We start from the raw sequence: 230,686 nt of genomic DNA, 5'->3' as shown, positions 1-230,686 counted from the left end.
AATATGGTACATCTAATTCCCCCGCAACCGCAGCCAAACGTGATGTGAAGGGCTACGATGAGAACATGTAACTTCGTTATGAAATGAAACGGTAAGCGACAAAATTGAATTTGATTCCATAGGCTGCTCCACCATTAGCCTTCCTTATCACGCATTAAAAAGCCGCCATTGGGCGGCTTTTTCTAGTTTTCTCCGAAGCAGTCTCTCACGTTTGCTGTTACTTGCTTCCAGCAATAACGCTGAACCCATGGATTCCATCCGTTTATTCTTTCGATTCACTACCAGATGATGCAGATTCCTGCCGCTTAGACACAGATCGAGACGTTTTCGGCGTTGATTTGCCCTTACCGGACGTAGCTTTCTTTTTCTCTTTTGCATCTGTCTTGGAAGCAGGTATTTTCACTATAGGTTTGGAGAGCGCTGAGAATAACTGAAAGACCTCATGTTCCCCCTGTCGATTCTCTTTTGTTGTATAAGGCTCACAGATTTTTATGATGTTTTTATACAACTGCTCTACTTCCTCACGGGTTGCATACAGCGTGATGTCCGAGAGAAACATCCGATCTTCGTTTTCCGCCTGATGCATGAATCGCTGACGACTTTGTTCAAACATCTCATTTAATAATTTAAGCGTCTCGGATCGAAACACCTGTTTCAATGGAGAGTTTTCCTTGTCTTCATCTTCGTGACGGAGATGGATCTCTCCGGTGAATGGTTCGTAGTATTTTGCGATAATCCCATTAATCTCACGCGTGGAAACGATCGTCAGCAGACCGATTTTCTCCAGCTTTTTTACATGATAGTGAACTTTGGCTGGCACCTCACCCATCTGGTCGGCGATCTCTTTGACCGTGGATGGTCTGCCCTGCTTGTTAAACATATTCATAATCTGTATCCGATACGGATCGGAGTAAATTTTAATTTCTTCAATTGTTGAAAGAACCTTGTGCTCCATCCCTGTATCCTCATTTCCGGGGTACCTGTTGTCCATCGATGTCTCTATTATACCGCTGCGTCAGGACTTCGGTCAAAACGAGCCGGAAATGACTTGATACAGAAAATCGGCTAATGATCACTTCTGAATATCTTCACAGAGCACTTCGAAAACTTTTGCTAAATAACAGCATACCTGCTGACATGGCCAGCATAACACCAAAAACGATAAACAGAACCGGCATGGTCAGCCATTCTGCAAGTGCTCCCGAAACCAGACTCCCAAGTGGTGCAACACTCAAGACAAGCATAGTCTGAAGGGCATACACTCTGCCCAGCATCTCCGAAGGGGTAACTTCCATAAGATAGGTACCAAGCGGAGTTGTAGCCAGCGGAATCCCCATACCCATCAGTAGACAAAAGGCCGCCGCAACCGGCAGTTGGAAGGAAGTCATATAAGCGGGTAGTGCCGTCATCGCATAACTGAGACCCAACATGACAATACCGCTGATGACCAGCACACTTTTACGATATTTCGCTCCCCTTTGTGTCAACCATACACCGCTAAGTAACATGCCTCCCACCATCAGCCCACTGAGCAGACTCAATCCCCCAGCGCCAGCATGCAGCGTTTCAATGACATAGGGTGTACGGAGAACATTAAACGGCATCAGGCAGAAATTAATGAAGGCAAACAGGATAGAGACAATTAACAATAAGGAATGTTTACGAAGAAAATGAAAAGCTTCTGCCATTTCGGAGAATATACTACTTTTTTCGGATGGAAGAGAATCTATTTCAATCGATGTCCTACTATCATTGTTAGCAGATGTTGAGGTTTCAGGATAGCCGACTCGGCTCATAATTAAAGCACTTAGCGCAAACAACCCCGCATCAATCAAGATCGTCCAGGCAATGCCTATTGTAGCAATAAGGGCACCAGCCACTGCAAGTCCTGCGAGTTCGGCCACTCTGGTTGCGGAAGAGGACATGGCATTACCCGAAAGCAGCATCGATTGGGGAAGTAATCGGGGGACACTGGACACTTCCGCAGGAGTAGTGAAACATTCCAGCAAAGAATTCAGAATTGTAATGACAAACAGATGCCAGACTTCAAGTTGACCCAATCCAAACAGCAGAGCTGTAATCCCCACAAACAACCCGCGGCCAGTATTCGTAATCACAATCACTTTTTTGGGAGACATGCGATCAACCAAAGCCCCGGCGAACAGACCCAGAAGAATATTGGGCAAAAAATTCACCGCCAGCAACGTGCCCATCAGCACTTTCGAACCGGTCAGAATGTACACCATCCAACTGTAAGCAATCGAATCAATCGAATCACCAAATCTGGATACAACTTTACTAAGCATAAATTGCATGTACGGTCTGATTCGTATTAGCTCACCCATACCCTGCTTGCCAACTGCTGTGTTATCGTTCATGACTGTCCACTCCCTAACGTTAAAATATTTTTCATGTTAATTTTATTTTAACGTAAGTTATGCAGAAATCAATACCTTCGTGAAAATAATTTTAACGATAAGTACGCAAAGTAACATCTCGCTCTACTTTTAGATGTTCGTAATCAACATAAAGACTTTTTGAACAACCTTTTTAACAACCTCCCATAACACAAAAAAAACAGACCACATGTGGTCTGCTCGGCTGGACGGATTATATTTGAACTGCCTTTATTTGCTGCCTACTTCTCAACACGCAATTGAAATCCAGCCTGTTCAGCCTGTACCTCCAACATCAAATCACGTACCCGACCTGCTTCATTCCCCAGTCGTTCTTCGCTGATTCGGTAGTTGGTCCATATTAGCTCTAGTGGAAGTTCAACCGTACCCGTCAGGCAATCCCATAGAGCGTCGAGATTACCCCCATAAAAATCCGGCAGCTTCAACTTAACCTTTAATTGCTGATGAAGTTCAGCGCTACTAGCAAAGTCTTCTCCATCCAGAATCACGGTGTTCATGACTGCTCCTTCCTCTATTTCATGCGTGTAAATGATACATAGTGATCTGTCGTTTTGTAGATGAGTCCATCATTGGAGTACACAATCCGATCCGAATTACGGAAGCCGGAAGTATAGTTAATATCTGCTTCGCGCCATGTACGTCCACTTGCTGAAGGCAGAAGCCCCTCCCGATTGCCAAATACGTCTCCACCAATGCTTTTCCCAGGAGCCACTACAGCCAAGTTTCCTTGTGAAGCTACCCAGCCGAGTCCTGTTGCTTGTGATTTGGTAATAAAGTTACATGGCAACGTTCCATTTGCACTCAAATAGTTTGCTACACCCGTAAACGTATTGATGATGGTACATGTTGCAGCAGATGCCTTCTGCTGTCCAACTGGAGTGAACTGTGAACCTGTGAGGAAAACAAACGTTAACAACAATGCCAGTAATGCGGTGGATATCAACTTTTTCATAATCCGGCCTCCCGATCCTTCAAAGTAGATGAACGTTGTCACGATATGCATCCTGCAAGCTGTAATCTTCTGGTTGTGCGTTCTGCTAGATTATAGTAAACAAGTCATCTCATGACTATTTATATCACATCATTTTGGTAGAAATATCAAATTCAGACGTTTAAATTGTAAAATATTATAATTGTAACATTTTAAGACAGAAAAAAGACTCTCATCCCTGAAGATGGAGTCTGCATTCACCAGTATGTGTAAACTGACTTGACCTAATCTAATCGATCAGCTGCACACGTTGACGAGTTCGAGCCGATTCCAGGCATGCATCAATCACGCGCATGTTTTGAATGGTATTTTCCGGACTGAAAGGTAGAGCTGCTCCATCAAGCACAGCCGTTGCAAATGTCTCTACCTGAAGCACATAGGAATTCGACACCGATACACGCTCCTCACGGCTGACCGAATCCGTATGCACAATAATCTGAGGTGGAATATCACTGTTTTCCCAGCCAAACACTTTTGGCAGTTCAATCCGCCCTTCCGTCCCGAGAATCTCCATCTCCGCTCGACCTGAAGCCCACATGCCACAGTCAAAAGTTAAGGCTACCGAATTCGGAAATTCGACCAGTCCCGAGGCCATCATATCCACGCCATCATGCTCGTCCGAGAATAAAGCGTGTACGGTCACCGCTTCCGGTTCCTGTCCCAGATACATCCGGGCTGCCGAGATCGGATACACGCCAAGATCAAATAATGATCCGCCGCCCATCTCTCTTTTGAACCTTACATTTTCCTTGTCATCAGCGGTATTACACGTAAAGTTACCATGGATGGCTCTGACAATGCCAATCTCTCCACTAGCTATAATCTCTTGCACACGTCTGTGCTTGGGATGATAACGATACATAATTGCTTCTGCAAAAAGAACACCTTGCTGCTCACACGCCTCAATCATTTCTGCGGATTCATCTGCATTCAGGGCAGCTGGTTTCTCACACAACACGTGTTTGCCAGCCTGTGCCGCTTTGATGGTCCATTCTTTGTGCATATGGTTAGGCAAAGGAATATAGACGGCTTCAATGTCCGGATCAGCGATGAGCTCTTCATAACTGCCATACGATCTGGCAATGCCGAGTTCTTCGGCAAGGGTTTCCGCCTTTTCTTTGCTGCGGCTGGCAATCGCCAACACCTCACCACGTTCAGACTGCTGGATTGCCGGAATGACTGCATTTTTGGCAATGGTTGACGTACCGAGTACCCCCCACTGTAACTGTCTGTTCATGCTCATCTTCCTTTCATACCGTAATTGTCCTCTTCTGCCTTGTGTAACATGCCGAGACAACGATCCAGGTCCGTTTTGACCTGTTTCTTGTATAACTCAGCTTTTTCCGCACCATCATCCGTGAAATGATATAAAACGATTTCCTGAAAATCGACCTTTGGATCATTGCCCTTCAGTTTCTTTGTCCGATAAAAAACACCTTGCTGTACCAATTCATGTAGTGCCCGATATACCTCGCTCTGGGGTGGTACGTAACCGTAGTCTTTGAATTCCTGCTTCATCGCCTCCAGCATCTCGTAACCATACCCCCTGTGCTGTTCAACCATCGTAATCAGATACAGCTTGATAAATGCCCGCTGTGCAATCATAAAAGCCACGTTCATTCCCCTCCTGTCAGAACCTATATATCTAGTATTATAAAACTTATGTTCGGGTTCTGCCATCTTTCTCCGCTTTGCCTCCCTTTTGTCCATCTTCAAAGAAGGTGAGAAAGAAATCGTGTGGATACGCGGTAACTTGGGGGAAGAACAGAAAAAGGTCTTCTGTTGTGAATTTTTCATGTAATGAAATTTTAATTTTTATTCAAAATAATCAATTTCATAATACCTTTAGCTGCTTCAATCAAGGCTGGATATAGATCGAAACGGTTCAATTTGTCTATATCCAGTTACAGAAATCCATTTTTAGTGAGTTATGAAATTGATTCAAAAGTTGTTTATTTCAGGGCTCAGGGAGTCGTGAGATCGAATTTTAATAATAAGAAAGACTGTGCACAAGCTGTAAAAGCTGTACTACCTGTGCTCCTGTATCTTGTGTTCGTTTACTCTCGTACTCCCGTACACTTCTGTGCGGCTGTGGTGATCTATTATGAATTTTTCATATGTTGATGGATTCATTTATCACGAACAGACTTCGGTACGATTCCCACAATCCATTTGCCCCAGCTTACACGAGAGATAAGCCATGTCACTACACAGGATAATGTAAGAGCCAACAACCAGGTGATGATCATCCGAACGACAGGGTTCCAGCCCATAGCAACGTAAAACAATTCATCCGGAATGTAGCTATACCGCAGCATCAACATATGCATCAGATAACCGCCATACGATACACCACCAATCCATCCCAGCAGTCGTGTAACTCTGAGGTTATGCAGTTTTCCGGCCAGCTGGTACATGACCATAATAGAGGCTATCAGAAAGAGTGCCATATCCGGGCGGATCAGGCTGACCGTATAGAACGTAATTTTGATTCCCTCCGGCTTCTGAAACTCCAGCATTAATAAATAAGTAAACCGCAGACCCAGAACAATAAACACTGTCCAGTATATCCAGCGCAATCGATGAATCCATTCATTCCAATGCTGGACGGATAACCCCGCTGCTGCACCAAGTACAAAATAAAAAAAGAAATAGAGGAAATTGCGGTCTGCATACGTTGTAAAAGCATCTGTCAGCACCGGGATATTCAGCCATTCCATGAACTTGGCGATGTTTCTTAATTGATCCGCAAGTACAAGATACACTACACCAGAAATCAATAATGCGATCATACGCCCCTTGGCCTCATATCGGTTATATACATAACGAATTGCACGCAAGAAGAGCGGAAATAACAGATAAAACTGGATCAGCATAATAATGTACCAAAAGTGTGAAGTCGTTTTGCCAGTAATCAACTTCAAGCCTAGGTCCGGGATGTCATTCCATCCAAATCCGGTCCAGCCCCGCGGTGCAAGTGTAAAATAAATGAGTGACCAGATCAGATAAGGCACGATGACGTCGTTTACTCTTTTTCTCATGAACTGGCCATAATGCAGCTTGTCTCCCGTGTTATAAAACAGCACCATACCTGTTATGAATATGAATAAAGGAACTGCAAATTTGGAGAGCATCAGCAGTATGGCCAGTAACACACCATCCTCCAGTCTCGTCTCCGGGACCAAAGAGTAATGTGCGATGGAATGCTGAAGAACCACCGCTCCAAAGGCAATTCCCCTTAAGCTCTCTATTTCTGTAATTCGTTCTTTGCGAGGCATACATTCAGCCATCCTTTCTTGGTTTTGCGATAAAAACAAAGTACAATGAAGCCGTAGATTTAATGAACGGAGTTGATTAACATTTCACTAATAGACAAAGACGTAACCACTACCGATTCCAAGTATGTCCAGCAACATCTGGCTAACGAGCGAACTTTTCTGGCCTGGGTACGCACCGGTATTGCCATGGCGGGCATCGGCTTTCTTGCTGCCGGATTTGGTTTCAATTCGTCGGCGTATGATCGGCTTGCACATATTGCGGCGATTATTACCGGTATCACTTCTCTGATTGGCGGCATATCCATCATTGTGTATTCGGCAGCAGCGTATCATCGGAAGCGTACACAAATCAATGAACAGACGTTTCAGGCATCGACCGGATTGATCCGGTTTCTTACCATGATGCTACTGGTGATTGGACTCGCTTTGGCTGTACTGTTATATGTATTGTTATTCCCGGCTTGACTGGGTAAAAACACCATCTGCCATTATTGACACGCACCCATATGCAACACAGGGACAAAAGCCGGCTTCCCTTAAGGAAACCGGCTAATGACCATCTGGTGGATCATATATGTCATTCCATTTTGCAGATAATAAGTCATTGGGTTTTATTTCATATCGATTAAATTCGCGGCAAGATTACAGGAATGTATTGTTACCGAATCGCGCTGCCTTGTTTTGGGCTTCCAATCTGCGTTCTTCCATATCCAGATCCGGACGTTCAGCAGGTACATCTGCGCCATGAACTTGCGTTCTGTCCCGATTAAGTTGGCTGTTGCTGCTAAACACATCGTACACATCGGTGTCCCGATCGGTGGAATCTACGAGTAGCAGAATTTTGCCATTCTGTACATACTCCTCATACTGTTTAGCGTCCTCTTCCGGAATACCGAGACCGACCAGACCACCCACCAATCCGCCAGCTCCTGCACCCACGGCTGCACCGGTAAATGCTGCTGCAATGGGGCCTGCGGCCAGGATGGGTCCTATGCCGGGTATGGCCAGTGCACCGATACCTGCGAGCAGACCGGCTACGCCACCAAGTACACCACCTGTTGCTGCACCAGCAGCCACGCCCTCAGGGGCTTTGGTACCTGTCTCTTCCCGAATTGCCTTCAGTTCGTCCCGATCTTGTGTAACAACGGAGATTTCGTCTGAAGTGAATCCTTGTGCTTTCAGACCCTCGATAGCCTGCGATGCTTCACGTTCTGTATTAAACACACCTACGATTTTCTTCTGCATAGTGAATCCCTCCTCATATTATTGAGTGGTTCGCTATGTTATTACCCGCCTAAGTTTCTTTTAAACGTTTGCAAGTCAATATACTATGTGTTGATAGTAAAAAATTGCTGAGATTCATTCCTTTTTAATCCTCATCAGGTTGTGCATTCAAACTCAGGCATGTGATACGTTGTCAGGCATACTCTTACGCGGAAGGACATCGGCGTCCAGAACATCTTGAAGTACAGGGTGGCTGATCCTGACGGATTGTCCCAGACGATTTTCTAAGGAACCGAGGACGTCTTATTTAGCCTTCGGGTCTTCATTTAAGTTTGTAAGGAACATGAGACACGTTATTTACCAAAATCACCTGACAAACCCGTTGTAAACAGCTGGTTATTCAGATATAAGGTGTTTCAGATTCCTTAGATCGCTGCGGCGCTTCACATCGCTGAATAAGACGTCACAAGTTCGTTAGCGCTCCGCTCCATGGTTCTGCTCCATGTTCAGCTCCCCAGGCACCTCCAGTTACGCTTCGGCCTCGGCAGGTTTGAAGATACGCTCTGGAGTGTGCCTTCAACCTCAAAAAAGAAGATTTGCCGAATTCTCCTTCCATGCCGGAAGTTTTCAGCAGGCGTGCCGGGGCACGTCAAGGGAAAGTGACGCAGCATGGGACGAAAAGGCAAAGTGACGTAACATGGAGCGAAAAGATAGTAGAAGATGCACGTTAGCGAGTTCGGAGACACGTCCTGGTTCAAGGTGATTCTTTAAGACAGAGAATGATTCGATCAGCTACAAAACTGACTGTTGTTCAACAAAGTCTAACCCTGATAACGCGCCCTTTGGGAACCAAATCGTTGATATTTGAAAAACGAAATAATTCATCTATTTCCCCCGTGGCTTGGCCCGATTTGTGGCGACCGCTTCAAGTGGATTATCCGGCCAGTAATGCTTCGGATAACGACCTTTCAGATCTTTTTTGACGTCAAAGTACGTCTCTCGCCAGAAATTGGCCAAGTCTCGTGTAACCTGTACAGGTCGCTGAGCTGGCGATAACAAGTGGATGGTCAACGGGACTCGCCCACCAGCTATACGCGGTGTCTCCTGTTGTCCAAACATCTCCTGTAATCTCACCGCTAAAGCAGGGGCCTCTGGACGGCTGTAGTCCACCGGAATACGTGAACCACTGGGCACCTGTATATGCGTCGGAGCCTCATCGTCCAGTTGTTGTCGTTGCGTCCAGCTCAATCCACCCAGTAATACATCCTGCATCGACAATCTCTTCAGGTCGGCTGCCGATCGCATGCCTGTCAGATAAGGGGTAAGATGTTCTTCCAGCTCTTCGGTCAGATCATCTTCGATCAGGTCGGGCCAATCAGGTAGATGGAGATGCAGGAACCGCAGCCTGTCCGCAAGTTGTCTGGATGTTTTTGTCCAGGGCAGACAATCCAGCCCTTCCATTCGTATTCCGGTTAACAGTGCTTCCAGCACCTGATCTTCAGGTGGCTGTGCAATACTGCTCTCTTTAATCACAAGGGCTCCAATATGAAGTCTCTTATGTGCGCGCACGCTGCGGGTATTGGAATCCCATGCCACTTGCACTTCATTGTGCAGCAAGTGCTGACCTGCCTGCAACAATGTCTGCTCCTGCAACGGCGCAGCCAGCAGGATGCGCGCATCTGCGCCCTGGTCGTCTGCCTCGGCTGCGACCAGATACGCTGAACGGCTCAGCGATTCTGTCGCTGCGAGCCGTACGCCGCGGCCGCTGCTCAGCAGATAGCGGCCGTCCTCCCGGCGTTGCCCGATCCGGTCCGGATAGGCGAAGGACAGCAGCAATCCGCAGCTGTCCTCATCCGGCCGCACCGGATCGGCCGCCGGGCCGAGCGCCGAGCGCAGCTGGCGGCTCTCCTGGAGCATGCGCCGCACGGCCGCGCCGTCTGCGACAGCTGCTGCCGCTTGCGGCATGCCGCTGCTGTCAGCGGTCAGCAGCGCCTCTACGCGCGGGCGGAGGTCCGTGCCCGCGCCTGCACTGCCACTGCTGCGGAGGCCCGCAGGCTCCTGCAGCAGTGCCGCCAGCATGCTGGCGTAGCTGGCCAGCCCAAGCTCCGCCGCGCGGAGCAACATGCTGGCCAGTCGCGGATGCACGCCAAGCGTGTTCATCCGCCGCCCGAAGGGCGTGATGCGGCCTGCGTCGTCCAGGCCGCCCAGCTGGCGCAGCAGAGCCTGTGCCTGGCCGTAGGCGGCGTCAGGCGGGGTGTCCAGCCATTGCAGCTCTGCTGGGGACTGGACACCCCAGACGGCAAGCTCCAGCGCCAGCGGCGCAAGATCCGCGGAGGTGATCTCCGGGCGAGCTGCCTCAGGCAGCCCCCCATGAACCTCTTCGCTCCATAGCCGGTAACACACCCCCGGGGCAATTCGCCCCGCACGACCCCGCCGTTGGTCGGCTGACGCCTTGGACACTGGCAGGGTAACAAGCCGGCTCATGCCCGTGCGCGGCGAGAATGCCGATGCTCGGCTCAGCCCCGCATCCACCACAATCTTAACTCCAGCGAGTGTGAGACTCGATTCCGCAATGGAGGTGGACAACACAACTTTGCGTGAGCCCTCAGCCGCCGGGCGTATGGCCTCATCCTGTTGTTCCACCGGCATACTGCCATACAGGGAATGAACTTTCACATGCGCAGGAAGAGAACTGTTTAATAACTCTCGCTCTGTACGGTGTATCTCTCTTGCGCCAGGAAGGAAAACAAGCACGTCCCCCTCCTGTTCGGCTAATGCCCTCGTCACCGTCTGAGCCGTGAATTGTTCCAGCGGCATGGCTGCTGGTCTCGGCACATATCGTGTTTCCACCGGAAACGTGCGCCCCGGACAATGTATTGATCCTGTGCCTTCGCCAAGCAACCCACAGACGGGAACAGGATCAAGGGTAGCCGACATCACCAGCAATTTCAGATCTGGACGTAACATCGCTCGGGATTCCAATGCCAGAGCCAAACCCAAGTCCCCGTGTAGGTGACGCTCATGGAATTCATCGAATATAATCATCGCCGTATCCTCAAGCCCCTGGTCCTGCTGCAACATCCGGGTCAATACCCCTTCCGTGACAACTTCAATGCGTGTCCCCTGACTCACCCGGGTATCCATGCGTACGCGGTATCCTACAGTCTGACCCGCTTTTTCCCCAAGCGTAGCCGCCAGTCTCGATGCAGCCGAACGGGCGGCCAACCTTCGGGGTTCCAGCATTATGATTTTCCGTCCCTCAACCCATGGCTCGTCCAACAAAGCCAGCGGTACAACAGTTGTTTTTCCCGCCCCCGGCTCTGCAATTAACACACCTGTATCTTGATCCCGAAATAACTGTTTTAACTCAGGAATAATCTCTTGTATTGGTAACTCTATATGCATATGATCGCTCCTAGTGAATGTACCCTAATGCTCTTCAGTATCTTTAATCGAATGTTAGCATTATAACAAAAAAAGCCGTTCCAAAGGAACGACTATCGCAGACACACTTATTTAACCAACATGAAAATTATTCAGAACGCTCCCTTAACTGAGCAATGACTCGGCACCATCAATGACGATCTCTGCTCCGGTAATATGTCTGGATTCGGACGATGCGAGGAAACTCACCAGATCGGCAACATGTTCCGGCTGACCCGGCCCGTCCGCAAGTGGTTGCTGTCCTTCCGGGAACTCCATCGGAATAATGATCTGTTGCAGATCATCCGTTTTGACCGTACTTTGATCGATATTTGTCGCAATCGCTCCTGGGCAGATCACGTTTACACGTATCTTGAACTTCGCCAGCTCCAGCGCAGCCATCTTCGCAAAAGCAACCTGCCCTGCCTTGGACGTGCTGTACGCCGACATGCCAAAGCTTGAGAAGCGTTGATTGCCATTAATCGAACTCGTGATGATGATACTGCCTCCACCCCGTTTTTTCACGTGAGGCAATGCATACTTAATGGTGAAAAATGTTCCATTCAGGTTGGTTGTAATAATCTGCTGCCAATCTTCAACCTGAATCTCCTCAATGGGTGCCGATACACCGTTAATGCCCGCATTGGCAAAAACAATATCCAAACCGCCGAATAACTCAACGGTTTCCAGCACAGCCTTTTCCACACGTGCCGGGTCGGAAATGTCTACATCAAATGCTCTTGCCGCACCAGGGTGCAGCGCATTAATCTCTGCTTCCGTTTCCGAGATCCGATCATTCACCAGATCAAACAATGCAACATGTGCACCCTCTTTAGCCAGCTTGACCGCAGTGGCTTTCCCAATCCCGGAGCCTGCTCCGGTAATAATCGCAACCTTGCCTTGGAAACGTGACTTGCCGTTATGTTGTGTCATTATCCATTCCACTCCTTTGATTAGCAATTATGTAAGAATGTACGTTCAAGCTCATCATTGGTACTGAAAACCGACCTTTTTGAACACGCACTTAAAATCAATTCTTCACAAGATTACCCAAAAAGAGTGTCTTTTAAATCAACACCAGCAAGTTTTTTCACCGTTGATCAACACCAACGTCACAGCAACATCAGGATCGGTCCACAACTTTGTAACTGGCACTCACCATTCCAGCTCAATGAAAGCGGCATCATCTTCAAGACCGCCGGTATGTGTGGCATCCAGCAGTACCTGAATGTGTTCATCCGGGACATAGGCTTGAATGGCATCCAGATCATTTAATCCATCCGTATATAACTGAAGACGTAATGAATCTCCTGCGGATCCTTTCATCTCGTAGATGTGCGGCTTACCACCAACAGGTCCTTCAAGTGTAGACCAACGCTCATTTGTCTTGCAGTGAGTCTGAAATAATTCAGACTGTTCCTGGCCATTACGCCACAGACGAATGCGCGAATCTCCTTGCCACGCAAGCCACACCCGACTTTTGCGACCGCCTCCCGTAAGCTCAATCCGTCCACATACATACATGGCTTGACTGCCCCGACTTCGCTTTTCCATCAACACTTCACGCAGCAGCAAAGGGGAACTTTCCAGTGGCTGTAATTTCTCCAGTTGCTCGGATGCCGGAAGGGTCAGGTCATGAAGAAGACGCTCCACGGCATCCTCCGTCGGATTCTGCGTCGTTTCCAGCCAATCCAGTAAGGCATTCCCCAGAAAACGCGCTGCAAAATCACCCAGATAACTCATGCCTACCCCATCACACAATACAAAATTGCAGACATTTCCTTTCATACGTACCGCAGCAAAGTCCTGTCCGGTATCTCCCTGATGTACCGTCTCAGCCGCTCTGCCGTAACCATATCTGCACTTAATTGTGCCCTGATAGCGGGTTAGTGGCTGTTCTCCCGTCTGTACACTCACATAGCGAAAGTTGCCATGCCGTTGCTCGGCATGGCCCCCCTTATCTCCAGCAGACAATGTTGCCAAACGCATCGCTCTCATGATTCCCCTCCTATCTCACAGGCGTAGCAGCGGACATCTGGAACCCGATTGATACCAATTCTGCACATGTACCTGGCAGCATCATGAGTGCACCGGGTGCAAGCAAATAATCAGCTTCAACAAGCATTTCCCGATAACTTTCGGGCAGGACGGATGACATATTCCGCAGCTTCTCTCCATGTTCATCCTGTAGATTCGTTTCCGAAGAGATTCCCTTCCATCTTCTAGGTTCAGCAATTGGCCCTTCCAGCAGATGATCGGATATAAAAATATTCTCCACCAGCACATTGCCATCAGGTACACTCATGCCCATGATTCTTTTCGCAATGGGCTCGGGATCTTCACCTGTGGCTACCCCATCGGTCATATGGCACACAAGTGGTGCAGGACAATCCTGCATATTCGGAATTTCGGCCTGCAGAATCTTTTCAGCCTGCAAGAAAGCCTTCGCAGAATCCGAAAACCGTTTCGGTGTCAAGTCAGGCAGAGAACCAACTGCAGCGATCTCGTCAATTCCTTTGATACCGTTTAACAAGTCATATACATCATCGCTGTATGCCAATATGGCTATACGATAGCGAGGTGTCAGACGATTACCCTTGGTAGAGCGAAATACCATTTGGCGGATCGCAAGAGATAAGGCATCATAGACGACGTCAATCCGTCGACGATTTTCCAGAACCATATTCATGGAGGCGCTAATATCAATTAAATATATGATAAGTGCAGGTGTACGCTGTGATGCTTGAATCGTGTAGTTCATCTAGGGTGAGTCACCTCCGTCATTCATTCACGTGTTATTTTATAAGTTGGGCAACGTATAACTGGTGTTGCTCAGGAATTTGTTAATGGCACTCATTCGAGCTGCCACTTTACCGACCCCTTTGAAATAAGCAGCATCGGTATTATATAGATTTTTGAAATCACGGGCATACGCTTCCGCATTTTCAATCTTTCTGCCTTTTTGTGCGTTATACGTTTTATTGTAATGAGCAATCAGCGTGACTACATTCTGGGCTCGTTTTTTCTTGAGCGCGGCTTTCTGAGCAATCTCCTGTTGACGTTTAACTTCAGCAGCCGCTTTACGCTCCGCTTCCTGTCTTGCAAGCTTGGCATCATTCTCTTTTTTCCAGACCAGATAAGCTTCATATTTTGCCTGTTTATCGTACTTCTCTTGCTGCGCTCTCTTGGCGGCTTCTTTTTTCTGCTGTTCCTGCTTCACCAGATAGGCCTCATATTTCGCCTGTTTGTCGTACTTGGCCTGTAGCGCCTTGCGTTCTTCTTCTTTTTTCTTTGCTTCCGCTTCCTTCTGCTTGGCTTCAGCGAGCTTTTTCTTTTCCTCTGCATCCAGTTTCGCAGCCTCTGCGGCCTTTTTCTTCTCCTGCTCTTCCTGCTGTTTGAGCCCAGCTGCCTTTGCAGCTTCAGCCTCTTCCGCAACTTTGATATCTGCCAGTCGTGTGGCTTCCTGCTGTTCTTTCTGCTTCACCTCTGCCTGATCGGCGAGTATTTTGACCGTTGGCACGCCACCTGCCAGCAATACAATAAGCACAGCGGAGGAAATCATGAACTTTTTGGATCTGTAGAATGGCACATGTACAGGCTTGTCTGTGTCTTCTTTTGGATTAAGCTTGGCATCCAGTTCCTTAATTGCAGCCTCGACTTCCATCTGCATCGCGCTGTTATGAGGAATGAAATGATAAAGCGAACGGTACACTTCCAATGCTGCAGCCGGTTTATCTTCATCCTCCAAGGATCTTGCTTGCAGGAACAGACGGTTCACAACCGCTTCCTGATCGGGAGAGTGTGGCGTTTGAGGAATGTTCCCATCTTGCGTATTCACTGGCTCACTTACTGGTTCTGAGCTCTTTTTCAGTTTCTCGTCAGCTTCGGACGAATTGGCAGCTTCTTCTTCCGACGTCACAGCAGCAGCCGCATTGGCCTGATCCACGTCTACCGCAGCCAATGCAACATACCACTCGCCAAACGTCGGACAGCTGCTCAGATCGTGACTTTCCCAAGCTCGAATGAACAGATCGGACAGTTTGGAACCCCAACGTTTCTCGAGGGACTCCCGCATCGCATAATACCGTTCACTTACCGTTTGCATTTCATGCTGGTCAAAATAACTTTCGCCCCATGCTTTCTCTACAATCACGGGGTCCGACCAACTTAACATTTCAGCAATGATAACAGCTCCGGCAAATCGGTCAGCATATGAACTCCACAAACCGCTGTGCACTGTTCGATGGGCTGCATAACCGGGCGACCCGGCAAGCAGGGCATCCGGACGATCCATCTTGGAACCGTACATCTGCTCGACATCCACAAGTTCTACCGCAGACGTCTTCCCCAGGTTCTCCACTTCGGAAAAAAACGGAATCATTACATTGGGAGCGGACATATCACAATGAGCCAGTCCACGTTGTTCCATAGCCGAACCCGTTCCAGCAAGCGCTCTGGCCAGCTTCAGGCTTTCCTCAGCCGTCAACTGTCTCTGATCACTAATCACATCGAACCAGGTCTGACCTTGCACCCATGGCATCAACACCGCATATAACAGATCGGGATGTTTTCCAATGAGCGCTCCGTTTCTTTCCGGAGTGAGCACATCACGCTTGCATACCTGCAAACCTGGCAGTTCACTATAAGACTCCATATGCTCAGACTGATATACCATAGCCGGAATACGGAATTTAGGAAAAAAGACTTTTAGTGCTTTGGCCCCATGAAGGGAACCATTTCGGGGTAACAACTGATAAACAATCCCCTGCCTTCCGGCTTGGGCATAAGCCAGACCCGGCGCAGCCGGATGTTGCCCAATCGTATAGGCAATGTCGTTAATCACCACTTCATCCCCGGGATTTGGTTGAAAAGACATGCTTATCCCTCTCTCTGTCCTAGTGTCATAGTTGCAGCAAAAACCGGGTGTTGTGACAACGCCCGGTTTTTGCTGTAGTTGTACATCTTCAGCTTGCTATCCACCTATAATTCAGGGCGAATTCAGACTTCACATCGGCCTGATCTATGTAAAGCAGATTAACGAGCTTGGTCAGCTGTACGGAATTTGTTAGCAATAGCTGTAAGTTCAGCGCTGATGCTGTTCAGCGTTTGAACGAATGATTGCATTTGTTTGCTAGCTTCTTGGAACTCCTGGAAGAAGCGTTGCTTTGTCATACCTTCCCATTGTCCTTCCATGCTTGTGATGGATTGAGTCAATGTAGATACGATTTGCTGACTTTGCTCACCGCTTTGTTTAAATTGGTTGGAAACCTGATCAAGCTGCTCTGGGGTAACTAAAATACGTCCTGCCATTGGTAAATTCCTCCTTGGTTTGTGCAATTAAATTTTTACTTGTTCAAATTGTACTATACCAGGATCGATCGGACAAAAGCCGAAGGACCTAATCCTATTTACCCCATTTTCAGCACTTGAAACTTCTCCTAACAGCCTATTTACAAAAAAAAGATTCACTTTCTGCTGTTACTTTTATTCACCCTGTTCAGGAAACCACAGGCTCGGTCCCTCTTCTTCCCCGAAAGGAAGGATCTGTGAATCTCCAAGCTACAGGCTCAGGCTGCATAGCCTGGACTAATGTAGCCGGGGAGCCATCAGGCGGAGCGGCATCCTGTACACGATATACGGCCGCCATTGCGGAAAGGGGATCGGATACTACAGCTACAGTTGCAGAATGTGCAGGCATGATTTCTCCTGTACGATTGTTCTGAAGAACATTCAGCATATTGACCGCATTACCATAGGCTGTGTTCACATGACTCAGCACGGAACGATACTCCATGTCTGCCTGCTGGAATAACAACGCTTTGCGTCCCAGCTGTACGCTTAAGTCCATTAATCGACGCAGCGCATCCTCGCCCAGTCGTTTACTGTGATTCCATTCATTCATCACCGCTGCGCGGGATTCAACCTCCCACTCCAGCGAATGAATCGCCTGATCCAACACTGTCATCTTTTGCTGTATTTGCTCCGCTGCATACTGAATCTGCTTGCTCAGTGCCCGAAGCACATCCGGTTCCACACGAATGCGCATTTACCATCACCTTTCCTCTTCCCCTGCAGGCTGTTTAAGCCAGTCCAGCAGCATCTCGTGAAACTGTTCTCTAGTCGTCAGTGCTGCAACTAGCCAATCATCTGAAGCCGCAGTGCTCATCCGGAACAACCAGTTGGATACCGCACTTGCAGCAAAGGCTGCGGACTGCGACTTCCACCCATCTTCATTCCATACGAGCAACCTAAGCTCCCCGTCTGACTCCTTACCCACCAGACAGCGTGCCAGTGCAAGTGAGCCCTCAGGATCACTTGTCTCCTGTTCGAGTTCCTCTGCTACGGTCTGTACCCCGCTGTTTTCGAGCTCATTCATGACATCATAAAATTTTTTCTTGGAGCACATTAGGGCCGGTTTCTCCGCAGGAGAATGGCCGCTCCATTTCATCCGCTCTATCAGAACATCAATGGCTTCACGAACACTTCCCAGATCGCTGAGCCGGAACGAGTCCGGTACGTCGTCAACACGGGAAACTTCAACGACCCGCTCATCCGTGCAATGGATATAACTCTCATACGACTTGCTGTTGATCGTGTAGCGAATCCAACAAGCTCTGTCGGACAATCCGGCAATGGCTACCCTCGAGAAAACGGTCGGTGTCATGATCAGCTCATCGGTATCCTGATCCCGAATCAGATATCCTTTGTCAAGCAGGGAGGTTTTGACACGCTCCCACTCCATCGCGATATCCTCCGCCATATAGCCGCGAAACGGATCTTCCACACCAAGCAGTCGGTCTGAACCGAGAATACCAGCCAGGAAAAAAAGTTCCTTTGTTTGCAACGTGACTACCTTTTGCTTAGAATCATGAACCGTCAACATTATGAGCCACCTCCCCTCAAACTACAACATGCCATCGGTCACGAATTTCAGAAATCCAATCGGTCATTTTCCAGCTGTCATCACATGGAACTGCACCTTTAACCCTGGAATATTTACGTTTTACATAATAACCTTGACCCGGAGGCAGTACCTTCAGCCCACCTGAACTACCTCCAGATTCGGAATAAGGTATACGGAAGAACGAGAGATCGTTAGGGTCTAAAGTCCCGAACAGCATTCCGCTCTGGGAAGCCTTCACATCCGTTACCCAGTCAGAACCAAAGGTTGGAAAGTCTGCCGGAACTCCGGATAGAATCACGTGTACACCGCGATCCCTTCCTTGACGAACAATCGCTCCCAATTGATCTTTTACATTAAAATCGTTTAGCTGCTTGGACAAGGTGTCCGCATCGTCGATGACGAGCACAAGTTCCGGTCCACCGGAAATCTCGCCTCTTTTCAGAACTTCATCGTACAACTGTTGAATCACAGGTGCAAGCTGTTCTTCTCGCGATACATGTCCACGGACATGGGGCAAACTGCTGATTTCCCCCAGCCCACCTGAGCCATAACGCATATCTACTGTGTATATTTGTACAGCTTCCGGAGAAGCATGATAAGCCAGTGATAACATCCATGTCAACAAAAATGTTGTTTTACCGCCTTCCATCGGACTCGTTACCATGAAATGCGGACCTTCACGCAGATTAAGCTGGAATGGTTCCAGATCATCCGTAAGCAGTCCCACAGGGACAGTTACAGACGATGTATCCCAAGCCTGACCATATGATCCTGTCCGAATGAGCAGATCCTTGAGTTTGATCTCTTCCGGAAGTGGAGCAATCTGCGGCGCTTCTTCCCCTGTCCAGCCTTGGCGAATCTCAGCAATCGTACGGCGCAGTGCCGATGAACGCTTGCCCTCATCTGCCCCGGAAGAAGGCAATGCCGCCTGGAACATTAATGGAGGCACTTGGCCTTTGACCAGACCTCTTCCTGGCGGAAGTTGACTTGGTGCCTTGGAAGGTCTTCCCACGGCATAATAATAATCGCTTGGATCGGATAACTCAAATGAAACCGCATTGGGAATATTGCTTCTGAATTTTTCAAATACATCGGTTACCCGATTGGCAGTGAGCACAAAGGTGATACCCAAACTTCCGCCTTCACGCAGGATCGTCTCCAGAAGTTCATTTTCTTCCGGATAGGCATTGCGGAATGAAAGATAACCATCAATAACGACCACAACCTGCGGTACAGCCGCGTGAGCTGTCCGGCGGTACGCCGAAATCGTTTTAACACCCGCCTCCGAGATGATATCTTTGCGTTGTGCTGACAGCTTGAGAATATAGCGGAATAACCGCTTGATCCGGTCTTCCTCTTCAGCCATCATCACGCCACCGATCTGAGGTAGTGCTGCAAAGTCCTTCATCATGCGGCCCATGTCGATAATGTAACCATGCCAAGGCTCAGTTCTGTGGGAACGGGCCAGAGACATAAGCAAGGTCTGAACAAATGTTGTTTTGCCCAGTCCTGGCATACCGTACACGACCAGATGGCCTTGATCTACAGGCAATGCAAGCGGTTGTTGGCGCTGATTCGGGAGATCATCCAGCAAACCTACCAGTGGTTTCAGACCACTCGCCCCGCCATCAAGCAGCAGATCCCGATTCTCTTCTTCCTGCCATTCCTGAAGACCTTCCCATTCCAATGTCTCTGGTAAAGGTGGCAACCATGGTCCTGGCAAACGACGGATACCCGCATCCGCTGCAGACTTCGCAACATAATCAATAAATACCTGAAGCTGTTTCGGAACATCTTCACCTTTGAGAACGGCTCTGCGCTCTCCGGTTAACAGAGGCTCCCGCTTACCGTTCAGGCGCACTTCCATAACAGGCAATACCGTTGTTGAATCCTCCTGCTGGTTATAAGGTGCACCACTCCAGGCAAATTGCATTTCTTCAAACACTTCATCACTACCAACCTGGAAATATCCACGACCAGGCTTTGTAATCCATGCAGCATTTGGAATCTTGATCATGTCCCTGCTATCTCCCTCACTTTGTACGCGAAGGCAGATCCGGAAGCGCGAATTACTCCATATTTTATCGTCTACAACACCAGCTGGCTTTTGGGTTGCCAGAATTAGATGAACCCCAAGTGTCCGGCCAATGGCCGCGATACTGATCAATTCATCCATGAACTCCGGCTGGTCCCGCTTCAATTGAGCAAACTCGTCAATGATAATAACCAGATGTGGAAGTGGCTGTTCATGTCTGGAGCGCAGAATCTTGTAATATTCATCAATATGCTGGAGGTTTCCCGCATCATTTAATATTTTTTGCCTTCTGACCAGTTCGGCCCGAAGTGAGATATTTGCCCGCTCGATCAGATTTCCATCCAGATTGGTGATCGTCCCCACCACATGAGGCAGATCAACAAATGTATTGGACATTCCGCCACCTTTATAGTCAATCAGCATGAAAGCCAGATCATGTGGATGGAATTCAGCAGCGAGTGAAGCTACGATGGACTGGATGACTTCACTTTTACCTGAACCGGTTGTACCTGCAATCAGACCATGGGGACCATGACCCTGACGTTCAATTTTGTCATGCAGGTTTATCGCAATTTTTTTGCCGCCAGCTCGGACACCCATTGGTACAGGCAGCGTATCAGGATATCTCGTCTGTCCCCACCTGGACACCACATCCAAATCTTCCACGCGTGATGTGCTCAGCATATCGAATAATGGAAGCACTTGTGGGATATCTGAAGCAGATGACCGCTTTAACCGGATCGGTGACATATAACGGGAGAGTGCCTCTGCCATCTCCTTCGAGATCACATCAGGCTTGTACGTTTGTTGAATAACATCTGCATCTTCCGTTTTTTTGATATACACCCCTTTGCCCTTGGAGGCATCCATAATCAACTGACAATGCATCGGCAGAGACTCCTTGCGATTAGCCAGTATGATAGTGCATACATCAATTTCCTGAGCCGATTCCAGCAACAAGGGGAGTAACGGTTCTTCTTCAATCAATTGCGTATCGGAGAGAATTACAACGTAACATGGCGTTTGTACGCTTTTCTTGTAACGGTCTTCCTTATTGTTACGACGCCGGTTCAACACGGAAAACAAGCTGTCCGCTAATTGATGCGCACCGCTGTGCCTGTCGGCCATATAGCGTTGTCCTTGGTCTTCATCCCAGATATGGGGCATCCAGCGAAGCCAATCCCATTCCTTGCTGTCCTTTTCTTCATAGAAAGCAGCAAGCTTCAATTCATCCGGGGAATGGCGTACCGTCAGCTGTGAGATGATGACTCGCAGGGAAGCAAGCACTTCCTCCCGATCACCGACAAGTCCCATAACCTTCGATTGGAACAAAGGCAATGTAATGGAAGCATCCGGTACCGTCTGGAATTCAGCCGCAAGTTCATGGGCCGCTTCAATCAGCTCGTCCTTCTCGTATCCATCAATCCGCGGTACCTGAAGTTTGATGCGGAATGGAATCTCTCCCGTACCAATGCGAACCTGAAGGAAATCATCATCCTCTGGTGAACGTTCCCACAAGGAACTGTTCCGGTTCTTCACCACTTGAAGACACACACCCGGATCACCATGAATTTCGTACAGGCTCTTCACTTGCTCCGCCTGAGCTTCTTTCAGTTCTTCACGGTGTTTGTCCAGTTGGGCAAGATACATTGTTTTTCGTTCTTCCAATTTTTTGCGATATGATTTCTTGTTGCTCAGATACACGAAGAATGGAATGGTGTAAGAAGTAAGCATCATCATGACCGTCATCATCTGAAACATCATATAATTGCTGTTGCCCATTTTGCCGGTCATATTGATATATACGTAGAAACCAATGCTGACCATGGTCATCATGATCGGCACAATAATGGATATCATGGAAAACGTGGGTTTGCTCGGTTCTGTTGGAGGCCTGAGTATTTCGAGTCTCTCTTCCTTGAGAACCGGTGTCATTCTTGGAGAACGCTGATATAACACATTCACGAAGAGAAGACCTCCTTTAGTTCGTTCAATAATGAATGTATACGTTCAAAAGCCCTATTCGTTGCTGTCCTGTTGAAACAATGAACGTCTTCCATATACAGGCGCTTCTTCCGAAGTCGTTGAAAAAGCCCGCTGGACACGTACGCAACTGCCTTGCCTCAGCCCTGTTTCCATTAACTGCTGTGCGTTCTGTGGAGAAAACCACAGACCTTCCGGAAACTTGGCTTCAAGGATGTACTGAATGCCGTCGCCTGGTGCCTGTCCAAAAATGCGAACGCCGAGTAATGTCTTCAAATGTTCAATGGTACATTCGTCCGGAACATCGATGTCGAACCATTCTCCTTCCTCGCGGCCGGAATACACGGTTAGAATCATCCGAATCCCTCCCATGGTCTCATATGTAAATTGTCCTAATGTCAGATTAAATCAAAAAAAAGAGAATGAATCGTTATATCAACCCTATTTTCTTACATAAACACCCTGTTTGCAATGTACCACCTGTAATTTTGTTACATATGACCCACGTATATATTAAAATATCGTACATTCGACTCAGAACTTTCGTGGCAGTTATGCAATTAAATATTGCGAGGATACGAAAATTTTCGTTTTTTGTTCCATTTAAATGGTAATTAATTTTCGTTTTTCAGGACTTTTATTCCTTCGCTCACAATTGAATTGTGAACACTTTTCAAACATTACCCACCTTTATGTTTTCATAAGCTGATTTTAAGGTAATTTTAAGCATTGGAATTTAATATTAGCTGTATGAAATAACAACCGTGAGGTGATTTCAAGTGAGAACCCTAATAACCTTTCAAAACAAATCAATCCCTGTATATTTTAATCAAGAAAACAAACAACCTATGCAGAAGACATTAAGATTGCTTAGCAGTGCTCTGGAGCATAAAATTAGCAACGGTAAACGCGCCATTCAAAAATGTCTGCATTCTTTAATTAGTATTGAGATTGTTAATGGAGAAGCCATTCTCCACAGTCGAAGTGAAAACGACTCCCTTGCTTTATCCTTATATTAAAAGGAGTCACCCAAGACACATTCATTACAAGACATCAAAAAGGAAGCTGTCGTTATAGACAAGCTTCCTTTTTTGAGTTGTATACACGTTAACAGCGGATCGCAATTATTATCAGCCATCACTCAGTGCAGTTTGCTCAGGACATAGGCGGCATCATGTTCTTCCGCAATCTCGGCTTTACGAATACGAATGACAAACAGCCGAACCAAATTGGCACGTGTATGTTCTTCCTGACAGGTATTCAGTTTCCTCAGAATAAAGCGGTCAATGGACATGAATTTAAAGCCCCTTTGCCATTGGATTTACGGATCGATTCTTCCGTGTATCCATAAATAACCAGATAGCGTCAGCCCCAAACAGCTTTTCCGTTCTTATATTAAGCCGTATTTTGCTGCGGTGTAAAATTGTGCAAAAAGCCCGTCCCACCAAGCTGGAGACGGACTTTCGCATGATTTGTCGATCTTTTTGCAGCCCATTCTAATCATCCATAAATGCCTCTGCCAGTTCACCCTTTTTCGACTTATTTCACTCCCGGATATTCCCGATATTGGTGCTGAATGCTGATCCAACGCGTACGTGTAAACTTCTCAATGGCCCAATCCCCACCGAAACGTCCAATCCCTGAAGCTTTTTCACCGCCAAACATCACATGCGCTTCATCGTTCACAGACTGATCATTTACATGCACCATACCCGATTCAATGCGCTGGGCAACCTGATATCCTCGATTCAGATCTTTGGTGAATACGGAACCACTAAGTCCATAAGGAGTATCATTTGCCAAACGAACAGCTTCCTGTTCATCATGAGCCTTCATGATCACTGCCACAGGGCCAAACAATTCCTGCTGCACGATATCCTGTTTAGGTTTAACATCGGCAAGTATAGTAGGAGATAGCACGCTGCCTTTACTGGTTCCCCCGAGCAATAACCGTGCACCTTCGGCCTTGGCTTTGTTCACAAGCTCCAGCAATCGTGTTACCTCTTTTTCCCGAATGAGAGGACCCACGAGTGTTTTGGCATCAGCCGGATCACCTGCCTGGACATTCTTCGTTTTGGCAACAAATGAATCGACGAATTGGTCGTAAATATCGTCATGCACAATGATACGATTCAAAGCCATGCAGATCTGTCCCTGATGCAGAAACTTGCCAAAGACCGCGGCTTCGGCAGCACGTTCAATGTCCGCATCTTCCAGCACAACCATGGCGTTGTTGCCGCCTAGTTCGAGTGCCGTTTCTTTTAAATGTTCACCCGCCAGTTTACCGATCCCCTGTCCAACTTCTGTGGAACCCGTAAATGAAATTACTTTGGGAACCGGATGAGCGACAAAGTAATCCCCGATCTCGCTGCCACTTCCGGCAACAACATTCAACACGCCCTCAGGCAGACCGGCTTGTTCAAACAAATCGGCAATGAGCCAGCCTGCCGTAATTGGAGTGTCCGATGCTGGTTTAATCACCACACCATTACCAAGGGCAATCGCTGGAGCTACAGATCGAAGGCATAGATGCAAAGGGAAGTTCCACGGCCCGATAACACCAATCACTCCCTTCGGCTCGCGAACCACACGGTTCTCTTTGCCAGGAGTATTGGACGGAATAATCTCACCCTTCATGCGATAAGGAAAAGATGATGCTTCATCCACAATGCGTTTAGCCGCTGCAAACTCCGCCTCCGATTTGATTCGGGTACTCCCGGATTCCGTGATCAGCAGCTGAATAATCTCCTCTTTTCGCTCTGTCATCAGGGATGAAACTTTACGCAATACCTCTTCTTTCGCAGCGGGCAAAGACTTCGCCCATTCAATCGAATTTTTCTGAGCTGACTCATAAGCCTGATCTATGTCATTCTTATTGGAAGAGCGCCATGTAGCAATGACTTCTCCCGTATAAGGATTGATATTCTCCATTGTTTTCTCACCGGAGCCATCTACCCAACTGCCATTAATATATTGTTTCGTCCATGTTGTATGTTCGGTGTCCATTAAAGTCATGTGAATACGCCTCCTGATCAAGATTAGATGTCACACCTGCATAACGGTGTAATACATCATTAACCTTGTTCAGAATTACGCAAACGTGCAGTTCTGAATTAGCTCTTCCATTCTTTAAGCTTAAGGAAACAATACAACCCACCGAATTCTGTCGCCATCTGCACGTCTTTCATCATTCGGGCAGGCTCTTCTCTCCAAAGAGGCTCAAGTCTTCCCATCCGTAGCCAACTTCGATCAGATCTTGACCACCAATGCGGAGGGACTGTTTCTGGACTGGAGTGCCTCCCATCTTTTCATAGAAGCGGCAAGCTGAATTACGCTCCAAAGCCCATATGATCAAACGTTTCATATTGTGGGTCTGCAGATGATGAACGACATGTGTCGCCAGTTGCTGACCTATCCCCGTTTGTTGCACTTCCTTCAGCAAATATATAGCGTACAACTCTCCATCATAAGGTAATTTGCCTTCACGCTCCTTACCCCCACACGCAAATCCGACAATGTTCCCATCATCTTGTTCAGCTACCACCAGAATCTGATCCTTTTCGCCAGAACGAATGGTCTTCTCCCACTGGGACAATCTTGATTCTATAGTCAAATGATCCAAAAAATTGTCGGGCACAATTCCCCGATACGTTGTCTTCCAACTCTCTGTATGTACATGGGCTATACCTTGCGCATCTCCTTCACGCGCCAGCCTGATCAGCATAGCTATCACTCGCTTTCTCTCGTAACTTCCATAGTTTTACCATATTATATGTTCTTCTTTCTATAATTCCAAATTGATCCATTGAACTACCTCTTATAAAGTAAAATCCGGCCCTACGGCCGGATCGTTACTCTCGTGCCTACAGATACCTTGGAAGACAGATCCAGTACATCCGAGTTGTACATGCGTATACAACCATGGGAGACGGATTTGCCAATTGACCAAGGCTCATTGGTTCCATGTATGCCATAATGGGGAGCAGACAGTCCCATCCAGAACACGCCAAATGGCCCACCTGGATTGGATTGTTTGTTAATAATAGTAAACTCCCCGTTTGGAGTCTGTGTGAGCATCTTGCCAGTACCCACGGGATATCCCTTAATCACCTGATTGCCATCCAGAAGATATAACATGTGGTCAGACAGATCTACAATAATCCTGTAATCCGGCATAATGACATCCCTCCTGACCTATCTTATGCAAGGTGCCGGATGATGCCCGCCTGATTTCAGGCTTCCTCCCACTCTTTCACACTACGGGAGTGCTTGGGTTTACGACTATTGGCCGGTTTGCTGGAGGCGGTACGTCTTCTCGATGCCACTTCTTCCTTGCGTTGCTGATATTGCAATTCCTTTTGCATTTTCAGATAATTATTCAGTCTTTTTTCATCCAATGAACCATCCTGTATGGCCTCTTTCACTGCACATCCGGCTTCCCGTGTATGACTGCAATCCAGAAATCTGCACGTGGCCGCAAGCTCCTCAATTTCTCCAAACGCATGCGACAGCCCATCATTGCCTTCATCCCAGAGATTAAGCTCCCGCATTCCTGGAGTATCGATCAATACGGCTCCCTGTGGAAGAACAAACATCTCCCGGTGTGTTGTCGTATGTCTCCCACGGCTGTCTCCCTCGCGGACGGATTGTGTAAGCTGCACATCCTCACCCATCATCCAGTTCACCAGCGTAGACTTGCCACTGCCAGAAGATCCTGTGAGCGCAACAGTCAACCCTGGCTGCAAATATCGTTCCAGTAAGGATTTTCCTTGCCCCTCCACTGCAGATATTGCAAGTACTTCAACGCCTGGAGCAATTCCTTCTACACTTCGGATCTGTTCTTCCACATTGTTGCATAGATCACTTTTGCTCAAGACAATGACCGGCATTACGCCACCATTCCAAGCCATCATCACGTATCTTTCGAGTCGTCTAAGGTTAAAATCATGATTAAGTGCAGCCACGATTAACAGTGTATCTACGTTTGCGGCGATTAATTGTTCCTTGGTCACTGGACCTGCCGCCTGCCTTGATACCCTGCTCTGACGTGGCACCAGATTGTGAATAATTGCTTCTTCACCTGCCTGACCTGTAATCGCCACCCAATCTCCAACCGCTGGTACCAAGCTGGTCTCCAGACTATCATGACGCATTCGGCCTGATATTCTTCCCCAGCATTCGCCCTCTTCTGTAACCAAACGTTGCAGATGTCCATGGTCTGCGATAATTCTGGCTGGCTTTTTCTCCTGCTCTTCCATTCCTGTCTCTTGCCACAGTTTCTGCCACTTTGCAGACCAGCCGTACTTCTCAATATGATTATCTAAAATAAAAATTCCTCCCAAAATAAGTTTGTTTACTTCATTCAAGCCGAGTGAACAATTATCTCCGGTCCAGATCAAAACAAAAAACCACGAGTAGAAGTACACCCGCGGCAATAAGTAGTTAGCTGAATAAAGATCATCCCTTCTCGTAGATATACCGGATAGAGTACTTAACCCTCCGATAATAAACAATTCAGGAACACCCTTTTATTGGCAAACAAAAAAGCCACGGGTGCGTCACCCGTGGCTTCATCTGAGCATGTCATACTTCACGTTACAATGGATACTGCTATCCAGCTAACGCAAAATTACATGCTTTGATCCGTTCCGGAGACGCTGTTCATATTCAAATTAACGTATACTGCATTTAAGTTTGTCATAAACAATCGCCTCCCTTGTAGAATTATCCATTATGTTACACACTGAGCTTTGCAGTTGTCAAGCCCAAACTATTTTTACCCGTCTACTTTATTTGACCTGATCCCAGCGTGTCCACATCTCCTTCGGATTCAATTCATAGATCTCCTCTTCCCGATACATGAACTGATGCATGATAAATTCCCGCCGAATCGTGGCAAAGTCTTCATGGTATTGTTTTATAAATGTATTGATTTCTTTCTCCGTATACTTCCGACCAAATTCAAGCTGCTCGACCAGATGACCAAGTACAATCAGTTTTTTCTTGTATTGAGCCGGAATCTGACGCAGTCGCCCATCTTTGGAGAAAAAATTTCTCATGACCGACGCTTTCAATGTTTCGTTCACATCACTCATATCCGTAACCTCCTCTCGCTTAAAAATAAAATCAACCGAAGCCTGTGCATTCTCGCGGATAAACGAAGGATTGAGTGTGAAATACACTGTATTTTTCTCCCGTCGTTCCTTAATCAGCGCCGCCTCTCTCAGCTTGGATGCATGATGTGTCACGGTTGGCTGTGACAGATTCAGCCGTTCGGCAAGTGCCTGTCCGTGCAGTTCACCCTGTGCCAGCAACAGCAGCATGCGGAGCCGGGTCGGGTCAGCCAACGCTTTATGATAAGCCACAATTTTCTCCAGCTGCATCATCGTTCATCTCACTTTCAATTAGATAAATATCTAATTTGATATTAATCTTTTCCTCTCTCTACGTCAACTCCTTTGGATTCAATTAAACTTGTCTGAGTTAAACTCACGCTTGAACTGGCATTGGCTCGTTATTTACGGTAGGATTATATTGCTTGAAATAAGGAGGATTAAGAACATGGAAGATGTCATTATTATTGGCGGAGGCCCATGCGGTCTGTCTGCTGCCATTGAATGTGAGCGGCTGGGACTGTCCGCTGTGATCGTTGAGAAATACAATATCGTTCAATCTATTTATCTGTATCCAACCCATATGCAGTTTTTCAGCACAGCCGAGCTGCTTGAGATCGGAAACGTTCCGTTCAGCACACCTAATGATAAACCGTTTCGTTATGAAGCACTTGCCTATTATCGCAGGGTAGCCGAACATTTTGGTCTGCGTGTTCATAACTATGAAGAAGCCCGTGAAATTAAACGCAAGGATGATGGTACGTTTGAGGTACATACGCTCAATCGCCGCGGGGAGGCCATCGTACATGTTGGACGCAATGTAGTTGTGGCTACCGGTTATTTTGACCATCCTAACTATCTGGGTATCCCTGGAGAAGATAAAGATAAAGTAACTCATTACTTCCGGGAAGCCCACCCTTATACCCGTACACGTGTCGCCATTATTGGCGGAAGCAACTCCGCCGTGGATGCGGCCATGGAATTGGTTCGGGTCGGAGCTCATATTGATATGGTTTATCGCGGCAACGGTCTGTCCCAGCATATTAAACCATGGGTACGTCCGTTATTCGAGAGCATGGTGACAAAAGGTCGTATCACACTACACCTGGAATCACGCGTGAATGAAATACTGGATGATTCGATTCGTCTGATACACACGGATGGTTCCACTCGGGAACTGGATAATGACTTTGTGCTGGCAATGACCGGTTTCCGTCCAGATCGTCAACTACTCACATCGGTAGGTGTGGAAATGTCTGATGATATGGATAAACCTCTATATGATGCACAAACGATGGAAAGTAGCGTACCTGGTGTATATGTGGGCGGAGTCATCGCTTCGGGTCGTAATGCCAATGAAGTCTTTATTGAATCCGGGCGCTGGCATGGACGTTACATTGCAGAACATATCGTTAGCAAACAACGTGGACAGATTGAAGGGAAATGAAAACCATGGATATGACTTCCCTGCTGTTGCTCGGATTTGCGGCTCTCGGGATTATCAGCAGCAACACACCTGTGACCGTAGCGATGGTATTTCTGCTGTTGCTACGAGTCCTGAACCTGAATCAGGCATTTCCATGGCTTGAAAAATACGGACTTACACTGGGCATTATCATTCTGACCATTGGCGTGATGGCACCTCTTGCCAGTGGCAAGATGAGTCTGCAGACGATCGGTGAGTCTTTCCTGCACTGGAAATCACTGCTCGCCATTGGCGTAGGATTACTCGTGGCATATCTCGGAGGACGTGGTGCTACGCTGATGGGTACACAGCCAACTGTCGTTGCAGGGCTGTTAATCGGAACGGTACTTGGCGTTGCCCTGTTCAAGGGTGTACCTGTGGGGCCATTGATTGCGGCGGGAATTTTATCATTGTTACTGGGCAAATCCTGATTCAAGTTGTGAGGGTTGTGACCTGACATGCTATGCAGATTGGCTGTATTTCCCACCGTTGTGTGATATACTTCTATTCATGCAAATCATGTACACGAGTCTACAGCAGAATAATGCATATTAGAGGTTGTTCAAAAAGTCCGCTTTTGATTACGAAGGATGCCTAGAGGCATCCTCAGCATCGAATATGGAATTCAGCCGAAATGTCTTCTCGGTACTGAAAACCGTCCTATTTGAACACGTACTATTATGGTTATGCTGTTGCATAAACGTATAGATTCACTTTGCAACTATTAATGGCGCAGGAGGATTAAGGAACCATGTCACGTCAGTTTATTACAGAAGCCGTGATGGTGGCCATTTACGGTCAATTGCTAGCGCCGCCCGCGCCTGTTGAATATATTGTTCCTTATACCACCATCCTTGAGCTATATGAATTCCAGACCAGTCCTGATCCCATGATGGATAACCCGGCAGATGATCAGCATGTGAAATCCAAAATCAATGAAATGATTTCTTATTTCGAGGAACCGCTGAATAAGAAAAAAATAGAGCGTGCATTACTTATTCCATGGGCCAAAAGCCCCTCCATTTTATTCGGTGACCAAGTATCCGTTGCCATTATCAATGCAATAGATACGGCACAGTACGGGGAGTATTTCGATCCCATTGAAACAGAACTGCTGCTGACATCTCATCGCCTGAGTATCCCGATTCTCACCGATCAGGTTGAACTGATCGCACGCATAATTGAGTCCGAATCACCTGTACAGGTATTTGACATTGATGATTTTGATTTTGCGATGGATGATGAACCTCTCGATCAGGTATAAATGGCTCAATGAATACGTAAGTAAGTTTCAAAAAAATGACCTCAGTACCCACTTTAACGTGGATGCCAAGGTCATTTTTTGCGTTAACACTTATTTTATTCGGCAATATCCCGCGCTAACAGAATTCGGCTAATCTCATTCAGAGTTGGTAACGACTCCAGAGCAAAAAACTTCAGACCCGCATCGCTATTTACACGCGACTCCACAAGGTCATCCTGAATAATCACTGTCCGGAACAGGGCAATGACATAATACTCTTCATCTCCGCTTGAATGCAGATACCGCAGGTCAGGCCCGGAATACAGACCTTCCAGAGTCATCGTATCAGCAGTCCAACCTGTCTCTTCCCATAACTCCCGATGTGCAGCATCTTCAATGGCCTCCCCCGGGCGCATCTCACCGGCTGGCAACCGCCAATGACCGTGCCCCGCATGCTGAATCAGCAGTAATTCACCTTGTTCGTTCTCAGCCCGCACCGCCGCTTTTACAACAATATGAGAGCGTTTTGCGATATACTGGGCCAAATCTCGTGGTGGCAGATTCACTGCTTATCCCCTCCTCCTACTCGGAAGCCGGTGGCGACCTGTAATCCATCTATTGCTTAGCAAGACTTCAAAAATTAGATTTCCGTATAACGATATTCGATATCCTGACCTTCATCAACGATATCCACATGCAGTTGGTGCCCTTTCAGATACCAATAATCGTGATCTTCCATAAAGAATTGAATCCCCGACACTTCGGTTTGATCCGCAGGATGTCTTGGTTTCTCCACAGCAATACCTAGCGAAAATCCAGGGTGAAGACCTCCGCCAGAGCTATAACGGGCAAAAAATCGAATGCTGTCTCCCTCGTTCAAATTCAGTTCTTCCTTGTACCAGCGAGCAGCTTGATCGGATACATGTATGGTACTCATTTGGTGTCAGCTCCTTCTGTATATATATGTTCCATCATATCTCGACAGGGACTTGAATACAAACCCGAGAGAGCATATGAAGACAAATTAAGTTGTGAAAAATGTTTGACAGATTGTAAAAGCTGGTGTTAAGATGCAAACATACGAGGTCTACATTGTATTTATTTCCAAAAAAGAAAGGGTGATTACGGTGTTTAACAAAGATATGATAGGTCAATTCAGCACACAATTAAATACCGGAGCACACCCGAAATCATTATTCCGTTCATAAGTCGGCATGACAAGGCGTTCTTTCATTAGAACCTCTGTGATGTTTACTCACAATCGAACTTATGTATGGTGGCGGCTCTGTTCTCGGAGCCATGCTGCCGTATGATCATATGAAGACATACCGCCTGCGTGCGGTATGTCTTTTTTTGTGGGTACATTTCGGCATACATGAACGGAATCTGCATTTCTCGGACATCGAAAGGAAGGGATAACACTTGTTCTCTGTACTTAAAAACCTGGCCTGGTTCTTCCGGCTGGAACGCAAACGATACCTAACCGGTGTCATCTTGCTTATTCTGGTGGGCATTGCCGAACTGCTGCCCCCTCGTCTTCTTGGCAATGCCATCGACGAGATTGTGCGCGGTTCCATTACCGGCACCTCACTTACCCGTTATATTTTGCTTATTCTGGGAACAGTCATCATTATCTATCTCGTTACATACGTTTGGATGCACAAACTGTTTGGTGGTGCCAATCTGGTGGAGCGGCTGCTTCGTTCACGCTTTATGGACCACTTGTTACGGATGACTCCTCCCTTTTTTGAGAAAAACAGAACAGGAGATCTGATGGCTCGGGCCACCAATGATCTTCGTTCCATTGCTACTACAGCAGGCTTCGGCATGCTGACCTTAACAGACTCTACAGCCTTTCTGGCCACCGTATTGTTCGCCATGGGTTTCCTGGTTAGTTGGAAACTGACCTTGGCGGCAATCCTGCCATTACCTTTTATCGCCATTGCCATGATGATCTATGGTAAAGCTGTACATCAACGTTATACCCTGGCACAGGATGCATTCGGAGATATGAATGACCAGGTGCTGGAATCCATCGCCGGGATCCGTGTTGTGCGTGCCTATGTGCAGGAACGTCTGGACGAGAAACGGTTCGCCGACGTGACCGAAGATGTGTATCGCAAAAACCTGGCTGTTGCCAGAATGGATGCCCTATTTGAACCCACCATCCGCCTCTTCGTTGGACTCAGTTATGTGATTGCACTTGCCTACGGCATATATCTTGTATTTCATAATGAAATTACCCTGGGGGATCTCGTATCGTTCAACATGTACCTGGGGATGATGATCTGGCCCATGTTTGCTATCGGCGAATTAATTAACCTGATGCAACGTGGTAGCGCTTCGCTTGATCGGGTCAACGAGACTTTATCGGTAGAACCTGCCGTACAAGATGTGGAGCAACCTGCTCACGTTACGAATCCGGAAGAAATTGCGATGCAGGATGTTACATTCCGTTACCCAAGTTCCACTGTCGACAATCTCAGTCATATCAGCTTTTCGCTACGACGGGGTCAAACGTTGGGTGTTGTGGGTCGTACGGGTAGCGGTAAGTCTACTTTGCTCAAACAACTGCTTCATGAATACCCTGCCGGTTCGGGCACATTAAGCATCTCGGGTCATCCGATTCAGGATATCGCCAAAGATGACTTGCACAGCTGGATCGGGTACGTACCACAGGAACAAGTTCTGTTCTCCAAATCAGTTCGTCAGAACATTCAATTCGGTAAACCTGGGGCCAGTGATGAAGTCATCATGGAAGCCATTCGTACCGCCGCTTTTGACGGGGATCTGGGAACCTTGTCCGATGGACTGGATACACTTGTTGGTGAAAAAGGAATCTCTCTGTCCGGCGGACAGAAGCAGCGTGTATCGCTGGCGCGTGCCTTTATTGCTAATCCTGATATTCTGATCCTCGATGATGCCTTATCTGCTGTCGATGCACGTACTGAAGCCAAAATTATTGAAAATATACGCAACAAACGCTCGGGCAAAACCACGCTGATCTCGACTCATCGCCTGTCTGCTATTGAACATGCTGACCGAATCATCGTACTGGAGCACGGGAAAATTACGGAAGAAGGCACTCACCAGGAATTGTTAGCCATGAACGGCTGGTACCGTGAACAGTATGAACGGCAACAGGTCGAGTCCAATCTGTCCACGTAGGAGGTCAATTCATTGAAGTCTAATACAGGCAAAAGGCTGCTTGATTACGCCTTGAAAGCCAAAGGAACATTTATCGCTGCATTAATTATGCTTACCATTGGTGTTGCGGCCGAGCTTGCCGGTCCGTTCATCGCCAAATCCATGATCGACAATCACTTGCTCGCGATTGAGCAGCCTTTCTATGAGACAACAGCTTCAGATGAAGCCGCAGTCTACAACGGTAAGAATTACAAACGCGAAGGCTTGTTCGAACCGGGTGAAAACAAAGGTTCCGAAGTGCGGGTATTACAAGCCGGCAGAAGTTTTTATTTTGTAAACGAACCGGTAAGCGCACCTGACGGGGACCGCACATATGCGGATGGAACCCTCACGGTTATACGTGCAGGTGAGGTAACAGGTCAATATGCGGCAACCCCCCTGTCAGCAGGTGAACTGTTTGCTTTTTACAAACCGGAGATGCCCAGCATCTATCAATTAATTGTGTATTACATGATCTTCCTCGTGATCTCGGTCATTATGGAGTTTGGTAAAACATTCTGGCTGCAGTCCTCGGCCAACAAGGTCATTCAAAGACTGCGTAACGATGTGTATGCCCACATTCAGCGACTGCCGGTACACTTTTTTGATAACCTGCCCGCAGGTAAAGTTGTATCTCGGGTCACAAACGATACAGAAGCCGTCAAGGATCTGTTCGTTGCCGTTCTTTCGAACTTTTTCTCAGGTATCATCACAATTACGGGTGTGTATGTCGCACTCTTCCTGCTTGATGTCCGCCTGGGTCTGATCTCATTATTCGTTGTGCCGATGCTCGTTACATGGATTGTGCTCTATCGGAAATTCGCCACTCGTTACAACACGATTATTCGGTCACGATTGAGTGAGATCAATGCCATCATTAACGAGTCCATTCAGGGGATGTCCATTATCCGCGTATTCCGCCATCAGAAACAAACCAAACAGGAATTCGAAGATCTGAATGATGACTATATGAAACACCAGAACAAAATGCTCAACCTGAATGCCTTCACCTCACACAACCTGGTTAACGTATTACGGAATATCGCCTTTGCGGTGGTCCTGTGGTACTTCGGTTCCAGCGTGCTGGATGGCACAAGTATTATCTCCCTGGGTGTTCTGTATGCCTTCGTTGATGTTCTGGGTCGCTTGTTCCAGCCAATCACCGGTATGGTGAATCAACTCGCCAACCTGGACTCCTCCCTTGTATCTGCTGGTCGCGTCTTTGAGCTGATGGATGAAAAGGGAGAAGCTGTAACCGATGGCTCCATGCCAAGATACAAAGGGAATGTTGTCTTCGATGATGTATCCTTTGCCTATAAAAAAGATTACGTGCTTAACAATATCTCGTTCAAAGCATCCCAAGGTCAGACGGTCGCTCTGGTCGGTCATACCGGTTCGGGTAAAAGCTCAATCATTAACCTGTTATTCCGGTTCTATGATCCGCAAAAAGGCAAGATCACGATTGACGGTCAGAACGTCAAAGATCTACCTAAACAGTGGATTCGCGAACATATGGGGATTGTATTACAGGACCCGTATCTGTTCACAGGCACCATTGCTTCCAACGTCAGTCTAGGCGATGAAAAGATCTCCCGTGAACGAATTGAACAGGCGCTGCGTGATGTAGGAGCTGAACGCATACTGGCTCATTTGCCTCAAGGCTTTGACGAACCCGTCATCGAAAAAGGAAGTACATTGTCTGCTGGACAGCGGCAGTTGATCTCCTTTGCTCGTGCACTGGCGTTTGATCCGGCCATCCTCATTTTGGATGAAGCGACAGCCAATATTGATACGGAAACGGAAGCATTAATTCAGAACGCACTCGAAGTCCTCAAAAAAGGACGTACCACCTTCATCATTGCTCACCGTCTCTCCACCATTCGTTCAGCAGATCAGATTCTGGTTCTGCATCGCGGGCGTATCGTTGAGCAAGGTGCACATGATGAACTGATGGAGCTTAAAGGCCGCTATTATAAGATGTATCAGCTTCAACAAGGTGCGCAAGCAGCAGCGGTCGCAACTCTCGAGAATCCGTCAGGTAATTCCGTTCCAACCTCAACCTCCTTTGCCGGAGGCAATGCATAGCAGAGTAAAACTGAAAGTTCTTTAAGTAACCAATTAAAAATGATGTACTCGACGGCAACACAAAAACCGATCTACACCGCAAACCCTGAGGTAGCTGTGTAGATCGTTTTTTTGTATTTCATCGGGATTCAAATTCCGATACTGTTTATTTCCTCCAGTCAAAAAAACAATCCGCGTGCAACCTCATGGCTGCTGCGGATTGTCTATCCATCCTTTGATCGTATATCCCATGTACATCACGGTCTCTCTTGCGAGAAAAGGAAACTTGCTGCGCCAGGTTCGATACGCCGTAGTTCTTGTCGGAGAGGGTACGGCATCCATACCCAGTCCGGCAGCCAGCTTCATGGCCCGTTTCATATGTAACGGATCACTCACAATCGTATAGGTTTGATAACCGGCCTGTTCACCAATCGGAATTGAATTGATCAGATTCTCCTCGGTAATTCTGGATGTGGTCTCTATGCGAATGTCCGCAGGATCTACGCCATGTGCGATGGCATACTTCTGACCCACTTCAGCTTCCGTATGTTCTCCATCACCACTTGAGCCACCTGTGAAAAGCAGATTACGAACGGTACCCTGACGGTATAATTCAATCCCGTGTTCAATACGTTCGCGAAATACAGGTGAAGGGTTATCCCCCTCCACTGCTGCACCCAGAATAATGGCTGCGTCCGATATCCTGGACGAATCCTGATCCGTATATACAGATATTCGTACTGCCGTAACCACAGTCCATAGGATTCCCACTAATACTACAGCCAGAGCCGTAATTAATATCCAGCGTTTCGTTATCCGTTTTCTTGTCATTCATCCTCTTCCAAAGCCCTTGCTTGCATACTCTCGGTATGCATCCGCTCCAGCGTTTGCAGAGCTGCTGCGGATTCGGCATCCAGACCAAGCTCTGCAATCCAGGCACCCGTATATTGCTGAAGACGGATCTCCAACTCCTGTGCACGGTCTTTGAAATCCTCCAATTCCTTAATCATGCGTGAGCGTCCTTCCAGACTGAATGTCTCGTGAATTCGTTCCTTGAAATAATGATGTACAATACGGTTACGTTGCTGCCATAACTCATTCAACTGGCGAGTCTCTTCCTCAGAGAATGTAAAATGATGGCGCACTTCGTGAATGAGCTGCCCCAGTGAACTGCTCATCTTTCGTTCGTACAGATCTTCCAGATCCTCTTCAGACACGGCTTTGCCCTGAGACATTTTCATTAATAAAATCAGATTGACCAGCTGCTGTTCGAGCGCTTGCCCGTAGTACACTGCCAATCCGTAATAGGCAAACAATTCCCTGGAGTGTTCGCTGTCCAGCATGTCACCATTCTGGATATCTGTATTTTGCATATGCGAGCGCCCCCTTCAACCGTACAATGTTAACCATTCCATGTCCCTCTATCCTAACCAAACCAAGAGCAACATTCAAGTTATCGGGAAGCGCGTCTTCTAACTCCGCAGATCTCTTCTTCCGGACAGCCACACATGGATGATTAGTAACCCTAATGCATAGAGCACAGTCCACAGCATAACCGAAACAAAAGAGTCCATCTTTGATTCATCAAATAACATCATCTCACGAACCAGATAAAAAGCTGGCGGAAGAATGCGGCCAAGCCATTCTAACGATTCAGGCAAACGTTCACTTAAGGAACCTTGGATAAACGATAGTAATAATACAATAATGAGGGCAGGCATACTTCGACTAAGCAAGGGAATGTACGATTTTTGAAAAAATACACTGATGCCCAATCCCAGCAGTGATAACCCCAGATGTCCTGACCAAGTCATCATCCACTCCTCACCTGTAGGTTGTCTCTCGAACATTCCCGCGAACACGGGATACAGAACAGTGATTACGGTGAGCATGAATTGCATGATCCAGGCACAGATGAGTTGACTTGTTACAACCTTACGCCTGCTTCCTGAATGAAGGACAAGTAATTGATACTGCTTAGCAGGTTCGGTATTCATCACCATTACTCCGAGCCAAGCAGCTGCCAGAAATAACAGCATAGCCGTAACACTGTAACTGTCCGCAATAGGGTTGGGTTTGTAGGAATAAATCAGCAGCATGGCGATGATATAAAAGATAACCGGTGCAAAATATTTCTGCGAGCGAATGTGATGCCTTAACAAATATCGGGTCAGATAGATCATTTGGCTTCTCCCCCCGCATCATCCATGGAAGAGCTTAAGTCCACAGATTCTGTGACATCTCCACGACTCGTGTATACAGCTGGATGTTGTCCTCCCAGCAGACTTTCCATATGTAATTGACTTTCTTCCTGTTGTACAGACACAACCGAACCTCCGGATGCCAAAATCATTCTGAGGACATCATCTGTTGATTGTTGAACTACTTTCCAATCCCACAACCAAGAATTTGATTTCTCCGAGCTTGTATTACGAACTAAAGACAGTACTCCCGGTTGTTGTACAACGGATAGATCGTTAGCCAGATCCTCCCCAGCTTCCGTCAGACTTTGAATACGTACAACGGGTTCGCCAGCTTGAAGTATATCTTCACGACTCCAGTAGCGGAGCACGCTGCCTTTCTTCAACACAATCACCTGGTCTGCCAAACGTTCAATAAGCAACGGTTCATGGCAAGCTGTTACAATGGATGTCCCTTCATTCTTCCATTGTCCCAATAAGGATACAACTGCCTCTTGAGCTGGAATATCCAAGCCTGATAAAGGTTCATCCAACAACAAAAGACCACCCGGTCCAGGTAACAGGGCCTGAATCAAATTTACTTTTTGCAGTGTACCCTTCGATAATAAGGATAACTTCTGATCGATCGCGGTATCCAGATATAAAAGTTCACTAAGTTCTCTAATCCGCCCACGCAGTACTTCGGGGCGAATGCCCCGAATACGACCCATATCCCACAAGTACTCTCCAGAGGTAAAGGGTAAACGTGGCAGGCCATCTACTGCATACCCACCAGAACCCTTCATTGTGCGCTGGATCGATCCTGTACCGGGTAACAAAATACCTGCCAACATACGTAGCAACGTGCTTTTGCCCGAGCCGTTTCTGCCAATAAGCACAGCACATTCGCCCTGTTTCACTTCCAGATTAATTTGATTCAGTACCTGAGTACTGCCTAATCGCTTGCTCACTTGTTGAAGCAACATACCTCGACCTGATGAGTCTGGTACATCTTGATTGGCTTTTTTGAAAAGTACACGTATACTCCTTATCACCTGGGATCACATCCGTTCTGGAGCTTGCACACCTAGCAAATGTAAACTGTACGCGAGGCGTTCGGCAGTCCGTTTGGCCAAGGCCACCCTGAAGGATCTTACATCAGATGGCGCATCCACAATCCGTTCGGCGTGATAGAAGCGGTTGAACGCCTGAGCGACATCTATTGTATATTTGGCAATGACCGAAGGCTCATTCCGATGAATTGCTTTTTCCAAATACTCGGGATATTCACCGAGCAGTTTCAGCAATGCCCATGAGGTATCTCCGATAATGAATGAAGTAGTCACTGTTTCATTCTCACCATCCGCAAGGCTGAGGTTAGTCAGAGGGTTTTCATTTTCCACGCGGATCGCCTCTTCTGCCTTGGCAAGCACACTTTGAATCCGGGCATGGGTATATTGCACATAAGGTCCGGTCTCCCCTTCAAAACTCACCGCATCCTCCAGGGAGAAGTCCACATCATTTAACCGATTATTACGCAGATCACCGAAGATAATGGCACCGACACCAACAGCCTCAGCCACCTTCTGAGGGTTCTCCAGATTCGGGTTTTTCTCCTGAATAATTTGCAAGGCACGAGCAACTGCCTCATCCAACACTTCCTGCAAAAAGACGACTTTACCACGACGTGTAGACATTTTCCGTCCCTCAAAACGCATTAAGCCAAACGGGATATGTTCACACTTCGCAAACCATTCATGCCCCATCCGGGATAGGACCGCAAATACCTGCCGGAAATGTAGCTTCTGCTCGCCTCCGACCACGTATAACAACCGATCTGCCTTCATCACCTCATGACGATACACCGCCGTAGCCAAATCCCGTGTAGGATAGATTGTTGTTCCGTCTTTTTTAATAATCAGGCACGGGGGCATGTTCTCATCCTCCAGACGTACCACGAGTGCTCCATCACTCTCTTCAAGTAAACCTTTTGCCTTGAGTTCTTCAACCACCGCGCCCATCTTGTCATTGTAAAAGCTTTCCCCCAGCGTATGGTCGAACTGTACATTCAGACGTTCATACATCCGGTTGAATTCCTTCATGCTCACTTCCACAAAAAACGCCCATAACCGCTGTGCTTCTTCATCCCCTTGCTCCAGCTTGCGGAACCAATCCCGTGCCTCAATCTCCAGAGAAGGATCGTTCTCCGCCTCATCGTGGAAGCGCACATACAGTTCTAGGGACGTACGGATCGGGTCTGCCTGCAAGGCTTCATCATTGCCCCACCGCTTGTACGCTGCGATCTGCTTGCCAAACTGGGTTCCCCAGTCTCCCAGATGATTCACACTTATGGAGGTATAACCCGCTTCGTTATACAACCGATACAGTGCTGCACCGATTACAGTAGAACGCAAATGTCCAATTCCGAAGGGTTTAGCGATGTTAGGGGAAGACATATCAATTACAACACGCGAACCTTGACCAAGCTGAAGCTTACCAAATGCGGCATTTCCCAGTTCTTTTAGCAGATTCGGCGCGAGCTTCCCCCGATTGAAACGGATATTTACATACGGCCCGGCGGGAGTCGCTTCAATTCCAGATGCCTGCAATCCAGTTGCGAGCTCGGCCGCAATAAGTGCCGGTGCTTTTTTTAATGACTTCGCCAATGCAAAACAAGGGAATGCTGCATCACCCATCTCCGACTGCGGTGGGACTTCGAGTAATCTCAGAACCTCTTCTTCATTCAATCCCGTTAAAGGGGCAATATCGGCTGCAGCCTGCTTCATCAACATTTCGAACACTCCTTATCCATTCATTATTAGCTGAAAATAAACACAAAAAAGCTCTCGTCTCTACATAAGAGACGAGAGCTGACTTAACAGTTCCCGCGGTACCACTCTAGGTGAACAGCTACTCTTAATATGCATCAACATGCATACCAGTAGAACCTGCTCCGCTCGATGCGTATAACGGTCGCAAGCCGGGGTACCCTCAGACAGATATGGCCTATCCCCAATCGGGATACGTACATCTTTTCGGATAACCATCTCACGGGTGCGGTTCACTCAGGTCATGTCATACCGGCTTCCACCTCTCCCGGCTCGCTGTCATGTATGGATCTGGCTACTCTCCCGATCAGTGATATTCTTCGTTTCAATTCATTGCCATCATTATACATACCACGATCAGACTTGGCAACCTGCATTAAAAATCCCCTACTGAAAGGCAACACATAGGCACATCGTCTCAGATGCCTGTGTTCACTACCTTCCCTTAGGGGACCAAGGTCATTATCGGTTTTAATTATATATTCCAGAGAAATGATATTTACGCTACTGCTGCCATCAAGCGGCAAGCTTCTGCACATCTGCGGCAAGCCTCTGCACATGCTTGGCAGTGATCATGGTGGTGTTTGCCACACTCTGCGGCGCAAGCTTCACAAGCTTTCACACACAATTCGCATATTTCAGCAATAAAATCACTTCCACGTGTCATCGCTTGTGCAGCAAAACTGCAGATCTCCGCACATTCCCGATTCAAACGAATACAATCACGCAGCATCGCCAGATCGTATTCTTTCAGACTCGATATGTAACATACGTTGCAAGCATTCATGCACTCCAGGCAAGCATCGATACATTGTTGATATTGTTGTTGTGTCATTTAAAGTTACCTCCCAGGCAAAGTTTGCTATGCTTCTTAATACCCAGTTGGGAGGAATATTGAATCATCTAACCTACTTTATCGCTTCCAATTCCAGTAATTGGTCACGAATGACAGTTTGGTCAAAATGTTCACCTATAAACACAGCAACATTAGGGACATCTCCCTGAGGTGTGATCTTCATGTAGTCCGATTCACGGTAGGCATACTGGAACCAGAAGCGGCTCGCCGTGTCACTAAACGATAAAATGCCTTTTGCTCGATACACATCCCGTGGCAATGCGGATACAAATTTTTCAAACGCCTCGCTGTTCACCGGATGACTGAAATAATGCGTATATACCATGACATGTTCGTGTGAGGCATGAGGAGCAACATGCTCGTGACTGTGGTCATGGACATGGCTATGGGATGCGTTAGTATTCGTAGTATCGTCTTGGACCATGTGATCTGTATCTTTATGAGCATGACTGCATCCATGTGTACCACAGGCTTCTGTGTGCACATGATGATCTTCCTGAGCCAGCTTCCTTTCTTCAGAAGCTGAATCACGTACGTGTACGTCTGCCCCGCTGCGAAGCAGCAGATCCATCTCCACCTCACATTTCACTGTAGGAATTACAGGTGCGAAGCCATTCCATTTTGCCAAAAGCTGTTCCAGATCCTTCAGTTCCTGTGCACTCACCCGATCCGTTTTATTCAAGAGAAGCACAGACGCACAGCGAATCTGCTCCTGCATCAGTTTGAACGTCTGCCCCTTCTGCTCCTGATATAGGCCAGATAGATGTGCTGCATCCACAACGGTAATGAGACTTTTCAGTTCCAGTCGCATGTAGAGTGAGGTCTCCGTTACCGCATCCAGAATCTCCATGGGATTCGCCGCACCGGTTGCTTCGATGATGATCACATCAGGTGATTCCTCCTGAACAAGATCAGCAAGTTGCAATCCCAAGTCACCACGTACGGTACAACAGATGCATCCACCTAACATCTCTGTCATCGGAACGGTGGAATCCACAATCTGACCATCCAGATTAACTTCGCCTAACTCATTCATCACCACTGCGGGACGCAAACCCTGCTGTTGCCAATGTTCGATCAACTGAACAAGCAGTGTTGTTTTGCCACTTCCCAAAAAACCTGACAGTATATATACAGGTATGGATTGTTCTTTTAAAATCGTTTCGTTCATCCTTAAACACCTCTCTGATTGTCCTTCTTGTAACCTGATCTATCTATATCTAGCGAGTGTACACCATCCCGCATTCGTTGTGCAATAATGTTCAACTCTTCCCCAGTACATTGCCTGATTCTACCGGATGGTCTATGCTATGAGGACATGTTGATTGAAGGAGGAAGTTTCATGACTAATTCAGTGGAACAACATCGCCAGGAAGCTCCGACCACGGTATCGTGCATGATTGTTACAGTATCGGACACACGCACTAAAGACACTGACACCAGTGGCCAGCTCATGCACCAGCTTCTGAATGAAGCGGGTTATCAGATTGTTGAATACATCATCACACCAGATGAAACGGAGAACATTCGAAGCATCCTGCAAGATGCAGCCGTTCGTGATGATATCGAAGCCGTGCTGCTTAGCGGCGGAACAGGGATTGCACCCCGAGATACAACTTATGAAGCTGTATCCTCACTACTCGACAAGGAACTCCCGGGCTTTGGTGAGATCTTCCGTTTTCTCAGTTACACCGAAGATATCGGTTCCGCTGCCATCCTGAGCAGAGCCGTCGCTGGAACGATCGGACGCACAGCCGTATTCTCCATGCCGGGTTCCAAAGGAGCCGTCAAATTGGCCATGGAAAAACTCATTTTGCCCGAGCTGCGGCATGTGATGCGTGAAATATATAAACCCGTCTGAAAGATCAGACGGGTTTTTCGGGTTTATTTTCAGCTGTACGATATGAATTGAAAGGTTTGATGCTGTCAGCTCTACCTACGTTAATTGCTCCAGCACATGTTGGAACACCTGCATAACGTCCTGCTCATACTCGTCCTTTTCCCCACCAGAAGCCGTATACACGAGTGAGACGTTTCCTTTGCTGCGAATCGTTGTTCGGCCAAGCGCATTTTCCAAGACAGCTTCATCACGATTCTCACTATACATTTGTTTCATGCTGGCAGCCCGGGTTGTCGCATCACTGAAAATATGGACTTTCACGATGTGTCTGCCACTTCCATTCAACAAATACATATAAGAGATCCCACCATGGCCGTCATCGGCAGACATGTTATTCATCAGCTGAATGCCTTTTGCTTCAAAACTCTTACTGATCTCACTCACCAATTCACCGTTTAATCCGTGTCCTTGACTCTGTGCTCTCATATTTCCTTCATCTGTCGCTTCGCGGGTGTAGACCTTTCGCTCCTGCTCAATGGATGATGCCGAACAAGCCACCAGGGACCAGACACTCGTGATCAACAAGCCACTTACAAGTACCGACTTCATTGTTCTTCGAACTATATTTCGCTCTTTTCTACCAAACCACATGCCAATCCTTCCTTTCCAGCCACGTGTACTGTGACCCAATCAGGTAGAATTAGCATGTCTAAGGACTTAGAATCTTATGCGGATGGCAGATCTGATATCGTATTGACCACAGTCCGACCTACTGCACCACCTTGGAGTATCGTCTCCAGCGTATGAGGCAACTGGTCTAGAGAAATTTCGCGGATTCCCAGTTCCAGCGCACGCTCCGGTTTCCATTCTCCGCCGAGCAGTTTCCACAATCGTTCCCGACGTTCCATCGGACAATACACAGAGTCTATACCAATAAGCTGGATGCCACGCAAAATAAACGGAAGTACCGTGGATTCAAAAGCTGTGCCGCCTGTTAAGCCGGATACCGCTAACGCACCTCCGTATTGAATCTGTTTTAATCGCTCCGCAAGTGCTGGTCCTCCTGTTGGATCAACAACTCCCGCCCATAGCTGTTTCCCCATGGCTCCTTTGGCTGGAGCATCAGCTTCTTCACGAGTAATAACCTCTGAGGCACCCAAGTTTCGGAGCAATGACTCCTCCTGATCCTTCTTGCCTGTGCTGGCTGTTACTTCAAAGCCAAGTTTCGCCAGAATCGCAATTGCCATACTTCCAACGCCACCTGTTGCACCCGTAACCAGAATCTTGCCCATCTCCGGTTTCACTCCAGCCTGTAACAGCGCATCTACCGAAAGTGCAGCCGTAAATCCTGCGGTTCCAATCGCCATGGCTTCTTTCTCACTGAGACCCGGTGGCAGAGGCACCAGCCATTCACTGCGCAGACGAGCATACTCGCTGTATCCTCCGTAATGGGATACACCAGGTTCAAATCCTGTACTGATCACCCGATCTCCTGGTGCAAAACGTCCACTGACCGACTCCTCTACTGTTCCAGCCAGATCAATTCCCGGTACCATCGGATATTCACGAACGACACCACCCTTTTCAAGCGTCGCGAGTCCGTCTTTATAATTGACACTGGAATATTGCACCTTTACCGTAACATCTCCATTTGGCAGATCTTCCTTCTTCAGTTGCTCTATAGAAGCGTTCACTCCGCCCTGTTCTTCTTTACGGACAACGTATGCGTTAAATTGATTTTTCATTGATAGCCACTCCTTCTTTGAATTTTGTATATTTTTCCATTAAGCACATGAATTTTTCGTATTTCGGCTTAACGGCTACCTTTTACTTTTGGATTCTTCCTCATGTTAATGATCAAGCTCTGTCTCTCCTGAGCGTCAACAGATAGATTAGTGGACCCACGATGGGGATAATGCCTGTCACTGCCCAAGCTGGTGAACGTCGACTCGCTTCAGTATCCCTGTATATCGCAATCATGGAAAGTAAGGTCAGCAGTACAAAATCAATCGTCATGATATGTACAAAGGCAGATTGATTGAATGCTTCCATATATACATCCGGATGACCTTTCGTCACGGCATAGAATGCTGTCCCCAGCGTCAACAGCAGAAGGACAACATGCGTCAGCTTGTGGGATGCTACCCGTGCAATTCCCGACTTCCGCTGACGACCAAAGTGCAAGCTTGTGTAACCCGAAGATCTATTCGCGGACGATGACCATGCATAATAGGGAAGCAAAGCAAAAGCACCTAATCCAAAAGAAAGTATAACAAAAGGCCAAGCCTGTACACGGCCACCTCGTTCTTTCACAGATGTTCTTAACAGCATACAGGCATAAACTGCCGGGAAAATACCTAACCACGAAAACACCGTAAGTAACCAAGGCTCTTGGCTTTGCATTGTGATCAGTTCTTTGAATATCGGATCACTTCCAGGTGACTGCCCCGGTGCCAACAACAATGCATAGGCAATAAAAGCGATCCAGACCAGTCCTAGTATCCATCTCATATCTGCACCTCCTCTTACTTTCATCCCCTACAGCTGCTGGATTGAATCAATAGTTGCAGAATTTGGCGGCTCCTGCGCTTTCCCGAGAAATAATTACTGCTTTTCCCCTACATCTTGAATTGGGCATGGCTATTTCCAGTATAGCCTGCTACCTCGGCAGTCTGTCCATGAGATTTCTTACATCACTGGTCCATCTCATCGGGATCATATAAGAAAAAGTCTATCGAGGTACTTTCATAGAAGACAGACCGCATTTAGCTGAAGTTTTTCTTACGGTCATCGAATTGTTCGGCTCCGCTAAAAACGCAGAAATTTTATGAGCATCAAAAAGGCATAAGCCAGTATTGCTCACTGGTTATGCCTCTCTGTAATTCTTGTGTGTAGATCATTCCTCTGTGGATTTCACATGTTCCGCAATGAGCTTCTGCTTCATATTCCATGCCGCAGGACTGATGTTCACACGATAGATCTCCGGGTTGAGCTTCCGTTGGTATTCCGGCCAGAAGAGGTTCATCTGTTCCCGGTGGTACGCCCGAATCTCATCCAGGTTAGGCAGGTCATACACTTTGCGTCCGTTCACAAAGATCGGCTCCAGCATATTGATCGCTTCGTAGCGGGTAACCGTCTTTTTCAGGTAAGGGTGTAGCGGGTTGAACAGCTTGAGCGGTCCGCCCTGTAGCGGCTGCTCTTCATCTGGATAGCAGATATAATCTGCAATCGCTTTGCCATGTTTCGGATCAATGATCCGAAACACTTCCTTTTTACCTGGAGTGGACACCTTTTCAGGATTGGCAGATATTTTGATCGTAGGCAGCATGGCACCGTCCACTTCACGCTCCACCAATTTGTACACTCCACCCAAAGATGGCTGGTCAGAAGCGGTAATCAACTGTGTACCCACACCCCAAGTATCAATCCGTGCTCCTTGAGCCTTCAGGTTGAAAATCGTATTTTCATCCAAATCATTGGATGCTACAATTTTCACATAATCCAGACCAGCCTCATCCAACATCTGACGTGCCTGAATCGACAAGTACGCTAGGTCACCACTGTCGAGACGAATGGCATTCATCTTTTTGCCTTGGCTCTCCAACTTCTTGGCTGTCTTGATGGCGTGAGGTACTCCACTGTTCAACGTGTCAAAGGTATCAACCAGCAGTGTAACCTGATCAGGCAACACTTTGGCATACACGTCAAACGCCTCCTGTTCGCTCATAAAGCTCTGTACCCAGGAATGGGCATGTGTACCTGCTGTTGGGATTCCGAAGCGCTCTCCAGCCAGCATGTTGGACGTTGCATGGAAACCTGCCACATACGAGGCACGTGCGCCCCAGATGGCAGCATCCGCTTCCTGTGCACGCCGTGTGCCGAATTCGAGCAACGTATCCTGCTGCGCTACCTGTTTGATCCGCGAAGCCTTGGTTGCAATCAACGTCTGATAATTCATGAAGTTAAGTATCGCCGTCTCCACCAATTGTGTCTCCATAATGGAGCCCTCTACCCGAATGAGCGGTTCGTCAGGGAAAACAATTGCACCCTCCTTCATGGAATGAATCGTCCCCTGAAATGAAAACTGGAGCAATTCTTCCAGAAAGACCGGATCGTAATTTTCCTCTTGTTTGGATAAAAATTTGATGTCGTCCATCGTAAACCGAAGCTGGCTGATATAGTTCACAATCCGTTCCAATCCGGCAAATACCGCATATCCGTTGCCAAAAGGAAGCTTACGGAAATAGGCTTCAAATACCGCCTTCCGCTTGTGAGTACCATTCACCCAATGGGCGTACATCATATTGATCTGATATTTATCCGTATGTAAAGCCAGGCTAGTTGTCTGCATTTGTCTCATCCTCTCTGACTTCCGCTCGTGCCCCCAGATTTGATCTGTGAACACGGGTTAACATATGGAGACTTATTCTTCATAATTCTGTTCATCCGTATTAAACAAACAAGTCTCCCGTAAAAAACTCTATACACCATTCACCACATTCATCCGGTTCCTAACATGAGGCCAACCAAACATGACTATGGAGTAAATTAAGCCAAGACTGTCTCGCTCGCCTTAACCACCGAAGCACCAAGGCTGGAACGAAAATGTCCAAGTGCCCACTCATGCCCTGCTGGATTGAAGCTCGCAACGGCATCTTCATATACCGTAATATGAAAACCTTTATTGTAAGCGTCCACTGCGGTATGCAATATGCAAATATCCGTGCATACCCCAATCAGTGCAATATCCGTAATACCACGTGCACGCAGTCTGAGTTCCAGATCGGTCCCACAGAATGCACTATATCTCGTCTTATCCATCCACTGTATATCTGTTTTCCGTTCTTCCATCACTTGGGCAAGACGACCATATAACTGTCTTCCCTCCGTATTTCTGATGTTATGAGGTGGAAAAAGTGCAGTCTCCGGGTGATACGGATCATTCTCTTCGTGCAGATCCACAGCCATGATTACCTCATGTTTGTTCTTACAATAGGCCTCGGTTACAGCTGCAATCGTCTCGTCGATCTCTACTGCCGGCTGACCTACAGGCAAAGAACCTGTCACAAAATCCTTCGTGTAATCAATGACAATCAGTGCTTTCATCGTCAACACTCCCTTAGCCCAGAAATGGTTGATCCTGATTCAATCAGATGGACACATCTACACCTTATTACGTATAGATGGACAGGCGTGGTACAAGTTCTGTAAAACGATATAACTGCGCCGGTCGCTGCGAGTACTGGTTGGAACTCACCAGGTTCCCCTCTTCATCTCTTACTTCTTCCACAATGCCTTTACGGCTGCGGGTAGACGTAATCTTGCGAATGAAGTTTGGTTCTTCAAAATCCGGTACAACACTTTGAATAACCTGATATAATTCACTTAATGTAAAATCACGTGGCAGGAACTGACGAGCAATCGTCGTTTCCAGCATCTGCTGTTGAATACGTCGATAAGCATCTTCAATGATTGTTCTGTGATCAAAGGCCAGTTCCAGTTCTTGCAGCGCCTCCTGAATGGTGAACAATCCAACATCCTCAGCATCATCTGCTGCTTGGCGTTGATCCAGCATCCATTCTTCCACAAGTGCAAAAAATGCGTGGGAGATAATCCAGCCCCTCGGGTCACGACCCGGCTGACTGTATACATTCAAGTACTCCAGATGTCCACCGTCTACACCTGTCTCTTCCATCAGCTCACGCTTAGCTGCACCATAGATGGATTCATTTTCCTGACAAAATCCACCGGGTAATGCCCATCTGCCTGCAAAAGGCCAGCCTTTGCGCTTGATCAGCATCACTTTCAGTTCCCGAATGGGAAGTGTCTTCGTCACCGTCTTGCGCTCCCGCTTGGTCAAGGTGAACATAACGATATCCGCAGGAACACCATCGGGGGTACGATATTTTTTGGAACTATAAGCACGTGCTGCTTGTTCGTCGCTCTCTGCATTAAAGTGTTCGTAGTTTTCGCTCATGGGCACCACCGACTATTTTCATTTTGATAATTTCATTATGACATAATAATATCTTTTGTCAACCGCAGGATTCTTGGTTACGTTCTCGGGCGTGCTATGCGGAATGTCGCCGTTGCCATACATCCCAACGTGCCCGCTGCATCACGAACCTCCGATTGAGTCGTAACACTGCGTCCTGCTTGATGCAGTACCGTAGCTGTCACCGTTAACTCCCCTTGTTTCATTGGTGCAAGAAAATGCACGTTCAGATTTGTTGTCACACAGCCGTCCACTTCCATTGCTGCTGTTGCGACCATCCCCATCGCCTGATCCATCAGTGAAGTCAATACACCCCCATGAATAATCCCCATGGAGTTCGTATGATGTTCGCCTGCTGTCAATGCGATCTGTACTTCTTTACCGTCTCCTTTAATATATCGACAGCCGAGAAATCCCCAGAATCGTCCGTCTCCGTCTTCCACCATTTTGTCCAAAATACTCATTATTCATTTCTCCTTTATTCACTGTACGTATCAAGCTCTCTTGATGTCATGTGCCTTTATCATTAAAAATCAGCTGCGCCACACAAAATAACCCCACAGCGTGGAGCTTTGCTTGGAATTATATTCCGAGTACTTGGCGATAGCCACTCCACGTTTACGGTTATGTAATGTAAGAAAAGCTTCCGCTCGAAGCCTTAACGATGATGCCACATTCGTGTTTTAGCAGTTGCTTTTCTTGCGATTATCGAATCCTTCAGCTCCGCTGAAAACTTATAATTCATATAATCGTCAAAAAAGGCGCGGACAGCGTCCGCACCCTTCCGTCATTTAACCGCAACTGGTCGGAGGTGAATCCGTTCCAGCCTCCACGTTTACTTTTTCAGAAACCGTATCCCGGATTACAGAGATCACTAGTTGAAGCAAGTAGTTGATGTCGCTCTGGCTCTGCTGGAATTCCGTAACCAATGGAATACTGTCCAGTTCGCTTTGCAGATCGTCAATTTCCTGTTCAATTTTGCTGACCATCTCCACATTTTTGAAGCTTTCAAAAGCAACGATTTCTTTTTGTTTCTTCTTGATCGTTGCAATCAACTGCTGGATGCGCTCATGATCCCGAATTTTGGTTTCAGCCTGTTGAAACTGTCTAACTTCCTCACTCGTTCCGAGCATATCAGCCAATTCTTTGGCTTTTCCCATAATGTCGTCGCGTATGACCAGATTGCGCGTATCGTAGGTTGGCATTCCATAATGGTTGTACTGCACTTCTTCCTGCGCCACTGAAATCGCTCCATTCTATGAGATGATATAAGATGAGAACCTGGGCTCAAATGAGTTCAAACGTCTGCTCCATGACCACTGCGGTTACGGATCGTTCTTTTGATCGCTGTTGTCTCCGGATTTTTCTGATTACAACTGTTCAAGGTTAAAATCCGGAGACAAAGGCGAACGCTTCGCTTCTACAGACCGATTCCGTCCCCTCCGCTACTCGCGCAAATGTCCGAACCTGATATTGAACCCCAAAATTCTCATCTTATTTGTGTGTGTGTATTACTGATTGGCAGCTACCGGCTCGGAGAGCAGGTTGCCCCTAATATAAAAAGTCATCGGATCGGTGATTTCCACTTGTACGAAAGTACCGATCAAATCTTTAGGTCCATCAAAATGCACCAGCTTGTTGCTGCGCGTACGTCCTGCCAGAACTTCGGAATTCCGTTTGCTCTCGCCTTCAACGAGCACTTCAACGATTTTGCCGCGTTGCTCTTCATTGCTTCGGTGGCTGTATTCGTTGATCGTTTCGTTCAAGCGCTTCAAACGTTCCTTCTTCACTTCCATCGGTACGTTGTCTTCCATCACCGCAGCCGGTGTACCTTCCCGTGGGGAATAAATAAAGGTATAGGCAAAATCATACCCTACTTCACGGACAAGGGAAAGTGTATCTTCAAACTGTTCTTCCGTTTCCCCCGGAAAACCAACAATAATATCCGTTGTTAACACGACTTCTGGAATGGCCTTTTTAATTTTGTCAGCCAGTTTAAGATAGTGTTCCCGGCTGTACTTGCGGCTCATACGTTTGAGCACTTCCGAACTGCCAGATTGCACCGGAAGATGAATGTGCTCCACCAGATTTCCGCCCTTGGCCAGCACTTCAATCAAGTGGTCATCGAAGTCACGTGGGTGACTGGTTGTAAACCTTACTCGCGGAATATCAATTTGGCGAATGGCATCCATCAAGTCACCAAAACTGTAGTTCAGGTCGGTGAAATCCTTGCCGTACGCATTCACATTTTGACCAAGCAGCGTGATCTCCTTAAAGCCTTGTCGTGCCAAATCCCGAACTTCGGCAATGACATCTTCCGGACGACGGCTGCGTTCTTTGCCCCGCGTAAACGGAACAATGCAATATGTACAGAACTTGTCGCAGCCATACATAATGTTCACCCAGCCGCGCATACCCTCACGTTTCTTCGGCAGATTCTCAATAATGTCGCCTTCCTTGGACCATACCTCAACAACCATTTCTTTGCTGAACAGCGCTTCCTGGATTAGATGTGGCAGTCGATGCACATTATGTGTACCAAAGATCATATCCACAAATCCATGCTTCTGCATGATTCGGTTAACGACGCCTTCTTCTTGGGACATACACCCGCATACGCCAAGTAACAATCCCGGACGTTCGAGTTTTAGCGTTTTCAGGTGACCAAGCTCACCAAATACTTTATCTTCCGCATTTTCCCGTATGGCACACGTATTGAGCAGAATAATATCAGCTTCTTTGCGATTCTCTGTAGCCTGATATCCCATAGACTCAAGCAGTCCTTTGATGGTTTCCGAGTCATGCTCGTTCATCTGACATCCATACGTATATACAATATAATGTTTGCCTTTCCCTATGTTTTTCAGTTCATCGGGAACGGCATTTTCGTAAAGCACCTGGACGTCTTCCTTGCCCCGCTGTTTCTCCTGACGATGATTGGGTTCCGATTTGATGTTAATCTCACGGCCCCGGATTCTTATCTTTTTGCTGAATTCATCTTGCGAAATTACTTTGGCATCGGAGAAATCAAAATATTGGGAGTAATCCTTTTTTGAGTCTTTAGCCATTTCCTTCGGTCACTCCTTACAGCCTCTATTAATAAAAAATCGTTCATTCATCCCTGTTCCAGGTGAATTTCTTGCTTGGAACACTAAAAGAGCATTACAGCAAATTATAGCATGAATTGGGCTGTAGTTCCACATCCAAAGCGCATGTCCCTTCGTCTAATCCGTAACATGCCATGTTCAGAAGAACACTCTGAAAATACAAAAACCTGAGCCTTGCCATCAGGGGTGGGATTAACCGTACCCTGTTGGCTGTGCTCAGGTTTATATGTTATTCAGACCGCCCCAATTGGCGGCTGAAGCTATTACATGTAATTAATCGATGATTTCAGCAGTGTCGCCATTACGAGCGCCAGCAGCGTTAGCTTCATCTGTATCAATATGCATGTCCAGTGCGAAAGAATCGGATACACGAGCCAGTACATTTTCCAGTACAAGACCGCGATCTCCGCCAAGGCGAACTTTCAGCATTTGTTTGTCCTCGATACCCCATTTAGCAGCATCCGAAGTATGGAAGTGAATGTGACGAGCAGCAACGATAACACCTTTATCAATCGTAACTTCGCCAGCAGGACCTTTAACTGTGATTCCTGGTGTACCTTCAATGCTTCCAGATTCACGTACAGGTGCTTTAACACCAATGGCAAATGAATCTGTCATGGAGATCTCCAGTTGCGTTTCAGGGCGAACAGGTCCAAGGATACGCACTTTATCAAACTGTCCTTTAGAACCAATTACCGCTACAGTTTCGTTAGCAGCGTATTGGCCAGGCTGGGACAGAGGTTTAAATTCAGTCAGTTCATAACCTTTGCCAAACAAAATTTCAACGTGCTCTTGGGATACATGAATGTGACGGGCAGATACGCCCACAGGTACTGTTTTACTCATTGTAAATTTCACTCCTTGTTTATCTATGGCCTGTACTCAGGCTCTTACCAATCCAATGGTATTATACCCCTTTTTGGAGTGAAATGAAAACGAACTGGTGAAAATTCATGAAATACACTTATTTCACCATCATTCCCGTCCTTTATTTGGAAAACTAGTTTCAATTCAACACATTCAGCGCACACACCAGTTCACTATTTTATGGAATTCCCCTTTATCTTTGGATTGCTCTCTGGCAAGTGTTCCCCCAGATAACTCATCGCATTCCCCCACAACCAGCCACGAACCAGATGTTCATCATAATGTTTGAGCAGGATTTCCGTCAGTCTCGGATAATGCCCTGAGTGTTCAAGTCTCTGAATATACGTTGAAATTCCATCAAAATCAGACCCCATCATCAGATGGTTCTGCCCGCCCAGAGAACAGATCTCCTCAATATGAGGAAGCAGATCTTCTATACGTACCTCACCCTCCTGTTTTACAAACCAGGGTACAAACGTCAGTCCGATCCGCCCTTCCCGGGCAATGATGGCCTGAATCTGATCATCTTTCAGATTACGCACATGGGGACATACGCTATAACTGTTGGAGTGGGAGGCGATAAACGGACGTTTGCTCAAGTCAGCCAGTTCCCAGAAACCTTTCTCCGTCAAATGTGACACATCTAACAGCATTCCCATTTCATTACACTGGCGCACCAGTTCTTTCCCCTTCTCGGTCAGACCTGCTCCACGCTTCTCCATTACTCCGTCAGCCGCCCAATTGGCATAGTTCCACGTTAGTCCAATGATTCGAACACCCATCTGATAACATAACTCCAGATAGAACAGGTTGCCCTCCAGACCATCCACACCTTCCAGTGTGATTAATCCCCAGGGACCCTCTGTTTGCCCCACCTGAGCCACCTGTTCACGCCATAACAACGTCTGTGTACCGCCAGGCCGCTCCTGACTTCTCTCTACACGTCTACGATATATCTCCAATTGCCCCATAACATGTTCAAACTTGCCTCTTCCAAGAACTTCGGGTAAATAGATGGCAAACGCCTGCAACCCAACTCTACCCTCTTTCAAGCGTTGCAAATTCACATCCAGTTGTGGAGCATCTTCAAAAGAAAAAGCAGGCTGCATCAAAATTTTGCTCAGTGCATCACAGTGAAAATCGGCTACACGCCAATCCGACATGGACATCTTAAACCCTCCTCCATATTTCATTGCAAAAAAACGCAAAAAAACCTGTCTACATCGTAAACAGGTTCAATGCATACTGCATGTATTATCTGGGCTCCACAATCAGCTTAATGGCCGTTCGGTCCTCGCCGTCGATCACAATGTCTGTAAAAGCTGGAATACAAATCAGGTCAACTCCGCTTGGTGCTACAAATCCCCGGGCTATCGCTACCGCTTTAATGGCTTGGTTCAGTGCTCCCGCTCCAATTGCCTGCAGTTCAGCATTTCCACGTTCACGAAGAACCCCTGCAAGAGCGCCGGCTACAGAATTAGGATTGGACTTTGCTGAAACTTTTAATACATCCATGGTAAGTACCTCCCTGGGAATGTTGAAAGTTTGTTTCCACTTACTAGATGTTATTCGCGGGAGGCAAAAAAATTCCTTCTTTTTAGACGGGTTTCCCTGCAAAATGGGACAATACCCCTATTCCATGCGCCACTCGTCCTCCGTCAGACGAATTTTTTCGATGCGTGTTGCCGCGCCTGTGGCTTCATCAATTTCAACAAAAACACCATGGAAGTGCCATTTGCCATCATCCACAACAAAACGTACAGGTAGCTGGGTGTAGAACTTACGCAACACAGCCTCACGCTCCATACCCAATATGCCGTCACGAGGTCCTACCATGCCTGCATCCGTCAAGTAAGCTGTTCCTCCAGGCAAAATCCGATCATCGTTACTCTGTACATGTGTATGTGTACCTACAACGAGAGACGCACGTCCATCCAGATGCCATCCCATGGCAATCTTTTCTGACGTCGCTTCAGCATGCATATCGACCAGAATACATTTATGGTCTTGGCGTAGCTCGTCTACAATCTCATCAACCACACGGAATGGACAATCCAGAGCAGGCAGGAACGTTCTTCCTTGAAGATTGACAATCGCTAGCTCTTTCCCTTCACCTTTGACAACCGTGTATCCTCGTCCTGGTGTACCTGGTGGAAAGTTTGCTGGACGAATCATGCGGGGCTCATCATCTATAAAATCAAAAATATCCTTATTGTCCCAAGTATGATTACCAAGTGTAATACCATGTACACCCCAGTTGAAAAACTCATTCGCGATTGCACCGGTAATGCCGCGACCTGCTGCCGCATTTTCACCATTCACAATCACCACATGTGGCTTATACTTCGATTTCAGGTACGGTAAATTTTCCTTTAATGCCTTACGTCCCACGTTACCTACAATGTCACCAATAAACAAAACTTTCATTGATTACTGCCTCCTCAATTCCTGCAAAGTCCTCTTGCTTAAAATGTTGAACCTTTGCAGGACTATCTCATGTTCCATGATGTGTAGTTGCCATTTAACAGGCTATCAACAGGAAAAGTGGCCCACTACTGCGGCCACTTTTCCGTAATGCTCTATTTTGCGTATTCAACCGCACGGGTTTCCCGGATGACGGTGACTTTGATGTGACCCGGATAGTCGAGTTCATTCTCAATCATCTTCGTGATGTCACGGGCTAAGCGGAAGGCTTCAGCATCATCGATCTTCTCAGGCTGTACCATAACGCGAACTTCGCGTCCGGCCTGAATGGCGTACGATTTCTCGACACCTTCGAAGGATTCTGAGATTTCTTCCAGCTTCTCCAGTCGTTTGATATACGTTTCCAGCGTTTCGCGGCGTGCGCCTGGTCTTGCTGCGGATAGCGCATCTGCTGCGCCAACCAACATGGCAATGACCGAAGTCGCTTCGCAATCTCCGTGATGGGACGCGATACTGTTGATTACAACCGGATGTTCTTTGTATTTCTTCGCCAGTTCCACGCCAATTTCGACGTGTGATCCTTCCACTTCGTGATCCAGCGCTTTACCGATGTCATGCAATAGACCTGCACGTCTTGCCAGAGTTACGTCTTCTCCGAGTTCGCCAGCCATCAGTCCAGCCAGATAAGCGACTTCCATGGAATGTTTCAAGACGTTCTGACCGTAACTTGTACGGAACTTCAACCGGCCCAAAATTTTGATCAGATCCGGATGCAGACCATGCACGCCCACTTCAAAGGTAGCTTGCTCACCGTATTCACGGATGCGCTCATCCACTTCTTTGCGGGATTTCTCAACCATCTCTTCAATCCGTGCCGGGTGAATACGTCCATCAGCCACCAGTTTCTCCAGGGCAGTACGGGCGATCTCACGGCGAATCGGGTCAAAGCCCGACAGAATAACAGCTTCTGGCGTATCATCGATAATGAGGTCAATCCCTGTAAGGGTTTCAAGCGCACGGATGTTACGTCCTTCACGACCGATAATCCGGCCTTTCATTTCTTCATTTGGCAGGGTAACAACAGATACCGTTGTTTCCGCTACGTGGTCAGCCGCACAACGTTGGATGGCGAGTGTAATAATCTCGCGGGACTTTTTGTCCGCTTCTTCCTTCGCTTGTTGTTCAATGTCCTTGATCATTTGAGCCGTCTCATGACGAACTTCCTGTTCTACGTTGGACAGTATGATACTGCGTGCGTCTTCCATGGTGAGGTTGGATATACGTTCCAACTCTGTCACCTGGTTTTTGTAAATCATTTCGATCTGCTGCTGAGTCTCATCAATTCGTTTCTCTTTGTTAGCCACTTGCTCTTCTTTACGTTCGAGTGATTCCAATTTTTTATCCAGCGACTCTTCTTTTTGCAACAATCGTCTTTCTTGTCGTTGAATTTCATTCCGACGTTCACGAGTGTCTTTTTCAGCTTCAGCGCGAATGCGATGGATTTCATCCTTCGCCTCCAGCACCGTTTCTTTCTTCAGTGCTTCTGCCTCTTTCTTCGCGTTCTCCACGATTTGTACGGCAGCTTGTTCCGCACTAGAGATTTTAGCCTCTGCAAGAGATTTGCGAATAAAATATCCTACTCCGAACCCAATGAATAGCGCGGCTGCAACGAGAGCGATCGTGATTGCAATTTCCATACTGTTCACCTCCTCGTTGGTTCCTCCAAGGCATTCCTTGGGTCAATTTGCAGTTTTCAAACCTTACATATGTTTGGGAATAACGAATACTCACGGCGATCCCCCGCCGATTTTCATTTCACATGTACATGTTTCCACGTACTATTCACTGTTTCCAGCGAACCCATAATTAAGAATGGTATAAATCTTAAGAAACCGAAACCGCTTTTTTGGAAGGAAAAAGGGTTGTCCATTTCTTACAGACTCATGTCCATTTTAGTATTTGACGAAAGAAATTGTCAAGAGAATGCAGTATAGAGACTGTAGTCTGCTAATCCCATAACAACGCTTCGTCATCTTCAGGGCCCCCAGCCTCATCTTCTTCAATTAAACAATTCACGACACGGCGCACCATATCCATTGAAAAACCACGTCTCATTAGGAAGGGAAGCGTTTTATTTTTCTTCTCTTTAACGTCCCCTTTGACCTGATTCCATTTTTTGCGTCCGGCACTCAAGGCAGTCTCAAATTCCGCATCTGTACTAATACCTTCTAGTGCCTCAACAATGAGATCATTGGCAATGCCCTTTTGACGCAGCTCTTGCCTTATCCACAGTTTTCCCTTCCGCTTGCCCTCCATACGCTGTCTTGTCCATTCCTTTGCAAATAGATCGTCATCCACTAACTTCTCCCGTTCAAGTCGATCCAGCGTCTCTTCAATTAATGGTGCAGCAAACTCCTTCTGACGAAGTTTCTGACTTAATTCATGGCGTGTACGCGGCTTATGTTCCAAAAAGCGCAGAGACTGTGAATACGTACGCTGTCGCTCATCAGCTACAACAATTTCTTCAAGGTCCTTCTTCATAAACGTATTGCCTTGAGTCATCCTGTATTTAATCATCACATCTTCAAGAACCGTAATGGAGTGGATGCCAAAAGTGATTCGATAACGAGCTTGCCTGCTCTTCGTTCGTTCTACACGTGTAATAATAAGTTCTTCGTTATCCGGAAATTGGGATAGGCCGTCCTCTTCTGCTTCTTCATATAAATCCTCGTCATGTTGATCCATTCAGGTCTCCCCTTTCATAACATTTTCATTCTGATTACGCCAAGCACATCTTCACATAAGACAGAGAACACCAATACAAAAGGCCGGGGACTCTGCCCGGCCTTTACTCCACAGTTAGCGTGCCAACAGCCCCTGTCCATTGGGACAGGGGCTGTTGGACAGCATGAGCACTCCCCAACTACAATCCATTATCCAGATTGATCCAAGCTCAATCAGATAAGTTTACGGAGTCCAGTGGGAAACACCCTCAGGGCCCTCCCTACAAGGGAGGATTTGAGAGATTACTCGTTGATTTCAAACAATTCTTGTTCTTCTTCTGCTTCTTTTTGTTGCTCTTCACTAGTTGGCGCAGGGACTGCGGTAGTCAAGTTACTAGCTACCCGAATTTTTTGTTCAATGATTTCAGCAATATCTTTATGCTCTTTCATGAACTGCTTCGCGTTCTCACGGCCTTGTCCTAAACGCTCGCCTTCGTAGGAGTACCATGCACCACTTTTATTAACGATGTCCAGCTCTGTACCAATGTCAATGATACTGCCTTCTCTCGAAATACCCTCGCCATACATGATATCCACTTCCGCTTGTTTAAACGGAGGTGCCACTTTGTTTTTCACAACTTTAATACGAGTACGGTTACCAATCATGTCATTGCCTGATTTGATACTCTCAATACGACGCACATCCAGACGTACTGTGGAATAAAACTTCAGAGCACGACCACCAGGTGTTGTTTCCGGGTTACCAAACATAACGCCGACTTTCTCACGAAGCTGGTTAATGAAGATTGCGATTGTTTTGGATTTGCTGATTGCACCAGACAATTTACGCAGCGCCTGAGACATCAAACGCGCTTGCAAACCAACGTGTGAATCTCCCATTTCGCCTTCAATCTCTGCTTTTGGAACCAATGCGGCTACAGAGTCAATAACGACGATATCTACTGCACCACTGCGTACAAGAGCTTCTGCAATTTCCAGCCCTTGCTCACCCGTATCTGGCTGAGATAGAAGCAATTCGTCAATGTTAACGCCCAATTTGCTTGCATATTGAGGATCAAGAGCATGCTCGGCATCGATAAATGCTGCTTGTCCACCAACACGTTGTACTTCGGCAATCGCATGCAATGCGACAGTTGTTTTACCTGAGGATTCAGGTCCATATATTTCAACAATACGGCCTTTAGGCAAGCCGCCTGTTCCTAATGCAATATCCAAAGCCAAGGAACCACTGGGAATAATTTCCACATTCATATGAGTGGACTCACCCAGTTTCATGATGGATCCTTTACCAAATTGCTTCTCTATTTGACGGAGCGCCATATCAAGCGCGGCACGACGGTCTGACAATAAGCTCACACCCTTTACTGTTTATAAGATAATGATACCTTGTTTTAACACGTTTGCCAAGCTTTTTTTCGAACATACATTCGTTTTTTTTGTAAAGGCCGAGGCGCCTCTTCCTCAAGGAAACTTTCCATTAAACAGAAAAAAGAACCGTAAACAAGGCTGTAAAGCCTAATTCTACGGTTCTTCCGTCTTCCTTAATTATACTTGCTTGGAACTGTAAATGCAATCGAAGCGATTAACTAATCAATCCATCGCCACAAGTTTTTGCCATAAGCGATAGAGAATCGCTTTGGCTGAACGAATGCGAACAGTCTCGCGATTACCATTAATACGCAGCTCATGAATCTCCGTCTCTTTTCCACGTTCAGCAAGAGCGATGAAGACAAGTCCGGGTGGTTTACGTTCCGAATATCCCGGTCCAGCTACACCGGTAACAGCCAGGCCAAAATCAGCATCGCCAATCATACGGATCTGTTCAGCAAGCACTTTTGCAACCTCAGGACTTACCGCCCCTGGTGCATCTTCACCTTCCAGATAATCATGAGGCACATTCAGCAACTTTTCTTTAATTTCATTGGAGTAACAAACAATTCCACCTTTGAGCATTGACGCACTTCCGGGTACAGAGGTCAGACTTTGCATGACAAGCCCTCCTGTACAGCTCTCAGCAGCGCTGAGCGTCAACCCCATGTCAGACATCATGGTAACAATCGTGTACTCTATAGGCACATCCTCGTTCGCGTAGAGATGTTCTGTCAAACGCTCCCGAATCTGAACCTCCATCGCATCCAGCTTCAGCTTCGCCTCTCCCTCACTCGCAGCCTTCGTGGAGACACGTACCGTAACTTCGCCTTCGCTCGCGTAAGGAGCAATCGTAGGGTCTGTCTGCGCGTCAATCAGATCCAATAGTCGATCTTCCAAAGCAGATTCACCAATACCTGCGAATTTGAGCATTCGGGAATAGATTGGCATCTCTTCTGTGAGCACATGCTGGAACAGCCAAGGCTTGACTTCCTGTTCAAACATTGGAATCAACTCTTTAGGTGGTCCAGGCATTACAACATAATATTTGTCATTGTCAGAAATCGCATTTCCTGCCGCAAGTCCTGTTTCGTTGGCCAGAGGTGTTCCGCCATCAATAACGATCGCCTGACGTCGGTTATTCTCTGTCATATCCACATTACGATCTCTGAAAAAGCTCTCAATTTTGTCCATTGCCATTCGATCTGTATGCAGTTTCCGGTTAAGAACAGCTGCGAGCGCATCCTTGGTCAGATCATCTTGGGTAGGTCCGATGCCACCGGAAAACAAAATAACGTCTGCACGGCCCTGCGCAATGCGTATAGCTTCACTAAGACGGTTCAGGTTATCCCCAACCACCGTTTGGAAATATACATCGATCCCCATCGCAGCCAATTCACGGGATAGGTATCTGGCATTGGTATTGACGATTTGTCCAAGCAGTAGCTCTGTGCCAACTGCAATGATTTCTGCCTTCATTGAGCATCCTCCTGTACACGTGGTGAGTGATCAAAGGGCAATAGGATAATCTCCTATTGCCCCTGACCCAATGCTTCCTTCATGATTACCCATTTAAGAACAAACCATTATGCTTTTGTTAAATGAAGCAAATTTTTGTTTTTGATAAAGTAATCGATACCCGACCAGATGGTAATAAGCGCTGCTGCCCATACCGCGATAATATCGACGTGAATACCCGTGTATGAAAACGGGAAATTGTTCAACAGCAACAGCACAATCGCCACAATCTGCACTACAGTCTTCAGCTTGCCCCAAGCACTAGCGGCAACAACCGAACCATCCAGCAATGCAATTTGACGCAAGCCGGTAACTGCGAATTCACGACTAATAATAACAACTGCAATCCAGGAATCCAGCTTGCCCATCTCCACAAGCGAGATCAAAACTGCAGTAACCAGCAGCTTGTCTGCGAGCGGATCAAGCAGTTTCCCCAGATTGGTAACCATGTTATTTTTCCGCGCAAGGTATCCGTCAATTCCATCTGTGCTTGCGGCGATGATAAAAATAACAGCAGCAATCAGTTGATTATACGGAAGCGAAAAACTTCCAAGCTGCAACGGCTCTGGATAAAATGGAAAATCCACGAGCAGGAACACCATCAAAAAAGGGATTAAGCAAATTCGTGCAAGCGTAATCCGGTTGGGTAAATTCACAAGACGCCCTCCCTCATATCCTCCATTACTCCAAACAATCATCATAATCCCGTTATCATCATCCGGAACATGAAATGTACAGTTTCAATGTCAATCCGTATTAACATGATCCCACTATGTAGAAACGCAAAAAATAAAGTCAACCGCTCAAAAGCAAAACCGCTTTAAACGTTCCGGTGACTTCCAGAAGATGTACTGCTTTTCACAAAGTCAGCAAACGATGAGGACTGGACTTGATGCATGACTGCCAGCAATGCACACTTAGTATAATATACGCCCAATACCGTGTCAAAAAACACTTTTGCTACAAAAAGGCCATATTACTTGAAATTTGTATATTGCAAATCCAGAGGCAGGTTAGCACCATTTAGCAACTGCATAACTGCTTGCAAATCATTTTTACTCTTACCAGTTACCCGGAGTTGGTCTCCCTGAATCTGGCTCTTCACCTTCATCTTGGAATCCCGAATCAGGATATTGATTTTCTTGGCGATGTCCTGATCAATCCCCTGTTTAAAATTCAAACGCTGGCGGACTGTACCAGAAGACGCCGGCTCTACTTTGGCATAATCAATGTTTTTCAATGGTAGACCACGCTTCGCCATTTTGGATTGCAGCACGTCAATGACAGCCTTGAGTTTGGTCTCATCATCAGATACGATCGTTAACGCATCCTTATCCAGTTTCAGGCTGCTCTTGCTGCCCTTGAAGTCATAACGAGTGCCAATTTCCTTCTCGGTTTGTGTAACGGCATTTGTCAGTTCTTGCAAGTCCATTTTGGACACGATATCAAATGAATTTTCTGAGCTCAAACCAGTCACCCTTTCAGTTAATCGTATGTTCTGTAACATTATAGAGGATACCTTAAGCAAAAGTCTAATTTCAAGCTGTTTTACACAAAGAAAAAAGCATTTTTGGCTTCCACTTGAAGTGGCTGCCAAAAATGCTTGCTGGTCCAGCTTCCAACCTAATAGCGGCTGCGGTTGGGCTGTCTGAACATATCGAGCACACCCAAAAGCACATGTGCAAGTCCAAAACCCAATATTCCGTAACCCCAAGCACTTGGAGTCAGGTAATAACCCAGGAGGCTGACAATGATCCCTAAACCTGTTACGATCCAGCTGACTGTCACAGCCATCCACCTCACTTCACCAAAAGTTAACTGCAAGTTAAGACACGGTTATTGTCTCCTGCAGTTGACCCGGTTATTCGTTCCCCGTGGTACCCCCTGTACCGTCCGTTGATCCATTTTCAACACCTGTAGAAGAAGTAGTAGTACTACTACTGTCTTCACCAAGCTTCAAACGGATCCGATTGGTCGCCTTGCCATCCGTTACAACTTGCCCGCCAACCTCAATCGTGGTCGCTGCAGCGTAACCGGACTTAATATACATGCCTGCACTATCCAACTCAAAGGTATAGCTGTCACCTTCGGCTGTGTTACCATACTCCAACTTCTCTCCACTGGAGTTTTCGCCTTTGTACACTTCCAGCCAGCTATGACCTGTTGCTTTGATCGTAACCGTTACAGGTTGCCCTGCACTACCGTTAACTTTAAAGTTCGTAATATTTCCTGATTTCCCATCTTCCGCAACAGTCACATTAGACGGTGAATTGTCAGTTGGTTCTTCCTCAGTTTCATCCGTCTGTCCGTCCGTTTGGCCATCAGTTTGACCATCCGTCTGTCCTTCCGTGTCTGTACCGCCGCCGTTACCGCCAGCTTCGCCCTCACCAGTACCGTCAGTACCTGAATCTGTCGCAGGCGGATTAGATGCCTGTCCGTTGTCGGCAGGTTGATCCGGTTTATCCTCAGGCTGTTGTTGACTGTCCGTAATTTTGACCTGATCAAGCCCCGGATTATCTGATTCATCACCATTGTTATACACCACGTATACATACAACAGTACTACGATCAAAACAGGGAATGTCCACATCAGCGCGACAGACATCCACCGATTACTACGCTCAACCGGACGGCTGGAACGCTTCTGTATAACCGGTTCCATCGTTGCTTCCGCCTCTTCTGCGGGTACGTCTTTTTTGTGTCCCTCCAGCAGCTCATCAGGGTTCAGTCCCACGGTCTCCGCATAGGTTTTGATGAAAGCACGCACATAGAAGCTACCCGGCAGCACTTTATAGTCTCCTGCTTCTATGGCCTCCAGATACCTCTTGCGAATTTTTGTCATTTCCTGTACATCGTCAAGACTCATCCCTTTTTGCAGCCGGGCCTCCCTTAACTGCTGACCCAGTTCAGACATGCCATCTCCTCCTTATGTTTATCTCTTGAGTTGTTGCTAATCTATTTCATGATTCCGTACGGTTCCTTACAATTCGTCGGTGTAGCTAGCCGTAAACGTATCATAAATAATTTCTTCATTCGGATTGTTGCGAAGTTCAATAATAATATCAAAATCATTAAAATCATATTCGGATTCCTGTACAAAAATATCCGGATGTTCAATAACTTTGGTGCTAGGCATGGTCATAATATCCTGCAACAGGTTGTAATGCCGCTCACTGGAGCGTATCGTGCTAACAATACCGTCGATAATGAACACATTGTTCGGGTTCAATTCGTCTTCGGACATTTGACTCCTTATCGTCTGACGGAGAAGTGTGGAGGAAACAAACGTCCATCGCTTCATTGCACATACGCTACCCGCAATAATGGATTCCGTTTTGCCAACACGAGGCATTCCGCGCAAACCGATGACCTGATTACCTTCCCTCTTAAATACTTCACCCAAAAAGTCCACAAGTAACCCAAGTTCATCTCGTGTGAAACGAAATGTCTTGCGATCATCCGAGTCACGGTCAATGTATCTGCCATGACGCACGGCCAAAATATCCACCAATTTAGGTTGCCGCAAAGCCGAGACGGTGATGCTGTTTACTTTGCCAAGCATTTCACCAAGCAAACGGATTTTTTCATCATCATCCGATTCAAGCAGCATGCCTCGAGTTTTGCCTTCAACACCGTTAATGGTCAATATATTCACTTCAAGCATCCCCAGCATAGAGGCAATATCGCCTAACAGACCGGGTCTGTTCTTATGTATTTTATATTCCATGTACCATTGTTTAGATTCCATTTCAACACCCCGTAATGCATTATTCCACATTATTCGACAGCAACAGAACGTGTCCACTGGACAACAATCTGAGACATCTTCTAAAAATGGGTCACGTTAATGATATATAAAATGAAAATGAATTACAAGAACAGCTCTGTAATCCGTTTGTAATCATTAGAGAAAAGCCCCCTTGCGGGAGCTCTTCATCTGTAATCTTATGCGTTTTGTTTGGCCAATTTGACCATCAGGCACGCAATCGTACGACGCTCATCTGCATCGCCGACATCCCATAACTCTTTCAATGCCCGGTTGGAATGGTTCGCCGGATCGACTTTCTCATCGAGGAAATCGCCGATTTCATACGCAAGTTTGTTGATGGTTTCTTCACTCATCCCCATCTTCTCTGCTTGCAGTACGCGGTCACCCAGGAACTTCTTCCATGTGTCAAAACTGGAGAGCACTGTTTTTTCTGTTGACATGATAAATCCTCCTTAGATGACGCATGAGATTTAAAATCAACAGTTGTAATATGTGCTTTCGAGACATTTTATATACGAGCAATTTGAAAATAATCTAGAGACGGTTGCTTCCAGGCAATCTTCACCTGTTTCGTCTACAACCAGTCAAGTTTTCTTGCTGTTTTACGTTAACCAACCGCCATTCGGACTGATAATCTGCCCATTGATATAACCCGATTCAGGGAGTGCCAGAAAATAAACCAGTGATGAGATTTCATCAGGTTGAGCAAGTCTTCCTGCTGGAATTTCCTCTTCCAGCATCTTCAGTTCACTCTGATCCAGATGGTTCAGCATGGATGTCTGAACGGCGCCAGGAGCAACGGCATTTACGGTTACTCCGGAAGGTGCGAGTTCTTTCGCAAGCGCCTTGGTGAATGCATTCACCCCACCTTTGGTTGTGGAATACAGCACCTCACAAGAAGCACCAGACAGTCCCCAGATCGACGATACATTAATGATTCGGCCATACCTTTGGGAGATCATGTGAGGCATCATTTCCTGTGTGCACATAAACGTGCCTTTGAGGTTAATCGCCATCACTTCATCCCAGATCTCCTCTGTAACATCAGACAACATCCCGTAGTGCGAGATTCCTGCATTATTCACAAGAATATCTGGCATGAGATTATGCGACTCGAGCTTCTCACGCATGCGCTCAATCTGTTCCCGGCTGCGAAGATCCGCAGACACGGTCATGATTTTTCCACTGCCCTGTTCCATGCACCGTCTGGCGGCTTCATTCGCTGCTTCATGCGATTTCATATAGTGTATAACAACGTTCATTCCCACTCTGGCGAAGCGTTCTGCGATAGCCGCTCCAATACCACCGCTTGCGCCAGTTACCAGTACAGTCATTTCCCCGATTGCCTTCAATTGTCCCGTTCCCCTCTCCATATCAAGGACTCACGACTAGCGATACAGCCAGTTGATCCCAGCGAATATGCTCTCTCAGTCTGAGATTTACATCTTCCAGTGTAATCGATTCATAGAGCGGGAGCATATTGAAAAAATCACCGCCACGGAATTGCTGACGTGTAAATTCATGCGCAATGTTCTCCGGAGAATTGAGCATACGCAAATATCCGCCTATTTTCTTTTTGCGTGCACGTTCAAAATCCGTGGATTCGAACCCTTTTTCTACAATGGCATCCACTTCTTCACGTATACGCGCGAGCAGTTGATCAGGGTCTTTTGTATCACCACCAATGGCTGAAAACGCATATTGCGGCGAACTGTTATACTCATGTCCAAAGCTGTCCGAGATCAGATCTTCATCGTAGAGCTTCTGGAATAAACGTGTGCTTGAGCCAAATAAAAGATCCATCATCAGTTGTGTTGTCATATCTCGCCGTAACAATTGTTCCCCGGTAAGTCCAACGTCCGTCTCCTTGAATCCAAACAGAAATTTGGGCAGTGAAACAGCCAGTTTTGATTCCCGTCTGGCTTCTCCTACCTGCTCAGGCTCCGGTTCGAAGAAACGTTGAATGCTCCCCTGTGGCTTATAATCCTTCTGCTCCTGGTTCGATCGAACCATATCAATGACTTCCTGTGGATCTACACCACCCACCACAAACAAGAGCATATTACTCGGGTGATAGAAGGTGTTATAACACTCATACAACATCTCTTTGGTAATCGTACGGATGGATTCCACCGTTCCTGCAATATCGATATGCACCGGATGTTTCTGATACATGGCTTCGATCAATCCAAAATAAACACGCCAATCCGGATTATCAGCATACATGTCAATTTCCTGTCCAATAATGCCTTTTTCCTTTTCCACATTTTGATCCGTGAAGTAAGGATTTTGCACAAAGTCGACTAATGTTTGTATATTTTCATTCACATGTTCGGTCGCTGAAAACAAATAAACCGTCTGATCAAAGCTCGTAAACGCGTTAGCTGAAGCACCATGAGACGCAAATGTTGCAAAAATATCACCTGTTGGTTCTTCAAACATTTTATGCTCAAGGAAATGAGCAATCCCATCCGGGACCTTCACTTCTTCCTGCCCTTCAACCTGAAAATGATTATCCACCGATCCATACTTGGTTGCAAACGTAGCATACGTTTTCTGGAATCCCGGTTTAGGCAAAATATAGACATGCAGTCCGTTATCCATTACTTCGTAATATAGTGTCTCCTGCAAATGCTCATACCGAATGCTCTCCACCGATTATTCCTCCTTCTCGTCCCGCAAGAAATAAATCGTATCCAGACGGAATTGTTCTGCCGCCTCACGCACATCTTCCTTGCTAATATGTTCTACTTGAGCCAACAGTTCTTCAGCCGTTCTTTCTTTGCCAGACAACTGTCGGTTGAAGTCATAAGCGATCATCTCAAAAGCAGAATCCTGCATTTCCTTAAGCAGGTTACGGATCATCGCTTTGGTCTGGGACATTTCAAGGTCACTGATTGTACCGCTTTTCATTTCTTCCAGCTGCTGCTTGATGATCGTGACGGCCTTCTCATAATTCGGGATTTCAATCCCGGATTGAATTGTTGCAATGCCCTTATGTCCGTCATATCGCGAAGATGCGTAATACGCGAGGCTTTCTTTTTCACGAACATTGACAAACAGTTTGGAATGAGGATACCCACCGAGAATCCCGTTGTACATTAGTGCTGCGGCATACTGAGGATCTCCATAAGTGATAGATGTACGGAGTCCCATATTGAGTTTTCCCTGACTCACATTCAGTCGCTCAACAACGGTCTCTACTTCCTTATCTCCTCGAACCGCTGCCTGTGTCTGGTAATCAGAGGAGGACGTTCGATCTACATTGAAATGACGCTGAACAAGGTTCTCGACCTCCTCCAGTGTCGTATCCCCTACCACGTACAGATCCATACTCGCCTGCTGCAGCCACTCCTGATAAGATGCAGTCAGTGTGTCGGGCTCAATCCCGGGCAGATCCTTTCGCTCACCCAGTGGGTGAAGACGGTACGGCTCGTTCTTGCACATTTCCTCGATACTGCGTTCAGCGGCATAGCGCATTTTATCATTCACGATGGACTCCAGCTTTTTACGAACCGTCTCTCGCTCTGCTTGTACATAAGACGTCCTGAAATGTCCATTCTCCTGTGCAGGTCGTGTAAGAACCTCTCCAAGGAAGGCAAATGAACGATCCAGTAGCTGCTCATCCCCTCCAACAAATGAATCATTAATGGTATCCATTCGGAACTGTACAATCTGGTAATCCCCGCGTTTATAGACGTCAAAACCAAAACCTGCTCCATACAGATGCTCCAGTTGCTCACGAAATTGCGTTGTTTCCGGATAGGACTCCGTGCCGCGTCGCAGAACAAAAGGGGTCAGCGCTACTTTGGTTACTGTATCTTCCCGTAAGGGAACTCCTGCATATAGCGATATAGCAAACGTTTTGAAACGTTTAGTCGGAAGCACATGTATACGAAACTCTCTCTTGGTACCTCGTTCGAATCCTGATGTATTCAAATGTCAAAACCCCTTTACGGCGTCATTTATCATGCAATCGTATTAAGCTAAACGTAACAACCATTTTAACCCATTCAAAAGGCAAGAAGCAACCGAAGTCACGCCTTCTGGTTGCTTCCAACATCATCACATACAAAAAATATGCTGTCCGATTGTTTTCACTTGTGGGCGGGTCCAGATCCATTTGGATGTTGCTGTCTTCGGGTTAAAATAATAGAGACATCCACCGGACGGATCCCAACCATTCAGGGCCTGCTCAACTGCCTTTTTGGCTTGTGCGTTTGGTTCCAGATAGATCTGTCCGTCCGCTACAGCCGTAAATGCACCAGGCTGAAAAATCACACCAGAAGGCGTACTTGGAAAGCTTGGTGAATTTACGCGATTCAGAATTACTGCTGCTACTGCGACTTGACCTTCAAACGGTTCACCCCGGGCTTCACCATATACAGCGTTAGCCATAATCTTGAGTTCATTCTCTGAGAGACCAAGGGCATTGGCAGATCCCATATTGTCTTGCTCTTTATCTGCCGTATTGTTGCTGCCTCCACCCCCACCTGAGGATTCCTTGTGTAGTGGCGGCTCTGTTGGCGACCATTTGGTTGACGCATTGTACAACTTGAGCTTGGTCTCAGCTCCAACCACACCATCTGCCTTCATGCCAAACTCGGATTGAAACCATTTGACGGATTTCAGCGTGCTGCTGCCAAAATTACTGTCGATTTTACCATTGTAAAATCCCAGGTACTTCAGACGCCCCTGAAGCTCATATACATCCTGACCGTAACTTCCATATTTCACTGTATTGCTGCTAAACGTAGGCAAGGCCTTTTCTTCTACCTGTGGTGTACGCTCGGCTGAACTTTCAGTTGCTGTATTCCCAGGAAGCAAATAACGAATTCCCAATGCGGATATCAGCAAAATAGCAGTGAAAAGCCATAGGTTCATTTTTCGCATCGACTGTGCTCTACCTTTCTCTTGTGGGATTAACAGAATCGCTAAGGTTATTATGACAAGCCTGCTTGTTTCCTATGCACCAAATCATCCGATCTTTGGAGTAGATGGCAAAACTTCAGTCTCCTGAGCAAGCAAAAAGCCCTCAACCAATAAGGTTGAGGGCTTAAACGATTCGTTGTAACCATGTTTCATATTACACTACGAGCTTATTTTATTCTGCTGATACTGTTCAAGTGAAACCAGTACTTCCCTTGGTTTGCTGCCCTCGTAAGGACCGATTACACCCCGGGCTTCCATGGAGTCAATTAAACGCGCTGCACGTGTGTAGCCAACCCGCATACGACGTTGCAACAGGGAGACTGAAGCTTGTTTTGCCTCCAAAATAATCTGTACAGCTTGCTCATATAACTCATCCTGCACTTCATCTGCTGCCTGAATGGAATCATCTACTTCAGGTACAAGGGACTCATCATACTGCGCTTCACCTTGACCACGTACATAATTCACAATATTCTCGACTTCTTCATCGCTCATAAATGCACCTTGTACACGAACCGGTTTTGATGCGCCCATTGGCATGAATAACATGTCTCCACGACCCAACAGCTTCTCAGCCCCACCCATATCCAGAATCGTTCGGGAATCGACTTGGGAGGATACGCCGAAGGCAATCCGCGATGGAATGTTAGCCTTGATTACCCCGGTAATAACGTCAACCGAAGGACGTTGTGTGGCAATAATCAGATGGATTCCGGCTGCACGAGCCATCTGAGCGAGTCGTGCAATGGCATCCTCCACATCTCCGGCTGCAACCATCATCAGATCCGCAAGCTCATCCACAATGACAACGATATAAGGCAGAACAGCCGCAGGATTATCTTTCATCAGATTATTGTAACCCTCGACGTTACGTGTGCCTGATTTGGAGAACAGTTCATATCGTTTCTCCATCTCAACCACAATCTTTTTGAGAGCAAGTGACGCTCGTTTAGGATCAGTTACTACTGGTGCCATCAGATGTGGAATTCCGTTATATACGTTCAACTCAACCATCTTGGGATCAACCATCAGGAACTTCACTTCATCCGGCTTGGCTTTGTACAATATGCTGGTAATAATTCCGTTAATACACACCGACTTACCGGAACCTGTAGCACCTGCGACCAGCAAATGGGGCATACGAGCCAAGTTACCAATGATTGTCTGTCCCGAGATATCTCGGCCAAATGCAATGGTCACTTTGGATTCTGCATCCTGGAACGTTGCTGTCTCCATTACCTCACGCATCGTTACAACCGATACCTCGCCATTAGGTACTTCGATACCTATAGCAGACTTTCCGGGAATCGGTGCTTCCATCCGAATATCCTTTGCCGCCAGAGCCAACGCGATATCATCAGTCAGGCTGACAATCCTGCTGACCTTAACACCAATATCAGGCTGAATTTCATACCTTGTAACGGCAGGGCCCCGGACCACTTCAAGCACCTTGGCGCGAACACCGAAACTCTCCAGTGTAGCTTCCAGCTTGCGTGCTGTCTGCATATAATCCTTCTGGTCACCCGCCTTGCCCCCATTGTTTGGCTTGGCAAGGAGACGGAATGACGGCAGCTTGTACGGCTTAGGAGGTGGCGGTGGTGGTTTCACCGGTTGTGTTTCCTGCCCTTCAGGAGTAAGAGTATCTGTTCCCTGCATTGCATCATTAGGGACTTCTTCTCCACTCTGAATCTCATCCACAGCATTCAACCCGTTCGTACCCGCATCGGATGCAGACCACTCTGTCTCTACCAGTTCATCCGTTATTTTAATGGCATGCTCGCCCTGTTGTACTACGTTTGGATCGGCCAGATCATCCGGGAAAGGATAAGCATCGTCCAGATCATCTTCAATGCTTGCCTCTTCTGCTCTAACGTGCTCGAAAAAGTCTCGAATGATTGGCGCTGAGTTAGGTTTAGCCTGAACAGGAACACGTGATGAAGCTGATTTGTTCGCTACGTCTTCGGTCGCATCCTGCCACGCCTCTACATTGTGATCTTGTTCGGCGCGGTACACAATCTGTTCTGTTTCTGCCGAATCGACCTCATCCATTTCACGTCCTGATGTCGCCTGTTCCCGATTAGCTCCCCATTTCCCAAAAAGTTGGAAGAATATGGGCGATTTTCGTTTTGGCAGATGCTGTTCCTCTAATTCATCCTCATACTCATCTTCGTCATCTTCAACAGGAACAGGCACCACTTTACGAGCGTTACCTTTCTTCCTTCCATCAGATGCTGAAGCAGAACGTGCAGAGGGCCTCGACTCCAGCTTCTTGTACATCGAACTCCCGGCATCCCAAATCTTTGTACGGAATATTCGAATCAAATCCACATAAGATAGACTCGTAATCAGCATAAAACTGATGATAAACATGACAATCATGATGAGTCTCGCCCCAAGGCTGCCGAACAGCCACAGGAAAAGAGCAAATTGCCCAGCTCCGAGATAACCACCGCTAATGTCCTTGTTAAGCATGGAGTCCCTCTCCCCTGGCGCAGCAGGGGTTAGCAACTCGGTTTGCATATCATTATGTACCTGCGTAATCACAGCACCAGGCTCAAGCGCACCAACCGGAATGAGCTTCTGGTGCATTGCAGAGACAGTACTCATCAGGGTTAAGGCAAAGACCAGCAATACCAGTCCTGTTTTGCGAGTAGTCCAGCCACTCGGCCATTTCCGGTGAATCATCACCATGAGACCATAATAAATACCAACAAGTGGAATCGCAAAATAAAACTTACCAAGCATCAGTCCGAACATCTTGGAAAGCGAACGTCCAACGGTGGCTTCACCCGATAATGCTATGACAGCAAGAGTAATAAGCACAATCCCGTAAATTTCATATTTTAAAACGCCACTAAAACCAGCGCCCTTTTTTTTCCTCTTTTTTCTTCTGGCCAAAATCAGGTCACCCCCAGAAGAATATTATACCATACAAATATAATCCGTACATATGTTCTTTTTCTGCTCAATTTGTCTGAATTCGTCGCGTTATGCTGATCCCAAGTTACCCGAAAGCGGAATGGTCGAACCGGGCATATTTGCAGGATTGAGATAGGCTTCAAGTGGACAATCCAGCAAACGTACAATAACGGCTTCATTGTCATTAACAGGTCTCACCTGCATCAATAAACCATTCATCTTGATCTCCTTTGTATCTTCGCCCTCTTTCCACATTCCCGACCAGAGTTGTTCCGGGGGCATCACTGTATATAATGTCATTGGGTATAACCTCCCGCCTGCAGGGTCTGTCTCTTGTCTCCTATGAGCTGATTTAACTGAGCAATGGCTTGTCCAATTCCGCCTACTGCATCCATCAATCCATATTTCACTGCATCTGCGCTTCCTACAGCTGTGCCGATGTCCCGATTCAACTCACCGGTCTTAAACATCAGCTCTTTGAACATCTCTTCAGAGATATTCGAATGCGAAGTCACAAATCGAACAACCCTCTCCTGCATTTTCTCCATATACTCAAACGTTTGAGGTACACCAATGACAAGGCCGTTCATCCGAATCGGATGGATCGTCATCGTTGCACTTCCGGCAATCAGGGAATACGTTGAAGCTACAGCAATCGGTACTCCAATGCTATGCCCGCCTCCAATGACCACAGTAACCGTAGGTTTGCTTAGAGAAGCAATCATCTCAGCAATGGCCAGACCCGCCTCTACATCTCCACCCACCGTGTTCAAAATAATCAGAATACCTTCAATACGCTGATTCTGTTCTGCGGCCACCAGCTGTGGAATGATATGCTCATACTTTGTTGTTTTATTTTGTGGTGGCAAAATCAAATGCCCTTCGACCTGTCCAATAATGGTCATACAGAAAATATTTGATTCACCAGCAGGCGACTGTGTCTGCCCAAATTGCTGAATAGTCTCTGTCACGGGAGAGATGGCCTTGTCCTCCTGAATCGGAATCTCCGGCGCTTCAACTTCCGGTTGATTGGATCTTGACGCCTGCTTGTCATTCATACGTTCATTCATTTCAATAATCCCCTTCTCCAGAAACATTTAATGTATTTCCTTAGTATGGGGATTTTTCCAACCGCCTTATACCCGCTACATCAAATTGCTTCACATATTGGCCCTATTGCAGATCTTCCTGAAAACGCAAAAAAAGCCCCTTCTCTACGAGGAACCGTCCAATATTACTCGTAGAGAAGGGGCGACTGTGTGCCTGAATATATGTTTTTGTTTAGCCTATTTTAAACTTCCATAATGATTGGCAAAATCATCGGTCTACGACGAGTTTGCTCATACAGGAAGCGTCCCAGTGCATCTTTAACATTCGTTTTGAGTGAAGCCCACTCGTTAACGTTCTCACTCATCAACTTCTGCAATGTGCTGCTAACGATCCGGTTGGCCTCATCCAGTAGTCCTTCCGATTCACGTACATACACAAATCCGCGAGAGATGATGTCAGGACCGGAAACAATTTTTCCATCCTGTTTGCTCAGTGTTACCACAACAACAAGGATACCATCTTGTGACAACAATTTGCGGTCACGAAGTACAATGTTACCCACATCGCCTACACCCAAGCCGTCGATCAACACATTACCTGCAGTAACTTTACCTGCTCTACGTGCTGCTCCACCTTGAATTTCAATCACTTCACCGATATCCGTAATGAAAATGTTCTCAGGTTCTACCCCTACAGATTCAGCAAGAACCGCGTGGCGACGCTGCATACGGAATTCACCGTGAATTGGCAAGAAGAATTTCGGTTTCATCAGGTTGAGCATCAGTTTCAGCTCTTCCTGGCTACCGTGACCAGATACGTGGACGCCACTGTTAGCACCGCTGTAATGCACGTTAGCACCCAGACGGAACAGTTCATCAATCGTACGGCCTACATATTTTTCATTACCTGGAACCGGTGTTGCTGCGATAATGACGGTGTCACCTGGCAGGATGTCCACTTTACGGTGTGTGGAACGAGCCATACGTGTCAATGCTGACATTGGCTCTCCTTGACTTCCTGTGCAGAGAATCACGACACGATCAGCTGCCATCTTGCCTACTTCTTCAGGTTCAATGATCATGCCATCCGGAATCTCAAGATAACCCAGTTCTGAAGCAATACCCACCACGTTCACCATGCTGCGTCCGATAACTGCAACTTTACGTCCAGTCACTTCTGCTGCATTGATCACCTGTTGGATACGGTGTACGTTGGAAGCAAATGTCGCTACAACAACACGTTGACTAGCTTTACGGAAGATATCTTCCAGAACGATACCCACATTTTTCTCCGATGGTGTGAATCCAGGTTTCTCAGCGTTTGTACTATCGGACAACAGCGCTAACACGCCATTTGTTCCGATCTGTGCCATACGCTGAAGATCTGCATATTGACCATTGACTGGAGTATGGTCGAATTTGAAGTCACCTGTGTGAACAACTGCACCTTCCGGTGTTTCGACACATACACCAACAGAATCCGGAATACTATGGTTAGTAGCGAAGAACGATGCTTTCAGAACAGATCCAAGTTGGATCTCGGAATCAGCATCAATCAGAATACGTTTTGTTTCTCCCAGCAAATTCGCTTCTTTCAACTTGTTTTCTACAAGTCCAAGCGTAAGTCTTGTTCCGTATACAGGAACATTCAGATGTTTGAGAACATATGGCAGACCACCAATGTGATCTTCATGTCCGTGAGTAAGGATGATTCCTCTTACTTTGTCACGGTTCTCAGTCAGGTAAGAAATGTCAGGGATGACAATATCAATACCAAGCATATCTTCTTCCGGGAATTTAAGACCAGCATCTACGACTACAATGTCGTTGGCGTATTGGATGACGTACATATTTTTACCAATCTCGCCTACGCCGCCCAAAGCAAAAATCATCAGTTTATCGTTATTATTTTTCTTAGACAAATGAATCTAAACCTCCTATGGTAGTTGGACGTCGTACCTTATTATTTATTGTAAGTTAAGAAAAGTAGTCCATACATCACATACCCACCTATCGGGATGAATGCAAAAGAACACCTTTATTCACGATATTTGGAAGAAGTTCTTCGAAGTTATTCCCTTTGACCAACAAGTTGGATTTGAAATTCCCTCTTAGCCGTTCCTTCCTTTTTCACCGCAAAGCTACACCACGAAACGATGTCGCTTTCAATTTCAAAAAAATACCGCACCCAGTCACTTGACATCATTATACATGATTAAAAACAAAAAAAACAAGTCACTCTCTCGTTAACCTGTAGGTTTCCCCTTAGCAGTGGAAAAGAAACCTCACATTACTCGTAAAAAAAAGAACCGCAGCCTCTACGAAGAGGAGCGGTTCTTTTGCTGATCTGAAGGATATTCCCATGATTAATAAATTAGTCCATATACAACCAAAATGATTACAAATTAAGCAAACCTTTGATATAAACCTGCTCCTCTTCCGTTGGCGGAATAAGGGGCAAACGTACGGACCCAACGTCTAGACCACGTAATGTCAGCGCATATTTCACCGCTACCGGGTTCGGTAGAGGCTGTGGACACTCAAACAGGCCTTTGAACACTGGGAACAACTGCTGATGAATCTGAGCAGCCTGAAGAGGTGCTCCGCCATAGAAGGCGTCAATCATTTTCTTCATTTCTGCCCCTACGACATGACTAGCCACGCTGACAATTCCGTGTGCTCCAACCGCAATCGCTGGTAAGCCTGAAGCATCATCACCGGAATAAACTCTGAAATTTTCTGGAGCACTTGCTGCAATCAGCGTAACCTGCTCCATAGACGCACATTCTTTCGTAGCGACGATGTTAGGAATCTGCGCAAGACGAAGCGTTGTCGCTGCTGACAGGCTGGTTACTGTGCGCCCAGGCACGTTATAGAGCATAATTGGCAGCTTGGTGGAGCCTGCAATCGCTTCAAAATGTTTAAACAAACCTTCTTGGCTAGGTTTGTTGTAATACGGAACAACCAACAATATGCCATCCACTCCGGCACGTTCAGCTTCCTGTGTCAAATGGATGGAATGTGCCGTGTTATTGCTTCCCGTTCCGGCTATAATTTTGCACCGACCGGCCGCATGTTTCACTGCAAATTCGAATAATTGAACTTTCTCAGTATCACTAAGTGTTGGAGACTCCCCTGTTGTTCCAGAAACCACAAGCGTCTCCGACTTTTGATCTACAATCAGATAGTCGATTAGACGTGCCGTTTCCTCCCAATGAATCTCTCCTTGTTCATTGAACGGAGTGACCATTGCTGTAATCAATCTTCCAAAGTCCAATTCGATTCCTCCTTCAAAACAGGTTTGGCTCCTCTAACTTCAGTTATTTACAAATGAAGTTCGAATGAGGCGTGAAGTGCCCTCAGGGCCTGAACCATATCTTCTTTTTTTACGAGTACCCAGATCGTTGTATTCGAATCTGCTGATTGCAGGATCTGAATGTCAGCCAGTGTCAAGGACTCTACGATTCGAGCCATAATTCCAGGTACACCATTAATGCCTCCGCCAATGACGGACACTTTGGCACAACCGGACAGGCTTTGTGGCTTGAGACCTATCTCCTGCAATACCTGTATGGCTTTCTCGGAATCACTGTCAAAAACCGTATAGACAACTCCCGAGGGGGTAACATTAATAAAATCAACGCTGATTGAATTCTCAGCCATGGTTTTGAACACTTTTAGTTGCAATCGATCTGCACCACCAGGCACATCCACCGTAATTTGCGTTACATTGCTCACGTAGGCGATGCCTGTTACATAACGGTCAACAATGCCTGTCTGCACATCCTGGAATCCTTCCGGATGCGTAACCAGCGTTCCTTCCGTGTCTGCAAAAGTAGATCTTACCCGCACTGGAATCTGGGATTGCATCGCAATCTCAACCGCACGTGGATGGATTACCTTGGCCCCGTGGTGGGCCATGTTACAGATCTCTGCATAACTCACAACAGTCAGTGGACGTGCATCCTCAACAATTCGCGGATCAGCGGTGAGTATCCCGTTCACATCTGTGTAGATATCCACCATTTCAGCACGTAATGCTGCACCGAGAGCTGTAGCAGACGTATCACTTCCCCCACGACCCAGTGTCGTGAAGTCTCCGTTCTCTGTCTGCCCCTGGAATCCGGTTACAACAACGACACGGCCAAGCTGAAGCTGCTCCAACACACGAACAGGACGGACATCCAATATCCGGGCATTCCCGAAATTGTCGTCCGTCACAAAACCTGCTTGTGCACCGGTCAGCACTGTAGTTGGAATGCCTTCATGTTCGAGTAAACTGCTCAACGTTGTCGCAGATATGATTTCACCACAGCACAGCAGTAAATCCTTTTCGCGTGCGGATAGTGCGTTTCCGTTCTGTGCAGCCCAGTCCAGCAACGTATCAGTCGCATATGGCTCGCCGCGGCGCCCCATTGCAGACACAACGATGACCAGACTCAATCCTGCTTCAAGTTCACGTTTAACGTGACGGAGCACATGCTCTCTCGCCTGAACAGTGGAGAGAGACGTGCCTCCGAATTTCTGTACCATGATACGCATCTTTATTCCTCCATTTGTGTACGCAAGAAGACTGGACACGGGTCAAATCAACAAATGGATCACTCTAGGGAGCGTTCTGATGCGATAATTTCAGCATTTTATACGGCATTCCATGCCGCTCCTTGTTTTTTGTAATTGTCTGGGACAATCGCAAAATCAAAGGTCGCGGTTGTTATCGAGGTCATGACGCATACATTCACAATAGACCTCTCCCGCTTGCTTAACCTGTACTGCCCGCAAGCAGGAATGCCTTATAGACAGGAACGTGGACAGAGTAGCTGTTCAATCCAGCATATCGTCCCCCATGATTTTCTTTGTCTCTCGAACCCTTCTTCATTTCTCCAAGCGCATAAACGTTGTCACCGAATCATTGTTCCATCAAGCCTGTGAAGAACGCTCCACAATCATCGGCTGCAACTGTTTGCCCTCAAGAGCACTCCAGCAAGCCTCTGGAATCAATTCCATTTTGGCGACTAACGAGTTTGGTTTTTTCACTGGATCGTCCTGCCCAAATGGCACAAAATACAAGTATTTGGCCACGAGCAATTTGGCGATATTCGCAGCATTCAAGCCCAGACCGTCATTCGTGGAAATCGCGAGCACAAGCGGACGCTGATTGCGCATTTGCGCTTTGGCTGCCATTAGCACTGGACTGTCGGTCATCGCATTAGCCAGCTTGCTTGTTGTATTCCCTGTGCATGGAGCAATCACCAGCACATCAAGCAGCTTGGAAGGCCCTAATGGCTCCGCTTCAACAATTGTAGAAATGATATCATTACCTGTTATATCTTTCAACTGTTTTTGCCAATTCTGCGCCGTACCGAAGCGTGTATCTGTCGTCAGAACCGAATTCGAAATAATCGGAATGACGTTGGCACCTTCAGCTACGAAGCGGCTAATTACCGGCATAACCTCTTCAAACGTACAATGAGAACCCGTAATTGCATAACCTACCGTTTTTCCCTGCCAGTTCATGATTTAACCTCCCGTGCGTTCTGTTCTTCCAAAAGCAAACGGATCAACGCGTCGGCAATAATGCCGCCAGCCGTTTTGGGAGCAACAATGCCGGGGAGGCCAGGCGCAAGTAGCGCTTTGATACCGCGTTTGTCGGCATACCTGAAATCACAGCCGCCAGGAGCGGATGCGAGGTCGATAATGACAGCCTTTTGCGGCATTCTGGACAGGATTTGTGCTGTGATTATCATAGTCGGTATCGTATTAAAAAGCAAGTCAACTTCCCCGGTTTGAGCGGCCAAATCCGTTGTCATGAAAGGCTTCCAGCCCATTATTGTAGCGCGGGCAGCATCCTCTTCCCGCCTGATTCCCACCCGTACATTTGCTCCAAGTCCCTGCAGTGTTTTGGCCATTGTGAATCCTGTTCGACCAATGCCAAGCACAATGCATTCCGAACCATGGATTGTGAAGTCCGTCTCCCGAATAGCTATGGCGATGGCTCCCTCAGCTGTTGGAATAGAGTTATAAAGTGCAATATCATCACGATCAAGTACTTCAACAAGTCGCAGCCCATTTTCAAGACAAAGTTCGCGCAAGAACGGCTTTGCCATACCTGTGAACACAATACAATGCTCCGGTAATGCTGCAATATGTTCCTTTTTCAAATAGATCGGTGTGTCACTGAATGAAGTACTTACTTTTCCCTGGTCATCGCAACCGACAACAGGCAGTACCAGTACATCTGCGGAAGCAAACACTTCGTCCTCCAGTTCCTGGTGCTCGATCCCTGGAATGGAACGCTCTATTTTATCGAAACCCACCACACTTACCGTTGCATCCAGCTCAGCGCACTTTTGAATGACTTCAAGCTGCCGCGCATCTCCGCCCAGGACTACAATCCGGACTCCGGTCAGCATCGGGACGTCACTCCTTTCACCACATGTATGCCTTATCGTATGCAGGGGCCCACAGGGGGGTGAAAACAATAATTGCATTCCACCGTCCTTATCTCAAATGTAAAAAAAGAGCCGCCCCTGTAGGGACGACTCTAAAGAATGAGTATATTTACGCTACTTATTTCCCGGTATGACCGAATCCGCCTTCGCCACGTACCGTTTCCGAAAGTTCATTCACTTCCGTCAATTCAACCGCAGGCACGGTCTGGAAGACGATCTGAGCGATGCGCTCTCCCCGTACAATCGTGAACGGTTCCTGACCCAGATTAATCAACAGAACTTTAACTTCTCCGCGATAGTCCGCATCAATGGTACCCGGTGTGTTGAGGCAGGTAATTCCATGTTTGAAAGCCAGTCCGCTCCGAGGACGGATCTGTGCTTCCAATCCAGCTGGCATTGCCATCGCAAGTCCGGTAGGAATCAGCGTACGCTGACCCGGCTGCAAAACAACGTCTTCCTGAAGCGCAGCTACTACATCAAAGCCGGATGCCAGCTCCGACATTTTTTGAGGCAGTTTAATATCTTCATTGCCCGGCAGTTTCTGTATTTGAACGTAATGCAACAAAATCATCCCTTCTCAATCCAGCGATCGTTTTATCTGAAGCGCCAACCATAGCAAGTGCAAAAGGTTCAGCAAACATCAGATCAAGTACCGCATTAATATCGTCCATGGTAACTTGCTCAATTTTGGTGATCATCTCATCCAGCGTATGGTGTCTGCCCAACATGAGTTCGTTTTTACCCAGACGATTCATGCGACTGCCTGTGCTTTCCAAGCTCAGAATCAAGCTGCCTTTCAGCTGTTCTTTTCCTTTACGAAGTTCATCTTCGGACAAGCCGTTTACAGCCAGGTCGCGCAGAACCTCTTTGGTCAGATCGAGCACTTCTTTGGTCTGCTTCGGTGCTGTACCCGCGTATATCGTGAAAAGTCCACTGTCCGCATGAGAGCTATGATAGGAATACACGGAGTACGCAAGACCCCGTTTCTCACGAATTTCCTGGAACAGTCTGGAGCTCATGCCTCCACCAATGGCGTTGTTCAGAACAACCATAGCGAATTGCAGCGGATCTCCGATTTTACAGCCCGGGAACGAGATACAGATATGATTCTGTTCCGTTTTCTTTTTGTGAAAGAGCTGTCCGCTTTGGAAGGCTGGCATCGTGACTGCTTCCGTTACTCCATTTACATCAAAAGCACCAAAATGTTTCTCCATCAGATCGATTACACTGTCATCAATATTACCCGCGATACTAATGACCGTGTTCTCAATCGTGTAGTGCTCCTTCATATATGCACGCAGATGACTGGAATCCATCGCTTTGAGACGTTCTTCCGTACCCAGGATTGGGTATGCGAGTGGATGCTCACCATAGGCGGCCAAGGCCATCAGATCATGAACCATATCATCAGGCGTATCTTCATACATCGAGATTTCTTCCAGAATGACGTTTTTCTCCTTGATCAATTCACCATCATCCATTTTGGAGCGGAAAAACATATCAGACAATACATCAACCGCAATCGGCAAATGTTCATCCAACACCTTAGCATAATAACACGTGTATTCTTTGGAAGTGAACGCGTTCACGTTACCGCCAATCGCATCGAACTGCTCCGCAATCGCCTTGGCATCATAACGATCTGTTCCTTTGAATAACATGTGTTCAATAAAATGTGATACTCCGTTACTTGCAGGTTGCTCATTGCGCGAACCTGTCTTGACCCATATTCCGAAAGACACAGAACGGCAGGTCGGTATCTGTTCCATGACAACTCTGAGGCCATTGCCCAGCTGAATTTTTTTCATGGTTGGCCCTCCTACATCTCTATAATTGCCTTGATCTCAACCTTGAAATTGAAATCGACATTTGGTTCCAACTGTTTGATATTAACAAAAAAACAACGTTCACTCAACCGCAGAGGTATTTACACGTTCCGAAGACAGCGTCTCACTTACCGTTCCGAGCACGAGACCTTTGGCCCGAATGGATTGAATCATACCCTTTAAAGCTCCCGAAGAAGAAGCAGTAGGGTGCATTAGAATTAACGTGCCTGCCTCGGTATTTTTAGCAATTTTGGCAACAACGGCATCCGGGCTTGGCTTACGCCAATCCACAGTATCTACTGTCCATAACACGGTTTGCAGTCCCATGGATGAAGCAATGTCAACGGTCTTCTGATTAAAGTCACCGGAAGGCGGAGCAAACCAACGATTCTCTACACCCAGTGTTTTATGGAGCAGATCCTGGGTTTTGCTAATTTCCAGCTTAGCCCGTTCTGCGCTCAATCGACTCATATTAGGGTGAGAATATGCATGATTGGACATCTCATGCCCACGCTTCTGAATTTCTTTGGCCAGTTCAACGTTTTTGCTTAACCAACTTCCATCCAGAAAAAAAGTAGCCTTCACTTTCTCGGCATCCAGCGTATCCAGCATCGGTTTAATATATTCGTTCCCCCAGGCGACATTAATCATAAAAGAAACCATCGGTTTGTTCGCATTCCCCCGATAGATCGGATGTGCTCCCAAATCTTTAAGCTGAATCTCCGGCTCAATCTGACGGTAGACATACGCTATTTTGGTATTTAACGTTCCACTCAGCGCCTTACGGTATGTCGCTTCCACATCAATCTCCATGCCATTATAACCAGGAATCGCTTTCCATACCCGATCCACTCTGGCATTCACCGGAGCAATTTTCGTTTCAGCCGCTTTATCCCGAATCGCGGACAACAGCGCATCTTCTCCAGTTGCCTCCTTAAACATGTCAAAAGCATTTTGCGTACCTGGCCCATCACGGATCTCCGTAATGTATGTACGTACACTGCCAACTTGTCCGATCAATATGACCGCAGTCACACCCGCCAGAACAGCCGCCAGCTTTTTGGATTGGTTTCCCACAGCTCCATCCTCCCGCCGTCTTTGTCCCCATCATATGAGGACAAGGGCAAAAATATGAATGCTAAACCATGGTTTCATCCTTGCTTTACGTATTTAAACGTTAAAAAAAGAGCCAGAAATTCACATTCTGTCTCTTCATTCAATCTATCCATTTATAACTTGTCGCTTCGGTATCCTAGGATTGAGCCGGAGCTTCAGCAGTCAAAACTGCTTTACGGGACAAGTTGATTCGACCTTGTGGGTCAATTTCCGTTACTTTTACCGTAATGGAATCACCGATAGCTACAACATCTTCCACTTTGGCAACACGTTCAGTTGACAGTTGCGAGATGTGCACCAGACCTTCTTTGTTCGGAAGTACTTCAACGAATGCACCGAATTTCTCTACGCGTTTTACTTTGCCGACATAAATCTCGCCGACCAATACTTCGCGCACAATACCTTCGATGATCGCTTTGGCTTTATCATTCATCTCCTGGTTGGAAGAAGCGATAAAGACACGTCCATCCTGTTCAATATCAATTTTAACACCGGTTTCTTCGATGATTTTATTGATAATTTTACCACCTGCACCGATGACATCACGGATTTTGTCCGGATTGATATGCATCGTTGTAATTTTAGGTGCATATTGTGATAACTGCTCACGTGGCGTATTCATCACTTCAGTCATTTTGCTCAAGATATGCAAACGACCTTCTTTGGCTTGAGCCAATGCTTCAGACAAAATTTGACGATCAATACCATCAATTTTGATGTCCATTTGAATCGCAGTTACACCTTCAGGTGTTCCGGCTACTTTGAAGTCCATATCACCGAGGTGATCTTCCATACCTTGAATATCACTCAGAATGGATACATGATCTCCATCTTTGATCAGACCCATAGCTACACCCGCAACTGGAGCTTTGATTGGTACACCTGCATCCATCATAGCTAGTGTGCTGGCACAGATACTTGCCTGGGAAGTTGAACCGTTGGATTCCAGAACTTCAGATACGAGACGAATCGTGTATGGGAAGTCTGTTTCGGAAGGGATGACTTTGGAAAGCGCACGCTCACCCAGAGCACCATGTCCGATTTCGCGACGGCCTGGAGCACGTAATGGACGAGCTTCACCTACGCTGAATGGTGGGAAATTATAGTGATGCATGAAACGTTTCGTTTCTTCAAGACTGATTCCGTCCAAAATCTGAACGTCGCCCAGTGCACCAAGGGTACAGATGCTAAGTGCTTGTGTTTGTCCACGTGTGAACAAACCTGAACCGTGCGTACGTGGCAGCAGGGAAGTATCACATTCAATTGGACGAATCTCAGCAAGTCCACGTCCATCCGGACGAACTTTATCATGCGTGATCAGACGGCGCACTTCTTCTTTAACGATATCGTGCAGGACTTCCTTCACGTCTTTAAGCAATTCAGGACTTTCAATATATTTCTCTTCGAAGTGAGCAACCGTTTCGTCATTCACTAGATCGATTGCATCTTGACGAGCATGCTTCTCGGCAATTTTAACGGCTTCAACCAGACGAGCACTTGCGAAATCACGCACACTGCTGTTGACTTCAGCATTAACGGCATGCAACTTAACAGCCATTTTTTCTTTACCAGCAACTTGCACGAGTTGTTCGATTACCGCAACAATGTTCTTGATCTCGTCATGTCCAAACATGATTGCTTCAAGCATTACTTCTTCCGGTAATTCATTAGCTTCAGCCTCAACCATCATGATGGCATCTTTGGTTCCTGCTACCACCAGCTCAAGTTCACTGACTTCAAGCTGTGCAATCGTTGGGTTAATGATGAACTCGCCATCAATACGTCCAACTTTCACGCCACCAATCGGTCCGCTGAATGGAACATCCGAAATGCTCAATGCTGCTGATGTACCAATCATTGCAGCGATTTGCGGTTCGCAATCCTGGTCCACACTCATAACGATATTCAGAACTTGTACATCATTCCGGAAACCTTCCGGGAACAATGGACGAATTGGACGGTCTGTCAGACGGCTTGAAAGAATAGCTTTCTCACTCGGTCTGCCTTCACGTTTAATAAATCCACCCGGAATTTTACCTACGGCGTACAATCTTTCTTCATAGTTCACCGTTAATGGGAAAAAGTCCAGATCTTTCGGCTCACTTGATGCTGTCACGGTACACAATACCACGGTATCCCCGTATGTTACCTTAACGGCAGCATTAGCCTGCTTGGCCAAACGCCCGGTTTCAAACGTAAGCTTTCTTCCGCCAAGCTGCATTTCAACACGCTGTTCCATGAAATTCCTCCTTTTATTCGTCCTAACTCAATGGATTCTGCATATTCACAGTATTTCCTGCTTGTCCTGCATTCATTAGCTATGTAAGATCTTGCAACATGCTAATCTGCACAACAAAAGCTCCTCACGGAGCCCCATCTACAAATATATGGCAACATGTTCATCTACAAAACAACCCGGCTGTAAGTTCCGCTTGTCCTTTTAGACAAAAGAATGACGGATAACAGCCAGGTTGGTTTTGAAAACATGTACGATAATTAACGACGCAATCCGAGTTTTTCGATCAGTGCGCTGTAACGTTTAACATCTTTGTTTTTCACGTAAGCCAAAAGCTTACGACGTTGACCTACCATTTTCAAAAGTCCACGACGTGAGTGGTGGTCTTTCTTATGCGTACGCAAGTGGTCTGTCAAACTTCTGATGTTTTCCGTAAGGATAGCAACTTGCACCTCTGGAGATCCTGTATCGGACTCGTGAGTTTTGTGCTCGTCGATCAGTTGTTGTTTACGTTCTTGAGTCAATGCCATCCTGTTCACCTCCTTCAATATAATCGCCATTAGCCTCGTCACCGCCGGTGAGAGCAAGCAACCAAGCCAAGGTTAATGTTGTCTCAATCGACAACGTAGTACAGTATATCATAATTGCCTAGTTAAAGTAAATGTAAACATGCATTTAATCCTGAACCTTTAAGATAACAGGCGGCCGGCAGTTAATGCATCTTCACGAATCTGGCTAATCAATGCATCAATGGAGTCAAACTTTCGTTCTGCACGAATATAGTGAACGAGCTCAACCTTTAGTTCCTGGTCATACAAGTGTCCATCAAAATCAAGCAGATGCACTTCAAACGTAGGTTTCATCCCGCTTTCGTGAAACGTAGGTTTCACACCGAGATTCATTACGCCATGCAGTTCCTGTTCGCCATACTGCACACGAACAGCGTAAACCCCCTTCGACGGGGTAACGTAATGATCCGTGAGTTCAAGGTTGGCTGTAGGAAATCCAATCGTTCGTCCACGCTTCTCCCCGTGAATGACGGTTCCTCTGATGCTGTAAGGTCGGCCAAGCCACTGACTGGCCTCATCCATCTCCCCACGCTTCAACAGGCCACGAATGAGAGAACTGCTCACTTTTTCACCATTTAAAAGGAATGGAGGAACGGTCTCCACCGTCATCTCTCCTTCTCCCAAAGTACGAAGAAGTTGTTCATCCCCTGCACCCTTATGACCAAAACGGAAGTCAAAACCCACCACCGCTGTTCGTGTCTGAAGAGGAATCAACAAGTCGTGTACGAATTGTTGTGGCGTCAACCGTGAGAAATCTTCATTGAACTCCACCACGTAGAGTACATCAACGCCCATTCCTGCCAAGATGTCTTCTTTATCTCTCAAGGGAGTTAAATAACCCTCGTAATCCCCTTTGCGCATAACTTCCTTCGGATGTGGATGAAAGGTCATGACCGCTGCCTGCATGCCCGTTTCCCGCGCAATGCGGACAGCTGATAAAATGACACTTGCATGTCCGAGATGCAGTCCGTCGAATTGACCAATCGCAAGCACTTGGGGCAGTGTGCTCAGCTCAGTCGAATGTAACGTCTGCGGATAGGTTAGCATTACGGTTTTCACAATCATTCACCTGCATTTCACTAGATAGGCCAAGCTTGAGCATCACCACAACTCCAAGCCCTAGACCTCTTTATTCCGGCAAAAAGACTTTAACTGCCCTCACCGTTGGTTTTAGTTCATCCCGTTCAAATATCCCCAGAAACGTACCATCCTGAGCATACAACCGCAATAAACCAGGTTGCTCTACAGGCGGTTCCAGAAGACGTGCAGACAGTTTCTGACCTTGAAGTGCTCCTTTGGCCTGTTCTTCTCCAACCTTGTGGGCCGGAATTGAAGCAATAGCCTCGTCAACAGGAATCAGCACCTCCGCCAAAGTCCCGTCAGCCATAAGTTGTTCCACTTCTTCAATACGAAGACAACGATCTGCAGAGATACCTGCCGATATCGTACGCTCCAGTTGAACCATGGTCGATGGATATCCGAGTTGCCGGCCAATGTCTACACACAATGTCCGAATATAGGTACCTTTTGAACATAAGGCCCGGAAGGAGATATCGGTGGTCTCACCCTGAGTCTCAATCCCTGTAAGTTCGAGCTCATAGATTGTGACCTCACGGCTTTTACGCTCTACCGTCTTACCTTCACGAGCAAGCTCATAAAGACGTTTGCCGTCTACTTTTACCGCAGAATACATAGGTGGTACCTGTGAGATCGTGCCCAAAAATTGCTCAAGCACCTGTTGAACCTGTTCCTGTGTTACTTCCACAGTCGTTTCAGCCCGCTCAATAACTTCCCCTGTCATATCCTCTGTGTCAGTAGACAGTCCCAATCTGAGCGTAGCCAGATATTCCTTCGGAAGCTCCTGCATGTACTCCACCACACGTGTCGCCCGTCCAAGACAGAGCGGCAGAACGCCTGTAACTTGTGGGTCCAGTGTGCCCGTATGCCCAATGCGCTTCATTTTGAGAATGCGACGCATTTTGGCTACAACATCATGAGAAGTAAATCCCGCCGGTTTATATACCGGAAGTACACCTTCAAATGGCTTTACCATTGTGAATTCACCTGCTTCAGTACTTTTGCGACAATATCATCAAGTTTGCCTTCCAGACGACATCCGGCTGCGAGCACATGCCCGCCTCCGCCAAAGGTCTGTGCTAGTGCAGCAACATCAATCTTACCAGCTGAACGCAAAGAAACCTTGACTGCATTCTCGTTGATGACTTTGAAAAAGATACCAACTTCCACGCCCTGAATGTTGCGCGGATAGTTCACTACCCCTTCAAGATCTTCATTAGCTGCTCCACAAGCCACCATATCATCTGGTGTAATAACAACCCAGGCTATCTTTCCATCTTCTGTCATCTGCAGGCTTGATAGTGCCTGATGCAAAATCCGAACTTGTGGAAGAGTCACCTGCTCTAACAAGGTCTGGGCGAGATAGGGTCCATCCACGCCATGTTCAAGCAGTCTGGAGGCAGTTGTCATTACATTTGGACTGGTGTTGGCATAGCGGAACCCACCTGTATCCGTAAGCAATCCTGTATAAACTGCCGTCGCAACATCTTTATCCCATGTTATTTGGAACAGGTTAAGAAAATCGAACAAAATTTCAGCCGTTGCAGCAGCATCTGACTTAATGATGTTGACTGTACCATAAGCGTCATTTGTAGGGTGATGATCAATATTCAAAATAACAGCATCATCTTCGAAATAATGACGTGTCAAACCTACTCTGGCAAAGTCTGCACAATCCACACAGATAACAGCTTTGTATTTTCGCTGCGGTGGTTGTTCGGTCATGTTCACAATGTTGCCTGCTTCCCACAAAAATTGCATGCGCCCGGGGATTTCGCCTTCATTAATCATCGTGAATGTCTTACCCAGACATGACAGCAGCCAGCCCACCGTTACCGTCGAGCTGACTGCGTCACCGTCCGGCTGTACATGCGACACGACCAGGTAATCATCATGCTCCAGCAGAAATTGCTTTCCGGCCTGGAGCGCCTGTTCATAAGTGTGCATTGCCGTCTCCTCTATTCTGTTACTGGGATTCGTTCTTGTCGGAACCAATATCGCCAAGCAGCTTCTCAATTCGGCTGCCATAAGCGATGGATTCGTCAATCTTGAATATCAACTCGGGAACATGCCGGAACCGGATACGTTTACCCAGCTCGGAACGCAAAAATCCATTTGCTTTTGCCAGAGCTTTGAGCGTGTTATCTTTTTGTTCCTGTTCACCGAAGACACTCAGATAAACTTTGGCTTGCGACAAGTCTCCTGTCACTTCGACTCCCGTTACCGTAATAAAGCCGATACGTGGATCTTTCAGTTCAGACTGGATGAGCAGACTGATTTCTTTCTTGATCTGCTCGCCCACTCTACCTGTACGAATCTTAGCCATCGTTGTTCACCTCATGCTTCCTTGCTTATCGTTGTACTGTCTCCATAATGAAAGCTTCGATAACGTCGCCTTCTTTGAGATCATTATATTTATCAAGTGTGATACCGCACTCGTAACCTTGTGCTACTTCTTTGGCATCATCTTTATAACGTTTCAGGGAATCCAGCTTACCTTCGTAAAGGACAATGCCATCACGAATCAGGCGTGCTTCCGCAGAACGCGTAATTTTACCCGAGGTAACCATACAACCAGCGATGGTACCCACTTTACTGATGGAGAACGTGCTCCGAACTTCAGCATGACCGATAACTTTTTCTTTGTAGATCGGATCAAGCATACCTTTCATCGCTTGTTCAATTTCTTCGATAACACTGTAGATTACGCGATGCAGACGAATGTCTACTTGCTCTTGATCTGCAGTTGCTTTCGCCTGGTTATCAGGACGTACGTTGAAACCAATCACGATGGCATTGGATGCTGCTGCCAAAATGATGTCGGACTCAGTGATTGCACCAGCGCCGCTATGAATGATTTTCACGCGTACACCTTCAACTTCGATCTTCGCAAGGGAACCTTTCAATGCTTCAACCGAACCTTGTACGTCACCTTTGATGATTACGTTCAGATCTTTGATCTCGCCATCTTTGATGTGCTGGAACAGATCATCCAACGTTACGCGAGTATGTGTACCCAGATCGGATTCACGTTGCGTAATCGCACGTTTGTCAGCGATGGAACGCGCTTTGCGCTCATCTTCAAACACCATGAATGGATCTCCCGCACCTGGAACTTCAGTCAAACCTGTGATTTCTACAGGTGTTGATGGTCCAGCCTCTTTCAGACGACGACCTTTGTCATTGACCATCGCACGGACACGACCGAAGCAGTTACCTGCTACGAAAGCATCGCCGACTTTCAATGTACCGTGCTGTACGAGGATACGTGCAACTGGGCCACGTCCTTTATCGAGCTCGGCTTCGATCACTGTACCACGGGCACGTTTGTCCGGGTTCGCTTTGTATTCGTTCACTTCTGCAACGAGCAGAATCATTTCAAGCAGACCTTCCAGACCCATTCTTTGTTTCGCTGATACGTTAACAAAGATGGTATCTCCGCCCCACTCTTCCGGAACGAGTTCATAGTTAGTCAATTCTTGTTTTACTTTATCCGGATCAGCGCCCGGTTTGTCAATTTTATTGACAGCCACGATAATTGGAAGCCCCGCAGCTTTGGCATGGTTAATTGCCTCAACTGTTTGTGGCATAACACCGTCATCGGCAGCTACGACAATAATTGTAATATCCGTAACCTGTGCTCCACGTGCCCGCATTGCTGTAAACGCTTCATGACCCGGAGTATCCAGGAACGTAATTTTTTTGTTGTTGATTTCGACTTGGTATGCACCAATATGTTGCGTGATTCCGCCTGCTTCGCCGCCTGTTACATTCGTGGAACGAATGGCATCCAGCAAAGTTGTTTTACCATGGTCAACGTGACCCATGATTGTAACTACTGGAGGACGAGCTTGCAAGTCAGCAGCATCATCATTCTCTTCAAGTGTTTCGAAACGGTCATCTTCAAGCACAATCTTCACTTCAACCTCAACACCGAATTCACCTGAAAGCAGAAGGATCGTTTCGATATCAAGCTCTTGGTTGATTGTTGCCATAACGCCCATAGCGATGAGCTTTTTGATAACTTCGGAAGCATCCTTATGGAGCAACTTCGCTGTTTCACCAACGGTCATATCACCACGAACGATGATTTTCTTAGGTGTGTTATCAATTTTCTCACGTTGTTGGTACTGTTGTTGATTTCTGTTGCGGTTGTTCTTGCCACCACGGTTACCACGGAAGTTGCCGCCACGGTTGTCATCATAACGACGTCCACCGCCACCGCTGTTCGAACGATTACCACTATTGTTGTTGCTGCCAGTAGTACCACCTGGGCCGCTTCTGCGTTGGCCTTGTCCTTGGCTCTGACCTTGGCCACCGCTACGGTTGCCAGCAGTACCTGTATTACCACCGCTGTTAGGGCCTGAAGTTCTTACTTGACCGCCACCGCTGTTATTCGGACGTTGACCCGTTCCTTGCGGACGGGATGCAGTACTGCTTTGTCCACCTTGAGCTGGTCTTGGACGGTTAGTTGATTGTCCTCCTTGGCTTGTGCCTTGGGAAGAGTTCGTTCTGTTGCGGCTGTCTTGGCCGCTGGGTCTTTGGGTGCCATTGTTATTGTTGGAATTTGGTCTATTGTTCATACCTACCTGCTTTTCCTGTTGTATTTTTGTTTGTACGGGACTACCGGATGGGTTACTGCTCTTCGGCGTGTTCACTCCGCCGGCCGGCTTGTTGCTGTCCACTGGTTTGTCACTGCGCACTGCCGAAGTAGCAACTGGTTTTGCATCGTTGCCTTGTTTCGAAGCAGCAGTGGATTTTATATCTTTAAAAAATTGTTCCACCTTACCGACTGAACCATTCTCCATGACACTCATATGATTGTTTACGGGAATTTCCAGCTTTTTAAGAATGGTTATAATTTCTTTACTACTCATATTAAGGGACTTCGCATATTCATAAACTCGCAATTTATCCTTGTTTTCCTGTTTACTCAATATACTCCACCTCCGACATTATACCGACTTGCTTGGAGATCATTTTTGCAAACCCTCGATCCGTTACTGCAAGAACAACACGCGTGTCTTTACCGATACTTGAACCCAGACTATCCCGGTCAAATCCGATCAACAGAGGAACCTTATAAGTTCCGCATTTATCGCGAAATTTCTTTTGTGTATTGGCTGAGGCGTCACCCGCAACAATAACCATTTTAGCTTCGGAAGAACGGATCGCTTTAAGTACAATTTCTTCACCTGTTACAAGTTTACCTGCACGCATAGAGAGTCCCAGATAAGACAGCGTTTTAATATTAGTCATGTTCACGCTCCTGTGCTGCTTTGAATTCATCCTCAACCGCGATGAAGTCAGCTGCTAATTGCTCGTAAATTTCAGGTGAGACTTTGCCTTTTAACGCCCGATCCAAAGCCCGGTTTTTGAGTGCAAGCTTAAAACAAGACTCTTTGCCGCATAAATAGGCACCACGTCCGGATTTTTTGCCAGTCAAATCGATCAGCACTTCATCCTCTGGCGTTTTAACAATGCGAATCAGCTGCTTTTTGGGCATCATTTCCTGGCATGCCACACATTTGCGCAGCGGCACTTTTTTTGGTTTCATACGTCAGCGCCCCCCGTACTTTACTTTAGTCGACGGAGACGGAATCCTGATGCATTTCAGAAGAAGAATCTTTTTCTCTGCCGAATTCCTGTTCCGCCTGGCTCTCGCTCTTAATGTCGATTTTCCAGCCGGTTAATTTGGCTGCCAATCTGGCATTTTGGCCTTTGATACCAATTGCGAGCGAAAGTTGATAGTCCGGAACGATAACCCGAGCCATCTTTTCTTCCTCAAATACATGAACTTCCAATACTTTGGAAGGACTCAGTGCATTAGCAACATATTCGTCTACCTGATCGGAGAAACGAACGATGTCGATTTTTTCACCGCGCAGCTCACCCACAATGGTCTGCACGCGCATTCCCTTAGGACCTACACATGATCCAACTGGATCAACTTCTTCGTTGCGGGAATGAACGGCAATCTTGGAGCGGAACCCTGCTTCGCGAGCGACGGAGCGAATTTCAACTACACCGTCAAAGATCTCAGGCACTTCCAGTTCAAAGAGACGTTTCAAGAGGCCCGGATGGGTACGGGACAAAATGATTTGCGGCCCTTTCGTCGTATTCTCGACCTTGGTGATATACGCCTTAATACGGTCACCATGAACAAACTTCTCGTTCGGCATCAATTCGGTCAGCGGTAAAGCCGCTTCGATTTTGCCCAGATCGATGTAGATATTGCGCAAATCCTGACGCTGCACCACTCCCGTAACGATATCTTCTTCCTTATCTACGAAAGCGTTGTAGATCAGGCCGCGTTCGGCTTCACGAATCCGCTGGGTCACTACCTGTTTGGCAGTTTGTGCCGCGATACGTCCGAAATCACGCGGCGTAACTTCAATCTCCGCAATATCTTCCAGCTGGAAGTGTGGGTTGATTTCTCGTGCAGCAGGCAATGAAATTTCGGTACGTGAATCCAGGACTTCTTCCACGATCAATTTACGGGCATACACCCGAATAACTCCCGTATTACGGTTCATGTCAACACGCACATTCTGGGCCGTGTTGAAATTCCGCTTGTAGCTGGAAATTAGTGCAGCCTCGATCGCTTCAAACAGCACATCCTTGCTGATCCCTTTTTCCCGTTCCAATTCATTCATTGCTTCAATAAAATCCATACTCATGAATGTTGATCCCCCTTTCAAACATGGCATCTCATACGTAAAACGGCGAAAGGCTCTGAACTCATGAGCACCTTGCCGTTATCGTGAGATGTGTCTTTTTCATTAATAAAGTGAACAAGGCACTTAAAACAAAATAGCTAGGCGCGCACTGGCAACCTTATCATAAGAAATGGCATGCTGTTTTTTGCCTGCTTCGATCACGAGTTCCCCGTCATCAAAGGAAAGCAGCTTGCCTTCAAATTCCTTCAATCCGTTCACCGGTTCGTAGGTTGTAACAAAAACATTTTTGCCTACAGATTTGGTAACGTCCTCAGGTTTTTTCAGTGGACGCTCCGCACCGGGAGAAGACACTTCAAGGAAATAGATGGTTGGAATCGGATCGTTCTCATCCAGCTTGGCGCTCAGCTTTTCGCTGATCAAGACGCAATCGTCGATGTCGATGCCACCCTCTTTGTCGACATACACCCGTAAAAACCAGTTGCTGCCTTCTTTGACGTATTCGATGTCAACCAGCTCGAAGCCTTGTTCGTTCAAGTAGGGTTGGATCATTTCTTCCACGGTAGATTTAATGTTCGTTGTGCTCAAAACCAATAACCTCCAACTTAGGTTACACCAGCAAAAAAGCACTGGCAGATTATTCAATACCCAAGATTCTTGTATACCAAAGACTAAAGAGTGGGTTTCCCCACTCTTTAGAAATTCGTACTATCTCGTTCACTTCAAAAATTATAACATAGTCTGGTAATAGTGACAAGTAAGCGATGGTTCAGGCAGTTTACTTACTAATGAAGGAAAAATTACGTTTCTCCAACAATCGCTCTTTTTAGATCCAAATTCAATCCTAGAAAAGGGAAAGCTGATTGCTCTCTGGCAAGCCACGGAAACATCCCATATTCGACAGGAGTTCAACAATGGTCTTACTTGCTTTCGACTTCTGCTGGAAGTCCTCAACCGATAGAAACTCACCATGATCTCTTGCTGCAGCAATATTGCGAGCAGCATTATCCCCGATTCCTGCCAACGCCGAAAATGGAGGGATTAGTGATTTTCCGTCAACGATAAACTTTGTCGCTTCCGAACGGTATAAGTCAATGGATTTCAGCGAGAATCCGCGCGCTGCCATTTCCAGACCCATTTCCAGAACAGGTAACATGTTTTTCTCTTTCGGAGGTGCCTGGAAACCTAATTGCTCAATTTCCGTAATTTTGCGATAGATCGCGTCATATCCCTGACACATCAGTTCGATATCAATCTCATCCGCCCGAACGGTAAAGTAAGTTGCGTAATATTCAATCGGATGATAAAGCTTGAAGAACGCCGTACGTACTGCTGAAATAACATAAGCGGCCGCGTGAGCCTTCGGGAACATGTACTGGATTTTCAGACACGAATCAATGTACCATTGAGGCACTTTACAATTCTTCATCTCGTCAATCCATTCCTGTGGCAGACCCCGTCCCTTACGAACACTCTCGGTAATCTTAAAGGCAAGACTTGCGTCCATTCCCGTTTTATAGATCAGGAACAACATGATATCATCCCGACAACCAATTACTGTCTTAATGTTACACGTTCCGTTCTTAATCAGATCCTGAGCGTTACCGAGCCATACCCCAGTACCATGGGACAATCCGGAAATTTGCAGTAAATCGGCAAAAGACGTCGGCTGGGATTCAACAAGCATCTGACGTACAAACTTCGTGCCCATCTCTGGCACACCAAACGTCGCGACTGGCGACCTAATCTGTTCTGGTGTAACACCCAGAGCTTCGGTTGAGTTAAACATGCTCATGACTTTGGGATCATTCATCGGAATGGTCGTTGGATCGACTCCTGTCAAATCCTGTAACATCCGCATCATAGTCGGATCATCGTGCCCCAGAATATCAAGTTTCAGCAAGTTTTCTTCAAAAGCATGATAATCAAAGTGTGTTGTTTTCCACTCCGCATTAACGTCATCAGCTGGGAACTGAACAGGTGTAACGTCTTCGACCTCAATATAATCAGGTACAACGACAATACCGCCAGGGTGCTGTCCAGTGCTCCGTTTTACCCCTGTACATCCCGAAGCCAAACGATTCAATTCAGCTCCGCGCCATTTCTTGTGATGTTCTTCCTCATATTTCTTGGCAAAACCAAATGCTGTTTTCTCAGCCACCGTACCAATGGTCCCCGCACGGAAAACACTCTTCTCACTAAATAGTACTTTCGTATAGTTATGAGCATGAGGCTGATAATCACCAGAGAAGTTCAAGTCAATATCGGGAACTTTATCTCCTTTGAATCCAAGGAAGGTCTCAAACGGAATATCCTGGCCTTCTCCTTTAAGTGTGCCACCACAATCCGGACACTCTTTCTCTGGAAGGTCAAATCCACTCCGAACACTGCCGTCCAGGAACCACTCGCTGTGTTTGCATTCCGAATTCACACAAATATAATGAGCAGGTAGTGGATTAACCTCGGATATACCCAGGAATGTAGCAACAACAGAGGAGCCTACCGATCCCCGTGAACCTACGAGATAACCATCCTGATTCGATTTTTTAACCAAGCGTTCCGAGATCAGATAGTTGGCAGAAAAACCGTATTTAATAATTGGAATGAGCTCTTTCTCTAGTCGTGCCACGATTACTTCTGGTAATTCCTCGCCATAGATGGACTTGGCAGTGTTATAACAGGTATTACGGATTTCTTCGTCTGCACCTTCCAGAATCGGAGTAAACAGTTTGTCCGGGAATAACTTAATTTCCTCAAAGCGGTCAGATAACTCCACCGTATTTGTAACAACGACTTCGTAAGCTTTATCTTGGCCCAGGAACTGGAACTCTTCCAGCATTTCCTCTGTCGTTCTAAAATGTGCATCCGGTTTACGTTGATCTTTCAGTGGACTAAATCCTGTAATACCGTGAATGGTGATATCCCGATATAACTTGTCACGCGGTTCCAAATAGTGCACGTTACCTGTGGCTATGACCGGTTTATTAAGTTTTGCACCTATATCGATGACTTTACGGATTGCTGTTTTGATTTCTTCGGGTGTAGCCACCAACCCTTTATCCACCAAATGCATATACATTGTAAGTGGTTGGATCTCCAGTATGTCATAGAACTCAGCGATCTCTTCCGCTTCTTCGAGCGATTTGTTAAGCACCGCTTCGAAAAATTCACCTTTTTCACAGCCTGATATAACAACAAGGCCTTCACGCAAATTAATCAGTTTCGATTTGGGAATGCACGGTACCCGCTTGAAATGTTCCGTATGAGAGAGAGAGACCAGCTTATATAGATTTTTCTTACCCACATCATTCAGTGCATAGATTCCACAGTGGAAAGGTCTTGTATTCGACAAGTCGACACCCACATAATCATTCAAGCGATCAAGCCTCGTCAAACCTTTCATCTGGGCAGCATCATTTAATAATCCGATCAGGATACCCGCGAGTGCAACCGTATCATCAATGGCACGGTGATGACTTTCGAGTCCAACCTTATATTTATCCGCCATCGTATTAAGACGGTGGTTCTTATTTTTTGGAAATAACAATCTCGCCAGTTCCAACGTATCAAGGACTGGATTAGGAAGCTCTGGCATTCCAATTTGCTTCAGGGAAGCCTGGATAAAGCCCATGTCAAAACGTGCATTATGCGCAACAAGCACACCATCACCAGCAAACTGCACAAAATCACGGATAACAGGCTCCAGCTCAGGTGCGTCTTTTACCATGTCATCATTAATATTGGTCAACTGCTGAATGTTGTAGGGAATGCGTTCATGCGGATTCACAAACGTTGCAAACCGGTCGATTTCTTTACCATCTTGCATCTTCACGGCTGCAATCTCAATGATTTTGTTCTGTGTTACCGACAGACCTGTGGTCTCGATATCAAATACAATGTATGTTGCTGTTTGCAGATCCAATGGCTGAGGAGCCATTACAACGGCAACAGAGTCATTCACAACATTCGCCTCAAGGCCGTAGATCATTTTAATCCCGTTTTTCTTAGCAGCCTTTGAAGCCTCGGGATATACCTGCACCCCACCATGATCACTGACAGCAATCGCCTTATGTCCCCACTCCGCTGCCATTTTCACGTATTTGTCAATTGAAGTTACAGCATCCATCGTACTCATCGTAGAGTGCAAATGGAACTCCACCCGCTTCTCTGGTGCATTATCTTTACGAGATGGCGGTGCTTTGACTTCAATCAGATCCGATGGAATCATCGCGAGTTCAGGAATTTGCATAAACCGGTCATATTCTACACGACCACGTACTTTTACCCATTTACCGTTAGCCAACAAACTGAGAATTTTAACATCCTCTTTTGTTTTGGCAAACATCTTCATTTGCATGGAGTCCGTGAAGTCGGTCAGGTAGAAGGTAAACAACGTATTTCCGTTTCGCAGTTCCTTACGATCCAGACCAAATACCGTACCTTGAAGCGTGACTTTCTTCTCTTCATCCTGGATTTCCTGCATGGGTACTGCTGGCTCCTTGATGTCGTAACCCATCTGCAAACGCAGATCACCCTGCTCCTCATCCACCGGGATTTCCGTGTCCACTTCACTCATCATCTTCTCGATGACCTCAAGTTCTTCTACACGTTTTTGGGCCTGGAACTGTTCCATAGCCTCTTTATTACTTCCCACTTCGCCCACTTGCATCTTGATGCGAAGAGGTAGATGAAAGTATTTTTCATAGAATTTTGTAATAGCTTGATCAATCTGTTTCTTACGAGCCAATTCCATCGACGTTGCATCACTCATTGTCAGTTGTAGGAGATCCTCTTCACATTCAAAGGTTGTCCGGTTCATCCAGCCATTTACAGACGGAATCTCACGGGTAACCCACTCCAGAAACAGATTCCAATATTCACTGACGATATCACCATTTTGTACCTTGTCCGTGTATTTGAAGCCAAATGAAATTTTGGCGATATGATTCATCTTCTCTTGAATATGCAGGCAAAATGTGCGATAGATTGGAGCAGGTACCAACGTATCCTTCGCAATCAGAATATTCCATTCCCGATTACTTCGATTGGTCTCTACTTGTTCAATCCATCCATCCAAAAAATAGGGCTCTAACAGACCAGCCGGAAGCTCTGCCTGTTTCATCAACAACTCAAACCGTTTTCTCTTCTCCTCGAATCCGCTCATCGTGTTCCTCCTTGTACCCCCTTAAAGCATGAAAAGCCCCTGCATTCAAAAATGTCACCGATCCGAACTCGCACCGACTCATTTTATCCGACAGAAGCTCTCCATTCATTACTCTTACAGTCCGTACGTGCCATTATATACATTGAACAAAAAGATATTTACACTTACCACTCCGATAACAGAACAACCTTCCGATCACTGTTATCCCCAGATTTTTTGATTCCCTTTTAGAAAGGGGAAAATCCGGGGATAAAGGCGCAGCGTATGCTTCCGATGTAGCTTTCTTTCAGAAAGCTTTTAGCTCCGCTTCTTCAGGTTATTTCTGTTCTCTACGTTCTCATGTAAATGTTTAGTTCAATGTATATAGTCAAGTGATCCTGACTTAGTATGCTCTTGCAAACACAACCGTGTGTTCTGCCTGTTCACCACAAGCCAGGCACGTATGCTTTTCTTCCGCAGGCTGGAACGGAATGTTCCGGCTTGTTGCACCTGTAACTTCTCTTACTTTATCTTCGCAAGCTTCTGAACCGCACCATCCAGCCAGTGTAAACCCGCGTTTATTTTCCATCAGTTCTTTCATCTCATCGAGTGTATCCACGGAGTAGAAGTTATCCGACATAAATGTGCGAGCACGCTCTAACATATCTACCTGAATCTGTGTCAGCATAGCCTGGATTTCTTCTACCAGGTTCGCTTGCTCTACCACTTTCTTCTCACCTGTGATCCGTGATACGAGTACACAAACGCCATTTTCCATATCACGTGGGCCAATCTCCAGACGAATCGGAACACCGCGCATCTCGTATTCATTGAATTTCCAACCTGGGCGAACATCGCTGCGATCATCCATTTTCACACGGACTCCAGCTTTTTTCAGCTCAGTGAACAACTCATCTGCACGCCCAACCACAGCATCACGCGTTTTAGGAGGTCCAATTGGAATCATGACCACTTGTGTTGGTGCGACTTTAGGAGGAAGTACGAGACCACGGTCATCTCCGTGAACCATAATTAATGCACCGATCAAACGTGTGCTTACTCCCCATGAAGTAGTGTAAGCCAGCTCCAGCACATTATTCCGGCTAAGATACTGGATTTCAAATGCTTTTGCAAAGTTCGTCCCCATGTAGTGAGATGTACCTGCTTGTACTGCACGTCCATCCTTCATCATGGCTTCGATCGAGTACGTATCCACCGCACCCGCAAACTTCTCGGATTTGGTTTTCTGACCCACAATTACAGGAATAGCCAAATATTCCTCAACTACTTCACGATAAATCTCAAGCATTTTCATCGTTTCTTCACGTGCTTCTTCTTCCGTCTCATGCGCAGTATGACCTTCCTGCCACAAGAACTCACTTGTGCGAAGGAAAGGCAACGTTCTTTTTTCCCAACGAACTACGTTAGCCCACTGGTTAATCAGTACGGGAAGATCCCGATAAGACTGAATCCACTTGGAATACATGTGACCAATAATCGTTTCGGATGTAGGACGGATTGCCAGACGTTCTTCCAGCTTCTCTCCGCCAGCTTCCGTAACCCATGGTAATTCAGGGTTAAAACCTTCCACGTGCTCTTTTTCCTTTTGAAAGAAGCTCTCAGGAATGAACATCGGGAAGTACGCATTGCGATGACCCGTTTCCCGGAAACGACGATCCAACTCATCCTTAATATGTTCCCAGATTTCAAAGCCATCTGGTTTGAACACAATACAACCGCGTACGGGTGCATAGTCCATGAGATCAGCTTTTTTGATAACATCAATGTACCAGCGTGAGAAATCCTCACCCTGTGGTGTGATTTCAGTCACGAACTGTTTATCATTTTCCTTTGACATAAGACTCCAGCGTCCTCCCATAACGACTATCTCTGAATGTCCAGAGCGTAGTCCAACCGTAATTATCCGTTAATTAAACGTAATATATCATTGTAAGTTACTGCCAGCATCAACACAAACAACATTGCAAATCCGATGAAATGCACCATGCCTTCGCGATTGGGATCAACAGGTCTGCCGCGCAGCGCTTCAATTCCCAAAAATACCAGACGACTGCCGTCCAGTGCAGGTATTGGTAGCAGGTTGAAAATCCCAAGGTATAGACTCAAAATCGCTGCCCATCTCGTTAACTGCTCAATCCCTTGTTTAGCAATTTGCCCTGTCACTTCAAATGTACGAACTGGACCACCAATATCATCCATGTTGAATTGATTGATCAGATGTTTAAAACCTTCAAATATCACTTTGGTTGTATCAACCATGGCCACGCCCGAGACTTTAAATGTCTCTACAAATCCAACAGATCGGGTTGGTAACGTAGGTACAATTCCCACTTTACCGCCCTCTTGTCCTTCTACAGCACGTGGAGTAATCGTTATATTAAACGTATCCGAACCCCGGCGCAGCGTCCATTCCATCGGCTTGTCTTTGGAATCGGCAATCATCGATACCATCTTTTGTGAATCTGTACCAATAACAGTACCATTGATCGTCTCAATAATATCGCCTTTTTGCAGGTTCGCCTGATCGGCTGCCCCACCTTCAAGCACTTCACCAATTTCAAGATTTTTTGGGTTTTCTACCGGAACTCCTGCCATCTGCGCATATACAGCAAACAGCACAAAGGCCAAGATAAAGTTCATGAGTGGGCCCGCAAAAATAGCCAATGCACGCTGTCCAACGGTTTTGCTGCCGAATTGACGATCTTTCGGTGCAATCTGCGTTTGTTTGCCACGACTTACCAACATTGCTTGAGGATGAATACGATACTCCTGAATCTCACCATCTACATCCAGTTGAAGCTTCAGGGCGTTCTCCATATCAATGGAGATGACTTCACCACGTATTACATTTTTACGGTTATCCAACTGATCCAGATAGATCATCTTCACCTGGTCATCCGCTGATCTTACCGCGATGGTCTGTCCTTCCTGGATCTCTACCAGTTCCGGATCTTCCCCTGCCATCCGTGCATATCCACCAAAAGGCAACAAACGCAATGTAAACTGGGTCTCGTTTCTTTTATATGAGAACAATTTGGGACCAAAACCGATCGCAAACTCCCGTACAAGAATACCGGCGCGTTTGGCAAAATAATAATGCCCCCATTCATGAACCGTCACGATGACAAAGAACATGAGCACCGTTAGAAATACCACTTGTATGGTTTCCAATCCCTATCCATCCTCCTTCACGGCACATACCGCAGTCTGTCCCTCTAGATTATCATTATTCTCTGATGCCGCACAAGAGAATCACTTCTTCCAATTTGTTATGAAAAAAAGAGATTACAGACTGGCCGCAAGCTTACGGCTCTCCTGATCACAACGCGCGATCTCCTGCAGATCAGGCTCGTCCACATTGTGGTGTGCTTCCAGCACAGAAGCAATAATATCTTCTATTTTAAGGAATGAAATCTCTTTACGCAAGAAACGGGCTACAGCAACCTCGTTGGCTGCATTAAACGCCGTCGTTGCGGTTCCTCCCATTTTACCACACTCATACGCCATTCTTAAACACGGGAACCGTTCCATATCCATCTCACGGAAATGTAATTTCCCAGCTTGAGCAAGAGACAGACGCTGTGCTGGTGATGGCAAGCGGTCAGGATAAGTCAGTGCATATTGAATTGGAACTCGCATATCCGGATTCCCCAGTTGTGCGATGATGCTAGTGTCATCAAATTCCACATATGAATGAATAACACTCTCTGGGTGAAGCAATACATTAATCTGATCATATCGAAGACCAAATAACCAATGTGCTTCAATGACCTCGAGACCCTTGTTAACCATCGTTGCCGAGTCTATCGTAATTTTGGACCCCATTGACCAATTCGGATGTTTAAGCGCATCCTCTATAGTCACGCTCTTCAACTGTTCACGGGTAAGATCACGGAATGATCCACCTGAAGCGGTGAGCGTAATGCCTGCCAAGCGTTCTCTGTTTTCACCATTCAAGCATTGGTATATCGCAGAGTGCTCACTATCGATGGGCAGCAAAGAGACTCCTTTGGCAGCAGCTCTTGTAGTAACAATATGCCCCGCCGTAACCAATGTCTCCTTGTTCGCCAGCCCGATCTGTTTGCCTGCATCTATGGCAGCAAGCGTTGACTCCAATCCAACACTCCCCACCACCGCTGTAACAACCGTATGTGCATCAGTTCCTGCCGCAACTTCTACGAGTCCTTCTGTGCCGTAAAATAGTTGCGTTCCTGCAGGCAAATGTGGAGCTACCTTCTCCGCCAATTCTTTGGACCCCACCGATACTTTCTTCGGTCGATAACGTTTGGTTTGTTCGATCAGCAGGTCTGTATTGCCTCCGGCAGCCAGTCCCTCCACTTGAAAGAGTTCTGGATGCATGTCAACTACATCCAGTGTCTGGGTTCCAATGGAACCGGTTGACCCAAGAATCGCAATTTTTTTCATGCTGCACCTCATCTTAAATTATCCAATGCCTACGGCGAACAATGCTGTTATCTCAGACTCATGTTCTTCTTTAGTAGGGCAGTAGCATTAGTATATGTACGAATGGAAAAACAACAATCCAGCTGTCGCACCGATCAAGAATGCCTCCATGCCCTGGGAGAAGACTGCCTGAATCCTTGATATTATATACACGTTTGTATGCAGACTGGATCAAGTCACCCATCTGACCTACAACTGCACAGGCAATTCCGATCACAATCGCTCTCTGCCAGGAAAGCAAACCATCTGATACTAATGCAAAAATAACAGAAGTAACAATTGCAATCACGATGCCACCCAGTGCACCCTCCACGGTTTTGTTTGGACTGATGGAAGGCCACAGTTTGTTTTTACCAATTAGTTTCCCTACAAAATAAGCTCCTGCATCACTGGCCCATATGGAGCCCAGCAACAGGAATGTCCAGAACAACCCATGAAGCAGATGTCTGGATTCTGCAATGTAATAGAAACCGATCCCTATATACAACACGCCAAGGAAAAGCATCGCCACTGTATTGACGGGAACCTTATTTTTGGTGACAACCGAAGCTGTCATCAGTACAAGCATTACTATCCAGATGACCTGAAATAAGGATAGCGGTCTTGCCTCCCACAGCATTTCCCAAGGAAACACAATGGCAAAAACACCAGCATATCCAATCAGGGCCACACCTGAAAAAGGCATCACCCCGGTCATTTTAACAAATTCATAATAACCGATGAGAGCCATAAGCAATACCAAACCATGGTACCAGGGTCCGCCCAGCATGCAAAAACCTAAAAACAACACACCTGCTATGATTCCTGTCGTTAATCGCTGTTTCAACGGCTTCATCCTCCATCTATTTCAAACCGCCGTAACGCCTTGTTCTGCGCTGATATTCGGCTACTGCTTCAAGCAAATGCTTTTTGCCAAATTCGGGCCAGTATATATCCGTAAACCATAATTCACTATATGCAAGCTGCCAGAGCATAAAGTTGCTTAATCTCAACTCTCCGCTCGTCCGGATCAGCAGATCCGGATCGGGCATGTCAACCGTCAGCATATGTCTATCAATGAGTTCAGGTGTTATGTCCTCTGCCGATAGTTCCCCCGATTTCACCTGCAGAGCGATCTGTTTAACACAGTCCGTCATTTCACGACGACTTCCATAGTTCATTGCAAAGTTCAAAACGAGACCTGTATTATGTTCCGTAAGACGAATGGCTTCCCGCAAGGCATTAATGGTATGAGAAGGTAAATGTTCCTCTTGACCCATCATGCGAATGCGCACATTTTTTTCTATAAGTTCATCCAGCTCTATGGCCAGAAATTCTTGCGGAAGTCGCATCAGAAAATCCACTTCTTCTTTTGGACGCGTCCAGTTTTCTGTCGAAAAAGCGTACATCGTCAGATATTTGATGCCCAGTTCATCCGCCGCGATGGTCGCACGTTTGACCGCCTTCATGCCATTTTGGTGCCCGGCTATACGCGGGAGTCCCAAACGTTTGGCCCATCGTCCATTGCCGTCCATGATGATGGCGACGTGCTGCGGGATATTGTCCTCGGATATAGTCAGCGTTTCCTGCTTGTCAGCCCCATTCCACCACGACCGAACCCGTTTGATCATTCCTGTTCCTCCAAAATCCCTGAAGTTTCTTTACCTGAAGCTTGGAAAAAGAGACAAAACCCCACCGTATTGGAGGGGCTGCGCTTGTCTTACACTTCCATGATTTCTTTTTCTTTGGCAGCGAGTACCTTATCGACTTCAGCAATAAACTTGTCGGTCGATTTTTGGATATCGTCCTGATGTCTCCGGGATTCATCCTCGGAAATATCTGACTTCTCCATTTTCTTGATGTCATCATTCGCGTCACGGCGAATGTTACGAATCGCTACTTTACCTTCTTCACCGAACTTCTTTGTCAGCTTAACAAGTTCCGCTCTACGTTCTTCCGTCAATGCCGGAATAGACAGACGGATCATGCTACCATCATTGGCTGGAGTAAGACCCAGATCCGATTTCATGATGGCACGCTCGATGTCACCCATGGAAGATTTGTCCCAAGGCTGAATCATCAGTGTACGGGAATCCGGAGTACTGATATTAGCGAGTTGGTTCAATGGCGTCATTGCTCCATAATACTCTACCTGAATTCGGTCCAGAAGAGCTGGAGTTGCGCGGCCTGCACGCAAAGTAGCCAGGTCACGACGCAATGCTTGAATTGCTTTTTCCATACGCTCTTCGGCGTGTTGTTTAACCGCTTGTGGCATTAATCTACACTCCCTTTAACGATTGTTCCGATACGTTCGCCCAGAACAACACGTTTGATGTTACCTTGTTCCGTAATGGCAAATACGATCAACGGGATGTTGTTGTCCTTACAAAGCGAGGATGCCGTCGAATCCATTACACCAAGGTCTTTGTTAAGAATATCCATGTAAGTCAACTGATCAAATTTCACAGCTGAGCTGTCCTTAAACGGATCTGCTGAGTATACACCATCAACTTTATTTTTGGCCATCAAGATAACTTCTGCTTCAATCTCCGCTGCGCGCAGTGCTGCTGTTGTATCCGTGGAAAAGAACGGGTTACCTGTACCTGCTGCAAAAATAACGACCCGGCCTTTCTCCAGATGGCGAATAGCTCTACGACGAATATAAGGCTCTGCAATCTGTTGCATCGCAATAGATGTCTGAACACGCGTAGGCACTTCAATCTGCTCTAAAGCATCCTGCAGTGCCAGCGAGTTCATTACTGTCGCCAGCATACCCATATAATCGGCAGTTGCACGATCGATGCCGTTTTCGCTACCGGCAATTCCACGCCAGATGTTTCCGCCGCCACATACAATAGCAACCTGTACACCAAGTGCAACAACCTCTTTTACCTGTTGGGCAATCGACGAGATCGTATCTGCATCAATACCGTAGCCGTTTTGACCGGAAAGAGACTCTCCGCTGACCTTTAAGACAACACGTTTAAATACTGGCTGTTCCAATTATTCACCCTCCACTTTGAATCGAACACGCTTGGTGTTCAACCAACAAAACTTCTCGCGCATGGCCTCCTGCTTAAAAAGAAAGGAACACAGTTGTGTTCCGCTCTTTTAGGAAAAACGTTTAACCGGTAAGGCACTGTTTTCCTGAGATATAAGGGAGTTTACGCTTCGAAGTTTCATCATTCTTATATCTTCGAAAATCAATTCTGCTCGCCGGTTTATAAGAACCGTCTTATTTGTTTACTTGGGACATTACTTCTTCTACGAAGTTGTCTACTTTTTTCTCAAGACCTTCACCCAGTTCGTAACGAACGAAACGACGGATGGAGATGTTTTCACCAATTTGGCTGATTTTTTCGTTCAGCAATTGAGAGATCGTTTTGTCTGGATCTTTAACGAAAGTTTGTTCCATCAGGCAGTACTCTTCGTAGTATTTACCGATACGGCCTTCAACCATTTTTTCAATGATTTTCTCTGGTTTGCCTTCGTTAAGAGCTTGAGCTTTCAGGATTTCTTTTTCTTTTTCCAGCTCATCTGCAGGAACTTCTTCGCGTGTAACGAATTTAGGATTAGCTGCAGCGATTTGCATAGCTACATCTTTAACAAAATCCTTAAATTGATCCGTTTTACCAACGAAGTCTGTTTCACAGTTAACTTCAACCAAGACACCAATACGTCCACCAGCGTGGATGTAAGATTCAACAACACCTTCAGTTGCTGCACGGCCTGCTTTGCTTGCTGCTGCAGAAAGACCTTTCTCACGCAACAATTCAGCTGCTTTCGTTACATCACCGTTTGCTTCTTCCAGTGCTTTTTTGCAATCGAGCATACCAGCGCCCGTTCTTTCGCGAAGTTCTTTTACTGCACTCGCATTAACTGCCATTATAAATTCCCTCCAAAATTAAGTATTGTACGTACACTCTAAAAAAAGGGCAGTGAGAGGTTATCCACCTGCCAACCACCCTTTTCATTTAGTTTATAACATATGTTCGAATCTATTAAGCGGAAGTTTCTTCGCCTTGGTTAGCTTCGATTACAGCATCAGCCATTTTACCTGTCAGCAATTTAACAGCGCGAATCGCGTCGTCATTACCTGGGATAACATAATCGATCTCGTCCGGATCGCAGTTAGTATCAACGATACCAACAATTGGGATACCCAATTTGCGAGCTTCCGCAACAGCGATACGCTCTTTGCGTGGATCGATGATGAACAAGGCGCTTGGCAGGCCTTTCATATTTTTAATACCGCCCAAGAATTTCTCCAGACGATCTTTTTCTTTGCGAAGCAAGATAACTTCTTTTTTAGGCAATACAGCGAATGTACCGTCTTCTTCCCAAGCTTCCAACTGTTTCAAACGATCAATACGTTTTTGAATAGTTTGGAAGTTAGTCAGGGTACCGCCGAGCCAGCGTTGGTTAATGTAGAATTGACCAGCACGTTCAGCTTCTTCTTTAACGGAATCTTGAGCTTGTTTCTTAGTACCCACGAAAAGAATTTTACCATTCTCTCCTGCGATTCCTTTAACGAAGTTGTAAGCCTCTTCGACTTTTTTCACCGTTTTTTGCAAATCGATGATGTAAATTCCGTTTCTTTCAGTGAAGATATAACGATCCATTTTTGGGTTCCAACGACGAGTTTGGTGACCGAAGTGTACCCCAGCTTCGAGAAGCTGCTTCATGGAGATTACTGCCATCTTCACACACCTCCTAATATGGTTTTTATTGTGTCCTCCGCCGGCATCATTTTTCGCCAAGACTCTCCATAAGGAAAGCACCCTCAACAAAATTAGCACATGCGTGTGTTTTAACACCGTTATCTAATATATCACAACTGATTGTCTGATGCAACAGTCTTTGAAGCTAAAATCTACTTTTTACTTTTTGCTAGTATCGAATCATTTTAAACCTGATATGTAAATCAACACTAATTATTATCAAGCTTTGAAAATGCACCGTTTAATACGCAAAAACCGCCCTGTCCGAGCATGCTCAGTTTGACGGTTCTTTCGTAATTTTTGCGATAATGGATTTGAAACTTTCACCTTTTTCAAGCGCATAAGTACCCACTTGGATTTTGGTATTGATTCGCTCAGCTTTGCCAGCCTTTATGAATGCTTGAGCATCATCTACGATTCCCGCGGTTTTTAGATTTGCTGCAACGATCGCCAGACTATTGCCTGAACGTACTTTGAATGATACTGTTGCGCCTTTCGGATTGCTCGGCGTTACAGGTTCTGTTGTCTTCGGCTCAGTTATCTCTTTCTGCCCTTCAACTTCACTTGCAGCAGGCTCTTGTGGGTTCTCAGGCTCTGCAGGTGTCTCCGTAGAGGTTACTGTCTCAGGTGGCGTTGCTGTATTCCCCTGCAACTCACTGCTCTCCTGCTTTTTCTTTGCTACCCACTCTGCTTCTGTGTATAGTTCCTCTTCAGAACCGACCAACTTCATATCCAAGGTTTTTGCGGCCGTTTCAAGCTGTTCTTTGGTCATATTGGCAGTCTGCTGGGGGTCCAGATTACTATCGGATAATGCATTTTGTCCGACTGTGGCCAGTTGAAGCAAAACTGCACCAATAATCATGCCGCTCCCCAGACCAATCCATAAGGATCGCTTGTCCATGACTTAGCTTTCCTCCCGTTCTGCCAATTGCAGTATTAACTGTACCTCACCGCGCTGAATGCCTGTCTGCTTGGATATGGCATCCATCGACTTACCTTCAGCATGTAGAGTAAAGAGTTCTGCGTATCGATCTTTAATCGACTCACGTTGTGGCAAAGATTCGACTTCACTAGTCTGTACGTCTGCTTCTAACGCCTGCTGGGCAGCCTCTGCTTGTACACTTTTCACAAGCGCTTGTGCTTGCAAGCCTTCGGAAGCTTGTACCGGTACACTACCTGAGTGTGGCACAGGTGATGCGACAGATTCATTTTTTTTGCTCTGCTCCAGCTGATCCAACCGCTGCTGTAATTCCTGAAGTTGCAATTGCATGCGTTGATCGGCTGCTGTCGCTTCTCCCTTCATTTCAGCCACACGTTGAATAAGAGCATCATTATCATTTTCGATCTCGGTCATGTAGTGTTCAAGCGTAGATTCCATCTCCTGCACCAGTTGATGCCCAGGCTCTTGCGCCTTGTTTTTACGAGGCATAATATAAGCGTAGGCGATGGCGCAAGCCCCTAATATGACAATAATGATCCATGGTGACAAATTGGGTTCTCTCCTTCTGATTCAACCATCGGTGCGAAAGACTGCATGTCCATAACAACCATTTATTATAAAGACAGATCTATGTGTTTTCCTTTGTACGGGTGCTCTGCAGGTTTAACAGTTTCTTGAGCCTGAGCAGTCTCCTGTCCATCGGAACCACTCTGCTGATCCCCATCATGGGTATGACCATCACGCACCGAAGTCTGTGAAGTTTCGTCCATTGCTTCACTTCGTTGCCTTGCTTCATTTGCTTCTTTCGACGTTTGCTCTGCCAAAAGATTTTGATCCGTAATCGGTCGCTGCTGGGCTTCACTTTGATAACGTCCCGCTTCACTTGTTCGTGGTACCGCAATCTGCAACTCCACTGCTTTGAAACTCATACGCTCACCTCACGGTTTCGAATGGATTTCTTCCTGTGCCTGAATGCTGTACTTAAACGTATGGAACCATCGTAATATCACCATCGTGATAATAAAATGAAATTCGACTCACTGGATCTTTAATAAATTTCGTGTATCTGCCGATAACTATTTTAGAGCCTCCATAAATCATCTTCAGAATATCAACACGAGCCTTACTTGTATCTTCAAGTGCCTTCTCAATTTCAAAGATACGCATTTTCGTTTCTTCACTTATACGAAGAGCGGATTTCTGCGTAGCATTCAGCTTGATTCGCATCGACATCTTATCTGGAGTTAGTTGTCCAGCGGCAGCTAATTGATCCAGCAATGTCAAAGCTTTCTTCGTTTTGTCCAAGGAATCCATCTGCTCTCTGACTTCCTTGCGCAAATCATTGAGTTCGTTACGCAGCTTTGGCAGCACACCAACTTCAATGGAAGTGACCGTGGACATGCTGTTGCCCACAACACGCGCTGAGACGTTCTGACCAGCCTGGATCGAGCCACCAACGATAAGACCTTTGGTGCCCGCACAGATGACACCATGGCCAGCACGAATATTGGAATGCATAATACTTTGGGAAACCAGAACATCTTCACCGGCATCCACGTTGCCTTCTTGAATGAAAGTACATTTAACATTATGGCCTGCTTGTACCAGTCCTTTGTTATAACCAATAATACCACCGGTAATTTCGATTGAGCCGCCTGCTTCCAGTTCAGCTCCTTCGACACCTCCGACGACGCGAATGTCACCTGCTGCTTTTACTTTAAATCCGGTAAGTACATTGCCTCGTATGACAACTGTGCCTACAAAGTCGATATTACCATTATTGTAATCAACGTCACCATTGACTTCATAGACCGGAAACACATTCAGTTTGTTACCGTCTGTTTTGGTAACCAGCCCATCCAGTGCAGCATACATCGCAGAACCATCCGGGTTAATCACAACGTTTTTCCCTACTTTAAACCGAGCTTCTTTTCCCGGACGATAAGGAATTTCCTCGCCCGTCACTGCCCTGCCGGGTATACCATCGCAAGGAGCGATACGCTCTGCAATGATCTGACCACTACGGACATTATTTAACCGGGTCACTTCTTTGTAATCGACAGTTCCATCTTCCGATTCCAGTGGTCGTCGTTCATTCGTATCGTCCATTCCAACCAGAATCTTGATGAAGCCATCTGTTCCTTGAATGGGAGCGACACCTTCTGCAATCTTGTATTTATCTTTCAAATAGGTTTCAGGGTTACTCACAAAAAGTAACAATGCTTCTCGCGATACACCTTGTTTGATGCCCTTGTCCGCCACAAATTGTTCAAGTTCATCGATCGTGCAGGCAAAGCCTTCTTCCTCTTTGGAAAATTCAAGGTAGGCTGTGCATTTGTCGTCCGATAAAACAATGTTTAAACATTGTTCCAAAGCAGTCCGCTGTGTCACTGCAATTCTTCCCCCTTTTAGACTTTCCACTCCCCAAACTCCAATGATATTACTTCTCTCTATTAATCTTTACGCATCAACAAATCTTTCTGTTTGTCCAACGTGCCGCGTAATCGTAATATTGCCTTGGAATGTAACTGGGATATACGAGACGGAGAAAGAGACATAACCTCAGCAATTTCACTAAGAGAAAGATCTTCGTAATACAAGAGTGAAACGACCGTTCTCTCTTTTACCGTCAACTTGTCAAGCCCTTGCACCAAAGCTTCCTTCAAATAAAACTCATTCACTTTATAATCCGGATTTTTGGCTTTCTCATCCACCATCAAAGACAGACGAGTTTCAGACTCTTCCTCACGAATTGGGTCCTCCAACGAGCAAAGTGACATGACTGCCACTTCCTGAAGCATATGTTGAAAATCTTTAGTGGACACGTCCAGATACTCGCTCATTTCCTCATCACTAACGGACCTGAGATAACTTTGTTCCAGCTGTTGATAGGCGTCTTCGATTCGTTTGGCCTTCTCCCGCACAGAACGCGGAACCCAATCACCTTGACGCAGACCGTCAAGAATGGCTCCGCGGACCCTCCATGATGCATAAGTTTCAAATTGCAGACCACGTTCATAGTCGAACTTCTCCAATGCATCAATTAACCCCATAACGCCATTGCTCTCCAAGTCATCCTTGGGAACATTTTTGGGCAAACCAACAGCCAGTCGACCGGATACATAATTTACAATGTGAAGATACTTTTCAATCAAAGTTTTCTTGGCTTCAAGATCTCCATGTTCTTTCCACTTTTCCCACAGATCAGAATGGTTCAAATGTGAAGCTTTACGCTCGTTCAATTGCTTTCACCCTCCTTATTTGTCTGTCAGGTGACGAACGGCCTGCGCCAATTCCTCCGGATCCTTGGTCCGGACAAGTTTAGGCGGATCCAAAGGGGCGAATCCCGTTGGAGCTTTCGTCTCAGATGGCGGAAGATCGTCCCCAGATGAAGCGTTCTGTCCACTCTTGAGCAAATCATTCAGCTCTTGTCCATCGTCTTCGATTTTAATGTCCACCTGTGAACCTCTTTGATCTTGAGCATTTGGTGAATCATAACCATACCCATTTCCCTCGATCTGAGGGTTCAGCAGCAATCCCAATCCCCAGCGTAAACCATATGCAAGGACAAACCAGGCTACGAATCCGATCAATCCGCGAATTAAACTGGTCATCAGCACATTGCTGCTGTATGCTACAAAAAAAGTAAGAATAAACCCAACGATGCCTGCTCCAAGATTAATGCGGTAGTTTCCTATCATAGTCTTATAGTTCCTTTACACCCATTTGTACACTTCGAATAGTCAAAAGTCCAGTTTCACAATCCATCTCAATCGTGCGTCCATAATTCCCACCCGTATCTTCTGCTAGAAGAGGGATATTGAGTTTTTGAAGCCATTCTCGACATGAATCTGCATTCCTTGGTCCAATGCGCATTGTATCTCCAGCGCCAGCAAAGGCAAACATCTGAGAGCCTCCGGCCATTTTAGACACAATACGTGAGTGAGAAGCGCCTAGTTTTATCATTTTTTCCAAAAGCTCAGGCAACGCCGTATCCGCATATTTCGCAGTGTTCAGTTTCCCTTCACGGGCGATCTCTGAAGTAGGAAGCATGACATGCGCCATTCCAGCCAGCTTCAAATGTGGGTCATACATTGTTAATCCCACACACGAACCCAAGCCAGTCGTACGGATTACACCAGGAAGATGAGCGATGTTTAAATCCGCCATACCGACTTTAACGACGCTTTTGTCCTCAATCATGGCTCAGTGGCACCCCTAGCGATTCAAATATCTTTGCAAAGGATGGTGGATCCGGAATGAGGAAAAACTGACCCTCGACTTGATCTTCACCTTCAAAGAAAGATGTGTCAATTAACAATGCAGCGTCACCCATCTCGCCAAATTGCAGCAAGCCATAACTTAGAATGGCACCCGCCATGTCGATGGCAAGTCCAGGAACGGTTGGATACATAGACAACTTCGTAAAATCTGCCAAAGAAGAAAGATAGGATCCAGCTAAAATATTTCCAATCTCGGAAAGCGCTGATTGTTCCATATCTGTAAAAGCGAGTCCTTCTTTCAGATCGAACCCGGCAAGTCTGTTCAACAACATTTTAGCAGCCTCTGGTGTCATCATAAAGAAAAGATTTCCCGGTGCTTCGCCTTCTACACGAAGAAACACGGTAACCACGATGCGTTCATCTCCGCCCACTTTTTCGGCAACTTCTTCAAAAGGGAGCATTTGTACTTTAGGTACACCCATGTCAATCGGTCTGTTGAGGAGTTGAGACAACGCCGTTGCGGCGTTGCCTGCTCCAATGTTACCGACCTCTTTGAGCACATCCATCTGGAATACCTCAAATCGGTTGAACATCTCCACGGTACTAGCCCTCAACACTTTCCAGCTGTACAATCTCGCTTTTATTTAATACTTCGTTTAGGTTGAGCATAATCAACAAACGTGAATCCTCCAATTTAGCAACACCTCGCAGGTATCTCGCCTTGACGCCACCAACCACTTCTGGCGGGCTATCGATCGCACTGCTCTTGATATCAATAACATCATTGGCAGAATCTACGATAAAGCCAACTTGCATGTCGTCTACACCTACGATAACAATACGAGTCTGATCCGTGTATTCCGTTTCCGGAAGGGAGAAACGACCGCGTAGATCAATGACTGGAATTACAACACCACGTAGATTAATAACTCCTTTTACAAAGGAAAGTGTCTTGGGAACACGGGTAATTGGCATCATACGCTCAATCGTCTGAACCTTGTCTACCTCAATACCATACTCTTCGGAACCCAATTTAAAGACGATGACTTTCAACTCTTCTTCCATGTAAAAAACCTCCCTATTAAATGTAAGACTTAGCTCTATGCTTATTTAATAAATGCATTAGGATCAAGAATCAGGGCTACTTGTCCATCTCCGAGAATGGTTGCTCCAGAGATTCCTTCAATAGCAGGAAGATAGGTTCCCATTGATTTGAGAACAATCTCACTTTGTCCAATAAATTCTTCAACAGCTACGGCTGCAAGACGGTCGCCTTTGCGAATCACGACTATTTCTGTTTCTTGCTCATCAGCGTCGTTGAAATCCGGTACCGAGAAAACTTCGCTCAAGGACAAATACGGAATCAGTGACTCACGGAACGTGATCATTTTATTGCCGTGAATATTACGAACTTGCTCACGTTGTACAATGGCCGTCTCTACAATGGAGGACAACGGAACAGCGTATTTCTCTGAACCAAGTCGTACAAGCATTGCAGCAATAATGGATAGAGTCAACGGAAGCTGAACAGAGAAGTTCGTGCCTTTGCCTGGAGTTGAATGAATCGTTACATTACCGCCAAGCGAAGTGATCTTCGATTTTACTACATCCAATCCAACACCCCGGCCAGAGATATCCGAGATAATATCAGCAGTACTAAATCCAGGTGCAAACAACAGTTGATTCACTTCATCGTCACTCATCTTGGCACCTTGTTCTTCGGTTACAACACCACGTTTGATCGCGGTTTTCAAAAGCTTGTCGCGATAGATACCTTTACCATCATCTTCAATCTCGATAAATACGTGATTTCCACTGTGGAAGGCACGCAGGTTTACTATACCCATCTCTGGTTTACCTGCAGCTACACGTTCTGCAATGGATTCCACACCATGGTCAACCGCGTTACGCAGTAAATGCACAAGCGGATCACCAATCTCATCAATTACCGTACGATCCAGTTCCGTCTCAGCACCTGTAATCACCAGATCGATTTTTTTATCAAGTGTCTTAGCCAGATCACGGATCATGCGCGGGAATCGATTGAATACGGTATCTACCGGAACCATCCGCAATTTCAGTACAATATTTTGCAAATCTGTGCTAACTCGACTTAAATGAGCTACTGTATCGGATAAATCATTGTTGCCTGTTTCACTGGCCAGTTGCTCCAGACGCGAACGGTCAATCAACAATTCACTGAACAGGTTCATCAATACGTCAAGACGTTCAATATCCACACGAATGGTACGCGAAGGTGCAGCAGCTTGCTTCGGTGCAGCAGTTTTTGCTGGTGCCGTTGTGGTTTCTTCTTTGGGTACAGAATTCTTATCCGGCGAAGCAACCTCAGCTACAGCTGTTGGTACGGGTGGCGCTTCAACTGTAGCTGCTACCTGATTGGCCATCTGCTGAAGAGTCTCCTGATCCAGTTGAATGAGCTTCGCACTTTCAATTTCAGAGATACTCATGATGCCTTCTTCCAGTTCGTGCGCCTCTTTAGTTGTTATGTAATACAACGAGAAACTGCGCTCAAACTTCTCCTGCTCAATATCCTGGACAGATGGGTAAGCCTTAACGACTTCACCTGAACGTTCCAGCATATCAAAGACCATATAAGCCCGTACACCTTTTAACTGGCTATGCTCGCTAACAAGCACATCCACGTAGAACACACGATGACCTTCGGCGATCGACTGATCCAGCACTGAATATTGGAATTCATCCAGCTCCACAGCCGAAGAGATTGAAGCGTTAGCCGGCTTGTTTGTTTCTGTAGCAGGTCCATTTCCGTTTGTCATTTCACCATTTTCAATGGCTTGAAGTGAAGCTACGATTGACGACACATCTGCTTTACCTTGTCCACCTTCGGTAATATCCTGAACCATGGTTTCCAAAGCGTCCAGACTCTTGAACATGGTATCAAAAATGTAATCCTGCATTTTCAACTTCTCATTACGAACCAGATCCAACACATTTTCCATTTTATGTGTCAGTGATGCCAAATCTTCAAAGCCCATAGTTGCTGCCATACCCTTCAAGGTATGAGCCGAGCGGAATATAACCTGAACTATGCCCAGGTCTTCCGGATTGCCTTCAAGTTGAAGCATGTTTTCGTTAAGCGATTGCAGATGATCATTAGACTCATCAATAAACATGGATAAATATTGGTTCATGTCCATTGTGAGGCACCTCCTCCGTGAGTTACACTCCGTTATTTCACTGCTTGAACAAGTTTAGAAGCAATCTCCTGCAATGGCAGAAGATGACGAACGCATTGCAGCTCTACAGCAGAACGCGGCATACCATATACAACACATGTTTCTTCATTCTCGGCAAAGGTTGATGTAACTCCAGCTTCGTATAATCTCTTCATCATACGTGCTCCATCACTTCCCATTCCCGTTAGCAAAACAAGATGTCTTTGTAAAGATGTAAACGGCAGAAGTGACTCAAACATCGTATCCACTGAAGGTCTATGTCCATTCACTGGTTGATCTTCAGTCAACTTCACAATAAACTTCCCGTCTGCTGTTTTGTTAACTTTCACATGGAATCCGCCGGGTGCTATATAGGCGGTTCCTTTCTTCAGAACCATGCCCTCTTCAGCTTCAACCACATGCAGTGGACTGAATGTATTCAATCGTTGAGCCAGAGAACGTGTGAAATTGGGCGGCATATGCTGCACAATAATGACCGGTGCAGGCAAATCAGCAGGCAACTGCTCAAGCAATGTCTTGAGAGCCCTCGGCCCACCCGTAGAACAACCTATTGCCACAAGTTTGTTGAATGGTCCTTCCAGCCCCCCTCCACCTTTGGGAACAGGATTAGGCTTGATTACATCCTTGGCTTTTGCAGAGGCAGAGGTTGCCGCTATTTGATCAGCTGCCACTCTAGCTGCATTAGGTAGTCGAACTTCCTTTGGAGTCTGTACTGGATTAGCTGACCTCACTGCTTTTTCTGCCTTCGTCCCCAAATTACGCTCAGCCTTTGGCAAAGGCTCAGGTTTATTCTCTACGCGACCTGGTTTTGAAGGTGACAATGGTTGAATTGGTTTCTTTGCTTTGGCCTGAAAGGCTTCAGTCCGCTCTCGAAGAGAGCGTTGAATCGTCTCGACAGGGTCGATCGTTTTTTTCACAGGCTCCGCTCGATCCCTGGCCGGCAGTTCTTTCTGCACTGGCTGAGTTGGGGGAACAACTGCTCCTAGCAACATGTCTCTATTTTTCATGGATAACTCACGATCAGCTTTTCGTTTGATCTCATTCATCGCAGCTCGCATGCGCTCAACCAAGGCTTTACCAACTTGAGCAATATCCTGGTCATGTGAAATAGATGGTTTGCGAATGAAGTCAAATGCCCCAGCTTCAAGCGCCATAATGGTTTCTTTCATGCCTTGTTCATTGATACCAGAGAGCATAATCACAGGAACGAAAGATTCCTTCATAATTGATTTTAATGCATCCAACCCATTCATTTCGGGCATCTCAACGTCCATTGTAATAATATCGGGTTTCAATTCTAGTGATTTTTGAATCGCTTCTCTACCGTTTGATGCCGTTGCCGTAACCTTGAATTCCGGATCCGCTTGGATCAAATCCGTAACAATCTTACGCATAAAAGCGGAATCATCGACAACCAATACTTGATACGCCGCCATGTTGTGTCACCCCTGTTTCCTTTATTCAGAAATCATGTTGTCCGTTTAAGCCACTTATTCATAAATCCCCTGATTCCTGTCAAGGTTCCGGATCCCGGAGTTGCAGGTACAGCCAGATAACGAAGAGCAAGTTTCTCTATATCTTTGGAGGCTTTGGCATTGGGATACGCCAGACTATAGGGCATTTGCCTTTTAACCGCTTTGACTACCTGGGCGTCTTCTGAAATATACCCAAGCAGCGGAATATCCGTCTGCAAAAACCGCCTCGCCACTCCAGCTATTTTTTCTGCCACCCGTTCCGCTTCTCGTTCGTCTTCCACCCGGTTAACGATCATCCGAAAGGGCGTAGCATTTTCCTGGCCGTGCATAACTTTGACTAAAGCATAAGCATCGGTTATTGAAGTCGGTTCAGGTGTGGTTATAATCAGGCATTCATCGGCAGCACCGATGAACTTCATATTCTCTCTGGAGAGTCCTGCCCCAGTGTCAAAGATGACATAATCCATTTCCTGGGCAATATCCTCGACTTGACTGGCGAAGAACTCGAGATCACGATCAGACAATGAGAACAACTCTTTCATGCCCGATCCTCCAGCAATGTAAGGCAAGCCACTGGCACCCAGTTGTATGATTTCCCTTATGGATTTTTGTCGGTACAATAGGTGGTAAAGATTATAGGAAGAAGACGTACCCATAAGAACATCAATATTAGCCATTCCAATATCGGCATCAAATACAAGTACCTTTTGCCCCAAAGCCTGCAATGCCAAGGCAAAGTTCAGTGTAAAATTGGATTTACCAACACCTCCCTTACCACTGGCCACAGTAATGATTTTCGAGGATCGAATATCTCGCTCAATGCCTTCCAATTCCAATGGCGCGGAGACCATACTTCGAAGTGCAGCTGCCTGATCCTTCATTGTGACCATTCTCCCAGCAACTGTTTAGACAACGAATCTGCATCCGGCTTCAACAAATCGTCCGGAACATTTTGTCCATTTGCCACATATGCGAGCTTGAGTGGAAAACGGTGTAACAAGTTAAATAGCGGACCGCAGCTCCCAGTCTCATCCATTTTGGTGAAAATCACCTTATCCAGACCATATTTACTGAAATGTTCCGTGATCTGCACCATATCAGCACTTTTGGAAGTCATACTCATGACCAGAAAGGTTTCGCTATTCTCCACAGGAGCAAGCAAACTTTGCAGTTCCGAAACAAGTAATTCATTTCTGTAGTTTCTACCCGCTGTATCCATAAAGATCAAATCACAATTCTCTAATCGAGAAATGGCACGTTGTGTATCACCGGGCGATTGCACCACTTCAAGTGGAACATTCAGTATAGATGCGTACGTTCTAAGCTGTTCTACCGCCGAGATCCGATACGTATCTGATGTAATGAATCCAACTTTACGCTGTTTTTTGAACATTTGTTCAGCAGCCAATTTTGCAATTGTCGTAGTTTTCCCTACACCGGTTGGTCCAGCTACATAGACGATTCGCGTGGTAGGAAGAATGCCTTCTTCAATCCGTTGCTCCAAAAAGTGCATGACCTCAAGCTTCACCACTTGTTCTACATCCTGTTCTTTCAATCCATCCTCAGACCATTTTGCTTGAATTGAATCAAACCAGGATTCCCATACTTCAGGCCAAACATCTTGTTCTGTCAAACGCTCTCGGATCGAATGCAGCTCCTCTGGCACAGGGTCCGCAGAAGTACCTTGCTTTGAAAGCCTGGTCACCATCTGTTTAAGATCCTGTAATTCAGTCATCAACTTATCCTGCTGCAGGTCTGAACCTGTTGGCTTCGGACCAGTTGTTGAACCCGAAAAATCCGCCCCTTGCGGTCGCGGTTTATGATCCGTGCTCGAAGAACCTGAGCCGCTGTCTATGTTTGAACCGATATTACGCGATTCAAACACAGACGACGCAGCCGCAGATTGGTCCTGTACACTTTGATCAGCTATATTCGTTGTCGCCGACTCATCTGAAGCCGCAACAAACGAACGAGCTGTTTGCCGATAAGCCTCAGGTACAAATGCACGAGGTACAGGTGTGAATTGATTTTGTACTGGCTTTGTTGTTTGCTTGTTTTCTTCCTTATCCACTGCAGCTACAACTTCGATCCGTTTTTTGCGGAACATTCCCATCACACCGCCCACCTTAATCTCTTTGGTGGACAGAATAACGGCATCACTTCCCAGGTCTTTGCGAATTTGAAGCATAGCTTCGGGCATGGTCTCAACAACGTATTGTTTTACTCTCATAAGTTCACCACCCCGATACTTTGAATTTCAACATTCGGCTCCAACTCGCTGTAGGAAAGCACAGGAATGTCCTGCATTGTACGTTCAATAACCTGACGCAGATACATCCGAATGGTTGGAGAAGTTAATACAACAGGTTGTTGACCTGATTGAATCAAACGGTTCACTTGTTCACTCAGCTTCTGATACACACTTTGTGTAGATACAGGGTCTAGCGCGAGATAACTGCCTTGATCCGATTGTTGCACACTTTCAGCAATTTTCTTCTCAAGACCAGGTCCAACCGTGATCACGCGAAGTGTCTCACCTTTCTGTGAGAACTGCTGAGTAATCTGACGTGAGAGGGATTGTCTGACGTATTCAGTAAGCACATCAGGATCCTTCGTATACGTACCATAGTCAGCCAGTGTCTCGAAGATGGTCACCATATCCCGAATAGATATTTTCTCACGCAATAACTTGGCAAGCACTTTCTGTACATCACCAATGGAAAGTAGAGAAGGGATCAGTTCATCCACAAGGGCAGAATAGTTCTCTCTGAGATTATCCACAAGTGCTTTTGTTTCTTGTCTTCCAAGTAACTCATGCGCATGTTTCTTAATCAGTTCCGTCAGATGTGTAGCCACAACGGAAGGCGGATCAACGACCGTATATCCTGCAAGTTCGGCTCTGTCTTTGGTTACTTCATCAATCCATAGTGCCGGAAGTCCAAAAGCAGGTTCTGTCGTTTCAATACCTGTCACAGATTCCTCATCATAGCCAGGACTCATGGCAAGGTAATGATTCAACAACAGTTCTCCGCCGCCTACCACATTACCCTTGATTTTGATAACATACTCATTGGGTCTGAGCTGGATATTATCTCGAATCCGTATGACCGGAACGACTAACCCCAGTTCCAGAGCACACTGCCTCCGAATCATAATGATCCGATCCAATAAGTCACCACCCTGCTGATTATCAGCAAGTGGTATTAAACCATAACCAAATTCAAACTCAATAGGGTCCACCTGAAGCAAATTAATTACACTTTCAGGACTTCTAACCTCTTCAATCTGCTGTTCTTCTTCCAACTGTTCTTCCGCTACTTGTTTCAAATTCAGATTATTCTGCATACGCCACGCGGCATATGCCAACACACCTGCCAACGGAAGCGTAGTAATAACATGAATTGGTGTGAAGAAACCGAGCATGGCAATAACGAAAGCTACGATATAAATTAGTATTGGATATGTAAACAGTTGCCCCGTAATATCATCTGCCAAGTTTCCTTCTGATGAAGCTCTGGTGACGATAAGTCCTGCTGCTGTGGAAATAAGCAGAGCAGGGATTTGGCTTACCAATCCATCTCCGATAGTCAGTACAGAGTACGTTGACATTGCATCTGCAAAAGCCATCCCATGCACAGTCATACCGATTATAAATCCACCAATGAGATTGATCAGGAGGATGATAATACTTGCAATTGCGTCACCTTTTACGAATTTACTTGCTCCATCCATCGCTCCGTAGAAATCAGCTTCACGTTCAATTTTGGAACGACGCTCACGAGCTTGTTGCTCGTTGATCAAACCCGCATTCAGATCCGCATCAATACTCATTTGTTTACCAGGCATCGCATCGAGGGTGAATCGGGCAGCAACTTCAGCTACTCGCTCAGACCCCTTTGTAATAACGATAAACTGAACGACAACGAGGATCAAAAACACGATAAATCCAATCGCAATTTGCCCTCCAGCAATCCAGCTACCAAAGGTAGCAACTACGGCTCCCGCATCCCCATCACCAAGGATTAGCTTGGTTGTCGAAATGTTCAGTGCCAATCGGAATAGTGTAGTGATCAACAGCAAAGCTGGAAAAATAGAAAACTGCAACGCTTCTTTGCTGTTCATGGCAACAAGTAGTATCATCAGAGCAATTGAAATATTGACGACCAGCAACAAGTCCAACAGCCAGGTCGGGATCGGAAGAATCATCATCAACACAATGCCAATGATACCCGCAAGGACAGCTATATCTTTAATCTTCAATGAATGTACGGCCTCCGATCCCCTTTTATTTCGTTCTGCCCTTTAGTTTATATACATAAGCCAGCACTTCGGCTACCGCTTGAAACAAATCGGCCGGTATGGCGTCACCAATCTCGGCTCTCTGGAACAACGCCCGTGCTAACGGCTTGTTTTCCATCGTAATAACACCGTTTTCTTTGGCAATTTCCTTAATACGCAAGGCGACATAATCCTGACCTTTGGCAATAATCTGCGGTGCCTCCATCTCGGAACCTTCATACTTTAGCGCAACCGCAAAGTGGGTCGGGTTCGTGATGATAACATCCGCATTCGGCACTTCCTGCATCATACGCTGCATAGCCATACGACGCTGGCGTTCCCGGATTTTGCCTTTGATCAGCGGATCACCTTCCATTTTTTTGTACTCGTCCTTAATGTCTTGCTTGGACATACGGATCTTCTTCTCATGATCATACTTCTGATACATGTAATCAAATATCGCAAGTATCATTAATGCCACTGCAATCTTGATACCAAGACTTAAAGTGATCGACGCAGCGAAATGTAAAATAGCATCCAATGAAAAATGAGAAAGTGAAGCAATATCTGACTGGTAGCCCTTAATTGTACTGTAAACGAGATAACCGATAATCGACATTTTCAAAATGGATTTAGCAAATTCCACTAATGAGCGGAGAGAGAATATATTTTTGAAACCTTTAATCGGGTCCAATTTCTCAAGTTTTGGCTTCAAACCTTCCCCTACAAGAAGAAAACCAACTTGCATATAGTTAACGATCAAAGCAACCAGTAACGCACCCAGCAAAACGGGAGCGATCAATAACAAAACTTCAATGCCATAGCGCATCATAAGCGCCATCACATTCTCTCCGGTGATTTCCATACTCAATCGATTGATGAAGATATCTGTAAACAGACGAACTATACGTTCTTTATAGAAATTGCTGAATACCATCATGATCAAAAACGCGATTAGGAGAATGGATGCGCCAGATAGTTCAGCGCTTTTGACGACCTGTCCTTTTTTTCGTGTATCCTGTCTCTTTTTCGGGGTAGCTTTCTCCGTCTTCTCCCCTGAAAACAACTGGAGGTCGAGTTGAAGTTTCATCCGTGTCTTTTCCTCCGTTTCACTCAGCCGGGCCTTTGTCCAATGGTTCCAAGCAATTTTTCCATCGATCTGAATATCGCTTCGAACAACTGACTAAATACAAAGGAGAAACTGGGAACCAGCAAAAGCAAAATAGCAAGACCAACGAGTAACTTAAGCGGCAACCCAACTGCAAATACATTAAATTGAGGAGCTGTTTTGGCCAAAAAACCCAATCCAACATCCGTCAAAAATAACGCAACTACAATCGGAGCCGACATCTGAAAAGCCAGCATAAATGATTGACCTAAGGTCTGAATCAAAAATTCAGCAATACTTCCATCTGCCAACCGTAGGAAAAACACATTCGATAATGGTACCCACCGGTAACTGTAAACTATCGCATCCAGCAAATAATGGTGTCCATTCATCGTCAGAAACAGAAGCATAGCAAATGCATACTTCAAGTTTCCCGTAAGTGGCGCTGAAGCACCTGTCATTGGATCGTATACATTAGCCATACCAAAACCGATTTGTAGATCGATAAAGGTCCCCGCAGTCTGAACAGCTGTCATCAACAGATAAGCCACAAAACCTAAAAGCAGGCCAATTAAAATCTCTCTGATGATCAATAAGACATAGCTCAGGTCTGTGGGTACGGTCTGGTCTATTCCATAAATCAGATAGACAGACAATGTGACAAATGCAGAGATACCAATTTTAACTGAAGCCGGCACATTTCGAGCCGAAAAAACTGGCGCAGTTACAAAAAATGATGCGATTCGACAAAACATAAGCAGAGCGACAGGGAAACTTTGCAACAATGTCTCCATCTGCTAAAGCCTACCCTATGTATCTGTATAGATTATCGAGAATGTTAAACGTAAAATCGACCAAGATATTCAAGATCCAAGGTCCAAACAAAAGTACTGCCAGAAGTACGGCAACAATCTTGGGCACAAAAGCTAATGTTTGTTCCTGAATTTGAGTTGTCGCTTGAAAAATACTGATTGCAAGTCCTACAACCAGAGCTAGTATAAGCATAGGTGCGCTGGCCAGCAATGACGTGTATACCGCTTTCCCGGCCAGACCGATAATAAATTCCGAAGTCATGACCGTCCTCCTTTAACTTTCCGGATCAAGTGTTAAAACTCAATAACAGTGACTTGACAACCAGATACCACCCGTCGACAAGGACAAAGAGCAGTATTTTGAAAGGTAATGAGATCATGACCGGCGGAAGCATCATCATCCCCATTGCCATGAGTGTACTCGCGACAACAATATCTATAACCAGAAACGGAATAAAAATCATAAACCCCATCTGGAATGCTGTCTTCAACTCACTGATTACATATGCCGGCACCATAACAGTAATTGGGATATCCTGATAGGTCTTTGGTTGTTCAGTCTGATTGTACTTCATAAACAGTAACAGATCTTTTTCTCTGGTGTGACTAAACATAAATTTCTTTATCGGGTCCGCTGCTTTTTCAAGTGCCTCGGTTTGTGTAAGTTCTCCCTGAAGATAGGGCTGAAGCGCTACCTGATTTATGGAAGACAACGTCGGCGACATAATGAAAAGTGTCAGAAATAGTGCCAAGCCAACCAAAACCTGATTGGGTGGCATTTGTTGTGTACCCAAAGATGTACGTACAAAACCGAGCACAATCACAATCCGAGTAAAACTGGTCATCAGTACAAGCATTGCTGGTGCAATGCTAAGCACAGTAATTAACAGAATGATGGACAATGAACTTGTGCTTGGTGTCCCTCCGTCACCGTTTCCGATTTGAATATCAATATTCGGAATGGGCTCGGCAAAGGCAACTGTAACAGAAGCTAGACTGATAAGTCCTAGCAAACAACACGCTAACCAAATCTTTTTCTTCATGAATCCCTCGACCGATCTGTAGTATTGTCTTTATCCAGGAGCTTCTCCATCTTCTCTTTACGGTTAGGCATCTGCCGAAGTTTGGATTCAAACATTTCGTGAAAAGAAGTTGTGTCCTCCAGTTCCATTTCCCGCGGCGGTTCATCTTTACGGAAGCGTTTTGTGAGCTTGGCAATGAGAGGTGACAGATTCCCTTGTTGTGCAGCAGCATCTCGTTCGAAGGAATCAATGATTCTTTGCGCCTCTTCCAGATCCGAAACCTTATCTATCAACTGGATGTCTTCACCTACACCAAGCAGATATACACTCCCACCAATTTCTATAATTTGCAGCGACTTGTTTTGTCCCAGTCCAACCCCGCCAAGAGTACGAATTGTGCCGTGCCGGAACATTTGCTGATTCCGTTTGTTTAAGAACCGGATCAGATAAACAATAAGGACCAGGATGACGGCCAGGACAACAATCACCCATACAAGCTGTAAATAATAATTGGCTCCCGCGCCAGCTGTTTCTGGAAAATCACCCTGAGCCATCATCATGTCTCTTAAACGCCCAGTGTCTTGCTAATCGCTTCAATAACCCGATCAGATTGGAACGGTTTAACAATAAAGTCTTTAGCACCTGCTTGAATAGCGTCGATTACCATCGCTTGTTGACCCATCGCGGAGCACATAATTACTTTAGCGTTAGCATCAATCTTCTTGATTTCTTTCAAAGCTGCAATGCCATCCATCTCAGGCATCGTAATATCCATTGTGATCAGATCCGGACGAAGCTCTTTAAATTTCTCAATTGCTTGTGAGCCATCCTGTGCCTCACCAACAACCTCATATCCATTTTTGGACAAAATGTCCCGGATCATCATTCTCATAAATGCAGCGTCGTCTACGACTAAAATTCGGTTTGCCATCTTGATTCAAGTCCTCCCTAAATTGTGCTTATTGTAATTTCTGAATTCGGTCCCATTGGCTAACGATATCTATAACACGAACACCAAAGTTTTCGTCAATAACAACAACTTCTCCCTTGGCGATCAGTTTGTTATTCACCAAAATATCGACAGGTTCCCCGGCTAACTTATCCAGTTCGACAATCGAACCCTGTGACAGTTCCAAAATATCTTTAATTTGCTTCTGGGTCCTTCCTAATTCTACGGTGACTTTAAGGGGAATGTCCATCAATAAATTCAAATTGTTTTCGTCTACCTGCCCATACGCCCCATTTTGCAAATTGGCAAATTGAACTGGTTGTACGTTAACATTCCTATTTGGCATTCCACCGTAATGTTGAGGTGCACCATAAGGTTGCTGCGGTGGCATGCCATACGGCTGCTGTGGCGGCATTCCTTGAGGCATACCCATCGGGACCTGTCCATATCCGTTATAGTCCTGAGCAGGCTGTTGTGGAGCCTGTGGAGCCTGTTGGTGCTGAACGGGCGGCTGCTCCGCAACCGGTGGTGGCGTTGCTGGTACAGCTGCTGGTGCAGGTTCAGGTGTTGATGCCACTGGTGCGCTGGCAGTTGACTCCTGAGCGCCTCCAATCAGCATATCTACCATGTTTTTGGCAAAATGCACTGGAAGCAACTGCATCAGATTGGAATCGATCAGATCCCCGATCAACAAACGAAATGAAACTTGAATGAGGGTCTCATCTGCTGGAAGATTACTTACACCCTCTCCACTCTCCAGATTGAGAATATCGATTCCCGGAGGGGAAATATTCACAAAACGATTAAAAATCGTGGACATTGAGGTTGCAGAGGAACCCATCATCTGGTTCATCGCTTCCTGTACCGCACTAATATGGATTTCATTCAGTTCTTCATCGACCGGATTTCCTTCGCCACCCAGCATCAAATCAGCGATGACTTGAGCATCTCTCTTCTTGATAACAAGTGAGTTAATGCCTTCGAATCCATCCACGTAATTGACATGAACGGCAACATGCGGCTTAGGAAAAGCTTCTTCAAACTGCGTTCGACTAATGATAGAAACTTTAGGTGTTGTAATATCTACTTTGAGGCCTAATAGCGTGGATAATGCTGTTGCCGCGCTACCAAATGTAATGTTACCGATCTCCCCCAAGGCATCCTGCTCCAGCTCGGTCAAAAAATCATCAACCGTCTTTTCAGCGGGTTCCGAGCTGTTTATCGATTCCGATTGCCTGAGCAAAGCATCGATTTCTTCTTGGGATAAATAATCCTTACTCGTCAAATTCTTCAACTCCTTCGGTGACAATCTTGTCTATTTGCACAGCCACACGGTCTTTGATTGTCCCCGGACTGCCCATGTATTTCAGTTTGTCACCCACTTTAATGGAAAGTCCCTCATCAACTGGTTTGTTCAACGTAATGACATCACCAACGGACAGACCCAGAAATTCTGCAATTGAAATTCTCGATTCTCCCAATTCCGCAACGATTGGTAACTTGGCTTTGTTCACACGCTCTTTTAGAGCATCATACTCCTCCGGAGCTCTCGTTTTCTTCTCCGAAACAAACCACTGATGAGTTGACAACCGTGACATAATAGGTTCAAGAACGACATGCGGTATACATAGATTGATCATGCCTGTCGTGTCACCAATTTTGGTACTGAGCGAGATCAGAGCAATGGTCTCATTGGGAGATACAATCTGCATAAATTGCGGATTGGTCTCGAGTGCTTCCATCCTCGGGGTAATATCCAACACGGTCTTCCATGCTTCTTGCAAACTTTCAAATGCACGGCTGAATATTCGTTCCATGATGGTCGTTTCAATCTCCGTCATGGATGCAATCTTTGTTGGAGCACTCCCGGTTCCACCAAGCAGGCGATCCAACATCGCATATCCCACGTTCGGATGGACTTCCATCACCATTCGTCCCTGTAGTGGCTCCGCTTCAAAAATGTTCAATATCGTCATCTTAGGAATAGAACGGATAAACTCATCATAAGGCAACTGTTCGACCTGAACGACATTGATTTGAACGAACGTCCGCAGTTGGGCTGAAAAATAAGTGGTGAGAAAGCGTGCAAAGTTTTCGTGAATACGAGTCAAGCTTCTGATATGGTCTTTGGAAAAACGCACTGCCCGCTTAAAATCGTACGATCTGATTTTCTTCTGAGTTTCTTCCTTCTTCAATTCTTCTGCGTCCATTTCACCAGAAGAAAGGGCTGCTAATAGGGCGTCAATCTCATTTTGTGATAATACATCCACCATGTTCTCACCCCCTTACAGGTCTACAGCATGTTCTGTTCATTTACATCGTTGCTATCACAATAGATGAAAAGCTCGTACTACTTAGATTACCTTCTGGTAAAGCTTCATTAATAAGACCGGTCAATTTCTCGTTAAATAATATCCGGCCCTTCGCTGTAGCCAGTTCCTCAGATTTCGTATCTGCAAGCGTCTGAATGATGATTGGTTTTACCACAATTTCTTTGATTTTCTCAAAATCTTCTTTTGCAGTTTTGTCAGTCAACTTGAAAGAGAAGCTGACAATTACAACATGATCCGTATCAGCCAAATTGGTTTTAATTTCTCCAAGTTCAGAGGAAACCTCTACAATCTCATCCGCAGTCATCTTCTTGGCTTCTGAAGCTGCCGCCGTATGTGTGTCGTCCTTATTCCCGTTCTGTCCTTGCATAAATACAAACACAACCACCACAATGAGTGTTATTGCCAGCAACATTGTTGCAAGCCAGGGCATCATTTTTTTCATCAGGATTCCTCCGTTTGCTGCACTTTAATAGTGGCTGCCTGAACCCCGATTTCACGGTTGTAATCTTTAATCTTGGAAATAACGTCATCAGCTTTTTCAAGCACAATCAGTCTCTTTCCAGTTACCAGAGTAATATACGTATCCGGCGTTTCTTCAACAATTTCAACCATCAGCGCATTTAACCACATGGGAGAACCATTTAACCGCGTAACCGAAATCATGCTAAGCCCCCTTGATCAGAGTGGGAGGAGCAAGCTCCCCCACGTTTTAAAAATTCATTAATCAGCTATTAACGTTTCAGGTTAACAACTTCCTGAAGTATTTCATCCGACGTTGTAATAATCCGGGAGTTTGCCTGGAATCCACGCTGAGCTACGATCATCTCAGTAAACTCTCCTGTCAGATCCACATTAGACATTTCGAGCTGTCCTGTGATAATAGAGCCAGTTCCATTTTCGGCATCATTCGCTGTCAAAATTTCAAGCTCACCATCGGGATTGGCATTTGCTGTCATACGGTATAGATTACCGCCGATCTTCTCTAAACCTTCCGGATTGACCACTTTTCCGATTCCAAGTTGTGCTCCCGCTTCAACTGTTCCATCCGCCATAGTTTGATTGATCGTACCATCCTGACCAATCGTGAAGGAAACAACATCATCAGGTATCGTAATATTTCCACCACCGTTATCCAGAACAAACAATCCATCGGATGTCAAAAGGTTACGTGCAGCATCCACATGGAAATCCCCCGCACGAGTCAGGTAAGGTACTTCCTGATCTTCACTTAAACGTACCAAGAAGAATCCATCTCCATTAATCCGCATATCTGTTGGGTTGTTTGTTGTCATTGGACTTCCCGCCAAATGTAATGTATCAATAGATCCTACAGATACACCTAGACCAATTTGTTTTGCATTCACACCACCGGTTGCATCACCAGGCGCAGTCACACCTGAAGTGGTTTGGCTCATAATATCTTTGAACATAACCCGACTGCCTTTGAAGCCAACCGTGTTTACGTTCGCAATATTGTTACCAATTACGTCGAGTTTGGTTTGAAAACCCCGCATCCCGGAAACGCCTGAGTACATTGATTTCAACATTTTTAAAAATCCTCCCAGTCTTCATTTGGTTACCGCATCAGTCGGTCAGCGGCATTCCGGCTCCCGAGAAGGGCCAGCCGGTCAAGAAATGATTACGGCACTATCAATCTGAGTAAACACATTATCCTTCATGCTCTCACTATCCATAGCTGTAACCACAGTACGATTTTTGACATTGACGATAAAAGCCATATCTTGCATTAAAATCAATGACTCTTTGGCTCCTTTAGCAGCAGCTTTGTCCAAAGCAGAACCAATCTGTTCCATTTGCTCGGTCTTGAGTTCAATGCCACGTTGTTCCAAACGTTTGGCAGCATGATTGCTCAATTTCAGAAGATTATCTTCCAGCACTTTTGCAAAAGGTTTTTCGGGTATAGCCGAAGCTTCTCCCGTTTTAGGTCTTTGAAGCATATTCGGTGTAATCGGGCCTGCGTATAATTGTCCAACCGTTATGCGATCACTCATATCGTTTTCCCGCTATCTTCCGTATCACCTGTTTCAGCGGATGATTCAACTTCCTGGCTCTCGTTCGTTTCTGGGGTTACATCCTGAACGTTCTGTACCGGAGTTTGACTCTCTTCTGCCTGTTTTGGATAATTCACCTGAATGATCTCATCCAGCTTAATCTCGTCGTTGCCCACTTTTGCGTATTGAACGCTATCTCTTACAATGATGGAATCTACAATACCCTGACGAAGAGTTCCGTTATCATCTTTATTAGAAGAAAGCCAACTTACCTCCATGCCAATCATACCGGATACAGCACCAAGGGACTGGTTCAATGTTTTAAGCTGGGTAGAAATATTGACCAGTTGTTCCACTGAGCTGAACTGTGCCATTTGAGCGATAAATTCCTTATCCTCCATCGGCTGCATCGGGTCTTGATTTTGCAGCTGGGTAATCAGGATTTTTAGAAACTGATCTTTACCCAATTCTTTTGTTGCAGCACTTGTGGTTGCTTTATTGGCTGCCGAATAGTTCGGCCAGGTATTATTCATTGAAACAATTTCATTAGCCATATTGTTCACCTCATTTCTGTTTAAGCCTTAGCACTAAACGTATCTCTCTGTAATTCAGTTCCTTCGACTTGCTCGCTACGCCAGTTACGCAATTCTTCTTGAATCCCTGCTGTAGCTATAGCATCATCCGATTGTTCCTCACGCTCGCGCGAACGGCGTTGTTGCTGAGAGTTACTTCCCGGATGACGGCCTCCGTCCTGATACATCTGTGATCCGATTGAACTGTTCTGTGTAACCTCAAGTCGTTCCACTTGAATTCCTTGGGCTTGAAGTGAAGAACGCAGCTGCGTCATTTGTTGTTCAAGCATGTCTTTAGCCATCGTATGCTCAGTCATAAACCGTGCAACCAACTGCCCGTTCTGCAAGGTAATTTGAACATCCAACTTCCCTAGATGCTCAGGTCGAAGTGAGATGGTCGCCTCGGAAAATCCTTTTTGCTGGACAATATCCAGCTTGTTAACAACAAACTGTGTCATTTCCTTGGCAAACCGTGATGTTTGCATTACAGGTTCAGCCGGTTTGCCTGCTGTTGTACCTGATGAACGCAAGGAGAGCTCTCCTGCAGTAATGATGGTTGAGTGTTCCACTTCTCCACCTGCATTTGAAACAGATGTTGTCTCAGCCTCAGCTTTCACCTGGGTTCCAGAATTCGCCACTGCGGCAACAAGAACTTGTGGTACGACCGAATCCTGTTTGGATGTTTGAAGCGAAGTACTTGGAGCGACCTGTGCAGTCTGATCCTTAACTGCAGTCAATGTATCCAGTATGGATTTCAGTTCAGTCCATCCTTTGTTATTAGTGGTATCCACTCCAGCCTCTTGAAGCTGACTCTGCAGAGATTGTAACAAATGTTTGAATTCAGGAGCGTTCTTCGCAACGTTACTCTCAGAATCATTCATTCCAGCTAGTAATTGTGTAAGCATATCTTGCAGAACAAAACGTACTGCTGCCGGATGCTGCGACAGTTCAATTGCGGGTACTTTTTTTACGCTTTCCGCTCCGTTCGAAGACTCGTCGGAACCTTCTGCATTAGTACCTGAAGGATTACTTAATTGTGTATACATCTGTTGAATCAGCGTTTGCAAACCTGCAAGTAGAGCTGGGTCATTTTCCAAAGCTTCGTCAAGCGAATCCAAGTCCGTGAACAATGAATTCAGTATATCCGTGATTGATGTCGCTTCTCCTTCTTCACTTGTAGCAAAGGAAAACACCAATGGATTGGCTGTTAAACTTCCAGTAGCGCTTGAACTATCACCTTCTGTGTTTCCTCCGGATAATGACTGTGCAAGAGTTTGGAGAAATTCACCACTAGCCCCTGCAGCTGAACCTTTCGATTGTGCTCCGGTTGTCTGACCTGCTCCTGTTGCAGATGCTGTGGATGCCATTTGATATACAATCGACATTTTTTTCACCTCCTCTCGGTTATACAGTTTAATCATTTCTACTTGTTGCCCATTAATCTGTTCAAAATTTTTGCAGTTTCAACCGAGTCCTCTGAAGACATGTTCTCAAGCAATTGAGAGCGTGTTGCATCATCTACTGAATTCAGGATGGTCAATGTTTTGTCAGGACTTAACTTGTATGTTTCCAATAATAGCTTGGCACCACTTGAAGCAGACATCGAAGCAAATGTTTGACTAAGCTGGTTTTTATCCAGGTTTTTGCTTGTCGTTGTGGATGCAGTTGAAGTTGCTGCGGTTTCTTTCTTCAATCTGGATTGCAGCGCATCCAGTGCCAGATCCCCGGACGGTTTGGCATCCTTCATCATCATGGTGACATCGGCTGCTGTTTTCGGGTCCATCTTTTCAAGCACCTTGGTCCGAGCGGATGACTGCATGGCATTCAACAACAATACCATTTCCTCATTCGTCATATTTTGCAAAATAGGTGCAGCTTTACTTGGACTCATGTCAGCATACATTTTAGCCAAATCTTTAATTTGTTTTTGATAATCGGATTCCGTTTCCGGCGTTGTTGCCGTAGCCGTTTCAGCCGCTTTTTCCGCATCATCCAACTTCTTCTGAAGGTCAGTGGCCTTCTTCGCTTCGGTTGTTGTTGCTTCCTGTGCTGCCTTGAGCTCTGTTTCTTTGGCAGTTACCTGGGATTTCAGCTTTTCGATTGTGGCTTCAGCACTTTCAACCTGCTGTTCACTCTTATCCAGCTTCTCCTTCTCAGGATCCAGAACAGGATCAGGTACCCATTCCTTGACTACCGGTATCTTGTTGGCGAATTCAAACAAATTATTACGAATATCTACATTAAATAGCGTAAGTAATACACCTAGCAAAACTACGGTGAATACAATCGGGATTGAAATCATGAGAAATTTTTCCCAACCGCCTCCCGACTCTTTTTCCATGTCGCTATCATCTTTAACAGCCATCGTTCATTCCTCCTTCACGAGACAACTTCGCGTCCGGCTCACATCAATTCGCGCGTCCGGCTTTGGCAGCGAAGCGTACAGTAGCCATCTCGTCCAGATCGTTCTGTTCCCGGAGGAGCATCTCCTGCTGAAATTTGATTTTGGCCTTGTCTCTCGCTCCAAGCCATACTTTTTCGTCAATCATCTTACCGTTTAGAAACGTCTGATTCCGCTGCACATTGACCTGAGCATGTTTAACATCACTGTTTTTGCGTGAAATGCACTCGTCAAGGTGATGTACATAACGCTGCATCTCCTGCAGACTGTTTACAGACGCTGTATTTTCCGTAGCAGATTGGATAATGCCGATCAGATTACTTCTATCATTAAGAAGTTGTATCAGATGTTCTTCCTCCGTCTGAAGTTTACCGATCGCTGTGGATAACATCCACTCTGCCTGTGTTTTTTCATTACTCTTCAGGTCAACAACTTTCTGGAAATGATATCGAAATTTCATCGTTTACCCATTCATCTCCTTGCAAATTCAAGAATCAAACGTTCCTGTACTTCACTTAAGGTGACTTTCTCGTCGACTTTCTGCTTGGTAAAGTTCCATATACTATCAATCTGATCTATCGATTCATCTATGGCTGCATTTGATCCCCGCTGGTAAGCCCCAATATTGATCAAATCTTCCGATTCTTTGTACACAGCCATCAAACGTTTCATATTATTAACGGCTTCCAACTGCTCTTCCGGAGCAATATCCTTCATAACACGACTTATGCTGGCTAGCACATCAATTGCTGGAAAATGACCTTTATTTGCAATGGATCGATTTAACACAATGTGTCCATCCAGAATACCCCTTACCGCATCCGCGATTGGTTCATTCATGTCATCCCCATCGACCAGAACGGTGTAAAAGGCTGTAATCGAACCGGTAGGTCCTGTACCCGCCCGTTCAAGCAGTTTGGGCAAACTTGCAAAAACCGATGGCGTATATCCTCTCATTGCCGGAGGTTCACCTACGGCAAGACCCACTTCCCTTTGTGCCATAGCATATCGGGTTACCGAATCCATCATGAGCATCACGTTCATTCCACGATCTCGGAAATACTCTGCAATAGTGGTCGCAATAACTGCTCCCTTAATCCGAATCAGGGCAGGCTGATCTGAAGTTGCAACAATGACTACGGAGCGTTCCAGTCCTTCCGGACCCAGATCCCGTTCAATAAAGTCGCGCACCTCTCGTCCACGCTCACCCACAAGCGCGATGACATTGACATCTGCTGCTGTATTACGAGCAATCATCCCCATCAATGTACTCTTACCAACACCAGAACCGGCAAAAATACCTACACGCTGTCCCTTACCTACGGTCAACAATCCGTCGATAGCTCTTACACCAACACCCATCGTTTCAAGTACACGTGGACGATCCATTGGATTGACCGGCGTATTGGAGGTAGAGTACATTGGCATTCTTGATGGAAGGAGGGAACCGTCCAGCGGTTGTCCAAGTCCGTCCAATACTTTACCGAGCAATTCGGAGCCTACCTGAACGCCGAGTGGTTTCCCCGTACCTACTACATCGCAACCAGGACCGATGGATTGAAGTTCACCCAGTGGCATAAGCAGCACTTTGTTATCTCGAAACCCAACAACTTCGGCTTGAAGAGGCTTGGCCGATTTACCAGGATAGATATAACATACGTCACCGATACTTGCATCTGGCCCTTCTGACTCCACCATAAGACCAATGACCTGAGTAACTTTGCCGTTAATACGAACAGGATCGAATTGGCGCAAATGTTCCATATATCGCTGTGAACTAAGAACCTTCATGTTGATTTCTTCGCTCCTCATCCTCAAGTGCTATGCGGACCAGTTCTTTTTTAATCTCAGCAAGCTGTGTATCAATTCTCGCATCTACACTTCCGAACGAAGAACGAATGACACATCCCTTATCTTTGACCGTTGAATCAGGCAAAATCTGCAATTCTGCTTGAGAGTCAATGGACAGAGACAATTCTTCACGAGCTGCCTGTACAAATGTAAACTGATCAGGTGCCACACAGAGTGTGATCAAACCCTGCTCCCGTTTACGTGACAAACTCTGACGAATCAGTTCCAATGTATGATCGGGTTCAATGGTAAGTTGCTTATCAATGACTTTCTCAGCGATCCCGCAAGCGAGCTCCACGAGGAACGGTTCGGCTTCCTGAATGATCTGATCTTTAGCTACATAAGCTTCCTTGAGCACTTCCTGGGCTTCAATCATCATCTTTTCGATCTGCACCTGGAGATCCAGTTCAGCTTGTACTTTGCCTTCTTCAAAACCCTGTTGGAAACCTTGTGAACGAAGCACTTCAGTCAGATGTTCATCCTGTTGTCGTTGTTCCTGCCACCAGCTGTCGATCTGTTCACGGGCCTCTTGAAGCATGCGCTCTGCCTCTTCTGAAGCTTCACGTACTTGCTTTTCTGCAAACTCCTTGGCATCTTCCAGCATTTCTGCGGTAAGACGTTGTGTTTCTTCGTCCACGCGTGCTTGAAGCGTTTCTGCTTCAGAACCTTCAGCACTGTCACCGTATAATTCCGTTTCAGACTCCTCAGTACCACCATAATGATGATGATTTTCAAGTTTTTTGCGGTCATCAACGGGTACATACTGGAAAGATTTAATCAAATTAGACAATGATATCATCTCCTCCACCGCGTGCGATAATGATCTCACCGGCTTCTTCCAATCTGCGTATCGTTCCTACGATACGTGTCTGAGCTTCCTCAACATCACGCAATCGCACAGGTCCCATGAATTCCATCTCTTCTTTGAATGTCTCGGACATCCGTTTCGACATATTCCGGAACACGGCATCCCGAACTTCTTCGCTTGCCACTTTGAGTGCCAGCTGCAAATCTGCGTTGTCGATATCCCGAATAATGCGCTGAATCGAACGATCATCCACATTGACGATATCTTCGAATACAAACATGCGTTTTTTGATTTCCTCTGCAAGCTCAGGATCCTGAATTTCAAGCGAGTCCAAAATGGTACGCTCTGTACCACGATCGACTCCGTTCAGAATCTGAACGATCGATTCGATACCACCCGCATTCGTGTAATCCTGCGTTACGGTAGAAGATAGTTTCTGTTCCAGAACCCGCTCCACTTGAGAGATGACTTCCGGCGAAGTACTATCCATAACAGCCACCCGGCGAGCGACATCTGCCTGTTTCTCTTGTGGCAAGGATGATAGAATCGCTGCTGCCTGTTCGAATTGCAGGTAAGACAGAACCAAGGCAATCGTTTGCGGGCTTTCATTCTGAATAAAGTTCAAAATTTGGTTCGGATCTGCTTTGCGCGCAAAGTCAAATGGTCTGACTTGCAGCGTAGCTGTCAAACGGTTAATGACTTCAAGTGCTTTTGATGAACCCAGAGCTTTCTCCAGGATTTCTCTCGCATAATTGATACCGCCCTGAGAAATATATTCCTGCGCCAGACAGATCTGGTGAAACTCGGCCATGATCATGTCCTTTTCGGAAGAATCAACCTTGCGCACGTTGGCAATTTCCAACGTAAGTTGCTCAATCTCCTCATCACGCAGATGTTTGAAGATCTGAGCCGATACTTCCGGACCTAATGTAATCAACAAAATTGCTGCTTTTTGTCTTCCAGTCAAACCTTGACTGCTTGCCTTCGCCAATGCGTTCACCTCTATTCGTCAGCCAGCCATGTACGCAGCAGATTGACGAATTCGTCTGGCTTTTTCTTGGCCAAACTCTCCAATTGTTTGCGCACCTGACTTTCGTTCGTTACACTGTCCAGCGTAATGGACGGGAACTCTGTTGCTATTGGAAGAGGAATCTCTTCTTCTTCGACTTCGTTTTGTTTGCGGCGACGGCGTACTAACAAGATAACTACCGCTGCGATCAATGCCGCTATGAGTGCGCCTCCACCCCACATCATCGTTGAGGAAAGCTGGAAACCTGTATTGTCTGCAGAGGCAGTCTGGAATCCTTGTGACATGACTGAAACTTTCTTTGTCAGATCGGCGTCACTTATTACAGTGCCTGAGTCTGCCAGTGAAGCACGAACAATGTTAACCAAAATGTTCTCAATTGCGTCCTGAACCGGTCCCTGTAATTCTGTTTCTCCATTCGGTGGTTCAACTGCAACGTTAATGGTTAAGTCTTTTACAGTATATGGACTGGAAATAATATCCTTGGCGATTCGATTAACATCGTAGTTTATAGTGCTTGATGATTCTTCGGAGGTAGAGTTACCGGCTGCATCAGATGATGGATAACCCGGAACTTCCTCTTGTCCTGTGCCAGCAACTCCACCTGTTGGGTTGCTTGCGCCAGTGTAGCTCTTTTGAATCTCCTGCACACTGATCTCGATGCCTTTCATATTATCTACATCAACAGGTGTGACCAGATTTTCCTTACGTGTTTCTTTGTCAAAATTAAGCTTGGAGGCTACCAAAACATTAACTTTGTCTTCGCCTACAATCTGGGAAAGGAATTGCTTTACGTTATTACGGACATCGTTTTCAAACTTTTTCTGTAATGCCATGTTCTCTTGGACTTCGGAAGACAACCCGCCACTGCCACCTCGGGCAGTTGGAATCAATTCTGCTTCATCTGTGTTTGTAATCGTGATGTTCTCAACAGGCAGATTAGGAATTGCAGTCTTAACCAAGTTAAAGTAGCCATCTACCGCTGCCTGATTGGGGTGATAACCCGGTTTGAATTGGAGAGCTACCGATGCTGATGCTTTGTCTTGTTCTTCTAAACCAGCAAAGATGTTATCTTTCGGCATATTAACGAGTACTTTAGCATCCTGTATCCCTTGCATCCGCTGAAGTAACTGTTCAACTTCTCCGTTTATAGCGTTGTTGTACTTTACATCAAACTCTTTATCCGTCATCCCGATCGGCGATGATGACTCCTCGAATGACTTATATCCTAATGAACCATTCTGAATAATTCCTTGAGATCCAACATTCACCTTTGCAATTGCAACACTTGTACTCGGTACGGATATGGTCTTGCCATCTGAACTCAATTTGTATGGAATGCTAGATGAATCAAGATAACTGATAACGCCCGCTGAATCACTTGCATTCAAATCTGTAAAAGCAACTTCATATTCCGTCTTGGACAATTGCATCGTGAGTACAACAGCAGCCAAAATCAGGAATAGGAAGGTGGATATAAATAATATTTTTTGCTTTTTGCTAAAACTATTCCAATACTGGGATGCCTTATCCCTGTACTGGGCGATTCTCTCATTCACTCTGTCACCCCATCCGAAACTTTGCTTAGTCTGTCCTTACTCAACCCTAACCGTTTCATAGGTTGACGATCAGGAGCAGCATCGCAGCTGCTTTGTTGTAATGATCAGCGCTATTATCGAAGCGCAAGTAGGTTATTTTATAACTGCGTTCGCATAACTTCTTGGTATGCTTCGACCACTTTGTTTCGGACTTGAGTTGTGAGTTGTAGGCTTAACAAGGCCTGTTCTGAAGCAATCATCACCTGATCCACATTCGCTTTGCCGACCAAAAATTGATTCGACATTTCATGCGATTGAGTCTCCTGTGCTGCAACGGACCCTAATGCATTCTGTAAGTATGTACCGAAGCTCTGAATGGTTTCGGCTGGTGTAGAAGGCTTACTTTCGGTTGCACTCTTCATCTGTAGCGGTTGTATCCCCTGTGTGCTAAACATGTTGTTCTGAATCATTAATGTCCCTCCCCTTCATCCCTGGTTTTTATTTTTCTTATTTTCATTTCAAAGCAGATTATCTTCCAATTTCCAAAGCTTTGGAGATCATCGCTTTGGTTGAATTCAGTGCTGTTACGTTTGCTTCATAGGAACGCGAAGCAGAGATCATGTCGACCATTTCTTTCGCAATATCCACATTAGGCATAAATACATATCCTTCTGCGTTGGCATCCGGATGAGAAGGGTCATACACAGGCTTCAAAGGTGACTGATCCTCGCGAATCTCCGTTACTCTTACGCCATCTCCTGAACCGCTACCTCTCATCTGATTTTGCAGCATCGTACCAAATGACGTTTTATTCGGCTCAAGCACAACCATTTTACGTTTGTAAGGAACTGCTTCACCATTGGATACGCTCGCGCGCGTCGTCTCTGCGTTGGCAATGTTGGAAGATATAACGTCCATCCGCAACCGTTGGGCTGTCAGAGCTGAGCTACTGATGCTAAAACTATTACTAATGTTCAATTTAGGTTATCTCCCTTCCACGCCAACACGCATAATTTTAATTTGTTCGTTCACTTGCTGAATATAAGCGTTATAACGCAACTGATTCTCCGCCAGAAGACTCATTTCTCTGTCGATATCGACATTGTTTTCGTTGTTATTCATGGAGGTTGACTGGTCCATATTAACTACTGGCGTTGGTACGGAAGAGGAAGGACCTATGACAAAATGCCTTGCATCAGTTACTTTACCTTTAAGAACAGGCATATCTCCATTCATTTGCCCTTGCAACATTTCTTCAAAAGAAACGTCCGAGCGCTTGAAATACGGGGTATCGGCGTTCGCGATGTTGTCAGCAATCGTTCGTTGTCTGATATTGGACGCATCGAGTGCACCTTGCAATCTTTTAAAGCTGATATCGTTTAAAAGATTCACAATCCCCCTCCTCTCTTTAGAAGTAATGGAAAAAGATTGAATCTTTTCCCTTGAAAATTCTTATGTTTTTTTCGACAAAAACATTCGTCTTTACACGGTTTTCTAGGACTTAAGTAGAATTAACTCTGATGTTGTCGTATAACATAAGTTTCTTCGAGTTTGGGATTTATTACAATAAGAAAAAAGCCCTATCTTTTCTGAAAGACGGGGCTTTTTGTGTATTTTCTGCAAATTATGAATTTTTTCGTAAATGTTCGGGCCCAAAACAAAAGTATGTTAATACTCTCCCTTATTGTTCTTAAACATTCTTTAAATTAAAAAAAACTTTCAAGCCTCAACATGAGCTTACAACGCCCGTAATTATGTATATTTTCGAATATTTCATAATTGATAATGTTAGAATTTTTTGCCGTTGTACTAAGGGTTTAAGGACAATATGATAGGTATACATACAAAGCTATATATTAATCAATTGACAAGTTATCTTTCAATGATGAAGAAAACTCGTCCTTCCTACACAACACTTTCTTAACAATTAAGTGGAGTCTATATATTTTAATTTTAAGAAAACAATTAGTGGCTTCAAACTTTTCTACAATTCATCATTTTGCGCATTTACGCAACATTTACCAATCCATCGACTAAACCGATGACCAGACTTGGAATAAGAAAAATTCTTTTAATGGGAATCATTGGTTATGGAAACGAAGAATAACTACCACTCCGATAGGTTTTAAATCCGTATACATGCGGCACAAGTCCTAGGTTTTGTCGATCCTTATAACAACCCCACATCTTTTATCGGTTGTAACATCGAAATCCTTTAGATAGAAACAAAAATAAACGATATGCGTCAAGTAAGAGGGCCTTTGTGATTCGCTAAAGGATCGCTTCCCTTTGTGGATCACATAAATGTTCTCTACTTTCTTGCATACCGTTCATTTATAGCATCATTTTAACAACTACATTGCTAATTCCATGTTACAGGATATACTGACTCAAATCACGATCAAGCGCAATATCATTTAATTTCTCCCGGACATACTCCGGAGTGATCACCATACGTTCCAGTGTAAGCTCAGGTGCCTCAAAGGATAAATCCTCCAAAAGCTTCTCAAGAATCGTATGCAGTCGACGTGCACCTATATTTTCTGTATTTTGATTGACGGATTCGGCCAATTTGGCAATCTCGCGAATGGCCTCATCCGAGAACTCAATCTCAATATTCTCGGTGCGCAGTAGATCAACATACTGCTTGGTCAATGCATTTTGCGGTTCAGTCAGAATGGATACAAACTCCTCCAGTGTAAGACTACTTAGTTCCACACGAATTGGGAAGCGCCCCTGAAGCTCAGGAATCAGATCAGAAGGTTTGGCAACATGGAATGCTCCAGCTGCCATAAACAGAATATAATCGGTTTTGACAGGACCATACTTCGTCATTACTGTAGAGCCCTCTACGATAGGCAGAATATCCCGTTGAACACCCTCCCGGGATACATCGGGTCCACTACCGCGTCCTTGACTGGCAACCTTGTCGATTTCATCAATGAATATGATACCTGTCTGCTCCGCCCGGCGAATGGACTCTTGGGTAACATCATCCATGTCGATCAATTTCCCTGCTTCTTCCTGGATCAATACTTTACGTGCTTCTTTAATAGCGAGTTTACGTTTTTTCGTACGACGAGGTAAGAGGCTGCCAAACATCTCCTGCATGTTCATGCCCATCTGATCATTACCTTGTCCAGCAAACATGTCCATCATGTTAGGCGCAGTGTCTTCAACATCAATCTCAATGATGTCATCCTCCAACTTGCCGGACAACAGATCAAATTTGATCTTACGGCGGCGTTCGGCAACCCCAGTATCCGGTTCTGGCTCATCCTGTTCCTGAACGTTGTTGCCATTATTACCAAAGATCATCTCAAAGGGATTACGCTGATTCTTGGACTTAGACTGTGAAGGAGCCAGAATATGTACAATTCGTTCGTTGGCAGCTTCTTCAGCTTTGTCTTTCACTTTTTCAGTCCGCTCCAGCTTCACCATCCGCAGTGATGTCTCAATCAGATCACGCACCATCGATTCAACGTCACGACCAACGTAACCTACTTCGGTGAATTTGGTAGCTTCCACTTTCACAAATGGCGCACCTACCAGTTTAGCAAGGCGACGGGCGATTTCCGTTTTACCCACACCGGTAGGTCCAATCATCAAGATGTTTTTAGGCACAATGTCGTCCTGGGTGTGCTCAGGCAAAAGGCTACGCCGATAACGATTACGAAGGGCTACGGCTACCGATTTTTTAGCTTTCTTTTGACCTACAATATACTTGTCAAGCTCTGCAACAATCTGTCTCGGTGTTAACGCTTGAGTATTCATATTGCTTCCCTCCTACCAGTATGTTGAATTATTTTACCTAACAAGGACAAAGAATCCCCTAGACGTCCTGGAGCAGATTACAGAATCATGCTCCACTACGGGAGATTTCTTTGGCTTATAACTCTTCTACAATAATATTACTATTGGTATATACACATAACTCCGAGGCAATCTGAAGTGATTCACGCGCAATATCTTTCGCTTCCAGGTTTACTGCATGACGTTTCAACGCACGCGCAGCAGATAAGGCAAAGTTGCCACCTGATCCGATAGCAATAACGTCATCATCCGGTTCGATAATCTCCCCGCCGCCTGAAATGAGCAGCATACCTGATTTGTCCATCACAATCAACAGCGCCTCAAGCTTACGCAAGATCCGATCCTGACGCCAATCCTTGGCAAGCTCTACAGCAGCACGCTGCAAGTTACCATGGTGCTCCTCCAGCTTACCTTCGAATTTCTCAAACAGGGTGATCGCATCCGCCACAGAACCAGCAAAGCCAGCAACAACCTGTCCGCGGTACAAACGTCTTACCTTCTTGGCTGTATTCTTCATCACAACACTTTGGCCCATGGTCACCTGACCATCTCCTGCGATTGCAGCCTTACCATTATGACGAACAGCACAGATCGTTGTAGCATGAAATGACATATCCATGATATCAGCATCCTCCCACGAATAATTTATACGCGTTCCGGAACAGTTAGACCTTCTGCCGCAGCAAAACTGGTGATGCCATCCAGGGCACGCTGTGCAAGAGCTTCATTTTTTTCCTTTTTGTTACGAATCTTCGTTTCAAGCTTCGGCAACAAACCAAAGTTTGCGTTCATTGGTTGGAAGTGCTTGAAGTCAGCCGTTGTAATATACTGAGCCATACTGCCAAGTGTTGTTTCTACCGGCAATACTACCAGTTCCTGCCCAAGTGCTGCTTTGGCTGCGTTCATGCCGGCAATAAGCCCTGATGCAGCAGATTCCACATATCCTTCTACACCCGTCATCTGACCTGCAAAGAACAGGTTTGGACGCTCTTTAAACTGATACGTCGGAAGAAGCAGTTTAGGAGAGTTAATAAATGTATTACGGTGCATTACGCCATAACGAACGAACTCTGCATTTTCAAGTCCAGGAATAAGGGAAAAGACACGTTTCTGTTCTCCCCATTTCAGATGCGTCTGGAAGCCCACCAAGTTATACAGGGTTCCAGCTGCATTGTCCTGTCTAAGCTGAACAACCGCATGTGGCAACTCTCCTGTATGAGGGTTAACCAGACCTACCGGTTTCATTGGACCAAACAGAGCCGTCTGTTTTCCGCGTTTCATCATCACTTCGATTGGCATACAGCCTTCAAAGTAGATTTCTTTCTCAAACTCTTTTAATTGAGCGACTTCAGCAGTAATGAGAGCTTCATAGAAGACATCAAACTCTTCTTCTGTCATCGGACAGTTCAGATATGCCGCTTCACCCTTATCATAACGGGAAGCCAGATATACCTTGTTCATATCAATTGAATCTTTTTCGATGATCGGTGCAGCTGCATCATAGAAGTAGAAATACTCTTCACCCATTAGTGCCTTGATTTGCTCAGACAATGCAGGTGAAGTCAGCGGCCCCGTTGCAACAACAACGATGCCATCTTCCGGCAGAGAAGTTAGTTCCTCATTCACCACTTCGATGAGCGGATGCTGGTGCAACGTGGATGTAATCTCACCTGAAAATCCATCCCGGTCCACAGCAAGTGCCCCACCTGCAGGAACTGCATGTTTGTCTGCTGCTGACAATACAAGAGAATTGAGCATTCTCATTTCTTCTTTTAACACACCCACTGCATTGGTCAATCCATTCGCACGCAGCGAGTTGCTACATACCAGCTCTGCAAATTTATCCGTATGATGAGCTGGCGTTTTCACACCAGGTCTCATCTCGTATAATTTTACGCGTACGCCGCGACTTGCAATCTGCCAGGCCGCTTCTGTTCCTGCCAGCCCGGCACCAATAACGGTTACTTGTTGTTCATTTGTCAAAATCATTTACCCCCATAAAGCAATTTCATATTTCACTATAATTGAATTGATTCACATTTATACTAATCTGCTGATTCGTCATCCGGTTCATCCACCGGCTCCTGATGATCACATGAAGTACACTGCAATCGTGCTCCCTTTTTGTTCCGCTTTTCAATCATTAGCGATCCGCAACTTGGACATGGTTTGGCTGAAGGTCTGTCCCATGAGACAAAATCACATTCAGGATATTTGTCACAACCGTAGAAAATACGTCCTTTTTTGCTACGACGCTCAACTACATGACCTTCCTTACATTTCGGACAAGTCACGCCGATATCCTTGATAATCGGTTTGGTATTCCGGCAATCAGGGAAGCCAGAGCACGCAAGAAACTTGCCAAAACGTCCGAGTTTATAAACCAGCGGTTTGCCGCACTTCTCACAGATCTCATCCGATACTTCGTCTTCAATCTCGATTTCTTTCATTTCTTCTTCCGCAAACTCAAGGCGTTTCTCAAAAGATTCATAGAATTCTGCAAGTACTTTGACCCAATCCTCGGAACCTTCCTCCACATGGTCAAGATCACCTTCCATGTTTGCGGTGAACTCTACATTCAGGATTTCCGGGAAAAACTCTTCCATCTGTTCGATGACCAGTTCACCCAGCTCGGTCGGCATGAATTTCTTTTCCTCAATTGCAACATATCCGCGCTTCTGAATGGTCTCCAGTGTTGGCGCATATGTACTCGGACGCCCTATACCCAATTCCTCAAGCGTCTTAACCAACCTTGCCTCCGTATATCGTGGTGGCGGTTGTGTAAAATGCTGTTTTGGCTCAATCTCCTGCTTCTCAAGTACATCTCCACTTTTCAGCGGAGGCAGCAGACGATCTTCATCGGTGGTACCATCGTCGTTTCCTTCAACATATACCTTCATGAAACCTTGGAACCGTACCTTCGAACCTGCTGCACGGAAAATGGTGTCCCCCGCAGCAATATCTACAGAGAGTGTATCCAGGATAGCCGAAGACATCTGGCTCGCTACAAAACGTTCCCATACCAGTTTATACAACCGGAACTGATCGCGACTCATGAATGACTTGATTGAGTCAGGATCACGCAGAATTGAAGTTGGACGAATCGCTTCATGCGCATCCTGAGCATTAGCTGCTTTTTTGGAATAGTTTCGTGGAGTCTCAGGTGCAAATGGCTCACCATACTTACCAACGATATATTCTTTGGCTTCTTCTTGTGCAGATGCCGCAATTCGTGTGGAGTCCGTACGCATATACGTGATGAGACCTACTGTGCCTTCTTTTCCAAGGTCTACACCTTCATATAGTTGTTGGGCGACCGACATCGTCTTGGAAGCTCTGAAATTCAATTTACGCGCCGCTTCCTGTTGCAAAGAACTCGTCGTAAACGGGGCGGAAGGGTTACGGCTCCGTTCTTTCTCTTTAACTTCCTTGATCGTAAAGTCTGCACCTTCGATCTGTTTCAGGATCGCTTGCACTTCCGCTTCACTGCCCAGCTCTGTTTTGGCCCCGTTCAGTTTATGAAACTTGGCTTCAAACGGATTGCCGTCTGCTGTCAGTTTGGCGGTAATGCTCCAGTATTCTTCCGGCTCAAAATCATCAATTTCATTTTCACGATCTAAAATGATTTTAACAGCCACGGACTGAACCCGGCCTGCAGACAAACCTTTTTTCACTTTCTTCCATAATAACGGACTAATTTTATATCCAACGAGCCGATCCAGAATACGTCTTGCCTGCTGCGCGTTAACCAAATCCATATTGATTTTCCGCGGCGTTTTGAACGCATCTTTGACCGCCTGTTTTGTAATTTCATTAAATACAACCCGGCAATCTGCCGTATCGTCCAGTTCAAGGGCATGGGCCAAATGCCATGCAATAGCCTCACCTTCGCGATCCGGGTCAGCTGCGAGATACACTTTTTTTACTTTCTTCCGTGCATCCTTCAGTTCTTTCAAAATTGAACCTTTGCCGCGGATCGTAATATATTTCGGATTAAAATCATTCTCTACCTCAACGCCGATCTGACTCTTTGGCAAATCGCGAACATGCCCCATCGAAGCTTTTACGATGAACTTGCTGCCTAAATATTTGCCTATCGTCTTCGCCTTTGAGGGCGACTCCACGATTACGAGTGCATCCGCCATAGGTTCATCCTCCTCTCAGTCATGAAACTGTCATGAAACTGTTTCTGTAAGCTTATGCATAGTTAATAACTTCTGCTAATTATATATTTCCACGCACTACGTAGGTTGTAGCTTCGTCATACCCTCGCGTATTTAGTGCCTGGTAATTGGCTAATCTGCTTTTTTATGATTAAAGATAACAGAACTGAATGCAAATGTCCAAAATCCCAACCAAGCAGCTCAACCAGTTGATCCAATGATTGTTCTCCCTGTTCCAACAGATAAATCACGCGTTGTTCATCTGGAGAGAGCTTAACCTCAGCGAATATCCCTCGCCCGGAAGGCTCGGTTGTTTCGGTCGAACGTCCTCTATTGTAAGGAAGTTGTTCTGCATTTGGCAAGCCCAATCGATACTCTTCCAATACATCTGCTGCACAAGTGACCAATTTGGCCCCTTGACGGATAAGATTGTGTGCTCCCCGACTTTTCGGCGATGTAATAGGTCCAGGGACTGCAAACACATCCCTGCCTGCTTCAAGCGCAGCATCTGCTGTAATGAGTGAACCACTGCGAATGTCAGCCTCAACAACCAATGTTCCCAGTGTCAGACCGGCAATGATTCGATTCCGTTCCGGAAATAATCCCTGGCGCGCTCTCGTACCTGGAGGATATTCCGACAAAAGCAGACCCGTCTCCGCAATTCGCTCGGCGAGGCTTGTATTTTCGGGTGGGTATATATTATCAATCCCGGTTCCGAATACTGCAATCGTTTTTCCTTTAGCACGTAGTACTGCCTCATGACACACGCTATCAATACCGCGGGCAAGCCCGCTTACAATCGTCAGACCTGCATTGCATAATTGCTCTGCCAGCTTTTCTCCAACTTTACGCCCATACACGGTTGGCATACGAGTTCCCACCATGGCAATAGACGAATTGTGTAGCAAACCAACATCCCCTCGAGCATACATTACCCAGGGAGGCTGAACGGTTTCCTTCATTAATATGGGATAATTCTGATCCAGATAAGTAATAACCTCTATCCCCTGATTGTAAACGTGTTCTCTTTTACTCTCAATCCAGTCGATAGTAAATTGGCTAGTCAAACGTGCAGCCTGATCTTTGCGCAATCCTGCTGCGACCCAGTCGCTTTCCCCATAATTCAATAGATCGGGTAATTCATGTTGTCCCAGAATCAGTTTCGAGATTGTTTTCTTGCCAATACCCTCCATCTCATGCAACCCAAACAAGATCCATCGTTCTTCCATACCATAAACCTCCCAGAGCGGGAAGAGTATCTTCCCTCATATTGTGTGTTAAGTGACCACGGAATGCAAGCGTTTACGCAGATGAGAGACAATTCCTCACCCTTTTCCCGTAAAAAAACGCAAAAAAGCAACCCTTCGCCCTGTTCAAGGACAAAAGGTTGCTTACCTTTTCCGTAACCATAATAGTCGGTCTACCAGAAATAGATCATTTCCGAGCCGTTTCTTCTATTATAACGAAAAAGAATTAATGTGTCGTGCACAAATTCAAAATACCGCGTTCCTCAAGTACACTCACCAAAGTCGAACCCATCTCAGCAGGAGTTGGTGCTACTTTGATTCCACATGATTCCAGCTTCGCAATTTTCTCTTTGGCTGTACCTTTGCCGCCAGAGATAATAGCGCCAGCATGGCCCATCCGTTTGCCTGGAGGCGCTGTTACGCCACCGATAAAGCCAACAACCGGTTTGGTCATGTTTTCACGTACCCAATCTGCAGCATCCTCTTCAGCTGTACCACCAATCTCACCAATCATGATGACCGCATGAGTCTGTGGATCTTCATTGAACCGTTTGAGGATATCAATGAACTCGGAGCCTTTTACAGGGTCTCCCCCAATTCCTACAGCAGAAGATTGTCCAATGCCACGTGTCGTCAGTTGATGAACGGCTTCATAGGTAAGTGTTCCACTACGGGAAACAACGCCTACGTGCCCTGCCATATGGATATAACCAGGCATGATACCGATTTTACATTCGCCTGGTGTAATGACACCTGGACAGTTTGGTCCGATCAGGACGGTATTTTTACCTTCCATGAAGCGGTCAACCTTGATCATGTCAAGAACCGGAATACCTTCTGTAATACAGATTACGAGGTCCAGCTCAGCATCAACAGCTTCCATAATGGAATCTGCTGCAAATGCAGGAGGAACGTAAATGACGCTCGCTGTTGCGCCTGTAGCTTCCTTCGCTTCCTGCACAGTGTTGAATACCGGCAGACTAGCTACTGTACCATCTTCCAACGTGATATCCACATTAGTTCCGCCTTTACCCGGTGTAACTCCGCCTACCATCTGGGTTCCGTAGTCCAATGCGCCCTTCGTGTGGAACATTCCCGTTGAACCCGTAATGCCTTGCGTAATGACTTTTGTATTTTTATCGATCAAAATACTCACGTTGCTTCACATCCTTACGGTTATTTTTCAATTCCCGGACAGCTCCGGTACTAAGGAATGAACTTATTTTACGAGGGCAACAATTTTCTGTGCACCATCGGCCATGGAATCAGCAGGAACGATATTCAGGCCAGATTCACCCAGAATACGTTTGCCAAGCTCCACGTTAGTTCCTTCAAGACGAACAACCAGCGGTTTGGTCAGGCCAAGCTGCTTCGCGGCTTCAACAACACCATTGGCGATAACATCACAGCGCATGATGCCACCGAAAATGTTAACAAAGATCCCAGCTACTTTGGCATCGGACAAGATGATCTTAAATGCTTCAGTCACCTTCTCTGTTGTTGCACCGCCCCCAACGTCAAGGAAGTTGGCCGGGTCTCCACCGTAGTATTTGATAATGTCCATCGTTGCCATCGCAAGTCCCGCACCATTGACCATACAGCCGATGTTGCCATCAAGTGCTATGTAGCTGAGGTCGTATTTGGAAGCTTCGATTTCTTTTTCATCCTCTTCATCCAGGTCACGCAGTTCCAAAATGTCTTTGTGACGGAACAGGGCGTTGGAGTCAAAGTTCAATTTCGCATCTAGCGCGATAACGTTTCCATCTCCGGTAACAACGAGAGGATTGATCTCGGCAATAGAGCAATCTTTTTCGACAAATGCAGTGTACAGCGCAAGCATGAACTTAACAGCTTTGTTCACCAGTTCATTAGGAATCTTAATGCTGTAAGCCAGTTTACGGGCCTGGAACACTTGCAATCCAATGGCAGGGTCAATAATTTCTTTGAAAATTTTCTCAGGTGTAGCTTCAGCTACTTCTTCAATCTCAGTACCGCCTTCTTCGGAAGCCATCATAACTACACGGCCTGTGGCACGGTCCACAACAACACCCACATAATACTCTTTGCGGATATCGCATCCTTCTTCAATCAGAAGACGTTTCACTTCTTTGCCTTCTGGTCCAGTCTGGTGTGTTACCAATACTTTGCCCAGAATTTCGGAAGCATAGGCACGAACTTCATCCGTACTCTTCGCCACTTTTACGCCACCGGCTTTACCCCGGCCACCTGCGTGAATTTGCGCTTTAACAACAGTCACCGGACTGCCCAGTGCCTCTGCGGCCGCAACCGCTTCATCGACTGTATAAGCAACCTTTCCGTTTGGAACGGTAACTCCATACTGTTTCAGTACTTCTTTTCCTTGATATTCATGGATATTCATTCTCGAATCCTCCTATCAACATGACTGCAACAAGGCGGGTTGGTAGACTAACAAAAGACAAATGTTGACTATTTTCACTTAAACCCAATTCATTGTAACACGTTTTTAAAACGCTTTCCTTAAAAAATTAATGGTTAATAGACAGTATTTTGATATGAGTATGATCCCATATTGTGAATGCTTGGGTATATATGGAAAAAACCTCAGCTAAAAGCTAAGGTTTCCTTGATGTAAAACTACATTTTATTTTTTGGCTGCGTTAGTGTTGGTTTGGTGAACTTTCTCCAGCAACCCTTTGAACTGACCCAGTAAAGCTTCAAACTCTGTACTGTTCAGACACGCATCTCCCTGAATGGATTCAGGTATGGACAATGCCTTGTTCCGCAGCTCACGGCCGGATTCGGTTAATGTAATTAATACTTTTCGTTCATCCTGAGCAGAGCGTTCGCGATTAATAAGTCCTGCTGACTGCAACCGTTTGAGAAGTGGTGTCAACGTTCCCGAATCGAGATAAAGTGCCTCCCCGATCTCCTTAACCGTACATTCTTCACGTTCCCACAATACCATCAGAACCAGATACTGTGAATACGTTACGCCGAGCACCTCAAGATAAGGCTGGTACATCTTCGTAATTTCACGTGAACAAGCATATATGGCAAAGCATAATTGGTTATCCAGCTTCAAACTGTCCGTCTGCATATATCTTTCTCACCTGCCTATTGTGCATTCTATTCCTTATAAAAAGGAACTATAAATCTATCTTATCACAAATTAGCAAAAAAACAGAATAATTGAGCACAAATGATTTTACTATTCAATTTAATTATGATAAATTAGATTGTGTAAAATACAATTACAGATAGATAATCAGCAGTACATCCCCATGATTTAACAACAATAATAGATAAGTCCCGGGAACAGATTCACGCTTTCTCGGGTCAAATTTAATAATCATAATGAAAATTTATACGTAACCATTTTCGCCAAAGCTATTTAATGATTTCCTTCCAGAAATAAAATTCAGGGATCAGGAAAGATGACTACAGCAATGATAATGACAGGTTGACTCCATGATTCCTTTTATATAAAATGCTTAGTAGAAGCTGAGGAAGCACCTTAATTCGTAGACTGGCCCGTATTATGCGGAGTCAAGAATCGAGTGAGGTGTTTCTTTGTCATGTACGGAAAATTACACAGTGCGTGTTTGTACGGAATCGATGGCGTTCTGATCGAGGTGGAAACCGATCTATCCAATGGTCTGCCACAGACGTCCATCATCGGGTTACCAGACTCAGCCATTCGAGAGGCCGTTGAACGTGTTCGTGCAGCGATCAAAAACTGCGGATATCAGTATCCGTTACAGCGGATCACAATCAATCTGGCCCCCGCTGATCTGCGCAAAGAAGGATCTTCCTTTGACCTAGCTATTGCTATTGGTTTACTCATGACAAGCGGCCAGCTTGTACTTCCTCCTGAGGAACGGACATTAGTGGTTGGCGAACTGGCATTGGATGGTTCGATCAGGTCCGTGCCCGGCATTTTATCCATGGTGGATCTGGCCAAACGACAAGGCTTTACGTCCGTGCTCCTGCCTTTGGATAACGTGGAGGAAGCGTCACTGATTCGAGGTATCCAGGTGTTTGGCATACGTCATTTACAGGATATTGCTCCGAAAAACCCAGATCAACCTGCTAGTTCAGTGGGAATACTAAATAATTCAAATGCAGGACCAGTCGTGTTGAAAAATTATGCTCACCTCGCTGCTCCTATAACAGATAGGCCACAGAAGATAATGGATAAAAAGACGAGACAGTCTTCATTACTGGCAGATGACTATAGTGATGTTCTGGGGCAGCACCATGTAAAACGCGCGCTTATGATTGCTGCAGCCGGCATGCATAATATACTGCTCGTTGGACCGCCAGGCACGGGCAAAACGATGTTAATCAAACGTTTGCCTACCATCCTTCCACCTTTGTCAGAAGATGAAGCGTTAGAAGTAACCAAAGTATTAAGTGCCGCAGGCAAGTTGAAAGAAGCGCCTCAAGGCCTGATTGCAGATAGACCTTTTCGCTCGCCTCACCATACAATATCCACCTCTGGTCTAATTGGAGGCGGTGGTATTCCGAAACCGGGTGAAGTGAGCCTTGCCCACCGAGGTATATTGTTTCTGGATGAATTACCTGAGTTCCAGCGCCAAGTGCTGGAGGTATTAAGGCAGCCGTTAGAGGATCGCACAGTGACAATTAGCCGGGCGCGGGCAGCATTCACCTTTCCGGCCCAATTCATGCTTGCATGTTCCATGAATCCCTGTCCCTGCGGATATTTGTCCGCTCATTCGGAGGAGCAACGCTGCATATGTAGTCCAGCCCGTGTTGCCGCGTACCGAGCCAAAATTTCAGGACCACTGCTGGACCGCATTGATCTTCAGGTTGAGGTTCCTCCACCAGGCGAGTGGCGCAAGTCTGCTGCTTCCCCTTCCTCTGAAGAAATGCAGGCAAAAGTGATCCACGCTCATCAAATTCAGGCTACACGTTATGCCAAAAGTTCGGTTCGTTGGAATAGCCAGCTTTCGGGCACGCTTTTGCGACGAACGATCCATCTCCCCCAAGAGGCAGAGCAACTGTTAGAGCAAACGCTGCAAACGTTAAACCTGAGCATGCGTGCACATGATCGAATTATCAAAATGGCACAGACCATTGCCGATCTGGACCATGAAGGTGAAATTGTGACAGCTCATGTGGCTGAAGCCATCCAGTATCGTCAGTTGGATCTTAATTTATTTTGAAGCTATTTTAAGAAGCGTATGGAGGAAAGAACAGGCCTATTTACCCAAAGGCGTTGAATGGGCATGAAACTGTAGACAGCAGAGGAAGATCGAGAAGGATTTCTTATGCAGATTCTACAATGCGGATACGCCAACATGACAAAAACGTACAAGCCCTTCTCTTCTGTTAAGAAAGGTACTTGTACGTAAATTCCCCTGAAACATAAGGGATCGTAGATAGCTAAGGTCTACAATAATTTATTATTCGAAAAGAGTGAGTTTCTCCTTAGCTGGTGTGCGTTCTTTGGCAGAAGGAATAACATCAGGATATCCCATATAAATCATACCTACAATCTTCTCTCCCGCCTCTATTCCCAGCGGTTTGCGGAATTTGGGAGCGTACAAAAATGGCTTGGTCACCCAGAACGTTCCAATGTCTTCACTCCAGGCTGCAAGCATAAAGTTCTGAACCAATGCACTGACCGCAGCGAAGTCTTCGTCCCAGATATTCTGTCTTGGATCTTCTTCCAGCACGACAAGCATGACGGATGGAACTTGCATAATATTGGCTGAGAATTTGTTGTCTTCTCCCATTTCTGCGTCAATAGCCTCAGCCAGTTTCTTCCGTCCATTCCCGGTAAACAACAAAAATCTCCAAGGTTCACGCAGTTTATGGTTAGGAGCCCAGACTGCAGTGTCCAGCAATTCTATGATTTGCTGTGTAGGAACAGCTTCTTTTTTAAACTTTTTCACCGTACGACGGTTTTGAATCGCATTTCTGACTTCATTTGTTGTTTTCGTAGCTTTACTCATCGGCCGTACCTCCTGTTTATAAAATCATTTGCAACCGCAATAGTGATTCGCGGCCTTGTACATTCAATATAATTTCTTTATGACATAATAAAATACCAGTTTACCTTCTTGATTATACACCCATCTGATCACGAGATTCAAAGGGGAGGCAACGGTCAGTACCGTTAGGGTCATTACAACAGAAAAGACGACTCTGAATCTTGATTCACCACGAGGGATCATAAAGTCAGAACCGTCTTTTATTCTCATGTTATTTATTCACATATCATATCAACGAGTAATCAATCGTCGTAACTCGCCCCTTCAAACGTGCCATTCCCTTCAAATGTGCCATTAACAAAATCCATTTTGTTGTACTTCTCCTGGTTACCTGCAACATCTGTACTATAGTACTCTACCACCTTGACATCAGGGGCATAAAACTTGACGGGTCCTTCATAGTTTTTCCATTCTGCCCCATTGATTCGATATTGCGTTGTTTTTACGCCCGAACCTTTGACTTCATCTGTTGCCTGAAGTCTGAATGTAAATCCTTTGATGTATATTTTCCCGTTCACAGTATCTGTAATAGGAACTAATCTGTACTTGGTTACTGGAGGTGTAATATCTGCATCTTTCTTAAGTACGATATTAAACGTATTATGATCTCCTTTTACAAGAGTAACGCTCAGGCTCGTTTTTAAATACCCTGCTGCTTCTCCCGTTATCGTTCTAGCCCCTGTTGGTACGCGCTTTATTAAATAGTTGCCTTGAGCATCTGTTGTTGCCGAACCTCCAGCATTAACTTTAGCCCCATTTACTGGATTGCCCGATTCATCTACAACTTTTCCCCGCACGTGTGCCGCCTCTGCCAAAACAACATCCATTCTCAAGGTTCCTCCCTCCCGGACACCCAAGCGATCCTGTTCATATAACATATAATCATCGGCATCTACCCATATTGCAATGTTCGGATTATAAGCGTAATCAATTCCTGTAACCGCATATCGACCATGCTGATCAGTTTTCACTATACGATCAAAGACACTTGTTACTTTTATACGAGCATCTGGAACAGGTCTGCCTGCCTGATCTTTGACTGTTCCCACAATTGTGGAAGGTTCATAAATACGAAAATCTAGCTGTATTTGTTCTCCACCGGACAATCCGTAGGAGCCATAGTGTCTGTACGTCACATAACCCTCTGCTTCAACTACAAAAGTAATGTCCGTATTGTCTTCAACGGACTCTATAATACGATACCGCCCATTCCCATCCGTCTTCACGCTTTTCTCTGACGTATCCCCACGATAATTAAGCCAATACTTGACAGTAGCGTCCTTGACAGGTAATCCCTGACGATCAATAACTTTACCTGATACAGTTGCCTGGCTAGATGGATCGGCTGCATAAGAAACTCCGGAATACATGATTCCAAACAAAATGAAACATAAAGATAGTGTACTTAGTCGAATTATCCATTTGATACTTGTCTGCATCTTCTCACTACACCTCACCATTTATTTTATTGATCAAACATTCCTCTTTAACCTCTTAAATTAACTTACCATAAGTTCAAGCTTCCAGAATTCTCCGTCCCAAACATATTGCCAAATCCCCTGTCCACCGTTCATGGTCTCGCTGATATCCAGCACTTCCATCCGAGGGCACTCCCATACTTGTTTTACTGTGTTGTTCGAAGTATTCTGAAGCTCTTTCATACATCCCACCAACCTCTCTTTAAATTTCAACTTTCTTAGTTTATTACAAATGATACATTTTGTATCTATAAATTTATGAAATACACTGATTTTATTATCAATGCTCTATCCTCTGTTTGGTGACTTCATAGTTAAAACAAAAAAAGCCGCAGCTCCTGTATGAAGAGGAACTACGACTTTATTATATTAACTAATTTCAAAACTAAAACAAATGAAAAGATAAGACATAATTAAACTTGTACTTCGAAATAACTGACCGACCCACATTAAAAAGATACATTTCGTATCAATAAATACAGCAATAACTTTTTAGTGTAATTCTTAAAAAGCATTAACAATATGATTCACAGAGACAGTCTCTCCTGCTTGATCAAGCATTACGGCAATAACATCAAAGCGGATCTGAAGTTCCGTCTCTCCCTTCATTTGCAAATACACGGATGCGGTTGAGCGCACCTGCTGCATTTTACGCATATCCACCGATTCCTGAGGTGTACCGTACTGAGTGGCTCCACTTCTGCTCCTTACTTCTACAAAGACAATCAGGCCCTCGTAGGAAGCAATGATGTCAATCTCACCACTACGGCAACGCCAGTTCTGTCTAATGATCCGATAATTGTGCTCTCGCAGCCATTGACAGGCAGCCTCTTCACCTAATCGACCCTTCTGCTGTCGTGTAAGCTTCAGTCCCGGCTCCTTGCCTGATCTATGTTCTACCATGACTCGTCTTCCTCACGTCCTGAAGCCAGTCGATCTGCACGGTAGACGTAGGTTAGAACCTCTGCAACCAATTGATACAGTTCTGCCGGAATCTGTTCATCCAGATCCAACTTGGAGAGCACCTCCACAAGTGCTGCATCCTCCTGAACAGCCACACCGTTTTCTCTGGCTTTATCCAAAATGGCTTCTGCCACTTTGCCGCGCCCCTTGGCTACAACAACAGGTGCTTCGCTCTCTCCAGGAACATATTTTAGGGCAACCGCCTTTTTGGAGAGCAGGTCCGGTTGTGACGACTCGTCTTTCATACCTTCAAGTCCACCCCTTTGTATCGTTCAGGACTATAGTCCGAGGCCCTCGTTTTTCGTTCCGCGCCCGGCTCCTGGCCCGCAGGCCACGGTTCCGCCTTGAAGGTCAGCAGTTGATAGCCCAACTTGTCCAATGCCTGATGGATTACCTCTCGTCCGCTCTCCAGAAGCGGGCCCATCCCTTCCCGATCATTTAATACACGCAGACTGACAATGTTATTAACCACATGTACATCTACCAGAGTTGGCCCAAGACTTTTCATGTCCAGATCAAACCATAGACGGCAGTTGGACGCATCCAGCTCTCCACGTGGTCCACGACGTGACTGAATCTGAACAGACGCCGTTTCTTCCCCGTCCGGTCCAGTGATCGGAATAAACCAGTGCATCTGTGCAAAGGTAGCACTGCGATCTGTCGTCAGCAATAACTGCTGACCTGTCAGATATTGCACCGCTTGTCCGGCGGCATCCTTAAGCGCCGCCGGTGCACCTTCGCTGCTGGCAAGCTGCAGCAGCAAGCCCTTCAGCGTGTCCGCATTCGCCGGACTCGCCGCATCCCCCACGCGCGGCTGCACAGCCGCGCCGTGAACGGCCTGCTGCTCGTGCTCCGCACCGAGCAGCTTCAGCACGCGCCCCACCCACGGGTCCCCCTCGTGGGTGACAGGCGCGTGCACTGCCGCAGCTCCCGCAGGTGCTGCGGCACTACCGCCAGCCGGCGGCGCATCAGCGCCGGCTGGCAACGGCTGCGGCACGCCTACGGCAGCCGCAGCCGCCTGGCCGCCCTGCGATGCAGGGGCGGCCTGTGCTGCCGCACCAGGCTGTGCCGGTGCGGCAGTGGACGCGCTGCGCAGGGCGTCCAGCAGCGCCAGCAGCTTGGGCGCCAGCTGCGCTGCCGTAGGCGCTGCTGGCGCCGCCTGGCCTGCTGCGGACGGAGTCCCCGCAGCAGCAGGCGTTTCAGCGCGGCCGTCAGTCCGACCGGCCGCGCCTGCTTCTGGCTGGCCTGCACTTACACGGCCAGGCACAGATTCAGCTGCCGCCCCTGGTGTACCCGGGCGGCTCCCAGCTTGGCCCGCATCAGTCCCGCGCGGGCTCTCGCCAGGTATTCCGCTTCCAGACGGAATACCCGCAGCCCCTTTGCCAGCCGTTTCAACGTTGCTTGCAACTGCCTTTGCCCCGGCTTCAGCATTTCCTGCGCCGGTCTGCTGGTTTCCTTTCACCGCAGTACCTGCATCCTCTGCCCCGCCATCTGTCATGGATATAGCTCCTGCCAACGCCCCTTGTCCTTGTTGCGTTGACAAAGCAGGTGTTCCGGTTCCAGTCACCTGACGACCATTGCCTGATGCAGCCAATCCTTCTTCCGTCTGTGATGCATTTGGTACTACAGGTGCACCAGCCATGACTGCTGGTTTCAACGTAGCAGATTGTTCTCCAGGCAATACCGGTTTACCTGTTGTTTGTGTCAGCATCGTTTCCAACTGATCAGCCAACCCGCTTAACAACTGATGCAGAGGGGGGCCAAACACCGTCTGGTGTAATCCTTTTACTGTTTCCGCCGTAACCGGAAGCCCACGTTGAAAAGCAATCCCTGTCGCCTGCACCCATTCTTCCACAGGGACCTGTGCAGGTTTGGCAGTCATCATATTCTGGACCATAGCCACATTATCCTTCGTGAGCGGCAAACCGCTACGCTGCATGGCAAGTAACAGTTCCCGGTTCCCTTTTGTATCCGGCAGTCCTACATCCTTAAGCAGGTTGTTCAGCGAAGCTTGTGGCAGCTCAGCAAGTGTTCCAGCCATAGGTTTCATTACCGTTATGCCATTTTCACCTGGAGGCTGCACTTGAAGCAACGTGGTCTCACCCGGACGGAGTGGAGTCTCCAACTTGGCGCGTACCTGCACACCTTGAATCTGCAGAACTGCTTCTCCTCCATCATCGGATACACTAACGACGGAGCCACGAACCACCTGACCTTCCTTTAATTCAAGCGGTTTGGCATTGCCGGGCTTACTATCTCCCATTAACCCCTTTATCATGGAACCGATATTCAAATCTCTCCCCCTCCTTCCTTCAAACCTGTGTTAAAACAAAGATTGCTGCTCTCCAAGCAGGTTGCCGAGAAAACTGCGTCGATGCATCGGGGTTGCCCCCAATGCCATAATTTGCTCCCGATGAACTTTTGTTGCATATCCTTTATGTATCGACAAACCATATTCCGGATATAACGTATCCCATTCTTCCTTACATAGTCGATCTCGCGTTACCTTGGCAATAATCGATGCCGCTGCGATCGATTGACTATTGGCGTCACCTTTAATAATGGACAGTTGAGGTACATTCAGATCCACCTTCTCGGCATCCACCAGCATATAATCAGGCGTTTCTCCCAATGCTTCAACAGCTCGTTTCATCGCGAGTCTCGCCGCCTGCTTGATATTAAGCCGATCAATTGTCTCTGCATCCGCGTACCCGATACCTACCGCCAGCGCCTTTTCCATAATGACGTCATATAGTGCATCACGTTTTTTCTCCGTCAATTTCTTGGAGTCATTCACACCTTCCAGAATGAGATCCTTCGGTAAAATAACCGCCGCTGCGACAACATCCCCAAACAAGCATCCCCGTCCTACCTCATCAATACCAGCAATACGTTCAAATCCACTGTCCCAATACTCCCGCTCGTAGATCAGCAGGTCTCGAGGTTCACTGGCTTCTTTTTTCTTCTTCGGTCCAACCGGGGTATCCAGTAGATTCAACCCGATCACTTCATTATTTTCAACCATAACGCTCATCTCCTCTACCCACGCTTTTTCAGCATGCGTATCACTTACAACTTTTTTATAATATAGACGTAGATCCTCTGTCTTTTGTTCTGTACAACCTGTCACTCTCAGCAAAACTTTTCCTTGAGATTTACAATATAAAGATAGTGATGTCTTCATTTATCGGTATTTGATGGTTTAAATTGAATATATCAGACCTCGACTAATCTAAATTGCACCACCATTCATCATAGCACGATTTAGACGCACCTGATATATAGGCCAGCCAATTCCATAAAGCGTACTGTTCTTCAATCCTCTTCCATTTTATCGTTTCGACATATGTTCCAGCGCTACTTCCGCGTTTGTATACACCAAAAACGACCGCTCCGGGTAATCCCGTAACGGCCGCTTCTTTCGGCACTTGTATATATGAAATGAACAGATAAAGATCTTCATCGTGTAGAGTCCATTTTTTTAATAGGGAGCTTCCATAGAAAAACGTCCCATTTTACCCGCGCGCAGTTCACGCAGAAATGCTCGTGATGCCTTTTCCAGATCAATGCGTCCACCGCTTACAACACATCCACGGACACGGCCGACTTGTTCCATAATCGCAATAACACTGTCTGAATCATCTGCATCCTTGGAGAACTCCTGAAGTCCGTATCTCTCTTCCAAAGCGTCCCAGTAATAACGCATCAGGTAACTGATTCCAAAAAAGGCAATATCCTCTGCATTCAGAATTTCCTCTTTGATTGCACCTGTTACGGCAAGACGATAACCTACATTTTGATCTTCGAACTTAGGCCACAGAATACCCGGAGTATCCAATAACTCCATTTCTTTGCCTACCTTGATCCACTGTTGCCCCTTCGTCACACCAGGACGATCTCCTGTTAACGCAATACTCCGTCCAGCCAGTCGGTTAATCAGTGTTGATTTACCTACATTGGGAATCCCTACGATCAATCCGCGAACCGCACGAGGATTAATCCCTTTAGCAATTTGACGGTCAATTTTTTCTTTAAGAAGAAGCTTGGCCTGCACGGGAATATCTTTAACATTGGTTCCCGTCGAAGCATCTACAGGAAAAGCGGTAATTCCTTCTTTTTTGAAATATTCAATCCATTCTTGCGTCACTTTGGCATCTGCCAAATCCGATTTGTTCAACAAAATCATCCGGGGTTTATCCAGCAATATTTCGTCAATCATCGGATTACGGCTGGAGACAGGCAGACGGGCATCCAATAGTTCGATGACCACGTCGATGAGCTTTAACTTATCCTGAATCTGGCGTCTGGCTCGAGTCATATGACCTGGAAACCATTGTATCGTCACCTTGTCTTCACCTCATTATTTACTTCAGTTTCAGTGGTTGATCCACTTAATCTCACCGATCGGCCAGAAAATCACATCTGCACGACCAATAATATCTTTTAACGAAACATAACCGATCATACGGCTGTCTGTACTATTTGGACGGTTATCTCCCATTACAAACACATGACCTGCCGGCACTTTGCCATCAGGGAACTGCTCATTCGGGAAATCCTTCACGTTATAGGTTCCACCATTTGCTTCAGCTGCATCAATGGCTCCTTGAATATACGTTTCATCAACCTTTTTGCCGTTAACCATCACGGTATCGTCCTGAACCTCAACTGTATCACCTTCTACAGCAATAACACGTTTAATGAAATCTCGACCTTCGGATGGTACGTGGAAGACGATAACTTCACCACGCTTCGGTTCTCTGATATCATATAAGATCTCGTTGACGATCACACGTTCACCCGTTTCAAAATTCGGCTGCATGGACGGACCGTCCACAACAAACGGTTTGAAGAGCAACCACCGAATCAGAATGACGAGAACTAATGCGATAACAATGGCTTTAAGCCATTCAACAATTTCATTTTTGGCTTTTTTGGATCGACTGTTTTTCTCTTCGGCAGGATTGCCCCGGTCATGTTGAACTTCTTGTTCCATTCAAGATCTTCCTCTCTTCACAGTACATGTTTATAGCAGTACACACATCCAGCATTCTGTATCGTTCCAATAACTCCATGGATGGATACAAAACATTCACATCAGTTATGTAATCTTTCACCAAGCATTACAGTACATTTAATCCACAATTCAAATGCCTTCAAGAGGTTGTTCAAAAAGTCGGTACTAAAACCGGTCTTTTGAACACGCACTTCAATAACTGATTTCACAAGCCTCCCGGACTATTCCCCGCATGTGTTGCCATACCATTTTACTCGGAAGTGTACCTCCGGTTCAACTTTTCCCGGACAAAAACGAAAAGGGCTTGTCTCCAAGCCCTTCCCGGTATCCGTTATATTAACGAATTTCTTTAATTCTCGCTGCTTTACCGCGTAGTTCACGAAGATAATAAAGCTTCGCACGACGCACTTTACCACGGCGAGCCACTTCGATTCTATCGATTTTTGGGGAATGAAGCGGGAAAGCTCTTTCCACACCTACACCGTAAGAAATTTTACGAACTGTAAAAGTCTCACTGATTCCACCACCACGGCGTTTAATCACAACACCTTCGAACAATTGGATACGCTCACGAGTTCCCTCGATTACCTTAACGTGCACTTTCAAAGTGTCACCAGGACGAAAACTCGGAATATCCTTACGAAGTTGTTCTTGTGTAATCGCTTGAACGATATTCATCTATGACTCCCTCCTTCCGTACAGGCGTTCATACTTCTTCCAGAGATCACCTTGTCTCCTTCATTATCCATAGAGGACCGCCGTATTCCACATAACAGACTTATTGTATCACGCAGCATATCAAAACACAAGAGAAATTAAACAAATGCCTATTGTTCAATCTGCCGCTCTGAAACTCATCCATCACATGTTGACTTCATTCTAAAATACATTCTCTCATTGGACCGTGAATCAACGCTCTCAACTGCAAGTCAAGCTGATACAGGAAAAAATACTGTAACTTCCCGTGTAGAAATATCGTCTATGATATAACTTAATGACCACTTTAAAAGGAGAACCCCAAGACTCATGAAATATTGGAAAAAGATCACACTTGCCCTACTCGCCATGCTCATATGCTCCATTACACTGTATGCATATGCCGTAACTCATCCAACGAATGCACTGTCACACAAAGCCTGCACATCCTGGGACATAGTCAAACGTAAAGCATTCGAGCTGTCACACACTGACTTCTCTAACCAATCTGCGCTGGATCGTTCTAACTTCAAGATTGAACAAGGTACTGCTACAGAAGTTCCTGTGCTGATGTATCATTACATAGAGCCCAAATTGAATAATCATGAGACAGATAATAAATCCATCATTAATCTGGAGGATTTTGAGCAAAATATGAAATACCTGCATGATGAAGGCTACCGAACAATTACACTGGATCAGCTTGAACAATATGTTAATGGAAAGTTATCCTTACCACAGAAGTCCATTGTAATTACCTTTGATGACGGATACCAGAACAATTATACATTAGCTTACCCTGTGCTTCAGCAATATAATTTTCATGCCTCGCTGTTTGTCATAGGCAGTAAAATTCAGGAGCAACCTTCGGAATTTGAGCCCGCCATTAACAGTTTCATCTCCAAGCCAGAGATGCAGGTGGCAACCGACGTATTTGAATTCAACAGCCATACCTATAACCTGCATCACAAGGGATTTATGCGCTGTGGTAACAGTGTGCCTGTCGGTCTGGACACCAGTCTTCTGGATGATGATATCCAGCGTATGAAGCAAACCGGAATAGACACACCTTATCTGGCATATCCTTTTGGTTATACCAGTACACAGATGATCTACAAGTTACAACAACATGGATATCGCATGGCCTTTACCGTAAAGTCTGGATTTGTGCATCCAGGAGATCATCCCATGAAGCTGCCTCGCTTGACGGTCACCACAGGTACTGATTTGGCGACCTTGCTTCAACCCGAATCCAGTCCGCAGAACGAATCATCTGCATCGGAGAATGACCAGTAAAATCTACACTTTAACTTCACCGCCCGGATACAGAGTCGAGCTATACAGCCTTTTGGGCTGTGGCTTGGCTCTTTTTGCATCGGTAAGTGATAATGTCATCGGGGAGCTGGAATAAATCACTGCTTCCTCTGCGTCATAGATGATGATCTGTTCTTTCCCCGTCTGAACCAGGTCTGCATGCACCGCATATCCCTCTTTCGGGAATTCAGTAACCGTTTTCATGTCTCCATCTACCAAAGAAGGCAATACATCTCCACCTCGGCGATACGCCAAAATATAATCGAGTCCACCCTCATCCCAGTTACATACAGGCTCTATAATGGTTAACCAGCCACGAGTCTTGCGATTTTCTTTCCAAATTTCTTGGCCTGTACTATCCAGCATGAACATTCCATCCTTACCATTCTCATCCCCTCGGACAATCCGGTCCAGACCTGCAATCTGTAAACCTTTCATTCCAGAACAAAAATGGCCCAGTGCAATATGTTGTGATTCAATCGAATCTTCATAACGCCACTTCTCATTACCATAGCGGTCCATCATGACCGTCACACTGCCACCGATAACAACCTCGACTTCCCCATCACCGTCAACGTCTCCAAACCATATACAGTCAGCATGATCATCGAGATTATGACAAGACCATAATAACGTCCCATCATGATCCAGCATGTCATATCCCGCCATCACTTCATCTTTCCCATCTCCATCGATATCATATACCCATGGAAAATGTCCTGGGTTTCCCTCATGCTTCCACAACAAATTAAAATCATGGTCAAGTGCCCATAACGTCTTATAGCGGTCTTTCAGTATAATGTCCATTTTCTGCTGGTTGCCCGTCAGGTTGGCGAGAATAATGCAGTCATGTGCTTCATCACCTGGCAGATCACGTGTTTCTTTGATCTCTCCGGTCCGGCCATCCAACACGAGAAATTGTTTGTCCATGACACACAATACTTCATTATTTCCATCTCCATCCCAATCTGCGATCTGAGCGGGATAGTCTGAACCCGGACCACCTGCATCAGGATCAGGAGTTCCGACCTGCCATAGTAATGTTCCTTCCAGATCAAACGCAGTCAAACAACATACCTGATGCGGGACATACCGATCGTCTATACCCCCATCTGCCTGTACCAGCAACATTTCAAGTCTGCCATCCCCATTCAGATCTCCCAAAAGCATTTTGCAGCGTTCTCCAGCTTCGCTAATATCTGCTCTGGCGATTTCATAAGGCTGATTGCTCATCATCTTCCTCCTCAGCGTATCGTTAACATTCCATTACAGCTGAGTTCAACATAAAGAAAACCCCTGATTTTTACAACCCTATTATGTGCTCATGCAAAAATGTTCAAAGCTGCAAAAAAGTACCTCGGTCAACAATAACCAATTTAAAGGAATGATTTAAACCCACTCTAAAAACTCAAGACGATTGCCAAAAGGATCATTTATATAGAATCGTCGTACACCTTCATCTGCTCTTGCTTCGTCATCGACAATATGAATTTGGTTATGAATGAGATGATCACGTAACTGATCCAAATGTTGTACATGAAATGCCGGATGAGCTTTTGTGGCGGGAATAAAATCTTTTTGTACCCCAATATGCACTTGGTGTCTGCCACACTCGAACCATACACCACCCCGTTTTCTCAGAATTTCAGGTTTGGGAATCTCCGTCCAGCCTAACACATTATTGAAAAAATGACGTGCCTCCGCTTCACAACCTTCTGGTGCTGCGAGCTGAATATGATCAAGACCAATAATATTGTAAGTCATTCTCACACCGCCTTTCGTTTCACTTAATGAAACTTAGTTCCATTAATTATACTTGTATTTTATAGAATAGACTAATGAAAATCCAGTTCTCTTTTCAATGTACACAAAAAAAGCCAACCTTTAGTATCAAGGTTGGCCCTTTCGAACTCTGGAAAATAATATTTACGTGTTTATACGATACAAATACTTACTCTGTGCTATTTTCACGGTTTGAGCGCATCTTTTTCAGCCAAACTCGCTCTTTATCCGTCAAATCGGCCGTTTCCAACATCTCCGGTCTGCGCTCCAGCGTACGAAGCAACGACTGTTCTCTGCGCCATGCCTCAATGTTAAGGTGATGTCCCGACAACAGCATATCCGGTACTTTCATGCCCCTAAACTCGGGTGGACGTGTGTAGTGTGGATATTCGAGGAGTCCAGTACTGAATGAATCCGTCACCGCACTTGTCTCATTGCCAAGCACTCCGGGTATAAGACGTACGATGCTGTCGATCGCAACCATAGCAGGTAACTCCCCACCCGTGAGTACGTAATCACCAATGGATAGTTCATCCGTCACGAGAAATTCGCGAATACGCTCATCGTAACCTTCATAATGTCCACATATAAAAATCAGATGATCTTCCTGCACAAGTTCTTCTGCTTTTTTCTGTGTAAACGTCTCACCTTGCGGACACATTAGAATGATACGTGGAGCTTTCATCGTTGCCGAGGCTTCTCCGCGTTGCTCCAGAACATCTTCTACAGCAGCAAAGATCGGATCTGGTTTCAGCACCATACCTCCGCCTCCGCCATAAGGGGCATCATCTACTGTATTATGTTTATTGGTCGCATAATTTCGGAAGTTGGTTGCACCAAGGGATACGAGTCCCTTCGTTTGAGCTTTGCCCAGAATGCTTGCTCCAAACACACCGTCAAACATCTCCGGGAATAGCGTTAATACATCCACTTTCATGTTACAGCAGCCCTTCCATCAGGTGAATCTTCACTTGCTTCTGTTCGATGTCCACATCAAGTACTACATCATCAATAACGGGAATCAGCACTTCTTTACCAGCTGGCGTTTTGACAACCCATACATCATTGGCACCAGGAGTCAGTATTTCAGAGATCGTTCCGAGCGTTTCACCCTCTTCGGTGATGACCGAACACCCAACGATTTGATGGAAGTAGTATTCACCTTCGTCCAGCTCAGCCAGGTTCTCTTTTAACACTTTGGCCATGCCGCCTTTAAACTTTTCTACTTCATTAATGTTGCCGTACTCTTTCAGACGAAGAATATACATATTTTTATGCAAACGTGAAGATTCCACGTTAACCATGACTGGATGATTATCTGGTGTAAAGAAAAACAACTCTGCATTTTTCGCGAAACGCACTTCCGGGAAATCGGTTAAAGGCATGATTCTCACCTCACCGCGAATTCCATGCGTATTAACGATTTTACCTACATTCATAAACTCTGCCATAAATCCTCCTAAAATCCATTCATATGGTACTCATATTTGATGATCTCCATGCGACCGTTTCCGGTTACGGTTCGTTCTTCGGATCGCTGTTATCCCCTAATTTTTTTAATTATTTTTAAAGGTGAAAATCCGGTGATAAAGGCGAGCGCTGACGCTTCTTCAGAATCGATTCCGTACCCTTCACTACTTCCGCAAATAATCAAACTTGACGAGCTATTTCAATCATATTATTTAAGTTTCAGCATGCACGAAAAGGGGCTAGGACATGCATCCTAACCCCCTTTCGTATATCTTTAAGATATGATATCAACGGTAACCCGTTTATCCATCTTAACTGCTGCTGATGTGACGACCGTACGAAGTGATTTCGCGATTCGTCCCTGTTTACCAATTACCTTCCCGACATCGTCAGGATGAACGGTTAACTCATAAACGACAAGCCGGTCTTTCTCAACCGTCCGAACCGCCACATCTTCCGGATGATCGACTAAAGCCTTAGCAATTATGCTTACTAATTCTTCCATAGATGACCCTCCGAATCAGCACTTTATTTAGATAATTTAGACTCGTGGAACTTCTTCATCACGCCCGCTTTGCTAAGCAAGTTGCGGACAGTGTCAGATGCTTGTGCACCGTTTTGAAGCCATGCCAATGCTTTATCTTCATCGATCTTAACAACAGCCGGTTGTTCAACCGGGTTGTAGTAACCGATCTCCTCGATAAAACGACCGTCACGTGGGGAACGGGAATCCGATACCACTACGCGGTAGAAAGGAGCTTTGTGAGCACCCATACGTTTCAGACGAATACGAACTGCCATTTGAAAATTCACCTCCTTCAATGAAATCTGTATATGATCCAGCTTCGCTTAAATCAACGGAAAGGAAACTTCATTCCTTTGCCCATACCTTTAAGCTGCTTCATCGCTTTATTTTTGCCGCCTTTAGGTCCCATCATATCCGAGAACTGTTTCATCATGCGGCGCATCTCATCAAATTGCTTGATCAGACGATTTACTTCAGCCAGAGATGTTCCGCTTCCGGTAGCAATACGCTTCCGGCGGCTATGGTTGATCATGTCCGGGTTGCGTTTCTCTTCGGTCGTCATTGAGTAAACGATCGCTTCGATCCGGCCCATCTGTTTATCATCAACCTTCAGATCCTTGGCTTGTTTCATCTTGCCCATGCCGGGAATCATATCCATGATCTGGTCGATTGGTCCCAGCTTTTTCACCTGATCCATCTGCTCCAGGAAATCTTCAAACGTGAATTCTGCATTACGCATCTTCCGTTCCATTTCCTTGGCTTTATCGGTATCAATGTTTAATTGTGCTTTCTCAATCAGAGATAACATATCACCCATACCGAGAATCCGTGAAGCCATACGTTCCGGGTGGAACGGCTCCAAAGCGTCAAGTTTCTCTCCAAGGGAAGCAAACTTGATTGGACAACCCGTAACTGCTTTGACGGAGAGCGCAGCACCACCACGAGTATCGCCATCCAGCTTTGTCAGGACAACCCCGGTCAGATTAAGCTGCTGGTTAAAGTGCTCTGCTACGTTAACCGCATCCTGACCTGTCATACTGTCTACGACAAGCAGTACTTCATCCGGATTCACTACGCTGTGAATCTGGCGAAGTTCTTCCATCAGCTCTTCATCAACATGCAGACGTCCAGCTGTATCGATAATAACATAGTCATTACCGTTATCTTTGGCATGTTGAAGACCTTGACGTGCGATCTCAACAGGGCTTGTCTGATCTCCCAGTGTGAATACCGGCGCTTTGATCTGCTCGCCAAGTACTTGCAATTGTTTGATCGCTGCCGGACGATAAATATCTCCTGCAACAAGCAATGGTCTGCTGTTTTGCTTTTGCAGCATTTTAGCCAGTTTACCCGATGTGGTTGTTTTACCAGCACCCTGCAAACCAACCATCATCAGCACCGTAGGCGGTTTGTTCGCTTTAGCCAGTTTGGCCTGGCTTCCACCCATCAAATCCGTTAGTTCCTTGTTAACGATGTCGATGATGACCATTCCTGGCGTGAAGCTCTCCATCACTTCTTTGCCAACAGCCTTCTCTTTCACCTTGGCGATGAATTCCTTGACCACTTTGAAGTTTACATCCGCTTCGAGCAATGCCAGACGTACCTCGCGCATAGCCTCGGCTACATCTTCATCAGACACCTTGCCTTTGCCGCGCAGCTTGCTGAACACATTCTGTAATCGGGTCGTTAATCCTTCAAATGCCATGATCCCACCTCCTTAAGCTTTAATACTGTTTTCAAGACCGATACGTTCCGCTCAGCCAATTTTCATTCACTAAGCTGAGCAACGATATCGTGTATTTGTTTGTTGTTATCAATGGAGACGCCTGCGCGTTCCAATGCATTTTGCAAATCTTCAAGATTGCGATTACGCCGTTCATGCTTTTCCAGCAAGCCCAGCTTGCTTTCGTAATTTTCCAGCACTTGTTCGGCACGCTTGATATGCTCGTATACCGCCTGGCGGCTGATCTCAAACTCGGCTGCAATTTCACCAAGTGAGAAATCGTCATGAAAGTAATACTTTAGAAAAGTCTGCTGTTTCTCGGTAAGTAACAATTCATAAAAAGCAAACAGCAAGTTAATCCGGTTTGTTTTCTCAAGCCGGTTTTCTTGACTCACATCGGGGCACTCCCTTCGTCAAGGAAAAACACTTTACACTCTTGCAACGTTCCTAATAATACCTAAAACAAATCAGGTTGTCAAGCAAAAATACTTGTCACAATAAAAACAGCTCTGATGATATGTTATTTCGATGTTTAACGGGTGGTTTATACTCTTTTTCACTACAAGCAAATCCTGTCTGTATCTCTACGATCCACCTATGTAGAAGAAAAACGAATGCTTCTCAGTTCGTGGAGATGCATTCGTTTACGGCGTTCTAGCGAAGTGGTGTCAGGTACAGCAGTACCATAAAGAAATGAAGAATACTGCCTGCTAGCACAAAGAGATGCCAAATCGCATGATGGTAAGGAAATCCACGCCACATATAAAAAAGCGTACCCAGTGTATACATCAGGCCTCCAGCAACCAGCAGCACAATTCCACCTGTAGGAATGGCAGCCATAAGCGGTTGCCAGGCAATAACGATGAGCCAGCCCATCGCAATATAGAAAATCGTCGACATGAATAAAAACTTTTTCGTGAAAAACGCCTTAAAGATCACGCCGAATAATGCGACTCCCCAGATTATACCGAACAGGGTCCATCCAAGTGTACCCCGAACAGCAATAAACAAAAGCGGAGTGTACGATCCCGCAATAAACAAATAAATGGAAGAATGGTCGAAAATCTCAAATAAATCTTTCACTTTTCCATCTTTCCATGCATGCACGAGTGTAGAACTCGTATAGAGCAGCAGCATGGTGATCCCGTAGATCGTGAAACTGACCACATGCCAAGCTGTGCCTTTCATACTTGAAAATATAATCAATATCACCAGTGCAGCTACACTGAGTGCAGCGCCGATTCCATGTGTCACCGCATTGGCGACTTCTTCACGGCGAGAATAGGTATGAGTATTGGCCATTTTCAACCGTCCTTTCTAACCCTTTAGCATTGCCTGCTTTATTCTCATTATACACGTATTGCCAGTGACATTACACGTGACACTTATCACGTATATCACTGGCAATTACGATTAACGCTATTAAATTCAACCTATTAATTAATGCTTCTAGGAATTAGCTTCCTCTTCTTCAGCACTCTCAGCTGGCTGTTCCTGGATCAATCCGGCGAACAAAGCGTGCACAAATTGCTCCGAATCAAACGGCTGTAGATCATCAATTTTCTCACCCAGTCCCACGAGTTTCACTGGCAAGTCCAGCTCCTGACGGATCGCAACAACGATCCCACCTTTGGCTGTTCCATCCAGTTTTGTCAGTACGAGGCCAGTTACGCCGCTTTTCTCACCGAAAAGTTTGGCTTGGTTCAAAGCATTTTGACCAGTTGTTGCATCCAGTACCATCAGTACTTCATGCGGAGCATCCGGAATTTCACGCTGAATGACACGATATATCTTGTTAAGCTCGTCCATCAGGTTCGATTTGTTTTGCAGACGACCTGCTGTATCACAGAGGAGAACATCCGCACCCCGTTGTTTCGCTGCCTGTACCGCATCATACATAACCGCTGCTGGATCAGAACCAGATTGCTGTTTGATAACATCGACACCGGCACGTTGTCCCCATACTTCCAGCTGTTCGATGGCTCCGGCACGGAACGTATCTCCAGCTGCCATGATGACTTTTTTACCTTGCTGTTTAAATCGATGCGCCAGCTTGCCAATCGTTGTTGTTTTACCAACACCGTTAACACCAACGAACAAAATAACGGTAATGCCATCCGGATTCATTTTCAGTTCGTTATTCTGTTCACCACGAAGAAGATCCGTCAGTTTCTCGGACAATACAGGCTGCAACTCAGCCGCGTCCTCAATTTTGCGTTTTTTCACCTCAACGCGCAGGTCTTCGATCAGATTCATGACTGTATTCACGCCAACGTCTGCTCCGATCAAAATCTCTTCCAGTTCTTCATAGAACTCTTCATCGATTTTCTTGCGGCGGATTACGAGATCCGACACTTTTTCCACTAACCCTTTACGTGTCTTTTCCAATCCATCCTTGAACTGTTTGGTAACCGACTCCGTTTTGCTTGCAATGCTGTCTCTAAGCTTTTTAAAAAAACTCATAAAGCCCCTCCATCGTGTACATAATCTAAGCGCTTTTGCAAAAATGCTCAATCTGAATGGTTTTCAATAATTACAATGAGTTCATTTATCTCGCAGGTGTGGATCAGATCAGGCAATTACTGCTTCCTCATCTTCCAGTTTAACCGAAACGAGCTTGGATACTCCGCCCTCTTCCATCGTAACACCGTACAGCACATCAGCCTCTTCCATCGTACCTTTACGATGGGTAACAACGATGAACTGTGTCTGTTCGGAGAATTCACGCAAGTACTGGGCAAAACGTACCACGTTAGCTTCGTCCAGCGCTGCCTCAACTTCATCCAGCACGCAGAATGGTACAGGTTTGACATGCAGAATGGCAAATAACAAAGCCATTGCCGTCAAAGCCCGCTCCCCACCAGATAACAGTTGCAGGTTTTGCAGTTTCTTGCCTGGTGGCTGAGCCACAATATCTATTCCCGTTTCTAGTAAACGCTCCGGGTCCATCAGAACAAGATCAGCTCGTCCCCCACCAAACAGCTTGGTAAACACGGTACCGAACTCACGGCGGATGGCATCAAACGTGATCTTGAATCGCTTCGCCATCTCGTCTTCCATTTCCCGAATAACCTGATACAACGTTGTTTTGGCTTCCACCAGGTCATTCTTCTGTTCACTCAGGAACTCGTATCGCTCATTGACCCGCTGGAACTCCTCAATCGCTCCCAGGTTAACATCACCCAGGGCGGATATGCTGCGCTTCAGTTTTTGTACCTCTGCCTGTGTATGCTCTACATCTTCCGGCACAGGATAACGCTCTTTGGCCAGTTCATAGCCCAGTTCGTATTCATCCGTCAGCTTTCGCAGTATATTTTCCAGCTCAACATCCAGCCGGTTCACGGAAATTTCCGTCTGTCGCATTTGCTCTTCCACTGCTTTCAACTGCGTACGCTGTTCCTTCGTTTCGCTCTCGGCAAGCTCAAGCTTTTTCGACAACTCACTTCGGGCAGCACGTTTGAAGTCCAGCTCCTGGGAAGCTTCCGCTTTTTTCAGCTTGTACTGGTTCAGATCTTCAATCTGCTTAACACTCTCGGTTTGTGTTTTCTTGAGATCTGCTTCCATCGAAGCCAGCAACGTGCGATTCTGACGCAGATCTTTGACCAGCGACTCCACTTCACGCTCCAGACGCCGCAATTGTTCTCCATTGGAGAATCGCTCCTGATCAAGCTTGCCTTCGCGCACTTTCAATTCGGTGAGTTGGCTCTGCAATTCTTCCTTCGCGGATTCATTGGCTTTTCGGGCAAACTCAGCTGCATGAATGGCACGATGAGTCGCTTTTTCTTCCTCTTCAAGCTGCTCCAGCTTCTTCACAGCAACGATGCGAGCCGTATCCAGCTCTTTGATCTCTTCGGTAAACCCGCTCTTCTCCTGCCCGGCAACGGCCACCTGTTCAAGCACGTGGCGAAGCTCATGCTCTACCTGCTTCATTTCCATCGAAGCCTGCTGTTCTGCATTTCGGGTATCGTCACCGGACTGACGAAGTTCATCCAGTTTGTCCTGACACTGCTCCAGTTGAACTTTTACATCATCCACACTGCGATGCAGTTTCACGATCTGATTTTCGGTGTCCAAAATATCCTGGTCGAGCTGGTCCAGCTGCCGTTTCCGGCTGAGCAGACTCACATTTTTCTTGTGCTGGCTACCACCCGTCATGGAACCACCCGCATTGACCACGTCACCTTCAAGCGTCACGACCCGGAAACGATACTGGCAGCGAGCCGCAATTTTATTGGCGACCTCCAGCGTTTCAGCAATAATAACATTACCTAACAGACTGCCAATGATCGAAGCATACTTGGATTCGAATTGTACGAGATCAGCACCGATCCCCACAAAACCCTCCATACCTTCGATCATGGAACGTTCAGCCGCTCCAATGGCACGAGGACGAATGACATCCAGAGGCAGGAACGTTGCACGCCCCAACTGGCGTTGCTTCAGGAAAGCGATTGCCTGTCTGGAAACTGATTCATTTTCCATGACCACATGTTGCAAGGATGCTCCCATTGCTGTCTCTACCGCAAGCTCGATCTTTTCGGGAACTTTAACGAGTTCAGCCACAGCTCCATGAACACCGGTAAGCGTGCCTTTACGCGAAGCCTTGAGAACCTCCTTGACACCCAGCATGAATCCGTCAAAATCATCCTGCATCTCTTTCATCGTATCGCGGCGGGAGACCTGAGCTTCACGCTTCTGTTCCCATTTACGAACTGTGCCCCGACTTTCTTCGAGCAGCTTCTGCAGCGACTGGAGTCGTTCACTTTCCGTAATGTAACCACCACGTAGATCACTGATTTCTTTGCCCAAGCGAACAACTTTTTTCTCAATGTCCGCTTTGCGACTTTCCAGTGTCTCTTTCTGCTCTTCCCATTTGCCTGATTCTTCAGCCGCGCGATTCATTCTGCGCTCCAGCGTTTCTTTCTGCTGATCCACATAACGAATTTCATTGCGTGTCTGAGCCATCTGATTCATCAGTTCCAGCAAGTTGCCTTTGAGGCTTTCCTCTTGCTGTTGACTAATGCCACCTGTAACACCGATGAGTTTGGCTTCTTCCTGGGACAACTGATTTCTCACATCATTCAGTTCATGCTCAAGTTTGCCAAACTTCTCACGTAGTGCAAGCAGCTCGGTTTCCCGTTCGCGATGTCTCTCTTCACTCGCAGCAAGTGTTACTTTGAGCTGCTCCTGATTTGTTTGCAGATGGTGGGAACGCTCCTTGAGCAATTCTCCAAGCCCTTCACTTTTCTCTGTCGCTTCACTGAATTGCAATAAAGCGGCTTGCAGTTGCTCTGTCTCTGTTTCCAGGATACGCAGCGCATTCCGATCATTTTCAAGCTTGGCATCATGGGTAGAGACAATCGCTGCGAGTCCAACCTCTTCCTGCTTCAGGGATTGTAGTCGCTCATTGGCCTTACTCCAGGATGCATGAATCTGTTCAATCTGGTACACATACATGGAAATTTCTTGCGATTTGAGCTGTGAACGAAGTTCCTTATAGTGGATCGCTTTCTCTGATTGTTCCTTTAGCGGTCCAATCTGATCTTCCAGTTCAGTCACCAGATCATGAATACGCAGCAAATTCTGCTCTGTCTCATCCAGTTTTCGCGTCGCATCCCGCTTGCGGGATTTATATTTAACGATACCTGAAGCTTCTTCAAAGATGCCTCTGCGATCCTCTGAACGGGTACTCAGAATCTCTTCGATTCGCCCCTGTCCAATAATCGAGTAGGCTTCCTTACCAATGCCGGTATCCATAAACAACTCCGTGATATCCTTCAAACGACAAGATTGCTTGTTAATAAAATATTCACTATCTCCGCTGCGATGTACACGACGAGTCACCGTCACCTCACCGAAATCCAATGCAAGTGCATGATCCTCGTTATCAAGTGTTAGCGACACCTCACCGAAATTAACGGCTTTCCGTGCGTCACTGCCTGCAAAGATGATATCTTCCATCTTGCCACCACGCAGCGACTTGGCACTTTGTTCCCCCAGAACCCAGCGAATTCCGTCCGATATATTACTCTTGCCACTTCCGTTCGGACCTACAACAGCCGTAATGCCACGAACGAACTCCATCTCCGTTTTGTCGGCGAATGACTTGAATCCACCCAATTCGATCCGTTTTAAAAACATAGGGTTTCTCGTCACCTCCTCTTGCAAATTTCAAGTATTGCATTCAAGCGCCTAAATAATTTGAACCATTGCATTACACATGATCACTCCAATTGCAGTACCATCCTCCGATCGCTCTTATCCCCAGATTTTCTTGATTCCCTTATCCAAGGGAAAAATCCGTTGATAAATGCGGAGCATATGCTTCCGATGTAGCTTTCTTTCAGAAAGCTTTTAGCTTCGCTTCTTCAGATTGGTTCTGCACTCTTCGTTTTGTGTAAAATAAGGTTCACTTATTTAGTTAACGATCAGGTAACCTTCTCCTGAACCTCTTTACAAAAAAAAGAGCAAAAAGCAGTCCGGCCGATTACTTCCGCCGGGGCGGACCCGCGGGCTGCTCTTTGCTCTTCGTTTGTCTATGCGCTATCGGTTAAGCTCCGGCTTCCGGAAGCTTCAGTCGATCAAGTGCTGCAGATGCAGCCTGTTGTTCCGCTTCCTTTTTGGAACGTCCTGTACCTCTGCCGAGCCTTTCTTGACCCATATGGACCTCCGAGACAAACTCACGTTCATGGGCAGGTCCCCGTTCCTCAACGATACGGTATTCCAAAGCTCCCATATTGTGATGCTGAGTAAGTTCCTGCAGTTCCGTTTTGTAATCACTCATTTGCAGCTTGCTACCCAATACAATTAATGGGAAGACATGCTGATCGAGAAATGCCCGGACAGGCGCAAGCCCCTGATCCAGATACAATGCACCAATGAAAGATTCAAACACATCTGCCAGCAGAGCCGGCCGTGTCCGTCCTCCAGTTAGTTCCTCACCTTTACCAAGAAGTACATACTGCCCAAAACCCAACGCTTCAGCAAATTTGACGAGGGAAGGCTCACAGACAATGGATGCCCGCAGCTTAGTTAATTCGCCTTCCGGACGGTTAGGATACAAATGATACAAGTACTCCGATACAGTCAGTTCCAGCACGGCATCGCCCAGAAACTCCAGGCGCTCGTTGTCCTGATGCTGACTGAACCGGTGTTCGTTTACATAGGAAGCATGGGTAAACGCTTGTTTTAAAAGCTGCCTGTTGTCAAATTTGATTTGAAGTTTATGTTGTAACTGCTTCAGATCTTCACTCAAACGAACTAGCCCCTTATGCTTCAAATTTTTTGAGAATAATGGTGGCATTGTGACCGCCGAATCCAAATGAATTGGACATGGCAATATTAACTTTGGTTTGACGTGGAACATTTGGTACATAATCCAGATCACATTCCGGGTCCTGATTTTCCAGGTTAATCGTTGGAGCCAGTGTCTGATGTGTCAGGGACAATCCGCAGATGACCGCTTCTACACCACCAGCAGCGCCAAGCATGTGACCCGTCATGGATTTAGTGGAACTCACGGCGAGCTTGTACGCATGATCACCAAACGCCTTTTTGATCGCAAGCGTTTCGGATCTGTCGCCTACAGGCGTCGAAGTTCCGTGTGCATTAATGTAGTCCACTTCTTCAGGCTCAATACCCGCATTACGAAGTGCCATCTTCATGCAACGTGCTGCTCCATCCGGATCTGGTTCTGTCATGTGATGTGCATCACCTGTCAGACCGTAACCAATCACTTCACCATAAATGCGTGCACCACGTTTTTGAGCATGCTCCAGGGATTCCAGAATCAGAACACCAGCGCCTTCGCCCATAACAAAACCATCACGTTCTGTATCAAAAGGACGGCTTGACTTCGCAGGATCATCATTACGTGTAGACATTGCGCGCATCGCACAGAACCCTGCAAGACCCGTTGGTCTGATTGTTGCTTCCGCACCACCACAGATCATGGCATCTGCATCACCATTGGCAATCAGCTTAAAGGAATCTCCGATGGAGTGTGTACCTGTTGCACAAGCGGTAACAACGTTAATGTTAGGACCTTTGGCGCCAAGGGAAATAGACATTTGGCCTGAAGCCATGTTGGAGATCATCATGGGAATAAAGAATGGGCTTACCCGTTTTGGACCTTTTTGCAACAATGCATTATGTTGGTCCTCCCACGTACCCAATCCACCAATGCCTGATCCAATGGATACACCGAAACGCTCTGCATCAATATTCTCGTTAATTTTCAGACCACTGTCTTCAACGGCTTTGAAACCTGCTGCCACAGCGAACTGTACAAAACGGTCCATTTTGCGAGCATCCTTGCGATCCATATATTCTTCCGGGTTGAAATCCTTGATCTCGGCTGCAATCTGTGTCGTGTATTCACTAACATCAAACGCCTCAATCTGAGAAATTCCGGACTTTCCTGCCATTAAACTGCCCCAGAACGTTTCCAAATCTTTTCCGAGCGATGTCATTACGCCCATTCCGGTAATTACTACTCTTTGTTTCAAACCGAGTCACCTCTATATCGACTGCATTACGCAAGTATTTTGTGGGAATATCCGCAAACAGACATCTATTCAACCAAGATAGGCCTGTTTGAGTAGAGCTGCTTGCGGAATGAGAAAAACCAATGAATGATGAGAAGTCCCGCCTGTTCGAAAACATGTGCGGGACTAAAAATGACTTTAGGTATGAGATTGTATGTAGTTTACAACTTCACCTACGGTCGTGATTTTTTCTGCATCTTCATCAGAGATTTCCAAATCAAATTCATCTTCCAATTCCATGACCAATTCCACTACATCCAAAGAATCAGCACCCAAATCTTCTTTGAAAGATGCTTCAAGTGTAACTTCAGCTTCGTCTGCGCCCAAGCGGTCGACGACGATGCGTTTTACACGCTCCAATACATCGGACATCCGGTTCACCTCCTTCTTTGGTATTATACGAGAATCGCAGGCAAAATGCCATAGAAGACATATGCGGCTCCCGGCCGGGGAACCCGGCCTTTTTCCGGCATTTCGGATCGTCCAGCGCCTGTTCCCCGACTATTGTTCAAGTCTGGGAAGAATTACATGTACATGCCACCATCAACATGCAGCGTCTGCCCTGTCATATAAGATGAAGCCTGTGAAGCCAGGAACGTGACTACACCGGCGATTTCATCCGGCTGACCCAAACGGGACAACGGAATACCACTTAGCATACCGTCCACCAGCTCCTGGGACAACTCTTTTGTCATATCTGTCTCAATGAAACCTGGTGCAACACAGTTAACTGTGATTCCACGAGAAGCCAGTTCACGAGCAGATGCCTTTGTCAGGCCAATGACTCCTGCTTTGGCAGCAACATAGTTCGCTTGTCCAGCATTACCAAGCACACCTACAACCGAGGAGATATTGATAATTCTTCCCGACCGTTGTTTCATCATTGGACGTGTAACCGCCTTAAGGCAGTTAAACACACCTTTGAGATTGGTTTCAATAACCTGATCGAATTCTTCCTCTTTCATACGCATGATCAGATTATCACGGGTAATGCCAGCATTGTTCACCAGAATATCAACGTTTCCCCATGCTTCGAGTGTAGCTTTGACCATTTGTTCAGCTTCATCCATCAGGCCAACATTGGCTTGAAGTGTAATCGCCTTGACTCCTTTGGCACGAATCGCTTCCGCCACTTCCTCAGCTGCCGCTTGGCTACCCGCATAATTCACGGCTACGTTCGCTCCAGCTTCTGCAAGTGCCAGTGCAATACTGCGCCCAATGCCCCGGGATGCTCCGGTAACGAGTGCATTTTTACCTTCTAATGGTTTAGACATAATCATTCCTCCTTTCCCCAAATCTATATCAGTTCAACCAAAGAATGTTTACACTTGCCACTCCGATGACAGAATAACCTTCCGATCGCTGTTATCCCCAGATTTTTTTGATTCCCTTTTCTAAAGGGAAAATCCGGTGATAGCGTATGCTTCCGATGTAGCTTTCTTTCAGAAAGCTTTTAGGCGAACACTCCGCTTCTTCAGGTTTTTTCTGTCCTCTCCGTTCTCGTGTAAAAAGTTTAGTTTAACTCATATAATTCCTTCTAATTCACTCGCCGTTGCTTCGAGCGTTTCAAGACTGTTCACATTGTACAGTTTTACGGTTTTATCTGTTTTTTTAATCAAACCGGTCAATACACTGCCAGATCCAATCTCGATGAACGTATCCACGCCTTGCTCAATAAGCCATGTCACACTGTCTTCCCATAATACAGGAGAATAGACCTGAGCTGTCAACAAATCCTGAACCTGTCCATCCTCTGCAGGTCTTGCAGTCACATTAGCGACTACAGGAACCGCTGCCGGTGAGAACGTAACGGTTTTCAGTTTCTCTGCCAGCTTCTCAGCTGCACCCTTCATCAACGAAGAGTGGAACGGACCGCTTACTTCAAGTGTAATAGCGCGTTTACCGCCTGCTTCTTTCACTCGTTCGGCGACAGCAGCTACGCCTTCCTTCACACCAGAAATGACGATTTGTCCCGGACAATTCATGTTGGCAAGTTCAACCGCATGACCACTTTCAGATACGTCACGGCAAAGCACCCCCAGCGCTTCCCGATCCGCACCCAACACAGCAGCCATCGCTCCTTGTCCACCCGGTACTGCCTGCTCCATATACTGACCACGTGCCCGTACAGTGCTCACTGCGTCAGCAAACGAAAGAACGCCCGCTGCCACCAGTGCACTGTATTCTCCCAGACTGTGTCCAGCCGTATAGTCAGGCTGAATTCCTTTTTCTTTGAAAGCTTCAAGCAAGGCAATACTTGCTGTCAACAGAGCCGGTTGTGTATTTGATGTCTGTTTCAACTCGGTCTCCGGTCCTTCAAATACAAGGTTGCTCAGCGAGAAACCCAATGTTTCATCTGCTGTGCGAAAAATCTCGGTTGCCGCAGGCACGGACTCATACGCGTCCTTGGCCATGCCTACAGCCTGTGATCCCTGTCCGGGAAATACAAATGCTATTTTACCCATCTCATTCATCTCCCAGATGTCTATTTTACCAAACGAGTACGGATGCTCCCCATGTCAAACCGCCACCGAATCCAACCATCAGAACGGTATCTCCGGCTTTCATGCGACCTTCCTCCGCAGCTTCTACCAGAGCAAGCGGGATGGAAGCAGCCGATGTGTTTGCATATTTATCCACGTTGACTACAACCTTTTCCTCAGGAAGCTCAAGTCGTTGCATCGCAGATTGGATAATCCGAATATTCGCTTGGTGAGGAACAAACAGATCCACATCCGTACGCTCCATACCAGCCTTGCGTAATACCTCAATGGTAGCCGTCCCCATGACACGTACCGCAAACTTAAACACTTCACGACCGTTCATGTAGATGTAATGTTTTTTATTTTCAACGGTCTCTGCGGAAGCAGGCAGACGGGAACCGCCGCCTTCCATCTGAAGAAGACTACCGCCAGCACCTTCGGCACCGAGATCGAATGCTTTGAAGCCGCGACCTTCGGGAACTTCACCAACAACTACCGCGCCTGCTCCATCACCAAAGAGGACACATGTGTTACGGTCTGTATAATCCGTAATGCGAGACAAACAGTCCGCACCAATAACAAGTGCATTGTTGTACATACCGCTTTGGATGAAGCTCGTAGCACTAGCCAAACCGTATACAAATCCGGAACAAGCAGCCGACAGATCAAATGCCGCGGCACCTTTTGCACCCAATTTGTCCTGCAAGATGCAGGCTGTCGATGGGAACGAAGAATCCGGAGTAATGGTTGCAACAATAATCAGATCAAGATCACTGCCTGTCATGCCTGCAGATTCAAGGGCTTTAATAGCCGCTTCATATGCCAGATCAGAAGTTGCCTGATCGGGTGCAGCGATGTGACGCTCTTTAATTCCAGTACGACTGACGATCCACTCGTCATTGGTATCGACCATTTTCTCCAAATCGCTATTTGTCAAAATTTTCTCAGGCACATATTTCCCTGTACCAATAACCCCTACTGGGCGCAAATTATTCATATCGTCACTCACTTCCCGCTAATTTCCTTAGATATACTCTCTACCAGCTGATTCTGCACTGCAATCCGAGCTTGGCGCACAGCATTTTTGATGGCATTGCCATCAGCAGATCCATGACTTTTCACAACCAGTCTGCTCAAACCAAGGAGCGGCGCTCCGCCATGCTCCGTATAATCCAGCTTTCGTTTCAACCCACGCAGCTCAGGCATTAGTACAGCTGCAGCCAGTTTACTTTTGAGAGAAGATGAAAATTGTTCCTTAAGCAAGGCGAAAATGGCACCTGCTGTGCCTTCCAGCGACTTCAGCAGTATATTCCCTGCAAAACCGTCACATACAAGCACATCACAAGCACCAGTCAGCACATCACGTGCCTCAACATTACCGACAAACCGAATTGGGAGTTGTTCCAGTAAAGGATATGCATGTTTGGTTAACTCATTTCCCTTGCCTGGCTCTGTTCCTACATTGAGCAAGCCCACTCGTGGGGACTCAATGCCCTGTACTTTTTGCCGATACAAACTGCCCATCAGGCCATATTGTGCAAGGTGCTCCGGTTTGGCATCCATATTCGCTCCCAGATCCAGCGCAAGCACACCTACATCATCAATCGTTGGAATCATAGGCGCAAGCGCCGGACGTTCAATGCCTTCCATGCGACCTACAACAAGCAAACCCGCTGTCATCAGCGCTCCGGTATTGCCCGCCGAGATCATCGCGTCCGCTTCGCCCTCTTTCAGCATGCGGCCTGCGACCACCATGGAGGCATCCTTCTTGCGACGCACTGCTTTGACAGGTTCATCATCCGAACCAATAACTTCGGAAGCATGCCGGACCGTAAGATTGGCAGGTCTCACACCTGACTGACTCAAAAGAGGCTCCAGCTTGGCTTCATCGCCGATCAGGACGATCTGTGTATCCGCCCATTCCGTGGCTGCGGCAATTGCACCTTCTACCGTTGATGCAGGTGCATTGTCGCCTCCCATGGCATCAATGACGATTTTCATTCCAAATGACCTCCTTCTCCGCTGTCTTCTCCACCTGAATGGTAGATTACAAAGTTGCCTTGAAACACCATTTCTTCACCTACATAAGTGAATACTTCCACTTTGGCTTTGCCCTTTTGACCCGGAATCGATCTCACATAAGCCTTTGCAATACATTTCTCTCCCAAATGAACCGAACGGACAAAGCGAATGTCTGCTGATGCAGTCAACGCGATCTCGTCATTAATAATCGCTACAGCCAAGGAGTTAGCCTGTGCAAAGACATAGTGTCCACGTGCAATGCCTGTTCTGGAAAACACGTGTTCTTCCTTAATCTCAAACAGGGAAATCCCGCTTTTGTCCAGTTGTAGATCCACAATATCACCGATAATCTCATGCAAGGGCAACGAGCGTACCTGATCATACGAGAGCTCTGCCATCAGTTTCATCCGCTCCCGAAGTTCGGGTATTCCAAGTTCCAGCCTGTCAAGACGAATCGTCTGAATACTTACCTTCAATTGGCGTGTAAGTTCCTGATCCGTCACAAACGGGTTCTCTTCTATCATTTTGGTTAACTGCTGTTGCCTCTGTCTCTTCGGTACACGTTCGATGCCTGACACCCCCCGCTGTATCGTTTACGGAACCGTCCCGTCCGGCCAGTTCAACCATTCTTTCGTGTTGCTTCTATAGTTGCATCCCTGGTCACCAGGGTCGTTCTCAAACGGATTATGGTTCATCTATATGTAACGTCAAATCTTAGAACCTGGTACTAAACTATAGTATATCTCATCCCGTGTCAAAAAGAAAGACTGGCCCAACAAAAACAATTCACCCTTGTGGAGCAAGGATTTCATGCTAGTTAGCTCACTCTACCTACACTCTCTAATCCAAAAAAAGTAGCACCTCATCGAAATGAAGTGCTACTTAATGTCCAACTATTATTGAGAGATGATCTCTCTTGCTTTGTACGTTCCGCACACTTTGCACACGTGGTGACTAAGTTTAAGTTCGCCACATTGTTCACATTTCACCATGCCCGGTACAGCCAATTTAAAGTGAGTGCGACGTTTGTCGCGACGCGTCTTGGACGTTCTCCGTTGAGGTACTGCCATTATTCCCACCTCCTTATCAAAATCAACCTTTGCAGGTAGTCTTAAAATGTTCGATTTTCAATCATGCTCATTTAAAAAAATCCTTGAGCCCTGCAAGCCGCGGATCGATAACCTGGTTATCACAACCGCAGTCACCTTCGTTCAGCTCATGGCCACACTTGGGGCATAACCCTTTGCATGTATCGCTACATAGCGGTATAAACGGAAGATCCAGCAGAAAAGCTTCCTCGGCATAACCCTTCAGATCAACGCTATCTCCATCCACATAGAGCGTATCATCGTCTTCGTGTAATTCCTCTGGCTGTTTTCCCTGCTTGAATTGCTCATGAAAATCAATATGAAAATGTTCATTGATCGGCTTAAGACAACGGGAGCACAACATGTCCACTCCTATGGTCAGCTTGCCATGAACATCCACAACGTCACCTTCTCTGAATTCTGCAGATAAGTCCGCAGTCAGCGGGGTAACGGCTGTGATATCTTGTCGGTTAGAAACCAGTTCCTTGATATCCCACTGTTCGTTAAACTTCAGGGGGCCATCACTGGTAGCCACTTTGCGAAATGGCATTAACATTTCCATCACTCCAAACGAAACCAATTTCATAATTCATGTCAAACGTATCACGACAGTTATACAGGTCAAGCCTGCTTTTGTAAAGCAATATATCCTGACTGTATGTATTCTGACGATTCATCGTTAAAAGTATTATGAAATTGACTTAACAAACAAAAATCATTATACCGATTTTTCAAGACGTTTGTCAACACTTTTAACTTTACACCCTTTTTAAAACCAATGGCTCAGAACCGTTTACTCCATCTGGTCTATTATAGACTCACTTCAAGATAAATCACAAGTCGTCATTTTAGTTGTAGTTCCTTGCAAACAGCGGTCACATTTCGTTAACGTTTAGTGTGATCTATATCACACAGACCCTCTTGCCCCCTACCTATACTTGCTATAAACCAAAGCACGATCAGCTCCATAACCGTTTATTATCCAACGATCTCATATCATATCGGGAGGGAAAATGTATGTTAAGCGAGCACACCATTAGAGTCATTAAATCTACAGTCCCCGTACTTGAAGTTCACGGTGAAGCGATCACACGCCATTTCTATGAAACGATGTTTACAGCTCATCCGGAACTGCTAAATATTTTTAATCACGCAAATCAGAAACAGGGACGGCAGCAAGCGGCCCTCGCCAATATGGTATACACCGCTGCCCTGCATATCGATAATCTGTCCTCCATCCTGCCTGCCGTCCGGCAAGTTGCACATAAACATCGCAGCCTGGGTATCGTTCCCGAGCAATATGCGATTGTCGGCACCTATCTGCTTCGAGCCATTAAAGATGTACTCGGAGACGCGGCAACGGATGAGATTATCACCGCGTGGGGCGAAGCCTATAATGTCATTGCAAACGCCTTTATCGGGATCGAGCAGGACATGTACACGGAAGCGGTAAACCAGACGGGTGGCTGGGAAGGATTTCGTACCTTCAAGGTTGCCAAGAAAGTGCAGGAAAGTGAAATCATCACGTCCTTTTACCTCGTTCCAGACGATGGTCAGCCTATCGCTACCTATGAACCGGGACAATACATCAGTATCAAAATCCAGCCAGAGGCACAGTCATTTACCCAGATTCGTCAGTATAGCCTTTCAGATACCCCTGGTAAACCTTACTATCGCATTTCCGTTAAGCGTGAGCGAGGTGTATTAGAGCGCCCTTACGGAGTTATATCCACGTATCTCCACGATCACATTGAAGAAGGCAGTCTGGTGGAGCTATCCGCTCCTGCTGGCGACTTCACGCTGAATGCAGACGATAAACGACCTGTTGTTCTCCTGAGTGGCGGTGTCGGTCTGACGCCCATGATCAGCATGTTAAATACGCTGGTTAACTTGAATGAGAATCGTACCATTACATTTTTGCATGCAAGTCCCAATGGTCAATCGCACGCGTTCCGTGATCATGTGAACAGTCTGGCCAAACGTAATCAGGGCGTTAAAGCTTATTATTGTTATACTCAACCTGAGGATTCTGATCATGAAAATGAGTATTTTCATAAGGAAGGTTATATGGATGTGGTCTGGCTTCGCCAAGTGATTGATGAACTGGATGCCACCTATTATCTGTGCGGACCCGTTTCGTTCATACGGGCAGTGTATACGGAACTTCAGGCGCTTGGTGTTGCAGCGGACAATATTCATTATGAATTTTTCGGGCCTAAAGCAAGTCTTTCTCCCGTGCCGGAGAGTGTCTAAACGTTCTGAGATTGTGAGATGTGATTAGCCTAACTTCTTCCTAATGTATATAAGTGTATGGGTAAGTGTCCTATTATGATGATTTATTAAGATGACTTATTAAGATGAAGAGGTCGTTCTCCATATATCGAAAAAGTGTAATATACAATAGATTTACAGGCACATTCTGACATCCGTTGATGTTGGATTTGTGCCTTTTTCTTGTCTGAATTGGTGCATGATTTGATCTAATACATGACATCCCCTATGATGGAATGGATGTTATACATACTCGGTTATCCAATCGAAAGGAGTACCTCTTAATCATGAAAGCCGTAGGCGTCATTGTTGAATATAACCCCTTGCACAATGGGCATGTCTATCATTTGCAAGAAGCTCGGCGGCTAAGCGGCGCAGACGCCGTTGTTGCAGTCATGAGCGGCCCTTTTCTCCAGCGTGGCGAACCCGCCATCGTGGGTAAAAGGGCGCGCACCGAGATGGCGCTGCACGCAGGCGCGGATCTCGTGCTTGAACTGCCGGTTGCGTACGCGGTCCAACCGGCCGAGTGGTTCGCCTTCGGTGCGGTATCGCTGCTGCACCGCACCGGCGTTGTGGACTCGCTGTGCTTTGGCAGCGAGTCCGGCGACCTGGACAGCCTGCAGCGCATTGCGCGCGTGCTGGCTGTGGAGCCCGCAGGGATGCGCGAGGACATCGCGCGCCGCCTGCGGGAAGGCGCCAGCTACCCCGCCGCGTACGCAGGCGCGGCAGCAGCGCTGGCGCCCGGCGGCGTCGATGCTCACGACGCCGCTGCACTGCTGGAGCAGCCCAACAATTCGCTTGGGCTGCACTACCTGATCGCGCTGCAACGACTTGGCAGCGCGGTCCAGCCCTTTACGGCGGCGCGTACCGGTGCCGCGTATCATGAGGCGACGCCCGGGCCGGGGGCGATCGCCAGTGCCACAGCCGTCCGCCGCCTGCTGATGGCGGACGGGCCCAACGCCGCCGCGCCATACGTGCCGGCGGCAACCCTTGCCATTCTGCATCGCGAATGGCAGGAAGGGCGCGCTCCCATACACTGGGAGCGCTTTGCACAGCCGCTGTTGCACCTTGCGGCCACCCGCCGTGCCTCCGAGCTGGAACGCATCGCCGAAGTCACGGAAGGCCTGGAACACCGGCTGAGCCGTGCACTCGCTCAGCTCCCGGAGCCTTCAGTCGAAGCACTCCTGAATGCATTGAAGACCAAACGCTACACACGCACCAAACTCCAGCGTATGCTCGCCCACCTGCTCCTGAATCACACCAAAGCGGAGTGTTCACCAGAGCAATTGGCTGCCGGACCGGGATATCTCCGAGTCCTCGGATTTAATGCTCAAGGGCAGAGCCTGCTTAAACAAATGAAGAAGACTGCATCGCTTCCAGTTGTGCTGAAACCGTCGACGTTCACACACAACCAGCTGGAATTGGATATACAAGCTCAGGTTGCGTATGGGCTCGCTTGTGAGCATAGGGACACACGCAAGATGTTCAGTGATTATTATGAGTCTCCGGTGAGACTGTAATCCGCTTTTGACCATAAGGCTTCATCTCTATGGAGCTTTTTATTCCATCATCAAACAGATCATTGATGTCCACTATTCGTTACTCAACTATACAATTAAAAAATCCCCTTGCTGCGCGCCGCTCAGGCACCTCGCAACAAGGGGATCTCCTTATTAACTTCTCTTGCTCTCTTAATTCTTTTAGTTATTTTAATCCCTTTGAGTCTTGTGGGTCTAGTGAATCTGTTGATCTTCTCAAATCTCTTGATCACACTTCATTCCACTGTAATCAATTATTCCGATATCATCCGTACTTATCCATCCGTTTCAACTCGAATCAATCTCTTCCCGCCCAATCATAATCCTATGATTTCACGGACAAAGTTTTCAAATAAGCCAGCGCATCATCCACCGTGCTCACAGGCACAAGTTTCATTTTGGTGCCGATCTGTTCAGCCTTGGCTGCTGCTTCCTTATAGTTATCCTTCGGCACAAAGAAGATCTCCGCTTCTTTCCGGTCAGCAGCTACAATCTTGTGCACTACACCACCAATGGCACCCACCACACCGTCCTTGGTAATGGTACCTGTACCCGCAATTCGATGACCTTTGGTCAGATCTCCAGGTGTTAACTGGTTATAGATCTCCAACGTAAACATCAATCCGGCAGACGGACCACCAACCTGGGTATCGGTAAAGGAGATCTGTTTGTCCGGATCTTCGGCTTTCACCTTCTGAACTGCACCAATCATTACGCCCAATCCCGGGCGGGTTTCACCCGTTTTACTGTCTTTTACCTGAATCAGCTTCACGTCCCGGCTAATGGTCTCTCCACCACGCTCCAGTTGCATTTCGACTGTATCTCCGACCTTTTTATCTTTTAACTGGGCAGAAAGCACCGTGTTATCCGGCGTAGCTGTTCCGTCCACTCCCAGAATGATATCTCCCGGAGCAATATCTCCTTCCGGTTTTGGATCTTCGGACAGTCCAAATACAAAGATATGTTCAGGTACAATAGAGTAAGCCACACCAGCCTGTTCATATGCAGCCTCCATTGCGGAGGATTGTGAGTCACTCATGAACCACACCTGTTCGGCAGAGTATTCCGCTTCGCTTTTGCCGCGCAATCGGTCTTCCTTTTTATCCACTTGAGCATTTTTATTGAACAGAGAGGTTCCTAGCAAAAACACATTGGCATATGTTGCCGACACGGTTGTCATCATGAACACACCGCGTTCTTCCTGGTCTCCGCCCTTAACGGTCACCATTGGTTTTACTTCATCTGCACTGCCAGGCATATATATGATATACGGCGTTGGCATGTACACGGCAACATAGACGACCAGAGCCACCACGATCACAAAGATCGAAGCTCTGAATCCGCCAGATTTCCGAATCCGATTCATCGCATGAGCCTCCGTTCTTTGTATCTCTATATAAGTTGAACTCTACACTAAACAGGGATCGTAATTCCACCTTGTGAATACTTCCATTCGTCGGTTAGATTCACACTCTTTGTTATGCAGATACTCAGCTCATCTTGTTTAATCATTTTTTTAAGTCTAACACTCTGGTCCCTGTGCATACAATGGTACAGGCCGGATAGGCCGCTGTATACAATAGCCTGTCCGGTCAAGGCCGAACCGCCCTTCGGGCGTCATTCGGCCGTCCATAACGATTCAGATGCCGAATCGGCGTTATCTGATATGAGGTGAAACGATGACATTACAGAGCGAGGTTAGAGATTCTGGCCCGTTACGAACGATAATCCTAAGTACCGGCGCTTTAATGTTGGTCATTGCCGTAGTTGCTTCCCCCAAAGAAGCGTTTGACGCCTCTATTCAAGGTCTGGATATATGGTGGAAAATCATCTTCCCTGCCATGCTCCCGTTCCTCATGTTATCCCAAATGCTCACTGCGTTTGGCTTCACCCACGCGATCGGCGCCTTGCTCGGACCCTTAATGCAACGCTGGTTTAGGCTTCCAGGCAACGCAGGTCTGGCGATTGCCGTTGGCATGTGCGGCGGATTCCCCGCAGGAGCAGATGCAGTATCCCGTTTATTTCAGGATAGACAAATTACCGCCAAGCAGGCGGTTGTCCTTGCGGCGGCATCTCATTTTGCCAATCCAATGATGATCATACTGGTCGTTGGTGCTGCTTTTCTCCACCAGCCAGCAGCCGGATATTTTCTACTCATGGTCCACTGGATCAGCGGCTGGATTGCTGCCATTCTTGCCACGCGTCTCCTGCCTGCACCGGGTAACCAGAAAGACAGGGTTGGCTCGACCGCCGTACAAGCAGATAAGAGCTCTCTTGATTCTCAGCCTGCAAGTCCTGCAAGTTCCACAAGTCGCTCATCTGCACCCCACCACGCAACGTTCAAACGACGCAGTATATGGTCTGATATGATGATCGCAGCCAGAGAAGCCCATCGTCGTGATGGAAGAGGATTTGGCAAACTGCTCGGTGACACCGTATCCCAGGCTGTACAGACCTTGATGATGACTGGTGGATACATGATCGGTTTTGCCGTATTTATCCGGCTGGTCTCCCTTTATCTGACCCCCGGGTCCTCTGCTGCGTTGTGGCCAGCCTTCTTTGAGCTTCATCTGGGCACCTACCATTTGAGCCAGACTTCACTTACACCCGCACTGCTCATGTCTCTACTTGCAGCCGTTCTTGGATGGGGTGGTTTATGTTCCCATCTGCAAGTCTCTGCTGTCCTGAAAACAACTGGTCCAAGCAGCAAATCGATTTTGTACTTTGCCGGAGTTCGTCTGACTCATGGATTAATTGCCTTTTTCATCAGTCTGTTCCTATGGATGCCGTTCAGCCGTTATAGCACAGAAGTCTGGACCACATTACAGACGAATGCAGAGCAAGACCTCTCGACACCATTCGGTTGGTTATTCATACATAGTCCAGGTAACACATACCCGATCAACACCATTTGGAGTATCTTCCCTGCTGCATGCATAGGTCTTGCCTTACTTCTTGCAGTGATGATTAGTCTATCGGGTCTTACCTTCTGGTTTAACCGCCGGTTTTCTCGCTGATTTTCTGACGGAGCGCAGCTTCCACTTCAGGTGAGACAAGATCTGTAACATCTCCATGATAATGAGCGATTTCTTTGACGATGCTGGAACTTAAATAGGAATACTTGGGATTTGTCATCATAAATATCGTTTCCGCATCCGGATTCAACTTGCTGTTGGTCGATGCCAATTGCAACTCGTATTCAAAATCAGTTACCGAACGTATACCACGAACGATGACCTGAGCTTCCTTTTGCCGGACGTAATTGGCTGTCAGATCGCGGAAACTGTCCACTTCGACATTCGGTAGATGGCGGGTTACTTCCGTAATCAGTTCTTTGCGTTCCTCCACCGTAAACAGCGGATTTTTGCTCATATTGTTCAACACAGCCACAATGACGCGATCAAATTGCTTCGACGCTCTGGCGATAATATCCAGATGCCCCATCGTTACGGGATCAAAACTTCCAGGATATACGGCGATCCGTTCCTGTCGGTGTATCATTTCAGTCATGAGGAGCCTCCTCTTCCGGTGTAATGGATTCTCCATCTTCAACTGCTTCTGGCGCATAATAATAGATGGATACTGCCGTCTCCCCATACAAAGCCTTGCGCGTTTGTTCAAACGGGCCGAATTGCTCAGGGTAATCATGTTTGGATTCATATTCAAGCACGATGGTTGCTTCGGGTTCCAGAAGTTCCAATTCGTGCATGGTCAGCATCAACTCGTGCCCGTTCTTCATGCGATATGGCGGGTCGAGAAATACCAGATCAAACGTTGTGCCTCGCTTGGCGAGTGCCTTCAATGCCCGACCTGCATCATTACGATATACGGCCGCCTGGTCTTCCAGCTTGGTTGCCTTCAGATTCATGCGGATGACTTCAATACTTTTTGATTCCAAATCAACAAAAACAGCCTTGTCCATGCCGCGGCTCAGCGCCTCAATACCGAGACCTCCACTGCCTGCAAACAGATCCAATGCTGTGCCGCCCTCAAAATAAGGACCAACCATGCTAAATAACGCTTCCTTCACCTTGTCGGTGGTTGGCCGCGTACCCGTGCCAGGAACAGCCTTCAGCGGCCTGCCTTTTGCACTCCCAGATACCACTCTCACTTGACGAGTCACCTTTTCTCTATGTAAGTTTATTGATACGACTATCGTACCACACTCGGGTTCAGTTTGAAAAATGTGCAGTCTTCATTTCCCTTGGAAAATTGTTGACGAATTGTTGACGCATATGTATAAAAAGGAAACAATCGGGCGATTCTATAATTATCGACATCACAAGTGTCGTAGACAACCGCGGAGAAGACTTACGTTTCCCCATAAGCTCTTCGTCCGGTTTCTCCTCTCCCATGAAAAGTAGGCCCTCGAAAGAGGGCCTATTTTTGTTGTTTATATCACATTATTTAGTTAATTATACTTTTCTTCAAATTCACTTATTTCGGCTTGCTCTTCGGTCTGCAACCATCCAATCTCCCTCAGCCACATGCCCATATCTGCGATAAACTCATTCACTTTTAGATGTTCAATCTTGTATTTCTGGATCTTTTCACTCAAAAACGCATAAAACTCATGGCTTAACGCATACCGTTGTTTGCTTTTGCTTAATGTCTTATACCGATCCTCGCTGACCACCAGATCAAAATAGATGACATTCTCCTTCTTCACATGCCTAACGGTGGATCTTCTATCGTATTCTTCAGGGAGACACCTGAAAACAAAGAATAGTTCAATATCAACTATTTGATATTTGCTTTCTGCTTGATCAAAAACAGACTGCAACTCATCCGAAAGATTGGCAACTTGCGTTAAACCTGAAGTGTCAGTTGATCGGCCCAGAATCATCACTAAACTCCTCCTTGTTCATTTTCACCATTCGTAATGAAACTAAAAAAGGCTGACTAGTGATGTAAACTCCGTCAACCTTTCCTATTTTCATCCTTCTTGTGCCTTACCCCAACGTATCAAGAGCTTACGAGTTCATCTCTCGATGCTTCCGATTAGACCTTCGCAAATTGATCAATGGAATGATAAGCAAAACAACCGGCAAAAGAAGATTTATCGAACCATTCTTAATCATCATGAAGGTAACAAACAGCACGGCGAGCCAAGTCATAATCTCCATCATTTCATATTTGGTTAACGTCAGCTTGAAAGCTTTTTTCGAAATGAAACGAATCAAGAAATATGCGATCAAGCTATAAAACAGAATCATTCCCAAGATAGCAACAAGGATTATGAGGTACATATCCACCATAAAAATCTCACCCGACCCTTATATCATTTCCTTAATTTTGCTTACTTCTCTTCAACAACAATCGTTGCATTATAGATCACAACGCGTTTCCCATTGAGATCAAATAATACTTTATTGCCGTATTCCGTATCTTCCACGTCAATTTTGCCATCATAGGTCTGAATCAATTCACCATTATTGCTGTACACTTTAACAATCCTCTCCAGGCCACCCGAGTTATTGGACCTCATCGTTTTGAGTGCACGTTCACCTGAAGCGGTATTGAAATACCATATGAAACATCCAACAATGATACCCAAGAAGACCAACACCGTCACCCATATACCTGTTTTTGCTTTTCTACTCATTTTGAACCCCCTCTTATGTTTCCTTTCTTGTACATTACGAGGTTGGAGAGAGAACGGTTTCATACAAAGCCTCTCAAGCTGTTCGTTGACATAACAAAACAGAGGCCTTCGATGAGCGAAGACCTCTGTTCTTTATAGGATACATTCTTTATTCTGTACGTCTTTTAATTACAGTGCACGAATGACAAATTCAAATGTTAGTTCGCCGTCCGAAGGGATCAGGTATTCCGGATGAACCGGAGCACCCCAGCTATCATCACCGCCAACACCCATTTGTTTACCTGCTACAGTCACGACCGTATAGTGCACAGGGGGCAATTCGTACGCATGTTGTGCGTTCTCCAGCTCAAATGCCGTATATGGTGATACATTTAGCTCAACCGGGGTTCCGGATGCTTCAATTTTGAAGCCACGTCCCGCATTGTCTGTCAATTTGGCCCAACGTACGCCCGTACGGTTGCCTGATTCCTGTGGTACCAGATATGGAGCCATGGTATCAGCTACCTTGCTGCCGTGGATACTGAGACGTGCGCCAAATGCGCGGTCTGCATAGTTTTCCTCGGGTCCCATCGCGAGCCATTCCACGTTTTCGAAGTCAGGTGATGTTCTGAAGGACAATGCATGAATTGGCAGGTTTGGCAATCCGGCTGTACCTTTGTACGTATTATGCACACGTACGCTTCCATCTGCATGAACGGTATATACCACTTTTACTTGTACATCCGCCGAAATGTTGAGCTTGTACGTGAACTCGATCCGGTATTGATCCGGTTTCTGTTCCGCTTTCCACTCTACAGGACGTGGCATCAGGCTCGCTGCATACCAGGCACCCAGTTCGAAGCCCATCGCCATGCCTTTGTCATTATCCGTCATTGCACGCCAGAAGAGCGGTGCAGGTGGCACAGCAATCGTCTCACGACCGGACAATTTCAGGGAAACCAGTGTCCCAAACTGTTTGGAGAACAGCGCATGTGTCTTGCCAGCACGAACACCGATATTAACGTCACCTTCAACCACCTGTACATCACTTACAAGGTTCAAGTCGACTTCAACTGCATCATTCACCTGATCTTGTGTGAAAATAAACTGTCCAAATGCCACTTCTTCACCTTTGTCAGCCCACAGAGTAGCTTCTTTTAACACAAATGCAGTGTTCACAGCGTACTCGCCGCCCGCCAGAGCTTCTGCACCCAGCGGAAGTTTCACTACCGTCTCGCTTTGTGCATCCACGTTCACTTCCAATGTTCCACGCAGCACTTCATGTCCCTCGCGCTCCAGGCTGTATACCAGTTCCAGCGCAGATGTATCTGCGAACAGATTACCGTTCAGGATTTTAACACCTTCACGATCCGGGAACAGCTTGATGTTCTGGTAAAGGAATTTGACCTCCTGCATTTTCGCAGTTACTTTACGGTCAGCATGGACAATACCGTTGCCACAGAACGAATAGTCTGATGGACGATCACCGAAATCTCCGCCATAAGCGAGGAACTCTTTGCCGTAACGATCTTTTTTATAAATGGATTGGTCGATGTAATCCCAGATGAAACCACCTTGATACATCGGATATTTGTCTTCCAACTCCGTATACTTGTGCATACCGCCAATAGAGTTACCCATGGCATGCATGTACTCACAGCTGATATAAGGTTTCGTCGGGTTTGCATTCAGGAATTCCTCAATGTCCGCCGGTTTGGCATACATGCGAGTCTCCATATCACTTGTTTCATCGAAACGGCGATCATGGAATACACCTTCGTAATGTACCAGACGTGTTGGATCAGCTGATTTGAAGTATTGGGATACTTTGTAGATGACTTCACCACCATGTGATTCATTACCACAAGACCAGATCAGAATGGACGGATGGTTTTTGTCACGCTCCACCATGGATACAGCGCGGTCCATAACGATATCATGCCATTCCGGTTTGTCACCTGGAATAACCCATGAAGGCTCAACGGCACCAAGTTTCTGCCAAGATCCGTGTGTCTCCAGGTTCATCTCATCAATAACATACAATCCATATTCATCACACAGCTCATACCACAGACTTTGGTTTGGATAGTGTGACGTACGTACAGCATTCATATTATTCTGTTTGATCGTACGAACATCCCACAGCATATCTTCCTTCGTAACCGCACGTCCACGACGCGGGTTGAACTCATGGCGATTCACACCTTTGAATACGATACGTTTACCGTTGATGTGCATCACTTTATCAATCATTTCAAAAGTACGGAAACCAACGGCTTGAGGAACAACCTCAACCAGTGTACCCGCAGCATCATATACACGAATATAAAGGCGGTACAAGTATGGAATCTCTGCGCTCCACAGATTCACTGTACCAATATCTTCACGAAGACTTACTTGTCCATCGTTAACCTTGGATTCAAACGTTTTAACGGTATTACCTTCACGATCACGAAGTTCAGCCTCTACACGTGCTCCAGCAACCGCTTTTCCTTCCAGTTTCAAATCTAGTTGCAATGTACCGTTCGTATAGGACTTGTCCAGATCTGTGCGAACATGAACATCACGAACGTGTGCAGTTGGGACCGTATACAGATACACATCTCTGAAAATACCGGAGAAACGCCAGAAATCCTGATCTTCCAGCCAGCTGCCTGTACTGCGTTGATACACCTCAACAGCGAGTTTGTTTTCTCCATCCTGAAGGAATGGCGTCAGGTCAAAATCAGATGGCGTAAAGCTGTCTTCCCCGTATCCTACGAATTGTCCATTAAGCCATACATAGAATGCAGACTCTACACCTTGGAAAGAAATATATACCGGATTCGACTCCCAACCTGTCGGCAGGTGGAATGTGCGAATGTAACTTCCAACCGGATTTTTATCCTGCGGCAATGCCGGCGGACGAATTTCGTTCAGTCCATCCCAAGGATATTGTGTATTTACATATTGAATCTGTCCGTATCCTTGTAGTTGGATATGCCCCGGAACTTCAATATCATCCCAGCCTTCACTGGAAAAATCGGATGTATAGAAAAACTCAGAACGGCTGTCCGGACGAATTGCATAGTTGAATTTCCACGTACCATTCAGATCATAACGCATGGACATCGCGCCTGAACCTACAGCCTCGTCCATTGTTTGGTAATAACGGTGATCGGAATAGGCATGAAGACGGTTCACCTCAAATACACTTACGTCCCCCAACCAGTTGATATCTGCCTTTGTTGCTTTCATCGGCTCTCTCTCCCTTTAAAACGTTATAGTTTGACTTATTCAAGGTTTACTCTGGGTTTCCTTTTGCTTTACATAAACAAAAAAGACAGAGGTACGCCATAACAGCGCCCTCTCTTCTTTCCTGCACCCGTCATTTACACGGATTATGCTGTTTTCATTACTTCACGGAACCTACCATACCTGCAACAAAATGTTTCTGCATGATGAAGAAAACGATTGCTGTAGGCAGTGTTGCAATCACGATTGCTGTCATGATTACTCCGTAATCCGGAGAATAACCAGCACCCAAATTTGAGATCAACAGTGGAATCGTTTGTTGGTCAGGTGTTTGCAATACAATGAGTGGCCACAGATAGTTGTTCCAGCTACTCATGAATGTAATGATTGCTGCCGCTGCATATGTTGTTTTCATGGTTGGCATATAGATCTTCAAGAAGATGCCGAGTTCACTCAAACCATCAATACGTCCAGCTTCCAGCAAGTCTTTCGGGAACATTTTGGTGTTCTGACGGAAGAAAAAGATCAGGAACGCTGTTGCGATGGTTGGCAGGATCACTGCTGCCATCGTGTTGATTCCAATAACCGGTGCAACTCCCGAGATTGTTGCAAACATACGATACAGTGGTACCATGATCGCTGCAAACGGGATCATCATGGATAACAACAGGATATTAAACACGACATCACGGGACTTCGTCCGATATACCTCGAAGCCATAACCTGCCATGGAACCAATAAACAGTGCCAAGACAGTGGAGATTACAGAGATAATCGCCGAGTTTCCGAGAGCCTGTACCAGATTTGTCGAATCAATCAGTTTGTTAAAGTTATCAATGAAAGCTGAACCCGGCAGCAGTCTACCCTTAGTGACATCGACTGATGCATTTGTTGAACTGACCAGCATCCAGAAGAAAGGGAAAATGGATACAAAGGCGACGATGGATAGGAACACATACGTGAAAATCCGTTTTGCTTTAGCTTTAGCCATTTTTATTATCACCTGCCACTTTAAACTGGATGATGGACAATACAATAATCAAGATTACGATGGAATACGATACTGTTGCTGCATAACCGAAGTCCGGTGAATATTTGAACGAAAGGTTGTAGATGTATTGTGAAATCGACATGGTCGCATTACCTGGACCACCTTTGGTAATATTCATGATCTCATCGAAGATTTGCAATGTACCAATCGTTGATGTGATTGACGTAAAGAGGATAATCGGTTTGAGCAAAGGTACTGTGATTTTGAAGAATTGTGTAAAAGCATTCGCTCCGTCAATTCTTGCAGCTTCATAGATCGATTGATCGATGTTTTGCAGGGATGACAGATAGAAAATCATGTTATATCCGGTCCAACGCCAAGTAACGGCGATTATGATCGTAATTTTAGCCCAGAACGGGTCTGTGATCCATTGAATTGGATCGCCAATAATGTGCAAGCCCATAAGGAATTGATTCACCATTCCATCTGGTGCGAACAAATATTTGAATACAACAGAGTACGCTACCAATGAAGTTACACAAGGCAAGAAAATCGCTGTACGGAAGAAGCTCCGGAAGCGTAGTGTGCTGTCATTCAGCAATACGGAAATAAACAAACCGAGAATAATCATTACAGGCACTTGAATGATCAAGTAGATAAATGTATTCGATAATGCTGTACGGAACGTTGTATCAACTAACAATCTTTTGTAGTTAGAAAGGCCCGAAAATTCAAGATTGGCTCCTACACCAGACTTGAACGATAAGAGCAGCGCTTGGATCATCGGGTAGAAGTAAAATGCAACAATCCCGACAACAGCCAGCAAAACAAAAGCCCATCCAGTCAAATTATTTTTCTTTTGGAGACTGTCTCCTGTATTCATGGCTTTCACAGTATGGCTCCTCTCTCTCCATGGAACATGGGTAGAACCCACGGAGCCTCTCGCCATATCCGGTTCGACTTGCGCCGGACATGGGAGATGGCTCCGATGTTTCCTAGGGTTCTATAAGTTACCTTGGGTATCTTAGTTTAATTGTGCTTCAGCTTGTTTTTGTGCATCAGCCAGAACGTCATCGATTGATTTACCGTTCAGGAATGCTTGCATTTCTACTACCAGAATATCTTCAATGGCATATGTGTTGATACCATAGTTTACGCTTGGAATTTCTTTCGTCCAATTCGCAAAGTCTGTGAAGATTTTTTGTCCGCCGAAGTACTCGTCTGCTTTGGCATACGCGTCACCATCAACTGCTGGTTTGTACGTACCAATTGCGCCGATGTTGTTCAACAGATCTTGATACAATTGTTTGTCAGAACCAAATGTTTTTGCTACAAAATCAGCTGCTTGATCTGCACCAGGAACGTTGTTCATAACATACCAAGAGCTACCACCCAAGTTGGATGCGTGAACAGAGTTTGGTTGACCAGCCATTTTCGGCATTGGAGCTATAGCCCATTTACCGGATTGGGAAGCTTCTTGACGTACAGATGGTGAGAACCAGTTACCTGTAGGAATTGTTGCTACGCTACCGTTATTGGCGTTGGCAACGAATTGACTCCAGTCAGAGTGCAATTTAACAATGTTGGCATCCATCATTGCTTTGTAAGTAATAAACGCTTCTTTCAAAGCAGCATTATTAGCAATGTCAGGTGTTTTACCATCTTCTGCGGAATACCATTTACCTGCAGTTTGGATCATCATACGAATCAAGCCAAGGTCATTCGGGTCAAGAGAAAGAAGCTCTTTACCTGTTTTAGCTTTTACGTCTTTACCAATTTGGATGTAGTCATCCCAAGTGATGTCTTGCAGGTCAGCTGCTTTGTAGCCAGCTTGCTCCAGCAGATCTGTTCTGTAGTACAAACCAGCAACGCCGGAGTCAAATGGTACTCCGTATTGTTTGCCATCAAACGCTGTTGGTCCGAGTTTGTAATCTGCAAAATCGGAAGCCGTGATACTGGAAGACAGATCTTTGAACGCATCAGGATATGCATTCAGGAAGCTTTGTGAACGATAGTCTTCAATCAGAACTACGTTTGGAAGACCGCTGGCAGTTCCGGAGTTAAGACCTGTGTTCAGTTTCTGAATGATATCAGCTTGAGCGTATTCAATGATGTTAATTTTCACATCAGGATTTGCTTTTTGATATGCTTCTTTTGCTGTTTCCATTGCAGCTACGTTAAAAGCTTTGTCCCAAGCCCAGACCGTAATTTCGTTTGTTTTTTCGTCACCACCACTAGCGGAATTACCTCCACCACCGGATGAACATGCGGACAACAGCAGTACTGTAACGAGCATCAATACCCACATTTTTTTCAAAATATTCAACTCCCCTTCGACCTCTTTGTGTGTAATTTGTTTGCGTTTTCTGAAAGCGGTTGCTTTCGATGTATTCATCTTATCATTCCCATATCTCCATTCGTTAGTAATAATTTTGTACGGATTTGTCATCTTATTGCCACAATGAAAACCTTTACAGAAACCGTTTGCATTAAATTTGGTTTTTTGTAATTTCTTTTGATTTTGTAATTTCTTGATCTTGAAATAGTACAAAATGATTTCACCCACTTTACCTCTGACACGTGAAAATCCCCCGCCTCTGTAGAAAACAGAAGCGAGGGATCTCGATTTTAAGTGTATTCAATCGAATCGGGTTTCGATTCAACTCGTGATTAAAGGCAATGTAACCGTTACTCTCGTCCCTTCACCGACATTGCTCATAATCGTGACACCGTAAGGTGAACCATATAATAACTCAATACGGTCATGTACATTGCGAATACCGATACCACTGAATAGTTGACGATTGTTTTTTGGATTGGGCAATGTTTCTCCCATGACAAGCCCTTCAATTCCATCACCATTGTCCATAATCTCACAGATGAGTGATTCTCCCGCTCTGGAAACCATGACATGAATCGTACCCGTTTCTTTCTTGATAAATCCATGGAAAAACGCATTCTCGATAAACGGCTGGATCACCAGTTTGGGTACATGATAGTGTGTACAATCCGGAGCAACGTAGAAAGCTGCTTTAATCCGGCCACCATATCTGACGTGATTAATGAAGACATAATTTTTCAAATTCTCGACTTCTTGCTCCACTGTAACAGTTTGACTCACATCACTGATCGTATTTTGCAGCAATCCAATTAATGCGTTAATGGTCTCCGCAGCCCTGTCTTTGTTGCCTTGTTGCACCAGAACTTTGACAGATGCAAGTGTATTGTACAAGAAGTGAGGATTAATCTGACTCTGTAATGCCGCAAGCTCTGCGTTACGTTGTTCATGCTGTGTCTGTACTAACTGATCCACATAATCATGCAGCTCATCAAGCATGTAATTGTAAGCATGGCCAAGCTGCCTGCTCTCGTAGCTTCCACTCACCGGAATGTAGTTGTCCAGATCACTTTTTGTAATGTTGGACATCTGCCTCACAAGTCTGCGCAGTGACTTGGTAATCTGGCTGGTGATGAGAAACACAAGGATGAGTGCCCCCACAACGATAGCTGCACAGATCAGGACAACCGTCTTCATGTCGATAAGTTGACCCATCGCCAGATCCTTATCCACTACATTGACAATATAAAACCGATAGAACGGTAGATACTCGGATAACACAACGCTATCCTGATCCATCACACGAGCATTAATACTTCTCGGAGAGTTGTTGTTCATTTCTCGGGCATACGATAGCAAATCCAGCTGAGTTGTTCCGATCCAGTCTTCACGATTCGATGATACAATCTCACCTTTTTCATTCATAATGACCACATCATTGCCACGACTTGTAAAGCTGCTGTAAAATTGCCGGAATAGGTCTTCTCTCATCGTGACATAGAGCGTACCGTATATCCGGCTGCGTGTTCGGTCCGTCAACGCCTTCGTCGCAGAGATCATCTGCTGACTCCCGAGCGTTGCCTCGTTTTGGTAAACATCAAAGATAAGACGACTCGGCGTCTCAGCTGCTTCCATCGTAATTGGCTCCTGCTTCAATTCATCCACGGACAACTGAAGGTGAGCACGATTCGTGGAATAGCTCCGTCCATTAATCCCGATAATTGTTATCCCTACTTCGTAGGATTCTGTGATGGATTGAATTCGATCCATCGTTTCCCTCATATTATAGAAGGATTTGGCCATCGTGAGGGAATCGGCATCTCCTTCGGACAGGAATCCTCGGATCGATCCACTCTGCGTCACATTATTCGATACGGCAGCAATGGCCTCATTAAAGGATTCAAAATTTGTTTTGATCTGATTAAGCACCTTGGAGTTTGTGATACTGAACGTCTCAGTAAACAGATTGGTTGACATGTGAATGGTCGTCCATAAGATGAGTACAGCAACGAGGACAATACTGACCACCATAACCAGAAACAACTTGGGAAACAATCCGAGACGAGATAATTGGTTCATCCATTTCTTCATGATCTTATCCTTCTGACTTTATGCCCAGAATTTGCGCCGGTATCGGCTTGGTGATAATCCGGTGAATTTTTTGAACACTTTGCAAAAGTAACTATGATCGGAATAGCCTACCATACTGCTAATCTCAGAGATCGTTACATCATCGGATCGGAGCAGTTCCTCGGCTTTTTCAATCCGAATTTTATTCAAGTATTCATTAAATCCTTCTTTTTTGTGCGATGAGAAATAACTGGATAAATACGATGGATTAAAATGAAAATGCTTGGCTACTTCAGCAAGCCCGAGCGGCTGATCAAAGTGCTCATGCATGTAATCCAGCAGCATCTTCATGTTGGGATCACTTCGTTTTCCACCCGCACCAACGGTGCACTCCTGAACTTCGGTCATGAATTGGTCAAGCACAGTCATAACTTCGTCCAGACTCGAAGCCCCGTCCACATTTTTAAAATACGTATATTTGCTCTCTTCCAGCCCGGCAGATTGGACATCCATATCCGCGAGGGTAATGGTCACGTTAAAGATCAAGTTACCGAGAAATGATTTGATCTCAAACACATCGGCAATATAATCCCGTCCAAGTGTTGCCGCATGATCCTGTAAATACTCCCTTGCCGCTTCGACCCTGTTACGCTTCACATGCTGCAAAAACATATTCACATTAAACTGGTAACCTGCGGGATGCATTGGAGGCAGTTCGCCATACACCAGGATTGGTCGATCCTTATAATAGAAGCGATATTCAATCAGCTTAACCAGGCGTTCCCGGTAAACAACACCCATCTGTTCAAATGAAGTAAAGCTTTCACTAAGCACCCAACCAGGACTGCCTTCTCCTGCTGCATTTTCACTGGCCAACTGTCTGATCCGTTCAAGCATCCATTGATCTCTCGCAGGATCGACATTAAGAAGCATCACAGGTAATGTACCCTCTGCGGGAACCATTGCACATTCTACTTCAGGCAGATCACTGCGGAGCTTGGATTCCATCTGTTCCTGATCCATCTTCAGTGGATTCCCTCCAGCACCCACGGGTTTATACACCAGCAAGCGAAAGGATTCATACGGAAAGGTATCTCGAATCATCGGCATTTCGCTATCTTCATCCAGTGTAAATCCGGACAGCATCTTCTCCATCAGTTGCCCAAGCCTCCAGCCATCGTGCGAAGGTTCGAACTGTAGCTCGGGAATTTTACCCGCTGTGCGTTGAAGGACTTGCAATAATTCATTCGTATCCAGCTTGGGTTTCAGTATATAATCGGCTGCCCCGTGCTGAAGCGTTGAACGTACATACTCGAATTCACTGAAGCTGCTAAGTACAATAACTTCAATCTGCGGATTACTGGCTTTTAGTGTACGGACAAACGTTTCGCCATCCATGACAGGCATGACAATGTCGGTAATCACAATATCCGGTTTTAACAGATTCACCTGCTGTAATCCTTCTTCACCGTTGGAAGCTTCTCCCACAATGATAAATCCTTCCGCTTCCCAGTTCATATGGTGCTTTATGCCCTGCCTTACCAGAAACTCATCGTCAACAATCAGCACCTTGCACAACCGGTTCATGATCGCGACCCCCTTGTCTAATCTTTCCTCTATATCTGTACAGGCTATACCAACTATTATATATCGGTTATAAACACTTTCCAGTGTTAGCGGTTACATTAATTTAAAATTGATTGTACATCTTTTTATATCCTAAAACGATCCTTTAAGCAATGGTAACTATCTATATTTTACACTATATTTCGACAAAATAAGAAGCCCCGACTCGCCATTCGATCATTTGGCGAATCAGGACCTCTATTTCAATCCTTTATTTCGTTAAATCACTCACTTATGGTTCAATTCCCCATTGGAGACTTCCCGCGATATAACCGGTGACTTTGGACCAGTCCGTATAGGAAGTCTGACTACCTGCAAAAGAATAATCATCCGTTTGCGTATAGTTGGTCCAATTGTTCTTGGAGATGCGAGTGTGGATTTCCGTGCTTTGTCCCGCATTCAGAGTTCCAGCGGAAGCTGAGAATCCAATCTCAAGCACGCGGTCAGCACCTGTCCGAACTGGATTGAGTGCACTGAACGTGCCTGTTACATTCGAACTGCCAGCTGTTGCCCAGTCAGCGAAGAAGTTCTGAGGCTGTTCACCGTTTATCGTGTAGTAGTATCTGATCTTTACATCAGACAGATTCAAGGCTGTAGTACCTGTGTTTGTCAGTTTGAATTTGGGACTAATCGAGCTGCCCGTCGCTGAAGTGTTGCTGTTAAACATCTCAATGCGTATGGTTCCAACAGGTGCAGCTGTCGTGTCTTTAATGAGCAGATTCAAGGTCGCAGGAGCGCCTGCGCTGAATTGAAAGGTTAGCGTCGCTGTGCCATTTGGCAGTGAAGCCAGGTAGTTTTTACTTAATACGACCTCATTGCCTGTTAACGTGTAATCTGTACCTGAAACCAGCGTTGCATTCCCGTTGCGAATGGATGTAAGTGTATTGCCGTTAAGTGTTAACGTGACTGGAATATTAACCTGATTGCCTGCTTTGCGATCAAATTCGGCTGTAATCGGTGTAATCGCAGAGTTGGTCACTGGTGTACCCCCGCCGTCTCCTCCGCCATTGTTACCTCCAACACGGTCAGCATACAAAATTCCCCGGCCATTTGTTCCGAGATATACTCTTCCATACAAACGAGGATCACCCGTAATTGTAGTTACACGAGCATACTGATGCTGATCATCATTGATACGAACCCAATTGGCACCACCGTCATCGGAGCGAAAGAATCCACGTGTTCCATCGATCTGTGCAACCGTGTATAACGCCACAACGCTCTGACCAGGGGCCGCTTTACCAAATCCGATACTGTCTGCTTCCTCTACATTGGCAAGCTTCGTGAATGTCGTTCCTGAATCTGTGGAATGCCATAATCCGTAAGGACCTTCTTCCTCACTTCCACCTGCAAACCAGAGTTCCCCTTCAACACCTGGAACGGCATCCAGATCAGAATTTCCTTCCATCGGAAGTCCGGTCGCAGGTGATGCCGTGAAGGAAGCACCACCATTCACACTCACATAGATTTTACCGGCTGCAAATCCATAGAATTTGTTTGGATTGACACGATCCGAAATCACTTTTGCCTGTGCAGGTATGCCCGTACTTGCCGTCCATGAATTGCCGCCAGTCGAATAATGTACACCTTTATCTGATGTGCTCCATACGAGTCGGTTACCATTCGCAGAGATGGCTACGGTACCCCCTCCAGTTGTGCCAGCAGGTTCTGCATTGGCCTTATACCACGTAGTACCTCCGTCACTGGACAAACCAATGGATTTTGCATTTGGATCAGCAGCATAATCTGCTTTACCTACGCGAACCATCGTATTTGGACTTAACTCTGCAAAATCCAGACTTTCTGTGGAAGAATAGTTCGGGCTCGTAAATATGGTTGCTGGCGCCTGATCCAGATTGTTATGACGGAATCCCGAGACATCTCCCACTCCGCTTATCAAATGTGCACCGCTTGGCGGGCTGATCAGATCCAGTACGGCAATCTCCTCAACCCCTTTTGCCATCACTGAAATATTGATTTTCTTATCATCATCCCAGTCTGTCAGGTTCTTCGTTCCATAGATCGTAGCACCCGTTCCATACATCATGCGATCGGAATCAAACGGATCAATCTCCAGATCACCGATCATCCAGCCCAGTTTCGGGGTTGTTTCGGGTGGGGCAGGATTGGTGCCAAATGTGAGCCATGGCGCTGCCGAAATATCCTGTGTATAACGTAACTTGCGGTTCGGATACCCTTCAAATTCCCATATGCGTGTCCACGTTGCTCCGCCATCTGTACTGCGGAACAAAGTGGCATCCGGCCACCAGGAATTCAACGTCGCAACCATCAATATACCGGGATTCTGTGCATCAACAGCCAATCCACCATATCCAAAATAATTATCCGTGCTGCTGCTTGGAACAGGGCTGATGTTGGTCCAGACACCTGTCGACGTATTCAGTTTCCACACATCACCTTTTTCCCCATCATAGGGTCCAACACCATCGCTGTACGTAATATAGAGGCTTCCGTCTGAATCGAGCACACCATGATGCGGGATATAACCTGTAGGTTGACCAGCAACAGCTGACCAAGTCAGGCCACCATTTGTGCTGCGATATACACTTTGATCTTTATCCGCAACACCCACATAGATTGTCTGGGTTGCCTGCCCTGCCGAACCTGTTGTTTTGTCAAACGTAACCCATGCCAGACCTACGATGTCACTGGTATATTCATTCGAAGGATCTTGCACATAATTTCCCGGATTCGGGAAGCTTGTGACTTCGTTCCAGGTCACACCGTAATCGGTACTTTTCCATAACCCATGACCACTTCGTGCACCGAAATACAGAATACTGTTATCATTCGGGTCCACGGTCAGGCGTTCTCCCATTGAACGTCCCGGCATGTTGCCGCCCACTTTGAACGGAAGTGTTGTGGTCTGCCATGTATCTCCCCGGTCCGTAGAGCGCAAGATGGAACCATTATTTTGGTCCCACGAATTCGTATACGTCCCAACGGCCATATACACCCGATCGGGATCAACCGGGTCCGTAGCCAGTGCATCCACACCATTCTTGTTCCAGTCATCCCAGCCGACAAAATCCGTTAGAGGTATCCAACTCTCGTCAGCCGCATTCCAGCGATAGGCTCCCCCGATATCCGTACGGGCATAGATCAGATCCTTTTCCGACTCATTGAAAATAATGCCCGGAACAAACCCGCCACCTGCACCAGTCACCACATTTTTCCACTCATAGGCTTCACTTGGTGCCGCCGCTGTCGTTCCAGCAAGTCCTCCCAGCGAAGCGGTTACTACGGCAACCGTCAGGCTCATCATTCGCAATTTCCCCATAAACGTTCTCATATCAACTTATCCTCCTCTTCTACTTCGTTACTGCATTTCGGTCTATCCCCGCTGTCTCATCGTGCTGATGATGGCGTGCCAGACGAATCAATGCATCTCTTGATACAAGAAGCCTCACCCCCTTCCAATTGTTGTTAAGCGCTTACATAATTGTTCTTGGTTCGCGGTTATCTGGATAATACTTTCAATAAATAACATTCGATGGCAATCCCCAAACCCCTCTGTCGAAATTCCGTTTTTTGTAAAATATTTTCATTGTTTAAAATCGTTTAAACAACAAAAAAAGATGCTGTTAGAACAGCATCTTTCGACATTTCATATAAGTGTAAAAAATGGAATCGTTTCTTACCTGGCAAACCAGATAGAGGTTAACTAAGGTTCACTGCATGACTAGCACCTGTTTATTTCTGGCTACCATAAGCGTGAGTCTCCTGCCCTTTAACTCCCGGTCTGATGACAAAAAGTGAGCCCGCATCCGGTGTCTCTTTCAGACGTTCTTCCTTAATCCCAATGCGTGCTGTTGTAATGTATAACTCTTCGAGATCCGGTCCACCAAAACAGCAGGATGTTACCTGATCTGCTGGCACCTCGATCTGTTGCAACAGTTCTGATGTATGCGGGTTCCAGCGAGTGACTCTTCCTCCGCCCCAGTGCGCAACCCACAGCATGCCCTCAGCATCAACCGTCATCCCATCCGGAAAACCAAATTCCTCCGGTATGTGAATGACACTTGTCCGATTTTGTATCGTACCTGCCGTCAGATCAAAATCAAACCGGTCAATAGAACGTGTCGGGGTATCAATGTAATACATGGTCTGCCGATCCGGACTCCAGCCCAGGCCATTGGATGTAGACACACCTTGTACCATTGTGCGAACGGGTTGCCCTTGCTCCAAACAATACAGCGATCCGGCTTTGCTTTCATTATTCATACTCATCGTGCCTGCCCAGAAGCGGCCCTTCGCATCACATTTTCCATCATTAAAACGATTGGTAACCTTATCTTGTTCGGGGTCCTCAATGGCATGACGCGCACCCGTAAGTAAGTTATACGTGTAAAATCCACTGCGTAAAGCAACCAAAACTTCGTCACCACGATAGGGAACAACAGCCCCGACATGTTCACCGACATCATAAGCCTGATCCTGCCCTGTAGCCGGATCATACACATGCACCTTAAAACTTTCAATATCTACCCACAATAATCGATTGTTTTCCGCATCCCAGCTTGGACCTTCCCCCAGTAATGCCGGGGTTTGTACTGCTACAGTTACGTCGCTCATGCCATCACGTCCTTATTCAGATTTGACGCCGCCTGACCATTCGAATCCGATGGCATCCAAGAATGCTTTGGACAGTACCATATGGCCCGTTGCATCCGGATGTACCCGGTCATAAGTCAACACAGACGTATAGAAATGATCCCAAAATGGAGCAAATGCAGCCTGTGTATCCACATACACCGCATCATACTCACTGGCTACCCTGCGTACCGCTTCTCCGTAGATATCCATCGTTGCCCGCATCGGGTCTTCCGGATTGGCCTCAAGATAATAAGGAGTCATCAGTACCAGACCTTTCAGGTTGGGACGAACCGAAGCCACCAGTTCACGCAATGTCGATTCGTATTCTTCAAGAAACACATGTGATTCTGTTGACAATGGGTTGTCGAACTGACGCCATACATCGTTAATGCCGATCATGATCGTCAGCCAGTCCGGTTTAAGGTCCAGCACATCACGATCCCAGCGCTGTTTCAGATCACGAATCGTATTTCCACCATTACCCACATTCTGGACACGCAACATCAATTCCGGATAGATGGAGCGCAAGAGCGCATAGACTTGCGCTACGTAACCATGGCCCAGACCTGAACTGCCTTCGCCTACAGGATGTTCCCGACCACAATCCGTAATCGAATCTCCGATAAACAGAAGCTTGTCATTTTTCTGCAATTTCATCTTCATTTTCTCCTTCGCTCTAAAGCGCTAATATAAGAATAATTGATTAGTCAGGACCGTTAACTTGTTATCATTCAGTGATTACCAGCCTTGATTCTTGAGCCATGTGAGACACAGATCCGACCATACCCGAATCGCATGGTTGTCCTCAGCCAATCCAAGACCATGTGAACCTTTCTCAAAAACGTGCAAATCATAGGGAATGCCATGCTCGCCCAATGCAAGTGCGTAACGCAAGCTATTCTCTACAGGCACTGCCTGGTCAGCGCTGGTGTGCCAGATGAACGCTTCAGGAGCATCCGCTCTCACCTGCTGCTCCGCGCTAAAAGCCTTAATCTGCTCGGCAGTCGCGTCAGATCCAAGCAAATTCTCACGGGAACCGGCATGTCCATAGGACTCCATCGTAATGACCGGATAACAGAGAATGACTCGGTCCGGGCGTGAACTTTGACGTTCAATCGGATCCTCATGATCCGGTTGTCCCTCGTCATACAGCGTTCCCAGTGTTGCAGTAAGATGTCCGCCTGCGGAGAAACCAAGTACTGCAATCTTGGCAGGGTTGATGCCATACCGCTCAGCATGAGCACGAACATAACGTATGGCACGCTGACCATCTGTTATCGGTGCAGGATGCTGGTGAGGCGCCACCCGATATTTCAGGACAAACGCACTAATGCCTGCACGGTTCAACAATTCGGCTATTGGAGCACCTTCGTGATCAGCCAAAAATCCATAGCCGCCCCCTGGACACACAATGATAGCGCTCTCGGAACCGGGCTGAATAAATGGAATCAAATGTGGCATTTCGTCTTCATGGCCCTGGGCTGCATAAGGTGCAGCATGATCCCATAAAGGTATCGTTGTTGTCATCTTCAATCATCCTCTCCAAGTAGAACGGAACCATGGGTCCGTTTAAACGTTTTCGAATCTCAGGAATCGATACCATCATAACGGTAATGCCCCTAAGGCATCAATACCTTCCTGGCATCACTTTTTGTTCATTTGGGTACATGTTAGTACAAATTACGAAACTGTTCAGGGGTGACCCCTTCAATCCTGCGAAAGGTAGCAACAAAATGGCTTGAATCCCGAAAGCCAACCCGAATTGCCGTTTCCCTAATCGTGGGTCTATGGTCTGCGGTCATGATTTCCTTGGCTTTGCGAATACGCAGCAGAATGAAATAGCTGTAGGCTGTCATGCCAAAGGACTGCTTGAACAAGGTGTTCAAATGTCTGGATGAGATCCCCGTCACAGTAGCCATATGTTCGAGCCCAATTTCGGGATTCGCATATTGCTGTTCCATGAATGCAATGAGCGGAGCGAGTCTCTCCACAGCATGAGAGATCGAAGACCGATTGCCCGTCATCCCATGTTTTTTGAGCAAAATCAGAAATCGATATATATCCGCTGACGCCTCAAGCCCCGACAAATCCTGATCACTTCTGATTGAATCCAGCACTTCCTGGCCGTAATCGTTGAACGGGCTGCACTGCTCCCACTGATAGAACGCCGCTTCACCCAGACTAAGTGACTCCAAGATTGCCGGACACTGGGAACCGCCAAATGTAATGTAAAGGGTCTCCCACTCTCCTTGGGCGCGCACATATTCATGCGGTTCATTCGGTGGCAGCAAAATACCGGATGCTTCCCCCATTATGACCGTGGACCCGGCAAACTTGAATTCTCCGGCTCCCTTCACGGTCTGAAGCCAATGGTAACATGGATACCCCACAGGTCTGGACACCTTCTCTTGATTGCCATTATAGCCAAGGCTCTCAATATAAAGGGGCAGCGGCTGATCACGTGATGTCATGAAATATCGTTGATGTCGGGGGGAGATTAACATGGGATGCCTCCTTGGGTATACGCTGATATAGAGTTCCGTATTCTTATATGAGTCATTACTTTTATTATATTTTAAAAGTCATATGTATCATATAGTATAGGATTATTCTTATACAAGAGGTGAACACATTGATTAGCAGCAAACTGCCCAAAATGTTCTACGGGGGCGATTATAACCCGGAACAGTGGGATCACGAAACCCACCTTGAAGACCTGCGCATGTTCCAATTGGCAGGCATTGATATTGCCACAATTAACGTATTTTCATGGGCACTAATTCAGCCTGATGAAGTTACTTACCATTTTGAAGAACTCGACCAACTCATTAATCGTTTATATGAAAATGGTGTCTATATATGCCTTGCAACAAGCACTGCTGCCCATCCGGCTTGGATGGCAAAGAAATATCCAGACGTGCTTCGTGTAGATGCCGATGGACGCAAACGCAAATTCGGTGGGCGCCATAATTCCTGTCCCAACAGCCCGACCTATCGCAAATATTCCGAGAAGATTGCAGATAAACTGGCTGAACGATACAAGGATCACCCCGCTGTTCTCGTATGGCACATCTCCAATGAATATGGCGGTGAGTGTTACTGTGATAACTGTGAGAAAGCATTCCGCGTATATCTGAAAGAACGCTATCAGACTCTGGAACAGGTCAACAAAGCATGGAACACAAATTTCTGGGGGCATACCTTCTACGATTGGGACGAGATTGTACTGCCGAGCAACCTGAGTGAACATTGGGGTAACAACAATTCAACGTTCCAAGGAATCTCGCTGGACTACTCCCGCTTCAACTCAGACAGCATGCTGGATTGTTATCGGTTGGAGTACGATGCGATCAAAAAACACATTCCGGACTCCGTTGTGACTACCAATCTGATGGGATTTTTCAAGCAATTGGATTATTTCAAATGGGCAAAATATATGGATATTGTATCCTGGGACAGCTATCCCGGTCTCGCAACACCCGTCAGCTTCACGGCAATGGCTCATGACCTTATGCGCGGACTGAAAGATGGTCAACCGTTCATGCTTATGGAGCAAACACCAAGTCAGCAGAACTGGCAGCCATATAACTCACTGAAACGTCCAGGTGTCATGCGTCTGTGGAGTTATCAATCTGTTGCGCACGGGGCCGATACCATTATGTTCTTCCAGCTTCGCCGCTCCATTGGTGCCTGTGAGAAGTATCATGGTGCAGTTATTGAACATGCTGGACACGAGAATACACGTGTATTCCGCGAAGTCGCTGAACTGGGCAAGGAATTGCAGATCCTTGGAGATACCACACTGGATGCATCTGTTGAATCCAAAGTAGCGATTGTGTTCGACTGGGATAACTGGTGGGCCATCGAAAAATCAAGCGGACCTACGGTTGCCCTGAATTATGTAGATCAGATTCACAAATATTACGCCGCTTTCTTCCGCCGCAACATACAGGTAGATATCGTCAGTGTGGATACGGATATTAGCAAATATGACATCGTTCTCGCGCCTGTCCTTTACATGGTTAAACCAGGGTTTGCCGCCAAACTGGAGAAGTATGTTGAAGCAGGCGGAACATTCCTGACAACCTTCTTCAGCGGCATTGTCAACGAGAACGATCTCGTGACTACAGGTGGATATCCGGGAGAGTTACGTAAGCTGCTCGGAATCTGGGTGGAAGAGATTGATGCCCTGCTGCCTGATCAAAAGAACAGCATAGTCCTCAAAGAAACCTACGGTGACCTTCAAGGAGAGTATGGCTGCGGCATGCTGTGTGACCTGCTGCACAGTGAAGGAGCCGAAGTCATCGCGGAGTATGGAAACGACTTTTATAAAGGCATGCCTGTTGTGACACGTAATACCTTTGGTCAAGGTGAAGCCTGGTACGTTGCATCCGACCCGGATGAGCGCTTCCTGGATGGTTTGCTGGGACAGCTTGCAGCAGCCAAAAACGTAGAGTCCTTGCTCGAGACACCAGAAGGTGTTGAAGTAAGCGCACGAACCAAAGACGGCAAACCCTACCTGTTTGTCATGAACCATAACGCAACCACGCAATCCTATGATCTGGGAACAGCTAAGGCACATGATCTGCTCACCAATCGTGAGCTTTCGGGAAGTGTTGAGATTGAAGCCCGTGGGGTGCAATTGCTCGAAATGAAATAAGGGATTTCGCTTAATTGGAATCATTCGGAATGAAACACTGTGATAGAAATACCCGTGATACAAAGTGTCACATATTCATTCCTTTTATGCTTGTTATTGTCTTCAGCGAGCATATTGGTATAGATTTCAGACCTTTATCGTCCTCTGTAAGCCAAAAGCTGCTACTTCCCGTATCCGTCTACACCGGATGCGGGTTTTTGGCATGATCTGTGGTCTTTTTGATAGAAGGAAATATCAGTATGCAAAGCGAATTGGACGAGAAACACATTTTAACAAAGCCTGCCGGAACATGCTTGTGAATCCTGATGCTGATCCATTATAAAATAATGAACAGTTGAAATATTGGTGACACTCATGATGTCACTTATTCGTTGTTACAATAGAAATATTACTACGACATCACTTTCCGGCGGCGCAGATCGAAACGGAGTGGCTGACATGAACAGAACAAATCGGCTTGCTGCCATCGTAATGGCATTACAGCATGGTCACGAAACGGCACACTCATTAGGCGAGAAATTTGAGGTTTCCCGTCGCACGATTCTTCGGGATATTCAGTCCCTCTCCGAGATGAATGTGCCCATTATTGCCATTTCCGGTCCGGGAGGCGGTTTCAGACTTATGGAGGGTTACGTATTACCCCCATTACAGCTGGACCCGGTAGAAGCAGCGACGCTCATATTCGCTCTTGAAGGTCTAAGTCGCTACGCGGATACACCCTTTCATGAGAAACGCTGGACCCTGATGAACAAAGTTAAGGCCATCATTCCGGATGATATCATGTCGCGAATTGATCCCATGCTCAAACAGCTGCATCATCATATTCCAGACCGCAATTACATTCTTCCTCATCTGGACGCACTGCTGGCATGCATACCCGAACACGGGTGGCTTAGTGTGTTATATCGCTCCGCAACACGTCAGCGGTGGTTGCATATCTGTCCCTCACGGGTATATGCTTCCTCCGGCTTCTGGTACTGTGAAGCATATTCGATCGAACATGGTGAACAGCGTCTATTCCGGGTTGACCGAATTATCGATGTCAAGGCGATCGAACCTCAGGATGCACTGGTGTTTCACGAACAGGCGGAGCAACAGCAGAGCAAGCCGATCCCTCCAGAACAGCCGCCAACACTAGTTAAGGCACAACTGAGTTACCGGGGAATGATTGAAGCTGAACAGGACGAGCATATTGGTGAAAAGATGATTGAAATTGCCCCGGACCTCTGGGAATTATCATTCCTTTGTCCACCAGGGGAATGGGACTGGGCCGTACGATTCTTTTACCGATTGGGACGTGAAGCTGAAGTGATTGAACCCCTCCAACTTCGCAGTGAGATTCGTCAGCATGCCGAGGAAGTGAGCCGGAGATACCTTGCTTCAACCAAGTCGTAGCTTGACTAAACACAAAAAGGAGCCTACTGATATCATGACTTATGAAGCCGTTATAACGTACGAACAAGCAGTACAGCGTATCCAGTCTATAGGGCTGCTGCCTCTGGCACCACTATTTGCCGATTATCCTTCGCTGTCATCGCTAACCCCCAAAGAACATTGGCACAAGGATGATGAACTCGATCCCTGGTTATGGCGTTCACGTCTGGCTGAAGAGGGCATTGCTGCTTATGGAAAGTTTGTCAAAAAGAAAGCGCTTCTTGTCTCATCTGAGTACTTCCCTTGGGTACACCGACTGCTTGCCGACTCCAAAACCATCAAGGAACAGTATGAAGCGGGTCTGCTCTCCCGTGAAGCGTTCAAACTCCATGCCTTAGTTGCAGAACAGGAAGGCATCGATGGACGTGCCTTGCGATCACAAGCTGATTTCGGGGCAAAAGAGGACAAAAAAACATTTGACCGTGGACTTCTGGACCTTCAGGGCTGTGCAGCCATTGTGATCAGTGGAACCAAAGAAAAAGAGGGACTCGCCGAAGGCAAAGTCGCATGGAACAGCTCCGCATATGAGACCGCAGATCACTGGATGCAGCGTCATGGCATTAAGCCATTCGAAGGCAGCGTAGAAGAGGCGCGTGAACTGTTGGCTGCGCAACTACAGCAACATGCTTCACCCGCCGCATTATCAAGCATCTTCAAAGCACTTGGCATCCGTGCAATCTAAATAAAGCCAATCCCGGTTGTAGTGCAAATTTCAACCGGAATTGGCTGTGGTTCACCCTATAATGCAACCTAGACGATTAACAACATCCAGCCAGAATGGATTTAGAGAATCACGCCATCCTTGAATATGGCAATCTCCCGGAAACCATGCTGCTCACTGAGTGTGTGTGACCGCCCTGAAGCAATGTCAATCAGCTGGCTGAACAACTGTACTTTGACCTCATCCATCGTCTGCCCCTCCAACAGCTGGCCTGCGTTGAAATCAATCCAGTGTTTTTTGCGATTAGCCAGATCGGATTGGGTCGCAATCTTGACGGTAGGTACCGGACCTCCGAAGGGAGTCCCCCGCCCTGTTGTGAAGAGCACAATATGTGCACCCGCCGCAGACAGTGCCGTTACAGATACCAGGTCATTACCCGGTGCTTCTACAATGTTCAGACCGGTTTGAGTTACACGTTTGCCATAGCGTAGAACGTCAACTACGGAAGAACGTCCTCCCTTTTGCGTACATCCAAGTGACTTTTCCTCCAGCGTTGTGATGCCACCAGCCTTATTACCAGGTGAAGGATTCTCATAGATGTTCTGGCCATGGTTCACAAAATATTGTTTGAAGCCGTTCACGAGGTCCACCAAATCATGAAATACCTGCTCATTGGCAGCCCGGTTCATTAAGATTGTCTCCGCACCAAACATCTCCGGAACTTCCGTCAGAATAGCCGTACCCCCGGCAGCAACCAGCATATCAGCAACTGCACCGACCAGCGGATTGGCTGTAATGCCAGATAAACCATCGGAACCGCCACACTTCAAACCAATTTTGAGTTTGCTGAGCGGAAGCGGCTGCCGTTGTTCATGTTCAGCGATCTCCACAAGTTCTTCCATCAGTCGAAGCCCTTCCTCAAGCTCGTCATCCGTTTCCTGTGCTTTGAGAAACCGTACTTTGCCGCGGTATTCCGGAGCAATACACTCACGGAATTCATCGACCTGATTGTTCTCACAGCCCAGACCAATGACAAGCACACCTCCTGCGTTCGGATGCTCCACCAAGGAGGCCAGCAACTGTTGAGTATACTTCAGATCATCGCCAAGCTGTGAACACCCGAATGGATGCGGAAAGTGAAATACACCATCTACCCGGCTTCCAAATTGGGACTGACCCATACGTGCCAATGCTTCACAAACTTTATTGATACATCCAACCGTATTCACAATCCAGATCTCATTACGGATACCTGCTTCACCATTGGGACGTAAATATCCATCGAATGAGCGCAGATGTTCCGGTGGCATGTCCGTCTGAACCTGGGCCCCCGGTTGGTATTCATATTCAAGCAATCCGTGCAGCCCCGTCTTCAGGTTGTGACTATGAATCCAGCTTCCCTGCTCAATCTGCTCTTGGGCAATCCCGATGGAGAAACCATACTTCATCACATCATCACCTGGGGCCAGCGTATGCACAGCAATCTTATGCCCCTTCGGCACGTCATCGAGCAGTGTAAAGGAAACACCGTCTGACAGGGTAATGCATTCTCCTTTGGCATAATCCCGAAGCGCTATAATAACATCATCCTGCGGTTGAATGGCAATCCAGTCATTGATTGTACTTGTTGTGTTCATTTCCCTTCACCTTCCAACAATCCGATTTCACGAACAAGTGCTGCACGCAGCCCTTCTCTTGCATCCAGATTTTCGCCCCAGATCAGGGTATCTGACAACACAGCCGCTACCCGGTTATCCAGTTGGTTCTGATCCCTATTAAGCGTGTCATAACCTTCCCAGTGTGCAGCCAAAGCAGCCAGGACATCCGGGTCATCCCGCAGCAGAATGTCGTCCCCATTCAGTCGTTGTGCCTTGTAACCTTCTGGCGTATTTACCGGACGGTAGAGACACAATAATCCAGCAAACCCTTGAATTAAACGTTCTGGCCATTTTCCGTGATTTTGCTCGTAAGACAAAAGTGTAGGCAACACACGAACCTTGAATTTACCGATCGTATTCAAAGCAATATCTTGCAATTTGTGATCAATATACGGGTTAAGGAACCGTTCGAACACTTCTTCCGCATACTGGTCTAGCTGATGATCGGGCATATCCAGAGCAGGGACGATCTCCTGATGCACCGCTTCCCTGATCCATGAGCCAAAATGTGGATCTTCCATCGTTTCTCTCACATGTTGCTTGCCTTGTAGAATGCCGAGGGATGACATTAAGGTATGTGCCCCATTCAAAATACGAACCTTGCGTACCTGAAAAGGCTTCAGATCTTTCACCCAATGTACATTGAGTCCTGCCTGTTTGAGTGGAAGTTTTTTGTCCAATGATTCATCACCCTGAATGGCCCAAAAATGATATGGCTCTGCCGTATTAATCAACTGGTCCTCATAACCCCAACGATTCGTCAGGGAATCGGCTTCCTCCTGGGTCGGCGCACCTGTGACAATTCGGTCTACCAGATTATTCAAGAAGTGATTATGGTTCTCGATCCATGAACGGAAGCCATCCGAATACCCATAATCCTCACTATGACGGAGGACACAACTGCGCAGCACATCACCATTGCCTTCAAGCAGTTCACATGGCAGATGAATCAAACCTCTGGATGGATCACCATTAAATTTCAAATATCGCTGATGCAGAAAAACCGTTAATTTCCCCGGAAATGATTGTACGGGTTCACCCTCGATATAGTCCGCATACGTATATTTCAATCCTGATTCGGTTGTATTGGAAATAACGAACTCAAGTGATGGCAGTTCCGCCAAGTTCAGAAAGGCATCCCATTCCTCATACGGATTGATACACTGTGAGAAAATGGAGATCAACTCTGTCCGCTCAACCGGCTTTCCTTGAGACAGCCCTCGCGTAATCATCGTGTATAACCCATCCTGATCACGAATCTGCTCCAGCTTGGCCTTGCCTCCCGGTCGTGGTTGCGTAACAGCTACACTTCCATGGAATTTGCCTTGTCTGGCACTCTCATGAAGCATCCAGTCTGCAAATCCCCGCAAGAAATTACCTTCTCCAATCTGCAAAACCTTCACGGGACGCTCCATAATCTCCTTGCACTTGCGCTGACCATCGCTCCCCAGTAAATTCAGCTTCAACCTTGGCCGTTTTGTGCTTGCCGACATGGACACTCACCTCATCGATTATTTGTACTGTCGGAATGCAGCTCATAGGCTCTGCATCCTTTTATTGTAAACGCTTTAAATTCATTGTATCATCAATAAAAGGAAATTAAATTGCTTTTATTGCGGTAAATATACTCTCTAATGACCAGGCTTAACATCTCGTTGAAGACGATCGTCTGGAAAGGAGTCTTTATGGAACGTTCACCTGTTCGTACGACTATTCAGGCAGAATCCGGTATTCCATTCCGCCTGGTGTACAGCGACACCAAATCCCCTCAGAACGAATTGCCAGATCATCTTCACGACTGGCATGAAATTATCTATGTATATCGAGGACAGGGAAGCATCTTTATTGATACTGGACTTGAGAATATGCAAGAAGGAGATCTGTTCATCATTCCTGGCAGCACGGTTCATCGAGCCTTGCCGGATGCAGGCAATCCTGTCACATCTTCCGCATTGTTCTTCAGCCCTGGATTGCTGGCATCCACCGCCGGAGGTGCTGCTTCTTCTTTGCTAAGCCTGTTTGAACGTTGTCGTAAACAACGCGTGTATAAGAGGCATCTGAACACAGAGGAGCAATCACAGGTGGCCGCCCTTATTGATGATATTCAGACCGAATTCCAGCTCGGTCATCATCTAAGCGCACATGCGGCCCTGTTAAGGCTGCAACTATTGCTTATTTTTCTGGAACGTCTGGAAACTGCAGGACCTGCGAATCCGGGTAAATCCGCTCCGGGTCCCTCATGGCTCTCTTCTACGATCTCTCATATTGACGATAACCTTCGGAATGGCCTGTCCCTCCCTGAACTGGCACAGTACGCCTCTGTATCCCCTGCCCATTTCAGTCGTGCATTCAAACGATACACGGGTATGACTCTAACGGATTATGCATTAGCGCGAAGGGTCATTATGGCGAAAGAGCATCTGGTACAAAGTGATGAGACGATGGCAGCCGTTGCCGATGCTTGCGGGTTCGACAGCCTGCCCCACTTTTACCGTCAATTCAAAAAATTAACCGGCACAACGCCCGCAGCTTATCGCAGAACCATGAACAGTTCTCGTTAAAATAGAACCAGACTGGACGTAGGTTCCTGAGTCTAATCATATATATCCACATATTCTTCCATATGGAAGATGTGGTATGATAATCTGGATTATTACTTGTCGGAAACATTGCATTCCGTTGTCAGAGGAGCTTAGCATTCCATGTTAAACGAATTGAATCGCAGGAATATTGGCATCTTCGCCCATGTGGATGCGGGGAAAACAACCACCACCGAGCATATGTTATTTGAGAGTGGTGTCGTCCGCAGTCCGGGACGTGTAGATGACGGAACAACAGCCACAGACTCCCTGGACATTGAGAAAGAACGTGGCATATCCGTTCAGGCAGCCATGACCTCTCTGATCTGGAAGAACACCATCATTGACCTCATTGATACGCCTGGTCACATTGATTTTAGCTCCGAAGTAGAGCGAACGCTAAGGGTAATGGATGGCGCTATTCTCATACTGTCGGCAGTAGAAGGAATTCAGTCCCAGAGTGAAGCCATCTGGCATGCCCTTCGTTCACTTCGCATCCCAACCATCATCTATATTAATAAAATGGATCGGATTGGCGCATCTGCCCCAGCGGTAATGGAGCAGATTCGTTCCACCCTGTCCCCTTTCGCATGCGAAATCCAAACATGCCATATCCATGAAGGTTCATTTCATGGCATCGACTCCCTCTGGAACCCGAATCAAGATTCTCTGTCAGATGGCACACCTTCCATTCCAGGTCTGGTCGAGATACTTGCCGAGCTGGACGAAGAGGTTATGGAAGCCTACATTCAGGAGACTCCGTTATCGCAAAGGGATCTGAATGAAGCATTCCTGCGGTATGTGCATCAGGGTGAGATGTTCCCTGTCTGTTATGGCGCTTCGGGCAAAGGAATTGGCGTCACGGCATTGCTGGACGCGGTCCTTGCATTTCTGCCTGCACCTGCACAACCAGTGGACTCTCCCGTATCCGGTGTTGTGTTCAAAATTGAACGTGATCGCACGATGGGACGCACGGCTTACGTCCGTATGTATGGTGGCAGCTTACACAATCGGGATACCATCCATAATTCGACGCGGGAGCTTGAAGAGAAAGTGACGCAGATTCGCCGCATGGATGGACGGAAATGGGCGGATACCGGTGCCGTTCACGCGGGGCAGATTGCTATGCTGTACGGACTGAGTGACACACATGTGGGTGACATTATCGGCAATCCTGAGGGTGTACCTCCTCTTCCACAGATGGCTGTACCTTTGCTGACCGTACAAATACATGGCAAGGACCCGGCATGTTACCCCGATCTTGTCGCAGCATTGCAAGAATTGACGGATGAAGACCCCTTACTCGACCTGCAATGGTTACCGGAGGAACGAGAACTGCATCTCAAGGTCATGGGAACCATTCAGCTTGAGATTTTATCCAGCCTGTTGCTGAGTCGTTTCGGATTGGATGTCGTGTTTGATCCGCCATCCGTCATCTATAAGGAGACACCCCGTACAGCCGGAGAAGGTTACATCGCCTATACGATGCCTAAGCCCTGCTGGGCCATCCTCCGCTTCAAGATTGAACCTTTGCCTCGCGGAAGCGGTCTGGTCTATTCCTCAACCGTAAGGACAGATGATCTGCTGTTACGTTATCAGAATGAAGTTGAACGACGAATTCCGGAAGCCTTGTCTCAAGGTATGCTCGGTTGGGAAGTAACTGATCTGCGTATCACGCTGGTTGAAGGGGAACATCATGTCTGGCATACACATCCGCTGGATTTTGTCGTAGCCACGCCTATGGGAATCATGGATGGATTGTCGAGAACAGGTACCACGTTACTGGAACCCCTTCTTCAGTTCCGGCTGACGGTCCCGGAAGAATACGGCGGTAAGGCCCTTAGCGATCTGGTACATATGCGGGCAACCTTCGAAGCCCCCGTCATTGGTAGCGGACGTTGTATTATTGAAGGAGTTATGCCTCTTGCCACCTCAATGGATTATCCGGTGAAACTGCGTTCCGAGACAAGCGGCCGCGGGGTGCTTACGACTTCGTTTGCCGGATACCAAGATTGTCCTGCGGATGTGAATCATGCTCGCAAACGCAGAGGAGTTAACCCGCTGGATCAGTCGAAATATATTTTAAGTGTACGAAACGCGATTACATCATAAATGGAGTTGAACCTGTGCTTATTAAATTTCTTATCTTTGGGCTTCTATGGCGGATTGTAGGTAATCCGTTCATTGCCATCCTTATTTTACTCGTTATACTGTATTTTCTGGATCGTCGTTACGTTGGGGTGTTCCCAAGCTTCACGAAACCTCTCAAGCGTATGCGTAACATCTCCCGGCTTCGGCAGCAGCTTGCCATGAGTCCCAATGAAGTTTCTTCCAAGCTGGAACTGGCTCGTCTGTTAATTGAACGCAAGCGGTATAGTGAGGCACATGCCTTATTGCTTGAACTGGAGCGCCCATACGAACAATCGGCTGAGTACTGGGAGGCATTGGGGACAACTGAGCTTCATTTGGGCAACATCGAAAAAGGCGAACGTCATATTTTGCAAGCCCTTGAGATCAACCCCAGAGTCAAGTACGGACGCCCGTACCTAACCCTTGCTGGAGCCTTCAAAGATACGCATGAAGACAAAGCGCTGGATTATGTGCATCAGTTTCAGGAGATTCATTCCTCTTCCAGTGAAGCTTATTATCTGCTTGGCACGGTTCATCGTTCCCTCGGACGCAATGCTGATGCGAAACAGGCTTACGAGCAATCGTTGAACGTGTATCGTTCGTTGCCCAAATACAAAAAACGTCAGGAGCGCCGCTGGGCTGTGCGCAGTTGGTTCCGCAAACGTGGCTTGTAATGCGTAATGTCATCCGTTATACGCTGTAATCTTCATATATCACTCTTCTAACCAATAAAAGTGCACTGATCTCTGCCCTCGTATGAGCAGAAACAGTGCACTTTATTCTTAACAACAACATTAATATACCAATATCTCACGCAGTCGTTCTTCATGAAGAGACATCCAGTCAATCCGCTGTTTGAGTTTCACAATCTGATCCACAGCCACTTCCGGCTCATCTGTACCCTCAAACATCCGGCTGATGAAATGCATGACCACATCCAGACTACGCAGCAGAATCAATCGAGGTATGGCTAACAACTCTTCCCGCTCCAGGCTGACATGTTCCCGAAAACCCCTGATCAGTCCCTCTTGTGCCTGCCACATCCATTCTTCACTCTTGTCCATGGTAAGAAGGTCGGACATCGGAACAGCCAGCTCCATTACCCGCAAATCCCATGTCGCAAATTCAAAATCCAAAATGGCACAGATTTCACCATCCTGCTGATCTGCCAATACATTCGAGGCATTCATGTCCCCATGAACCAATTGATGCGGCAGATGTTCCATTCCCCGCAGAGCTTCAAACAGATCTGGCAGCGCATCTCTCAGTTGCTTCAACTCATTTGCACATGCGGCCAATTGCTCCGAAGGCGATGTGCATAACTGTAATAATCGTTCTGGTGAACAGAGCGGATACGCATCCTGAATTTGATAGTACGGTGGGTATACAGGTTCAATTGTTATATCCAACGTAGCCATAACAGAAGACAGGGCCCCCGCCGCTTTACCGAGCCCTATCAATTGATCTGGTGTATGCCAGATGGGATTGACGCCTTCCCTATAATGAAACAGAGTCACGATTTTGGTATGACCTGTGAGGGTATCTTTTACAGGAAGGAATGTACCTGCCTCACCAGATAACCGCCTTACAGGTGAAGGTGTATCAAGCTTAAAGTTCGAACGTTGGAGGGCTTCCAGCACCTCGTGTTCAAAGGTGATTTTCATCGGATCATTATGTGTTTCATATTGTCTCATGACGTAATTAGTCCCGTCTACATGGAGCATGTAAGTAGAATTATTCATCCCACCCTTTCCACGCTCGCCTTTCCAATCCGATGTGAAACCGTATAAGGCCAACACTTCGGATATACGCTGCTGCTCTGAAGGATGGAGGGAACCGGAATCGATGTTTTGCACCAAAAATTAACCCCTTTATCTCACAAAATGGAACTGTCTTCTATTTATCTTAAAGGAAGTCCATCGCTTGGTCTAGTTCTGTTCCAAAGTGATCAAGAGAACGGATAATATCCCGTCCGATTAAGCTGCTCCGCAATGACACGATATCCTCTTGCATTGGGATGCACTCTGTCCCAGAACAAAAGTTCACGCTCACGACCTTCGAACCTGTCATAGACCTGAGCACACGCATAGTTGCCTGATCCCGCTCCATTCAGAAAAGAATTATATTGGCGCACCCAGTACGCAGCTTCCGTCGCTTGTGGATACGGGTTGTACAATCCGATGGATCGGACCATATACTCACTGTTTCCCTTTAACTGCCGAATGTGCCGCATGATCTGGGATACATTACTGCGGGTTTCTCCGAGCACCTGTGTCATTTTGCTGGCATTTGGAATGCCGTTACTTGCTTTAAACGTACGAATCAGATCATTCCCGCCAATGGATATGGTAATGATATTCGCTTCACGGAGCGATTGCCGCACTCGGGGATGCGAAGAGATCATCTGCAACATTTCCCCCGACGTCAGTCCATTCACGCCCATATTTTCCATGGATACAAACGTACGAACATTCATTTCTGCCATTCGCCGATATAAAGGAACAAAGCCGGTGCCCAGCAACGCTCCTGTACCTACCGTTAATGAATCGCCTATAGCCACATATCGATATACCATCCCGTCGCCCCTCTCTGCTGTGATTTCTCTGAACCATAATGAATTGCTCTATATCTTATGATGAGTGGCAAGACAAGGCGCGGGATGGTGTCCTTAGGCATGCACCTTTCTTTTGCATAAAACCATATTTCTTCTCTGTAGAGGTAAAAAAAGAAAAAAGCCCTGCCGCATAACGCGGCAGAGCCTGATTTATTGCAATGCATTACATGCCTATGGTCCGATCCGAATCAACGGAATCTGATTGTTCCTTGTTCGGGAATGGCCACCAGTTGGCCCGGCCAAACATCTTCACCATCACTGGAACGAAGAATGGCAGGAACAGCAGAGAGTACAAGATCAGTCCGCTAAGGACTACTGTGGCAATCTGCATCATCGAGAGAACACCGGATGGATACATGGCAGCAAATGTACCGCTCAGAATGACCGCGGCAGATAAAATAACAGTTCCCATGTTCTTCATCGCGTACAACATGGCATCCTGTACTTTCATGCCTTTGTTCTCATTGAAACGGTCCATCAGGAAGATGCTATAATCCACACCAAGTGCAATCAGCATGACAAATCCGAAGAATGGAGTAACCCAGCTGATGCCTGCGAACCCAAGGATATTAACAAAGACTACTTCAGTTACCGCCATCGATGTGAAATAAGCCAGTAATAAGGAAACGATCAGATACAGTGGCATAATGACCGAGCGAAGCAGCACAACCAGAATAATAAATGTACCCGCCAGCATCAGTATTACAGTACGTGTATAGTCGTTATTCGAGATTTCCTGCAAATCTGCAAACGTACTCGTAACGCCACCTACAGCTATGTCTGCTTTTTCAAGCGCACTGCCTTGTACCGCACGATGTACTGCCGCCTCAATGTCAGGAACACGATCAATGGCTTCTGTTCCGTATGGATTCTCGGCGAAAATAACGTCAATCGTCATCGTTTTACGATCTTTGGACAGATACGTATCAAATACCTGTTTGAAGTCTTTGTTGTTCAATGCTTCTTCAGGAACGTACCAGCCTGCCAGATCCGAATCAGGTGAATTCTGCAGCTCGGTCAGATAATCTTGTGCCGAATCCAATCCTCCCGAAACTTGCTTGATGCCATCGACACTCTGGTTCAGTCCATCTGTCAGTTGTGTCAGCTGACCACTCAGATCTGAGAAACCTTGCTGAATTTTCTCCTGTCCACCCTGAAGCTGACCAAGACCATCCTGGATGGAAGGGATTTCGCTGATCACTTTACCCTGACCATCAGCAGCCTGGTTGAGACCGGACTGCAACTGACCGATTCCCGTCACAATTTGGCTCAGACCATCGGCAAGAGCCTTCTGTCCGGCTGCTGCGGAGGCAAAACCTTCATTGGCCTGATTAATTCCAGCAGCGGCTTCTCCCAGCTTGGTCTGAATCTGCCCCAAACCTTGGGCGAGCTGCGCTGTACCAGAACCTGTTTCACCAATCGTACCTTTGATACGCTGGTAGTCAGCATCTTGCTGTAATTCAGGATAACGTTCTTCAAGTGCTGTGAAGGATTCCGAGAGACTGGTCAAAGCCGTTGAAACCCCGCTCAGCTGTTGCTCCAGTTCACGAGTTCCTTCCCCGAGTGCAGCGACACCAGCTCCCGCCTGACGATAGGCTTCAAGTAACTGATTGTTCGCTTGTGCAAGTTGATCTGCACTCGTTTTGGCTTGCTGAAGTCCGGCTTTCAGATCACCCGCACCTGCAGAACCATCTCGAATCCCTTTCTCAATCTGCCCAAGTCCCTCGCTGAGTTGCGTGATACCTGATTGCAACTGGGAGGTCCCTTTGGTAAGTTCCCCTGCTCCAGCGGCAGCTTCTTTTAATTGTGGTTCATTTTTACTTAGCTGACTGCTGGCTTCACTCAGACCATCACGGATTTTGTCGAGACCCGTCTTGCCTTCACCCAGTCCATCCGATAATGTTCCCACTTGCTGTGTAACTTCAAAATCTTTGATCTCATCACCCGTAGGTCGTGTCATACTACGGACACCGGAGATCCCGGGTACTTTCTCAACTTCCCGGCTGATTTTCTCAGCTACGGCCATATACTTCGCATTATCCATCGCTTCATCGTTCTGAATGACGATCTGACTTGGAAGTGATTCGCCCGGACCGAAGCTGTCGGAGATAATGTTAAATGCTTTTACTGAATCATACTTCTCACCAACCTCATCTAGACTGTTGAACGACAGTTTGCCATCATAGGTTGCCAGAAGAGGAACACATACTGCTGCAATGATGAGCAACGCAGCCCATGGACGTTTCAGCGAGAAGCGACCAGCTGCACCATAGATCTTGCTCTCGGCATGTTCCAGTGAACCTTTGGATGGCCAGAACATCTTTTTGCCAAGCACGGCCATAAAGAACGGTACAATGGTTCCCAGTGCAAGCATCATAACTGCAATACCAACAGCTACAGCAACCGCAGAACGGTATAAGATAAACTGGGCAAAGCCGATCGCAATGAATCCAACCAGCACGGCAAGTGCTGAGAAGAGTACCGTTTTACCAGCAGTACGATAGGTAGCAATGATGGCATCCCACGTATTCTCATGATGAGCCAGTTCTTCCTTGAACCGACTGATCAGCAGGATGCAGTAATCCGTACCAATCCCGAACATGACGGCGACCATAAATATCTGTGTAAACGTAGATATCGGGAAGTCCAACCCATCCACCAGGAATGCAACAATCTGTTGCGATACAATGTAACTGATCCCCACCGTCAGCAGCGGTACAAACGGAGCTACAAACGAACGGAACACCAGGAACAGAATAAGTAAAATAAAGACAACGGTAATATATTCCGATTTCTTAAGCCCCTCTTGGGAACTTTCAATGGTATCCTCGTCAATCAGACCTTTACCGGTTATGTAGTGCTCCACATTGACGGACTTCAATGCTTCATTCAGGTCTTCCCGCATTTCCTTGACCGTACGATCTCCCAGATCAATGGATAGCGACGTTAGAATCGTTTTGCCATCAGCCGAGATCATCTTCTCGGACAATTCAGGCTGAGAGAAAGGTTCCAGAATGGACAGAATGCCGAGCTTCTCTTTGTCGCCCTCCAATTGCTTAACAGCCTTCTCTGCCTCTTGTTTTCCCGTGGTACCCAGACCATCGGGATTATAAAATACAAGGGCAATCTGGCTGCCCTGCTGTTCTCCTTTTTGTGCTGCAACTTCATCCAAAATCGCCGATGCCTTGGTCGACGAGTATCCTTCAGGAACCGAAATCTGTCCTTTCTCCCGAATCAGTTCACTCATGTTAGGGGCAGTAAACATCAATACGGCAGCTACAACTACCCATAACCCCATCAACCACCATCGTGCTTTCAATATCGTTCTCATTCGTTCTCCCGTCCTCCTTCATGCGATAACAAAGCTGCAAGCTTCTCAAAAGATTCAATGAAATTACGAACCTCTTCCGGTGTAAAATGAACCAGATACGGCTCCAGAATCTGCTGTATTTCCTGCTCTGTCTCCCTGTACACCTGGCTTCCGGTCTCTGTCAGCGTCAAATATACGACCCGGCGGTCACGTTCATCTCCGGCTCGATGGACCAGATCCCGATCCACCAGCTTGTTGACCAAAGCAGTAATACTGCTCTTGCCTATGCACAGAAGTTCTGCAAGATCAGAGGGTGTACAAGACTGCTTCTCATTAATGAGTCGAAGTGAACAGAACTGATCCATCGTCAAAATCTGCCCTACACGTTCACGTATTCTGGTATCAAATCGTTTAGTCATCAGGAAAGATGCATCCAAATAGCGATTAATAAGACTTTTAGCATCCGGTGTGCTCATTCATCATTCTCCTTTCACAATATAGTTCACTTAACGAACTATTCTTCTGTGAAACTATTCTATAATGAAACAATCTCACAAAGCAATACTTTTTTCCTGTTTTTTTGATGAAAACGACAAAAAAACAGGACGTCCGACTCAGCTCATTGCCAAATCCAACATCCTGTAATGATTATAATTCATATATTTCTTAAAGTAATAAAAAGCCTTTGTGCTACTCTTCGTCTGTATCTTCCTCTTTTTCAAGCACACAACGGAATCGCTCCACACCTGGGTATAATTCACCCAGACTATATACCACAAACCCCGTATTCCGATAAAACTCGACGGCTTCCAGCTCGGTCTCAGCAATCAGTCTATCAGGATTGTATGTTGCCAGCAGTTGTGAGATCATACCACGTCCATAATTTTTAAAGCGGTTTTCAGGCAAAACCGAGATATGATGAATGGTAACCTCACTTGTTCCTGTCTTCTCATATCCAATCAGACCGATCAATTGTCCCTCATCTTCGTAACCGCCCATTTGCAATTCGTCTTTCTCTACATATTGTTGCAACGCACGGTTCAAGTGATCCGGATCAGGAAAGACCGAGTAGGACAATAGTTCCTGTACTTCCGGCTCCTGTATGCGTGATTTCAGATTAATTAACACCTTGATTCCTCCTATACCTTGCTTGTTTCCGTTATCGTATTGTAGTCGTTAGCCTTTAAAAGTTCAAGTCGTATAACGATTCAGCTCCGATTGAAGCACTGTTGAGATGTTATCCGATACGTTGATCTGCGCCAAATGATAGGCATCCAGCAGTGCGCCCCCAACTGCCGGCAAGTTACTGGATATGTATTGAATTTTTTTCCCTTCGCGCATATTGGCAGCATCCAGTCCTTTCTGAACAGCCTCCACCATATATGGTGAACTCAGACAACTTCCGGTAAGCGTCATGGACACTGTGGGCTGATCGAAACAGGATGCCAGCATCAGTATGCCCACAACAGCCGTATCGGCTGCCGAGCCGCACACCCTAACTGCGAGGGGAATATTCCGATCAGCAGCTTCAGTCACCATAGACGCCATCTGACCAAATTTCCGGTTGGTCGCCTGTTTATTTTCGGCAAAACCCGCTATTCCCAGCGCAGCGAGTTCTCGAATTGAGGCAACATTCCAATATCTCAACACCTGCTCAATCCAAGCTTGGTCATGCGGCCCATAACGTCCTGCGAGGATTGAATGCACGGTGTCGTAAGCCAGAAAACGTGCTGCTGTCGGCGCATAATGACCGAACTGATCGTTGCGGAGCCAAGCTCCCTGTTCGGTTCTGCCAAGGATCAGAGATCCTGTTCCTCCAATAGCGACAATACCTGGCTCACCGTCGAAGGCCGCTGTATGGGCGATGTGCGTATCGTTTACCGCACTGATCCTGCCTGTAATCCCCGTACGAGCGAGTAATGCCTCCGACCAAATCGTATCTTCAGGCTGATTCAGACCCGCCATTCCTGCCTGAATGGCAGCGATCTGATCTGATTGGAGTCCAGCCTGAGTTATTGCTTCGGCGATAGCTTCCAGCACATTTTGCTCGGCATTGGTATCGTGATAACGGTTGCAACCACTCTTTTGCACATAGGATAATATCTTCCCGTTCTGATCTGCGACAGCCACACGCGTGTGGCTCCCTCCTCCATCCATCCCTATTACATATGTATTCATCCTTTACGATCTCCCTTCAGACCACACATTAAGAGTGCCGGGTCCATGTCAGGTCCCGGCAGAGAGTTTATTGCTTTTGTACAGCAAAACGAAGCAGTTCACATCGGAATTGTGTTGGCTCATCATACTTTTCCTCTTCAATCGTCTGTGTGACATGTTCCTGAAGCAGAATATTCCAGCCTTTGTAAGCCTTCTCCAGTATAGCAATCGCCTCGGCTGTGGGCAGGTTCAGCTCAATTAACGGCTCAATCTCACGGCCTGTATTTATTTCTTTTTCCTCCACATTGGTACTCATCGTAATACAATGAATGCCCCCTGTTCGAGTTCCCGCTTGTAATCGCTCTAGCGCTTCCATGAAAGCTTGCTTATTCGATACATGTTCCAGACATGAGCAAGCAGCAATATAATCAAAATAATCCTTCTCAACAACATAATGTTCAACATCTGCTTTCACTGCCTGCACGAGATGATCAACCTGATATTCTTTCGCATACTTGCGAAGTCCATCTATAGCCTCGTCAAGCAAATCCACACCGATGACTTCACTGTTCGTTTTTGCAAGACGCTGTGCAATCGGTATCGTATGCCTTCCCACTCCACATCCCAGATCGAGGACACGCAAGTCCTCCTTATGAGCAAGTAAACGTTCCAGCATATCCATCACCATAGGCATGGGCCTCGACATCCAGGTACCAGAGGCGAATAATTCATTGTTCTGATAGAAGTTGGAGTGATAACCTGCCTCTGCTTTTCGTGCAGCCTCAAATTGTTCATTTCCCATCAAAGCACCCCCATCGTTTAGAAAATGATTTGCATCTTCTACTTAATACCCAGATTGTCACAAAAAAATCAATTAAACGCAGGCGACAGATTCTTTTTCATAAAGGATTCCAGTGCCGCCTCATATCCGGTGCGGTCAACTTGAAACGCTGTGCCATGACCCGCACGGGGGACGGTCAGCAATTCCTTTTTGGTTGGGCAAGCTTCATACAACCTGTACACCATTTCCGTTGGTACAAACGTATCAGCCTCACCGTGGATGAACAGCACAGGAACGTTAACTTTGGCAAGCTGCTTGAGAGCCGAAGCCTCTCTGAAGGAATACCCTGCTTTCCACCGGGAGATCAGACTTGTGACAGGTATAAACGGAAATGCAGGTAACTTGTATAATTGCTTTAACTGGAACGTCAGTTCTTCTTCCACGGATGTATACGCACAATCAGACACAATCGCTTTAACCTGAGTCGGCAGAGCTTCACCACCTGTCATCAGTACGGTTGCTCCTCCCATGGA

At 46.3% G+C, this 230,686-nt stretch carries 217 protein-coding genes (2 of these 217 only partly in view); 20 read left to right on the top strand and 197 right to left on the bottom strand.

What is annotated here, in order from left to right; all coding sequences use genetic code 11:
* Nucleotides 1-71 carry the end of a TraR/DksA C4-type zinc finger protein gene (locus tag MKY87_RS27655; RefSeq protein ID WP_036609176.1) on the top strand. 496 nt of this gene lie to the left of the window's left edge, so the window shows 71 of its 567 coding nt (coding positions 497-567); its start codon lies off the left edge, out of view; its stop codon occupies nucleotides 69-71.
* Nucleotides 72-262: 191 nt separating this feature from the next.
* Here the strand turns inward: MKY87_RS27655 and MKY87_RS27650 are convergent, their stop codons facing one another.
* The 7 genes from MKY87_RS27650 to MKY87_RS27620 all read right to left on the bottom strand — a co-directional run bounded on the left by MKY87_RS27650 (nucleotide 263) and on the right by MKY87_RS27620 (nucleotide 6,686).
* On the bottom strand, nucleotides 263-955 hold the full coding sequence (locus tag MKY87_RS27650; RefSeq protein WP_340966969.1) for an ArsR/SmtB family transcription factor: 693 nt from the start codon (nucleotides 953-955) through the stop codon (nucleotides 263-265).
* A gap of 133 nt (nucleotides 956-1,088) precedes the next feature.
* Nucleotides 1,089-2,378: an MFS transporter gene (locus MKY87_RS27645; RefSeq protein ID WP_340966967.1), complete on the bottom strand. Its 1,290-nt coding sequence runs from the start codon at nucleotides 2,376-2,378 to the stop codon at nucleotides 1,089-1,091.
* 260 nt (nucleotides 2,379-2,638) lie between these two features.
* The gene (locus tag MKY87_RS27640) at nucleotides 2,639-2,914 is read right to left on the bottom strand and encodes a barstar family protein (protein ID WP_340966965.1); all 276 of its coding nucleotides are present in this window, start codon (nucleotides 2,912-2,914) and stop codon (nucleotides 2,639-2,641) included.
* 14 nt (nucleotides 2,915-2,928) lie between these two features.
* Nucleotides 2,929-3,369, bottom strand: a complete 441-nt coding sequence (locus MKY87_RS27635) for a ribonuclease (RefSeq protein ID WP_339784485.1) — start codon at nucleotides 3,367-3,369, stop codon at nucleotides 2,929-2,931.
* 268 nt (nucleotides 3,370-3,637) lie between these two features.
* Nucleotides 3,638-4,645 carry a Gfo/Idh/MocA family protein gene (locus MKY87_RS27630; RefSeq protein WP_339784487.1) on the bottom strand — a complete coding sequence of 336 codons (1,008 nt, stop codon included), beginning with the start codon at nucleotides 4,643-4,645 and terminating at the stop codon, nucleotides 3,638-3,640.
* A gap of 2 nt (nucleotides 4,646-4,647) precedes the next feature.
* Complete coding sequence (locus tag MKY87_RS27625; RefSeq protein ID WP_017689061.1) at nucleotides 4,648-5,022, bottom strand: helix-turn-helix transcriptional regulator; 375 nt, start codon at nucleotides 5,020-5,022, stop codon at nucleotides 4,648-4,650.
* 515 nt (nucleotides 5,023-5,537) lie between these two features.
* A complete protein-coding gene (locus tag MKY87_RS27620; protein WP_340966964.1) occupies nucleotides 5,538-6,686 on the bottom strand; it encodes an acyltransferase in 1,149 nt (382 codons plus the stop codon).
* Between the two features lie 72 nt (nucleotides 6,687-6,758).
* On the opposite strand from MKY87_RS27620, the gene MKY87_RS27615 reads away from it, so the two are divergent.
* Nucleotides 6,759-7,151, top strand: a complete 393-nt coding sequence (locus MKY87_RS27615; RefSeq protein ID WP_340966963.1) for a YidH family protein — start codon at nucleotides 6,759-6,761, stop codon at nucleotides 7,149-7,151.
* Between the two features lie 177 nt (nucleotides 7,152-7,328).
* On the opposite strand, the gene MKY87_RS27610 is transcribed toward MKY87_RS27615, so the two are convergent.
* The 11 genes from MKY87_RS27610 to MKY87_RS27560 all read right to left on the bottom strand — a co-directional run bounded on the left by MKY87_RS27610 (nucleotide 7,329) and on the right by MKY87_RS27560 (nucleotide 22,612).
* Nucleotides 7,329-7,931, bottom strand: a complete 603-nt coding sequence (locus MKY87_RS27610; protein WP_091031760.1) for a general stress protein — start codon at nucleotides 7,929-7,931, stop codon at nucleotides 7,329-7,331.
* Nucleotides 7,932-8,795: 864 nt separating this feature from the next.
* Nucleotides 8,796-11,315 (bottom strand): ATP-dependent helicase HrpB, encoded by a 2,520-nt coding sequence (hrpB, locus tag MKY87_RS27605; RefSeq protein ID WP_340966961.1) that lies wholly within the window; start codon nucleotides 11,313-11,315, stop codon nucleotides 8,796-8,798.
* Nucleotides 11,316-11,459: 144 nt separating this feature from the next.
* Nucleotides 11,460-12,266, bottom strand: coding sequence for an SDR family oxidoreductase (locus tag MKY87_RS27600; protein ID WP_017689067.1), 807 nt, complete (start codon nucleotides 12,264-12,266; stop codon nucleotides 11,460-11,462).
* A gap of 222 nt (nucleotides 12,267-12,488) precedes the next feature.
* Nucleotides 12,489-13,331: a protein phosphatase 2C domain-containing protein gene (locus MKY87_RS27595; protein ID WP_338593902.1), complete on the bottom strand. Its 843-nt coding sequence runs from the start codon at nucleotides 13,329-13,331 to the stop codon at nucleotides 12,489-12,491.
* Between the two features lie 10 nt (nucleotides 13,332-13,341).
* Nucleotides 13,342-14,094 (bottom strand): vWA domain-containing protein, encoded by a 753-nt coding sequence (locus tag MKY87_RS27590; RefSeq protein WP_076330724.1) that lies wholly within the window; start codon nucleotides 14,092-14,094, stop codon nucleotides 13,342-13,344.
* A 39-nt stretch (nucleotides 14,095-14,133) separates the two neighbouring features.
* Entirely contained in the window at nucleotides 14,134-16,209 is a 2,076-nt protein-coding gene (locus MKY87_RS27585) for a hypothetical protein (RefSeq protein WP_340966959.1), read from the bottom strand.
* 158 nt (nucleotides 16,210-16,367) lie between these two features.
* Nucleotides 16,368-16,643: a WXG100 family type VII secretion target gene (locus tag MKY87_RS27580; protein WP_017689071.1), complete on the bottom strand. Its 276-nt coding sequence runs from the start codon at nucleotides 16,641-16,643 to the stop codon at nucleotides 16,368-16,370.
* A gap of 187 nt (nucleotides 16,644-16,830) precedes the next feature.
* Nucleotides 16,831-17,379 (bottom strand): WXG100 family type VII secretion target, encoded by a 549-nt coding sequence (locus MKY87_RS27575; RefSeq protein WP_017689072.1) that lies wholly within the window; start codon nucleotides 17,377-17,379, stop codon nucleotides 16,831-16,833.
* A gap of 6 nt (nucleotides 17,380-17,385) precedes the next feature.
* Nucleotides 17,386-18,216: a hypothetical protein gene (locus MKY87_RS27570; RefSeq protein ID WP_074094615.1), complete on the bottom strand. Its 831-nt coding sequence runs from the start codon at nucleotides 18,214-18,216 to the stop codon at nucleotides 17,386-17,388.
* 16 nt (nucleotides 18,217-18,232) lie between these two features.
* Complete coding sequence (essC, locus tag MKY87_RS27565; protein WP_339784499.1) at nucleotides 18,233-22,237, bottom strand: type VII secretion protein EssC; 4,005 nt, start codon at nucleotides 22,235-22,237, stop codon at nucleotides 18,233-18,235.
* A gap of 54 nt (nucleotides 22,238-22,291) precedes the next feature.
* Nucleotides 22,292-22,612 carry a hypothetical protein gene (locus MKY87_RS27560; protein WP_074094613.1) on the bottom strand — a complete coding sequence of 107 codons (321 nt, stop codon included), beginning with the start codon at nucleotides 22,610-22,612 and terminating at the stop codon, nucleotides 22,292-22,294.
* 422 nt (nucleotides 22,613-23,034) lie between these two features.
* Here MKY87_RS27560 and MKY87_RS27555 point away from each other — a divergent pair, with 422 nt between their 5' ends.
* The gene (locus tag MKY87_RS27555; RefSeq protein WP_074094612.1) at nucleotides 23,035-23,274 is read left to right on the top strand and encodes a hypothetical protein; all 240 of its coding nucleotides are present in this window, start codon (nucleotides 23,035-23,037) and stop codon (nucleotides 23,272-23,274) included.
* A 122-nt stretch (nucleotides 23,275-23,396) separates the two neighbouring features.
* On the opposite strand, the gene MKY87_RS27550 is transcribed toward MKY87_RS27555, so the two are convergent.
* The 6 genes from MKY87_RS27550 to MKY87_RS27525 all read right to left on the bottom strand — a co-directional run bounded on the left by MKY87_RS27550 (nucleotide 23,397) and on the right by MKY87_RS27525 (nucleotide 28,638).
* A complete protein-coding gene (locus MKY87_RS27550; RefSeq protein WP_164783094.1) occupies nucleotides 23,397-23,549 on the bottom strand; it encodes a hypothetical protein in 153 nt (50 codons plus the stop codon).
* A gap of 245 nt (nucleotides 23,550-23,794) precedes the next feature.
* On the bottom strand, nucleotides 23,795-25,270 hold the full coding sequence (locus tag MKY87_RS27545; protein WP_340966957.1) for an aldehyde dehydrogenase family protein: 1,476 nt from the start codon (nucleotides 25,268-25,270) through the stop codon (nucleotides 23,795-23,797).
* Between the two features lie 172 nt (nucleotides 25,271-25,442).
* The gene (locus MKY87_RS27540; protein WP_340966955.1) at nucleotides 25,443-25,979 is read right to left on the bottom strand and encodes a GNAT family N-acetyltransferase; all 537 of its coding nucleotides are present in this window, start codon (nucleotides 25,977-25,979) and stop codon (nucleotides 25,443-25,445) included.
* 113 nt (nucleotides 25,980-26,092) lie between these two features.
* Nucleotides 26,093-26,431, bottom strand: coding sequence for a L,D-transpeptidase (locus tag MKY87_RS27535; RefSeq protein ID WP_036609207.1), 339 nt, complete (start codon nucleotides 26,429-26,431; stop codon nucleotides 26,093-26,095).
* Nucleotides 26,432-26,487: 56 nt separating this feature from the next.
* The gene (rsgA, locus tag MKY87_RS27530) at nucleotides 26,488-27,513 is read right to left on the bottom strand and encodes a ribosome small subunit-dependent GTPase A (RefSeq protein WP_445669469.1); all 1,026 of its coding nucleotides are present in this window, start codon (nucleotides 27,511-27,513) and stop codon (nucleotides 26,488-26,490) included.
* 531 nt (nucleotides 27,514-28,044) lie between these two features.
* A complete protein-coding gene (locus tag MKY87_RS27525) occupies nucleotides 28,045-28,638 on the bottom strand; it encodes a DUF2087 domain-containing protein (RefSeq protein ID WP_091034982.1) in 594 nt (197 codons plus the stop codon).
* Nucleotides 28,639-28,816: 178 nt separating this feature from the next.
* Between MKY87_RS27525 and MKY87_RS27520 the strand changes: the two genes are divergently transcribed.
* The 3 genes from MKY87_RS27520 to MKY87_RS27510 all read left to right on the top strand — a co-directional run bounded on the left by MKY87_RS27520 (nucleotide 28,817) and on the right by MKY87_RS27510 (nucleotide 31,097).
* Nucleotides 28,817-29,815 (top strand): YpdA family putative bacillithiol disulfide reductase, encoded by a 999-nt coding sequence (locus MKY87_RS27520; RefSeq protein WP_338593890.1) that lies wholly within the window; start codon nucleotides 28,817-28,819, stop codon nucleotides 29,813-29,815.
* Nucleotides 29,816-29,820: 5 nt separating this feature from the next.
* Nucleotides 29,821-30,264 (top strand): DUF441 domain-containing protein, encoded by a 444-nt coding sequence (locus MKY87_RS27515; protein ID WP_062835986.1) that lies wholly within the window; start codon nucleotides 29,821-29,823, stop codon nucleotides 30,262-30,264.
* Nucleotides 30,265-30,584: 320 nt separating this feature from the next.
* Entirely contained in the window at nucleotides 30,585-31,097 is a 513-nt protein-coding gene (locus tag MKY87_RS27510; protein ID WP_338593889.1) for an ADP-heptose synthase, read from the top strand.
* A gap of 95 nt (nucleotides 31,098-31,192) precedes the next feature.
* Here MKY87_RS27510 and MKY87_RS27505 read toward each other — a convergent pair whose 3' ends face one another.
* Complete coding sequence (locus MKY87_RS27505; RefSeq protein WP_339784504.1) at nucleotides 31,193-31,642, bottom strand: NUDIX domain-containing protein; 450 nt, start codon at nucleotides 31,640-31,642, stop codon at nucleotides 31,193-31,195.
* Between the two features lie 74 nt (nucleotides 31,643-31,716).
* Entirely contained in the window at nucleotides 31,717-32,013 is a 297-nt protein-coding gene (locus MKY87_RS27500; RefSeq protein ID WP_017689086.1) for a HesB/YadR/YfhF family protein, read from the bottom strand.
* A gap of 485 nt (nucleotides 32,014-32,498) precedes the next feature.
* Between MKY87_RS27500 and MKY87_RS27495 the strand changes: the two genes are divergently transcribed.
* Both MKY87_RS27495 and MKY87_RS27490 read left to right on the top strand, forming a co-directional pair.
* The gene (locus MKY87_RS27495) at nucleotides 32,499-34,244 is read left to right on the top strand and encodes an ABC transporter ATP-binding protein (RefSeq protein ID WP_091031779.1); all 1,746 of its coding nucleotides are present in this window, start codon (nucleotides 32,499-32,501) and stop codon (nucleotides 34,242-34,244) included.
* 12 nt (nucleotides 34,245-34,256) lie between these two features.
* Nucleotides 34,257-36,347 (top strand): ABC transporter ATP-binding protein, encoded by a 2,091-nt coding sequence (locus MKY87_RS27490; RefSeq protein WP_340966952.1) that lies wholly within the window; start codon nucleotides 34,257-34,259, stop codon nucleotides 36,345-36,347.
* 183 nt (nucleotides 36,348-36,530) lie between these two features.
* Here the strand turns inward: MKY87_RS27490 and MKY87_RS27485 are convergent, their stop codons facing one another.
* The 8 genes from MKY87_RS27485 to MKY87_RS27450 form a co-directional block, all read right to left on the bottom strand.
* A complete protein-coding gene (locus tag MKY87_RS27485) occupies nucleotides 36,531-37,157 on the bottom strand; it encodes a YdcF family protein (RefSeq protein WP_340966951.1) in 627 nt (208 codons plus the stop codon).
* Nucleotides 37,154-37,699, bottom strand: coding sequence for a hypothetical protein (locus MKY87_RS27480; protein ID WP_340966949.1), 546 nt, complete (start codon nucleotides 37,697-37,699; stop codon nucleotides 37,154-37,156). The genes MKY87_RS27485 and MKY87_RS27480 overlap by 4 nt, the downstream gene beginning before the upstream one ends.
* A gap of 99 nt (nucleotides 37,700-37,798) precedes the next feature.
* A complete protein-coding gene (locus MKY87_RS27475) occupies nucleotides 37,799-38,509 on the bottom strand; it encodes a hypothetical protein (protein ID WP_340966947.1) in 711 nt (236 codons plus the stop codon).
* Entirely contained in the window at nucleotides 38,506-39,561 is a 1,056-nt protein-coding gene (locus MKY87_RS27470) for an ABC transporter ATP-binding protein (protein WP_340966945.1), read from the bottom strand. The genes MKY87_RS27475 and MKY87_RS27470 overlap by 4 nt, the downstream gene beginning before the upstream one ends.
* A 6-nt stretch (nucleotides 39,562-39,567) precedes the next feature.
* Entirely contained in the window at nucleotides 39,568-41,298 is a 1,731-nt protein-coding gene (argS, locus tag MKY87_RS27465; RefSeq protein ID WP_340966943.1) for an arginine--tRNA ligase, read from the bottom strand.
* A 278-nt stretch (nucleotides 41,299-41,576) separates the two neighbouring features.
* The gene (locus tag MKY87_RS27460) at nucleotides 41,577-41,711 is read right to left on the bottom strand and encodes a hypothetical protein (RefSeq protein WP_338593878.1); all 135 of its coding nucleotides are present in this window, start codon (nucleotides 41,709-41,711) and stop codon (nucleotides 41,577-41,579) included.
* Nucleotides 41,712-41,833: 122 nt separating this feature from the next.
* Complete coding sequence (locus MKY87_RS27455; RefSeq protein WP_036609230.1) at nucleotides 41,834-42,169, bottom strand: four-helix bundle copper-binding protein; 336 nt, start codon at nucleotides 42,167-42,169, stop codon at nucleotides 41,834-41,836.
* A 73-nt stretch (nucleotides 42,170-42,242) separates the two neighbouring features.
* A complete protein-coding gene (locus tag MKY87_RS27450; protein ID WP_339784510.1) occupies nucleotides 42,243-43,361 on the bottom strand; it encodes a CobW family GTP-binding protein in 1,119 nt (372 codons plus the stop codon).
* Nucleotides 43,362-43,532: 171 nt separating this feature from the next.
* On the opposite strand from MKY87_RS27450, the gene MKY87_RS27445 reads away from it, so the two are divergent.
* Complete coding sequence (locus tag MKY87_RS27445) at nucleotides 43,533-44,051, top strand: MogA/MoaB family molybdenum cofactor biosynthesis protein (RefSeq protein ID WP_047842524.1); 519 nt, start codon at nucleotides 43,533-43,535, stop codon at nucleotides 44,049-44,051.
* A 75-nt stretch (nucleotides 44,052-44,126) separates the two neighbouring features.
* On the opposite strand, the gene MKY87_RS27440 is transcribed toward MKY87_RS27445, so the two are convergent.
* From MKY87_RS27440 to MKY87_RS26920, 105 genes are all read right to left on the bottom strand, one after another.
* Entirely contained in the window at nucleotides 44,127-44,639 is a 513-nt protein-coding gene (locus tag MKY87_RS27440; RefSeq protein ID WP_339784512.1) for a hypothetical protein, read from the bottom strand.
* A 116-nt stretch (nucleotides 44,640-44,755) separates the two neighbouring features.
* Nucleotides 44,756-45,775, bottom strand: coding sequence for an oxidoreductase (locus tag MKY87_RS27435; RefSeq protein WP_340966941.1), 1,020 nt, complete (start codon nucleotides 45,773-45,775; stop codon nucleotides 44,756-44,758).
* Between the two features lie 112 nt (nucleotides 45,776-45,887).
* Nucleotides 45,888-46,541, bottom strand: a complete 654-nt coding sequence (locus tag MKY87_RS27430; protein ID WP_339784516.1) for a hypothetical protein — start codon at nucleotides 46,539-46,541, stop codon at nucleotides 45,888-45,890.
* A 385-nt stretch (nucleotides 46,542-46,926) separates the two neighbouring features.
* Entirely contained in the window at nucleotides 46,927-48,381 is a 1,455-nt protein-coding gene (locus tag MKY87_RS27425; RefSeq protein WP_338593868.1) for a nicotinate phosphoribosyltransferase, read from the bottom strand.
* A 197-nt stretch (nucleotides 48,382-48,578) separates the two neighbouring features.
* On the bottom strand, nucleotides 48,579-49,136 hold the full coding sequence (locus MKY87_RS27420; protein WP_340966939.1) for a cysteine hydrolase family protein: 558 nt from the start codon (nucleotides 49,134-49,136) through the stop codon (nucleotides 48,579-48,581).
* 67 nt (nucleotides 49,137-49,203) lie between these two features.
* The gene (locus MKY87_RS27415) at nucleotides 49,204-50,007 is read right to left on the bottom strand and encodes an NUDIX hydrolase (protein ID WP_062833857.1); all 804 of its coding nucleotides are present in this window, start codon (nucleotides 50,005-50,007) and stop codon (nucleotides 49,204-49,206) included.
* 77 nt (nucleotides 50,008-50,084) lie between these two features.
* The gene (locus MKY87_RS27410; RefSeq protein WP_340966938.1) at nucleotides 50,085-50,489 is read right to left on the bottom strand and encodes a PaaI family thioesterase; all 405 of its coding nucleotides are present in this window, start codon (nucleotides 50,487-50,489) and stop codon (nucleotides 50,085-50,087) included.
* Nucleotides 50,490-50,816: 327 nt separating this feature from the next.
* Nucleotides 50,817-51,230, bottom strand: coding sequence for a RicAFT regulatory complex protein RicA family protein (locus MKY87_RS27405; RefSeq protein ID WP_272907590.1), 414 nt, complete (start codon nucleotides 51,228-51,230; stop codon nucleotides 50,817-50,819).
* A 306-nt stretch (nucleotides 51,231-51,536) separates the two neighbouring features.
* Nucleotides 51,537-53,093 (bottom strand): tRNA (N6-isopentenyl adenosine(37)-C2)-methylthiotransferase MiaB, encoded by a 1,557-nt coding sequence (miaB, locus tag MKY87_RS27400; RefSeq protein WP_340966936.1) that lies wholly within the window; start codon nucleotides 53,091-53,093, stop codon nucleotides 51,537-51,539.
* Nucleotides 53,094-53,405: 312 nt separating this feature from the next.
* On the bottom strand, nucleotides 53,406-53,978 hold the full coding sequence (pduL, locus tag MKY87_RS27395) for a phosphate propanoyltransferase (protein ID WP_340966935.1): 573 nt from the start codon (nucleotides 53,976-53,978) through the stop codon (nucleotides 53,406-53,408).
* Between the two features lie 194 nt (nucleotides 53,979-54,172).
* Nucleotides 54,173-55,168: a dipeptidase gene (locus tag MKY87_RS27390; RefSeq protein WP_340966934.1), complete on the bottom strand. Its 996-nt coding sequence runs from the start codon at nucleotides 55,166-55,168 to the stop codon at nucleotides 54,173-54,175.
* Nucleotides 55,169-55,253: 85 nt separating this feature from the next.
* Nucleotides 55,254-55,514 (bottom strand): stage V sporulation protein S, encoded by a 261-nt coding sequence (locus tag MKY87_RS27385; protein ID WP_007430104.1) that lies wholly within the window; start codon nucleotides 55,512-55,514, stop codon nucleotides 55,254-55,256.
* A 117-nt stretch (nucleotides 55,515-55,631) separates the two neighbouring features.
* Entirely contained in the window at nucleotides 55,632-56,426 is a 795-nt protein-coding gene (locus tag MKY87_RS27380; protein ID WP_339784523.1) for a TIGR00282 family metallophosphoesterase, read from the bottom strand.
* A 152-nt stretch (nucleotides 56,427-56,578) separates the two neighbouring features.
* Complete coding sequence (gene rny, locus MKY87_RS27375) at nucleotides 56,579-58,120, bottom strand: ribonuclease Y (RefSeq protein ID WP_036670418.1); 1,542 nt, start codon at nucleotides 58,118-58,120, stop codon at nucleotides 56,579-56,581.
* A gap of 310 nt (nucleotides 58,121-58,430) precedes the next feature.
* Nucleotides 58,431-59,168, bottom strand: coding sequence for a regulatory protein RecX (locus MKY87_RS27370; RefSeq protein ID WP_339784526.1), 738 nt, complete (start codon nucleotides 59,166-59,168; stop codon nucleotides 58,431-58,433).
* Nucleotides 59,169-59,449: 281 nt separating this feature from the next.
* Complete coding sequence (gene recA / locus MKY87_RS27365) at nucleotides 59,450-60,514, bottom strand: recombinase RecA (protein ID WP_062833851.1); 1,065 nt, start codon at nucleotides 60,512-60,514, stop codon at nucleotides 59,450-59,452.
* Nucleotides 60,515-60,757: 243 nt separating this feature from the next.
* Nucleotides 60,758-62,014 carry a competence/damage-inducible protein A gene (locus MKY87_RS27360; RefSeq protein WP_091017238.1) on the bottom strand — a complete coding sequence of 419 codons (1,257 nt, stop codon included), beginning with the start codon at nucleotides 62,012-62,014 and terminating at the stop codon, nucleotides 60,758-60,760.
* A gap of 107 nt (nucleotides 62,015-62,121) precedes the next feature.
* The gene (gene pgsA / locus MKY87_RS27355; protein ID WP_062833849.1) at nucleotides 62,122-62,709 is read right to left on the bottom strand and encodes a CDP-diacylglycerol--glycerol-3-phosphate 3-phosphatidyltransferase; all 588 of its coding nucleotides are present in this window, start codon (nucleotides 62,707-62,709) and stop codon (nucleotides 62,122-62,124) included.
* Nucleotides 62,710-63,029: 320 nt separating this feature from the next.
* On the bottom strand, nucleotides 63,030-63,521 hold the full coding sequence (locus MKY87_RS27350) for a YajQ family cyclic di-GMP-binding protein (RefSeq protein WP_017689115.1): 492 nt from the start codon (nucleotides 63,519-63,521) through the stop codon (nucleotides 63,030-63,032).
* A 155-nt stretch (nucleotides 63,522-63,676) separates the two neighbouring features.
* Nucleotides 63,677-63,847: a hypothetical protein gene (locus MKY87_RS27345; protein ID WP_017689116.1), complete on the bottom strand. Its 171-nt coding sequence runs from the start codon at nucleotides 63,845-63,847 to the stop codon at nucleotides 63,677-63,679.
* A gap of 67 nt (nucleotides 63,848-63,914) precedes the next feature.
* Entirely contained in the window at nucleotides 63,915-64,967 is a 1,053-nt protein-coding gene (locus tag MKY87_RS27340) for a helix-turn-helix domain-containing protein (protein ID WP_339784528.1), read from the bottom strand.
* Nucleotides 64,968-65,033: 66 nt separating this feature from the next.
* Nucleotides 65,034-65,801 (bottom strand): DUF3388 domain-containing protein, encoded by a 768-nt coding sequence (locus MKY87_RS27335; protein WP_024630282.1) that lies wholly within the window; start codon nucleotides 65,799-65,801, stop codon nucleotides 65,034-65,036.
* A gap of 197 nt (nucleotides 65,802-65,998) precedes the next feature.
* Complete coding sequence (locus MKY87_RS27330; RefSeq protein WP_017689119.1) at nucleotides 65,999-66,262, bottom strand: DUF3243 domain-containing protein; 264 nt, start codon at nucleotides 66,260-66,262, stop codon at nucleotides 65,999-66,001.
* Nucleotides 66,263-66,424: 162 nt separating this feature from the next.
* Nucleotides 66,425-67,195: an elongation factor P 5-aminopentanone reductase gene (gene ymfI / locus MKY87_RS27325; RefSeq protein WP_026081137.1), complete on the bottom strand. Its 771-nt coding sequence runs from the start codon at nucleotides 67,193-67,195 to the stop codon at nucleotides 66,425-66,427.
* A gap of 1 nt (nucleotide 67,196) precedes the next feature.
* Nucleotides 67,197-68,477, bottom strand: a complete 1,281-nt coding sequence (gene yfmH, locus MKY87_RS27320; protein WP_340966933.1) for an EF-P 5-aminopentanol modification-associated protein YfmH — start codon at nucleotides 68,475-68,477, stop codon at nucleotides 67,197-67,199.
* A 3-nt stretch (nucleotides 68,478-68,480) separates the two neighbouring features.
* Nucleotides 68,481-69,761, bottom strand: a complete 1,281-nt coding sequence (gene yfmF / locus MKY87_RS27315; protein ID WP_340966932.1) for an EF-P 5-aminopentanol modification-associated protein YfmF — start codon at nucleotides 69,759-69,761, stop codon at nucleotides 68,481-68,483.
* Between the two features lie 126 nt (nucleotides 69,762-69,887).
* Entirely contained in the window at nucleotides 69,888-70,715 is an 828-nt protein-coding gene (sleB, locus tag MKY87_RS27310; protein ID WP_047842506.1) for a spore cortex-lytic enzyme, read from the bottom strand.
* A gap of 198 nt (nucleotides 70,716-70,913) precedes the next feature.
* Nucleotides 70,914-73,652: an FtsK/SpoIIIE family DNA translocase gene (locus tag MKY87_RS27305; protein ID WP_340966929.1), complete on the bottom strand. Its 2,739-nt coding sequence runs from the start codon at nucleotides 73,650-73,652 to the stop codon at nucleotides 70,914-70,916.
* A gap of 90 nt (nucleotides 73,653-73,742) precedes the next feature.
* Nucleotides 73,743-73,973 carry a YlzJ-like family protein gene (locus tag MKY87_RS27300; protein WP_036670404.1) on the bottom strand — a complete coding sequence of 77 codons (231 nt, stop codon included), beginning with the start codon at nucleotides 73,971-73,973 and terminating at the stop codon, nucleotides 73,743-73,745.
* Entirely contained in the window at nucleotides 73,970-74,743 is a 774-nt protein-coding gene (locus tag MKY87_RS27295) for a ClpP family protease (RefSeq protein WP_338593847.1), read from the bottom strand. The genes MKY87_RS27300 and MKY87_RS27295 overlap by 4 nt, the downstream gene beginning before the upstream one ends.
* 221 nt (nucleotides 74,744-74,964) lie before the next feature.
* Nucleotides 74,965-76,644 carry a ribonuclease J gene (locus MKY87_RS27290; RefSeq protein WP_076208870.1) on the bottom strand — a complete coding sequence of 560 codons (1,680 nt, stop codon included), beginning with the start codon at nucleotides 76,642-76,644 and terminating at the stop codon, nucleotides 74,965-74,967.
* Between the two features lie 476 nt (nucleotides 76,645-77,120).
* Nucleotides 77,121-77,999 (bottom strand): 4-hydroxy-tetrahydrodipicolinate synthase, encoded by an 879-nt coding sequence (dapA, locus tag MKY87_RS27285; protein ID WP_124114093.1) that lies wholly within the window; start codon nucleotides 77,997-77,999, stop codon nucleotides 77,121-77,123.
* Nucleotides 78,000-78,046: 47 nt separating this feature from the next.
* Nucleotides 78,047-79,264: an aspartate kinase gene (dapG, locus tag MKY87_RS27280; protein WP_017689129.1), complete on the bottom strand. Its 1,218-nt coding sequence runs from the start codon at nucleotides 79,262-79,264 to the stop codon at nucleotides 78,047-78,049.
* A gap of 378 nt (nucleotides 79,265-79,642) precedes the next feature.
* A complete protein-coding gene (locus tag MKY87_RS27275; RefSeq protein WP_062833836.1) occupies nucleotides 79,643-80,239 on the bottom strand; it encodes a dipicolinate synthase subunit B in 597 nt (198 codons plus the stop codon).
* Complete coding sequence (gene dpsA, locus MKY87_RS27270) at nucleotides 80,236-81,135, bottom strand: dipicolinate synthase subunit DpsA (protein ID WP_076208873.1); 900 nt, start codon at nucleotides 81,133-81,135, stop codon at nucleotides 80,236-80,238. Before dpsA ends, MKY87_RS27275 begins: the two co-directional genes overlap by 4 nt.
* Before the next feature lie 157 nt (nucleotides 81,136-81,292).
* Nucleotides 81,293-81,739: a dUTP diphosphatase gene (dut, locus tag MKY87_RS27265; RefSeq protein ID WP_017689132.1), complete on the bottom strand. Its 447-nt coding sequence runs from the start codon at nucleotides 81,737-81,739 to the stop codon at nucleotides 81,293-81,295.
* Entirely contained in the window at nucleotides 81,699-82,982 is a 1,284-nt protein-coding gene (locus MKY87_RS27260; RefSeq protein ID WP_062833834.1) for a M16 family metallopeptidase, read from the bottom strand. Before MKY87_RS27260 ends, dut begins: the two co-directional genes overlap by 41 nt.
* A 99-nt stretch (nucleotides 82,983-83,081) precedes the next feature.
* The gene (locus tag MKY87_RS27255; protein ID WP_338593841.1) at nucleotides 83,082-84,077 is read right to left on the bottom strand and encodes a polysaccharide deacetylase family protein; all 996 of its coding nucleotides are present in this window, start codon (nucleotides 84,075-84,077) and stop codon (nucleotides 83,082-83,084) included.
* 175 nt (nucleotides 84,078-84,252) lie between these two features.
* A complete protein-coding gene (gene pnp / locus MKY87_RS27250; RefSeq protein ID WP_091031843.1) occupies nucleotides 84,253-86,355 on the bottom strand; it encodes a polyribonucleotide nucleotidyltransferase in 2,103 nt (700 codons plus the stop codon).
* A 257-nt stretch (nucleotides 86,356-86,612) separates the two neighbouring features.
* Complete coding sequence (gene rpsO, locus MKY87_RS27245; RefSeq protein ID WP_056700672.1) at nucleotides 86,613-86,882, bottom strand: 30S ribosomal protein S15; 270 nt, start codon at nucleotides 86,880-86,882, stop codon at nucleotides 86,613-86,615.
* Nucleotides 86,860-86,994, bottom strand: coding sequence for a hypothetical protein (locus tag MKY87_RS27240; RefSeq protein WP_256719971.1), 135 nt, complete (start codon nucleotides 86,992-86,994; stop codon nucleotides 86,860-86,862). The genes rpsO and MKY87_RS27240 overlap by 23 nt, the downstream gene beginning before the upstream one ends.
* A 47-nt stretch (nucleotides 86,995-87,041) precedes the next feature.
* The gene (locus MKY87_RS27235; protein WP_062835982.1) at nucleotides 87,042-87,980 is read right to left on the bottom strand and encodes a bifunctional riboflavin kinase/FAD synthetase; all 939 of its coding nucleotides are present in this window, start codon (nucleotides 87,978-87,980) and stop codon (nucleotides 87,042-87,044) included.
* 70 nt (nucleotides 87,981-88,050) lie between these two features.
* Nucleotides 88,051-88,974 (bottom strand): tRNA pseudouridine(55) synthase TruB, encoded by a 924-nt coding sequence (gene truB / locus MKY87_RS27230; RefSeq protein WP_340966927.1) that lies wholly within the window; start codon nucleotides 88,972-88,974, stop codon nucleotides 88,051-88,053.
* Nucleotides 88,968-89,945, bottom strand: coding sequence for a DHH family phosphoesterase (locus MKY87_RS27225; RefSeq protein ID WP_340966926.1), 978 nt, complete (start codon nucleotides 89,943-89,945; stop codon nucleotides 88,968-88,970). Before MKY87_RS27225 ends, truB begins: the two co-directional genes overlap by 7 nt.
* 19 nt (nucleotides 89,946-89,964) lie before the next feature.
* Nucleotides 89,965-90,324 (bottom strand): 30S ribosome-binding factor RbfA, encoded by a 360-nt coding sequence (rbfA, locus tag MKY87_RS27220; RefSeq protein ID WP_017689140.1) that lies wholly within the window; start codon nucleotides 90,322-90,324, stop codon nucleotides 89,965-89,967.
* A gap of 25 nt (nucleotides 90,325-90,349) precedes the next feature.
* Nucleotides 90,350-92,935 (bottom strand): translation initiation factor IF-2, encoded by a 2,586-nt coding sequence (gene infB / locus MKY87_RS27215; protein WP_340966925.1) that lies wholly within the window; start codon nucleotides 92,933-92,935, stop codon nucleotides 90,350-90,352.
* A complete protein-coding gene (locus MKY87_RS27210; RefSeq protein WP_017689142.1) occupies nucleotides 92,928-93,257 on the bottom strand; it encodes a L7Ae/L30e/S12e/Gadd45 family ribosomal protein in 330 nt (109 codons plus the stop codon). Before MKY87_RS27210 ends, infB begins: the two co-directional genes overlap by 8 nt.
* Nucleotides 93,250-93,555: an RNase P modulator RnpM gene (rnpM, locus tag MKY87_RS27205; RefSeq protein ID WP_017689143.1), complete on the bottom strand. Its 306-nt coding sequence runs from the start codon at nucleotides 93,553-93,555 to the stop codon at nucleotides 93,250-93,252. The genes MKY87_RS27210 and rnpM overlap by 8 nt, the downstream gene beginning before the upstream one ends.
* Before the next feature lie 25 nt (nucleotides 93,556-93,580).
* Complete coding sequence (nusA, locus tag MKY87_RS27200; protein WP_062833827.1) at nucleotides 93,581-94,678, bottom strand: transcription termination factor NusA; 1,098 nt, start codon at nucleotides 94,676-94,678, stop codon at nucleotides 93,581-93,583.
* A 123-nt stretch (nucleotides 94,679-94,801) separates the two neighbouring features.
* On the bottom strand, nucleotides 94,802-95,263 hold the full coding sequence (gene rimP / locus MKY87_RS27195) for a ribosome maturation factor RimP (RefSeq protein WP_091017262.1): 462 nt from the start codon (nucleotides 95,261-95,263) through the stop codon (nucleotides 94,802-94,804).
* Nucleotides 95,264-95,519: 256 nt separating this feature from the next.
* On the bottom strand, nucleotides 95,520-99,839 hold the full coding sequence (locus tag MKY87_RS27190) for a PolC-type DNA polymerase III (protein ID WP_339784541.1): 4,320 nt from the start codon (nucleotides 99,837-99,839) through the stop codon (nucleotides 95,520-95,522).
* 382 nt (nucleotides 99,840-100,221) lie between these two features.
* The gene (gene proS, locus MKY87_RS27185) at nucleotides 100,222-101,676 is read right to left on the bottom strand and encodes a proline--tRNA ligase (RefSeq protein ID WP_091031854.1); all 1,455 of its coding nucleotides are present in this window, start codon (nucleotides 101,674-101,676) and stop codon (nucleotides 100,222-100,224) included.
* 62 nt (nucleotides 101,677-101,738) lie between these two features.
* Nucleotides 101,739-103,010: an RIP metalloprotease RseP gene (rseP, locus tag MKY87_RS27180; RefSeq protein WP_091031857.1), complete on the bottom strand. Its 1,272-nt coding sequence runs from the start codon at nucleotides 103,008-103,010 to the stop codon at nucleotides 101,739-101,741.
* 114 nt (nucleotides 103,011-103,124) lie between these two features.
* The gene (locus MKY87_RS27175) at nucleotides 103,125-104,264 is read right to left on the bottom strand and encodes a 1-deoxy-D-xylulose-5-phosphate reductoisomerase (protein ID WP_124114085.1); all 1,140 of its coding nucleotides are present in this window, start codon (nucleotides 104,262-104,264) and stop codon (nucleotides 103,125-103,127) included.
* 70 nt (nucleotides 104,265-104,334) lie between these two features.
* On the bottom strand, nucleotides 104,335-105,129 hold the full coding sequence (locus tag MKY87_RS27170; RefSeq protein ID WP_338593833.1) for a phosphatidate cytidylyltransferase: 795 nt from the start codon (nucleotides 105,127-105,129) through the stop codon (nucleotides 104,335-104,337).
* A 16-nt stretch (nucleotides 105,130-105,145) separates the two neighbouring features.
* Nucleotides 105,146-105,913: an isoprenyl transferase gene (locus MKY87_RS27165; protein ID WP_017689151.1), complete on the bottom strand. Its 768-nt coding sequence runs from the start codon at nucleotides 105,911-105,913 to the stop codon at nucleotides 105,146-105,148.
* Between the two features lie 89 nt (nucleotides 105,914-106,002).
* Nucleotides 106,003-106,557 (bottom strand): ribosome recycling factor, encoded by a 555-nt coding sequence (gene frr / locus MKY87_RS27160; RefSeq protein ID WP_017689152.1) that lies wholly within the window; start codon nucleotides 106,555-106,557, stop codon nucleotides 106,003-106,005.
* Nucleotides 106,557-107,285, bottom strand: coding sequence for a UMP kinase (gene pyrH, locus MKY87_RS27155; RefSeq protein WP_338593831.1), 729 nt, complete (start codon nucleotides 107,283-107,285; stop codon nucleotides 106,557-106,559). The genes frr and pyrH overlap by 1 nt, the downstream gene beginning before the upstream one ends.
* A gap of 232 nt (nucleotides 107,286-107,517) precedes the next feature.
* Nucleotides 107,518-108,168 (bottom strand): translation elongation factor Ts, encoded by a 651-nt coding sequence (gene tsf, locus MKY87_RS27150; RefSeq protein WP_124114084.1) that lies wholly within the window; start codon nucleotides 108,166-108,168, stop codon nucleotides 107,518-107,520.
* Between the two features lie 115 nt (nucleotides 108,169-108,283).
* Nucleotides 108,284-108,982 (bottom strand): 30S ribosomal protein S2, encoded by a 699-nt coding sequence (gene rpsB / locus MKY87_RS27145; RefSeq protein ID WP_017689155.1) that lies wholly within the window; start codon nucleotides 108,980-108,982, stop codon nucleotides 108,284-108,286.
* Between the two features lie 295 nt (nucleotides 108,983-109,277).
* Nucleotides 109,278-109,904 carry a hypothetical protein gene (locus tag MKY87_RS27140; protein WP_340966924.1) on the bottom strand — a complete coding sequence of 209 codons (627 nt, stop codon included), beginning with the start codon at nucleotides 109,902-109,904 and terminating at the stop codon, nucleotides 109,278-109,280.
* Nucleotides 109,905-109,907: 3 nt separating this feature from the next.
* Nucleotides 109,908-110,492: a hypothetical protein gene (locus tag MKY87_RS27135; protein ID WP_340966923.1), complete on the bottom strand. Its 585-nt coding sequence runs from the start codon at nucleotides 110,490-110,492 to the stop codon at nucleotides 109,908-109,910.
* Nucleotides 110,493-110,557: 65 nt separating this feature from the next.
* Entirely contained in the window at nucleotides 110,558-110,872 is a 315-nt protein-coding gene (locus MKY87_RS27130) for a hypothetical protein (protein ID WP_339784550.1), read from the bottom strand.
* 52 nt (nucleotides 110,873-110,924) lie between these two features.
* Entirely contained in the window at nucleotides 110,925-112,334 is a 1,410-nt protein-coding gene (locus MKY87_RS27125) for a DUF342 domain-containing protein (RefSeq protein ID WP_339784553.1), read from the bottom strand.
* Between the two features lie 62 nt (nucleotides 112,335-112,396).
* Nucleotides 112,397-113,185, bottom strand: coding sequence for a FliA/WhiG family RNA polymerase sigma factor (locus MKY87_RS27120; protein WP_017689160.1), 789 nt, complete (start codon nucleotides 113,183-113,185; stop codon nucleotides 112,397-112,399).
* Nucleotides 113,186-113,200: 15 nt separating this feature from the next.
* The gene (locus MKY87_RS27115) at nucleotides 113,201-113,644 is read right to left on the bottom strand and encodes a hypothetical protein (protein WP_076208888.1); all 444 of its coding nucleotides are present in this window, start codon (nucleotides 113,642-113,644) and stop codon (nucleotides 113,201-113,203) included.
* A 4-nt stretch (nucleotides 113,645-113,648) separates the two neighbouring features.
* Complete coding sequence (locus MKY87_RS27110; RefSeq protein WP_017689162.1) at nucleotides 113,649-114,146, bottom strand: chemotaxis protein CheD; 498 nt, start codon at nucleotides 114,144-114,146, stop codon at nucleotides 113,649-113,651.
* A complete protein-coding gene (locus tag MKY87_RS27105; RefSeq protein ID WP_338594906.1) occupies nucleotides 114,139-114,759 on the bottom strand; it encodes a chemotaxis protein CheC in 621 nt (206 codons plus the stop codon). Before MKY87_RS27105 ends, MKY87_RS27110 begins: the two co-directional genes overlap by 8 nt.
* Before the next feature lie 10 nt (nucleotides 114,760-114,769).
* Complete coding sequence (locus MKY87_RS27100) at nucleotides 114,770-115,231, bottom strand: chemotaxis protein CheW (RefSeq protein WP_036609340.1); 462 nt, start codon at nucleotides 115,229-115,231, stop codon at nucleotides 114,770-114,772.
* Nucleotides 115,232-115,272: 41 nt separating this feature from the next.
* The gene (locus MKY87_RS27095; protein WP_339784555.1) at nucleotides 115,273-117,345 is read right to left on the bottom strand and encodes a chemotaxis protein CheA; all 2,073 of its coding nucleotides are present in this window, start codon (nucleotides 117,343-117,345) and stop codon (nucleotides 115,273-115,275) included.
* A 32-nt stretch (nucleotides 117,346-117,377) separates the two neighbouring features.
* Nucleotides 117,378-118,820, bottom strand: coding sequence for a chemotaxis-specific protein-glutamate methyltransferase CheB (gene cheB / locus MKY87_RS27090; RefSeq protein WP_339784557.1), 1,443 nt, complete (start codon nucleotides 118,818-118,820; stop codon nucleotides 117,378-117,380).
* Nucleotides 118,821-118,852: 32 nt separating this feature from the next.
* On the bottom strand, nucleotides 118,853-119,740 hold the full coding sequence (locus tag MKY87_RS27085; protein ID WP_017689167.1) for a MinD/ParA family protein: 888 nt from the start codon (nucleotides 119,738-119,740) through the stop codon (nucleotides 118,853-118,855).
* Nucleotides 119,737-121,089, bottom strand: a complete 1,353-nt coding sequence (gene flhF, locus MKY87_RS27080; RefSeq protein ID WP_339784560.1) for a flagellar biosynthesis protein FlhF — start codon at nucleotides 121,087-121,089, stop codon at nucleotides 119,737-119,739. Before flhF ends, MKY87_RS27085 begins: the two co-directional genes overlap by 4 nt.
* The gene (gene flhA / locus MKY87_RS27075) at nucleotides 121,086-123,119 is read right to left on the bottom strand and encodes a flagellar biosynthesis protein FlhA (protein WP_017689169.1); all 2,034 of its coding nucleotides are present in this window, start codon (nucleotides 123,117-123,119) and stop codon (nucleotides 121,086-121,088) included. The genes flhF and flhA overlap by 4 nt, the downstream gene beginning before the upstream one ends.
* A 25-nt stretch (nucleotides 123,120-123,144) precedes the next feature.
* Entirely contained in the window at nucleotides 123,145-124,227 is a 1,083-nt protein-coding gene (gene flhB, locus MKY87_RS27070) for a flagellar biosynthesis protein FlhB (protein WP_289392025.1), read from the bottom strand.
* Nucleotides 124,228-124,250: 23 nt separating this feature from the next.
* Nucleotides 124,251-125,039 (bottom strand): flagellar biosynthetic protein FliR, encoded by a 789-nt coding sequence (gene fliR / locus MKY87_RS27065; RefSeq protein ID WP_338593817.1) that lies wholly within the window; start codon nucleotides 125,037-125,039, stop codon nucleotides 124,251-124,253.
* A 10-nt stretch (nucleotides 125,040-125,049) separates the two neighbouring features.
* Nucleotides 125,050-125,319, bottom strand: a complete 270-nt coding sequence (gene fliQ / locus MKY87_RS27060; protein WP_047842485.1) for a flagellar biosynthesis protein FliQ — start codon at nucleotides 125,317-125,319, stop codon at nucleotides 125,050-125,052.
* Between the two features lie 25 nt (nucleotides 125,320-125,344).
* Nucleotides 125,345-126,100 (bottom strand): flagellar type III secretion system pore protein FliP, encoded by a 756-nt coding sequence (gene fliP / locus MKY87_RS27055; RefSeq protein WP_133384323.1) that lies wholly within the window; start codon nucleotides 126,098-126,100, stop codon nucleotides 125,345-125,347.
* The gene (locus MKY87_RS27050; RefSeq protein ID WP_338594905.1) at nucleotides 126,097-126,633 is read right to left on the bottom strand and encodes a flagellar biosynthetic protein FliO; all 537 of its coding nucleotides are present in this window, start codon (nucleotides 126,631-126,633) and stop codon (nucleotides 126,097-126,099) included. The genes fliP and MKY87_RS27050 overlap by 4 nt, the downstream gene beginning before the upstream one ends.
* 11 nt (nucleotides 126,634-126,644) lie before the next feature.
* Nucleotides 126,645-127,010, bottom strand: coding sequence for a response regulator (locus MKY87_RS27045; RefSeq protein WP_017689175.1), 366 nt, complete (start codon nucleotides 127,008-127,010; stop codon nucleotides 126,645-126,647).
* Nucleotides 127,011-127,038: 28 nt separating this feature from the next.
* Nucleotides 127,039-128,313 carry a flagellar motor switch phosphatase FliY gene (gene fliY, locus MKY87_RS27040; RefSeq protein ID WP_289392022.1) on the bottom strand — a complete coding sequence of 425 codons (1,275 nt, stop codon included), beginning with the start codon at nucleotides 128,311-128,313 and terminating at the stop codon, nucleotides 127,039-127,041.
* Nucleotides 128,303-129,301, bottom strand: a complete 999-nt coding sequence (fliM, locus tag MKY87_RS27035) for a flagellar motor switch protein FliM (protein WP_017689177.1) — start codon at nucleotides 129,299-129,301, stop codon at nucleotides 128,303-128,305. The genes fliY and fliM overlap by 11 nt, the downstream gene beginning before the upstream one ends.
* Before the next feature lie 40 nt (nucleotides 129,302-129,341).
* A complete protein-coding gene (locus tag MKY87_RS27030; RefSeq protein WP_310334365.1) occupies nucleotides 129,342-129,803 on the bottom strand; it encodes a flagellar basal body-associated FliL family protein in 462 nt (153 codons plus the stop codon).
* On the bottom strand, nucleotides 129,803-130,024 hold the full coding sequence (locus MKY87_RS27025; protein ID WP_076208897.1) for a flagellar FlbD family protein: 222 nt from the start codon (nucleotides 130,022-130,024) through the stop codon (nucleotides 129,803-129,805). The genes MKY87_RS27030 and MKY87_RS27025 overlap by 1 nt, the downstream gene beginning before the upstream one ends.
* A 68-nt stretch (nucleotides 130,025-130,092) precedes the next feature.
* Nucleotides 130,093-130,908: a flagellar basal body rod protein FlgG gene (gene flgG, locus MKY87_RS27020; RefSeq protein ID WP_074094563.1), complete on the bottom strand. Its 816-nt coding sequence runs from the start codon at nucleotides 130,906-130,908 to the stop codon at nucleotides 130,093-130,095.
* Nucleotides 130,909-130,989: 81 nt separating this feature from the next.
* Nucleotides 130,990-131,373 (bottom strand): TIGR02530 family flagellar biosynthesis protein, encoded by a 384-nt coding sequence (locus MKY87_RS27015; RefSeq protein ID WP_047842481.1) that lies wholly within the window; start codon nucleotides 131,371-131,373, stop codon nucleotides 130,990-130,992.
* The gene (locus MKY87_RS27010) at nucleotides 131,370-131,927 is read right to left on the bottom strand and encodes a flagellar hook capping FlgD N-terminal domain-containing protein (protein ID WP_091031900.1); all 558 of its coding nucleotides are present in this window, start codon (nucleotides 131,925-131,927) and stop codon (nucleotides 131,370-131,372) included. Before MKY87_RS27010 ends, MKY87_RS27015 begins: the two co-directional genes overlap by 4 nt.
* 20 nt (nucleotides 131,928-131,947) lie before the next feature.
* On the bottom strand, nucleotides 131,948-133,330 hold the full coding sequence (locus MKY87_RS27005) for a flagellar hook-length control protein FliK (protein ID WP_340966915.1): 1,383 nt from the start codon (nucleotides 133,328-133,330) through the stop codon (nucleotides 131,948-131,950).
* Nucleotides 133,331-133,368: 38 nt separating this feature from the next.
* Entirely contained in the window at nucleotides 133,369-134,310 is a 942-nt protein-coding gene (locus MKY87_RS27000) for a MotE family protein (protein ID WP_091031903.1), read from the bottom strand.
* A gap of 43 nt (nucleotides 134,311-134,353) precedes the next feature.
* Nucleotides 134,354-134,806 carry a flagellar export protein FliJ gene (fliJ, locus tag MKY87_RS26995; RefSeq protein ID WP_091031905.1) on the bottom strand — a complete coding sequence of 151 codons (453 nt, stop codon included), beginning with the start codon at nucleotides 134,804-134,806 and terminating at the stop codon, nucleotides 134,354-134,356.
* 11 nt (nucleotides 134,807-134,817) lie between these two features.
* On the bottom strand, nucleotides 134,818-136,137 hold the full coding sequence (gene fliI, locus MKY87_RS26990; protein WP_036609365.1) for a flagellar protein export ATPase FliI: 1,320 nt from the start codon (nucleotides 136,135-136,137) through the stop codon (nucleotides 134,818-134,820).
* The gene (locus MKY87_RS26985; protein ID WP_340966913.1) at nucleotides 136,124-136,987 is read right to left on the bottom strand and encodes a FliH/SctL family protein; all 864 of its coding nucleotides are present in this window, start codon (nucleotides 136,985-136,987) and stop codon (nucleotides 136,124-136,126) included. Before MKY87_RS26985 ends, fliI begins: the two co-directional genes overlap by 14 nt.
* Nucleotides 136,980-137,996, bottom strand: coding sequence for a flagellar motor switch protein FliG (fliG, locus tag MKY87_RS26980; protein WP_047842476.1), 1,017 nt, complete (start codon nucleotides 137,994-137,996; stop codon nucleotides 136,980-136,982). The genes MKY87_RS26985 and fliG overlap by 8 nt, the downstream gene beginning before the upstream one ends.
* Nucleotides 137,997-138,007: 11 nt before the next feature.
* Nucleotides 138,008-139,591 carry a flagellar basal-body MS-ring/collar protein FliF gene (gene fliF, locus MKY87_RS26975; protein ID WP_340966912.1) on the bottom strand — a complete coding sequence of 528 codons (1,584 nt, stop codon included), beginning with the start codon at nucleotides 139,589-139,591 and terminating at the stop codon, nucleotides 138,008-138,010.
* A 137-nt stretch (nucleotides 139,592-139,728) separates the two neighbouring features.
* On the bottom strand, nucleotides 139,729-140,040 hold the full coding sequence (gene fliE, locus MKY87_RS26970; RefSeq protein WP_338593804.1) for a flagellar hook-basal body complex protein FliE: 312 nt from the start codon (nucleotides 140,038-140,040) through the stop codon (nucleotides 139,729-139,731).
* A 58-nt stretch (nucleotides 140,041-140,098) separates the two neighbouring features.
* A complete protein-coding gene (gene flgC, locus MKY87_RS26965) occupies nucleotides 140,099-140,548 on the bottom strand; it encodes a flagellar basal body rod protein FlgC (protein ID WP_017689191.1) in 450 nt (149 codons plus the stop codon).
* Nucleotides 140,549-140,554: 6 nt separating this feature from the next.
* On the bottom strand, nucleotides 140,555-140,962 hold the full coding sequence (gene flgB, locus MKY87_RS26960; RefSeq protein ID WP_036670359.1) for a flagellar basal body rod protein FlgB: 408 nt from the start codon (nucleotides 140,960-140,962) through the stop codon (nucleotides 140,555-140,557).
* A gap of 981 nt (nucleotides 140,963-141,943) precedes the next feature.
* Complete coding sequence (gene hslU, locus MKY87_RS26955) at nucleotides 141,944-143,344, bottom strand: ATP-dependent protease ATPase subunit HslU (protein ID WP_076208906.1); 1,401 nt, start codon at nucleotides 143,342-143,344, stop codon at nucleotides 141,944-141,946.
* A gap of 115 nt (nucleotides 143,345-143,459) precedes the next feature.
* Entirely contained in the window at nucleotides 143,460-144,002 is a 543-nt protein-coding gene (hslV, locus tag MKY87_RS26950) for an ATP-dependent protease subunit HslV (protein WP_076208907.1), read from the bottom strand.
* A 26-nt stretch (nucleotides 144,003-144,028) separates the two neighbouring features.
* Nucleotides 144,029-145,372, bottom strand: a complete 1,344-nt coding sequence (gene trmFO / locus MKY87_RS26945) for an FADH(2)-oxidizing methylenetetrahydrofolate--tRNA-(uracil(54)-C(5))-methyltransferase TrmFO (protein ID WP_445669439.1) — start codon at nucleotides 145,370-145,372, stop codon at nucleotides 144,029-144,031.
* Between the two features lie 56 nt (nucleotides 145,373-145,428).
* The gene (gene topA / locus MKY87_RS26940) at nucleotides 145,429-147,528 is read right to left on the bottom strand and encodes a type I DNA topoisomerase (RefSeq protein WP_124114065.1); all 2,100 of its coding nucleotides are present in this window, start codon (nucleotides 147,526-147,528) and stop codon (nucleotides 145,429-145,431) included.
* Nucleotides 147,529-147,644: 116 nt separating this feature from the next.
* Nucleotides 147,645-148,775 carry a DNA-processing protein DprA gene (gene dprA / locus MKY87_RS26935; protein ID WP_339784569.1) on the bottom strand — a complete coding sequence of 377 codons (1,131 nt, stop codon included), beginning with the start codon at nucleotides 148,773-148,775 and terminating at the stop codon, nucleotides 147,645-147,647.
* 244 nt (nucleotides 148,776-149,019) lie between these two features.
* Nucleotides 149,020-149,949: a succinate--CoA ligase subunit alpha gene (gene sucD, locus MKY87_RS26930; RefSeq protein ID WP_036609382.1), complete on the bottom strand. Its 930-nt coding sequence runs from the start codon at nucleotides 149,947-149,949 to the stop codon at nucleotides 149,020-149,022.
* 63 nt (nucleotides 149,950-150,012) lie between these two features.
* Nucleotides 150,013-151,173, bottom strand: a complete 1,161-nt coding sequence (gene sucC, locus MKY87_RS26925; RefSeq protein WP_036609384.1) for an ADP-forming succinate--CoA ligase subunit beta — start codon at nucleotides 151,171-151,173, stop codon at nucleotides 150,013-150,015.
* A 243-nt stretch (nucleotides 151,174-151,416) separates the two neighbouring features.
* On the bottom strand, nucleotides 151,417-151,872 hold the full coding sequence (locus MKY87_RS26920; RefSeq protein WP_339784572.1) for a MarR family winged helix-turn-helix transcriptional regulator: 456 nt from the start codon (nucleotides 151,870-151,872) through the stop codon (nucleotides 151,417-151,419).
* 478 nt (nucleotides 151,873-152,350) lie between these two features.
* Between MKY87_RS26920 and MKY87_RS26915 the strand changes: the two genes are divergently transcribed.
* Nucleotides 152,351-153,961: a YifB family Mg chelatase-like AAA ATPase gene (locus MKY87_RS26915; protein ID WP_339784574.1), complete on the top strand. Its 1,611-nt coding sequence runs from the start codon at nucleotides 152,351-152,353 to the stop codon at nucleotides 153,959-153,961.
* Between the two features lie 240 nt (nucleotides 153,962-154,201).
* Here the strand turns inward: MKY87_RS26915 and MKY87_RS26910 are convergent, their stop codons facing one another.
* The 10 genes from MKY87_RS26910 to rplS all read right to left on the bottom strand — a co-directional run bounded on the left by MKY87_RS26910 (nucleotide 154,202) and on the right by rplS (nucleotide 162,928).
* Nucleotides 154,202-154,753 carry a nitroreductase family protein gene (locus tag MKY87_RS26910; protein ID WP_340966907.1) on the bottom strand — a complete coding sequence of 184 codons (552 nt, stop codon included), beginning with the start codon at nucleotides 154,751-154,753 and terminating at the stop codon, nucleotides 154,202-154,204.
* A gap of 281 nt (nucleotides 154,754-155,034) precedes the next feature.
* Nucleotides 155,035-156,231: a carboxypeptidase-like regulatory domain-containing protein gene (locus MKY87_RS26905; RefSeq protein ID WP_340966904.1), complete on the bottom strand. Its 1,197-nt coding sequence runs from the start codon at nucleotides 156,229-156,231 to the stop codon at nucleotides 155,035-155,037.
* A gap of 60 nt (nucleotides 156,232-156,291) precedes the next feature.
* A complete protein-coding gene (locus tag MKY87_RS26900; protein ID WP_139331839.1) occupies nucleotides 156,292-156,453 on the bottom strand; it encodes a paeninodin family lasso peptide in 162 nt (53 codons plus the stop codon).
* Between the two features lie 321 nt (nucleotides 156,454-156,774).
* On the bottom strand, nucleotides 156,775-157,173 hold the full coding sequence (locus MKY87_RS26895; RefSeq protein WP_339784580.1) for a YraN family protein: 399 nt from the start codon (nucleotides 157,171-157,173) through the stop codon (nucleotides 156,775-156,777).
* Nucleotides 157,167-157,478 carry an EscU/YscU/HrcU family type III secretion system export apparatus switch protein gene (locus MKY87_RS26890; protein WP_289392000.1) on the bottom strand — a complete coding sequence of 104 codons (312 nt, stop codon included), beginning with the start codon at nucleotides 157,476-157,478 and terminating at the stop codon, nucleotides 157,167-157,169. Before MKY87_RS26890 ends, MKY87_RS26895 begins: the two co-directional genes overlap by 7 nt.
* Entirely contained in the window at nucleotides 157,475-159,511 is a 2,037-nt protein-coding gene (locus MKY87_RS26885; RefSeq protein ID WP_340966902.1) for a DNA ligase, read from the bottom strand. Before MKY87_RS26885 ends, MKY87_RS26890 begins: the two co-directional genes overlap by 4 nt.
* 45 nt (nucleotides 159,512-159,556) lie before the next feature.
* Complete coding sequence (locus MKY87_RS26880; RefSeq protein WP_339784584.1) at nucleotides 159,557-160,258, bottom strand: ribonuclease HII; 702 nt, start codon at nucleotides 160,256-160,258, stop codon at nucleotides 159,557-159,559.
* 456 nt (nucleotides 160,259-160,714) lie between these two features.
* Complete coding sequence (ylqF, locus tag MKY87_RS26875; RefSeq protein ID WP_062833774.1) at nucleotides 160,715-161,578, bottom strand: ribosome biogenesis GTPase YlqF; 864 nt, start codon at nucleotides 161,576-161,578, stop codon at nucleotides 160,715-160,717.
* A 30-nt stretch (nucleotides 161,579-161,608) separates the two neighbouring features.
* On the bottom strand, nucleotides 161,609-162,229 hold the full coding sequence (gene lepB / locus MKY87_RS26870) for a signal peptidase I (protein ID WP_017689211.1): 621 nt from the start codon (nucleotides 162,227-162,229) through the stop codon (nucleotides 161,609-161,611).
* A gap of 357 nt (nucleotides 162,230-162,586) precedes the next feature.
* Nucleotides 162,587-162,928 (bottom strand): 50S ribosomal protein L19, encoded by a 342-nt coding sequence (gene rplS, locus MKY87_RS26865; RefSeq protein WP_024630190.1) that lies wholly within the window; start codon nucleotides 162,926-162,928, stop codon nucleotides 162,587-162,589.
* Nucleotides 162,929-163,276: 348 nt separating this feature from the next.
* Between rplS and MKY87_RS26860 the strand changes: the two genes are divergently transcribed.
* Complete coding sequence (locus MKY87_RS26860; protein WP_339784587.1) at nucleotides 163,277-164,242, top strand: polysaccharide deacetylase family protein; 966 nt, start codon at nucleotides 163,277-163,279, stop codon at nucleotides 164,240-164,242.
* A gap of 3 nt (nucleotides 164,243-164,245) precedes the next feature.
* Here the strand turns inward: MKY87_RS26860 and MKY87_RS26855 are convergent, their stop codons facing one another.
* The 21 genes from MKY87_RS26855 to MKY87_RS26755 all read right to left on the bottom strand — a co-directional run bounded on the left by MKY87_RS26855 (nucleotide 164,246) and on the right by MKY87_RS26755 (nucleotide 184,456).
* Nucleotides 164,246-165,493, bottom strand: a complete 1,248-nt coding sequence (locus tag MKY87_RS26855) for a hypothetical protein (protein WP_339790693.1) — start codon at nucleotides 165,491-165,493, stop codon at nucleotides 164,246-164,248.
* Nucleotides 165,494-165,649: 156 nt separating this feature from the next.
* On the bottom strand, nucleotides 165,650-166,024 hold the full coding sequence (locus tag MKY87_RS26850) for a VOC family protein (RefSeq protein WP_289391993.1): 375 nt from the start codon (nucleotides 166,022-166,024) through the stop codon (nucleotides 165,650-165,652).
* Between the two features lie 187 nt (nucleotides 166,025-166,211).
* Nucleotides 166,212-166,979 (bottom strand): tRNA (guanosine(37)-N1)-methyltransferase TrmD, encoded by a 768-nt coding sequence (trmD, locus tag MKY87_RS26845; RefSeq protein ID WP_289391992.1) that lies wholly within the window; start codon nucleotides 166,977-166,979, stop codon nucleotides 166,212-166,214.
* A gap of 1 nt (nucleotide 166,980) precedes the next feature.
* Nucleotides 166,981-167,493, bottom strand: coding sequence for a ribosome maturation factor RimM (gene rimM / locus MKY87_RS26840; RefSeq protein ID WP_091031941.1), 513 nt, complete (start codon nucleotides 167,491-167,493; stop codon nucleotides 166,981-166,983).
* Nucleotides 167,494-167,786: 293 nt separating this feature from the next.
* Nucleotides 167,787-168,017 (bottom strand): KH domain-containing protein, encoded by a 231-nt coding sequence (locus MKY87_RS26835; protein WP_024630185.1) that lies wholly within the window; start codon nucleotides 168,015-168,017, stop codon nucleotides 167,787-167,789.
* 23 nt (nucleotides 168,018-168,040) lie between these two features.
* Nucleotides 168,041-168,313: a 30S ribosomal protein S16 gene (gene rpsP, locus MKY87_RS26830; protein ID WP_017689219.1), complete on the bottom strand. Its 273-nt coding sequence runs from the start codon at nucleotides 168,311-168,313 to the stop codon at nucleotides 168,041-168,043.
* A gap of 53 nt (nucleotides 168,314-168,366) precedes the next feature.
* A complete protein-coding gene (gene ffh, locus MKY87_RS26825; RefSeq protein WP_062833767.1) occupies nucleotides 168,367-169,743 on the bottom strand; it encodes a signal recognition particle protein in 1,377 nt (458 codons plus the stop codon).
* A 62-nt stretch (nucleotides 169,744-169,805) separates the two neighbouring features.
* Nucleotides 169,806-170,156 (bottom strand): YlxM family DNA-binding protein, encoded by a 351-nt coding sequence (gene ylxM, locus MKY87_RS26820; protein ID WP_017689221.1) that lies wholly within the window; start codon nucleotides 170,154-170,156, stop codon nucleotides 169,806-169,808.
* Nucleotides 170,157-170,415: 259 nt separating this feature from the next.
* On the bottom strand, nucleotides 170,416-171,063 hold the full coding sequence (gene trhA / locus MKY87_RS26815) for a PAQR family membrane homeostasis protein TrhA (protein ID WP_340966898.1): 648 nt from the start codon (nucleotides 171,061-171,063) through the stop codon (nucleotides 170,416-170,418).
* Nucleotides 171,064-171,210: 147 nt separating this feature from the next.
* A complete protein-coding gene (ftsY, locus tag MKY87_RS26810) occupies nucleotides 171,211-172,224 on the bottom strand; it encodes a signal recognition particle-docking protein FtsY (protein ID WP_091031943.1) in 1,014 nt (337 codons plus the stop codon).
* A 108-nt stretch (nucleotides 172,225-172,332) separates the two neighbouring features.
* A complete protein-coding gene (gene smc / locus MKY87_RS26805; RefSeq protein ID WP_340966897.1) occupies nucleotides 172,333-175,902 on the bottom strand; it encodes a chromosome segregation protein SMC in 3,570 nt (1,189 codons plus the stop codon).
* A gap of 409 nt (nucleotides 175,903-176,311) precedes the next feature.
* The gene (gene rnc / locus MKY87_RS26800; RefSeq protein WP_091031948.1) at nucleotides 176,312-177,016 is read right to left on the bottom strand and encodes a ribonuclease III; all 705 of its coding nucleotides are present in this window, start codon (nucleotides 177,014-177,016) and stop codon (nucleotides 176,312-176,314) included.
* A 13-nt stretch (nucleotides 177,017-177,029) separates the two neighbouring features.
* Complete coding sequence (gene fabF / locus MKY87_RS26795) at nucleotides 177,030-178,268, bottom strand: beta-ketoacyl-ACP synthase II (RefSeq protein WP_062833763.1); 1,239 nt, start codon at nucleotides 178,266-178,268, stop codon at nucleotides 177,030-177,032.
* Between the two features lie 177 nt (nucleotides 178,269-178,445).
* A complete protein-coding gene (acpP, locus tag MKY87_RS26790) occupies nucleotides 178,446-178,679 on the bottom strand; it encodes an acyl carrier protein (protein ID WP_024630176.1) in 234 nt (77 codons plus the stop codon).
* Nucleotides 178,680-178,831: 152 nt separating this feature from the next.
* Nucleotides 178,832-179,581, bottom strand: coding sequence for a 3-oxoacyl-[acyl-carrier-protein] reductase (fabG, locus tag MKY87_RS26785; RefSeq protein ID WP_017689228.1), 750 nt, complete (start codon nucleotides 179,579-179,581; stop codon nucleotides 178,832-178,834).
* 249 nt (nucleotides 179,582-179,830) lie between these two features.
* Nucleotides 179,831-180,772 (bottom strand): ACP S-malonyltransferase, encoded by a 942-nt coding sequence (gene fabD / locus MKY87_RS26780; protein ID WP_315936350.1) that lies wholly within the window; start codon nucleotides 180,770-180,772, stop codon nucleotides 179,831-179,833.
* Nucleotides 180,773-180,797: 25 nt separating this feature from the next.
* The gene (locus MKY87_RS26775) at nucleotides 180,798-181,787 is read right to left on the bottom strand and encodes a beta-ketoacyl-ACP synthase III (protein WP_091034990.1); all 990 of its coding nucleotides are present in this window, start codon (nucleotides 181,785-181,787) and stop codon (nucleotides 180,798-180,800) included.
* 8 nt (nucleotides 181,788-181,795) lie between these two features.
* Nucleotides 181,796-182,791, bottom strand: a complete 996-nt coding sequence (plsX, locus tag MKY87_RS26770; RefSeq protein WP_017689231.1) for a phosphate acyltransferase PlsX — start codon at nucleotides 182,789-182,791, stop codon at nucleotides 181,796-181,798.
* Entirely contained in the window at nucleotides 182,788-183,336 is a 549-nt protein-coding gene (gene fapR / locus MKY87_RS26765) for a transcription factor FapR (RefSeq protein WP_047842457.1), read from the bottom strand. Before fapR ends, plsX begins: the two co-directional genes overlap by 4 nt.
* Before the next feature lie 372 nt (nucleotides 183,337-183,708).
* Complete coding sequence (rpmF, locus tag MKY87_RS26760) at nucleotides 183,709-183,882, bottom strand: 50S ribosomal protein L32 (protein ID WP_017689233.1); 174 nt, start codon at nucleotides 183,880-183,882, stop codon at nucleotides 183,709-183,711.
* A 67-nt stretch (nucleotides 183,883-183,949) separates the two neighbouring features.
* Entirely contained in the window at nucleotides 183,950-184,456 is a 507-nt protein-coding gene (locus tag MKY87_RS26755) for a YceD family protein (RefSeq protein WP_091031953.1), read from the bottom strand.
* A 461-nt stretch (nucleotides 184,457-184,917) separates the two neighbouring features.
* Here MKY87_RS26755 and hmpA point away from each other — a divergent pair, with 461 nt between their 5' ends.
* Complete coding sequence (hmpA, locus tag MKY87_RS26750; RefSeq protein ID WP_340966891.1) at nucleotides 184,918-186,153, top strand: NO-inducible flavohemoprotein; 1,236 nt, start codon at nucleotides 184,918-184,920, stop codon at nucleotides 186,151-186,153.
* Nucleotides 186,154-186,458: 305 nt separating this feature from the next.
* On the top strand, nucleotides 186,459-187,691 hold the full coding sequence (locus MKY87_RS26745) for a nucleotidyltransferase (protein ID WP_340966889.1): 1,233 nt from the start codon (nucleotides 186,459-186,461) through the stop codon (nucleotides 187,689-187,691).
* Nucleotides 187,692-188,034: 343 nt separating this feature from the next.
* Here the strand turns inward: MKY87_RS26745 and MKY87_RS26740 are convergent, their stop codons facing one another.
* Nucleotides 188,035-189,075 carry a SepM family pheromone-processing serine protease gene (locus MKY87_RS26740; RefSeq protein WP_340966887.1) on the bottom strand — a complete coding sequence of 347 codons (1,041 nt, stop codon included), beginning with the start codon at nucleotides 189,073-189,075 and terminating at the stop codon, nucleotides 188,035-188,037.
* A 313-nt stretch (nucleotides 189,076-189,388) separates the two neighbouring features.
* Here MKY87_RS26740 and MKY87_RS26735 point away from each other — a divergent pair, with 313 nt between their 5' ends.
* Nucleotides 189,389-190,726 carry a nucleoside recognition domain-containing protein gene (locus MKY87_RS26735; protein WP_340966885.1) on the top strand — a complete coding sequence of 446 codons (1,338 nt, stop codon included), beginning with the start codon at nucleotides 189,389-189,391 and terminating at the stop codon, nucleotides 190,724-190,726.
* Here MKY87_RS26735 and coaD read toward each other — a convergent pair.
* The 16 genes from coaD to MKY87_RS26655 form a co-directional block, all read right to left on the bottom strand.
* Complete coding sequence (gene coaD, locus MKY87_RS26730; protein ID WP_085981453.1) at nucleotides 190,704-191,210, bottom strand: pantetheine-phosphate adenylyltransferase; 507 nt, start codon at nucleotides 191,208-191,210, stop codon at nucleotides 190,704-190,706. The two genes, MKY87_RS26735 and coaD, sit on opposite strands and share 23 nt — an antisense overlap.
* 1 nt (nucleotide 191,211) lies before the next feature.
* Entirely contained in the window at nucleotides 191,212-191,820 is a 609-nt protein-coding gene (rsmD, locus tag MKY87_RS26725; protein ID WP_036609474.1) for a 16S rRNA (guanine(966)-N(2))-methyltransferase RsmD, read from the bottom strand.
* A gap of 300 nt (nucleotides 191,821-192,120) precedes the next feature.
* A complete protein-coding gene (locus tag MKY87_RS26720) occupies nucleotides 192,121-192,555 on the bottom strand; it encodes a hypothetical protein (protein WP_340966883.1) in 435 nt (144 codons plus the stop codon).
* 127 nt (nucleotides 192,556-192,682) lie between these two features.
* Nucleotides 192,683-192,892 (bottom strand): hypothetical protein, encoded by a 210-nt coding sequence (locus MKY87_RS26715; protein ID WP_340966882.1) that lies wholly within the window; start codon nucleotides 192,890-192,892, stop codon nucleotides 192,683-192,685.
* Nucleotides 192,893-193,008: 116 nt separating this feature from the next.
* Nucleotides 193,009-193,314 (bottom strand): hypothetical protein, encoded by a 306-nt coding sequence (locus MKY87_RS26710; protein ID WP_340966881.1) that lies wholly within the window; start codon nucleotides 193,312-193,314, stop codon nucleotides 193,009-193,011.
* Between the two features lie 168 nt (nucleotides 193,315-193,482).
* A complete protein-coding gene (locus MKY87_RS26705; RefSeq protein WP_340966880.1) occupies nucleotides 193,483-196,530 on the bottom strand; it encodes a glycoside hydrolase family 2 TIM barrel-domain containing protein in 3,048 nt (1,015 codons plus the stop codon).
* Nucleotides 196,531-196,687: 157 nt separating this feature from the next.
* Nucleotides 196,688-197,518 (bottom strand): carbohydrate ABC transporter permease, encoded by an 831-nt coding sequence (locus tag MKY87_RS26700; RefSeq protein ID WP_062833750.1) that lies wholly within the window; start codon nucleotides 197,516-197,518, stop codon nucleotides 196,688-196,690.
* On the bottom strand, nucleotides 197,511-198,401 hold the full coding sequence (locus tag MKY87_RS26695) for a carbohydrate ABC transporter permease (RefSeq protein ID WP_036610887.1): 891 nt from the start codon (nucleotides 198,399-198,401) through the stop codon (nucleotides 197,511-197,513). Before MKY87_RS26695 ends, MKY87_RS26700 begins: the two co-directional genes overlap by 8 nt.
* A gap of 141 nt (nucleotides 198,402-198,542) precedes the next feature.
* Complete coding sequence (locus tag MKY87_RS26690) at nucleotides 198,543-199,826, bottom strand: extracellular solute-binding protein (RefSeq protein ID WP_338594901.1); 1,284 nt, start codon at nucleotides 199,824-199,826, stop codon at nucleotides 198,543-198,545.
* Between the two features lie 351 nt (nucleotides 199,827-200,177).
* Nucleotides 200,178-201,947 carry a cache domain-containing sensor histidine kinase gene (locus MKY87_RS26685; protein WP_338593779.1) on the bottom strand — a complete coding sequence of 590 codons (1,770 nt, stop codon included), beginning with the start codon at nucleotides 201,945-201,947 and terminating at the stop codon, nucleotides 200,178-200,180.
* 18 nt (nucleotides 201,948-201,965) lie between these two features.
* Nucleotides 201,966-203,513 carry a response regulator transcription factor gene (locus tag MKY87_RS26680; protein WP_340908246.1) on the bottom strand — a complete coding sequence of 516 codons (1,548 nt, stop codon included), beginning with the start codon at nucleotides 203,511-203,513 and terminating at the stop codon, nucleotides 201,966-201,968.
* 271 nt (nucleotides 203,514-203,784) lie between these two features.
* Nucleotides 203,785-206,865 carry a X2-like carbohydrate binding domain-containing protein gene (locus tag MKY87_RS26675; RefSeq protein ID WP_445669438.1) on the bottom strand — a complete coding sequence of 1,027 codons (3,081 nt, stop codon included), beginning with the start codon at nucleotides 206,863-206,865 and terminating at the stop codon, nucleotides 203,785-203,787.
* A 401-nt stretch (nucleotides 206,866-207,266) separates the two neighbouring features.
* Entirely contained in the window at nucleotides 207,267-208,148 is an 882-nt protein-coding gene (locus MKY87_RS26670; protein WP_340966878.1) for an SMP-30/gluconolactonase/LRE family protein, read from the bottom strand.
* A gap of 12 nt (nucleotides 208,149-208,160) precedes the next feature.
* Entirely contained in the window at nucleotides 208,161-208,826 is a 666-nt protein-coding gene (locus tag MKY87_RS26665; RefSeq protein WP_339784611.1) for an SGNH/GDSL hydrolase family protein, read from the bottom strand.
* Between the two features lie 81 nt (nucleotides 208,827-208,907).
* Nucleotides 208,908-209,696: an alpha/beta hydrolase gene (locus MKY87_RS26660; protein WP_340966877.1), complete on the bottom strand. Its 789-nt coding sequence runs from the start codon at nucleotides 209,694-209,696 to the stop codon at nucleotides 208,908-208,910.
* A gap of 143 nt (nucleotides 209,697-209,839) precedes the next feature.
* Nucleotides 209,840-210,673 carry a helix-turn-helix transcriptional regulator gene (locus tag MKY87_RS26655; RefSeq protein WP_340966876.1) on the bottom strand — a complete coding sequence of 278 codons (834 nt, stop codon included), beginning with the start codon at nucleotides 210,671-210,673 and terminating at the stop codon, nucleotides 209,840-209,842.
* Nucleotides 210,674-210,801: 128 nt separating this feature from the next.
* Between MKY87_RS26655 and MKY87_RS26650 the strand changes: the two genes are divergently transcribed.
* The 3 genes from MKY87_RS26650 to MKY87_RS26640 all read left to right on the top strand — a co-directional run bounded on the left by MKY87_RS26650 (nucleotide 210,802) and on the right by MKY87_RS26640 (nucleotide 214,945).
* Nucleotides 210,802-212,829 carry a beta-galactosidase gene (locus MKY87_RS26650; protein WP_340966874.1) on the top strand — a complete coding sequence of 676 codons (2,028 nt, stop codon included), beginning with the start codon at nucleotides 210,802-210,804 and terminating at the stop codon, nucleotides 212,827-212,829.
* A gap of 438 nt (nucleotides 212,830-213,267) precedes the next feature.
* Complete coding sequence (locus MKY87_RS26645; protein WP_340966873.1) at nucleotides 213,268-214,224, top strand: helix-turn-helix transcriptional regulator; 957 nt, start codon at nucleotides 213,268-213,270, stop codon at nucleotides 214,222-214,224.
* A gap of 1 nt (nucleotide 214,225) precedes the next feature.
* Entirely contained in the window at nucleotides 214,226-214,945 is a 720-nt protein-coding gene (locus MKY87_RS26640; RefSeq protein ID WP_340966872.1) for an AlkZ-related protein, read from the top strand.
* 101 nt (nucleotides 214,946-215,046) lie between these two features.
* Here MKY87_RS26640 and MKY87_RS26635 read toward each other — a convergent pair whose 3' ends face one another.
* Together MKY87_RS26635 and MKY87_RS26630 are read right to left on the bottom strand one after the other, a co-directional pair.
* Nucleotides 215,047-216,561, bottom strand: coding sequence for a UxaA family hydrolase (locus MKY87_RS26635; protein ID WP_340966870.1), 1,515 nt, complete (start codon nucleotides 216,559-216,561; stop codon nucleotides 215,047-215,049).
* Nucleotides 216,558-218,075: a tagaturonate reductase gene (locus tag MKY87_RS26630; protein ID WP_340966868.1), complete on the bottom strand. Its 1,518-nt coding sequence runs from the start codon at nucleotides 218,073-218,075 to the stop codon at nucleotides 216,558-216,560. Before MKY87_RS26630 ends, MKY87_RS26635 begins: the two co-directional genes overlap by 4 nt.
* 192 nt (nucleotides 218,076-218,267) lie before the next feature.
* On the opposite strand from MKY87_RS26630, the gene MKY87_RS26625 reads away from it, so the two are divergent.
* The 3 genes from MKY87_RS26625 (at nucleotide 218,268) to MKY87_RS26615 (ending at nucleotide 221,965) form a co-directional block, all read left to right on the top strand.
* Nucleotides 218,268-219,143 carry an AraC family transcriptional regulator gene (locus MKY87_RS26625; RefSeq protein ID WP_340966866.1) on the top strand — a complete coding sequence of 292 codons (876 nt, stop codon included), beginning with the start codon at nucleotides 218,268-218,270 and terminating at the stop codon, nucleotides 219,141-219,143.
* A 141-nt stretch (nucleotides 219,144-219,284) separates the two neighbouring features.
* Entirely contained in the window at nucleotides 219,285-221,273 is a 1,989-nt protein-coding gene (locus MKY87_RS26620; protein WP_340966864.1) for a translation factor GTPase family protein, read from the top strand.
* Nucleotides 221,274-221,287: 14 nt separating this feature from the next.
* Nucleotides 221,288-221,965, top strand: a complete 678-nt coding sequence (locus MKY87_RS26615) for a tetratricopeptide repeat protein (RefSeq protein ID WP_340966863.1) — start codon at nucleotides 221,288-221,290, stop codon at nucleotides 221,963-221,965.
* A gap of 120 nt (nucleotides 221,966-222,085) precedes the next feature.
* On the opposite strand, the gene MKY87_RS26610 is transcribed toward MKY87_RS26615, so the two are convergent.
* The 8 genes from MKY87_RS26610 to MKY87_RS26575 all read right to left on the bottom strand — a co-directional run.
* Complete coding sequence (locus MKY87_RS26610; RefSeq protein WP_340908267.1) at nucleotides 222,086-223,147, bottom strand: phosphotransferase; 1,062 nt, start codon at nucleotides 223,145-223,147, stop codon at nucleotides 222,086-222,088.
* A 92-nt stretch (nucleotides 223,148-223,239) separates the two neighbouring features.
* The gene (locus MKY87_RS26605; RefSeq protein ID WP_338593759.1) at nucleotides 223,240-223,866 is read right to left on the bottom strand and encodes a GDSL-type esterase/lipase family protein; all 627 of its coding nucleotides are present in this window, start codon (nucleotides 223,864-223,866) and stop codon (nucleotides 223,240-223,242) included.
* A 202-nt stretch (nucleotides 223,867-224,068) separates the two neighbouring features.
* A complete protein-coding gene (locus tag MKY87_RS26600; protein ID WP_340966862.1) occupies nucleotides 224,069-227,236 on the bottom strand; it encodes an MMPL family transporter in 3,168 nt (1,055 codons plus the stop codon).
* A complete protein-coding gene (locus tag MKY87_RS26595) occupies nucleotides 227,233-227,691 on the bottom strand; it encodes a MarR family winged helix-turn-helix transcriptional regulator (RefSeq protein WP_338593757.1) in 459 nt (152 codons plus the stop codon). Before MKY87_RS26595 ends, MKY87_RS26600 begins: the two co-directional genes overlap by 4 nt.
* A 214-nt stretch (nucleotides 227,692-227,905) precedes the next feature.
* Nucleotides 227,906-228,343, bottom strand: a complete 438-nt coding sequence (locus MKY87_RS26590) for a GNAT family N-acetyltransferase (protein ID WP_036609514.1) — start codon at nucleotides 228,341-228,343, stop codon at nucleotides 227,906-227,908.
* Between the two features lie 63 nt (nucleotides 228,344-228,406).
* Nucleotides 228,407-229,372, bottom strand: coding sequence for a BadF/BadG/BcrA/BcrD ATPase family protein (locus tag MKY87_RS26585; RefSeq protein WP_340966861.1), 966 nt, complete (start codon nucleotides 229,370-229,372; stop codon nucleotides 228,407-228,409).
* 88 nt (nucleotides 229,373-229,460) lie between these two features.
* Nucleotides 229,461-230,174: a class I SAM-dependent methyltransferase gene (locus MKY87_RS26580; protein ID WP_340966860.1), complete on the bottom strand. Its 714-nt coding sequence runs from the start codon at nucleotides 230,172-230,174 to the stop codon at nucleotides 229,461-229,463.
* Nucleotides 230,175-230,242: 68 nt separating this feature from the next.
* On the bottom strand, nucleotides 230,243-230,686 hold the final stretch of the coding sequence (locus MKY87_RS26575; protein WP_338593754.1) for an alpha/beta hydrolase. The gene runs 510 nt beyond the window's last position; the window shows 444 of its 954 coding nt (coding positions 511-954); its start codon lies off the right edge, out of view; it ends in the stop codon at nucleotides 230,243-230,245.

It is taken from the genome of Paenibacillus sp. FSL R7-0198, from assembly GCF_038000415.1.
GTDB lineage: Bacteria > Bacillota > Bacilli > Paenibacillales > Paenibacillaceae > Paenibacillus.
This window is presented reverse-complemented; position numbering and strand designations above follow the sequence as displayed.

Bases quoted from the DNA above. Each gene is read 5' to 3' on its own strand.
- MKY87_RS27295 (WP_338593847.1), bottom strand. From the start codon at position 74,743: ATGAATGAACGTATGAATGACAAGCAGGCGTCAAGATCCAATCAACCG.
- MKY87_RS27445 (WP_047842524.1), top strand. From the start codon at position 43,533: ATGACTAATTCAGTGGAACAACATCGCCAGGAAGCTCCGACCACGGTA.
- MKY87_RS27485 (WP_340966951.1), bottom strand. From the start codon at position 37,157: ATGACAAGAAAACGGATAACGAAACGCTGGATATTAATTACGGCTCTG.
- rsgA (WP_445669469.1), bottom strand. From the start codon at position 27,513: ATGGAAGAGCAGGAGAAAAAGCCAGCCAGAATTATCGCAGACCATGGA.
- sleB (WP_047842506.1), bottom strand. From the start codon at position 70,715: ATGCGAAAAATGAACCTATGGCTTTTCACTGCTATTTTGCTGATATCC.
- MKY87_RS27050 (WP_338594905.1), bottom strand. From the start codon at position 126,633: ATGGCTCAGGGTGATTTTCCAGAAACAGCTGGCGCGGGAGCCAATTAT.
- MKY87_RS26660 (WP_340966877.1), bottom strand. From the start codon at position 209,696: ATGACAACAACGATACCTTTATGGGATCATGCTGCACCTTATGCAGCC.
- trmFO (WP_445669439.1), bottom strand. From the start codon at position 145,372: ATGATTTTGACAAATGAACAACAAGTAACCGTTATTGGTGCCGGGCTG.
- MKY87_RS26625 (WP_340966866.1), top strand. From the start codon at position 218,268: ATGGAACGTTCACCTGTTCGTACGACTATTCAGGCAGAATCCGGTATT.
- MKY87_RS27390 (WP_340966934.1), bottom strand. From the start codon at position 55,168: ATGTCCATGTCGGATTGGCGTGTAGCCGATTTTCACTGTGATGCACTG.
- MKY87_RS26720 (WP_340966883.1), bottom strand. From the start codon at position 192,555: ATGATTCTGGGCCGATCAACTGACACTTCAGGTTTAACGCAAGTTGCC.
- argS (WP_340966943.1), bottom strand. From the start codon at position 41,298: ATGTTGATGAAGCAGGCTGCAGCCGATATTGCCCCTTTAACGGGATTG.
- MKY87_RS26920 (WP_339784572.1), bottom strand. From the start codon at position 151,872: ATGCAGACGGACAGTTTGAAGCTGGATAACCAATTATGCTTTGCCATA.
- fabD (WP_315936350.1), bottom strand. From the start codon at position 180,772: ATGGGTAAAATAGCATTTGTATTTCCCGGACAGGGATCACAGGCTGTA.
- MKY87_RS27130 (WP_339784550.1), bottom strand. From the start codon at position 110,872: ATGAGTTTCAAAGCAGTGGAGTTGCAGATTGCGGTACCACGAACAAGT.
- MKY87_RS26910 (WP_340966907.1), bottom strand. From the start codon at position 154,753: ATGAGTAAAGCTACGAAAACAACAAATGAAGTCAGAAATGCGATTCAA.
- MKY87_RS27380 (WP_339784523.1), bottom strand. From the start codon at position 56,426: ATGAAAGTTTTGTTTATTGGTGACATTGTAGGTAACGTGGGACGTAAG.
- proS (WP_091031854.1), bottom strand. From the start codon at position 101,676: ATGTCAAAGGAAAATGATAAACAGTTCGTGACTGAAATCACACCACAG.
- MKY87_RS27030 (WP_310334365.1), bottom strand. From the start codon at position 129,803: ATGAAAAAAATGATGCCCTGGCTTGCAACAATGTTGCTGGCAATAACA.
- MKY87_RS27105 (WP_338594906.1), bottom strand. From the start codon at position 114,759: ATGTTCAACCGATTTGAGGTATTCCAGATGGATGTGCTCAAAGAGGTC.
- MKY87_RS27370 (WP_339784526.1), bottom strand. From the start codon at position 59,168: ATGGATCAACATGACGAGGATTTATATGAAGAAGCAGAAGAGGACGGC.
- MKY87_RS27405 (WP_272907590.1), bottom strand. From the start codon at position 51,230: ATGCCAACCTACGATACGCGCAATCTGGTCATACGCGACGACATTATG.
- MKY87_RS26690 (WP_338594901.1), bottom strand. From the start codon at position 199,826: ATGTGGGTATTGATGCTCGTTACAGTACTGCTGTTGTCCGCATGTTCA.
- trmD (WP_289391992.1), bottom strand. From the start codon at position 166,979: ATGAAAGTGGATGTATTAACGCTATTCCCGGAGATGTTTGACGGTGTG.
- MKY87_RS27545 (WP_340966957.1), bottom strand. From the start codon at position 25,270: ATGACTTTAATGGACACCGAACATACAACATGGACGAAACAATATATT.
- MKY87_RS26755 (WP_091031953.1), bottom strand. From the start codon at position 184,456: ATGTTAATGCCATTTCGCAAAGTGGCTACCAGTGATGGCCCCCTGAAG.
- MKY87_RS27175 (WP_124114085.1), bottom strand. From the start codon at position 104,264: ATGAAAAAAATTGCGATTCTTGGGTCAACCGGTTCCATTGGAACCCAG.
- MKY87_RS26680 (WP_340908246.1), bottom strand. From the start codon at position 203,513: ATGAACCGGTTGTGCAAGGTGCTGATTGTTGACGATGAGTTTCTGGTA.
- trhA (WP_340966898.1), bottom strand. From the start codon at position 171,063: ATGGCCAATACTCATACCTATTCTCGCCGTGAAGAAGTCGCCAATGCG.
- dprA (WP_339784569.1), bottom strand. From the start codon at position 148,775: ATGGAAGAACGATGGATCTTGTTTGGGTTGCATGAGATGGAGGGTATT.
- MKY87_RS27570 (WP_074094615.1), bottom strand. From the start codon at position 18,216: ATGTTGACGGTTCATGATTCTAAGCAAAAGGTAGTCACGTTGCAAACA.
- MKY87_RS26700 (WP_062833750.1), bottom strand. From the start codon at position 197,518: ATGGCTAAAGCTAAAGCAAAACGGATTTTCACGTATGTGTTCCTATCC.
- MKY87_RS27240 (WP_256719971.1), bottom strand. From the start codon at position 86,994: ATGATATACTGTACTACGTTGTCGATTGAGACAACATTAACCTTGGCT.
- MKY87_RS27535 (WP_036609207.1), bottom strand. From the start codon at position 26,431: ATGCCGGATTACAGGATTATTGTAGATCTGTCTGACCACATGTTATAT.
- MKY87_RS27115 (WP_076208888.1), bottom strand. From the start codon at position 113,644: ATGATAGGAAACTACCGCATTAATCTTGGAGCAGGCATCGTTGGGTTT.
- MKY87_RS27345 (WP_017689116.1), bottom strand. From the start codon at position 63,847: ATGGCTGTGACAGTCAGCTGGATCGTAACAGGTTTAGGGATCATTGTC.
- MKY87_RS27335 (WP_024630282.1), bottom strand. From the start codon at position 65,801: ATGGAATCTAAACAATGGTACATGGAATATAAAATACATAAGAACAGA.
- MKY87_RS27520 (WP_338593890.1), top strand. From the start codon at position 28,817: ATGGAAGATGTCATTATTATTGGCGGAGGCCCATGCGGTCTGTCTGCT.
- MKY87_RS26630 (WP_340966868.1), bottom strand. From the start codon at position 218,075: ATGTCGGCAAGCACAAAACGGCCAAGGTTGAAGCTGAATTTACTGGGG.
- truB (WP_340966927.1), bottom strand. From the start codon at position 88,974: ATGGTAAAGCCATTTGAAGGTGTACTTCCGGTATATAAACCGGCGGGA.
- MKY87_RS27650 (WP_340966969.1), bottom strand. From the start codon at position 955: ATGGAGCACAAGGTTCTTTCAACAATTGAAGAAATTAAAATTTACTCC.
- nusA (WP_062833827.1), bottom strand. From the start codon at position 94,678: ATGAGTATGGATTTTATTGAAGCAATGAATGAATTGGAACGGGAAAAA.
- MKY87_RS27450 (WP_339784510.1), bottom strand. From the start codon at position 43,361: ATGAACGAAACGATTTTAAAAGAACAATCCATACCTGTATATATACTG.
- hmpA (WP_340966891.1), top strand. From the start codon at position 184,918: ATGTTAAGCGAGCACACCATTAGAGTCATTAAATCTACAGTCCCCGTA.
- rpmF (WP_017689233.1), bottom strand. From the start codon at position 183,882: ATGGCAGTACCTCAACGGAGAACGTCCAAGACGCGTCGCGACAAACGT.
- sucC (WP_036609384.1), bottom strand. From the start codon at position 151,173: ATGAATATCCATGAATATCAAGGAAAAGAAGTACTGAAACAGTATGGA.
- MKY87_RS27210 (WP_017689142.1), bottom strand. From the start codon at position 93,257: ATGACTAATATTAAAACGCTGTCTTATCTGGGACTCTCTATGCGTGCA.
- rny (WP_036670418.1), bottom strand. From the start codon at position 58,120: ATGGAAATTGCAATCACGATCGCTCTCGTTGCAGCCGCGCTATTCATT.
- rpsP (WP_017689219.1), bottom strand. From the start codon at position 168,313: ATGGCAGTTCGTATTCGTCTGAAACGTATGGGTGCTCACAAAGCTCCT.
- MKY87_RS26855 (WP_339790693.1), bottom strand. From the start codon at position 165,493: ATGAGCAATCAGCCTTATGAAATCGCCAGAGCAGATATTAGCGAAGCT.
- MKY87_RS27640 (WP_340966965.1), bottom strand. From the start codon at position 2,914: ATGAACACCGTGATTCTGGATGGAGAAGACTTTGCTAGTAGCGCTGAA.
- acpP (WP_024630176.1), bottom strand. From the start codon at position 178,679: ATGTCCGATGTATTGGAGCGTGTAAAACGCATCGTCGTCGACCGCTTG.
- flhB (WP_289392025.1), bottom strand. From the start codon at position 124,227: ATGAAACTTCAACTCGACCTCCAGTTGTTTTCAGGGGAGAAGACGGAG.
- MKY87_RS26890 (WP_289392000.1), bottom strand. From the start codon at position 157,478: ATGAAAGACGAGTCGTCACAACCGGACCTGCTCTCCAAAAAGGCGGTT.
- MKY87_RS26585 (WP_340966861.1), bottom strand. From the start codon at position 229,372: ATGGATGGAGGAGGGAGCCACACGCGTGTGGCTGTCGCAGATCAGAAC.
- rbfA (WP_017689140.1), bottom strand. From the start codon at position 90,324: ATGGCTAAGATTCGTACAGGTAGAGTGGGCGAGCAGATCAAGAAAGAA.
- MKY87_RS27360 (WP_091017238.1), bottom strand. From the start codon at position 62,014: ATGAAGGCAGAAATCATTGCAGTTGGCACAGAGCTACTGCTTGGACAA.
- MKY87_RS27595 (WP_338593902.1), bottom strand. From the start codon at position 13,331: ATGAGAGCGATGCGTTTGGCAACATTGTCTGCTGGAGATAAGGGGGGC.
- MKY87_RS26775 (WP_091034990.1), bottom strand. From the start codon at position 181,787: ATGAATAATTTGCGCCCAGTAGGGGTTATTGGTACAGGGAAATATGTG.
- MKY87_RS27165 (WP_017689151.1), bottom strand. From the start codon at position 105,913: ATGATCAAACGGGTTCGGTCGTGGTGGAATGGGGCTGACAAGCAGGAA.
- MKY87_RS26670 (WP_340966878.1), bottom strand. From the start codon at position 208,148: ATGAGCGACGTAACTGTAGCAGTACAAACCCCGGCATTACTGGGGGAA.
- smc (WP_340966897.1), bottom strand. From the start codon at position 175,902: ATGTTTTTAAAACGGATCGAATTGGGTGGATTCAAGTCATTCGCCGAC.
- rpsB (WP_017689155.1), bottom strand. From the start codon at position 108,982: ATGGCAGTAATCTCCATGAAGCAGCTTCTCGAAGCTGGGGTACACTTC.
- MKY87_RS26900 (WP_139331839.1), bottom strand. From the start codon at position 156,453: ATGAAAGAGCTTCAGAATACTTCGAACAACACAGTAAAACAAGTATGG.
- fabG (WP_017689228.1), bottom strand. From the start codon at position 179,581: ATGTCTAAACCATTAGAAGGTAAAAATGCACTCGTTACCGGAGCATCC.
- MKY87_RS27600 (WP_017689067.1), bottom strand. From the start codon at position 12,266: ATGACACAACATAACGGCAAGTCACGTTTCCAAGGCAAGGTTGCGATT.
- MKY87_RS27580 (WP_017689071.1), bottom strand. From the start codon at position 16,643: ATGGCAGGACGTATTTTAGTTACCCCAGAGCAGCTTGATCAGGTTTCC.
- hslV (WP_076208907.1), bottom strand. From the start codon at position 144,002: ATGGATATGTCATTTCATGCTACAACGATCTGTGCTGTTCGTCATAAT.
- MKY87_RS26745 (WP_340966889.1), top strand. From the start codon at position 186,459: ATGAAAGCCGTAGGCGTCATTGTTGAATATAACCCCTTGCACAATGGG.
- MKY87_RS27300 (WP_036670404.1), bottom strand. From the start codon at position 73,973: ATGACATTATATACAGTGATGCCCCCGGAACAACTCTGGTCGGGAATG.
- hslU (WP_076208906.1), bottom strand. From the start codon at position 143,344: ATGAATACTCAAGCGTTAACACCGAGACAGATTGTTGCAGAGCTTGAC.
- MKY87_RS27475 (WP_340966947.1), bottom strand. From the start codon at position 38,509: ATGATCTATCTGACCCGATATTTGTTAAGGCATCACATTCGCTCGCAG.
- MKY87_RS27590 (WP_076330724.1), bottom strand. From the start codon at position 14,094: ATGAACTACACGATTCAAGCATCACAGCGTACACCTGCACTTATCATA.
- MKY87_RS27500 (WP_017689086.1), bottom strand. From the start codon at position 32,013: ATGAGTACCATACATGTATCCGATCAAGCTGCTCGCTGGTACAAGGAA.
- cheB (WP_339784557.1), bottom strand. From the start codon at position 118,820: ATGGCGGCGTATCAAGTATTGGTTGTCGATGATTCCGCTTTTATGCGT.
- MKY87_RS26685 (WP_338593779.1), bottom strand. From the start codon at position 201,947: ATGAAGAAATGGATGAACCAATTATCTCGTCTCGGATTGTTTCCCAAG.
- MKY87_RS27430 (WP_339784516.1), bottom strand. From the start codon at position 46,541: ATGAGATGGATACTAGGACTGGTCTGGATCGCTTTTATTGCCTATGCA.
- MKY87_RS27525 (WP_091034982.1), bottom strand. From the start codon at position 28,638: ATGCAGCTGGAGAAAATTGTGGCTTATCATAAAGCGTTGGCTGACCCG.
- frr (WP_017689152.1), bottom strand. From the start codon at position 106,557: ATGCCACAAGCGGTTAAACAACACGCCGAAGAGCGTATGGAAAAAGCA.
- MKY87_RS27455 (WP_036609230.1), bottom strand. From the start codon at position 42,169: ATGACACAACAACAATATCAACAATGTATCGATGCTTGCCTGGAGTGC.
- flgG (WP_074094563.1), bottom strand. From the start codon at position 130,908: ATGTTGAAATCAATGTACTCAGGCGTTTCCGGGATGCGGGGTTTTCAA.
- MKY87_RS27585 (WP_340966959.1), bottom strand. From the start codon at position 16,209: ATGTCTTTTCAACCAAATCCCGGGGATGAAGTGGTGATTAACGACATT.
- rpsO (WP_056700672.1), bottom strand. From the start codon at position 86,882: ATGGCATTGACTCAAGAACGTAAACAACAACTGATCGACGAGCACAAA.
- pnp (WP_091031843.1), bottom strand. From the start codon at position 86,355: ATGGAACAGCGTGTTGAAATGCAGCTTGGCGGAAGAAAGCTTACGTTT.
- MKY87_RS27550 (WP_164783094.1), bottom strand. From the start codon at position 23,549: ATGTCCATTGACCGCTTTATTCTGAGGAAACTGAATACCTGTCAGGAA.
- MKY87_RS27435 (WP_340966941.1), bottom strand. From the start codon at position 45,775: ATGAAAAATCAATTTAACGCATACGTTGTCCGTAAAGAAGAACAGGGC.
- dpsA (WP_076208873.1), bottom strand. From the start codon at position 81,135: ATGCTGACCGGAGTCCGGATTGTAGTCCTGGGCGGAGATGCGCGGCAG.
- MKY87_RS27005 (WP_340966915.1), bottom strand. From the start codon at position 133,330: ATGTCGATTGTATATCAAATGGCATCCACAGCATCTGCAACAGGAGCA.
- tsf (WP_124114084.1), bottom strand. From the start codon at position 108,168: ATGGCAGTTAATGCGAGTGCAGTAAAAGAACTTCGCGAAAGAACGGGC.
- MKY87_RS26695 (WP_036610887.1), bottom strand. From the start codon at position 198,401: ATGAATACAGGAGACAGTCTCCAAAAGAAAAATAATTTGACTGGATGG.
- MKY87_RS26580 (WP_340966860.1), bottom strand. From the start codon at position 230,174: ATGGGAAATGAACAATTTGAGGCTGCACGAAAAGCAGAGGCAGGTTAT.
- flhF (WP_339784560.1), bottom strand. From the start codon at position 121,089: ATGAGAGTAAAACAATACGTTGTTGAGACCATGCCCGAAGCTATGCTT.
- MKY87_RS26645 (WP_340966873.1), top strand. From the start codon at position 213,268: ATGAACAGAACAAATCGGCTTGCTGCCATCGTAATGGCATTACAGCAT.
- MKY87_RS27460 (WP_338593878.1), bottom strand. From the start codon at position 41,711: ATGCAGGTTGCCAAGTCTGATCGTGGTATGTATAATGATGGCAATGAA.
- MKY87_RS27025 (WP_076208897.1), bottom strand. From the start codon at position 130,024: ATGATTTCGGTTACGCGGTTAAATGGTTCTCCCATGTGGTTAAATGCG.
- lepB (WP_017689211.1), bottom strand. From the start codon at position 162,229: ATGGAACAAGAAGTTCAACATGACCGGGGCAATCCTGCCGAAGAGAAA.
- MKY87_RS26905 (WP_340966904.1), bottom strand. From the start codon at position 156,231: ATGCAGACAAGTATCAAATGGATAATTCGACTAAGTACACTATCTTTA.
- MKY87_RS27045 (WP_017689175.1), bottom strand. From the start codon at position 127,010: ATGGCAAACCGAATTTTAGTCGTAGACGACGCTGCATTTATGAGAATG.
- MKY87_RS27100 (WP_036609340.1), bottom strand. From the start codon at position 115,231: ATGGAAGAAGAGTTGAAAGTCATCGTCTTTAAATTGGGTTCCGAAGAG.
- rimM (WP_091031941.1), bottom strand. From the start codon at position 167,493: ATGGCAGAGTTTATGAATGTAGGTAAAATCGTTAATACGCATGGAATT.
- MKY87_RS27015 (WP_047842481.1), bottom strand. From the start codon at position 131,373: ATGAGTGATCGCATAACGGTTGGACAATTATACGCAGGCCCGATTACA.
- MKY87_RS27440 (WP_339784512.1), bottom strand. From the start codon at position 44,639: ATGAAGTCGGTACTTGTAAGTGGCTTGTTGATCACGAGTGTCTGGTCC.
- fliE (WP_338593804.1), bottom strand. From the start codon at position 140,040: ATGATTCAGAACAACATGTTTAGCACACAGGGGATACAACCGCTACAG.
- MKY87_RS26665 (WP_339784611.1), bottom strand. From the start codon at position 208,826: ATGAAATTGCAGAAAAATGACAAGCTTCTGTTTATCGGAGATTCGATT.
- ymfI (WP_026081137.1), bottom strand. From the start codon at position 67,195: ATGGAGAGGGGAACGGGACAATTGAAGGCAATCGGGGAAATGACTGTA.
- MKY87_RS27415 (WP_062833857.1), bottom strand. From the start codon at position 50,007: ATGAGCGAAAACTACGAACACTTTAATGCAGAGAGCGACGAACAAGCA.
- ffh (WP_062833767.1), bottom strand. From the start codon at position 169,743: ATGGCATTTGAAGGATTAACGACCCGATTACAGAATGTGTTCAGCAAG.
- fliI (WP_036609365.1), bottom strand. From the start codon at position 136,137: ATGAAGGTTCTTAGTTCACAGCGATATATGGAACATTTGCGCCAATTC.
- MKY87_RS27510 (WP_338593889.1), top strand. From the start codon at position 30,585: ATGTCACGTCAGTTTATTACAGAAGCCGTGATGGTGGCCATTTACGGT.
- coaD (WP_085981453.1), bottom strand. From the start codon at position 191,210: ATGATACACCGACAGGAACGGATCGCCGTATATCCTGGAAGTTTTGAT.
- MKY87_RS27010 (WP_091031900.1), bottom strand. From the start codon at position 131,927: ATGGCTAATGAAATTGTTTCAATGAATAATACCTGGCCGAACTATTCG.
- fapR (WP_047842457.1), bottom strand. From the start codon at position 183,336: ATGATAGAAGAGAACCCGTTTGTGACGGATCAGGAACTTACACGCCAA.
- MKY87_RS27540 (WP_340966955.1), bottom strand. From the start codon at position 25,979: ATGCTGATCAGGCTGGCGCGTGAAGGAGATGCGCAAGGTATAGCCCAT.
- MKY87_RS26675 (WP_445669438.1), bottom strand. From the start codon at position 206,865: ATGAGAACGTTTATGGGGAAATTGCGAATGATGAGCCTGACGGTTGCC.
- MKY87_RS27385 (WP_007430104.1), bottom strand. From the start codon at position 55,514: ATGGATGTATTAAAAGTTTCAGCAAAGTCCAATCCTAATTCTGTAGCC.
- MKY87_RS26740 (WP_340966887.1), bottom strand. From the start codon at position 189,075: ATGAATCGGATTCGGAAATCTGGCGGATTCAGAGCTTCGATCTTTGTG.
- MKY87_RS26880 (WP_339784584.1), bottom strand. From the start codon at position 160,258: ATGGTTGAAAATAATGAAGTGATCGGGTTGAATCTACTGGATACCCCG.
- topA (WP_124114065.1), bottom strand. From the start codon at position 147,528: ATGGCGGATGCACTCGTAATCGTGGAGTCGCCCTCAAAGGCGAAGACG.
- MKY87_RS26860 (WP_339784587.1), top strand. From the start codon at position 163,277: ATGAAATATTGGAAAAAGATCACACTTGCCCTACTCGCCATGCTCATA.
- MKY87_RS27635 (WP_339784485.1), bottom strand. From the start codon at position 3,369: ATGAAAAAGTTGATATCCACCGCATTACTGGCATTGTTGTTAACGTTT.
- MKY87_RS27630 (WP_339784487.1), bottom strand. From the start codon at position 4,645: ATGAACAGACAGTTACAGTGGGGGGTACTCGGTACGTCAACCATTGCC.
- MKY87_RS26655 (WP_340966876.1), bottom strand. From the start codon at position 210,673: ATGTTAATCTCCCCCCGACATCAACGATATTTCATGACATCACGTGAT.
- MKY87_RS26635 (WP_340966870.1), bottom strand. From the start codon at position 216,561: ATGAACACAACAAGTACAATCAATGACTGGATTGCCATTCAACCGCAG.
- MKY87_RS26735 (WP_340966885.1), top strand. From the start codon at position 189,389: ATGACATTACAGAGCGAGGTTAGAGATTCTGGCCCGTTACGAACGATA.
- hrpB (WP_340966961.1), bottom strand. From the start codon at position 11,315: ATGCATATAGAGTTACCAATACAAGAGATTATTCCTGAGTTAAAACAG.
- rplS (WP_024630190.1), bottom strand. From the start codon at position 162,928: ATGAATATCGTTCAAGCGATTACACAAGAACAACTTCGTAAGGATATT.
- MKY87_RS26915 (WP_339784574.1), top strand. From the start codon at position 152,351: ATGTACGGAAAATTACACAGTGCGTGTTTGTACGGAATCGATGGCGTT.
- MKY87_RS27425 (WP_338593868.1), bottom strand. From the start codon at position 48,381: ATGCAGACAACTAGCCTGGCTTTACATACGGATAAATATCAGATCAAT.
- MKY87_RS27275 (WP_062833836.1), bottom strand. From the start codon at position 80,239: ATGAACTGGCAGGGAAAAACGGTAGGTTATGCAATTACGGGTTCTCAT.
- MKY87_RS27095 (WP_339784555.1), bottom strand. From the start codon at position 117,345: ATGGACATGAACCAATATTTATCCATGTTTATTGATGAGTCTAATGAT.
- MKY87_RS27560 (WP_074094613.1), bottom strand. From the start codon at position 22,612: ATGATTCTAACCGTGTATTCCGGCCGCGAGGAAGGAGAATGGTTCGAC.
- MKY87_RS27515 (WP_062835986.1), top strand. From the start codon at position 29,821: ATGGATATGACTTCCCTGCTGTTGCTCGGATTTGCGGCTCTCGGGATT.
- MKY87_RS26710 (WP_340966881.1), bottom strand. From the start codon at position 193,314: ATGAGTAGAAAAGCAAAAACAGGTATATGGGTGACGGTGTTGGTCTTC.
- plsX (WP_017689231.1), bottom strand. From the start codon at position 182,791: ATGAAAATCGTCATTGATGCCATGGGAGGCGACAATGCACCTGCATCA.
- MKY87_RS26600 (WP_340966862.1), bottom strand. From the start codon at position 227,236: ATGAGAACGATATTGAAAGCACGATGGTGGTTGATGGGGTTATGGGTA.
- MKY87_RS27575 (WP_017689072.1), bottom strand. From the start codon at position 17,379: ATGCGCATTCGTGTGGAACCGGATGTGCTTCGGGCACTGAGCAAGCAG.
- MKY87_RS27140 (WP_340966924.1), bottom strand. From the start codon at position 109,904: ATGGACAAGCGATCCTTATGGATTGGTCTGGGGAGCGGCATGATTATT.
- MKY87_RS27000 (WP_091031903.1), bottom strand. From the start codon at position 134,310: ATGGCTGTTAAAGATGATAGCGACATGGAAAAAGAGTCGGGAGGCGGT.
- MKY87_RS26895 (WP_339784580.1), bottom strand. From the start codon at position 157,173: ATGGTAGAACATAGATCAGGCAAGGAGCCGGGACTGAAGCTTACACGA.
- MKY87_RS26595 (WP_338593757.1), bottom strand. From the start codon at position 227,691: ATGAGCACACCGGATGCTAAAAGTCTTATTAATCGCTATTTGGATGCA.
- fliJ (WP_091031905.1), bottom strand. From the start codon at position 134,806: ATGAAATTTCGATATCATTTCCAGAAAGTTGTTGACCTGAAGAGTAAT.
- fliP (WP_133384323.1), bottom strand. From the start codon at position 126,100: ATGAAGAAAAAGATTTGGTTAGCGTGTTGTTTGCTAGGACTTATCAGT.
- fliM (WP_017689177.1), bottom strand. From the start codon at position 129,301: ATGGTGGATGTATTATCACAAAATGAGATTGACGCCCTATTAGCAGCC.
- MKY87_RS27340 (WP_339784528.1), bottom strand. From the start codon at position 64,967: ATGTCTGAACTGGGTCAGCAGTTAAGGGAGGCCCGGCTGCAAAAAGGG.
- MKY87_RS27085 (WP_017689167.1), bottom strand. From the start codon at position 119,740: ATGAAGGATCAGGCAGCTGCACTTCGAAGTATGGTCTCCGCGCCATTG.
- MKY87_RS26705 (WP_340966880.1), bottom strand. From the start codon at position 196,530: ATGAAAGCAACAAAGGCAGATATCAACTGGTTGGGGGACGTAAGTGTA.
- MKY87_RS27260 (WP_062833834.1), bottom strand. From the start codon at position 82,982: ATGAAAAAAATTCAGCTGGGCAATGGCCTCAGAGTTGTCATGGAACAG.
- MKY87_RS26835 (WP_024630185.1), bottom strand. From the start codon at position 168,017: ATGGAAGAATTAGTAAGCATAATTGCTAAGGCTTTAGTCGATCATCCG.
- pduL (WP_340966935.1), bottom strand. From the start codon at position 53,978: ATGAGTAAAACAGTACCTGTGGGCGTATCTGCCCGTCACATTCATGTA.
- fliQ (WP_047842485.1), bottom strand. From the start codon at position 125,319: ATGACTTCGGAATTTATTATCGGTCTGGCCGGGAAAGCGGTATACACG.
- MKY87_RS27620 (WP_340966964.1), bottom strand. From the start codon at position 6,686: ATGCCTCGCAAAGAACGAATTACAGAAATAGAGAGCTTAAGGGGAATT.
- MKY87_RS27190 (WP_339784541.1), bottom strand. From the start codon at position 99,839: ATGAGCGGATTCGAGGAGAAGAGAAAACGGTTTGAGTTGTTGATGAAA.
- MKY87_RS27410 (WP_340966938.1), bottom strand. From the start codon at position 50,489: ATGAGTATTTTGGACAAAATGGTGGAAGACGGAGACGGACGATTCTGG.
- MKY87_RS27225 (WP_340966926.1), bottom strand. From the start codon at position 89,945: ATGCACACTTATGAACAGGCGCTCCAGGCCGGAAAGCAATTTCTGCTG.
- MKY87_RS27610 (WP_091031760.1), bottom strand. From the start codon at position 7,931: ATGCAGAAGAAAATCGTAGGTGTGTTTAATACAGAACGTGAAGCATCG.
- MKY87_RS26885 (WP_340966902.1), bottom strand. From the start codon at position 159,511: ATGATAAAGGGGTTAATGGGAGATAGTAAGCCCGGCAATGCCAAACCG.
- MKY87_RS26620 (WP_340966864.1), top strand. From the start codon at position 219,285: ATGTTAAACGAATTGAATCGCAGGAATATTGGCATCTTCGCCCATGTG.
- ftsY (WP_091031943.1), bottom strand. From the start codon at position 172,224: ATGAGTTTTTTTAAAAAGCTTAGAGACAGCATTGCAAGCAAAACGGAG.
- MKY87_RS27420 (WP_340966939.1), bottom strand. From the start codon at position 49,136: ATGAAAGCACTGATTGTCATTGATTACACGAAGGATTTTGTGACAGGT.
- miaB (WP_340966936.1), bottom strand. From the start codon at position 53,093: ATGGCTAAAGACTCAAAAAAGGATTACTCCCAATATTTTGATTTCTCC.
- rnpM (WP_017689143.1), bottom strand. From the start codon at position 93,555: ATGAAACCAAAAAAAGTGCCGCTGCGCAAATGTGTGGCATGCCAGGAA.
- MKY87_RS27330 (WP_017689119.1), bottom strand. From the start codon at position 66,262: ATGTCAACAGAAAAAACAGTGCTCTCCAGTTTTGACACATGGAAGAAG.
- MKY87_RS27110 (WP_017689162.1), bottom strand. From the start codon at position 114,146: ATGATTGAGGACAAAAGCGTCGTTAAAGTCGGTATGGCGGATTTAAAC.
- MKY87_RS26850 (WP_289391993.1), bottom strand. From the start codon at position 166,024: ATGACTTACAATATTATTGGTCTTGATCATATTCAGCTCGCAGCACCA.
- MKY87_RS27480 (WP_340966949.1), bottom strand. From the start codon at position 37,699: ATGCAAAATACAGATATCCAGAATGGTGACATGCTGGACAGCGAACAC.
- fliR (WP_338593817.1), bottom strand. From the start codon at position 125,039: ATGGAGACATTGTTGCAAAGTTTCCCTGTCGCTCTGCTTATGTTTTGT.
- MKY87_RS26605 (WP_338593759.1), bottom strand. From the start codon at position 223,866: ATGGTATATCGATATGTGGCTATAGGCGATTCATTAACGGTAGGTACA.
- dapG (WP_017689129.1), bottom strand. From the start codon at position 79,264: ATGCGTATCATGGTACAGAAATTCGGAGGCACGTCTCTCTCCACTGTT.
- MKY87_RS27645 (WP_340966967.1), bottom strand. From the start codon at position 2,378: ATGAACGATAACACAGCAGTTGGCAAGCAGGGTATGGGTGAGCTAATA.